General features: G+C 70.4%; 187 protein-coding genes, 4 tRNA genes and 2 pseudogenes (2 of these 193 cut by a window edge). 126 read left to right on the forward strand and 67 right to left on the reverse strand.

Translation table 11 applies throughout. The features are described from left to right. The 3 genes from AC1HFH_RS09400 to AC1HFH_RS09410 form a co-directional block, all read left to right on the forward strand. Positions 1 to 1,023, forward strand: partial view of an amidase gene (locus AC1HFH_RS09400; protein ID WP_480247791.1) — the 3' portion only. 363 nt of this gene lie to the left of the window's left edge; only the last 1,023 of its 1,386 coding nucleotides appear in the window; the start codon falls outside the window, past its left edge; the stop codon is at positions 1,021 to 1,023. A gap of 777 nt (positions 1,024 to 1,800) precedes the next feature. After that, the gene (locus tag AC1HFH_RS09405) at positions 1,801 to 4,401 is read left to right on the forward strand and encodes a hypothetical protein (RefSeq protein WP_480247045.1); all 2,601 of its coding nucleotides are present in this window, start codon (positions 1,801 to 1,803) and stop codon (positions 4,399 to 4,401) included. Positions 4,402 to 4,788: 387 nt separating this feature from the next. Then, positions 4,789 to 5,184 (forward strand): hypothetical protein, encoded by a 396-nt coding sequence (locus tag AC1HFH_RS09410; protein WP_480247046.1) that lies wholly within the window; start codon positions 4,789 to 4,791, stop codon positions 5,182 to 5,184. A 393-nt stretch (positions 5,185 to 5,577) separates the two neighbouring features. Here AC1HFH_RS09410 and AC1HFH_RS09415 read toward each other — a convergent pair whose 3' ends face one another. Together AC1HFH_RS09415 and AC1HFH_RS09420 are read right to left on the reverse strand one after the other, a co-directional pair. Continuing rightward, on the reverse strand, positions 5,578 to 6,636 hold the full coding sequence (locus AC1HFH_RS09415) for a tartrate dehydrogenase (RefSeq protein ID WP_480247047.1): 1,059 nt from the start codon (positions 6,634 to 6,636) through the stop codon (positions 5,578 to 5,580). Beyond that, on the reverse strand, positions 6,633 to 8,120 hold the full coding sequence (locus tag AC1HFH_RS09420) for an NAD-dependent succinate-semialdehyde dehydrogenase (RefSeq protein WP_480247048.1): 1,488 nt from the start codon (positions 8,118 to 8,120) through the stop codon (positions 6,633 to 6,635). Before AC1HFH_RS09420 ends, AC1HFH_RS09415 begins: the two co-directional genes overlap by 4 nt. Positions 8,121 to 8,271: 151 nt before the next feature. Between AC1HFH_RS09420 and AC1HFH_RS09425 the strand changes: the two genes are divergently transcribed. Together AC1HFH_RS09425 and AC1HFH_RS09430 are read left to right on the forward strand one after the other, a co-directional pair. Then, on the forward strand, positions 8,272 to 9,513 hold the full coding sequence (locus AC1HFH_RS09425) for an aspartate aminotransferase family protein (protein WP_480247049.1): 1,242 nt from the start codon (positions 8,272 to 8,274) through the stop codon (positions 9,511 to 9,513). 57 nt (positions 9,514 to 9,570) lie between these two features. Continuing rightward, entirely contained in the window at positions 9,571 to 10,062 is a 492-nt protein-coding gene (locus AC1HFH_RS09430) for a DUF3830 family protein (protein WP_480247050.1), read from the forward strand. 10 nt (positions 10,063 to 10,072) lie between these two features. Here the strand turns inward: AC1HFH_RS09430 and AC1HFH_RS09435 are convergent, their stop codons facing one another. Next, positions 10,073 to 10,699, reverse strand: coding sequence for a hypothetical protein (locus AC1HFH_RS09435; RefSeq protein WP_480247051.1), 627 nt, complete (start codon positions 10,697 to 10,699; stop codon positions 10,073 to 10,075). Between the two features lie 120 nt (positions 10,700 to 10,819). Between AC1HFH_RS09435 and AC1HFH_RS09440 the strand changes: the two genes are divergently transcribed. Further along, positions 10,820 to 11,593: a helix-turn-helix domain-containing protein gene (locus tag AC1HFH_RS09440; protein ID WP_480247052.1), complete on the forward strand. Its 774-nt coding sequence runs from the start codon at positions 10,820 to 10,822 to the stop codon at positions 11,591 to 11,593. Positions 11,594 to 11,633: 40 nt separating this feature from the next. Here AC1HFH_RS09440 and AC1HFH_RS09445 read toward each other — a convergent pair whose 3' ends face one another. Continuing rightward, entirely contained in the window at positions 11,634 to 12,302 is a 669-nt protein-coding gene (locus AC1HFH_RS09445) for a metal-dependent transcriptional regulator (RefSeq protein WP_480247792.1), read from the reverse strand. Between the two features lie 234 nt (positions 12,303 to 12,536). Between AC1HFH_RS09445 and AC1HFH_RS09450 the strand changes: the two genes are divergently transcribed. The 4 genes from AC1HFH_RS09450 to AC1HFH_RS09465 all read left to right on the forward strand — a co-directional run bounded on the left by AC1HFH_RS09450 (position 12,537) and on the right by AC1HFH_RS09465 (position 16,992). After that, positions 12,537 to 13,505, forward strand: a complete 969-nt coding sequence (locus tag AC1HFH_RS09450) for a bifunctional riboflavin kinase/FAD synthetase (RefSeq protein ID WP_480247053.1) — start codon at positions 12,537 to 12,539, stop codon at positions 13,503 to 13,505. 200 nt (positions 13,506 to 13,705) lie between these two features. After that, a complete protein-coding gene (gene rpsO / locus AC1HFH_RS09455; protein WP_480247054.1) occupies positions 13,706 to 13,975 on the forward strand; it encodes a 30S ribosomal protein S15 in 270 nt (89 codons plus the stop codon). A gap of 452 nt (positions 13,976 to 14,427) precedes the next feature. Beyond that, positions 14,428 to 16,698 (forward strand): polyribonucleotide nucleotidyltransferase, encoded by a 2,271-nt coding sequence (locus AC1HFH_RS09460; RefSeq protein ID WP_480247055.1) that lies wholly within the window; start codon positions 14,428 to 14,430, stop codon positions 16,696 to 16,698. A 135-nt stretch (positions 16,699 to 16,833) separates the two neighbouring features. Further along, positions 16,834 to 16,992, forward strand: a complete 159-nt coding sequence (locus AC1HFH_RS09465; RefSeq protein WP_480247056.1) for a hypothetical protein — start codon at positions 16,834 to 16,836, stop codon at positions 16,990 to 16,992. A gap of 332 nt (positions 16,993 to 17,324) precedes the next feature. Here AC1HFH_RS09465 and AC1HFH_RS09470 read toward each other — a convergent pair whose 3' ends face one another. Beyond that, positions 17,325 to 17,804: an SRPBCC family protein gene (locus AC1HFH_RS09470; protein ID WP_480247057.1), complete on the reverse strand. Its 480-nt coding sequence runs from the start codon at positions 17,802 to 17,804 to the stop codon at positions 17,325 to 17,327. Positions 17,805 to 18,367: 563 nt separating this feature from the next. Here AC1HFH_RS09470 and AC1HFH_RS09475 point away from each other — a divergent pair. Both AC1HFH_RS09475 and AC1HFH_RS09480 read left to right on the forward strand, forming a co-directional pair. Next, on the forward strand, positions 18,368 to 41,173 hold the full coding sequence (locus tag AC1HFH_RS09475) for a non-ribosomal peptide synthase/polyketide synthase (protein ID WP_480247058.1): 22,806 nt from the start codon (positions 18,368 to 18,370) through the stop codon (positions 41,171 to 41,173). 214 nt (positions 41,174 to 41,387) lie between these two features. Next, complete coding sequence (locus tag AC1HFH_RS09480; RefSeq protein ID WP_480247793.1) at positions 41,388 to 42,713, forward strand: M16 family metallopeptidase; 1,326 nt, start codon at positions 41,388 to 41,390, stop codon at positions 42,711 to 42,713. Positions 42,714 to 42,769: 56 nt separating this feature from the next. On the opposite strand, the gene AC1HFH_RS09485 is transcribed toward AC1HFH_RS09480, so the two are convergent. Next, positions 42,770 to 44,152, reverse strand: coding sequence for a pentapeptide repeat-containing protein (locus AC1HFH_RS09485; protein WP_480247059.1), 1,383 nt, complete (start codon positions 44,150 to 44,152; stop codon positions 42,770 to 42,772). 109 nt (positions 44,153 to 44,261) lie between these two features. Next, on the reverse strand, positions 44,262 to 45,485 hold the full coding sequence (locus AC1HFH_RS09490) for an MFS transporter (protein WP_480247060.1): 1,224 nt from the start codon (positions 45,483 to 45,485) through the stop codon (positions 44,262 to 44,264). 93 nt (positions 45,486 to 45,578) lie between these two features. Here AC1HFH_RS09490 and AC1HFH_RS09495 point away from each other — a divergent pair, with 93 nt between their 5' ends. The 7 genes from AC1HFH_RS09495 (at position 45,579) to AC1HFH_RS09525 (ending at position 52,136) form a co-directional block, all read left to right on the forward strand. Beyond that, positions 45,579 to 45,914 (forward strand): ArsR/SmtB family transcription factor, encoded by a 336-nt coding sequence (locus AC1HFH_RS09495; protein WP_480247061.1) that lies wholly within the window; start codon positions 45,579 to 45,581, stop codon positions 45,912 to 45,914. Positions 45,915 to 45,964: 50 nt separating this feature from the next. Beyond that, positions 45,965 to 47,071, forward strand: coding sequence for a zinc-binding dehydrogenase (locus AC1HFH_RS09500; RefSeq protein WP_480247062.1), 1,107 nt, complete (start codon positions 45,965 to 45,967; stop codon positions 47,069 to 47,071). Positions 47,072 to 47,155: 84 nt separating this feature from the next. Then, the gene (gene dapB / locus AC1HFH_RS09505) at positions 47,156 to 47,902 is read left to right on the forward strand and encodes a 4-hydroxy-tetrahydrodipicolinate reductase (protein WP_480247063.1); all 747 of its coding nucleotides are present in this window, start codon (positions 47,156 to 47,158) and stop codon (positions 47,900 to 47,902) included. A gap of 47 nt (positions 47,903 to 47,949) precedes the next feature. Beyond that, positions 47,950 to 48,381 (forward strand): tetratricopeptide repeat protein, encoded by a 432-nt coding sequence (locus tag AC1HFH_RS09510; protein WP_480247794.1) that lies wholly within the window; start codon positions 47,950 to 47,952, stop codon positions 48,379 to 48,381. A 17-nt stretch (positions 48,382 to 48,398) separates the two neighbouring features. Continuing rightward, positions 48,399 to 48,851, forward strand: a complete 453-nt coding sequence (locus AC1HFH_RS09515; RefSeq protein WP_480247064.1) for a flavodoxin family protein — start codon at positions 48,399 to 48,401, stop codon at positions 48,849 to 48,851. A gap of 52 nt (positions 48,852 to 48,903) precedes the next feature. Further along, entirely contained in the window at positions 48,904 to 49,569 is a 666-nt protein-coding gene (locus AC1HFH_RS09520; RefSeq protein WP_480247065.1) for a DNA-binding response regulator, read from the forward strand. Further along, complete coding sequence (locus AC1HFH_RS09525; protein ID WP_480247066.1) at positions 49,569 to 52,136, forward strand: ATP-binding protein; 2,568 nt, start codon at positions 49,569 to 49,571, stop codon at positions 52,134 to 52,136. Before AC1HFH_RS09520 ends, AC1HFH_RS09525 begins: the two co-directional genes overlap by 1 nt. Before the next feature lie 22 nt (positions 52,137 to 52,158). Here the strand turns inward: AC1HFH_RS09525 and AC1HFH_RS09530 are convergent, their stop codons facing one another. Continuing rightward, complete coding sequence (locus AC1HFH_RS09530; protein WP_480247067.1) at positions 52,159 to 52,590, reverse strand: hypothetical protein; 432 nt, start codon at positions 52,588 to 52,590, stop codon at positions 52,159 to 52,161. Positions 52,591 to 52,737: 147 nt separating this feature from the next. On the opposite strand from AC1HFH_RS09530, the gene dapA reads away from it, so the two are divergent. Both dapA and AC1HFH_RS09540 read left to right on the forward strand, forming a co-directional pair. After that, on the forward strand, positions 52,738 to 53,646 hold the full coding sequence (gene dapA / locus AC1HFH_RS09535; RefSeq protein ID WP_480247068.1) for a 4-hydroxy-tetrahydrodipicolinate synthase: 909 nt from the start codon (positions 52,738 to 52,740) through the stop codon (positions 53,644 to 53,646). Beyond that, positions 53,643 to 55,634, forward strand: coding sequence for a ribonuclease J (locus AC1HFH_RS09540; RefSeq protein WP_480247069.1), 1,992 nt, complete (start codon positions 53,643 to 53,645; stop codon positions 55,632 to 55,634). Before dapA ends, AC1HFH_RS09540 begins: the two co-directional genes overlap by 4 nt. A 66-nt stretch (positions 55,635 to 55,700) precedes the next feature. Here the strand turns inward: AC1HFH_RS09540 and AC1HFH_RS09545 are convergent, their stop codons facing one another. Then, positions 55,701 to 56,264, reverse strand: a complete 564-nt coding sequence (locus AC1HFH_RS09545; RefSeq protein WP_480247070.1) for a WKL family lipoprotein — start codon at positions 56,262 to 56,264, stop codon at positions 55,701 to 55,703. Between the two features lie 26 nt (positions 56,265 to 56,290). Further along, positions 56,291 to 56,686, reverse strand: coding sequence for a DUF4189 domain-containing protein (locus AC1HFH_RS09550; RefSeq protein WP_480247071.1), 396 nt, complete (start codon positions 56,684 to 56,686; stop codon positions 56,291 to 56,293). A gap of 246 nt (positions 56,687 to 56,932) precedes the next feature. Here AC1HFH_RS09550 and AC1HFH_RS09555 point away from each other — a divergent pair, with 246 nt between their 5' ends. Together AC1HFH_RS09555 and AC1HFH_RS09560 are read left to right on the forward strand one after the other, a co-directional pair. Continuing rightward, positions 56,933 to 59,491 (forward strand): DNA translocase FtsK, encoded by a 2,559-nt coding sequence (locus tag AC1HFH_RS09555; RefSeq protein WP_480247072.1) that lies wholly within the window; start codon positions 56,933 to 56,935, stop codon positions 59,489 to 59,491. 22 nt (positions 59,492 to 59,513) lie between these two features. Further along, entirely contained in the window at positions 59,514 to 60,488 is a 975-nt protein-coding gene (locus AC1HFH_RS09560; RefSeq protein WP_480247073.1) for a TerC family protein, read from the forward strand. On the opposite strand, the gene AC1HFH_RS09565 is transcribed toward AC1HFH_RS09560, so the two are convergent. Together AC1HFH_RS09565 and AC1HFH_RS09570 are read right to left on the reverse strand one after the other, a co-directional pair. Next, the gene (locus tag AC1HFH_RS09565; protein ID WP_480247074.1) at positions 60,478 to 60,762 is read right to left on the reverse strand and encodes a YciI family protein; all 285 of its coding nucleotides are present in this window, start codon (positions 60,760 to 60,762) and stop codon (positions 60,478 to 60,480) included. The two genes, AC1HFH_RS09560 and AC1HFH_RS09565, sit on opposite strands and share 11 nt — an antisense overlap. Continuing rightward, the gene (locus tag AC1HFH_RS09570) at positions 60,759 to 61,325 is read right to left on the reverse strand and encodes an amino-acid N-acetyltransferase (RefSeq protein WP_480247075.1); all 567 of its coding nucleotides are present in this window, start codon (positions 61,323 to 61,325) and stop codon (positions 60,759 to 60,761) included. Before AC1HFH_RS09570 ends, AC1HFH_RS09565 begins: the two co-directional genes overlap by 4 nt. 159 nt (positions 61,326 to 61,484) lie before the next feature. On the opposite strand from AC1HFH_RS09570, the gene pgsA (AC1HFH_RS09575) reads away from it, so the two are divergent. The 10 genes from pgsA (AC1HFH_RS09575) (at position 61,485) to AC1HFH_RS09620 (ending at position 69,594) form a co-directional block, all read left to right on the forward strand. Further along, positions 61,485 to 62,171 (forward strand): CDP-diacylglycerol--glycerol-3-phosphate 3-phosphatidyltransferase, encoded by a 687-nt coding sequence (gene pgsA / locus AC1HFH_RS09575; protein WP_480247076.1) that lies wholly within the window; start codon positions 61,485 to 61,487, stop codon positions 62,169 to 62,171. Then, complete coding sequence (locus AC1HFH_RS09580; RefSeq protein ID WP_480247077.1) at positions 62,168 to 62,674, forward strand: CinA family protein; 507 nt, start codon at positions 62,168 to 62,170, stop codon at positions 62,672 to 62,674. Before pgsA (AC1HFH_RS09575) ends, AC1HFH_RS09580 begins: the two co-directional genes overlap by 4 nt. A 125-nt stretch (positions 62,675 to 62,799) precedes the next feature. After that, positions 62,800 to 63,186, forward strand: coding sequence for a helix-turn-helix domain-containing protein (locus AC1HFH_RS09585; RefSeq protein WP_480247078.1), 387 nt, complete (start codon positions 62,800 to 62,802; stop codon positions 63,184 to 63,186). Between the two features lie 200 nt (positions 63,187 to 63,386). Further along, positions 63,387 to 64,199, forward strand: a complete 813-nt coding sequence (locus AC1HFH_RS09590; protein WP_480247079.1) for a PspA/IM30 family protein — start codon at positions 63,387 to 63,389, stop codon at positions 64,197 to 64,199. 871 nt (positions 64,200 to 65,070) lie between these two features. Then, a complete protein-coding gene (pspM, locus tag AC1HFH_RS09595) occupies positions 65,071 to 65,916 on the forward strand; it encodes a phage shock envelope stress response protein PspM (protein WP_480247080.1) in 846 nt (281 codons plus the stop codon). 110 nt (positions 65,917 to 66,026) lie between these two features. Next, entirely contained in the window at positions 66,027 to 66,203 is a 177-nt protein-coding gene (locus AC1HFH_RS09600) for a hypothetical protein (protein WP_480247081.1), read from the forward strand. A 26-nt stretch (positions 66,204 to 66,229) separates the two neighbouring features. Next, entirely contained in the window at positions 66,230 to 66,943 is a 714-nt protein-coding gene (locus AC1HFH_RS09605; RefSeq protein WP_480247082.1) for a PIG-L deacetylase family protein, read from the forward strand. 51 nt (positions 66,944 to 66,994) lie between these two features. Beyond that, a complete protein-coding gene (locus AC1HFH_RS09610; protein ID WP_480247083.1) occupies positions 66,995 to 68,158 on the forward strand; it encodes a glycosyltransferase in 1,164 nt (387 codons plus the stop codon). 46 nt (positions 68,159 to 68,204) lie between these two features. Next, the gene (locus AC1HFH_RS09615) at positions 68,205 to 68,399 is read left to right on the forward strand and encodes a DUF3046 domain-containing protein (RefSeq protein ID WP_480247084.1); all 195 of its coding nucleotides are present in this window, start codon (positions 68,205 to 68,207) and stop codon (positions 68,397 to 68,399) included. Between the two features lie 7 nt (positions 68,400 to 68,406). Then, positions 68,407 to 69,594, forward strand: coding sequence for a tetratricopeptide repeat protein (locus AC1HFH_RS09620; RefSeq protein WP_480247085.1), 1,188 nt, complete (start codon positions 68,407 to 68,409; stop codon positions 69,592 to 69,594). Here the strand turns inward: AC1HFH_RS09620 and AC1HFH_RS09625 are convergent. Beyond that, a complete protein-coding gene (locus AC1HFH_RS09625) occupies positions 69,567 to 70,130 on the reverse strand; it encodes a CGNR zinc finger domain-containing protein (protein ID WP_480247086.1) in 564 nt (187 codons plus the stop codon). The two genes, AC1HFH_RS09620 and AC1HFH_RS09625, sit on opposite strands and share 28 nt — an antisense overlap. Positions 70,131 to 70,282: 152 nt before the next feature. Between AC1HFH_RS09625 and AC1HFH_RS09630 the strand changes: the two genes are divergently transcribed. The 3 genes from AC1HFH_RS09630 to AC1HFH_RS09640 all read left to right on the forward strand — a co-directional run bounded on the left by AC1HFH_RS09630 (position 70,283) and on the right by AC1HFH_RS09640 (position 72,136). Beyond that, positions 70,283 to 70,735, forward strand: a complete 453-nt coding sequence (locus AC1HFH_RS09630) for a VOC family protein (protein ID WP_480247087.1) — start codon at positions 70,283 to 70,285, stop codon at positions 70,733 to 70,735. Between the two features lie 81 nt (positions 70,736 to 70,816). Then, positions 70,817 to 71,662, forward strand: coding sequence for a pyridoxamine 5'-phosphate oxidase family protein (locus AC1HFH_RS09635; RefSeq protein WP_480247795.1), 846 nt, complete (start codon positions 70,817 to 70,819; stop codon positions 71,660 to 71,662). 24 nt (positions 71,663 to 71,686) lie between these two features. Beyond that, complete coding sequence (locus AC1HFH_RS09640; RefSeq protein WP_480247088.1) at positions 71,687 to 72,136, forward strand: nuclear transport factor 2 family protein; 450 nt, start codon at positions 71,687 to 71,689, stop codon at positions 72,134 to 72,136. 195 nt (positions 72,137 to 72,331) lie between these two features. Here the strand turns inward: AC1HFH_RS09640 and AC1HFH_RS09645 are convergent, their stop codons facing one another. Continuing rightward, positions 72,332 to 73,594: an MFS transporter gene (locus tag AC1HFH_RS09645; RefSeq protein ID WP_480247089.1), complete on the reverse strand. Its 1,263-nt coding sequence runs from the start codon at positions 73,592 to 73,594 to the stop codon at positions 72,332 to 72,334. Then, on the reverse strand, positions 73,591 to 74,868 hold the full coding sequence (locus AC1HFH_RS09650) for an MBL fold metallo-hydrolase (protein WP_480247090.1): 1,278 nt from the start codon (positions 74,866 to 74,868) through the stop codon (positions 73,591 to 73,593). The genes AC1HFH_RS09645 and AC1HFH_RS09650 overlap by 4 nt, the downstream gene beginning before the upstream one ends. Before the next feature lie 207 nt (positions 74,869 to 75,075). On the opposite strand from AC1HFH_RS09650, the gene AC1HFH_RS09655 reads away from it, so the two are divergent. Continuing rightward, positions 75,076 to 75,756 carry an ArsR/SmtB family transcription factor gene (locus tag AC1HFH_RS09655; protein ID WP_480247091.1) on the forward strand — a complete coding sequence of 227 codons (681 nt, stop codon included), beginning with the start codon at positions 75,076 to 75,078 and terminating at the stop codon, positions 75,754 to 75,756. A 73-nt stretch (positions 75,757 to 75,829) separates the two neighbouring features. Continuing rightward, the gene (locus AC1HFH_RS09660; protein WP_480247092.1) at positions 75,830 to 77,086 is read left to right on the forward strand and encodes an MFS transporter; all 1,257 of its coding nucleotides are present in this window, start codon (positions 75,830 to 75,832) and stop codon (positions 77,084 to 77,086) included. Between the two features lie 927 nt (positions 77,087 to 78,013). Here the strand turns inward: AC1HFH_RS09660 and AC1HFH_RS09665 are convergent. Both AC1HFH_RS09665 and recA read right to left on the reverse strand, forming a co-directional pair. Then, positions 78,014 to 78,535: pseudogene (locus AC1HFH_RS09665) on the reverse strand (regulatory protein RecX); the annotation flags it as partial. A gap of 337 nt (positions 78,536 to 78,872) precedes the next feature. Continuing rightward, positions 78,873 to 81,218, reverse strand: a complete 2,346-nt coding sequence (recA, locus tag AC1HFH_RS09670; RefSeq protein WP_480247093.1) for an intein-containing recombinase RecA — start codon at positions 81,216 to 81,218, stop codon at positions 78,873 to 78,875. Between the two features lie 274 nt (positions 81,219 to 81,492). Between recA and AC1HFH_RS09675 the strand changes: the two genes are divergently transcribed. The 5 genes from AC1HFH_RS09675 (at position 81,493) to AC1HFH_RS09695 (ending at position 86,235) form a co-directional block, all read left to right on the forward strand. Then, positions 81,493 to 82,140, forward strand: a complete 648-nt coding sequence (locus tag AC1HFH_RS09675; RefSeq protein ID WP_480247796.1) for an ABC transporter permease — start codon at positions 81,493 to 81,495, stop codon at positions 82,138 to 82,140. Beyond that, positions 82,137 to 83,489, forward strand: coding sequence for an ABC transporter ATP-binding protein (locus tag AC1HFH_RS09680; RefSeq protein ID WP_480247094.1), 1,353 nt, complete (start codon positions 82,137 to 82,139; stop codon positions 83,487 to 83,489). Before AC1HFH_RS09675 ends, AC1HFH_RS09680 begins: the two co-directional genes overlap by 4 nt. Continuing rightward, positions 83,486 to 84,262 (forward strand): ABC transporter permease, encoded by a 777-nt coding sequence (locus AC1HFH_RS09685; protein WP_480247095.1) that lies wholly within the window; start codon positions 83,486 to 83,488, stop codon positions 84,260 to 84,262. Before AC1HFH_RS09680 ends, AC1HFH_RS09685 begins: the two co-directional genes overlap by 4 nt. Continuing rightward, positions 84,259 to 85,248: a glycine betaine ABC transporter substrate-binding protein gene (locus tag AC1HFH_RS09690; RefSeq protein ID WP_480247096.1), complete on the forward strand. Its 990-nt coding sequence runs from the start codon at positions 84,259 to 84,261 to the stop codon at positions 85,246 to 85,248. The genes AC1HFH_RS09685 and AC1HFH_RS09690 overlap by 4 nt, the downstream gene beginning before the upstream one ends. A gap of 126 nt (positions 85,249 to 85,374) precedes the next feature. After that, entirely contained in the window at positions 85,375 to 86,235 is an 861-nt protein-coding gene (locus tag AC1HFH_RS09695; protein ID WP_480247097.1) for a 3-hydroxyacyl-CoA dehydrogenase, read from the forward strand. A gap of 11 nt (positions 86,236 to 86,246) precedes the next feature. Here the strand turns inward: AC1HFH_RS09695 and AC1HFH_RS09700 are convergent, their stop codons facing one another. The 4 genes from AC1HFH_RS09700 to AC1HFH_RS09715 form a co-directional block, all read right to left on the reverse strand. Beyond that, positions 86,247 to 87,140: an amino acid ABC transporter permease gene (locus AC1HFH_RS09700; protein ID WP_480247098.1), complete on the reverse strand. Its 894-nt coding sequence runs from the start codon at positions 87,138 to 87,140 to the stop codon at positions 86,247 to 86,249. Then, positions 87,137 to 87,817: an amino acid ABC transporter permease gene (locus AC1HFH_RS09705; protein ID WP_480247099.1), complete on the reverse strand. Its 681-nt coding sequence runs from the start codon at positions 87,815 to 87,817 to the stop codon at positions 87,137 to 87,139. Before AC1HFH_RS09705 ends, AC1HFH_RS09700 begins: the two co-directional genes overlap by 4 nt. Positions 87,818 to 87,928: 111 nt before the next feature. After that, positions 87,929 to 88,768, reverse strand: coding sequence for a glutamate ABC transporter substrate-binding protein (locus AC1HFH_RS09710; protein WP_480247100.1), 840 nt, complete (start codon positions 88,766 to 88,768; stop codon positions 87,929 to 87,931). Positions 88,769 to 88,804: 36 nt separating this feature from the next. Further along, complete coding sequence (locus AC1HFH_RS09715) at positions 88,805 to 89,533, reverse strand: amino acid ABC transporter ATP-binding protein (RefSeq protein ID WP_480247797.1); 729 nt, start codon at positions 89,531 to 89,533, stop codon at positions 88,805 to 88,807. Between the two features lie 279 nt (positions 89,534 to 89,812). Between AC1HFH_RS09715 and miaB the strand changes: the two genes are divergently transcribed. Together miaB and AC1HFH_RS09725 are read left to right on the forward strand one after the other, a co-directional pair. Then, complete coding sequence (miaB, locus tag AC1HFH_RS09720; protein ID WP_480247798.1) at positions 89,813 to 91,282, forward strand: tRNA (N6-isopentenyl adenosine(37)-C2)-methylthiotransferase MiaB; 1,470 nt, start codon at positions 89,813 to 89,815, stop codon at positions 91,280 to 91,282. After that, the gene (locus tag AC1HFH_RS09725) at positions 91,279 to 92,043 is read left to right on the forward strand and encodes an Rv2732c family membrane protein (RefSeq protein WP_480247101.1); all 765 of its coding nucleotides are present in this window, start codon (positions 91,279 to 91,281) and stop codon (positions 92,041 to 92,043) included. Before miaB ends, AC1HFH_RS09725 begins: the two co-directional genes overlap by 4 nt. 13 nt (positions 92,044 to 92,056) lie before the next feature. Here AC1HFH_RS09725 and AC1HFH_RS09730 read toward each other — a convergent pair whose 3' ends face one another. Continuing rightward, positions 92,057 to 93,445: a DUF349 domain-containing protein gene (locus AC1HFH_RS09730; protein ID WP_480247102.1), complete on the reverse strand. Its 1,389-nt coding sequence runs from the start codon at positions 93,443 to 93,445 to the stop codon at positions 92,057 to 92,059. A 261-nt stretch (positions 93,446 to 93,706) separates the two neighbouring features. Between AC1HFH_RS09730 and AC1HFH_RS09735 the strand changes: the two genes are divergently transcribed. The 7 genes from AC1HFH_RS09735 to AC1HFH_RS09765 all read left to right on the forward strand — a co-directional run bounded on the left by AC1HFH_RS09735 (position 93,707) and on the right by AC1HFH_RS09765 (position 102,421). Continuing rightward, complete coding sequence (locus AC1HFH_RS09735; protein WP_480247103.1) at positions 93,707 to 94,480, forward strand: class III extradiol ring-cleavage dioxygenase family protein; 774 nt, start codon at positions 93,707 to 93,709, stop codon at positions 94,478 to 94,480. After that, on the forward strand, positions 94,477 to 95,400 hold the full coding sequence (gene miaA, locus AC1HFH_RS09740) for a tRNA (adenosine(37)-N6)-dimethylallyltransferase MiaA (protein WP_480247104.1): 924 nt from the start codon (positions 94,477 to 94,479) through the stop codon (positions 95,398 to 95,400). The genes AC1HFH_RS09735 and miaA overlap by 4 nt, the downstream gene beginning before the upstream one ends. A 40-nt stretch (positions 95,401 to 95,440) precedes the next feature. Then, positions 95,441 to 96,283, forward strand: a complete 843-nt coding sequence (locus AC1HFH_RS09745; RefSeq protein ID WP_480247105.1) for a TrmH family RNA methyltransferase — start codon at positions 95,441 to 95,443, stop codon at positions 96,281 to 96,283. Positions 96,284 to 96,341: 58 nt separating this feature from the next. Continuing rightward, positions 96,342 to 97,244, forward strand: coding sequence for a diaminopimelate epimerase (gene dapF, locus AC1HFH_RS09750; protein WP_480247799.1), 903 nt, complete (start codon positions 96,342 to 96,344; stop codon positions 97,242 to 97,244). A gap of 43 nt (positions 97,245 to 97,287) precedes the next feature. Next, the gene (gene hflX / locus AC1HFH_RS09755; RefSeq protein ID WP_480247106.1) at positions 97,288 to 98,850 is read left to right on the forward strand and encodes a GTPase HflX; all 1,563 of its coding nucleotides are present in this window, start codon (positions 97,288 to 97,290) and stop codon (positions 98,848 to 98,850) included. A 452-nt stretch (positions 98,851 to 99,302) separates the two neighbouring features. After that, the gene (locus AC1HFH_RS09760) at positions 99,303 to 100,160 is read left to right on the forward strand and encodes a lysophospholipid acyltransferase family protein (RefSeq protein WP_480247107.1); all 858 of its coding nucleotides are present in this window, start codon (positions 99,303 to 99,305) and stop codon (positions 100,158 to 100,160) included. 209 nt (positions 100,161 to 100,369) lie between these two features. Then, complete coding sequence (locus AC1HFH_RS09765) at positions 100,370 to 102,421, forward strand: acyltransferase family protein (RefSeq protein WP_480247108.1); 2,052 nt, start codon at positions 100,370 to 100,372, stop codon at positions 102,419 to 102,421. An 11-nt stretch (positions 102,422 to 102,432) separates the two neighbouring features. On the opposite strand, the gene lexA is transcribed toward AC1HFH_RS09765, so the two are convergent. Next, positions 102,433 to 103,152 (reverse strand): transcriptional repressor LexA, encoded by a 720-nt coding sequence (lexA, locus tag AC1HFH_RS09770; protein WP_480247109.1) that lies wholly within the window; start codon positions 103,150 to 103,152, stop codon positions 102,433 to 102,435. Positions 103,153 to 103,601: 449 nt separating this feature from the next. On the opposite strand from lexA, the gene AC1HFH_RS09775 reads away from it, so the two are divergent. The 3 genes from AC1HFH_RS09775 (at position 103,602) to nrdR (ending at position 105,866) form a co-directional block, all read left to right on the forward strand. Beyond that, positions 103,602 to 103,871, forward strand: a complete 270-nt coding sequence (locus AC1HFH_RS09775) for a hypothetical protein (protein WP_480247110.1) — start codon at positions 103,602 to 103,604, stop codon at positions 103,869 to 103,871. Positions 103,872 to 104,019: 148 nt separating this feature from the next. Then, on the forward strand, positions 104,020 to 105,261 hold the full coding sequence (locus AC1HFH_RS09780; RefSeq protein WP_480247111.1) for a hypothetical protein: 1,242 nt from the start codon (positions 104,020 to 104,022) through the stop codon (positions 105,259 to 105,261). A 137-nt stretch (positions 105,262 to 105,398) separates the two neighbouring features. Beyond that, the gene (nrdR, locus tag AC1HFH_RS09785; protein WP_480247112.1) at positions 105,399 to 105,866 is read left to right on the forward strand and encodes a transcriptional regulator NrdR; all 468 of its coding nucleotides are present in this window, start codon (positions 105,399 to 105,401) and stop codon (positions 105,864 to 105,866) included. Here the strand turns inward: nrdR and hrpA are convergent, their stop codons facing one another. Continuing rightward, positions 105,867 to 109,850, reverse strand: a complete 3,984-nt coding sequence (gene hrpA, locus AC1HFH_RS09790) for an ATP-dependent RNA helicase HrpA (RefSeq protein ID WP_480247113.1) — start codon at positions 109,848 to 109,850, stop codon at positions 105,867 to 105,869. A 135-nt stretch (positions 109,851 to 109,985) separates the two neighbouring features. Here hrpA and AC1HFH_RS09795 point away from each other — a divergent pair, with 135 nt between their 5' ends. Together AC1HFH_RS09795 and AC1HFH_RS09800 are read left to right on the forward strand one after the other, a co-directional pair. Further along, entirely contained in the window at positions 109,986 to 110,591 is a 606-nt protein-coding gene (locus AC1HFH_RS09795) for a DUF5134 domain-containing protein (protein WP_480247114.1), read from the forward strand. Positions 110,592 to 110,672: 81 nt separating this feature from the next. Beyond that, positions 110,673 to 111,434 (forward strand): RskA family anti-sigma factor, encoded by a 762-nt coding sequence (locus AC1HFH_RS09800; RefSeq protein WP_480247115.1) that lies wholly within the window; start codon positions 110,673 to 110,675, stop codon positions 111,432 to 111,434. A gap of 29 nt (positions 111,435 to 111,463) precedes the next feature. Here the strand turns inward: AC1HFH_RS09800 and AC1HFH_RS09805 are convergent, their stop codons facing one another. The 3 genes from AC1HFH_RS09805 to AC1HFH_RS09815 form a co-directional block, all read right to left on the reverse strand. Next, complete coding sequence (locus tag AC1HFH_RS09805) at positions 111,464 to 112,165, reverse strand: PhzF family phenazine biosynthesis protein (RefSeq protein WP_480247116.1); 702 nt, start codon at positions 112,163 to 112,165, stop codon at positions 111,464 to 111,466. 105 nt (positions 112,166 to 112,270) lie between these two features. Then, the gene (gene ahpD / locus AC1HFH_RS09810; RefSeq protein WP_480247117.1) at positions 112,271 to 112,810 is read right to left on the reverse strand and encodes an alkylhydroperoxidase, AhpD family; all 540 of its coding nucleotides are present in this window, start codon (positions 112,808 to 112,810) and stop codon (positions 112,271 to 112,273) included. Positions 112,811 to 112,882: 72 nt separating this feature from the next. Further along, entirely contained in the window at positions 112,883 to 113,470 is a 588-nt protein-coding gene (locus tag AC1HFH_RS09815) for a peroxiredoxin (RefSeq protein WP_480247118.1), read from the reverse strand. 108 nt (positions 113,471 to 113,578) lie between these two features. Here AC1HFH_RS09815 and AC1HFH_RS09820 point away from each other — a divergent pair, with 108 nt between their 5' ends. Next, complete coding sequence (locus AC1HFH_RS09820; RefSeq protein ID WP_480247119.1) at positions 113,579 to 114,487, forward strand: hydrogen peroxide-inducible genes activator; 909 nt, start codon at positions 113,579 to 113,581, stop codon at positions 114,485 to 114,487. 24 nt (positions 114,488 to 114,511) lie between these two features. Here the strand turns inward: AC1HFH_RS09820 and speD are convergent, their stop codons facing one another. Genes speD through AC1HFH_RS09835 form a run of 3 tightly spaced genes read right to left on the reverse strand, consistent with a single transcriptional unit; the run spans position 114,512 to position 118,353 of the window. Beyond that, on the reverse strand, positions 114,512 to 114,868 hold the full coding sequence (gene speD / locus AC1HFH_RS09825) for an adenosylmethionine decarboxylase (protein ID WP_480247120.1): 357 nt from the start codon (positions 114,866 to 114,868) through the stop codon (positions 114,512 to 114,514). Positions 114,869 to 114,880: 12 nt separating this feature from the next. Next, positions 114,881 to 117,379, reverse strand: coding sequence for a DEAD/DEAH box helicase (locus AC1HFH_RS09830; RefSeq protein WP_480247121.1), 2,499 nt, complete (start codon positions 117,377 to 117,379; stop codon positions 114,881 to 114,883). Between the two features lie 29 nt (positions 117,380 to 117,408). Then, a complete protein-coding gene (locus tag AC1HFH_RS09835) occupies positions 117,409 to 118,353 on the reverse strand; it encodes a proteasome assembly chaperone family protein (protein WP_480247122.1) in 945 nt (314 codons plus the stop codon). A 212-nt stretch (positions 118,354 to 118,565) separates the two neighbouring features. Between AC1HFH_RS09835 and AC1HFH_RS09840 the strand changes: the two genes are divergently transcribed. Beyond that, the gene (locus AC1HFH_RS09840; protein WP_480247123.1) at positions 118,566 to 119,273 is read left to right on the forward strand and encodes a sensor domain-containing protein; all 708 of its coding nucleotides are present in this window, start codon (positions 118,566 to 118,568) and stop codon (positions 119,271 to 119,273) included. A 153-nt stretch (positions 119,274 to 119,426) separates the two neighbouring features. Beyond that, positions 119,427 to 120,668: a DUF4192 domain-containing protein gene (locus AC1HFH_RS09845; RefSeq protein ID WP_480247124.1), complete on the forward strand. Its 1,242-nt coding sequence runs from the start codon at positions 119,427 to 119,429 to the stop codon at positions 120,666 to 120,668. 31 nt (positions 120,669 to 120,699) lie between these two features. On the opposite strand, the gene galE is transcribed toward AC1HFH_RS09845, so the two are convergent. Together galE and AC1HFH_RS09855 are read right to left on the reverse strand one after the other, a co-directional pair. Next, on the reverse strand, positions 120,700 to 121,677 hold the full coding sequence (galE, locus tag AC1HFH_RS09850; protein ID WP_480247125.1) for a UDP-glucose 4-epimerase GalE: 978 nt from the start codon (positions 121,675 to 121,677) through the stop codon (positions 120,700 to 120,702). 3 nt (positions 121,678 to 121,680) lie between these two features. Further along, a complete protein-coding gene (locus AC1HFH_RS09855) occupies positions 121,681 to 122,367 on the reverse strand; it encodes an iron-dependent transcriptional repressor DtxR (RefSeq protein ID WP_480247800.1) in 687 nt (228 codons plus the stop codon). A 201-nt stretch (positions 122,368 to 122,568) separates the two neighbouring features. Between AC1HFH_RS09855 and AC1HFH_RS09860 the strand changes: the two genes are divergently transcribed. Both AC1HFH_RS09860 and AC1HFH_RS09865 read left to right on the forward strand, forming a co-directional pair. Then, positions 122,569 to 123,804 (forward strand): acetoin utilization protein AcuC, encoded by a 1,236-nt coding sequence (locus AC1HFH_RS09860; RefSeq protein WP_480247126.1) that lies wholly within the window; start codon positions 122,569 to 122,571, stop codon positions 123,802 to 123,804. Next, positions 123,797 to 126,592 carry a bifunctional acetate--CoA ligase family protein/GNAT family N-acetyltransferase gene (locus AC1HFH_RS09865; protein WP_480247127.1) on the forward strand — a complete coding sequence of 932 codons (2,796 nt, stop codon included), beginning with the start codon at positions 123,797 to 123,799 and terminating at the stop codon, positions 126,590 to 126,592. Before AC1HFH_RS09860 ends, AC1HFH_RS09865 begins: the two co-directional genes overlap by 8 nt. A gap of 115 nt (positions 126,593 to 126,707) precedes the next feature. Here the strand turns inward: AC1HFH_RS09865 and AC1HFH_RS09870 are convergent, their stop codons facing one another. The 3 genes from AC1HFH_RS09870 to AC1HFH_RS09880 all read right to left on the reverse strand — a co-directional run bounded on the left by AC1HFH_RS09870 (position 126,708) and on the right by AC1HFH_RS09880 (position 129,756). Continuing rightward, positions 126,708 to 127,679, reverse strand: a complete 972-nt coding sequence (locus AC1HFH_RS09870) for a sigma-70 family RNA polymerase sigma factor (protein WP_480247128.1) — start codon at positions 127,677 to 127,679, stop codon at positions 126,708 to 126,710. 145 nt (positions 127,680 to 127,824) lie between these two features. Next, positions 127,825 to 129,351 carry a DUF7782 domain-containing protein gene (locus AC1HFH_RS09875; RefSeq protein ID WP_480247129.1) on the reverse strand — a complete coding sequence of 509 codons (1,527 nt, stop codon included), beginning with the start codon at positions 129,349 to 129,351 and terminating at the stop codon, positions 127,825 to 127,827. 45 nt (positions 129,352 to 129,396) lie between these two features. Next, on the reverse strand, positions 129,397 to 129,756 hold the full coding sequence (locus AC1HFH_RS09880; RefSeq protein WP_480247801.1) for a DUF3099 domain-containing protein: 360 nt from the start codon (positions 129,754 to 129,756) through the stop codon (positions 129,397 to 129,399). Positions 129,757 to 129,933: 177 nt separating this feature from the next. Here AC1HFH_RS09880 and AC1HFH_RS09885 point away from each other — a divergent pair, with 177 nt between their 5' ends. Continuing rightward, positions 129,934 to 130,170 (forward strand): DUF3039 domain-containing protein, encoded by a 237-nt coding sequence (locus AC1HFH_RS09885; RefSeq protein WP_480247130.1) that lies wholly within the window; start codon positions 129,934 to 129,936, stop codon positions 130,168 to 130,170. Here the strand turns inward: AC1HFH_RS09885 and AC1HFH_RS09890 are convergent. Further along, the gene (locus AC1HFH_RS09890) at positions 130,143 to 131,153 is read right to left on the reverse strand and encodes a YihY/virulence factor BrkB family protein (protein ID WP_480247802.1); all 1,011 of its coding nucleotides are present in this window, start codon (positions 131,151 to 131,153) and stop codon (positions 130,143 to 130,145) included. The genes AC1HFH_RS09885 and AC1HFH_RS09890 overlap by 28 nt on opposite strands. A 376-nt stretch (positions 131,154 to 131,529) precedes the next feature. Between AC1HFH_RS09890 and AC1HFH_RS09895 the strand changes: the two genes are divergently transcribed. Beyond that, positions 131,530 to 133,275 carry a DEAD/DEAH box helicase gene (locus AC1HFH_RS09895; protein WP_480247803.1) on the forward strand — a complete coding sequence of 582 codons (1,746 nt, stop codon included), beginning with the start codon at positions 131,530 to 131,532 and terminating at the stop codon, positions 133,273 to 133,275. Between the two features lie 10 nt (positions 133,276 to 133,285). Here AC1HFH_RS09895 and AC1HFH_RS09900 read toward each other — a convergent pair whose 3' ends face one another. Next, positions 133,286 to 133,894 carry a hypothetical protein gene (locus AC1HFH_RS09900; protein WP_480247131.1) on the reverse strand — a complete coding sequence of 203 codons (609 nt, stop codon included), beginning with the start codon at positions 133,892 to 133,894 and terminating at the stop codon, positions 133,286 to 133,288. Further along, on the reverse strand, positions 133,887 to 135,641 hold the full coding sequence (locus AC1HFH_RS09905) for a DEAD/DEAH box helicase (protein WP_480247804.1): 1,755 nt from the start codon (positions 135,639 to 135,641) through the stop codon (positions 133,887 to 133,889). Before AC1HFH_RS09905 ends, AC1HFH_RS09900 begins: the two co-directional genes overlap by 8 nt. Before the next feature lie 120 nt (positions 135,642 to 135,761). Here AC1HFH_RS09905 and AC1HFH_RS09910 point away from each other — a divergent pair, with 120 nt between their 5' ends. After that, positions 135,762 to 136,535: a TetR/AcrR family transcriptional regulator gene (locus tag AC1HFH_RS09910; protein WP_480247132.1), complete on the forward strand. Its 774-nt coding sequence runs from the start codon at positions 135,762 to 135,764 to the stop codon at positions 136,533 to 136,535. A gap of 96 nt (positions 136,536 to 136,631) precedes the next feature. Here AC1HFH_RS09910 and AC1HFH_RS09915 read toward each other — a convergent pair whose 3' ends face one another. Then, on the reverse strand, positions 136,632 to 136,826 hold the full coding sequence (locus AC1HFH_RS09915) for a DUF7455 domain-containing protein (protein ID WP_480247133.1): 195 nt from the start codon (positions 136,824 to 136,826) through the stop codon (positions 136,632 to 136,634). 396 nt (positions 136,827 to 137,222) lie between these two features. On the opposite strand from AC1HFH_RS09915, the gene AC1HFH_RS09920 reads away from it, so the two are divergent. The 3 genes from AC1HFH_RS09920 (at position 137,223) to AC1HFH_RS09930 (ending at position 139,361) form a co-directional block, all read left to right on the forward strand. Next, complete coding sequence (locus tag AC1HFH_RS09920) at positions 137,223 to 137,603, forward strand: DUF952 domain-containing protein (RefSeq protein ID WP_480247134.1); 381 nt, start codon at positions 137,223 to 137,225, stop codon at positions 137,601 to 137,603. 89 nt (positions 137,604 to 137,692) lie between these two features. Beyond that, complete coding sequence (locus tag AC1HFH_RS09925) at positions 137,693 to 138,175, forward strand: cation:proton antiporter regulatory subunit (protein WP_480247135.1); 483 nt, start codon at positions 137,693 to 137,695, stop codon at positions 138,173 to 138,175. Positions 138,176 to 138,182: 7 nt separating this feature from the next. After that, the gene (locus tag AC1HFH_RS09930; protein ID WP_480247136.1) at positions 138,183 to 139,361 is read left to right on the forward strand and encodes a cation:proton antiporter; all 1,179 of its coding nucleotides are present in this window, start codon (positions 138,183 to 138,185) and stop codon (positions 139,359 to 139,361) included. 9 nt (positions 139,362 to 139,370) lie between these two features. Here the strand turns inward: AC1HFH_RS09930 and AC1HFH_RS09935 are convergent, their stop codons facing one another. The 3 genes from AC1HFH_RS09935 to ppgK all read right to left on the reverse strand — a co-directional run bounded on the left by AC1HFH_RS09935 (position 139,371) and on the right by ppgK (position 142,942). Further along, positions 139,371 to 140,330, reverse strand: a complete 960-nt coding sequence (locus tag AC1HFH_RS09935) for an MHYT domain-containing protein (protein ID WP_480247137.1) — start codon at positions 140,328 to 140,330, stop codon at positions 139,371 to 139,373. A 224-nt stretch (positions 140,331 to 140,554) separates the two neighbouring features. Then, positions 140,555 to 141,898: an RNA polymerase sigma factor gene (locus tag AC1HFH_RS09940; RefSeq protein WP_480247138.1), complete on the reverse strand. Its 1,344-nt coding sequence runs from the start codon at positions 141,896 to 141,898 to the stop codon at positions 140,555 to 140,557. Between the two features lie 285 nt (positions 141,899 to 142,183). Beyond that, complete coding sequence (ppgK, locus tag AC1HFH_RS09945) at positions 142,184 to 142,942, reverse strand: polyphosphate--glucose phosphotransferase (protein ID WP_480247139.1); 759 nt, start codon at positions 142,940 to 142,942, stop codon at positions 142,184 to 142,186. A gap of 127 nt (positions 142,943 to 143,069) precedes the next feature. Here ppgK and AC1HFH_RS09950 point away from each other — a divergent pair, with 127 nt between their 5' ends. Continuing rightward, complete coding sequence (locus AC1HFH_RS09950) at positions 143,070 to 143,963, forward strand: inositol monophosphatase family protein (protein ID WP_480247140.1); 894 nt, start codon at positions 143,070 to 143,072, stop codon at positions 143,961 to 143,963. A gap of 3 nt (positions 143,964 to 143,966) precedes the next feature. Here AC1HFH_RS09950 and cei read toward each other — a convergent pair whose 3' ends face one another. Next, the gene (gene cei / locus AC1HFH_RS09955; RefSeq protein WP_480247141.1) at positions 143,967 to 144,653 is read right to left on the reverse strand and encodes an envelope integrity protein Cei; all 687 of its coding nucleotides are present in this window, start codon (positions 144,651 to 144,653) and stop codon (positions 143,967 to 143,969) included. Between the two features lie 371 nt (positions 144,654 to 145,024). Between cei and AC1HFH_RS09960 the strand changes: the two genes are divergently transcribed. Continuing rightward, the gene (locus AC1HFH_RS09960) at positions 145,025 to 145,327 is read left to right on the forward strand and encodes a DUF4193 domain-containing protein (protein ID WP_480247142.1); all 303 of its coding nucleotides are present in this window, start codon (positions 145,025 to 145,027) and stop codon (positions 145,325 to 145,327) included. A gap of 105 nt (positions 145,328 to 145,432) precedes the next feature. On the opposite strand, the gene AC1HFH_RS09965 is transcribed toward AC1HFH_RS09960, so the two are convergent. Then, positions 145,433 to 145,942: a DUF3093 domain-containing protein gene (locus AC1HFH_RS09965; RefSeq protein WP_480247805.1), complete on the reverse strand. Its 510-nt coding sequence runs from the start codon at positions 145,940 to 145,942 to the stop codon at positions 145,433 to 145,435. Between the two features lie 82 nt (positions 145,943 to 146,024). On the opposite strand from AC1HFH_RS09965, the gene dut reads away from it, so the two are divergent. Both dut and AC1HFH_RS09975 read left to right on the forward strand, forming a co-directional pair. Further along, a complete protein-coding gene (dut, locus tag AC1HFH_RS09970) occupies positions 146,025 to 146,507 on the forward strand; it encodes a dUTP diphosphatase (RefSeq protein WP_480247143.1) in 483 nt (160 codons plus the stop codon). Positions 146,508 to 146,512: 5 nt separating this feature from the next. Then, positions 146,513 to 147,418, forward strand: coding sequence for a DUF3710 domain-containing protein (locus AC1HFH_RS09975; protein WP_480247806.1), 906 nt, complete (start codon positions 146,513 to 146,515; stop codon positions 147,416 to 147,418). A 326-nt stretch (positions 147,419 to 147,744) separates the two neighbouring features. Here the strand turns inward: AC1HFH_RS09975 and AC1HFH_RS09980 are convergent, their stop codons facing one another. After that, positions 147,745 to 148,479 (reverse strand): alpha/beta hydrolase, encoded by a 735-nt coding sequence (locus AC1HFH_RS09980; RefSeq protein WP_480247144.1) that lies wholly within the window; start codon positions 148,477 to 148,479, stop codon positions 147,745 to 147,747. Between the two features lie 266 nt (positions 148,480 to 148,745). On the opposite strand from AC1HFH_RS09980, the gene AC1HFH_RS09985 reads away from it, so the two are divergent. From AC1HFH_RS09985 to AC1HFH_RS10010, 6 genes and pseudogenes are all read left to right on the forward strand, one after another. Then, positions 148,746 to 149,375, forward strand: a complete 630-nt coding sequence (locus AC1HFH_RS09985; RefSeq protein WP_480247807.1) for a DUF3159 domain-containing protein — start codon at positions 148,746 to 148,748, stop codon at positions 149,373 to 149,375. Positions 149,376 to 149,465: 90 nt separating this feature from the next. Beyond that, positions 149,466 to 150,107 (forward strand): RNA polymerase sigma factor ShbA, encoded by a 642-nt coding sequence (gene shbA / locus AC1HFH_RS09990; protein WP_480247145.1) that lies wholly within the window; start codon positions 149,466 to 149,468, stop codon positions 150,105 to 150,107. Between the two features lie 88 nt (positions 150,108 to 150,195). After that, positions 150,196 to 151,491: a class I SAM-dependent RNA methyltransferase gene (locus tag AC1HFH_RS09995; RefSeq protein WP_480247146.1), complete on the forward strand. Its 1,296-nt coding sequence runs from the start codon at positions 150,196 to 150,198 to the stop codon at positions 151,489 to 151,491. A gap of 141 nt (positions 151,492 to 151,632) precedes the next feature. Next, complete coding sequence (locus AC1HFH_RS10000) at positions 151,633 to 152,544, forward strand: SDR family NAD(P)-dependent oxidoreductase (protein ID WP_480247147.1); 912 nt, start codon at positions 151,633 to 151,635, stop codon at positions 152,542 to 152,544. A 14-nt stretch (positions 152,545 to 152,558) separates the two neighbouring features. After that, positions 152,559 to 152,909, forward strand: a pseudogene (locus tag AC1HFH_RS10005) (glycerophosphodiester phosphodiesterase); the annotation flags it as partial. A 43-nt stretch (positions 152,910 to 152,952) separates the two neighbouring features. Further along, entirely contained in the window at positions 152,953 to 153,147 is a 195-nt protein-coding gene (locus AC1HFH_RS10010; RefSeq protein ID WP_480247148.1) for a glycerophosphodiester phosphodiesterase family protein, read from the forward strand. A gap of 4 nt (positions 153,148 to 153,151) precedes the next feature. Here AC1HFH_RS10010 and AC1HFH_RS10015 read toward each other — a convergent pair whose 3' ends face one another. Then, complete coding sequence (locus AC1HFH_RS10015; RefSeq protein WP_480247149.1) at positions 153,152 to 154,144, reverse strand: SMP-30/gluconolactonase/LRE family protein; 993 nt, start codon at positions 154,142 to 154,144, stop codon at positions 153,152 to 153,154. Positions 154,145 to 154,276: 132 nt separating this feature from the next. After that, positions 154,277 to 154,936: an SIMPL domain-containing protein gene (locus AC1HFH_RS10020; RefSeq protein WP_480247150.1), complete on the reverse strand. Its 660-nt coding sequence runs from the start codon at positions 154,934 to 154,936 to the stop codon at positions 154,277 to 154,279. 126 nt (positions 154,937 to 155,062) lie between these two features. On the opposite strand from AC1HFH_RS10020, the gene dxs reads away from it, so the two are divergent. The 7 genes from dxs to hemQ all read left to right on the forward strand — a co-directional run bounded on the left by dxs (position 155,063) and on the right by hemQ (position 162,706). Continuing rightward, complete coding sequence (gene dxs / locus AC1HFH_RS10025) at positions 155,063 to 156,958, forward strand: 1-deoxy-D-xylulose-5-phosphate synthase (RefSeq protein ID WP_480247151.1); 1,896 nt, start codon at positions 155,063 to 155,065, stop codon at positions 156,956 to 156,958. 234 nt (positions 156,959 to 157,192) lie between these two features. Further along, a complete protein-coding gene (locus AC1HFH_RS10030) occupies positions 157,193 to 157,744 on the forward strand; it encodes a DUF3000 domain-containing protein (RefSeq protein WP_480247808.1) in 552 nt (183 codons plus the stop codon). A 22-nt stretch (positions 157,745 to 157,766) separates the two neighbouring features. Beyond that, complete coding sequence (locus AC1HFH_RS10035; protein WP_480247152.1) at positions 157,767 to 159,017, forward strand: HRDC domain-containing protein; 1,251 nt, start codon at positions 157,767 to 157,769, stop codon at positions 159,015 to 159,017. Positions 159,018 to 159,038: 21 nt separating this feature from the next. Next, entirely contained in the window at positions 159,039 to 159,395 is a 357-nt protein-coding gene (locus tag AC1HFH_RS10040) for a hypothetical protein (RefSeq protein ID WP_480247153.1), read from the forward strand. 35 nt (positions 159,396 to 159,430) lie between these two features. Continuing rightward, positions 159,431 to 160,486, forward strand: coding sequence for a uroporphyrinogen decarboxylase (gene hemE, locus AC1HFH_RS10045; RefSeq protein WP_480247154.1), 1,056 nt, complete (start codon positions 159,431 to 159,433; stop codon positions 160,484 to 160,486). Positions 160,487 to 160,597: 111 nt separating this feature from the next. Then, positions 160,598 to 161,959: a protoporphyrinogen oxidase gene (locus tag AC1HFH_RS10050; protein ID WP_480247155.1), complete on the forward strand. Its 1,362-nt coding sequence runs from the start codon at positions 160,598 to 160,600 to the stop codon at positions 161,957 to 161,959. A gap of 51 nt (positions 161,960 to 162,010) precedes the next feature. Next, entirely contained in the window at positions 162,011 to 162,706 is a 696-nt protein-coding gene (hemQ, locus tag AC1HFH_RS10055; RefSeq protein ID WP_480247156.1) for a hydrogen peroxide-dependent heme synthase, read from the forward strand. A 93-nt stretch (positions 162,707 to 162,799) separates the two neighbouring features. Here the strand turns inward: hemQ and msrB are convergent, their stop codons facing one another. The 4 genes from msrB to AC1HFH_RS10075 form a co-directional block, all read right to left on the reverse strand. Further along, positions 162,800 to 163,243 carry a peptide-methionine (R)-S-oxide reductase MsrB gene (msrB, locus tag AC1HFH_RS10060; RefSeq protein WP_480247157.1) on the reverse strand — a complete coding sequence of 148 codons (444 nt, stop codon included), beginning with the start codon at positions 163,241 to 163,243 and terminating at the stop codon, positions 162,800 to 162,802. 28 nt (positions 163,244 to 163,271) lie between these two features. Continuing rightward, positions 163,272 to 164,576, reverse strand: coding sequence for a glycosyltransferase family 87 protein (locus AC1HFH_RS10065; protein WP_480247158.1), 1,305 nt, complete (start codon positions 164,574 to 164,576; stop codon positions 163,272 to 163,274). A 103-nt stretch (positions 164,577 to 164,679) separates the two neighbouring features. Then, positions 164,680 to 166,212 carry an alpha/beta hydrolase gene (locus tag AC1HFH_RS10070; RefSeq protein WP_480247159.1) on the reverse strand — a complete coding sequence of 511 codons (1,533 nt, stop codon included), beginning with the start codon at positions 166,210 to 166,212 and terminating at the stop codon, positions 164,680 to 164,682. Between the two features lie 10 nt (positions 166,213 to 166,222). Then, positions 166,223 to 167,014 carry a pyrimidine reductase family protein gene (locus tag AC1HFH_RS10075; RefSeq protein ID WP_480247160.1) on the reverse strand — a complete coding sequence of 264 codons (792 nt, stop codon included), beginning with the start codon at positions 167,012 to 167,014 and terminating at the stop codon, positions 166,223 to 166,225. A gap of 44 nt (positions 167,015 to 167,058) precedes the next feature. On the opposite strand from AC1HFH_RS10075, the gene zapE reads away from it, so the two are divergent. Continuing rightward, a complete protein-coding gene (gene zapE, locus AC1HFH_RS10080) occupies positions 167,059 to 168,078 on the forward strand; it encodes a cell division protein ZapE (RefSeq protein WP_480247161.1) in 1,020 nt (339 codons plus the stop codon). A gap of 26 nt (positions 168,079 to 168,104) precedes the next feature. On the opposite strand, the gene AC1HFH_RS10085 is transcribed toward zapE, so the two are convergent. Beyond that, entirely contained in the window at positions 168,105 to 168,644 is a 540-nt protein-coding gene (locus AC1HFH_RS10085) for a GNAT family N-acetyltransferase (protein ID WP_480247162.1), read from the reverse strand. Positions 168,645 to 168,716: 72 nt separating this feature from the next. Between AC1HFH_RS10085 and AC1HFH_RS10090 the strand changes: the two genes are divergently transcribed. Then, positions 168,717 to 170,207 carry a flavin-containing monooxygenase gene (locus AC1HFH_RS10090; protein WP_480247163.1) on the forward strand — a complete coding sequence of 497 codons (1,491 nt, stop codon included), beginning with the start codon at positions 168,717 to 168,719 and terminating at the stop codon, positions 170,205 to 170,207. A 74-nt stretch (positions 170,208 to 170,281) separates the two neighbouring features. Here AC1HFH_RS10090 and AC1HFH_RS10095 read toward each other — a convergent pair whose 3' ends face one another. Then, positions 170,282 to 171,982, reverse strand: coding sequence for a DNA polymerase III subunit gamma/tau domain-containing protein (locus AC1HFH_RS10095; protein ID WP_480247164.1), 1,701 nt, complete (start codon positions 171,980 to 171,982; stop codon positions 170,282 to 170,284). A 322-nt stretch (positions 171,983 to 172,304) separates the two neighbouring features. Here AC1HFH_RS10095 and AC1HFH_RS10100 point away from each other — a divergent pair, with 322 nt between their 5' ends. Then, positions 172,305 to 173,276: a hypothetical protein gene (locus AC1HFH_RS10100; RefSeq protein WP_480247165.1), complete on the forward strand. Its 972-nt coding sequence runs from the start codon at positions 172,305 to 172,307 to the stop codon at positions 173,274 to 173,276. On the opposite strand, the gene AC1HFH_RS10105 is transcribed toward AC1HFH_RS10100, so the two are convergent. The 5 genes from AC1HFH_RS10105 to AC1HFH_RS10125 form a co-directional block, all read right to left on the reverse strand. Next, positions 173,260 to 174,462 carry a hypothetical protein gene (locus AC1HFH_RS10105; protein ID WP_480247166.1) on the reverse strand — a complete coding sequence of 401 codons (1,203 nt, stop codon included), beginning with the start codon at positions 174,460 to 174,462 and terminating at the stop codon, positions 173,260 to 173,262. The two genes, AC1HFH_RS10100 and AC1HFH_RS10105, sit on opposite strands and share 17 nt — an antisense overlap. 40 nt (positions 174,463 to 174,502) lie before the next feature. After that, positions 174,503 to 175,576 (reverse strand): phospho-N-acetylmuramoyl-pentapeptide-transferase, encoded by a 1,074-nt coding sequence (mraY, locus tag AC1HFH_RS10110; RefSeq protein WP_480247167.1) that lies wholly within the window; start codon positions 175,574 to 175,576, stop codon positions 174,503 to 174,505. A gap of 240 nt (positions 175,577 to 175,816) precedes the next feature. Then, positions 175,817 to 175,891 (reverse strand) — tRNA-Val (locus AC1HFH_RS10115). Between the two features lies 1 nt (position 175,892). Next, positions 175,893 to 175,963: transfer RNA gene (locus AC1HFH_RS10120), tRNA-Cys, on the reverse strand. Between the two features lie 39 nt (positions 175,964 to 176,002). After that, a tRNA-Gly gene (locus tag AC1HFH_RS10125) sits at positions 176,003 to 176,075 on the reverse strand. 433 nt (positions 176,076 to 176,508) lie between these two features. Here AC1HFH_RS10125 and AC1HFH_RS10130 point away from each other — a divergent pair. Beyond that, positions 176,509 to 176,580, forward strand: a tRNA-Val gene (locus AC1HFH_RS10130). Positions 176,581 to 177,283: 703 nt separating this feature from the next. Here the strand turns inward: AC1HFH_RS10130 and AC1HFH_RS10135 are convergent. From AC1HFH_RS10135 to AC1HFH_RS10145, 3 genes are read right to left on the reverse strand one after another with little or no spacing between them, the layout of a single operon-like run. Then, positions 177,284 to 178,072 carry a class I SAM-dependent methyltransferase gene (locus AC1HFH_RS10135; RefSeq protein WP_480247168.1) on the reverse strand — a complete coding sequence of 263 codons (789 nt, stop codon included), beginning with the start codon at positions 178,070 to 178,072 and terminating at the stop codon, positions 177,284 to 177,286. 22 nt (positions 178,073 to 178,094) lie between these two features. Continuing rightward, positions 178,095 to 178,484 (reverse strand): helix-turn-helix domain-containing protein, encoded by a 390-nt coding sequence (locus AC1HFH_RS10140; protein ID WP_480247169.1) that lies wholly within the window; start codon positions 178,482 to 178,484, stop codon positions 178,095 to 178,097. Between the two features lie 58 nt (positions 178,485 to 178,542). Continuing rightward, entirely contained in the window at positions 178,543 to 179,733 is a 1,191-nt protein-coding gene (locus AC1HFH_RS10145; protein WP_480247170.1) for a PucR family transcriptional regulator, read from the reverse strand. Positions 179,734 to 180,020: 287 nt separating this feature from the next. Between AC1HFH_RS10145 and AC1HFH_RS10150 the strand changes: the two genes are divergently transcribed. The 4 genes from AC1HFH_RS10150 to AC1HFH_RS10165 all read left to right on the forward strand — a co-directional run bounded on the left by AC1HFH_RS10150 (position 180,021) and on the right by AC1HFH_RS10165 (position 185,356). Continuing rightward, on the forward strand, positions 180,021 to 181,736 hold the full coding sequence (locus AC1HFH_RS10150; RefSeq protein WP_480247171.1) for an aldehyde dehydrogenase family protein: 1,716 nt from the start codon (positions 180,021 to 180,023) through the stop codon (positions 181,734 to 181,736). Positions 181,737 to 181,759: 23 nt separating this feature from the next. Then, positions 181,760 to 183,382, forward strand: a complete 1,623-nt coding sequence (locus AC1HFH_RS10155) for a GMC family oxidoreductase (RefSeq protein WP_480247172.1) — start codon at positions 181,760 to 181,762, stop codon at positions 183,380 to 183,382. Between the two features lie 468 nt (positions 183,383 to 183,850). Next, positions 183,851 to 184,030: a hypothetical protein gene (locus AC1HFH_RS10160; protein ID WP_480247173.1), complete on the forward strand. Its 180-nt coding sequence runs from the start codon at positions 183,851 to 183,853 to the stop codon at positions 184,028 to 184,030. Between the two features lie 99 nt (positions 184,031 to 184,129). Beyond that, positions 184,130 to 185,356 (forward strand): PucR family transcriptional regulator, encoded by a 1,227-nt coding sequence (locus tag AC1HFH_RS10165; protein WP_480247174.1) that lies wholly within the window; start codon positions 184,130 to 184,132, stop codon positions 185,354 to 185,356. Positions 185,357 to 185,377: 21 nt separating this feature from the next. Here AC1HFH_RS10165 and AC1HFH_RS10170 read toward each other — a convergent pair whose 3' ends face one another. Then, positions 185,378 to 185,881, reverse strand: coding sequence for a pyridoxamine 5'-phosphate oxidase family protein (locus AC1HFH_RS10170; protein ID WP_480247175.1), 504 nt, complete (start codon positions 185,879 to 185,881; stop codon positions 185,378 to 185,380). Between the two features lie 224 nt (positions 185,882 to 186,105). On the opposite strand from AC1HFH_RS10170, the gene AC1HFH_RS10175 reads away from it, so the two are divergent. From AC1HFH_RS10175 to AC1HFH_RS10195, 5 genes are all read left to right on the forward strand, one after another. Then, a complete protein-coding gene (locus AC1HFH_RS10175) occupies positions 186,106 to 186,546 on the forward strand; it encodes a MarR family winged helix-turn-helix transcriptional regulator (RefSeq protein ID WP_480247176.1) in 441 nt (146 codons plus the stop codon). Position 186,547: 1 nt separating this feature from the next. Then, positions 186,548 to 186,970 carry an organic hydroperoxide resistance protein gene (locus AC1HFH_RS10180; RefSeq protein ID WP_480247177.1) on the forward strand — a complete coding sequence of 141 codons (423 nt, stop codon included), beginning with the start codon at positions 186,548 to 186,550 and terminating at the stop codon, positions 186,968 to 186,970. A gap of 105 nt (positions 186,971 to 187,075) precedes the next feature. Then, on the forward strand, positions 187,076 to 187,510 hold the full coding sequence (locus tag AC1HFH_RS10185) for a nuclear transport factor 2 family protein (protein WP_480247178.1): 435 nt from the start codon (positions 187,076 to 187,078) through the stop codon (positions 187,508 to 187,510). Between the two features lie 148 nt (positions 187,511 to 187,658). Next, on the forward strand, positions 187,659 to 189,917 hold the full coding sequence (locus tag AC1HFH_RS10190; RefSeq protein WP_480247179.1) for a heavy metal translocating P-type ATPase: 2,259 nt from the start codon (positions 187,659 to 187,661) through the stop codon (positions 189,915 to 189,917). Continuing rightward, complete coding sequence (locus AC1HFH_RS10195) at positions 189,914 to 190,522, forward strand: CueP family metal-binding protein (protein ID WP_480247180.1); 609 nt, start codon at positions 189,914 to 189,916, stop codon at positions 190,520 to 190,522. Before AC1HFH_RS10190 ends, AC1HFH_RS10195 begins: the two co-directional genes overlap by 4 nt. 7 nt (positions 190,523 to 190,529) lie before the next feature. Here the strand turns inward: AC1HFH_RS10195 and AC1HFH_RS10200 are convergent, their stop codons facing one another. Both AC1HFH_RS10200 and AC1HFH_RS10205 read right to left on the reverse strand, forming a co-directional pair. Then, positions 190,530 to 191,171 (reverse strand): response regulator transcription factor, encoded by a 642-nt coding sequence (locus tag AC1HFH_RS10200; protein ID WP_480247181.1) that lies wholly within the window; start codon positions 191,169 to 191,171, stop codon positions 190,530 to 190,532. After that, positions 191,168 to 192,367 carry a sensor histidine kinase gene (locus AC1HFH_RS10205; protein ID WP_480247182.1) on the reverse strand — a complete coding sequence of 400 codons (1,200 nt, stop codon included), beginning with the start codon at positions 192,365 to 192,367 and terminating at the stop codon, positions 191,168 to 191,170. Before AC1HFH_RS10205 ends, AC1HFH_RS10200 begins: the two co-directional genes overlap by 4 nt. Before the next feature lie 107 nt (positions 192,368 to 192,474). Here AC1HFH_RS10205 and AC1HFH_RS10210 point away from each other — a divergent pair, with 107 nt between their 5' ends. The 3 genes from AC1HFH_RS10210 (at position 192,475) to AC1HFH_RS10220 (ending at position 194,591) form a co-directional block, all read left to right on the forward strand. Beyond that, a complete protein-coding gene (locus tag AC1HFH_RS10210; RefSeq protein WP_480247183.1) occupies positions 192,475 to 193,401 on the forward strand; it encodes an ABC transporter ATP-binding protein in 927 nt (308 codons plus the stop codon). 1 nt (position 193,402) lies between these two features. Beyond that, a complete protein-coding gene (locus AC1HFH_RS10215) occupies positions 193,403 to 194,149 on the forward strand; it encodes a hypothetical protein (protein WP_480247184.1) in 747 nt (248 codons plus the stop codon). 142 nt (positions 194,150 to 194,291) lie between these two features. Further along, on the forward strand, positions 194,292 to 194,591 hold the full coding sequence (locus tag AC1HFH_RS10220) for a DUF1540 domain-containing protein (RefSeq protein WP_480247185.1): 300 nt from the start codon (positions 194,292 to 194,294) through the stop codon (positions 194,589 to 194,591). 148 nt (positions 194,592 to 194,739) lie between these two features. Here the strand turns inward: AC1HFH_RS10220 and AC1HFH_RS10225 are convergent, their stop codons facing one another. Further along, positions 194,740 to 195,456: a dienelactone hydrolase family protein gene (locus AC1HFH_RS10225; protein WP_480247186.1), complete on the reverse strand. Its 717-nt coding sequence runs from the start codon at positions 195,454 to 195,456 to the stop codon at positions 194,740 to 194,742. A 281-nt stretch (positions 195,457 to 195,737) separates the two neighbouring features. Between AC1HFH_RS10225 and AC1HFH_RS10230 the strand changes: the two genes are divergently transcribed. Beyond that, the gene (locus tag AC1HFH_RS10230; RefSeq protein WP_480247187.1) at positions 195,738 to 197,432 is read left to right on the forward strand and encodes a 3-ketosteroid-delta-1-dehydrogenase; all 1,695 of its coding nucleotides are present in this window, start codon (positions 195,738 to 195,740) and stop codon (positions 197,430 to 197,432) included. A 238-nt stretch (positions 197,433 to 197,670) separates the two neighbouring features. Next, the gene (locus AC1HFH_RS10235; protein WP_480247188.1) at positions 197,671 to 198,207 is read left to right on the forward strand and encodes a VOC family protein; all 537 of its coding nucleotides are present in this window, start codon (positions 197,671 to 197,673) and stop codon (positions 198,205 to 198,207) included. A gap of 32 nt (positions 198,208 to 198,239) precedes the next feature. Here AC1HFH_RS10235 and AC1HFH_RS10240 read toward each other — a convergent pair whose 3' ends face one another. Then, positions 198,240 to 199,532 carry an MFS transporter gene (locus AC1HFH_RS10240; RefSeq protein WP_480247189.1) on the reverse strand — a complete coding sequence of 431 codons (1,293 nt, stop codon included), beginning with the start codon at positions 199,530 to 199,532 and terminating at the stop codon, positions 198,240 to 198,242. Between the two features lie 564 nt (positions 199,533 to 200,096). On the opposite strand from AC1HFH_RS10240, the gene AC1HFH_RS10245 reads away from it, so the two are divergent. From AC1HFH_RS10245 to AC1HFH_RS10330, 18 genes are all read left to right on the forward strand, one after another. Next, positions 200,097 to 202,334, forward strand: a complete 2,238-nt coding sequence (locus AC1HFH_RS10245; protein WP_480247190.1) for a SulP family inorganic anion transporter — start codon at positions 200,097 to 200,099, stop codon at positions 202,332 to 202,334. A 103-nt stretch (positions 202,335 to 202,437) separates the two neighbouring features. Next, positions 202,438 to 202,920 (forward strand): TIGR02611 family protein, encoded by a 483-nt coding sequence (locus tag AC1HFH_RS10250; RefSeq protein WP_480247809.1) that lies wholly within the window; start codon positions 202,438 to 202,440, stop codon positions 202,918 to 202,920. Next, entirely contained in the window at positions 202,917 to 203,558 is a 642-nt protein-coding gene (locus tag AC1HFH_RS10255; RefSeq protein ID WP_480247191.1) for a (2Fe-2S)-binding protein, read from the forward strand. Before AC1HFH_RS10250 ends, AC1HFH_RS10255 begins: the two co-directional genes overlap by 4 nt. A 194-nt stretch (positions 203,559 to 203,752) precedes the next feature. Continuing rightward, positions 203,753 to 205,816: a threonine--tRNA ligase gene (thrS, locus tag AC1HFH_RS10260; RefSeq protein WP_480247192.1), complete on the forward strand. Its 2,064-nt coding sequence runs from the start codon at positions 203,753 to 203,755 to the stop codon at positions 205,814 to 205,816. After that, positions 205,813 to 206,376: an ATP adenylyltransferase gene (locus tag AC1HFH_RS10265; protein WP_480247193.1), complete on the forward strand. Its 564-nt coding sequence runs from the start codon at positions 205,813 to 205,815 to the stop codon at positions 206,374 to 206,376. The genes thrS and AC1HFH_RS10265 overlap by 4 nt, the downstream gene beginning before the upstream one ends. Then, on the forward strand, positions 206,377 to 207,048 hold the full coding sequence (gene pgsA, locus AC1HFH_RS10270) for a phosphatidylinositol phosphate synthase (RefSeq protein ID WP_480247194.1): 672 nt from the start codon (positions 206,377 to 206,379) through the stop codon (positions 207,046 to 207,048). Further along, positions 207,045 to 207,971 carry a phosphatidylinositol mannoside acyltransferase gene (locus AC1HFH_RS10275; RefSeq protein WP_480247195.1) on the forward strand — a complete coding sequence of 309 codons (927 nt, stop codon included), beginning with the start codon at positions 207,045 to 207,047 and terminating at the stop codon, positions 207,969 to 207,971. The genes pgsA (AC1HFH_RS10270) and AC1HFH_RS10275 overlap by 4 nt, the downstream gene beginning before the upstream one ends. Before the next feature lie 19 nt (positions 207,972 to 207,990). Next, on the forward strand, positions 207,991 to 209,115 hold the full coding sequence (locus AC1HFH_RS10280) for a glycosyltransferase family 4 protein (protein WP_480247196.1): 1,125 nt from the start codon (positions 207,991 to 207,993) through the stop codon (positions 209,113 to 209,115). After that, on the forward strand, positions 209,115 to 210,158 hold the full coding sequence (locus tag AC1HFH_RS10285; protein WP_480247810.1) for an NUDIX hydrolase: 1,044 nt from the start codon (positions 209,115 to 209,117) through the stop codon (positions 210,156 to 210,158). Before AC1HFH_RS10280 ends, AC1HFH_RS10285 begins: the two co-directional genes overlap by 1 nt. 226 nt (positions 210,159 to 210,384) lie before the next feature. Continuing rightward, positions 210,385 to 211,275, forward strand: a complete 891-nt coding sequence (locus AC1HFH_RS10290) for an ABC transporter substrate-binding protein (RefSeq protein WP_480247197.1) — start codon at positions 210,385 to 210,387, stop codon at positions 211,273 to 211,275. 109 nt (positions 211,276 to 211,384) lie between these two features. Further along, on the forward strand, positions 211,385 to 212,392 hold the full coding sequence (locus tag AC1HFH_RS10295; protein ID WP_480247198.1) for an iron chelate uptake ABC transporter family permease subunit: 1,008 nt from the start codon (positions 211,385 to 211,387) through the stop codon (positions 212,390 to 212,392). Then, positions 212,389 to 213,444 (forward strand): FecCD family ABC transporter permease, encoded by a 1,056-nt coding sequence (locus AC1HFH_RS10300; RefSeq protein WP_480247199.1) that lies wholly within the window; start codon positions 212,389 to 212,391, stop codon positions 213,442 to 213,444. The genes AC1HFH_RS10295 and AC1HFH_RS10300 overlap by 4 nt, the downstream gene beginning before the upstream one ends. 4 nt (positions 213,445 to 213,448) lie before the next feature. After that, positions 213,449 to 214,270, forward strand: a complete 822-nt coding sequence (locus tag AC1HFH_RS10305; RefSeq protein ID WP_480247200.1) for an ABC transporter ATP-binding protein — start codon at positions 213,449 to 213,451, stop codon at positions 214,268 to 214,270. Between the two features lie 93 nt (positions 214,271 to 214,363). Continuing rightward, complete coding sequence (locus tag AC1HFH_RS10310; protein ID WP_480247201.1) at positions 214,364 to 221,728, forward strand: amino acid adenylation domain-containing protein; 7,365 nt, start codon at positions 214,364 to 214,366, stop codon at positions 221,726 to 221,728. A 34-nt stretch (positions 221,729 to 221,762) separates the two neighbouring features. Further along, positions 221,763 to 222,755 carry an ABC transporter substrate-binding protein gene (locus tag AC1HFH_RS10315; RefSeq protein ID WP_480247202.1) on the forward strand — a complete coding sequence of 331 codons (993 nt, stop codon included), beginning with the start codon at positions 221,763 to 221,765 and terminating at the stop codon, positions 222,753 to 222,755. Next, positions 222,752 to 223,981, forward strand: coding sequence for an enterobactin transporter EntS (entS, locus tag AC1HFH_RS10320; protein WP_480247203.1), 1,230 nt, complete (start codon positions 222,752 to 222,754; stop codon positions 223,979 to 223,981). The genes AC1HFH_RS10315 and entS overlap by 4 nt, the downstream gene beginning before the upstream one ends. Then, positions 223,978 to 224,820, forward strand: a complete 843-nt coding sequence (locus AC1HFH_RS10325; protein WP_480247204.1) for a siderophore-interacting protein — start codon at positions 223,978 to 223,980, stop codon at positions 224,818 to 224,820. The genes entS and AC1HFH_RS10325 overlap by 4 nt, the downstream gene beginning before the upstream one ends. A gap of 5 nt (positions 224,821 to 224,825) precedes the next feature. Then, on the forward strand, positions 224,826 to 225,074 hold the full coding sequence (locus AC1HFH_RS10330; protein ID WP_480247205.1) for a phosphopantetheine-binding protein: 249 nt from the start codon (positions 224,826 to 224,828) through the stop codon (positions 225,072 to 225,074). A 63-nt stretch (positions 225,075 to 225,137) separates the two neighbouring features. On the opposite strand, the gene AC1HFH_RS10335 is transcribed toward AC1HFH_RS10330, so the two are convergent. Further along, entirely contained in the window at positions 225,138 to 226,787 is a 1,650-nt protein-coding gene (locus AC1HFH_RS10335; protein ID WP_480247206.1) for a (2,3-dihydroxybenzoyl)adenylate synthase, read from the reverse strand. 106 nt (positions 226,788 to 226,893) lie between these two features. Here AC1HFH_RS10335 and AC1HFH_RS10340 point away from each other — a divergent pair, with 106 nt between their 5' ends. The 5 genes from AC1HFH_RS10340 to AC1HFH_RS10360 form a co-directional block, all read left to right on the forward strand. Continuing rightward, positions 226,894 to 227,697 (forward strand): SDR family oxidoreductase, encoded by an 804-nt coding sequence (locus AC1HFH_RS10340; protein ID WP_480247207.1) that lies wholly within the window; start codon positions 226,894 to 226,896, stop codon positions 227,695 to 227,697. A 9-nt stretch (positions 227,698 to 227,706) separates the two neighbouring features. Further along, positions 227,707 to 228,849, forward strand: a complete 1,143-nt coding sequence (locus AC1HFH_RS10345) for an isochorismate synthase (RefSeq protein WP_480247208.1) — start codon at positions 227,707 to 227,709, stop codon at positions 228,847 to 228,849. A gap of 23 nt (positions 228,850 to 228,872) precedes the next feature. Continuing rightward, positions 228,873 to 229,538, forward strand: coding sequence for an isochorismatase family protein (locus tag AC1HFH_RS10350; RefSeq protein ID WP_480247209.1), 666 nt, complete (start codon positions 228,873 to 228,875; stop codon positions 229,536 to 229,538). Positions 229,539 to 229,672: 134 nt separating this feature from the next. After that, positions 229,673 to 230,347, forward strand: coding sequence for an MspA family porin (locus tag AC1HFH_RS10355; RefSeq protein WP_480247811.1), 675 nt, complete (start codon positions 229,673 to 229,675; stop codon positions 230,345 to 230,347). 56 nt (positions 230,348 to 230,403) lie between these two features. Further along, positions 230,404 to 230,686: the beginning of an MspA family porin gene (locus AC1HFH_RS10360; RefSeq protein ID WP_480247210.1), read on the forward strand. The gene runs 389 nt beyond the window's last position; 283 of the gene's 672 nt are visible here — the first part of the coding sequence; its start codon is at positions 230,404 to 230,406; its stop codon lies off the right edge, out of view.

The raw sequence follows: 230,686 nt of genomic DNA on the forward strand, positions 1-230,686 counted from the left end.
GTGCTGGTCGGTAAGACCACCACTCCCGAGATCGCCTGGAAGGCCACCACCGACAGCCCGCTCACCGGGATCACCCGCAATCCGGTCGACCCGGCGCTGACCGCGGGCGGATCGTCGGGCGGCAGCGCCGCGGCGGTGGCCGCCGGGATGGGCCCGGTATCGGTCGGCACCGACGGCGGCGGAAGCGTCCGGATCCCGGCATCGTTCTGCGGGGTGGTCGGATTCAAACCGACGCACGGCCGCATCCCGCTGTTCCCCGCCAGCCCGTTCGGCCCGCTGGCGCACGCCGGCCCGCTCGCCCGGACGGTGGAGGACGCCGCGCTGCTGATGGACATCCTGTCGCTGCCCGACCACCGGGACCCGAGCGCGCTCGCCCCGCCGATGGCCACCTTCCGCGGCCAGATGCAGCGCGACGTCCGCGGCATCCGGGCGGCCTGGTCACCGAATCTCGGCTATGTGGACGTCGATCCGGAGGTGGCCGCCGTGGTCGCCGCCGCCGTCGACCGGCTCGCCGCCGCCGGGCTCGAGGTCAACCCCGCCGACCCGGGCTTCGAGGACCCCCTGGAACCCTTCGAACTGCTGTGGGCCGCCGGTGCCGCCGCGATGCTGCGGAAGTTCCCGCCCGGCACCCGCGGCCGAGTCGACCCCGGCCTCGGCGAGGTCTGGGACCGCGGCGACACCGTCGGCGCCGTGGACTTCCTCGTCGCCCGCGAAGTCGCCGCCGAACTCGGCATCACCATGGGCGCCTTCCACCGCGCCTACGATGTGCTGATCACCCCCACCATGCCGATCCCCGCCTTCCCCGCCGGCCACGACGTGCCCCCGGACAGCGGACTGACCAGCTGGCCACAGTGGACCCCGTTCACTTATCCGTTCAACCTCACCCAGCAACCCGCGATATCCCTGCCCGCCGGCACCACCTCGGCCGGACTCCCGGTCGGGCTGCAGATCATCGGTCCGCGCCACTCCGACGATCTGGTCTTGGCGGTGGCGCGGTATGCGGAACAGGTGCTGGCCGAGTAGTAGTCGCCTCGGCGCCTGTGGAATGGGACCAGGCCCCTATTGGCCCCAGGGCTGGATGTCACTCGTCGGGTGTCGCCGGCCGGTCCCGTCGTGTTTCGTGGTCGGTGGCTCCGCGCCTGCGATCGAGAAGATCGGTGTGGTCGTCTCGTGATCCCACGAGGTCGTGTGCTCATGTCGTGTGCCGGATAGTTGCTGACTGGCGGAGTGTGGCCGTTCGAGCAGTCGTTCGGTCCTCTCCGGTCTTCTTCCGCCGGCTTACGTGCTACCGGTAGACCCCCGCTGCGACTGTATCGACCCGACGATCGTCAACCCTTCTACCTGCGTTGTCTTTCGATTTCTGCTGCCTCCGTTGACATCTCGCGTGTGGAGTGCGAGTATGACGTCAGCGGGGGAGTTCTCTGCCCGCATCCGGTAGATGTGCCCGGTGGTGGCAGTTTGCCCCGATCCGGACCCCGGCTCCCAGTGGAAACCTGGCCAGGGCCCCTGTTCCGGCATGACATTTGAGGCAGTGAGTTCCACTGTCCGATAACGAATCCCCGAGCCTCGAGGCTCGGGGATTCGTCGTCCCTGCATGCCGACACGGAGGGGGTAGCTGATGCCGGCTCACCGGAAATGACCTCGAGGGCCACTCTGTTCGGCCCTTGTTCGACAGATCGATGCTGCGGTCGCCCGTGTTCGACCGCTGACACAACACCCCGCACGAAACCCGCGAGGTCCCGACTCCCGCAACGGAGTCCGGACGTCGCGGGTTTCGTGCTGTTCAAGGAGTTTCCCGAAATGAACGACGACTTCATGGAGGAAATGCGGAAGGTCTCGGAGTGGACGGCGAACCTGGACTTCAGTCCGCTGCTGTACCGCCCGCGACGGGAATACACGTTCTGGAACCAGACCGGCGAAACCTCTGCGGGGATCCTGGAACGCATCTGGCGGATCCAGGACACCCTGCCGTTCGACCAGCAGGACGCCGCGATCGCGGAAGTCCTGGCACTGGACCCGAACTGGTACGCCACCGTCCGCGACCTCGACGAACCACCCGAAGCCGACCCGATCCACGGCGGCCCCGGCACCTGGCAGCACGACCGCGGCGACGAACCCAACGACGACTCGGTCGCCCCGACCGCACCCGCACCGACCCCACCACCCCTACCGGACACCTCGACACCGGGACGACACCAAGGTCGAGGAACCGACAAACGGGCCGAACGCAACACCGAAACCGATCAACCCGCCCCGCCCGGCACCACCCCCGCCGGACCCGGCGCCACGACCCCCGGCGACCGGACCCCAACCGAGGCCCCCACCCACACACCGGCACCGAACCCGGCACCGGGAACCTCCGGAACAGCCGACATCCCGGACCCCGATACCGAGGAAACCGCCCCACCGGCCACGACGAGCCCGCTACCACAGCTGTTCGACCTCGACCCCGCCGTCTACGACACACTCCCGCAGGCGGTGACTCACTACCCGGCCCAGATCCCGGCACCGATGCACGTACTGCTCACCGACACCGGAACCGGTGGCCCTGCCGACTCGGAGAACCCGGGCAACGGGAACGAGCAACCGGCGGAGAACACGATGACAGCCGAAGCCGAGGTGACGGCAACGCAGTCGTCGGTGCCGGACGTGATCACCGACCCCCAGGACATCTTTCTCACCGACGAGATCTACACGAACCAGCATCTCGAAGCGGACCTCGCCACCATCAACGCCGGGCCGTCCTCGCTGGCACCCGGCCAGTTCGGGCCACCCGACCCACGGCGAGAAGCCGCGCAACAAGCTGCTTACGAGCAGGCACTCGCGCGGCTCGACGCGCACCTGTTCACCGTGGAGGAACAACGCAACGCCCTGACGTACGCGACCGACCTCTACAACGGTGACACCAGGCGCGACGACCTCGAATCGGCCTACGAAGACGAGTTCCGAGCACGGCAGATCAACGCCATCAGACTGCTACGGCAAGCAGGAATCCCTTGGCGCGGTGAAGCAATCGCCGAGTTCGTCCAGTGGCGTGACGAACACGAAACCTACCTCGATTCCCCCGCCGCACCCCCGCCGCGCATCCCGCACCCCGGATCACTGAAATCCGAACTCCGGCTGCGCCATGAGGAGGCCACAGCACAGAACCCCGACAAATACACCTTCAACGACTTCCGCAACGACACCCCCGGCCTGATTCTCGACCTCACTCCGGTCGGGGCAGCCATCACCCTCTGGGAAGCCGCACACGGCGAAGGCGACCACTCGACCGTGGGCATCGCGCTGGCCGCAGCAGACCTCGGACTCACCGCGATACCCGGCGCGACCGCCATCACCAAGTCCGGACTTCTCGACAAGATCGCCAGAACCGCACCCGACCTCTGGAGAAGCCTACGTAACAGCTCCACCGCACAAGAAGCCGTCGACAACACCACCCACTACATCGAGAACAGGATCACCCGCGCCGCCGCCAACCACCCATCGACCACCCCCACCCAGTCCGCCACCCCGAGTCGACCAACCACCGGTGCACGGCCGCCACGACTACCAGGCCCCGACCCTCGCGTCGCACCGAACACGCTACCCGCACCCCACGTCTCCATCCCAGGAGTTTCCCGCCCGGCTACAGGACGCCCCACCGGAAACCAGCTCCCGGCATCCCAGAAAGGAATTCCACAGCAGATCTATCAGCACCCCGGCACCGGGCTGCCCATCAACCACATCCTCACCAACGAAACCGCAATTGGCCACGCCGCCCATGACCTCGTCGCAGAGATCGAACACTTCGTCTTCCTCGAAAGCAGGACAGACGCACTCGTATCAGCCGGGGGGCACAGACCAAATACCCGATCCAGCCTACAGAACAACGCAGGGAGTCCACCCGCACCGGCCAGGCGGCACCCTAGAGACACAATAGCCCCTGGCGGCGGGAGCACAGGTCGAACCTCGAGTGGATCCGATATCGGCCCACCGGGACGTCGTCCCACGGCGCATGCCGGAAATGGCAGGCCGCGCGAGTTCGATCCACACTCCGTGCGCTATAGTCAGAATTCGGTAACCGAGGCAGCCGAGATAATTGACAGCATGAGAGAAAGCGGCTGGATAGGAGATCCTATAGATGTGGTCATAGCGGCTGATGGTGCGCTTACATCGATTGACAACACTAGACTACTGGCGGCAAGGTACACCGACACTCCCATCCTGGCGCGGCTCCACACGTACGACGACCACATACCACCTGCAATCGCAAAGCGGTTCCGATCCAAACGCGGTCCAAACAAGGGGAGATTGCCCAAAACATGGGGAGAAGCACTGGAAAATAGAATTGCTACACAGGGTGGCGCATACAGGAGGCTGCACCCGAACGGTTCTGACATCATTGGATGGAAAGGCGACTAATTGCTTCAGCTGCTAGATAAATCAGTCCTACCGGAAGGCTTCGAGTATCCTCGAGAATTTCTACACACTGTGGAACTTGGTCTAATAGACCTGGAACCATGGGAGATTATCGGCGGAGAATTGTTGGAATTAAACTACGTCGGCATATCTGAGAGGTATCCGGATCGCACACTGGTGCCATTTGCACAGCGTATTGATAATGATGACGTTGCATGCTGGGAACTGGGGAAGCAGGGTGTTGTAGTTATTCACGATTTCGCCAGCCCTGGCTGGGAATCTCGTGAAAGCTATGACAGTTTTTGGAGCTGGTTTCGGCGAGCAATCGAAGATTTAATCGAGTATTCCAGTAGTTAGTTGCGTGCAGGATGAATAGAGAAAGGCGCGGGAATGCAAGCACCCTCTTCTGGCTATGAAAATGCCAGTGAACTCCACTCCATCATCAGGGATATGATTATCCTCGATGATAGCTATAGGGACACCAGTTGGGATTCTCTGACCCTCGTGTGTCGAATCGACATTTCGACATCCGTCTTCGGATACGCCTATCTAGAAGACGGAGGTTGGCGAGCTGAAATACCAGAGAACCCGAAATTGATCGAGGCTATCGCTGCTCTGCAAAGTGTGATGGCGGCCGGTGGCGAGCCCCGGTGGCTGGCATGCAGAATTCAGGTCGAACGAACTTCGATGGCAGTCGAGTTCGACTTCGAGTTCGACGACTCCGATCGGTGGCAGGTTCGGCCCGCTGAATTGGAAAAGTCAATCGAAGAACTTCGCCCAGTCTGACCGAACTGGAATCGGCGACAACTGAAGACAAATCAGAGGCTCGGTCGGCATGCTCCGAACCGGGCTTCCTCGTATAGAATCCGAGAGAACATATGCGCTATTGGAATAGTGAAGTTTCCGGGGAAGCGGCCACGGAGGCTGTCACGCAAGGGTGGCCCGAATGGAGAGAGCAAGGATTCGAGGTGAGGATGGACCTGTCCATTGCAGAGGGTGGCGGCCGACTGCTCAGGACATGGAATCGGCCTGTCACAATCACCACGAGGTCCAGGGTCCTGGATCCCGCAGATAATATCGTGTACAGGGATGTTCGAGTCTGCACCGTAGATTCCGGTCGGTTGCGGAACTGAGAGATGGGGTGGCGTGTTTCGTGGGCCTTGTGTTGATCGGGAACCGTCAGGTGTGACCGGAAACCCGTTCGGCTACGGCGCCGCCCAGGTCCGCCGTCGTCGCGGTGCCGCCGAGATCCGGAGTGCGAACCGCACCTTCGGCGAGCACGGCATCGACCGCCGTCTCGATCCGGCTCGCGGCCTCGGTTTCACCCAGATGGTGCAGCATCATGGCGCCGGCGAGGATTTGGGCGATCGGGTTGGCGATCCCCTGCCCGGCGATGTCGGGGGCGCTGCCGTGGACGGCTTCGAACATCGAGGGGTGGGTTCCGGTGGGGTCGATATTGCCGGAGGGGGCGAGGCCGAGGCCGCCGGTGACGGCGGCGGCCAGGTCGGAGAGGATGTCGCCGAACAGGTTGGAGCCGACGATCACGTCGAGGCGGTCGGGGTGCAGGACGATTTCGGCGGCGAGGGCATCGACATGCATCTGTCGGGTCTGCACATCCGGGTAGTCGGCGGCGACCTCGTCGAACACCTTGTCCCAGTACGGCATCGAATGGATCAGGCCGTTGGATTTGGTGGCCGAGCATACTCGGCCGCGGCGTTCGCGGGCTCGGTCGAAGGCGTAGCGGATGATGCGTTCGCAGCCGAGGCGGGTGAATACCGACTCCTGCAGGACGAATTCGTCCGGGCGGCCCGGATTGTGGATGCCGCCGATCTCGGAGTACTCGCCTTCGGAGTTCTCCCGCACGATCAGGATGTCGAGGTCGGCGGCGGACCGTTCCCGCAGCGGCGAGGTGATCCCGGGCAGCAGTCGGGCGGGCCGCAGGTTCACGTACTGCCCGAAGGCGCGGCGCAGCGGGATCAGCAGGCCCCACAGCGAGATGTGGTCGGCGACGCCGGGGAAGCCGACGGCGCCGAGCAGGATCGCATCGAAACCGGCGAGCCGGTCGGGGCCGTCCGGCGGCATCATGGCACCGGTGCGCAGATAGTTCTCACACGACCAGTCGAACTCGGTCCACGCGACTCCGGGCAGTGCCGCGTCCAGTACGCGGACCGCTTCGGTGGTGACATCGACGCCGATACCGTCACCGGGGATCGTCGCGATCCGGTACCGCTCGTTCACAGGGCCACTCCGATGTACTTGGTCTCCAGGAATTCCTCGATGCCGGTGCGGCCGCCTTCCCGGCCGAGCCCGGATTCCTTCACACCACCGAACGGTGCGGCGGGGTTGGACACCACACCCTGGTTGAGCCCGACCATGCCGGTTTCCAGGGCCTCGCAGACGCGCAGGCCGCGCCGCAGGTTCTCGGTGTAGACGTAGGACACCAGGCCGTAGGGGGTGTCGTCGGCGCGGGCGATCGCTTCCGCCTCGGTGTCGAAGGTGCCGATCGCGGCGACCGGGCCGAAGATCTCGGTGTGGCACATCTCGGCGTCGCCGGGTACGCCGGTCAGCACCGTGGCCGGATAGAAGTGGCCGGTACCGGACACCGGGGAGCCGCCGAGCCGGACTGTCGCGCCGCGCTGCACGGCATCGGTGACCAGGCGGTCCACCTTCGCCACGGCGGCGTCGTCGATCAGCGGGCCGACCACGACATCGGGTTCGGTGCCGGGGCCCATCGGCAGGGCCGCGAGCCGCTCGGTGAGCCGGTCGGCGAATTCGCCGGCGATCTCGCGCTGCACGAGGAAGCGGTTGGCGGCGGTGCAGGCCTGGCCGATATTGCGCATCTTGGCGGCCACCGCGCCGTCGACCGCGGCGTCGAGATCGGCGTCGGCGAACACCAGGAACGGCGCATTGCCGCCGAGTTCCATCGACGTGCGCATGACGGTGCGGGCGCACTGTTCCAGGAGCACCTTGCCGACGGCGGTGGATCCGGTGAACGACAGCTTCCGGGACCGCGGGTCGGCGATCATCGGCGCGGTCACCCCGCCCGGGTCGGTGGTGGTGACGATATTGACCACGCCCGGCGGAACTCCCGCCCGGTCCAGGTGTTCGACCAGCGCCAGCATCGACAGCGGCGTCTGGGCGGCGGGTTTCACCACGCAGGTGCAGCCGGCGGCCAGGGCCGGGCCGATCTTGCGGGTGCCCATCGCCATCGGGAAGTTCCACGGGGTGATCAGCAGGCTCGGGCCGACCGGCTGTTCGGTGACCACGAACCGGGACCCACCGGCGGGCGCCGGGCGATAGTCGCCGCCGATCCGGACGGCTTCCTCGGCGAACCAGCGGAAGAACTCGGCGGCGTAGGCGATCTCGCCGCGCGCCTCGGCCAGCGGTTTCCCCATTTCGGCGGTCATCAGCAGGGCCAGCCGGTCGACGTCTTCGAGGAGGGCCCGGTGCACGCGGGCCAGGATGTCGCTGCGCTGCCGGGCCGGGGTGGCCGCCCAGTCCCGCTGGGCCGCTGCGGCGGCCGCGAGTGCGGCCAGGCCGTCGTCGGCGGTCGCATTCGCCACCTCGCAGAGGGGTAGTTCGGTGGCCGGGTCCTCGACGGCGAAGGTGGCGCCGCCGGCGGCCGATCGCCACTGCCCACCGATGAACAGGCCGGTGGGGACGGTATCGATCACCGCCTGCACGGCGGAGTCGGTGCTGCTGCGCGCTGAATCGGTGAGCATGATGACGAGCCCCTCGTGGTCGCTGCGGGATGCGGCGGCGAAACATTGCCGCGCGCCGCACCGCCATGTTATGCATATTGTCGACAATCCGACAATAGACACTCTCGCCCGCCCGGCACTTTCCGTCCGCCCGTAGAAAGACAGGCGCACCATGACCGAGTTGTCTCCCGTCCTGAAGCAGGCCACCCCCGTCACGGTCGACCACGGCCGCGGGTGCTATCTGTACGGCACCGACGGCCGCCGCTATCTGGACTTCACCGCCGGTATCGGCGTCACCAGCACCGGCCACTGCCATCCGGAGGTGGTCGCGGCAGCGCAGGCACAGGTGGCGAGCCTGATCCACGGCCAGTACACCACCGTCATGCACCGGCCGTTGCTGGAACTGGTGGACCGGCTCGGGACCGTGCTGCCGGCCGGCCTCGATGCGCTGTTCTTCGCCAATTCGGGCAGCGAGGCGGTCGAGGCATCCCTGCGCCTGGCCCGCCAGGCCACCGGTCGGCCGAACATCATCGTCTTCGAAGGCGGCTTCCACGGGCGCACCGTGGCGGCGGCCAGTATGACCACCTCCGGCACCCGGTTCTCCGCCGGATTCAGCCCGCTGATGTCCGGGGTGCACATCGCCCCGTTCCCCACCGCGTACCGGTACGGCTGGACGGAGGCCGAGGCGACCGCATTCGCACTGCGCGAACTGGACTACATCTTCGCCACCCGCACCACACCCGGCGAGACCGCGGCGATGCTGGTGGAACCGGTCCTCGGCGAGGGCGGCTACATCCCGGGCAACACCGAGTTCTTCCAAGGCCTGCGGGAACGAGCCGACCGGCACGGCATCCTGCTGATCTTCGACGAGATCCAGACCGGTTTCGGCCGGACCGGTGAGTTCTTCGGGCATCAGCACTTCGCGGTGCGGCCCGACATCATCACCATCGCCAAGGGCCTGGCCAGCGGATTCCCGCTGTCCGGGATCGCTGCCGGGCACGACCTGATGGCGAAGGCCTGGCCCGGTTCGCAGGGCGGCACCTACGGCGGCAATGCCGTGGCCTGTGCCGCCGCGGTGGCCACCCTGGCGGTGATCGAGAAGGAAGGCCTCGTCGCCAATGCCGCCGCCCGGGGCACGCAGTTGCTGTCCGGAATGCGGGCGAGCGCGACCGCTCCGATCGGCGACGTCCGCGGCCTCGGCCTGCTGGTCGGCGCCGAATTCACCACCGCGGCCGGGGAACCGGACACCGCGACCGCGACCGCTGCGCAGCGGCTCGCGGCGGCGAAGGGGCTGCTGCTGCTGACCTGTGGCGCCCATATGAACGTGGTCCGGATGATCCCGCCGTTGATCGTGACCGCCGAACAGGTCGACGAAGCCCTCGCCATCTGGCGCGAGGTGCTCGCCGAACTCTGACCACCGTGTCCGCCCGGCGCGCCCCGCGCCGGGCGGACCCATTCAGGAGAACACCGTATGGCCCGCTACCTGACGATCACGCTCGACCGCGCCGGGGTGACCGCGCGGGCCCGCCTGCTGGACGACCTCGCACCGGGCACCTGTGCGGCGGTCTGGGACGCGCTGCCGCAGGCCGGGGAGGTGTTCCACGCCAAATACGCCCGCAACGAGATCTACACGCTGGTGCCGCGACTCCCGGCCCCGCACCGGGAGAACCCGACCGTGACCCCGATCCCCGGCGATGTCTGCCTGTTCGACTTCGAGCCGTGGGAGATCGGCAATCCGGCCTACGGCTACGAAACCGGGTCCGCGGCCCACCACGCTCAGGGCGCCACCGATCTGGCCCTGTTCTACGACCGCAACAACCTGCTGATCAACGGCGACCTGGGCTGGGTGCCCGGCAATGTGTTCGCCACGATCACCGACGGCCTGCCCGAACTGGCCGCCGCCTGCAACGACCTGTGGCGCCGGGGCGCCGCCGGGGAGACACTGCGTTTCGCACGCGCCTGACCCTGCCCGATCACCCCGCTACCAGGTTGTGCTCGCGCGCATAGACGTCCCGGCAGCCCTTCGCGCAGAAACCGACGGTCGCGCCGTCGTGCTCCAGCGTGATCGCATGCTCGCCGGGAGTGACCAGCATGCCGCACACCGGGTCGAGGAGCTTGCCCGGCGGTACGGTGCCGGGCACGCCCGCGTCGAGTTGCGCCCGGAACTCCTCGGTCATCCGGGCCACGACGCCGGTGCTGTCGGTCGCCTTGCCGTCCAGCCCGATCCGTCCGTCGGGGACACCGACGACATTCACCCACAGGTCGCCGCAGTCGCGTTCCCACCCGTGGATGCGATCTGTGCGGCGGATGGCGGCGCGCACGACGCCGATCATGTGCTCGGCGGTCTCCGCGGCCCAGTCCTCGGGAATCGTCACCGTCGCGACGATCGGCGGGGCGGTGCCGGCGGCCACCGGGCCGTCCCCGGTATGCCAGCCGGCCAGCTCCCGGAAACCGATGTGGATCATCCGGCGGGCCCGGCGCATCGTCGCCTCGGGTGCGTGACCGCCGGCGGTCAGTCCGCGGGTGACGGCGCCGGCGATCGTCGACCGATCGGCGTCGGTGAGCGCACCCGCCGGATGGGAAATCTCGACCAGGAACATGGGAACCTCTCTTGCCTCGATACCGGGCGGAGCGACACCCGCCCTGCCCTCGATCATGGGGACCGGTTCGCGCGGAGTCGATTACCTCGCAGGTAAGACGGCAGCCGCTAGCGTGGAGCCATGGGCACGGAACAAGCGGTGGGCACCCTGGTGCGGCACTGGCGGGAGCGCCGCCGCCGGACCCAGCTGGATCTGTCTCTGGCCGCCGAGGTCTCGGCCCGGCATCTGAGCTTCATCGAAACCGGCCGGTCCCGGCCGAGCCGGGAGATGCTGGCGCGGCTGTGCGACGAACTGGACGTCCCGCTCCGGGACCGCAACCGGCTCTATCTGGCGGCGGGTTTCGCACCGCCGCACCGGGAGCGGCCGCTCGCCGAACTCGGGGAGGTCCGCACGGCGGTGACGGCGGTGCTGACCGGTCTGGAACCGAATCCGGCGGTGGTGGTCGACGCCCGATGGGACCTGCTCGCCGCCAATGCGGCGATGTCCCGATTCCTGGTCGATCTGCCGGATCGGCTCCGCGAACCGCGGACGAACATGCTGCGCGCCACCCTGCATCCCGACGGCCTGTCCGGCAGCATCCGCAACCACGGGCAGTGGCGCCGGCTCACGCTGCGCCGGGTCCGGCGGCAATTGGCGCGGACGAACGACACCGGGCTGGCCGAACTGCTCGCGGAGCTGGAGAGCTACCCGGCCCCGGCGGGCGGCTACGACGCCGACGGCGCCGGCCTGGTCACCCCGTTCCAGCTGGACACCCCCGTCGGGCCGCTGTCACTGCTGTATTCGGTGACCGTCTTCGGGTCGCCCCGCGATGTGACGCTCGACGAGATCGCCATCGAGACCTTCTTCCCGGCCGATGCGGCGACCCGGGCCGCACTCCTCGCGGCGGCCGGGTGACTCCGCCGCGATCCGGGTGGCCGGTCGGCCGTGCCCAGAGCTACGTGGTGAGCCAGATGGCCTCGGCGGCCGGGTCGCCCAGATCCACCGTGGCCGCGCCGCCACCGATCCGGATCGCGATGGTCCCGGCGAAATCGCGACGCTCTTCGACCGTGATGGGGGTGTCCAGTGCGATGCCCACCTCGTCGAAGTAACGCAACATCGCCGGATCGGAGTCGGAGATCCGGGCCACCCGGCCGGATTCACCGGCCCCGAAATCACTGAGCTGGCGGGCCGGGGGAGTGGGGACCGCGCCGTCGGCCGACGGGATCGGGTCACCGTGCGGGTCCCGGTCCGGGTGGCCGAGCTTGGCGTCGATCCGCGACATCAGCAGATCCGAGACCGCATGTTCGAGGATCTCGGCCTCGTCGTGCACCTCGTCCCAGCCGTAGCCGAGCTCGTTGACCAGGAACGTCTCGATCAGCCGATGCCGGCGCACCATCGCCACCGCAGCGCGGCGGCCGTGCTCGGTCAGCGTGATCGAGCCGTACCGGGCGTGTTCCACCAGGCCCTGATCGGCCAGCTTGCGGACCGCCTCGGACACCGTCGACGCCGATACGCCGATCCGTTCGGCGAGCAACTTCGTCGACACCTTCTCCTGCGACCACTCCTGCGCGGTCCAGATCACCTTGAGGTAGTCCTGTGCCACCGAGGAGAGCTCCGGCGCCATCGTCGCAGTGGCGCCGGGGGAATCCACCGGTCCGCTGGTGGCCGCCAACTCGCGTCGGGTGGCGATGTCTCGTTTACCGGGCACACCCCGAGCTTAGGCAAGCCGGGGCCCGAGCACACATCGCGGTGCCGGGCCTGTCCCCGGATTCACCGAGCGGTTGCCCGATCGCAAGCCGGATGTGACATCGGCCCACCGGAATACTGTTCGCGACCTCACTTGGCTACGCTGCGTGCTGTGCAGAGGTGGCGAAGTCTCGACGAGGTGCCCGCGGACTGGGGGCGCTGCGTCCTCACGATCGGAGTATTCGACGGTGTACATCGCGGTCATGCGCAGCTGATCGGCCGCGCAGTCGACGCGGCGAAACGGCGCGGGATCCCCTCGGTGCTGATGACCTTCGACCCGCACCCGATGGAAGTGGTGCGGCCCGGTTCCCATCCGGCCCAGCTGAGTACCCTCACCCGGCGCGCGGAGCTCGCCGAGGAACTCGGCATCGATGTCTTCTGCGTCATGCCGTTCACCCAGGAATTCATGAAGCTGACCCCGACCGAATACGTGCACGACCTGCTCGTGGACCGGCTGCACGTCGCCGAGGTCGTGGTCGGTGACAACTTCACCTTCGGCAAGAAGGCGGCCGGCACCGTCGACACCATGCGCGAACTCGGCGGCCGGTTCGGGTTCGCCGTCGACGGCGTCACCCTGCTGGGCGAACACGCCGTCACCTTCTCCTCCACCTACATCCGCGCCTGCGTCGACGCCGGGGACATGGCCGCCGCCGCCGAAGCGCTGGGACGCCCGCACCGGGTCGAAGGGGTCGTCGTGCACGGGGACGGCCGCGGCCGCGACCTCGGCTTCCCCACCGCCAACGTGGCGCCGCCGATGCATGCCGCCATCCCGGCCGACGGCGTCTACGCCGGTTGGTTCACCGTGCTCGACCCCGGCCCCACCATCGGCACCGTCACCCCTGGCCAACGCGCCATGGCTGCTATCTCGGTCGGCACCAACCCGACCTTCTCCGGCCGGGCGCGCACCGTGGAGGCCTACGTCATCGACGGCGAGGCCGACCTGTACGGCCGGCACGTGGCCGTGGACTTCGTGGAACACCTGCGCGGCATGCGCCGGTTCGAATCCGTCGACGAGCTGGTCGAAGCGATGGGCCGCGACGTGGAGGCCGCCCGCAAGGTGCTCACCGGTCTCGACGACTGACTCCGGTGGGCCGGAGGCGGGAGCGGAGCGTGGCCACGTAGGCCCTCGGAGGTCGGTCGCATGGACACCGACTGACCCGGCGTTCGCTCGGGGAACCCGACCGGTACAGTGGATCCTCGGGTTTGCTGCGGTCCGCGGCAGCGCCCGCCCCGGGTAACCGGACTTCCGAGCGCGGACTGAGAAACAAGGAGCGATGCCCTGTGGCGCTGACCACCGAGCAGAAGAAGACGATCCTGGCCGAGTACGGCCTGCACGAGACGGACACCGGTTCCCCGGAGGCCCAGATCGCGCTGCTGTCCAAGCGGATCGCCGACATCACCGAGCACCTGAAGCAGCACAAGCACGACCACCACACCCGCCACGGCCTGATGGCGCTGATCGGTCGTCGCAAGCGGCTGTCGAAGTACCTGCAGGACAAGGACATCAACCGCTACCGTTCGCTCATCGAGCGCCTCGGGTTGCGGCGGTAACATCGCTTTTCGTGGGGCGGGCCCGCCGGGCCCGCCCCACGAAGGTATCGGGGGATCCGCTTCGACACGCACTGTGTGGCGGGCGGTCGAAACAGGGGGATGGGGGAGACGTACAATCGCCGATGTTGGCGATTTCCGTATGCGCGCCCAACGGGGTGGCGGTACGTTCCAACGAGTACAGCCGTATGCGCCCGACCGCGTGGCGTCGGTCTTCGGTAGTGGCCTTTCGGCCGGTGCACGGTGCACCGCCGGTGGGCTTCGATCGATGACCGCCTCCGCGTCGCCGCTTCCGACGGGATACGGCCGGGTGTTGCGTGTCGCAGCGGGAGGCTGCCGCGCGTCCGTGCCCGGTACGGCTGACGACGAAAGCCGGTGCGCCCGCGCCTGCCGGTGATGCTGTTGCATCGCCGCGCGACGGCCGGACCGGCGAGACGAGAGGTTGAGAGAAGAAAATGACGCAGGCAACGGAACGCAAGTCCTCGGCCGTGGAGGTCGAGCCCGGTGTGTTCGAGTCGGTCGCGCTGATCGACAACGGTGATTTCGGTACCCGCACCGTCCGCTTCGAGACGGGTCGCCTGGCCAAGCAGGCCGCCGGTGCCGTGGTCGCCTACCTGGACGACGAAACCATGCTGCTGTCGGCGACCACCGCCGGTAAGCACCCGAAGGAGCAGTTCGACTTCTTCCCGCTCACCGTGGACGTCGAGGAGCGGATGTACGCCGCGGGCCGGATCCCCGGCTCGTTCTTCCGCCGCGAGGGCCGTCCCTCCACCGACGCCATCCTGACCTGCCGGCTGATCGACCGCCCGCTGCGCCCGTCCTTCGTCGACGGCCTGCGCAACGAGGTGCAGGTCGTGGTCACCGTGCAGAGCCTGGACCCCAAGGATCTCTATGACGTGGTGGCGATCAACGCCGCCTCCGCCTCCACCCAGATCTCCGGCCTGCCGTTCTCCGGCCCGGTCGGCGGTGTCCGGGTGGCGCTGATCGAGGGGCAGTGGGTCGCCTTCCCGACCGTCGAGCAGCTGGAGAAGGCCGTATTCGACATGGTCGTCGCCGGCCGGGTCGTCGACAGCGGTGACGTCGCGATCATGATGGTCGAGGCCGAGGCCACCGAGAACGTGATCGAACTCGTCGGCGAGGGCGAGCAGGCCCCCACCGAGACCGTCGTCGCGGAGGGCCTGGAGGCCGCCAAGCCGTTCATCGCCCGGCTCTGCCGCGCCCAGGCCGACCTGGCCGAGCTGGCCGCCAAGCCGACCGAGGAGTTCCCGCTCTTCCCGCCCTACGAGGCCGACGTGTACCAGGCCGTCGAGGGCACCGCGAAGCGGGAGCTGAACGAGGCGCTCAGCATCGCCGGCAAGCAGGAGCGCGACGAGAAGATCGACGAGATCAAGGCCGCCGTGCTCACCAGCATCGGCGAGGACTTCGAGGGCCGCGAGAAGGAGATCGGCGCGGCGTTCCGTTCGGTCACCAAGAAGCTGGTCCGGCAGCGCATCCTCACCGACGGCTTCCGCATCGACGGCCGCGGCCTGGCCGATATCCGCGCGCTGTCCGCCGAGGTCGCGGTGATCCCGCGGGCGCACGGTTCGGCCCTGTTCGAGCGCGGCGAGACCCAGATCCTGGGTGTCACCACCCTGGACATGGTGAAGATGGCGCAGCAGGTCGATTCGCTCGGCCCGGAGACCAGCAAGCGCTACATGCACCACTACAACTTCCCGCCGTTCTCCACCGGTGAGACCGGCCGCGTCGGCTCGCCGAAGCGGCGCGAGATCGGCCACGGCGCGCTCGCCGAGCGGGCCCTGGTGCCGGTGCTGCCCAGCCAGGAGGAGTTCCCCTACGCCATCCGCCAGGTCTCCGAGGCGCTGGGCTCCAACGGGTCCACCTCGATGGGCTCGGTGTGTGCCTCCACTCTGTCGCTGCTGAACGCCGGTGTGCCGCTGAAGGCGCCGGTCGCCGGTATCGCCATGGGCCTGGTGTCGGACACCGTCACCGACGACAACGGCAACGAAGAGGTGCGCTACGTCGCGCTCACCGACATCCTCGGTGCCGAGGACGCCTTCGGTGACATGGACTTCAAGGTTGCCGGCACCCGCGAGTTCGTGACCGCGCTGCAGCTGGACACCAAGCTCGACGGCATCCCCTCGAAGGTGCTGGCCGGTGCGCTGAACCAGGCGCACGACGCCCGCACCACCATCCTGGACGTGATGGCCGAGGCCATCGCCACCCCGGACGAGATGAGCCCCTACGCCCCGCGCGTCACCGCGATCAAGATCCCGGTCGACAAGATCGGCGAGGTCATCGGGCCCAAGGGCAAGATGATCAACCAGATCACCGAGGACACCGGCGCCAACATCTCCATCGAGGACGACGGCACCGTGTTCGTCGGCGCCACCGACGGCCCGTCCGCGCAGGCCGCGATCGACGCCATCAACGCGATCGCCAACCCGCAGCTGCCCAAGGTCGGCGAGCGCTTCCTCGGCACGGTCGTCAAGACCACCGCCTTCGGCGCCTTCGTCTCCCTGCTTCCCGGCCGCGACGGCCTGGTGCACATCTCCAAGCTGGGCAACGGCAAGCGCGTCGCCAAGGTCGAGGACGTCGTCAACGTCGGCGACAAGCTGCGCGTAGAGATTGCCGATATCGACAACCGCGGCAAGATCTCGCTGATCCCGGTCGAGGAGGAGAGCGCCGAAGGCGCCGAGGCCCCGGCCGAGGAGACCGCCGCCGAGTAATCGGCCGCAGGCCCCGTTCGACTCGACGAGCCCCGGCTCTCCATTCGGAGGGTCGGGGCTCGTCGTCGCTCGGATGAGTCGACATCTCCGTGCCGATATCCCGTACTATCGAGCAGTCCGGGAGAGGAGCTGCAGATGACCAGCATGTCCGCTGGTGAGGAGCAGGAGACCTTGTACCTGATGCGATCTCCCGCGAATGCGGCACGTCTGGCGCAGGGAATCGCTCAGCTCGAGACCGCTGAGGTGGTCGAGGTGGACATGAGGCGGCTGGCGAAAGACCTCGGATGCCAGTGACTGCGGCGACAGGAGTGGAGCGACCGGCTCGCCTCCTACCGAGCCGGTCTCGGTAGACCGAAACGACCCGAGCCCCGGGGTGACTCCGCCACCGCGCGCATCCTGCACGTCGAAACAGGCATTCGACGAACTCGCTCTCGCCGGCACACGTTTCGACACACGTCTTACTCCGCCGAACCGACCGGACCCGGGGCTGCCGCAGACTGGTAACCGTCGCTGACAATGCCGGGAGCTTTGCCCGGCCCCGGTCGGTATCGCGCGGCAGCCGAGGTCGAATACGCATCCGTCCGGTCGACCGGCTCGAGCTATTCGCCGTGCAGTCGGCCGATTCGTCAGCGGGACTCGACGGCGCCCGTATTCTCCAGCGCGGTGGCCAGGCGTTCCAGGGTGTTGCTGATGGTCGTCTGGTTACGGGCTGCCCGGTCGGCTACGCCGGAGATCTTCTTGCTGAACTCCAATGCGCGGTCGGAGCGCAGGTCCTGGCTCCACTCGGTGACCCGGCAGCCGGTGTCGGTGGGTTCGAACAGGTAGCCCCAGGTGGAGAAGTGGACACCGCGCATCGAGCATTCGAAGGTGAAGGCGCGGCCCGGGTCGGCTTCGGTGATCTTGCCCTGGGTTGTCCATTCGTGCTCGCCGTTGCGGTTGTGGCCGTCGAAGGTGGCGCCGACGGCCGGGCCGTCGAAGCCTTCGTGCCACTCGCAGGCATAGCATTCCTCGGACCATTCACCCATCCGGGTCACGTCCGCGACCGCGGCGTACACCGCTTCGGGCGGGGCGGAGATCTCGCGGGTGACGGTCACGTTCTCGGTCATGGACCGGAGTTCACCACATGTGTCACTGTCGTCACAACCGATTCGCCGGGTTCGAGCGTGGGAGTACCGCGGCGATCGGGGTCGCCGACGTCGAGCCGGACCCCTGTCCGGATCCGCGTTGTGCAGCCTCGTGCCACATGCAACGGTGATGCAACGTTTCGTTCCCTAGTGTCGTCGGCCACAGTGCGAACAGCGGGTGTGGCCGCCGCCGGGTCGGATCGACGGTTGGCGGGTTCGGTGCTGTCCACCGCATGGCAGCGGCGTGGCCGAACTGGACATCGGCCCGACAAAATGCCGAAAATCTCTCCGTTTTATTATCGAAACGCCTACGCTTCGGACGTCTGGCCAGGACGGGTCGTGGGTGCCGGGTAGGCGATGGAGAACGGAGATAGCCGAGAGGTAGCGGGTTTCACTTCGTAAGGCGGGATCGTGCGGGTCGAGTCATAGCCGATCGCACTGAATCCCGAACGGGGGAGTTCAGTTCACGGCCGCATTCGGCCGTTCAGAGGTTCTGCCCGGCGGTGCGGTGGTTCCGCAGCCGGGGCAAGGGAAGGCAGTGAGCGATGACCGACACCAGTCCGGCGTGCGCGGAGATCGAGCAGCTGGCAGGTCTGGTCGCGACAGTCGCGGCCGTCGATCCGGCCCGGATCGCGGTGGACTTCGACGGGGCAGCGGTGTCCTACGCCGAACTCGACGCGAAGCTGACCGAGACCGCGGAACTCACCGGTGGCGCCCTGGACCCGCAGTCGCTGGCCTCGGTGGTGCTGGCCGAGCTGGTCCCGCAGCTGGTCGAGGCCGCCGACGGTGCATTCGGCCGGCTGCTGACCGGACTGCTCGATGACGCCATGTCGGTCCTGGGTATCGCTGCCACGGCGGCAGAACCGACCCTGCCGGAACGCTTCGCCGAACAGCTGGCCCGCACGCCCGACCGGGTCGCCGTCCGGTTCGGCACCGAAACGCTGACCTACGCCGAACTCGACGCCCGGGTCGCCGTACTGGCCACCCGCCTGCGCGAGCTGGGTGTAGGGCCGGAGTCCCTCGTCGGCCTGGCCATGCGCCGCAGCACCGAACTGCTCGTCGCGGTGCACGCCATCGTGCGGGCCGGCGGCGCCTACGTCCCCCTGGACCCGGACCACCCGGTCGAGCGGCTGCGGTACGTCCTCGGCGTCGCCGATCCGGTCGTCGTGGTCACCCGGGCCGCCGACGAACCGGACCTACCTGGCACCCCGGTCCTGCGCACCGACGATATCGACTGGACCGCGGTACCGGCCGCGATCCCGGCGGCGGCGATCACCGCGGACAACACCGCCTACGTCATCTTCACCTCCGGTTCTACGGGCCGGCCCAAGGGCGTGGCGGTCACCCACCGGGCCATCGTCGCGAATCTGGCGTGGCGGCAGCGCCGCTACGGCCTGATCGAGACCGATGTGGTGCTGCAGAAGACGCCGTACACCTTCGACGTGTCGGTATGGGAACTGTTCTGGCCGTTGCAGGCGGGTGCGCAGCTGGTGATCGCCGAGCCCGGGCGGCACGGTGATCCGCGCTACCTCGCCGAACTGATCGCGGCGCAGGGCGTCACCGTCACCCATTTCGTGCCCGCCATGCTGGCCGCGTTCACTGCCGAACTGGCCGAGGCGGCGGAGCCGTTCGACCTGTCGTCGCTGCGCATGGTGTTCGCTTCCGGTGAGGCGCTGCCCGCCGCGACGGCCGCCCGGCTGCGCGCCCTGTCCGGCACCGAGTTGCACAACCTGTACGGTCCCACCGAGGCGGCCGTGGACGTCACCGCGCACCGGGTGACCGCCGCCGACGAGACCTCGGTGCCGATCGGCGGCCCGGCCGACGACACCGGCCTGCTGGTGCTCGACGAATTCCTCGACGAGGTGCCGCGTGGTGTCGTGGGTGAGCTGTATCTGTCGGGGGTACAGCTCGCCCGCGGCTATGTCACCCGGCCGGGGCTCACCGCCGACCGGTTCGTCGCGAATCCGTACGAGGCGCCCGGTGCCCGGATGTACCGGACCGGTGATCTGGTCCGGCAGCTCCCGGACGGGGAACTGGAGTACCTGGGCCGCACCGACTTCCAGGTCAAGCTGCGCGGCCTGCGGATCGAACTCGGCGAGATCGAGGCGGTGCTGGCCGGACATCCGAACGTCGGCAATGCGGCGGTGCTGCTGCACCGGCATACCGCGGGCGAGGCCCTCGTCGGGTATGTGGTCAGCGTCGACGGCGCCGAACTGGATCACGACGAACTCACCGCGCACGCCCGGGCCGCGATGCCCGACTACATGGTGCCGGCGCTGCTGATCCAACTGGACCGGATGCCGGTCAACGCCAGCGGCAAACTCGATCGCAAGGCGCTGCCGGAACCAAATTTCCAGGTGGCTACCGCCGAGTTCCGGGAACCGGTCACCGGTACCGAACGGGCCGTCGCCGGGCTGTTCGCCGAGCTCCTCGGAGTGGACCGGGTCGGGGCGGACGACGACTTCTTCCGGCTCGGTGGCAATTCGCTGATCGCCACCCGGGCCATCGCGCGGCTGCAGAGTTCGTTCGGGGTGCGCATCGATGTCCGGGACTTCTTCGACAACCCGACCGTGGCGGTGCTGGCCCGGCTGATCGACGGTGGTACCCGGGACGAGCGCCCGGCGCTGGTCGCCGGTCCGCGGCCGACCCCGGTGCCGCTTTCGCTCGCCCAGCAGCGGATGTGGTTCCTGAACCGCTTCGACCCGGCCACCGGCGCCTACAACATTCCGATGGCGGTGCGGCTGACCGGCGAGCTGGACCGAACGGCACTGGCGGCCGCAGTGGCCGACCTGCTGCACCGGCACGAGGTGCTGCGCACCCGCTATCCGGAGATCGGCGGCGTCGGCAGCCAGGAGATCCTCGATGTCGGCGCAGCTCTCGAATCGATTCGCCATGCCTCGGCGCCGGGTGATCTCGGCGCCGCCGGGACATCCGTGGAATGGGTGCGGGAGGCGGAACGGCTGCTGCGCCCGGAACCGGTGACAGCTCAGCGGTTGCCGGAGGAGCTGGCCGGGGAGATCCTGCGGGGCTTCGACGTCACCGTCGCGCCACCGCTGCGGATGCGACTCTATGCGGTCGGCGACGACCACATCCTGGTGCTCACGATGCATCACATCGCCGGCGACGGCTGGTCGGCCGGCCCCCTCATGCGCGATGTGATGGCGGCGTACGCCGCTCGCGTCCAGGGGGCTGCTCCCGAATGGGAACCGTTGCCGGTGCAGTATGCCGATTTCGCGATCTGGCAGCGGAACCTGCTCGGCGACGAGGCCGATCCGCAGTCGCGGGCGGCACGCGATATCGACTTCTGGCGCACCACCCTCGCCGGGCTGCCCGAGGAGTCGGCGTTGCCGACCGACCGGCCCCGGCCGGCCGGCGCGAGCCTGCGCGGCCGCACCGAGCCGATCGAACTCCCGGCCCGCGTGGTCGCCGAGCTCGACGCCGTCGCCGCCACCGTGGGGGCGACCAGGTTCATGGTGCTGCACGCCGCCCTGTCGGTGCTGCTGGCGCGGCTGTCCGGCAGCGACGACATCGCGATCGGCAGCCCGGTCGCCGGCCGCGGCGAGGCCGCGCTGGACGATGTGATCGGCATGTTCGTCAACACCGTGGTCCTGCGCACCGCGGTGGGCACCGCCGAACCGTTCACCGACCTGCTGACCCGGGTCCGCGCTGGTGACCTGGCCGCCTTCGACCACACCACATTGCCGTTCGAACGTCTGGTGGAGGTGCTCGCCCCGGCCCGGTCGGCCGCCCGGCATCCGCTGTTCCAGGTGGCGCTGTCACTGCAGAACCTGCCGCACACCGAATTCGAACTACCCGGGCTGCGGGCGGACGCCGTCGAACTACGCTACGACGTCGAGAAGTTCGATCTGTCGATCACCCTGCGCAGCACCGTCGACGGTGGTCTGATCGGCGAATTCTCCTACGCCACCGATCTCTTCGACGCTTCGACGGTCGCGACCCTGGTCCGCCGCTTCAGCACCCTGCTGGCCGGGGTGGCCGCCGCACCGCACACCTGCGTCGGTGATCTGCCGCTGCTGCTGGACGACGAGTTCACTGTGCTGACCGGCCGCACCGGCGGCGAACTCGCCCCCGCGCCGCTACTGCCGCAGGTCCTCGACCGCGCCGCCGCCGTCCCGGATGCGGTGGCGGTACGTGACGGCGACCGCATTCTCACCTATGCCGAACTCGATACCGCCGCACACGAGCTGGCCGCCCGGCTGCGCGGCTACGGCGCCGGGCCGGGCGATCTGGTCGCGGTCGGTATTCCGAGGTCGGCCGAATCCGTGATCGCCGTCTGGGCGGTGCTGCGGAGCGGCGCCGGGTTCCTGCCGGTGGATCCGGCCTATCCGGCCGACCGGATCGCGCATATGCTCGCCGATTCCGGCGCCGTCGCCGGACTCACCACCGCGGCGGTCCGCGCCGGGCTGCCGGACACACTGCCCTGGCTGGTCCTCGACGATCCGGCCGCGCCCGCCCCGCAGCACAGCTCGGTCCGGCCGGTGCCGCATCGGCTCGACCCGGCCTACGCCATCTACACCTCCGGCACCACCGGGCTTCCCAAGGGCGTGGTGGTACCGCATGCCGCGGTCTCGGCGTATCTGCCCGCGCAGGCCGCCTGCTACCTGCCGGCGCCCGATGCCCGCGTCCTGCATGTGGCCTCGCCGTCGTTCGATATCGCGGTGGCCGAACTCCTGCTGGCGGTCACCGCGGGCGCCGGCATGGTGATCGCGCCGCCGGGAGTGTTCGGCGGCGCCGAACTGGCCGAACTGATCCGCGCCGAACGGGTCACCCATGTGATCATCACACCGTCCGCGCTGGCCACCGTCGCGCCGGACGGGTTGGACAGCGTGCGGCTGATCGTCACCGGCGGCGAACCGCTGCCCGGTGAACTGGTGCAGCGCTGGGTGGCCGCGGTGCCCGGGCTGACCTTCCGCAATGCCTACGGTCCCACCGAAACCACCATCGTCACCAGTATCGGAGCGCCGCTGGACGGCCGTGGCCCGATCACCCTGGGCGCGCCGGTCGCCGGGACCACCGAGCTGATCCTGGACGACCGGCTGCAGCCGGTACCGGTGGGTGTGGTCGGCGAGCTCTACATCGCCGGACCGCAGCTCGCGCGCGGCTACCACCGTCGCCCCGGGCTCACCGCGGGCCGATTCGTGGCCGACCCGTTCGCGCCGGGGGAACGGATGTACCGCACCGGCGACACTGTGCGGTGGGTCCGTGGCGCCGGCGGCCGCCTCGAGGTGGAATACCTGGGCCGCAACGATTTCCAGATCAAGATCCGGGGCCTGCGGATCGAACCGGGGGAGGTCGACGCCGTCCTGCTGAACCATCCGGGCGTCGACTACGCCGCGACCGTCGGGCACCGCACCGAATCCGGTGCGACCGTGCTGGTCTCCTATGCGGTGCCGGTCGCGGGTGTCGGCCTCGATTCGGATGAACTCCTCGATCATGCGGCCGAATCGCTGCCGCCGCATATGGTTCCCGCAGCCGTTGTCGTTCTGGACGAGGTGCCACTCACCCCGGTCGGCAAACTGGACCGGGCCGCCCTGCCCGCACCGGTGTTCGCGGGCGCCGCCTACCGGGCACCGCGCACCGTGCCGGAACAGATCGTGGCCGCAGCGTTCGCCGAGGTGCTCGGGGTGCCGCGGGCCGGGCTCGACGACGACTTCTTCGACCTGGGCGGCACCTCGCTGCTGGCCACCCGGGTGACCGCACGGGTCGGCGGCGCCCTGGACACCCGGGTGCCGGTGCGGCAACTGTTCGAAACCGGCACCGTCGCCGGGCTGGCCGCGGCGGCCGACCGGCTGCGCGGTGCCGGCGACCGGATTCCGCTCACCGCCGGTCCCCGGCCGGAGCGGCTACCGCTGTCCCCGGCCCAGCAGCGGATGTGGTTCCTGAACCGTTTCGATCCCGAATCGGCTGCCGACAACATCCCGATCGCCGTGCGCCTCACCGGCGCCCTGGACACCACCGCGCTGCGGCAGGCGATCGCCGACGTACTCGACCGGCACGAGGTACTACGCACCCGGTATCCGGAACAGGACGGCCGTGCCGTCGCCGACATCCGGCCCGCCGGGACCACAGTGGACCTCGTAACCGGCACGACCACTGCGTCGGACTACACCCGCCGTCTCGCCGAGATCGCCGGGACCGGATTCGATCTCACCACCGACCTGCCGGTGCGGGTCGCCCTGCTGCGCATGGGCGACGCCGACCACATCCTGCTGGTCGTGGTGCACCATATCGCCGCCGACGGATTCTCGATGGGGCCGCTGACCCGCGATGTGCTGTCGGCCTATGCGGCACGCACCGAGGGCGGGGAGCCCGCCTGGGCGCCGCTGCCGGTGCAGTATGCCGACTACGCGCTGTGGCAGCACGAACTGCTCGGTGTCGCCGACGATCCCGAAGCCCTCGGGACGCGGCAGCTCGCCTTCTGGCGGCAGACCCTGGCGGGACTGCCCGAACAGCTGGAGTTGCCGGCCGACCGTCCCCGCCCGGCCGTCGCCTCCCGCCGCGGCGCGGCGCATCCCCTCGGGCTGGACGCCGCTACCCATACCGCGCTCGCCGAACTGGCCCGAGCCCACGGTGTCACTGTATTCATGGCCGCGCATGCCGTCTTCGCGGTGCTGCTGGCCCGGCTGTCCGCGACCACCGACATCGCCGTCGGCACTCCGGTCGCCGGCCGGGGCGAGGCCGAGCTGGACGACCTGGTGGGCATGTTCGTGAACACCCTGGTGTTGCGCACCGAGGTCGACCCGGCGCTGTCGTTCACCGACCTGCTGGCCCGGGTCCGCGCTGTCGACCTCGCTGCCTACGGTCACGCCGAAGTGCCGTTCGAACGTCTTGTCGAGGCCCTCGACCCGCTGCGCTCCACCGCTCGGAACCCGCTGTTCCAGGTGATGCTGTCGGTGAACGAGCACACCCCGCGGGCCGGGCAGTTGCCCGGGCTGACGGTCGCTGCCCTGGACCTGCCGACCGGGATCGCCAAGTTCGACCTGGAACTCACCCTCACCGAACATCGGGACGAATCCGGCGCGCCCGCAGGTATGTCCGGCGCTTTCCGCTACGCCACCGACCTGTTCGACCCGGCCACCGTCGCCGGGTTCGCCACCCGCCTGCACCGCCTGCTCGACGGCGTCCTCGCCGACCCGACCCGGCCGGTCGGCGATATCACCCTGCTGGACCGCGACGAGCTCACCGAGCTGCTGGACAACCGAAACAACCGGGCCACAACCGAGGTCGATGCGCTCGGGCAGGTCCGATCAACATCCGAGGAATGCGCGGACGCCGGTGCAGATGCCGCCCGGTCCACCGGTGATCCCATCGCGATGCCGTCGGATCGGCGGGTTCCGGGCGATGTCGCGTTCATCGACGGTGCACCGGTGGTTCCGGCAGCGCTACCGGAACTCGTGCCGGAGAACTCGGCACGATCCGGTGGTGCCGGACAGCCGGACTCGGGAGCTGAGCGTAGGCGGGTCGACGACACCGCCGGCGCGGCCGTGCCACCTGCCTCGGCCGCGGTACATGAGGGTGTGCACGGAGCCGGGGTCGGGGAGACACTCGACATGTTGTTGAACGGGCAGGTGGCGGCCACCCCGGTGGCGGTGGCCGTCGTGGTCGACGGGACCGAAGCGCCCGGTCTCACCTATGCCGAGTTCGGGGCCCGCGTGGTGGCGGTCGCGCGGCAGTTGATCGCGCTCGGCGCCGGGCCCGAGGATTTCGTGGCGGTCGCGATGCCGCGCGGGCTCGAACAGCTCGTCGCCCTCCACGCGGTGCTCGCGGCCGGGGCCGGGTACGTACCGCTGGACCCGGACCACCCGGCCGAGCGCACCCGGTACGTCCTCGACGAGACGGCACCGGTGTGTGTGCTGACGGCGCCGGACGTGGAGTTCGATGCGGGCGCGACGCCCGTGGTGCACCCCCACTGGGGCGATCCGTCGACCGCGGGTGCGACGAGCGAGACGGTCGGGGGTGTCGCTCCGGGGCCTGGGCCGGTGAGCGCCCCCGCGACGGCGGCCGATTCGGCGCCGATCACCGATGCCGACCGGGTGCGGCCGCTGCGGCCGGAACACCCGGCGTATGTGCTGTACACCTCCGGCTCCACCGGCCGCCCGAAGGGCGTGACCGTCTCCCATTCCGCCGTCGCGCACCATCTGCGCCGCCTGCAGCAGCAGTATCCGCTCACCGGATCCGATGTGGTGCTGCAGAAGACGCCGCACACCTTCGATGCGTCGGTGTGGGAACTGTTGTGGCCGTTGCACACCGGCGCCCGGCTGGTGCTCGCCACCGCCGAGGGGCATCGGGATCCCGGCTATCTGGCCGCGGTGATGGCCCGGCACCGGGTGACCGTCGCGCAGTTCGTGCCGTCGGTGCTCGCCGCGGTGGTCGCCGAACCGGCATTCGCGGAGTGCGATTCGCTGCGGCTGCTGTTCGCGGGCGGCGAGGCGCTCAACGGTGCCCTCGCCCGGCAGGCGCACACCCGCACCGGTACCCGGGTGATCAACCTGTACGGCCCGACGGAAACCACGATTCAGGTCACCACCGCCGAGGCCGGTGCCGAGCCGGGTGCCGGTGTACCGATCGGCACCCCGGTCGCCGGGAACCGGGTGTACGTCCTCGATTCCCGCCTGCAGCCGGTCCCGGACGGTGTGCCCGGCGAGCTGTACGTCGCCGGTGCCCAGCTGGCCCGCGGCTATCACGGCCGTCCCGCCGCCACGGCCGAACGGTTCGTGGCGAGCCCCTTTGCTTCCGGCGCGGCCGCAACCGGGGAACGTCTGTATCGGACCGGCGACCTGGTCACCTGGCGGCGCGACCCGGACGGCACCGCCCGGCTGCACTATCTGGGCCGCACCGACTTCCAGGTCAAACTGCGTGGCCTGCGGATCGAGCCCGCCGAGATCGAGGCCGCTCTCACCTCGGTACCCGGGGTGGGCCGCGCCGCCGTTCTGGTGCACCGCGCCGACGGACGCGCCGACCGGCTCGTCGCCTACCTGACCGGTTCCGCGGCACCGGCCGACCTGGATGCCGCCGTGGCCGCCGCGCTGCCGTCCTACATGGTGCCCAGCGCCTATATGTTCCTCGACTATCTCCCGGTGACCGCTGCAGGCAAACTGGACCGCCGCGCGCTGCCCGCACCGGAACTGCCCGAAATCACCTACCGGGCACCGGAGACCGCGGCCGAAGCCCGGGTCGCCCAGGTCTTCGGCGAGGTGCTCGGCATCGACCGGGTCGGCGCCGACGACGACTTCTTCGCCCTCGGCGGCAACTCGCTCACCGCCACCCAGGTGGCCTCCCGGCTCGGTGCCGCCCTGGAGACCCGGGTGCCGGTGCGGCTGCTGTTCGAGGCGGGCAGCGTGACCGGTCTCGCCGCCCGGCTGGACATCGGGTCCGGTGCCGGCGCCCGGCGCGGTCCGGTCGCGGGGCCGCGCCCGGACCGCATCCCGCTCTCCCCGGCGCAGCAGCGAATGTGGTTCCTCAACCGTTTCGAACCGGATTCGGCCGCCTATCACATCCCGGTCGCCCTCCGGCTCACCGGCGAACTCGATATCGATGCCCTCCGGGGCGCCCTCGGCGACCTGATCGCCCGCCACGAGATCCTGCGCACCACCTACCCGGAACACGACGGAATCCCCGAACAGCGAGTCGGTGCCCCGTTCGTTCCCGCCCTCACCCCGGTCCCGGTGGCTCCGGACGCGATCACCGCGACCGTCGCGGAGGCACTCACCGGCGGGTTCGACCTGACCGCCGAGGTTCCCGTCCGCGCCGTCCTGCTACGGGTCGCCGACGGTCCCGGCAGCGGGGGCGTCTCCGCCGAGCACGATCGGGACGGTGCCGAGTCAGGCGCCGCCCACAGCATTGCCGAGGCCGAACACGTGCTGGTGCTGGTCGTGCATCACATCGCCGTCGACGGCTGGTCCATGGCGCCGTTGACCCGCGACCTGGTGACCGCGTACGCCGCCCGGTGCGCGGGACATACCGACACCGCGCCGGCGCCCGCCCTGCAGTACGCCGACTATGCGCTGTGGCAGGTCGACGGGCTGGGCAGCGCCGACGATGCCGACGCTCCGATGGGCCGCCAGCTCGCCTACTGGACCGACCGGCTGGCGGGCGTACCCGATGTGCTCGCCCTGCCGACCGACCGCCGTCGTCCGCAGGTCGCCTCCGGCCGCGGTGCGACGATCCGTGGCGAATGGGATGCCGGCCTGCACCGGGCCGTCGAAACCTTCGCGCGCGAGCATCGCGCGACTCCGTTCATGGTGCTGCATGCGGCGCTGGCGGTGACCCTCGCCCGGGTGTCCGCCGAAACCGATATCGTCGTCGGCAGCCCGGTCGCCGGGCGCGGGTACCGTGAACTCGACGACCTCGTCGGCATGTTCGTCAACACCCTGGTGCTGCGCACCGAGGTCGACCCGGCCGGCTCCTTCACCGACCTGCTCGCCGCGGTGCGCGCCGGCGATCTGGACGCCTTCGAGAACGCCGATGTTCCGTTCGAGAGCCTCGTCGATGCGGTCAACCCGGTCCGTTCCCAGGCCTATGCACCGCTGTATCAGGTGTCGCTGGCGCTGCAGAACCAGCGTGCCGACCGCTTCGAGCTGCCCGGTCTGACGGTGGCGGCTCAGGAACTACCCGAGGCGCCGATCGACGGCGACCTGGACTTCACCTTCGTCGATCGGTTCGACGACGCCGGTGCGCCCGCCGGCCTGCACACCGAACTGCGGTACGCCACCGACCTGTTCGACCCCGGCACGGTCGAGCAGATCTTCGGCACCCTGGAACGGGTCCTGCGTGCCGCACTCGACGCGCCCGACCTGCCGGTCGGCGACCTGCCGCTGCTCGACCCCGCCGACCGGCTGGAGCTGCTGGCGCTGCGGCACGGAACCGACGTCGGTATCGCCGCCGACCTGGCCGAGCTCGGCATCGGCACACCGCATCTGGCGGCGTTCGTCCCCGCCGCGGCGGTGCGGGCGCCCGGGGCGGTGGCGGCGCGTTTCGACGGCGCCGAACTCACCTACGGCGAGCTCGCGGTGCGCGTGAACCGGATGGCGCGGCAGCTGATCGCCTGCGGAGTCGGCCCGGAAACCCCGGTCGCGGTGGCGCTGCCGCGCAGCCTCGACCTGATGGTCGCCGTGCACGCCGTACTGCAGGCCGGTGGGGTCTACCTACCCATCGACCCGGCGCACCCGGTCGAGCGGATCCGGTCGGTCCTGGCGACCGCCGCGCCCCGGCTGATCCTGACCGCGGATCCGGGCGCCCTGGCCGCACTGCCGGAGGTGATCGAATCCGGTACCGCGTCGGTGCACTACGCCGCGGCCTCCCGCAACGGGGTGCCGATGCTGACCCTGGACGAGCTCGAACGCGACGGCACCGCCGTCGCCACGGACCCGCTGACGGACGCCGAGCGCCTCGCCCCGCTGCACCCGGACCAGCCGGCCTACGTGCTGTTCACCTCTGGATCCACCGGCACCCCCAAGGGCGTGGTGGTCACCCACCGGGCCGTGGTCAACGAGTTCTGCTGGTTGCGCGGTGATTTCGGGATCACCGCGGCCGACCGGGTGCTGCAGCGCGCACCACTGACTTTCGATGTGTCGCTGTGGGAATTGCTGCTGCCGTCGCTGGTCGGGGCGACCGTCGTCCTGGCCCGCCCCGACGGCCACCTGGACCTGGCCTATCTGGCGCGGACGTTGCGTGCGGAGCGTATCTCGCTGGCCGAGTTCGTCCCCTCGGTGCTCGCCGCCCTGTTCGCCGAAGGACTGTCCGACAGCCTGACCGGCGTGCGGATGCTGCACATCGGCGGCGAGGAACTGCCGCCCGCGCTGGCCGCGGCGGTGGCGGAGGTGCTGCCGGACGGCCGCGCCTACAACACCTACGGCCCCACCGAGGCCGCGATCTGCACCACCTTCCGGCCGCTGCGGCCGCCGGTGGAAGCGGTGGATGTGCCGATCGGGCGGCCCGGCTGGAACACCCGTGCCTATGTGCTCGACGACCGGCTGCATCCGGTGCCGGTCGGCACGCCCGGCGAGCTGTATCTGGCGGGCGCCCAGCTGGCCCGCGGCTACCTCACCCGGCCGGACCTGACCGCCGAACGGTTCGTCGCCGACCCGTTCGCCCCCGGCCGCGTCGGTGCCCGTATGTACCGCACCGGCGACCGGGTGCGCTGGAACACCGACGGTGAACTGGTGTTCCTCGGCCGCACCGACTTCCAGGTGAAGCTGCGCGGGCTGCGGATCGAACTCGGCGAGATCGAGGCCGCGCTCGGCTCCGCCCCGGGCGTGAGCCACGCCGCCGTGCGGACCGCCACCGACGCCGACGGCCGCGACTGCCTGGTCGGGTACCTGGCCGGTACCGCCGACCCGGAAGCCGTCCGGGCCCACGTCGCCGACCGGGTGCCCGCCTACATGGTGCCGGCGCACCTGGTGGTGCTGGATACGATGCCGCTCAACGCTTCCGGCAAGCTCGATCGCAAGGCGCTGCCGGTGCCGGAACTGTCGGCGGCCCGTACCTACCGGGAACCCTGCCCAGGTGCCGAAGCCGCCCTGGCGGCGGTGTTCGCGGACCTGCTCGGCGTGCACCGGGTCGGTGCGGACGACGACTTCTTCGCCCTCGGCGGGCATTCCCTGCTGGCGATGCGCCTCGTCGCGCGGGCCGCCGGGGTCCTCGGCGCCACCCTCGACGTGCGGGACGTGTTCGAGGCGCCGACCGTCGCCGCGCTGGCGGCCCGAGCCGGCCGCGCCGACTCCACTGCGGTGGAATCCGTGCTGCGTCCGGTGGTTCCGCGGCCTTCCCGGATTCCGCTGTCGCCCGCCCAGACGCGGATGTGGCTGCTCAACCGGCTGGATCCGGACTCGGCCGGTTACCACCTGCCGGTGGCGCTCCGGCTGTCCGGAGATCTGGACCTGCCCGCGATCCGCGGTGCGGTCGCCGATGTGCTGGAACGGCACGAGGCGCTGCGCACCGTGTATCCCGACGACGGCAGCGGTCCCGTCCAGGTCGTCCTGCCGGCCGAGCAGGCACTGCCCGACCTGCAGGTGCACGCCCTCGGTGACCGGACTCCGGACGCAGCGAGCCCGGACCGCAACCAGCGGCCGGGAGCCGACGACGGTTCCACCGCACCGCAAGACGATTCCGTGCCACAGCACGCCATGGAACTGGACGCTGCGGTGCACGCGATCGTGGCGCCCGGATTCGACCTGACCGCCCGGCCGCCGCTGCGTATCGCGCTGATCCGAATCACTCCGCGCGACCATGTACTCGTCCTGACCCTGCACCACATCGCCGCCGACGGCGTCTCCACCGGCCCCCTGGCTCGTGACCTGATCACCGCCTACACCGCCCGCCGGGACGGCCATCGCCCGGCCTGGCAGCCGCTCCCGGTGCAGTATCCCGATTACACCCTGTGGCAGCTCGAGACGCTCGGCGACGTCGCCGATCCGGAATCGCTGCTGTCCCGGCGGCTGGAGCACTGGCGGCGTGAACTCGCGGGGCTCGCTCCGGTGCTGGAACTTCCGGCCGACCGGCCCCGGCCGGTACAGCGCACCGGCGCCGGTGCTGCCACGGGCTTCGAGGTCCCCGCTGCGGTGGTCACCGGTATCGAGGAACTCGCCCGGCGGCACAACACCTCGGTGTTCATGGTCGTGCACGCCGCGTTCGCGGTGCTGCTGGCCCGCAGCGGCGCCGGCTCCGATATCGCCGTCGGCACCCCGGTCGCCGGACGCGCCGACGCCGCTCTCGACGATCTGGTCGGCATGTTCGTCAACACCCTGGTGTTGCGCACCCCGGTCGACCCGGCCGCGAACTTCGCCACCCTGCTCGCCGACGTCCGCGACCGGGACCTGCGTGCCTTCGCGCACGGCGAGCTGCCGTTCGAACGCCTCGTCGAGGCGATCGACCCGGTGCGTTCGACGGCGTACTCGCCACTGGTCCAGGTGATGCTGGCGTTCGAACATCGCGACGGCACCCGCCTCGACCTGCCCGGGCTCACCGTTTCCGAACATCCGCTGCCCGCCACCGCGACCCAATTCGACCTGTCGCTGGCGGTCGGCGAAGCCACCGGGCCCAGTGGGGAACCGGTGCTGCACGGCCGGTTCCGGTATGCCACCGACCTGTTCGACGCCGCCACTGTCACCGCGCTCGGCGACCGGTTCCTGCGGGTGCTGGCCGCCGTGACCGCCGACGACCGTATCGCGGTCGGCGACCTCGACCTGCTCGGTGCCGCCGAACATGCGGCGCTGGACGAGTGGAACGCCACCGCTGCCGACCATGATTCGGCGGCGACGCTGGTCTCGCTGTTCGAGGCACAGGCCGCCCGGACCCCGGATGCCACCGCGCTCGATTTCGAGGGCGAATCGATCGGCTACGAGGAGTTCGCCGGTGATGTGCACCGGCTCGCCCGGTACCTGATCGCTGCCGGGGCCGGTCCGGACACCGTGGTCGGGGTCGGATTGCGGCGCGGGATCGACATGCTCGTCGCCGTCTACGCGGTCCAGGCGGCGGGCGCCGCCTATCTGCCGCTGGACCCGGATCACCCGGCCGAGCGGATCACCCACGTCCTCGACACCGCGCGGCCGGTGTGCGTGCTGGCCCGGCCCGATTTCCCCACCGCCACGGTGCCGGTGGTCGATCCGGCCGCCCTCGATCTGTCCGGTCACTCGGACAGCCCGGTCACCGACGTCGAGCGGCGTCGGCCGCTGCGCTCGGACGACCTCGCCTACGTGCTGTTCACCTCCGGTTCCACCGGCCGCCCCAAGGGGGTGGCGGTCACCCACGGCGCCATCGTGAATCGCCTGGAGTGGATGCAGCGCGAGTACCGGCTCACCCCGGTCGATGTGGTGCTGCAGAAGACGCCGATCACCTTCGACGTCTCCGTCTGGGAACTGTTCTGGCCGTTGCAGGTCGGTGCCACCCTGGCCATCGCCAGGCCCGACGGGCACCGCGACCCGCGGTATCTGGCCGAGGTGTTCGGCTGCTCGCGGGTCACCGTCGCCCATTTCGTCCCGGCCATGCTGGGCGCCTTCCTCGCCGAACCAGCCGCCGCACACTGCACGACCCTGCGCCACGTCTTCGCCTCCGGTGAGGCCTTGCCGGCCGCCGATGCGCAACGGCTGCGGGCCCTGCTGCCCGCGGTTCGAGTGCACAACCTGTACGGCCCCACCGAGGCCGCCGTCGACGTCACCTTCCACGAGGTGACCGACGCCGACACGGTCACCGTGCCGATCGGCCGCCCGGTCGCCAATACCGGGCTGCGGGTGCTCGACGCCCGGCTGCGGCCCGTCCCGGCCGGGGTGCCGGGGGAGTTGTACCTGGCCGGAATCCAGCTGGCCCGCGGCTATCAGGGCCGCGCCGACCTGACCGCAGACCGTTTCGTCGCCGACCCGGCCGGACCGTCCGGCGCCCGCATGTACCGCACCGGGGATCTGGTGCAGTGGACCCGCGCCGGAGAACTGGAGTATCTGGGCCGCACCGACTTCCAGGTGAAACTGCGTGGTCTGCGGATCGAACTCGGCGAGATCGAGACCGTCCTGAGTACCTGCGCCGAGGTGGAGCGGGCCGTGGTCACCGTGCGCGACGACGGCACCGGCGACTACCTGGCGGCCTACCTGGTGCCCGCCGAGTCGGCGGGAGTGAGTGCGAATGCGCTCGACACCGCTGCCGTCGCCGCGGCCGCTTCCCGGTCGCTACCCGGATACATGGTGCCGGCCGTGTACGTGGTGCTGGACGAACTGCCGGTGAACGCGTCCGGGAAGCTGGACCGGCGGGCGCTGCCTGCACCGGACCGCGCCGCCCGGGAGTACCGGGCACCGAGCACCCGCACCGAGCTCCTGGTGGCGGAGGTGATCTCCGATGTGCTCGGGGTGGACCGGGTCGGGCTCGACGACGACTTCTTCGGTCTCGGCGGCAACTCCCTGGTCGCCACCCGGGTGACCGCCCGCCTCGGTGCCGCCCTGGACCGGCAGGTTCGGCTCGCGCAGCTGTTCGACACGCCCGTCGTCGCCGATCTGGCGGCCGCGCTCGACGGCGCGGATTCGGCGTCCCGGCTGCCGTTGGCCGCCGGACCCCGGCCCGACCGGCTACCGCTGTCGCCCGCACAGCAGCGGATGTGGTTCCTGAACCGGTTCGACCCCGAATCCACCGGCTACAACGTGCCCGTCGCGGTCCGGCTGTCCGGGGCGGTGGACGTCGCGGCGCTCAGCGCGGCGGTCGACGATCTGATCGCCCGGCACGAAGTGCTGCGCACCTACTATCCGGAGACCCCCGAGGGGCCGGTACAGGTGGTCCGGCCCGTCGCGGACACCGGTGTGCGCCTGGAGATCCGGGACAGCACCCCCGATGCGGTGCGCGCCGACATCGTCGACCTGACCGCGACCACCTTCGACGTGACCGCGGCGGTCCCGTGGCGGGTGGTGCTGTACCGGATCACCCCGGACGAACAGGTGCTCGCCGCGGTGCTGCACCACATCAGCGGGGACGGGTCCTCGATGCCGCCGCTGGTCCGTGACCTGATGACCGCGTACCTGGCGCGGCAGTCCGGCGGCGCGCCGGACTGGGCACCGCTGCCGGTGCAGTACGCCGACTATGCGCTGTGGCAGCGGGAACTGCTCGGCGACGAAGCCGACCCGGCCTCCCGCGCCGCCCGTCAGATCGGCTTCTGGCGGGCCGAACTGGCCGGCCTGCCCGATCAGCTGGACCTGCCCCTGGACCGGCCTCGTCCGGCCGTGCGCACCCTGGCCGGTGGCACCGTCGAGGTCGAGATCGACGCGGCGACCCACGCCCGGCTCGCCGAGCTGGCCCGCGCGAGCGGAGCCACCCTGTTCATGGTGGTGCACACCGCCTTCGCCGCCCTGCTGGGCCGGCTGTCCGGCAGCGATGACGTCACCGTCGGCACGCCGGTCGCCGGGCGCGGCGCCGCCGAACTCGACGACCTGGTCGGCATGTTCGTCAATACCCTGGTGTTCCGTACCCGGCTGCTGCCGGGCGAGACGTTCCGGCAGCTGCTGGCCCGGCAGCGGGCGAGCGACCTGGCCGCCTTCGCCCACGCCGACGTGCCGTTCGAACGCCTGGTGGAGGTGCTCGACCCGGCCCGCTCCACCGCCCGGCACCCGCTGTTCCAGGTCGGCTTCTCGTTCCAGAACTTCGAACGCGCCGAACTCGAACTGCCCGGTGTCACCGTCACCGGACTCGACACCGGCGAGGAACTGTCGCAGTTCGATCTGCACCTCATCGTGGGCGACCGCTACCGCGACAGCGATGCCGACCGGGCCGTACCCGCGGGTATCAGCGGTGTACTCACCTACGCCCGCGACGTCTTCGACCCCGAAACCGCCGCGGCGGTGGCCGACCGGCTGCAACGGCTGCTCGCCGAGATCGCTGCCGCCCCCGGCACTCCGGTGGACCGGTTCGACATCCTCACCGCGGCCGAACGCAACCGGATCCTGGACAGCTGGAACGACACCACCCGGCCGGCCGGCCGGGAGACGCTGCTGCTGGACCCGTTCCGGGAACAGGTCCGGCAACGCCCTGCTGCGCCCGCCGTGGTCTTCGGCGGCACCACCCTCAGCTACGGCGAACTCGACGCCCGGGTGAACCGCCTCGCCCGGCAGCTGATCGCCGCCGGAGTCGGACCGGATGTTCCGGTCGGCCTGGCCGTCCGGCGTTCGATCGACCTCGTCGTCGGCATGTACGCGATCCTCACCGCCGGTGGCACCTATGTGCCGATCGACCCCGATCACCCGGCCGACCGGATCGTCCAGGTGCTCGAAACAGCCCGGCCGCACTGTGTGCTCACCGCCGTCCGGGACGGGTTCACCCCGCCGACCGACGTCGCGGTGTACGCCGTCGACACCCTGGATCCGAGCGGCTTCTCCGGTGCCCCGGTGACCGACGCGGAACTACGGGCACCGCTGTGCGGGCAACACCTCGCCTACACGCTGTTCACCTCCGGCTCCACCGGCCGGCCCAAAGGTGTGGCCATGAGCCATGCCGCCGTCGCCAATCAGATCGCCTGGCTGACCGACCGATACGCCATCGGTCCGGCGGACGCGTACCTGCAGAAGTCCGCGGCCGGCTTCGACCTGTCGGTCTGGGGATTCTTCGCGCCCCTCGCCGCCGGTGCCACTCTGGTGCTCGCGGACCCGGACGGGCATCGCGATCCGGAGTACCTCGCCACGCTGATCGCCGACACCGGTGTCACCATCGCCGACTTCGTGCCATCCATGCTGGCCGTATTCGCCGCGCACGCCGACCACACCCGGTTGGCGAGCCTGCGCTCGGTGCTGGTCATCGGCGAGGCGCTCACCCCGGACACCGTCGCCGCATTCCGCGCGATCAGCGCTGCCGAGGTACAAAACCTGTACGGGCCCACCGAAGCCGCCGTCTCCGTGACGGCCTGGCCGGTGGACGGAATGGACCCGGCCGACACCATGTCGGCGTCGGCCACGGTCGGCCGGGGTGACCGGCGACCCGGCCCGCAGCGGTCCGGGGTTCCTGCCGGGCGCGGATCGGCTGCAGCGGCCGGAGTCCCAGTCGGTTCGGTGCCGATCGGCCGCCCCGCGTGGAACTGCCGGGTGTACGTCCTCGACGATCGATTGCGGCCGGTTCCGCCGGGGGTCACGGGCGAGCTGTATCTCGCCGGCGACCAGCTGGCCCGCGGCTATCTGGGACGCCCGGATCTGTCCGCCGACCGGTTCGTGGCCGACCCGTTCGCCCGGGTTTCCGAGGGTGCGGGTGCCCGCATGTACCGCACCGGTGATCTGGTGCGATGGCACCGGGACGGTGTGCTCGTCTATGTCGAGCGCCGGGACTTCCAGGTGAAATTCCGGGGCCAGCGCATCGAGCTCGGCGATATCGAGGCCGCGCTGCTGTCCGACCCGGCGGTGGGGCAGGCCGCCGCGGCCGTCGTCGCCACCGCCTCTGGGGACCGGCTGGTCGGGTACGTGGTTCCGGTACCGGACGCGGAACCGGACTCCGCCGATCTGCGGGCAGCCGCCGGTCGGGTGCTGCCGGGCTACATGATTCCGTCCGAGATCATGGTCCTGAATGCGCTGCCGCTCAACGCCTCCGGAAAACTCGACCGGAAGGCGCTGCCGGCACCGGAATTCCGGGCCCGGGCGTTCCGCACTCCGGGCACCCCGGAACAGCGGGCTGTCGCCACGGTGTTCGCCGACGTCCTGGAACAGGAACGCGTCGGTCTGGACGACGACTTCTTCGAGCTCGGCGGCAACTCCCTGATCGCCACCCGGGCCGCCGCCCGGCTGGGTGCCGCCCTGGCCACCCGGATCCCGGTGCGGTTGCTGTTCGAGGCGAGCAACGTCGAGGCGCTCGCCGCCGCGGTCGCACCGCTGGCCGGTGCCGGTACCGGCCGCGCGCTGACCGCCGGGCCACGCCCCGAACGGATTCCGTTGTCGGCCGCCCAGCAGCGGATGTGGCTGCTCAACCGGATCGCACCCGATTCGGCTGCCTACAACATCCCGCTCGTCGTCCGGCTCTCCGGCGCCGTCGACGTGGCCGCCCTGACCGCCGCCGTCACCGACGTCCTGGACCGGCACGAAGTGCTGCGCACCGCCTACCCGGCCGACGACGGCATCGGCTTCCAGCAGATCCGGTCCACCGAACACACGGTGCCGGCCGTCTGGTCCGATGGTGCCGCCTCGACGGTGTCGGCCGCGACGCCGCCGGCACCCGAGCGTGTCGAGCCCGCGGTCCTGGACGAGCGGGTCTCGGCCCTGGTGTCCGCCGGATTCGACCTCACGGCGGCACCGCCGGTCCGGGTCCGGCTGCTGGCCTCCGGCGAGGACCTGGTGCTGGTGGTGGTTGTGCATCACATCGCCGCCGACGGCTTCTCGATGGGCCCGCTGCTGCGCGATGTCGCGGTGGCCTATGCGGCCCGGCACGACGGTGCGGCACCCGGCTGGGCGCCGCTCGAGGTGCAGTACGCCGACTACACCCTGTGGCAGCGGGACACCCTCGGCGCCGCCGACGACCCGCAGTCACCGCTCGCCCGGCAGCTCACCTACTGGCGCGGACAACTCGCGGACCCGGGCGGGCCCCTGGAACTGCCGTTCGACCGGCCCCGGCCGCCGGTTGCCACCCAGCACGGCGCCGCGGTGACCGCCACGGTGCCGCACCGGATCTGGCAGCAGGTCGGCGAGCTGGCCCGGGCCCACCAGGCCACCGAGTTCATGGTGGCGCACGCCGCCCTGGCGGCCCTGCTCGCCCGGCTCTCCGGTGACCGCGACATCGCGATCGGCACCCCGGTCGCCGGCCGCGGTGCCGCCGCCCTCGACGACCTGGTCGGCATGTTCGTCAACACGCTGGTGCTGCGCACCCGGGTCGACCCCGCCACCGGGTTCACCGGTCTGCTGGCCGAGGCCCGCGGCACCGATCTTGCGGCCTTCGACCACGCCGACGTCCCCTTCGAACGTCTCGTCGACGAGCTGGACCCGGCCCGGTCCGGTGCGCACACCCCGCTGTTCCAGGTGCTGCTGGCCTTCCAGAATCTGGGCCGGGCACCGGGCGCGGTCACCGTTCCGGGGCTCACCGTGACCCCGATCGACACCGATGCCGCAGTCGCCCGCTTCGACCTCGACTTCGTCGTCACCGAGACCGGCGACGGCGACCGCACGGTCACCATGACCTATGCCACCGACCTGTTCGATGCGGGTACCGCGAGCTGGATCGCCGACGCGTACGTTCGCCTGCTCACCGAAGTCGCTGCCGACCCGACCCGGCCGCTCGGCGATATCGAACTGCGCACCCGGGCGGATCGGCAGGCCGGTCCGCTCACCGGACCCGATCCGGCCGGCCCGGCCGATGTGCTCCCGGCTGCCTTCGACCGGCAGGCCGCCGCCACCCCGGACGCCGTCGCCCTGGTCGGCGCCGACGGTGCAGAACTCGGCTACGGCGCCTTCGCCGGTCGGGTGCACCGGCTGGCGCGGTTCCTCATCGCCCAGGGTGTCGGCCCGGAGACCCCGGTCGCGGTCGCCGCCGCTCGATCACCGGAGCTGCTCGTGGCAGTACATGCGGTGCTGGCCGCCGGCGGCGTCTACGTTCCCGTCGATCCCGACCATCCGGCCGAGCGGATCGGCCGGATCCTCCGGCAGGCCCGGCCGCTGCGGATCCTCACCACCGCGGCCGATCTGCCGGCGCTGCCCGCGACCGGCACTCCGATCGTCGCGATCGACACCCTCGACCTGTCCGGCTATCCGGACGGTCCGGTGACCGACGCCGACCGTCGGCGCCCGCTGCGCCCCGGCAACACCGCCTACGTGATCTTCACCTCCGGCTCCACCGGCGAACCGAAGGGTGTGGCCGTCGAACACCGTGCCGTCGTCAACCAGCTGGACTGGCTGGCACAGCATTTCGGCTGCGGGCCGGACAGCGTGCTGCTGCACAAGACGCCGGTGACCTTCGATGCCTCGATCTGGGAACTGCTGCTGCCCTCGCGTACCGGTGCCCGGCTGGTGCTGGCCCGGCCCGGCGGGCACGGCGACCCCGGCTACCTGGCGCGGCTGATCGCCGACCACCAGGTCGACACCGTGCAGTTCGCGCCGACCGTGCTGGCCGCCTACGCCAACGCGCTCGAGGCCGGCGCACCGGCCGGGGCACTGCAGCGGATCTGCGCCGGTGGCGAGGTCCTGTCCGCCGCTCTCGCCCAGCGGGTCCGGAAACTGACCGGCGCCGAGGTGGTGAACCTGTACGGACCCACCGAGACGACTGTCCAGGTCAGTACGCACACCGTCGATTTCGACGACACCACTACGGTGCCGCTCGGCGCGCCGGTCGCCGGGACCACGCTGTACGTCCTGGACGCCCGGCTGCGGCCGGTACCGCCCGGCGTGGTCGGCGAACTCTATGTGGGTGGCGTGCAGCCGGCCCGCGGTTACCTCGACCGGGCCGGGCAGACCGCGGAACGGTTCCCGGCCGACCCGTTCACCGGCGGCTCCGGTGCCCGGATGTACCGGACGGGAGATCTGGTGCGCCGGACCAGAGGCGGCTCCCTGGACTACCTGGGCCGGGCCGACCTGCAGGTCAAACTCAACGGCCAGCGGCTCGAACTCGGCGAGGTCGAAGCGGCGCTGGCCGCGGAAGCGGGCGTCGCGCAGGCTGCTGCCGCGGTGATCACCGGACCGGATGCGGACCGGCTGGCCGGCTACGTCGTCCCCGCGGCGGATGTGGTGCTGGACCCCGCGGGGCTGCGGTCCGCGCTGGCCGCAGTGCTACCGGGCCACCTGGTGCCGGCGGTGATCCTGGTCCTGGACGAATTCCCGGTGAACGCCTCCGGCAAGCTCGACCGCACTGCGCTGCCCCGGCCGCAGCTGCGGGCCGCGGCCTATCGGGCGCCGGTCACCGCGGACGAACGCATCGTCACGGCCGAATTCGCCCGCGTCCTGGACCGGGAGCGGGTAGGAGTCGACGACAGCTTCTTCGAACTGGGCGGCAACTCCCTCACGGCGGTACAGCTCGCCGCCAGGCTGGCCGCCGCCACCGGCGTGCCGGTCCCGGTGGCCTGGCTGTTCACCGACCCGACCCCGGCCGCCCTGGCCGCCCGGCTGCGGGGCGCCGCCGATACCGACGACGCCTTCGCGGTCCTGCTGCCGTTGCGCCGCGGTGGCACCGGGGCGCCGCTGTTCTGCATCCACCCGGTCGGCGGCCTGTCCTGGGCGTTCGCCGGGCTCACCCGGCACCTCGACCCGCAGCGCCCCGTCTACGGGCTGCAATCACCGGCACTGACCGCCGACGAGCCGTTGCCGGCCGAGATCGCCGACTGGGCCGAGCGATATGTGGCGGCCATCCGCTCGGTGCAGCCGGACGGTCCGTACCACCTGCTCGGCTGGTCGCTCGGTGGTGTGCTCGCGCACGAGGTAGCCGTCCGTCTACAGGCAGACGGCGCCGAGATCGCGCAGCTGGCCATGCTGGACAGCTGGCTGGGCGACGCTCCGGAAGATGCCGCCGAACCGACGGTCGGGGACCTGCTCGGCGGGTTCGCCGACGACCCCGCCGCCGCTTTCGACCCGGAGCGGCTCGCCGCCGCCGCGGCCGAGCTCGGCGGGCCGCTCGCCGACCTGGACCGCGACCGGATCACCCGGATCGTCGATGCCGCCGACGCCTCCATGCGGATGCTCGACCGGCACCGGCCCGGTGTCTTCCGCGGTGACCTGCTCTATTTCGCTGCCGCGGACGACGACCCCGCCGACGATCGGGGTGCCGGCACCTGGGTCTCGGCCGTCACCGGCACCGTGCACCGCCATCGCATCGCGGCGACGCACTGGACGATGACCGGTGACGCCGCCCTCGCCCAGATCGGTGCAGAACTCGAGCGGAACTCGCGCGTCGACTCCGGCCGGGAGTACTGATCCGAACCGCCCGCCTATGAGCGACAACCGAGCGTGCCGGACTCGAATCCGGTGGTCTGTCGCTCATAGGCGGGCGGTTTCTGTAGTAGTGTCCGGCCCGCCGGAACCGGGTGACCCAGGCGCAGGCCGGTGTGCCGTTGCGGGCACCCCGCCCCCGGCTGCCCGCAACAGGGTCCGTCAGCATAGAATCGCAGCCGACGTGAACGAGCCACAGTTGACCGAGCAGATCACCCAGACCACCACCGTGTCCGCCGACGGCGGGGTCCGCCGCACCGTCCTGCCGGGCGGGTTGCGCGTGGTCACCGAACGCCTGCCCGGCGTGCGCTCCGCGTCCGTCGGCGTCTGGGTGGGCGTCGGCTCACGCGACGAGGGGCCGACCGTCGCCGGTGCCGCACATTTCCTCGAACACCTGCTGTTCAAAGCGACGCCGACGCGTTCGGCGCTGGATATCGCCGAGGCGATGGACGCTGTCGGTGGGGAACTCAACGCATTCACCGCCAAGGAACAGACCTGTTACTACGCCCACGTGATCGACGAGGACCTGCCGCTGGCCGTGGACCTGGTCGCCGACGTGGTGCTGAACGGTCTCTGTCGGGCGGTGGACGTCGACGTCGAACGGCAGGTGGTGCTGGAAGAGATCGCGATGCGCGACGACGACCCCGAGGACCTCGTCGGCGATGCGTTCCTCACCGCCATGTTCGGCGACCACCCGATCGGCCGGCCGGTGATCGGGTCCGTCGAATCCATCGAAGCCATGCAGGCCGCACAGCTGCGCGGTTTCCATCAGCGCCGGTACCGGCCGGACCGGATGGTCCTCGCCGTTGCCGGCAATATCGACCACGACGCCGTCGTCGAGACGGCGCACCGGGCCTTCGGGCACCGGCTCGACCTGTCCGCCGCACCGGCACCGCGCCGGGAAGGCTCCTTCCGGCCGCGTGGCGCCCCGGAACTGGTGCGTATCCACCGGGACAGCGAACAGGCCCATGTGGTGTTCGGCGTGCGCGCCTTCGGCCGGCACGAGGGTGAACGGCGCTGGCCGCTGTCGGTGCTCAACACCGTCATCGGCGGCGGCCTGAGTTCCCGGCTGTTCCAGCGAATCCGGGAGGAGCGCGGCCTGGCGTACTCGGTGTACTCCAGCGTCGACACCTTCGCCGACACCGGTGCCTTCTCGGTGTACCTCGGATGTCATCCGGAGAACCTCGGCCAGGTCACCGATCTGGCCCACGGGGTGCTCGCCGAGATCGCCGCCGACGGCGTCACCGAAGCCGAATGCGCCCGCGCCAAGGGTTCGCTGCGCGGCGGACTCGTCCTCGGCCTGGAGGATTCGGCCTCCCGGATGAACCGCATCGGCCGCAGCGAACTCAGCTACGGCAACCACCGCACCGTCACCGAAACCCTCGACCGCATCGACGCCGTCACCGTCGACGATGTGAACGCCATCGCCCGCACCCTTTTCGCCCGCCCCTACGGCGCCTGCGTCGCCGGCCCCTACCGCCGCACCCGCGACCTCCCCGCCGCCGTCCGCAAACTGGTCGGCTAGCTATCGGTGGCCCTGGCTGCTGCGGGCGGCGATGACCAGGACGGCTGGGATTCGGCTCAACTCACCGGGGCGGGTTCCGGGGTTGCCGGTTCGGGCGGCCAGGTCTGTGGGTGGACCGCTTCGGGTTTGCGGGAAGGGTCGTCCGCCCAGTCGACCGTTACGCCTACCCAGGCGCGGGGCGCGGCGAAATCGATGCGTTCGCCGGGAAACCGGGCCTCGGTGAAGGAGATCTCGCCGAAGAAGTCGGCGTCGGTGAAATCGGTGCTGCGGGCGGCGAAACCGGCGCGGGCGAAATCGGCCTTGGTGTGCAGTTCGACGCCGCTGAAATCGGCTTCGGTGGTGCTGCCACGGAGACGCCGCGTCTCGCCGAATATCGTGTCGGCGAAATCCACCGAGGCCACGTCGAATCCGGCGCCCGCGAAACCGATCCGGCGCCCGGCGAATTTCGCACCGGCGAAATCGACCCGGTCGCCTTCGAATCCGGCTCGATCGAATCCGGTTTCGGTGGCCCGGAACCGGGCGGCCCGGAACGCCGTGCGGGCACCGGCGAACCGGCACCCGACGAAGCTGGCCCGGGCACCGGTGAACCGTGCCTGATCGAATGAGGCCGAACGGTCGAACACAGCGCGGTCGAATTCGACGCCGGCGCCTCGGCCGGTGCCGAACACGGCACCGTCGAAACTGACCGGGCCGTTGCCGAAGACCGCTTCCCGGAAGCTGACCTGCCCGCCGGTGAACCGGGCGCCGTCGAAGGTGGTGCGGCCGGCGAACATGGTGCCGCGGAAGTCGATCCGGCGGCCGGTGAAAACCGCGCCGCGGAAATCGGCCCGTTCCAGCACCGCCCGATGGAAGTCGAAGTCGCGGTCCGACCAGGACACCGGTGCGCCGGGGCGCAGCCGGTCCGCGATCACCGAGACGATCGCGCGCCGCACCTCCCGATCGTCCTGGCGGAACCGGTAGGTGCGAGCCACGGTGCGCCCGTCGGTGCTGCCGGTCTCGGTGCTGGACACCAGGTGATTGCCACCCTCGTCGGGTTCGTACGGCAGGCGCAGATAGCCGCACAGCACGTCGACGCACTGCTGCCGCCGCTGCGGTGCGGTGAACTCGTCGGCGACCCCGGCCATGGCGTACACCCCGGCCATCCGGATCGCGACATCCTCGTCACCGAGCTGCCGGGCCGCTGCACCGAAAACCTCGGTGAATCGCCGTTGTTCGCCGTCGCGTTGCCGGCGCAGCACCAGCAGGGCGAGAGCCGCCCCGGCGACTGCCGCTACGGCCAGCAGCACGACCCGATCGGTCTGCAGCTCGGCGTCGACAACCGGGCTCCCGCGCAGCCCCCACACCGCCGCGGCTGCGACCGCGGCGCCGGCCACCACCCCGGCCAGGGTCCGTATCGGTCGACCGCGCAGCAGGGTCACAGCAGAATCGGCGGCACGCATGCGCTGCATGGTAACCGGGCGGTCGTTGCCCGGGCCACCCGGAAGCCGGTCCGCGATCGCAACTTCGGACGCGATCACGTCGCTACGGCGTGCCGACACTTCGATGAGATCAGTCGGCCGACGCCCGGGCCGCATCGAGTCGGCCGCGGCGGACGCCGAGCCCGGCGGCCACCAGGCAAGCGACCGCGACCGCCGCGACGAACCACGGGAACACGGTGTGCAGTCCCCAGGTGGTGGCGGCCCAGCCCGCCAGCACGGTGGGCACCGCCATCGCCGAGTAGGCGAGCAGGTAGTAGGCGGACATGGTTTCACCCCGCCGGTGCCCGGGCACCACATTCGACAGGTGTCGCAGCGAGCCACCGAAGCCCAGGCCGAAGGTGGTACCCAGCAGCACACCGACGCCGAGCACGACCACCCAGTTGTGCGTTCCCAGTGCGGGCAGGGTGGCCACCAGCGTCGCCGCCATGCCGATATCGCCGATGATCGCGGCGCGCCGTGCCGGAATATCGGTGGCGAACAACTGCGCCAGCGCACCCGACAGCGCGGTGGCGGCCACCACTGCACCGCCGAAAACCAGGTTGTGGATGCCGGTCTGGCGGGCGGCGAGGGAGGGGTACAACGACAGCAGCACGCCGAGCACCGACCAGGCAGCCATCACGCCGATTGCGGAGAACCAGAAATCGCCGCGGATCTCGTGCGGCACCGACGGGCGGGCGATCCGGATCCGGCCGGGTTGCCGGCCCGTATGCGGTTCCCGCAGCGCCAGCACGCCCGCTGCGACGAGCAGGCACACGATGCTGATCACCACATACGGGGTGCGCAGCGGGGCCGGGGCGTACTGCGCCAGCAGTGCCGACCCGAGAATCGCCACCGCCATACCGACATTGAAGGCCACCCCGGTGAGCTGTCCCGAGCGGGCGCCGCGGTGCGGGCGCAGATCCAGCAGTGCGGCCGCGCCGGCCACGACGGTGGCGCCCACGGCGAACCCGTGCAGCGCCCGAGCCAGCAACAGCATCGGTGCCGAGTCGGCCAGTACGAACACCAGCAGTCCCGCGATCATGGTCGCGAACGCGCCGAGTAACACCGGTTTGCGGCCGACGACATCGGAAACCCGCCCGGAGATCAGCACCGCGCCGAGGGCGGTGATCGCGTAGACGGCGAACACCAGCGTCGTGGTGAGCGGCGTGAAATGCCACTCCTGTTCGTAGACGCCGTACAAGGGTGCCGGTACACCCGAGACGCCGAGCGCCACCCCGGTTGCGGCGAGTACCAGGCCATAGGCCCACGACTGTCCGGTTCCGGTATCGGGGGCGGCCGCCACTGTCGCTGTCATGAACACCCCGATCAGGTAAGTTTGATGATGATCGAACCTGGTTCGACGATAACCGCATGGTTCGATGATCATCAAACACGGGTGAGGAAGATCATGACCGAGAACACAGCAGTCGAACCGGCCGCGGCGCCCGTGGCCGCACTGCCGGAGGTGCTCGCCGCGCTGCAGGACCCGGTGCGGCTGGAGATGGTGCGCCGGCTCGGCAATGCGGGCGGACCACTGCGGTGCGCCCGTCTCTACGCGGGCATCAACAAATCGACCGCGGCCCACCACTTCAAGATCCTGCGCGAGGCCGGCGTCATCGAACGTCTGGCCATCGACGGGTTGATCCATCAGCGACTGCGCACCGAGGCACTGGCCGAAGCGCTGCCGGGCCTGCTGGATTCGGTGGTCGCCGCGGCCAACCGGGCCGGACCGGGGACCGGCTGATCGAGCCGACCCGCTACCCCGGGCGGTGCGCGGCGGTAACCTCGGCGGTCATGAGGATTCGTGGAGCCGTGCTGGAACGGATCGCTGCGCCCGCACCCTTCGCCGATTCCCACCCCATCACCGTGTGCGACCTCGAACTCGGCGAGCCCGGGCCCGGTGAGCTGCTGGTGCGGATGGAGGCGGCCGGACTGTGCCATTCCGACCTGTCGGTGGTCGACGGCAACCGGGTACGACCGGTGCCGATGCTGCTCGGGCACGAGGCGGCCGGGCGGGTGACCGCGGTCGGTGCCGGGGTCGACGACATCGCCGTCGGGCAGCGCGTGGTGATGACCTTCCTGCCCCGCTGCGGAGACTGCCCCGGCTGCGCGAGCGAGGGTCGCACGCCGTGCACCCCCGGCAGTGTCGCCAACAATGCCGGTGAGCTGCTCGGCGGCGGGCGTCGACTGCAGCGGGCCGGTGCCGATGTGCACCACCATCTCGGGGTCTCCGGATTCGCCACGCACGCCGTGGTCGACCGCCGCTCGGCGGTGCCGGTCGACGACGACGTCCCGCCGGAGGTGGCTGCGGTCCTCGGCTGCGCGGTCCTGACCGGCGGCGGCGCGCTGCTCAACGCCGCCCGCCCCCGCCCGGGCGACCGGGTGATGGTGGTCGGTCTCGGCGGTGTCGGGATGGCCGCCGTACTGGTCGCCGTCTCGTTGGGGGCCGGCGAGGTGATCGCGGTCGACACCGTCGCCGACAAACTGGACACCGCGAAGGAGCTGGGCGCCGACCGGGTGTACCGGCCGCAGGAGCTCGCCGACCAGGGCGTGGTCGCCGATATCGTGGTGGAGGCGGCCGGCAACGTTCGCGCCTTCGAGACCGCCGTTGCCGCTACGGCGCCCGGCGGCACCACGGTCACCGTCGGATTGCCCGCACCGGATGCCCTCGCCACCATCTCACCGCTCGGCCTGGTCGCCCAGGGCCGCAGCATCGTCGGCAGCTACCTGGGTTCGGCGGTACCCGCCCGGGACATCCCGCAGTACGTGGCCATGTGGCGCGCCGGCCGCCTCCCGGTGGACAAACTGATCTCCGCCCGGATCGGCTTGGACGACGTCAATGCCGCCATGGATCACCTCGCCGCAGGCCGGGCCCTGCGTCAGGTGATCGTGTTCGACTGAGGACGGCCGGAGCCGAGCCGCCCGGCCTCGGGCATTCCGCGGCCGATAGGCTGGCAGGCATTGCAGGACGAACGAGGAGGTGCGGTGACCACACGGGTCGGAGTGCTGGGTGCACGCGGAAAAGTCGGGCAGGCCATCTGCGCTGCGGTGCAGGCCGCACCGGATCTGGACCTGGTCGCCGAGGTCGACAAGGGTGATGCCCTGGAGACCTTCACCGAAACCGGCACCCAGGTGGTGGTCGACTTCACCCACCCCGATGTGGTGATGCCGAACCTGGAGTTCCTGATCGGCAACGGCATCCACGCCGTGGTCGGCACCACCGGGTTCGACCGGGAGCGGCTGGACCGGGTCCGCACCTGGCTGGCCGACCGGCCGGAGACCGGCGTGCTGATCGCGCCCAACTTCGCGATCGGCGCGGTGCTGTCCATGCGCTTCGCCGAGCAGGCCGCCCGGTTCTTCGAATCGGTCGAGGTGGTCGAACTGCATCACCCGAACAAGGCGGACGCGCCGTCGGGCACCGCCTACCGCACCGCGGGCCTGATCGCCGCCGCCCGGGAACAGGCCGGGGTGGACCGCAGTCCCGATGCGACCACCACCGAACTGCCGGGCGCGCGCGGCGCCGATGTGGACGGGGTGCGGGTGCACTCGGTACGCCTCGCCGGCCTGGTCGCCCACCAGGAGGTGCTGTTCGGCACCCAGGGAGAGACCCTGACCATCCGGCACGACTCCATCGACCGGTCGTCGTTCGCCCCCGGCGTGCTGCTGGGGGTGCGGGAGATCGCGAACCGGCCCGGGCTCACCGTCGGGCTCGACCCCTTCCTGGATCTGTGAGCGCCGCCGCCGACGATTCGGGCAACCGGTCGCTGCGGATCGTCGCCATGGTGGCGGCCCTGGTGCTGGCGCTGGGGTTCTACTTCGCCCTGCTCGGCCGGATCGCCTTCGCCCTGATCGGTTCCGGTGACGTCGCCGGGATCGGTATCGGCGTCGGCGTGCTGATCCTGCCGCTGATCGGACTGTGGGTGGTCTGGGCGACACTGCGGGCCGCCTTCGATCACCAGCGGCTGGCCCGCCGGATCGGCGCCGACGGCCGGGAACTGGATGTGTCGCAGCTGCCGCGCCGGCCCTCCGGCCGGATCGAACGGGCCGCCGCCGACGAACTGTTCCTCCAGGTCAAGGCGGAATGCGAGGCGGACCCCGACGACTGGCGGGTCTGGTACCGGCTGGCCCGTGCCTACGACTATGCGGGAGATCGGTCCCGCGCCCGCGAAACGATGCGCCGAGCGGTGGAACTCGAGAAGCAGGACCGCTGACCGGATACCCTCCGGATATGGCTCGGTTGCTGATCGTTCATCACACTCCGTCACCGCATCTGCAGGCCATGTTCGAGGCGGTGCTCGCCGGGGCCACCGATCCGGAGATCGAGGGTGTCGAGGTGGTCCGGCGCGCCGCGCTGGCGGTCACCGCCACAGACGCCCTCGAAGCGGACGGCTACCTGCTCGGCACCCCGGCGAACCTCGGCTACATGTCCGGTGCCCTCAAACACGCCTTCGACCTGCTGTACTACCCGTGCCTGGACAGCACCCGGGGCCGGCCGTACGGCGTCTACATCCACGGAAACGAAGGCACCGAGGGGGCCGAGCGGGCGGTCGGGAGCATCACCACCGGCATGGGCTGGGTGCCGGCGGCGCAGCCGGTGCTCGTCCAGGGGCCGCCGACGAAGGCCGACCTGGAACGGTGCTGGGAGCTCGGCGCGACTGTTGCGGCCGGTCTCATGGGGTAATACTCCCGGTGGCGGGTGCGATAGCCCGGCGGGGAACGGCGCGAAGGGAATCATGGGAGAGCAGCTAGGGCGGGCCCGGCGGATCGGGCTCGTCGAAGATCACGAATCGGTGGCGCTGGGGCTGGCGGCGATGCTGGCGCCCGAACCCGATCTGGAACTGGTGTGCACCGCCGGTACTGTCGCCGAATTGGCCGATCGGGCCGAAGATCTCGACCTGGTGGTGCTGGATCTGCGGCTGGCCGACGGGTCCGCGCCCCAGGACAATGTGCGTGCACTGCGGGAACGCGGGGCCGAGGTGCTGGTGTTCACCGGCGCCGACAATCCGTTCCTGGTGCGCTCGGCCGCCCGGGCCGGTGTGCTCGGCGTGGTCCGCAAATCCGAACCGGTCGCGACGGTGGTGTCCGCGGTCCGCCGGGCCGCCGGTGGTGAACAGGTGGTCACGACCGACTGGGCCGCCGCCATCGACGGCGACCCGCAGTTGTCCGATGTCGGACTCAGCCCGCGGCAGGAAGAGGTACTCACGCTGTACGCATCGGGGGAGAAGGCGTCGCGGGTCGCGCGGTTGACCGGGCTGTCGGAACAGACGGTCAACGACTATCTCAGCCGGATCCGGCAGAAATACGCCGATGCCGGCCGTCCGGCGCCGACCAAGACCGACCTGTACAAACGGGCCGTCGAGGACGGCTGGCTCCCGGTGCCGGAGCGACCGGGCCGCTGATGGCCCCCGGTGACCCGGATCCGGCCCCCGCGCTGTCCACCGCGGCGACCGACCAGATCCGGCGGCGGTTCGGGCTCTCGGTCGGCATCGGCGCCGTGCTGCTGCTGGCGATGCAGTGGCCCGCAGTGTCCCAGCAGGCGATCCGGTCCGATCGGCCGATCCAGGTGGCGCTGGTGGTGCTGGCCTTTACGCCGTTCGTCGCGCTGGCGCTGGTGTCCGCGCTCGCGCGGCCGGGTCGGATTCCGCGGGCGGCGGGCCTGGCCGCGGGCAGCCTGCTGGCGGCGACGGTGCTGTTCGCAGTCACTGCGGACGGTGTCGACCCGGGTGCGGTGTCGTCCTGGCCGTACCGATCGGCGGTTCTCGGCGTGCTCGCGGCCGGAATGGCCTGGCAGGTACGTACCGCGGTCGGCTACCTGGTGGTGATCGCCATCGCCGCGTCCATCGCCGACCGGATGGAGATGCCGAAGGATTCGGTCCTCACCCTGCTCGGGGACATCGCGCGGATGCTCGGGCTCGGCGCACTGTTCCTCTGGAGCGTGGTGTACGCCCGGGCCGTGGCGGGCCGGGCCGATACCGCAGCGGCCCGTGGCCGGGTGCGGGCCGCTGCGACCGCGGCGGCGGCCGCCCGGGACCGGGAAGGGGCTCGTTTCGCGGGGCTGATCCACGACGCCGTGCTGTCGACACTGCTGGATGCGTCCCGCTCGGCGACGGTGTCACCGGTGGTCCGCGATCAGGCGGTACGCACCCTGGAACAACTGGACGAGACCGCGCCGGAGACGGCCGGGGACTCGGGTGCTGCCGCGCCGACTCGGGCGCCGGACGCCGAAACCGTGCTCGACCGACTTCGGACGACCGCCCTGGCCGTGGATCGCGAGGTCGCCGTCACGATACGGCTCGACCCGGCCGGTGCCGGGCTGCGGATTCCCGGCGACGTCGTGACGGCTCTGGCGGCCGCCCTGGCCGAAGCGGTACGCAACAGCGTCCGCCATGCGGGCCGCACCACCCGGCGGACCCTCTGCCTGCAGGCCGGCCCGGCGGCGCTGTCCGTCGTCCTCGCCGACGACGGGGTGGGTTTCGACCCGGAAGCGGTCCCGGCCACCCGGATGGGCATTGCGACCAGCATCCTCGGCCGGACCGCGCGGGTACCCGGCGGGAAGGCCACCGTGGAATCCGCACCCGGTCGCGGCACCCGGGTCACCCTGCACTGGACTGCCGCCGTGCCGAGCTCTGCGTCGTCCGTGATGCCGGTGGCGGCTGGTGCGGTCACCTCGGGGCCTGGCTCGGCTGTGGTGCCGGTGGCGGAGGGTGGGGCCGTGCCGGGATCTGCCGTGTCCGTAGTGCCAGTGGCGGGCGGTGGGGACATGCCGGGTCCTGCGTCGGTTGTGGTGCCGGTGGCAAGTGGTGCGGCCACGCCGGGCTCCGCCGGGAGCGGGCCGCCGGTAGCCGGTCGGGGCGAGACAGGACCGGCCAGGTGGGTGGCGCCGGCATCGTCCGGTCCCGGTGCCGAGCCGGGGTCGACCGGGCAGGCGCACGGCGTGAGCGGAGCCACGGAGCCGGAGGCCGAACTCGGTGTCCGGGATCTGCTGGGGTTGCGGGAGGGGACCGCCTGGTTCTTCGTCCTGGTCTTCGAGACGACCGTCTTGCTGTACATGGTGCGCAACTTCGGCCTGGCGCCCACGCTGCCGACCCTGGCGGCCACCACCCTGATGCTGCTGGCCGGCCTGGTGGTGCTGACCACGAAGACCGAACCGCTGCCTTGGCCTGCCACGTTGTTCGTGGTCGGGGCGGCACCGGCGGCGGCCCTGCTGACGGTGCCGGGTGTGGCGGCCACCGGTACCACCAGCAATCTGTGGACCAGCTACGCCGCGTCCTATCTGCTGGCCGCGTCGACGCTGCGGGGCCGGGTCGGCCCGGCGTGGCTGGGCGTGCTCGGTACCTACGGGGTGGTGCTCGCCGTGGGCACTCGGCACGACTGGCCGACCGGTTCCCTGCTGATGGGCGTGGCGCCGATCGCCACGGTGGCGGCGGTCTCGCTGTTCGTCGCGATCCTGCGGCCCACTCAGCGGTCGCTGCGGATACTGCGGGACGAATCCATCCGGCGGGCCGCCGCGGCGGCGAGCCTGCAGGCCCAACACGCCGAACGCGACCGGCAGCTGGCCCGGCTGGATCGGGCGGCCCGGCCGATGCTGCGCCGCGTCGCGACCGGTGCGCCGCTCACCCCGGTCGAACGCGATCACTGCCGGCTGCTGGAAGCCGAACTCCGCGACGGCCTGCGCGCCCCCGACCTGGCGACCGAAGCGGTCGGCAATGCGGCCCGCCGCGCCCGGTCCCGCGGTGTCGACGTGGTCCTCCTCGACGACGGCGGCTTCGCCGGAGTGCCGGAGCGGGTGCGCCACCGGGTCCTGGCGGTGGCCGCCGGCGAACTGCTCGCCGCAACCGCCGGCACGGTCACCGTCCGGGTGTTGCCGGCCGGGCGCCGGTGGGTGGCCACGGTGCTCGCCGCGGCTCCCGACCGCGACCGGCGCACCGAGATCGATGTGGACGGGACGGTGCGGACCTCGAGCTAGGCGGCGATCCGGAACATCGGGCTCACCGGCCGTGGGTCTGGTCGCGCAGTGCCCCCGACACGGCGCCGGCGAGCCAGGAGTTCAGCGACTGGCCGCTCTGTGCCGCCGCCTCCTCGGCGCGGGATTTGAGCTGTTCGACCAGCCGCAGGGTGACCCGGCTGATGTCCCCGCTCATCTCCTCGAAGGTCGGCTGGTGTGCACCGGGCGGAGGCGTGTTCTCCGACACGTCGGCTACGGCCTCGGTTCCGTCCAGACGGACCCGGATGGTGCGGTCGCCGAGTTCGGCACTGATCTCGGCGGCCAGTTCGGCCAGGGCCGACAGCAGCACCAGGCGGCTGGAGTTCTCGACGGCCGCGGCCAGGGCGGCGGCGGTGGCCTGCGTTTTCTCGTCACCCAGGGCGGCAGCGGCGATCAGATCCTCGCGCAGCCGGGCGGTGTGCGTATTCAAATCCATGACATCAGTGTGACGTCTTATCTGACATCCAACAAGGAGTTTGTGACGTCATTCGGATGTCGGTTACGCCGTCGTAGCCCGGGGGCGTTCGCGGATCGGCTGCTGGGGTGTCGAGACCGCCGGGCCGACCGGGTAGCCTTTCTGACCATGACGAACGGTGAATCGACGCCAACGGTGCTGCGCGCGTCCGGCACGGTAGGTGTCGCGATGGTGACCCCCTTCAGCGCCGAGGGCAAGCTCGATGTCGATACCGGCGTCGCGCTCGCGGCCCATCTGGTCGACCGTGGCGTCGACCTGCTGGCGATCTCCGGTACCACCGGGGAATCGCCCACCACCACCGAGGCCGAGAAGTCCGACCTGCTCCGGGCCGTCGTCGATGCGGTGGGTGACCGCGCCACCGTGATCGCGGGGGCGGGGACCTACGACACCGCCCACTCCATCGAACTGGCCCGCGCCGCCGAGCGCGCCGGTGCGCACGGGCTGCTCGTCGTCACCCCGTACTACTCCCGGCCCACCCAGGACGGGCTGTACGCGCACTTCACCGCGGTGGCCGATGCCACCTGCCTGCCGATCACCCTCTACGACATCCCGCCCCGCTCGGTGGTGCCGATTGCCACCGAGACGCTGCGTCGGCTCGCCGAGCACCCGAACATCGTGGCGGTCAAGGACGCCAAGGGCGATCTCGGCGCCGGCGCGGACCTGATCGCCACCAGCGGCCTGGCCTTCTACTCCGGCGACGACGCGCTGAACCTGCCGTGGCTGTCACTGGGCGCCACCGGCTTCATCAGCGTCATCGGGCACCTCGTACCCGAGCACCTGCGCGCCATGTACGACGCCTACGCCGCCGGTGATGTGCTCACCGCCCGCCGGATCAATGTCAGCCTGATCCCGTTGTACGCCGCCATGGCGCATCTCGGCGGTGTCGCGCTGAGCAAGGCCGGCCTGCGCCTGCTCGGAATCGACGTGGGCGAACCCCGGCTGCCCCAGCTGATGCCCAACCAGGCACAGCTGGATCAGCTGGCCATCGATATGCAAACCGTGGGAGTTCTCTCGTGACCGAACCTGCTCGCCGTCCCCGCCGCCGGGCCGCCTCGCGCCCGGCCGGTGCGCCCGCCCCGGCCCCCGTTCCGGCGTCGGCGCCCGAGCCACCGGCGGAGATCGCCGAGGAAGCGGCGCTGGTCGCCGCGGCCGAAGCCGGGACCGAGGCAGTGCCGCAGGCGAAGTCCGCCGGTGCGCCGGAGCCGGCCGCCGCCACCGGTGGCCGCCGCGCCGGTGCGAAGAAGAGCAAAGGCCGGTCCTCCGGTGGCCGCGGTCGCGGTGGCCGCGGGCGGGATTCCGGGCCTGCCGAACCGCGCGAGCCGGCGCCGCAGGACCGGCTCGGTGCGCCGCCGAAGCTGCCCGCCCAGGGGTTGCGGGTGTTCGCCCTCGGCGGTATCGGCGAAATCGGCCGCAACATGACCGTCTTCGAGTTCGGCGGAAAACTGCTGATCGTCGACTGCGGTGTGCTGTTCCCGGAGGACCAGCAGCCCGGCGTCGATCTGATCCTGCCCGACTTCCGGCCGATCGAGGATCGGATGGCCGATGTGGTCGCCATCGTGCTGACCCACGGCCACGAGGACCATATCGGTGCGCTGCCCTTCCTGCTGCGGATGCGTTCGGACATCCCGGTGATCGGCGCCAAGTTCACCCTCGCCCTGGTCGCGGCGAAATGCCGCGAGCACCGGCTGCAGCCGAAACTACACCAGGTCGCCGAGGGGGACACGGTTGCCCACGGGCCGTTCGAGTGCGAGTTCTTCGCCGTCAACCACTCCATCCCGGATGCGCTCGCAGTCGGCATCCGCACGCCCGCCGGCGTCGTCCTGCACACCGGTGACATCAAGCTGGATCAGCTGCCTCTGGACGGCCGCCTGACCGACCTGGCCGGGTTCTCCCGCCTCGGCGACGAGGGGGTGGACCTGTTCCTGGTGGACTCCACCAACGCCGAAGTGCCTGGTTTCGTCACCCCGGAGCGGGAGATCGGTGGCGTGCTCGACAATGTCATCGGCAAGGCGCGCAACCGGGTGATCGTGGCGTCGTTCGCCAGCCATGTGCACCGCATCCAGCAGGTCGTCGACGTCGCGCAGAAATACAACCGGCGAATCTGCTTCGTCGGCCGGTCCATGGTGCGCAATATGCAGATCGCCCAGGACCTCGGCTATCTGACCGTGCCGGACGGGATGGTCGTCGACCTCGATGCGGCGGCCGGCTTGCCGGGGGACCGGCTGGTGCTGATCTCCACCGGGTCGCAGGGCGAGCCGCTGTCGGCGCTGTCCCGGATGGCGCGGGGCGACCACCGCCAGATCACCATCCGGTCCGATGATCTCGTGGTACTGGCGTCCTCGCTGATCCCGGGCAACGAGACCTCGGTGTTCACCGTGGTCAACGGCCTGGCCCGGCTCGGCGCCACCGTGATCACCCAGCAGAACGCGAAGGTGCACGTCTCCGGGCACGCCTCCGCTGGTGAGCTGCTGTACCTGTACAACGCGGTGCGCCCGACCAACGCCATGCCGGTGCACGGCGAGTGGCGGCATCTGCGTGCCAACGCCGCCCTGGCGGTGGCCACCGGCGTCCCCGAGGACCGGGTGGTGCTGGCCGAGGACGGCGTGGTCGTCGACCTGGTCGACGGTATCGCCTCGATCACCGGCCGGATGCCGGTCGGACACGTCTACGTGGACGGCCTGTCCGTCGGCGATGTCGGCGAATCGACCCTCTCGGACCGCCTCGTACTCGGTGAAGGCGGCTTCATCTCGATCACCGTGGTGGTCGATGCCACCACCGGTAAGGCGGTGAGCACCCCGGAACTGAACGGCCGCGGCTTCTCCGACGACCCGAACGCGCTGGCCGGTGCCTCCGAACTGGTGGAGAGCGAACTGCTGCGGCTCGCCGGTGAAGGAGTCACCGATGCCCACCGGATCGCCCAGGGCGTCCGCCGGGTGGTCGGCCGCTGGGTCGCCGACACCTACCGACGCCGGCCGATGATCGTGCCGACGGTCATGGAGGTCTAGTCACATACGCAGCGACGGCCGCCGGGTGGCACACCCGGCGGCCGCCGTCGTTCTCATGCCTTCGCGTCAGTTCTCCGCGTCGGCCTGGCAGGCCGCGGAATCCAGTTCGGCGGACTCGACGATATTGCAGGCGAACCGGTGCGAGACCTTCCAGTCCGTGCCCTGGGCGACGAACTCCACCGTGGCGTCGTCGACCGGGGTACCGCCGATGGTGACGTCGGCATCGGCGGTCAGGGCGCCGTCCTGCGGTTCGCCGACCGAGACGATGGTGACGGTGACGTCGTTCTCGTTGGCGGCGGCGACGAACTTGTCGACCAGTTCCGGATCGCGGTCGGCGTCCTCGATGTAGGTCAGCTTCTCCTCGTCGCTGAGCTCACCGGCCAGCGCCCGGTTGATGCGCTCGTTGAGCTCCTCGGGGGTCGGCTTGGGCAGGTCCGGTGCCGGAGTTTCGGCCACCGGGACGCCCTCCTCCTTGCCGTCGGTGTCCGTACCCGCCTCGAAGGCGTTCTCGGTGGCCGTGGTGGTCTCCTCGGCGGCCGAGGAGCTCTCCTCGGAGCTGCACGCGGTGATACCCAGCGCGGCCGTCGCCATCACGACGGCGGCGATGGTCTTGAACGAACGGTTCTTCACGAAAGTCCCCTGTTCCGGTGTCGAGATCACAGCGAGTAGCCGCGGGTGCAGTTCCAGTGCTCGATATAGGCCGAGCCCGGGTTCTCGTTGAGGGCCCGCCGCTTGGCCGACGACAGCGTCGGCCCGGTCCCGTAGCTGTACCAGTTGGACGAAACGGCAAGTGCGCCACAGCCGTTACGCCAGGAGACCTTGGCGTCGCAGTCCATCCCCCCGCCGTGTTCGATACAGGTGGACACGGAGGCGGCTTCGGCCTCGGCGTAGCTGTCGTAGTTGTACGAGAACGCGTAGACGCCGGTGCTCACCGACACCGCGATCGCGCCGTAATAGTTGCCGTACTGGGCTTGGGCGGGCGCCATCTGCGCCGATACGAGTGTGCCCACGGCGGCGGTGACGACCGCTGCGCCGGCGAGAATTCGCTTCACGGAAATACTTCCCCTTCATCATTCACAGGTCCACGACCCGATGGACCGGATGACAACCTAACCGCCCCGAGGCTCCGAGGCCAGCCGTTCCGGGCACCGGCCGGGCCGATGACAGGGATTCGCTAAGGATTTCGCAAGTTCCGGCGCCGGACCGGGCCCCGGCCGAGCTGGGCAATTGTCCGGAAATGTGCCGGTGCCAGTGTTGCGGATGGTCCGGATGGGACGGCAGCGGCTAGCCTGAGGGCTATGGCAGGTAAGTCCCGCAGCACAACGACCTCACGTGCGCGCGCGGGATCGACGCGGGGGAGGGCGGCACCGGCACGGTCTCGTTCCGCGGGTTCGCGCGCGTCGGCGGGGCGCAGACCCCGCGCCACGACCACCCGCCGCCGGGCCGGCACCGCCGGTTCCGGCGCTCCCGCACTGGCGGCACTCGGCCGGGGGGTCGGCAACGGATGGACAGTGATGGCCCGGGGTGTCGGCGCCACCACGCGCGCGTTGAGCCGGGCAGGCGAGATCGAGCACGGTCACCGGCGCGACGGCATCGCCCTCGCGTTGATCGGGCTCAGCGCGGTGATTGCCGCCGCGGTCTGGTTGTCGGCCGGCGGGCCGATCGGGAACTGGCTGGAAACAGTGTTCCGGGCCGTCGCGGGTTCGGCCTCGGCAGTGGCGCCGCTGCTGTTCGTGGCGATCGCGGTGGTGCTGATGCGTAGCGAACCGCACCCCGAGATCCGGCCCCGGCTGGTGCTGGGCGGTCTGCTGGTCGGGCTGTCCGCGCTCGGGCTGTGGCATCTGGCCGCCGGTTCGCCGGTCGATGCGCACGGCCGGTCCCGGGCGGCCGGCGCTCTCGGCTACGCGATCGGCGGACCGCTCGGCGAGGGTCTGACGCCGTGGCTGGCGATGCCGATCCTGCTGCTGGCGCTGCTGTTCGGGGTATTGCTGCTGACCGGGACGACCGTCCGGGAGGTACCCGAACGGCTGCGCGACTACTTCGGGCTGGGCGAGGCGGAGCCCGGCGACTACGACCCGGCGAACTACGACGCCGACGGTTTCCCGCTGCACCGGCCCTCGGCGCGCCGGCGCAAGCGGACCCCGGGCGAGAACTACCCGGCCGGCGATTTCGAGGGTTCCGATGCGGTGACCGAATCGCTGGGCGAACCGCCGCTGCGGGAAGCGAAACCGATTGCTGCGGACGCGGCGCCGGAGCCACCGGCACCGAAACCGGCCCGGACCCGCCGGCCCAAGCCGGCGGTGGCCGATCAGACACCGCCCCCGCCGCCGGAACCGGAGTTCGTCACCGATCGGGTGGTGGACGGCGACTACACGCTGCCGCCGTTGAACCTGCTGCTCGACGGAGACCCGCCGAAGAAGCGTTCCGCGGCCAACGAATCGATGATCGAGGCGATCACCGAGGTGCTGGTGCAGTTCAAGATCGATGCCGCGGTCACCGGTTTCGTCCGCGGCCCGACCGTCACCCGCTACGAGGTGGAGCTCGGCCCCGGTGTGAAGGTCGAGAAGATCACCGCCCTGGCCCGCAACATCGCCTATGCGGTGGCGACCGAGAATGTGCGCCTGCTGGCGCCGATTCCGGGCAAGTCCGCGGTCGGGATCGAGGTGCCCAACTCGGACCGGGAGATGGTCCGGCTCGCCGACGTGCTGAAGGCACCCACCACCCGCAACGATCACCACCCGCTGGTCATCGGGCTGGGCAAGAACATCGAAGGCGAGTTCGTCTCGGCCAATCTGGCCAAGATGCCGCACCTGCTGGTCGCCGGTTCGACCGGCTCCGGTAAGTCGAGTTTCGTCAACTCGATGCTGGTCTCGTTGCTGCAGCGGGCCACCCCGGACGAGGTCCGGATGATCCTGATCGACCCGAAGATGGTGGAGTTGACCCCGTACGAGGGCATTCCGCACCTGATCACCCCGATCATCACCCAGCCCAAGAAGGCGGCCGCCGCACTGGCCTGGTTGGTCGAGGAGATGGAGCAGCGGTACCAGGACATGCAGGCCAGCCGGGTCCGGCATATCGACGATTTCAACAAGAAGGTGAAGTCCGGCCAGATCACCGCGCCGCTGGGCAGCGAACGGGTGTACCGGCCGTACCCCTACATCCTGGCCATCGTCGACGAGCTCGCCGATCTGATGATGACCGCACCACGCGACGTCGAGGATGCGATCGTGCGGATCACCCAGAAGGCCCGCGCCGCCGGAATCCATCTGGTGCTGGCCACCCAGCGGCCCTCGGTCGATGTGGTGACCGGTCTGATCAAGACCAACGTGCCGTCCCGGCTGGCCTTCGCCACCTCCTCGCTCACCGATTCCCGGGTCATCCTGGACCAGCCGGGTGCGGAGAAGCTGATCGGCATGGGCGACGGCCTGTTCCTGCCGATGGGCGCCGGCAAACCGATCCGGATGCAGGGCGCGTTCATCAGTGACGAGGAGATCCAGGCGGTCGTCGATTTCACCAAGAACCAGGCCGAGCCCGAGTACACCGAGGGCGTCACCGCGGCGAAGGCGGGCGAGAAGAAGGATGTCGACCCGGATATCGGCGACGACCTGGACGTCTTCCTGCAGGCCGTGGAGCTGGTGGTGAGTTCGCAGTTCGGTTCGACATCGATGTTGCAGCGCAAGCTGCGGGTCGGATTCGCCAAGGCGGGACGGCTGATGGATCTGATGGAGACCCGCGGGGTGGTGGGGCCCAGCGAAGGGTCCAAGGCGCGCGATGTGCTGATCAAGCCGGACGAACTGGACGGCCTGCTGATGTCGATTCGCGGCGGTGGTGACGAGGCGGACACCGAGTCCGGCTGAGCCACCCGGCAGAATGGTCGGCATGGATGTGACTGCCGCCGTCTGGGCGATCACCGTGGTCGTGGTTCTCGGCTTGTTCGTCTTCGACTTCTTCGCTCATGTGCGGACACCGCACGAGCCGACCTTCCGGGAATCGGCGGTGTGGTCGGCGTTCTACATCGGGCTGGCGATCGCCTTCGGCGGCTTCGTTGCCTGGCAGTGGGGCGGCCGGTACGCCGGCGAGTACTACGCCGGGTTCGTCACCGAGAAGGCCCTCTCGGTGGACAACCTGTTCGTCTTCCTGATCATCATGTCCAGTTTCGCGGTGCCGCGGATCTATCAGCAGAAGGTGCTGCTGATCGGCATCGTGCTCGCCCTGGTGATGCGCGGTGCGTTCATCGCCGTCGGTGCCGCCGCGATCGCCGCGTTCAGCTGGGTCTTCTACCTGTTCGGGCTGTTCCTGATCTACACCGCGGTGAAACTGCTGCGCGAGAGCGGCCACGAGGCCGAGCACGAACAGCAACGCGACAGCCGGATCACGGCACTGGCCAAGAAGGTGCTGCCGACCACCGACAGCTACGACGGCGACAAACTGATCACCCGGGTGTCGGGCCGCCGGGTCGTCACCCCGCTGCTGCTCGCCCTGCTGGCCATCGGCTTCGCCGATCTGCTCTTCGCGCTCGACTCGATCCCGGCGATCTACGGTCTCACCGAGGAGCCGTACCTGGTGTTCACCGCCAATGCCTTCGCCCTGATGGGGCTGCGGCAGCTGTACTTCCTGATCGGCGGCCTGCTCGACCGGCTGGTGTACCTGTCCTACGGTCTCGCCGCGATCCTGGCGTTCATCGGCGTCAAGCTGGTGCTGCACGCCCTGCACGAGAACACCCTGCCGTTCGTCAACGGCGGTGAGCATGTGACCGTGCCGGAGATCTCCACGGGGGTGTCGCTCGGGGTGATCTTCGGCGTGCTGGCCGTCGCCACCGTGGCCAGCCTGATGAAGACCAGGGTCAGGAGCTGAACGCGCCGAACACCGGCTGCCATTCGACGAGCCGGACCTCGTCGATCAGGCCGGCGTCGGCGAACGGGTCGGCGCCCAGCAGCTCCCGCAGGGCCGCCGCATCGGCGCAGCGGAACAGCAGCAGGGCGCCCGACCCGTCCGGGTAGGGCCCGCAACTGAGCACCGTGCCGGCCTCGGCGAGCGCGGCGAGCCAGGCACGGTGCCGGGGCCGCAGCTCGTCGCGGGCCGGGACGGTCGCGGCGGAGTAGGTGTAGTGGACTGCGAAGATGCTCACAGCTCGAGAAGCATACGGGTGTTGCCGAGCGTGTTGGGTTTCACATAGCTGAGGTCGAGGAACTCGGCGACGCCGGTGTCGTAGGAACGGCACATCTCGGCGTAGACCTCCGCGGTCACCGGGGTGCCGTCGATCTCGGCGAATCCGTGCCGGGTGAAGAAATCGACCTCGAAGGTCAGCACGAACAACCGCTGCAGCTGCAGCTCGCGCGCCACCTCGATCAGCTTGGTCACCACCAGGCCGCCGACCCCGCGCCCCTTGACGGCCGGATCGACCGCGACCGTGCGTACCTCGCCGAGATCGGCCCACAACACGTGCAGTGCCCCGCAGCCGACCACCCGGCCGTCCAATTCGGCCACCCAGAACTCCTGGATCGCCTCGTACAGGGTGACCAGGTTCTTCTCCAGCAGGATCCGGCCGGCGTAGACGTCGATCAGGCGCTTGATCTCGGGAACATCGGAGGTGCGCGCCCGGCGCACCACGGCCGGCCCGCCGGCCGCCGATTCCGCTGCGCAGGGGTTGGTATCGCTGGTCGAACCACCTAGTGGTCCCCGAGAGGTCATGGGGTGCACAGTAGTCGGCCCGCCACCCGATAGTCTGGACAGCGTGCCCCAGACCAGCCACTCCCGCCCCCGCCGCGCGCCGGCCGTACCGGAATCGGTGCAGCATACCGTCGCGTACGGCTCGAGCTGCGGAGTTGCTCCGACCGGCGGGGTGACGGGATGAGCGTGCAACCGGAGGAGTCGGGCCACGGGTGGGCCGGCCCGCCGGCGCCGCCCTTGCGGGCGGTACCGGCCGGCGCCGGACCGGACCGCGCGGCGCGCGCCGACAAGCCGGTACCGGTGCTGAACATCGCCAATGTGCTCACCGTGCTGCGGATCGTGCTGGTCCCGCTGTTCGTGCTGGCGCTGTTCACCGCGGGCGGGCACGACACCGGGTGGCGGATCGCGGCCGCCGCACTGTTCGGCCTCGCCGCCATCACCGACCGCTTCGACGGGCAACTGGCCCGCAAATACGGGCTGGTCACCGACTTCGGCAAGCTGGCCGACCCGATCGCCGACAAGGCGCTGATCGGTGCGGCGCTGATCGGGCTGTCCGTTCTGGGGGATCTGCCCTGGTGGATCACCCTGGTGATCTGCGGCCGGGAGGCCGGGGTCACCCTGCTGCGGCTGATCGTGGTCCGGCGCGGAGTCATCCCGGCCGGCCGGGGCGGCAAACTCAAGACGCTGGTGCAATCGGTGGCGATCGCGTTGCTGTTGCTGCCGCTGTCCGGCGGTTTCGCGACGGCCGGGATGGTGCTGATGTACGCCGCGGTGGCGCTGACCGTGCTGACCGGCCTGGACTATGTCGGTCAGGCCGCCCGGGTGTGGATCGCGGGTGGCCGGTCCCGAGGCGAGCACCGCACGTGAGGGACCCACTGGTCGCGGCGGCCCCGGCGGGCGAGCTGGTGGCCGCGCTGGACGCCGCGGGTGCCACCGTCGCGACCGCGGAATCGCTGACCGCCGGCCTGCTCGCGGCGACCATCGCGGGTGTTCCCGGGGCGAGCACGGTGCTGCGCGGCGGACTGATCGTCTATGCCACCGACCTCAAGGAGACGCTGGCCGGTGTCGGGCCCGAACTGCTGGCCGAATCCGGGCCGGTCTCGGCCGGCGCCGCACAGCAGCTGGCCGTCGGCGCCCGGGACCGGTGCGGGGCCGACTGGGGCATCGGCCTCACTGGTGTGGCAGGCCCGGACCCGGCCGACGGGCACCCGGTCGGGACCGTATACCTCGGCTTGGCCGGTGCGCAGCACACCGAGGTCCTACGATTGACCTTGTCCGGTGATCGCTGGGCGATCCGGATCGGAGCGGTGCGAGATGCGGTACAGGAGCTGCTCCGCTGTGTAACGTCCCCGGGAGACCGGGTGCGCTGAGTGTCGCGGCGGAACAGTGGAGGTGCGTGGGACCGGCGTCGGGAACCATCCGATAGGGGTCCCGCGTTGTGCCGGACAGAGGTGACCGTCGCATGCGGCGGTGATACGAGCGTGAGGAGAACGCCATGACGCTGCTGCGAGAGGCAATCGGGGACAGTCTGCGGCGCGCGCGCCTCGCTCAGGACCGCACATTGCGTGAGGTGTCGACCGCCGCGCGGGTCAGCCTCGGGTACCTGTCGGAAGTGGAGCGCGGCCGCAAGGAGGCCTCCAGCGAATTGCTGGCCGCGATCTGCACCGCCCTGGACATTCCGCTGTCGCGGGTGCTCTGGGATGTGAGCACGGTCATTGCGGCGGCCGATGCCGGGGCCGTGCCCGAGCCGGTGGGTCCGGCGGTGCCGGCCGGGGCGGAACCGGCGGCCGAGGAGGCCGCGGCAATCGATCTTGCCTCCGGCACGAGGATTGTGATCCCGGCCCCCCGTACCGACACGCTGGTGCTGGTCAAAGGCGGGTGATGCGGTGGGCCCGGAGTGTCGATCCGGTGACGGGCTGCGGATCGGCCGCCGAAACGACTAGATTTCTGTTAGGCGTCGAAGCGGACCCGCAGCCAGCCGGGTCCGGTTGCCGCAGGTGAAGGACAAGCACATATCGGGTACGCGAACGCGTATCACCAGCAGCGCCGAGCCGGCGCATCAGATGGAGGCGGGATCAATCGATGGCTAATCCGTTCGTCAAGGCCTGGAAGTACATGATGGCCCTCTTCGATTCCAAGATCGAGGAGCACGCTGATCCGAAGGTGCAGATCCAGCAGGCCATCGAAGAGGCGCAGCACCAGCATCAGGCGCTGTCGCAGCAGGCGGCGTCGGTGATCGGTAACCAGCGGCAGCTCGAGATGAAGCTGAACCGCCAGCTCGACGAGGTCGAGAAACTCAATGCGAACGCACGGCAGGCGGTCGCCCTGGCCGACCAGGCGAGCGCGGCCGGTGACACCGAGAAGGCGATCCAGTACACCAACGCCGCCGAGGCGTTCGCGGCGCAGCTGGTCACCGCCGAACAGTCGGTGGAGGATCTGAAGGTGCTGCACGACCAGTCGCTGCAGGCCGCCGCGCAGGCCAAGAAGGCGGTCGAGCAGAACGCCATGGTGTTGCAGCAGAAGGTCGCCGAGCGCACCAAGCTGCTCAGCCAGCTGGAGCAGGCCAAGATGCAGGAGCAGGTGTCCGCGTCGCTGCACCAGATGGACTCCACCCTCGCCGCGCCGGGGACCACCCCGAGCCTGGACGCGGTCCGGGACAAGATCGAACGCCGGTACGCCACCGCGCTGGGTTCGGCCGAGCTCGCCCAGAACTCCGTGCAGGGCCGGATGATGGATGTGCAGCAGGCCAGCATCCAGATGGCCGGACACAGCCGGCTCGAGCAGATCCGCGCATCCATGCGTGGCGATGCGCTGCCCACCGGCAATACCGGTGCGCCCCAGGCGAACCCGGCGCAGGCCCCGCAGATCGACAAGGGGCAGGCCGCCCAGCAGTAGGAGAACCGGTCGCGGGTGGCGGCGGGTTCGCGCTGCCCACCCGACCGGCTCGGTCCGGCCGTCACCGGTCGGCCGAGGGAAGGACATGATGAGCGGTAGCCGAATCAGCCGGATCCGGGACGCAGCGCGGCTGCGCCCGGCCACACCGCCGCAGACCGGCGCACCGGCCGGCCCGCCCCCGTCGGAATCGGCGGCCACCGCTCCCTCCGCCACCGGTGGCGGAGCCGATTCGGCAGCACCACCGGATTCCGGCCGGGTCGACGCTGCGGCGCTCGCCGAACCCCGGGCCCGCCAGGCGTCCGCCGCCGGCCCAGCAACCGGTCGAGCGCGGCTTTTCCGACGCCGAAACGACATCCCACCTGCCGATGCCACGGCACCGGCGTCCACAGTGCCGGAGGCCACCGGAACTACCGGACCGACGCCGCCGGCCGCATCCGGCGCCACCGGTCGCGCCGCCGCGCTCGCGACGCCGCCGGACTCCGGCCGAATCGGCCCCGCAGCGCCCTACGAGCCCGGCACCGGCCGGGTGTCCGCCGCCGACGCCGCCGGACGAGCCCCTCGCATCCCTCGCCGAGTCGCCGCCGTACCCGCCGATGCCGACCCTGCGGACACCGCGGCTGCTACCGGCCGAGGACGCCTGCGCAGGCGTCGGGTGCCGACCTCGCCGGACATCGGGTCGGCCCCGGCTCCCGCCGAGCCGATACCGCCGGGTCAGGCCCCACCTGCAGGACGCGCCGTTCCACCGGACGGCCCCGCGCAGGCGCGGCCTGGGCCGCCCGCCCACGAGGAGCCGCCGTCGGTCCACCCGGCGTCGCTGCCGGAGACAGCTGCAGAGCTCCCGAAGTCGACCGTGCCCCAGGAGACACCTCCGGTGGGGGCCGGAATACCCGCACCGGTCCCGGGTGGGCTACCGGTCGCACTACGCGACGCCGGTTTGCACGCGCTGGCCGCGGTGCGGAAATGGTCCGACCCGGCCGAACGGGAGCGGCGCAAACGGCGCCGGGCCCGGCGCCGCAGCATCCGCCTGGGCACCGCGTCCGGGATCACCACGGTCGGCGCGGTCGGTCTGGTGGTGGTGTCGGCACCGGCCTGGGCGGTTGTCGCGGTGGGTGGTGGTGCCGTTGCGCTGGTCTCCGGGGCCGCGATGAGTACCCGCCGCTATCTGCGGCTGCGCAATGCGGCGCAGCAGACGGTGCCGTTGGTGCCCCGGAAGGCGCCCGGCCTGCGGTCAGTGGCGCGTCGGCCGGTTCAGCGGCTCATCCGGGCCGAACGCGCCCTGCGGGAGCTGACCGGCCAGATCACCCGGACCGGGCGCCTGCCCGAGGCCGATCTGACGGATCTGACCGAGACCTCGGCATCCGGTGCGGCGGCGCTGCACGCGCTGGCCGCCGATATCGTGACGATGGAACAGGCGGCGGCGCTCGTCGCCGGCGCCGACGGCGGTGCGGTCGCCGCCATGACCGCGGGTATCGGCCGGTCCCTCGATCGGCTGGAGGCCGGTGTCGCCGAATACGAACAGCTGGTGGCCGCGGCGGCGCGGGTGCTCACGGTGCCCGACGATGCGGTGGTCGCCTTCCGGTTCGAGAGCATCGTCGGTGAGCTGCGCGACGCCGCGGACCGCCTCGACGGGTGGGCGCAGGCGCTGGCCGAGATCGCCGAACGCGTCCCGGCTCCTACCGAACCCGCGGCCGCCCAGCGAGGTGGGGGACAACCCTGATCTTTCCCGGATATCGCTTGTGACCTGGTGATTTCCGGCGACTTGTCCGGCAGTGTGGAGGTTGCGGATCACCGGTCGGTGGTTCGGGACATCGACGAAGGAGTCCGGCAATGGTGTGGAAGATCATCGGCATCGTGGTCGTCGCGTGGATCGCTTTGACGATCCTCAGCGCGATCGTCAAGGGCCTGATGCCGATCCTGGTGGTCGCCGCCATCGGTTTCGGCCTGTACCTGCTGTACAAGGCGGTGACGGGGTCCGGCGACAAATCCGATGTCAGCAAGCTGTAACCGGCTGTGCCGCTTAGGATGAGCCTGTGCAACCACTTCCCGAGGACTGGCAGCGCGGCCTGGTGATCGTCGCGCATCCCGACGACATCGAGTACGGCACCGCGGCGGCCGTGGCCCGCTGGACCGGGCAGGGCAAGGACATCAGGTATGTGCTGGCCACCCGCGGTGAGGCGGGCATCGCCGGGCTGTCGCCGGCCGAATCGGGCCCGCTGCGCGAGGCCGAGCAGATCGCGGCGTCCGAGGCGGTCGGGGTCGGACAGGTGGAGTTCCTCGGGTATCCGGACGGTCGCCTCGAGCCGACACTGGAGTTGCGCCGCGATCTGGCCGCGGCCATCCGGCGGCACCGGCCGGAGATGGTGGTGCTGTTCAACTTCGGGGACACCTGGGCACCCGGGATGGTCAACAGCGCCGATCATCGTGCCGTCGGGCGGGCCGCGCTGGACGCGGTCTCCGATGCGGGCAACGAGTGGATCTTCCCGGAGATCGCCGATCTGTCCCCGTGGAACGCCCGGTGGGCGGCCGTCGCCGGGCCGGTCGCCGACCACGCCGTCGATGTGGGTGACACCCTCGATGCCGCCCGGGCCTCGCTGACCGCACACCGCCGGTACCTGGAGGTGCTGGCCCCGGACGAACCGGTGGAGCGGCAGGTGGCGGCGATCATCGAGATGACCTGTGGCCCCAAGGGGGACTTCCCGGCCGAGCACGCCGTCGGCTTCGAGCTGTTCACCTTCGGCGGCTGAACCCGCGGCGGCACTGCCGCCCGAATCGGCGGATGTGGCACCCTGGGGCGCATGCGAATAGCCGTGGTTGCCGGTCCGGACCCCGGGCATGCCTTCCCCGCGATCGCACTGTGCCTGCGGTTGCGGGATGCGGGTGACGAACCGGTGCTGTTCACCGGGCCGCGCTGGATCGACGCCGCGCGGGACGCCGGAATCGGGGTGCGGCGACTCAAGGGCCTGGCCCCGCGCCCGGTGGACGACGATGCCGACGCCGGGCAGCGTATCCATCAGCGGGCCGCCCACATCGCCACCGAGATCCTGCCGGACCTGGGGGCGATGCTGCCGGAACTGGTCGTCTCCGATGTGCTCACCGCGGGGGGCGGGATGGCCGCCGAAAAACTCGGGGTGCCGTGGGTGGAGCTGTCGCCGCATCCGCTGTACCGGCCGTCCAGGGGGCTGCCGCCGATCGGCAGCGGCCTCGCTCCCGGTCGTGGCTGGCGGGGCCGGTTGCGCGATCACACCCTGCGGGCAATGACCGCACGGGCGGTACGGATCGGGGAGCGGCAACGGTCCGCCGCCCGTTCCGGTATCGGCCTGCCCGCGGCCGATCCGGGGCCCGCCGCGCGCTTGATCGCCACCTTGCCCGCCCTGGAGGTGCCGCGTCCCGACTGGCCGGACAACACCCATGTGGTCGGGCCGCTGCTGTGGGAGCCCACCGATGCCGTGCTCGTCCCGCCACCCGGCGACGATCCGCTCGTCGTCGTGGCTCCGTCGACCGCCCATACCGGGGTGCACGGGATGGTGGACACCGTCCTGAACGCCCTGGACGGGGCGGGCGTGCGGGTGGCGATCTCGATGCTCGACGCCCCGCCCGCCGACCTGCCGCCCTGGGCGGTGGCGGGCCTGGGCCGGCAGGACGAACTGCTCGGACACGCGGACCTGGTGATCGGCGGCGGCGGGCACGGACTGCTGGCGAAGGCCCTGGGCTCCGGAGTTCCGGTGGTGACCGTCCCGGGTGGCGGTGACCAATGGGAACTGGCCAATCGTGCAGTGCGGCAAGGGAGTTCCCTGCTGGTGCGGCCACTGACCGAGGAGGCCGTGCGGACCGCGGTACAGACGGTGCTCGCCGATTCCGGGTACACCGCGGCAGCGCGGCGGGCGGCCGCCGGAGCGCGGGAGGTGGCCGATCCGGTCGCGATCTGCCACGGTGCGGCGACGTCGGTCCCGGTCCGCTGACGCCCGGCCCCTGTGCGGGCCCGCGGGACGCGAGTATTCTGGCGGCGTGCGGTTGACCGAGTTCCGAGAGCTGATGCACACCGAGTTCGGCCCGGCTCGCGCGGATGCGCTGCTGGTCGATCACGTGAGCCGGGCACTGGGCGGACGTACCGGTGCGGCGGCGATCGAAGCGGGGACCGATCCCCGGGAGGTGTGGCGCGCGCTGTGCGCCGAGTTCGACGTCCCCCGAATCCGATGGTGAGCCGGCGATGACCGTCACGGCGGCCGGACCGTTCGCGCAGGCACTCGCCGCGCGGGTCGCCGCCGTGGCACCGCACGGGTTCACCGGGCACCGGCGGCACGGGGTCGAGCTGATGCTGCTCGGCCGCTACGCCGAGGCCCTCGACAGCCTGGATCACGCGCTCGAACTCGTCGACACCGAGCAGCGCCGGATCTCGGTGTGGATCAACCTCGCCGAGGTGTATCACGCCCAGGGCGATTTCGAGGCCGCCGAGACGCTGTACCGGCGGGCGCTGGCCGCCGCCCGGGACACCGATCCCGAACTGGTGTCGTTCGCCGCCCAGCAACTCGGCCGGGCGCTGGCCGAGCAGCACCGCCCCGACGAGGCGCGGCCGCTGCTGATCGAGGCGCTGCGGAACCGGGTCGCCGAAGGCGACGCCGAACTGATCGAATCCTCGTGGACCGCGCTGCGGCAACTGCCCGGCCCGGCGCGGCCGCTGCCCCCCGAGATCGCCGCGTACGTGGACGCCGACGCGGTCTGGTCCACCGCACACGAGGGCCGCAGCGGTGGTGTCGTGCGGATCGGCGACCGGTACTGGTGCAAGACCGGTCCGGTGGCTGCCGCCGAATACCACCGGTCGAGCTGGTTACGGGACCACGGTATCGCGGTTCCCGACATCGTCGCCGCGGTGACCCGGCCGGGCGAGGAGATGCTGCTGCTCGCCGATGCCGGGGTCCCCAGCCTGGCGGCGGCACCCGGTGCTTCGCCGGGCACAGTACTGGGCGGTGTGCTGCGCCGGCTGCATGCGCTGCCGGTCGCGGACTGCCCGTTCGACGCCGGGCCGGAGGTGCTGCTGCGCCGGGCCCGGCGCCGTGTCCTCGAGGGGCTCGTGGATACCGGCGACTTCGATGCCGACCATCGGCACCTGACCCCGGACGAGATCCTGGAACGACTGCTCGAGCACCCGCCGGTGCCGACGGATCCGGTGGTCACCCACGGTGATTTCACCCCGGCGAATGTGCTCGTCGACGGTCGCCTGCTCGACACCGGTGCGCTGGGTGTCGGGGACCGGCATCGTGATCTCGCGCTGGCGGAGCGGGAGCTGCGGGAGGAGTTCGGGGCGGCCGAGGTGGCCGCCTGCTACGCGGCCTACGGGCCGTTCCGGCCCGATCCGGACCGGTTGGCGTACTACCGGCTGCTCGACGAACTGTTCTGATGCAGCGCGTAGTGGCGGGCGGCCTTGGTCCGGTTGCCACAGCTGGCCATCGAATGCCAGCGGCGCGCCCCGTTCTTGGACGTGTCGTAGAAGAACAGCACGCATTCCGGATGTGCGCACTGGCGGATCCGGCCGGGGGAGCGTTCGAGCAGGTCGAGCAGGTCCGCGGCGGCCAGCCAGCCCGGTAGCCGGGTCGGATCGGCTTCGGGGATGTCGACCGGACCGGCGGTGGTGAGCGCGCGGCGGATCCGGCCCTCCGCGAGGACGGCGTCCAGGGCCTGGGCCCGGGCGGGGTCGATGCTGAGGGCATCGCCGTCCAGGTGGGTGACCACGTCGTAGATGGCGTCGCGGGCGGTGCGCAGCGCGGCCAGGGTGGCCGGGCTCACCTCGGCGCGGTCGGTGAGTCCGTTCGTATCCAGCCAGATGCGCAGGCCGGCCACATCACCGAGCAGGTCTCGGATGCCGCCGGAGTTCCATCGCGTGTTGAGCAGGTCCAGGGCGAGGGGTTCGCCGAGGTGGGGACGGGGATCGGCCATAGCTGAGGTTAACCACCTCCGATCAGGTGTTTCCGGGACGGGTCTCCATTCTAACCGGGTAAATTCATTTAGAGGGTTGACGACGGTCGTGCGGGATGGCAATCTACTAACCAGTCAACCGGAATAGCCGGTTGGACGACGAGGAGGACACCATGACCGCACCGCAGCCGGCTCCCGGGCACATCGGGCTCAATGTCACCGATCTCACCCGTTCGGTCGAGTTCTACCGGCGAGCACTGGGTTTCGAGCAGCTCGGCGCCAGTACCGAAGGGGAGCAGCGGTTCGCATTCCTCGGTGCCGACGGTGAGCTCCGGATCACCCTGTGGCAGCAGAGCGACGGCGCATTCTCGCCGAAGACTCCGGGCCTGCATCATCTTTCGTTCCAGGTCGACACCGTGGACGAAGTGCGGGCGGTGGAGTCGGTCCTGAAGGAGCTGCAGGTGGAATTCGCCCACGACGGGGTCGTGGCCCACGGCGAGGGCGCGGCCTCCGGCGGCATCTTCTTCGCCGACCCGGACGGCATCCGGCTCGAGGTGTACGCACCCAGTGGTGCCGAGACCGCACCGGCGCCCAGTGGTTCCGCCCCCACCTGCGGCTTCTTCTGAGCAGGAGACAACGGAAAACGACGAGACGAGGAGGTCGCGGTGGCTGTGTTCCATGCCGGTGAACTCGCAGTGCAGCAACGGATGGGTCAGGCGGAGATTGCCGCGCGGGTCGGGCGGTCCATCCGGGCCGAGATCCCCGCCCCCGCCGCGGCCTTCCTCGCGGCACAGCCGATGCTGGTGCTCGGTGCGGCCGACCGGGCGGGGCAGGTGTGGGCGAGTCAGCTCGTCGGCCTGCCCGGTTTCGCCCGGGTGACCGGCACCCGCACCATCGAGGTGGCGGCCCGGCCCGCGGCCGCCGACCCGCTGGCGGAGGTGCTGGCCGAGGCGGCCCCGGTCGGCATGATCGCCCTGCAACCGCAACGCCGGCGGCGAATGCGGGTCAACGGGCGGTCGACACCGACCGACGACGGCATCCACCTCACCGTCGACCAGGTGTATTCGAACTGCCCGAAGTACATCTCCCGGCGCGAGATCGACGAGTGGGCCGCGGCCCGCACGCCGGCGGTGCGGCACGGCGTCGCACTCGACCCGGCCGAACAGGCGGCCGTGGCCGCGGCCGACACCTTCTTCATCGCAACGATCGCCGAGGCCGGCGCCGACGCATCCCATCGCGGTGGCAATCCGGGCTTCCTGGAAGTGTTGTCGCCGACCCGGTTGCGCTGGCCGGACTATCAGGGAAACTCGATGTTCCAGACCCTCGGCAATATCCACACCGACCCGCGGTGTGGTCTCCTGATCCCGGACTGGCGGACCGGAACCACCCTGCAACTCACCGGCACCGCCCGGCTGGACTGGGACCCGGCACATTTCGGCACCGCCGGCCAGTGCGCCGTCATCTTCGACATCACCGAAGTACGGGCGACCACCGACGCCGCGGTGCTGCGCTGGGGGCCGGCCGAACTCTCCCCGGCCAACCCCGCAATCTGAACCTATTCGAAAGGACCGACCACCATGCGACCACCACTGCCACCCTTCGACGCCGACTCGGCCCGCGCCAAAGTGCGTGCCGCCGAACATGCCTGGAACACCCGCGACCCCGAACGCGTCGCCGCCGCCTACACCGAGGACTCGGTCTGGCGAAACCGCGACGAGTTCTTCACCGGTCGCGCCGCCATCGTCGACTTCCTCACCCGGAAGTGGGCGAAGGAAAACGGTTACGCCCTGCGTAAGGACCTGTGGGCCTTCCACGACAACCGCATCGCCGTCCGGTTCCAATACGAATGGCACGACGACACCGGGCGGTGGTGGCGCAGCTACGGCAACGAACAGTGGGAGTTCGCGCCGGACGGCCGGATGTCCCGCCGGGAGGCCAGCATCAACGACGTCCCGATCGACGAGTCGGAGCGCCGCATCCACGGTCCCCGCCCGGACGGCGACGAAACCCCGCTGCCGCAGCAGTAGCGATCCGCACCGCTGCGTCCCGCGGCATACCCGAGTCGGGCCCGATGCCTGTTGGAGGGGTCGGGCCCGAGCGGGCCGGCGGCCGGTGGTCGACCGATCCGCGGGAAACGGGGGAGGCGGCCCGCCGCCGGGCAGCAACCACCGCGTCCCGGACGCCGCTGCTCTGCTGCCGGTGCTACCGCGGTTGCCCCGGAGTCAGCGCGCTTCCGGTCGGTGTGTCTCGTACATCCGGAATGCGACGGCGGCGGCCGAGATGGCGCTGACCGCCACGGCCGCCCAGACGGCGGCGGTCAGGCCCAGGCTATCCGCGACAAGGCCACCGAGTACCGCGCCGACCGCGTAGCCGAGGTCCCGCCAGACCCGGTAGACGCCGACGGAGCGGCCGCGCCAGGCCGGGTGGGCGACGTCACCGATGACGGCCAGCAGGGTGGGATACACCATCGCGGTGCCGAGTCCGAGCAGGATGGTGCCGGCGGCCCACCCGGGAAAGTCGTGCGATGCAGCGATCACCGCGAGTGCCGCCGCCTGGACCGCCATCCCGCCGACGATCAGCCGTTTGCGTCCGATCCGGTCCGACAGGGCGCCGGTGACCAACTGCCCGATGCCCCAGACACCGGGGTAGAGGGCGAACAGGAAACCGATCCGGCCGACCGACAGATCGGCCGTCGCGAACAGCAACGGGAACAGTCCCCAGGCGAGACCGAAGTTGAGGTTGTTGACCAGCCCGGCCTGGCTGGCCGAGGACAGTGCCGGTTCGGTCAGGCTGGTCCGGATCGCGATCTGCCGGTCGGTGAGGTCGGCGTGCAACCGGGCGGGTCCGGGCGGGTGCTGCCGGGCTTCCAGCAGCGCGTGGTCCCGTGTCTCCCGGACGAATACGCCGGAGATCAGCAGTGCGAGTGCGGCGTAGGCGAGGCCGAGCAGGAACGGCGCCGGTCGCAGTCCGTACTGCTCGGCCAGGTAGCCCGCCACCAGCGAACTGACCGCGACGGCGCCGTACCCGGCCGCTTCGTTCAGACCCATGGCGAGCCCGCGCCGCGCCGGGCCGACGAGATCGATTTTCATGACCACGGTGGTCGACCAGGTCAACCCCTGGTTGGCACCCAGGAGAACATTGGCCGCCACCACCCAGCCCCAGCCGGGCGCCGCGATCAACATCACCGGCACCGGCAGGGCCAGCAGCCAGCCGATCAGCAGCACCGGTTTGCGCCCGTACCGGTCGGCGAAGGTGCCCGCGACGTAGTTGGCGACCGCCTTGGTGATGCCGAAGGCGGCTACGTAGGTGAAGATGTAGGTGTAGCCGGTGAGGCCGAACTCCGCTTCTGCCAGCAGCGGAAGTACCGTCTGCTGCTGGCCGACCATGCCGCCGACCAGTGCATTCACCGCGACCAGCAACGTGAACTGTGCGAGATTCGCCCGCAGCCCGAGAACCGGTGGGCGGGTGGTGGTGCGCAGCGTCATCGCTCGCGCACCAACTGTGTGCCGGTGGCGTGGGCGTAGTCGGCCGGGCCGCCGTCCAGTACGTCGATATCGGTGTGCCCGGCACGGGCCAGGAACCCGGCCGCGCTCATGGCCCGTTCGCCGTGCCCGCACAGCACCAGGACCGGACCGTCCGGCAGCTCGGGCACTTCGACCGGCAGGGCGCCCAATTCGGTATGCCGGGCGCCCGGCACGTGGCCGGTGGCGAACTCGTTGCGTTGCCGGATGTCGAGCACGGTGCGCTGCGGGCGGCCGGTCAGGGCTGCGGCCGGCACCAGGCGAACCGATGCCGCATCGATCCGGCCGGTCCAGCCGGTGATACCGCCGGCCAGTTCCCCGGCGAGCAGGTCCACTCCCACTTTCGCTGCCGCCCAGGCGATATCGTCGGCGCTCTGGGCGGGGTCACGCACGATCACGATCGGTCGGTTCGGATCAGTGAGCCAGCCGAGCCAGGTGGCGAAGACCGGGCGCAAGGTGATCGAGAGCGCGCCGGGGATGTGTCCGGCGGCGAAAGCGGCCGGTTCGCGGACATCCACGATCTGTGCGCCCGCTGCGACGAGGTCCGCCACCCGGGCGCCGGTCAGCTCCGGCAGCTCCGGGGTGCGGACCGACGGTCCCCGGTGGTTGATCTCGGCCAGCCGCAGGAAGTAGTCGGGGAAGGTACCGAGCGAGGCGAGCAGTGCCGTCACGAATGCGTCTTCACCGTCGACCTGCAGTAGCGGATTGGTGGCCCGCTCCCTGCCGATCGTGCTGACCCGCTCACCCTCCGGCGCGGACGAACAGAACGACCCGGCGCCATGGGTGGGCCAGACCGGAGTGTCGTCGGGGAGCTGCATCAAGCGCTGCAGCGAATGATATTGGGCGCATGCCAGCGGCACGGTCTGCTCGGCCGATACGAGATCGGTGCGGCCGGCGGTACCGACCATCAGCGATCCGCCGGTGAACACCCCGAGGAGCCGGGTGTCGTCGTACAGCAGATACGACAGATGCTCCGGGGAATGTCCGGGTGTGAACAGTGCTTCGAGGATGAACGGGCCGAGTTCGATCCGGTCGGTGTCGCGTAGTGCGGTCACCGGGAAGTCTCGCGGGCCGACATCGGGCGCGAGCACGGTGGCTCCCTCGGTCTCGGCGAGATCGCGCACGCCGGAGATGAAATCGGCGTGCAGGTGGGTCTCCACCGCATACGCGATGTGCAGACCCCGCCGCCCCGCTTCGGCGCGGACCTCGCGCAGGTCGCGTTCGGGGTCGAGCACCATGGCGCGGCCGTCGCCGAGGTCCAGCAGATAGGTCGAATTGCCCCAGTCCCTCGTCGACGACGGGGATCAGCGAGAGGTCGGTCGGCATGACGTGCTCCTGCGTAGGTAGATAATCCAATAAACCATGGAATAATGTCTGATAGTATTCCATGGGAAGATGGATTATCAAGAGGGTGGTTACGCCGTCCCGGATGATCGGAGGAGAAGATGGCTGCGGGGAAACGGGTCGCCAAGTCGGCGCTCTACGACAGCTTTGCCGTCAGCGGGAAAGCGCTGAGCAGCGGGAAGCGTCTCGAACTGCTCGACCTCCTGGCCCAGGGGGAGCGAACGGTGGAAGCACTGGCGAAAGCCGCAGGCCTGAACCTCACCACCGCCTCGGCGCATCTGCAGACGCTCAAACAGGCCGGATTCGTCGCGACCCGCCGCGAGGGTGTCCGGATCCATTATCGGCTCGCCGGGGACGACGTCGCCGAGCTGCTGGTCCTGCTGCGCAGGGTTGCCGAGACCCATCAGGCTGCGGTCGGGCCCGCCCGCGAGGCATACCTGGGGCCGGCCGCCGACGCCGAGTTCACCCGCGAGGAGCTGATCGCGCGGAGCAAGGCGGGCGAGATCGTCGTGCTCGATGTGCGCCCCGTCGAGGAGTACCGGGCCGGGCACATCCCCGGTGCCGTGTCTATCCCGGTTGCCGAACTGGCCGACCGAGTCGGCGAGCTGCCCGCCGAGACCGACATCGTGGTCTACTGCCGCGGCGAATACTGCGCGCTCGCCTACGACGCGGTGCGGCTGCTCGACGGCCACGGTCGTCGAGCCGTTCGCCTGCACGACGGCATGCTGGAGTGGCGTCTGGCCGAGCTACCCGTCGAGACCGCCGATCCGAATTTCGCGTGACCGGAACCGCGGCGGCCGCAACGCGCCGTCGGCGATCGATACGCGGCCGGGTCCGCGTACAGAAACGAGCACCATGAGCACCACCGTCGCCCTGTCATCGGACCTGGCCCGCGTACAGCGCCGTACCCTGCGGGTGCTGGTCGCCGCGCAGATCCTGTCCGGCGCCGGGCTGGCCGCCGGAATCACCGTCGGCGCCCTGCTGGCGCAGGACATGCTCGGCTCCACCGGACTGGCCGGATTGCCGAGTGCCCTGTTCACCATCGGATCGGCCGCCGCGGCGGTGACGGTCGGACGGATCTCCAGCAGGGCGGGGCGGCGCACCGGGCTCGCGCTGGGTTATCTGACCGGAGCGTCGGGCAGCTTCGGCGTGGTCGTCGCCGCGGTCGTCGACAATGTCGCCCTGCTGTTCGCCTCGTTCCTGGTCTACGGTGCGGGCACCGCCACCAGTCTGCAGGCCCGCTATGCCGGTGCCGACCTCGCCCGACCCGCCCATCGGGCCCGCGCCATCAGCACCGTCCTGGTCGCGACGACCGTCGGCGCGGTGGCCGGACCGAACCTGGTGACCCCGATGTCGGACCTGGCCCGGTCCTGGGGTATCCCGGAACTATCGGGGCCGTTCGTGCTCTCCGGCCTGGCCTACGGGCTGGCCGGACTGGTGCTGTGGGTGCTGCTGCGACCCGATCCGCTGCAGGTGGCCCAGACCCATCCGGTGGCCCCGGACACCGAACCCACCGGCGACACCTACACACCGTCGGCCACCGGAACCTGGTCGGCGCCGGTTGTGCTCGGCGCCACCGTGATGGTGCTGACGCAGTTGGTGATGGTCGCCGTCATGACGATGACCCCGATCCACATGCAGCAGCACGGCCACACCGTCGGCGCCGCCGGACTCGTGATCGCCGTCCACGTCGCTGGCATGTACCTGCCCTCACTGCTCTCCGGCGCCCTCGTCGACCGTTTCGGCGCGGGCCGCGTCGGCGTCGCCGCGGCCGCCACCCTCGTCGCGGCAGGGGGCGCCGCCGCACTCGCTCCGCCGTCCTCGGTCGCCGCCCTGGCCGTGGCGCTCGGCCTGCTCGGCCTCGGCTGGAACCTCGGCCTGATCTCCGGAACCACCATGCTCACCGAAACGGTGCCACCGGCCACCCGCGCCCGCACCCAGGGCACCGTAGACCTGTGCATCGCGCTCGCCGGCGCGGGCGGCGGCCTGGGCTCCGGCATGGTCGTCGCCGCCACCGATTATCCGGGGCTCGCGCTCCTGGGTGCCGCGATCTCCCTCGCAATCGTTCCTGTGCTGGCCGTCGCCGGTCGGCGGCATGCTGTGCGGCAGTGATGGTGTGGAGTTCTCAGCGAACCGGCTGCCGGCGGTGCTGACTCGCCGCATCGCGGCAGCGCGCCGGGCGCGAAGTGACGGCACACTGAGCTATCTGGAGGCCGGAATCGGTGTGATGGAGTAGCTCTGACCAATTGAGCAGCCCGCGGTGGATGGATTCCGGTTTGCCGCGCGTACTCGCATCCGGTCGTGTCGCGGTCGTCATCTTCGGTCCAGTTCGGTGGTCACGATCGTGAGTGCGTCGCCGGGCGGGCAGCCGCGTCGGGTCAGGAGGCCGGTCAGGCGTCGTAGCGTGGTGATGCGGTCGATGTCGGTGGGTAGCGTCCGGATCTTGCGGCGGATCAGGGCTACGGCAGCGTCGTCGGTGATCGTGGCGGACCGGTCACCAGGGGTGGACGACTCATGCGGTGCCGATGCCGCAGGTTCTTCGGCACCGCGGGCTGCGGCGAGTTCTGTTTCGACGACGGAATACGCGGTGGCCGGATCGTAGCCGCGGCGGGCCAGCATGCCGGTGAGGCGGCGGATGGCTGTGGGGCGGGGTAGGCCCGGCGGCAGGGTGCGGAGTTTGCGGCGGACCAGGTCGGCGGCGACTTCGGGGGAGCGGTCGGGGCGGGCCGGTGCGGGCCGGGTTGCGCTGTCTGCCGGGGTGGTGTCGGAATCCGGTGCCGGATCGGGGAGTTCGGCGGTGACCAGTGCGTGTGCGGCGGCCGGAGGAAAGCCGCGGCGGGTGAGCAGGCCGGTCAGGCGGCGGAGGGTTGCCGTGCGGTCGAGGCCGGTCGGCAAGGTGCGTAGTTTGCGGCGGACGAGGTCGGTGGCCGCATCTTCGGTGAGGCCCGGCCGCCGGGTGGGGTTCGGGGATTCCTGGGCCGTCGATGCGCTGCCGCGGATGGGGCGATCCGGGGCCGGGGGCGGGACCTGGGGTGCGGCGGCGAGTTCGGTGGTTACCGCGGCGAATGCGGTGGACTGGTCGTAGCCGCGGCGGGCCAGCATGGCGACGAGGCGGCGCAGGGCGCGGTCGCGGTCGAGGTCGGCGGGGAGGCCGGCCAGTTTGCGGCGGACCAGGTCGCGGGCGCGGAACTCCTCGTCGGCGTCGGTGATCCGGGAGAGAGCGGTCTCGATCAGGTCGGGGGCGATGCCCTTGTCGCGCAGTTCCCGCTGCAGGGTTTTGCGGCCGCGGCCGGAGTAGGTGTGCCGGGAATGTACCCACTGATCGGCGAAGGCGGCATCGTCGACCAGGCCCACCTCGGTGAGGCGGTCCAGGGCGCGAGTGATGATCGTGGGGTCGAAACCGCGGTCGGTGAGGCGACGGTCCAGTTCGGCGCGGCTTCGGGCGCGGACGGTGAGCAGGCGCAGGCAGACGTCCTTGGCCTGTTCGACCGTTCCGGCCCCGGACGTGCCGCGGCGTTCCCGCCGAGAACTGTCGGACGCAGGGTCGGCGGTACCGGGCACCGATCCGGCTTCCTCCGGTGCCCGGCGGCGTTCTTTCCGGCGCCGGGAGGTCCCGGCCGGGCGGCCGCGCTGCGGATCGCGGGCACCCGGCCGGGGCTCCAGGATGTTCGCGCCGGCCGAACCACCTTCGGTCACGCGAACGGGATCCGGATCCCGCCGGGCAGGCGGGGATCCGGTGGTCGAGAGCTCCCCGGGAACCGTGATGCCGCGTTGCTCCAGTTGCCGGCGCATATCGGCAACCGGGTCGGCCGGCCGGTCCGGGGAGGTACGGCGCGCGCCTCGGGCCGAGGCGCGGCCGCGTGGGAACCCGGAGTGATCCGGTTCCGGGGCTTCCGGCTCAGAAATCGGCCGGCACCTCGTCTTCGGCGGTCACATCCGCGCCGATCCCGAGCTTCTCCTTGATCTTCTTCTCGATCTCGTCGCGGATATCGGTGTTCTCCAGCAGGAACTTCCGGGCGTTCTCCTTGCCCTGCCCCAGCTGATCGCCCTCGTAGGTGTACCAGGAGCCGGACTTGCGGACGAAGCCGTGCTCGACACCCATATCGATGAGCGAGCCCTCCTTGGAAATGCCGTGACCATAGAGAATGTCGAACTCGGCCTGCTTGAACGGCGGGGCGCAGTTGTGCACGACAACGTCTTCGGCGACGAGGTTGTGCAGCTCTTCGACTTCGACATCGAAGGTACGAACATGCTTGGCCGGGAGGATCTCGCGAATCGGGCTGTAGCGCACCTCTTCCGCCAAGACGCCGTGCAGGAACTCGTCGTCGAGCGCATCGGCGAGTTTTTGCACTCGGTCACGACGAAGCCGGCTCGCGCCGAGTACCTGCTTCATGCCGCCTCGTGGGTTCCCGGCCCCGGCTCCGATTATCGCCGCCGCCTCATGCGGGGTGACGCCTCGCTCTTCGAGGTAGTTGAGCACTGCGCCGAAAACGTCCGCCGAGAGGTATACCGCCTGCGAGCCGCGGCGTCGTCCCTGCATCTCCTCGATGGCCTTGACGAGCACCTGACCACGCGGACCCCACATGGGAACTGCGTTAGCGTAGGCGACCACATTGTCCATACCGGAAATGCGGACCTCGAACACCTGACGCTTGGACTGGACTCGCCGTCCATTGACCAAGCTCGGCCGCTTCCCTGTCGGATCGTAGTTGCGCACCGTGCTGACGATTCCGAACCGCAGCAGCAGCCAGTGAATCTGGTGCGCGAGCTGTTCCGAGGTCGTGGTGTGGCCCACGCGCAGGGCGCCGGTCTGCTCCCGGCTTACCCAGCCATCGGACTCGAGGAGGCCGAACAGGAGGTTACCGATGACCTCAGCGGAGGTCTCCTCGTCGAAGAATGCCTCCGGAATGGTCTTCTCCCAGGCGAGCTTGCCATGAATTCCCATTCGGCGGCACAATTCGAGTACGCCGTTCTTCTCACCGGGCCGGTGAGAGAGGGCGAGGGAAAGCCGGCCTTGTGGATGGGCTGCACAGCCGAGGGTTCCCGAAATCTGTGCAACATCCTCCAGCAGATCCGGTTCCACATTTATGAAGTTGATCGGGGTCTTGCCGCCGACGTAGCCGTCGCCGATCAGGTAGCCGAGGAGGCGGGCGTGATCTGCGGGCACCGGTTGGGCATCACCGAAACCACCGAAGCGGCGCGGCTGCGCGACGCGGTCACCGGCGCGGAGGGTTCCGGCCTGCTGCCAGCCGTGTTCGGTCAGGATCTTGTGGTCCGGCGTGGCCCACAGTGTGGTGTCACCGGCGATGCGCAGGCCGATCACTTCTTGTTCGCCCTGGTCGAACCAGGAGACCACTCGGCGAGAGTGGAGGATTCCGTTCTTGTCGGCGGCGGCTACGTGGATCGGGAGGCGATTGTCGACTACGTCCTCGATCCGATGTGTGATTCCGGTGACTGGATCGGTGATTCTCGACCCTTCGGCGAGGCACTTGTTTTTAACGATCTTTACGCGGGTTCGGTTTCCTACGGCGTCGCTTCCGTCTTTGAGGGTTTCAATTCTCCGCACATCCAAACGGACGGAAGCATAGAACTTGAGCGCTTTACCACCCGTCGTCGTTTCAGGACTTCCGAACATGACCCCGATTTTTTCCCGGAGCTGATTGATAAAAATTGCGGTGGTGCCGGAATTGCTCAGCGCACTCGTCATCTTGCGCAATGCCTGGCTCATCAGGCGGGCCTGCAGGCCGACGTGGCTGTCGCCCATTTCGCCCTCGATCTCGGCGCGGGGGACCAGGGCGGCGACGGAGTCGACGACGATGATGTCGATGGCGCCGGAGCGCACCAGCATATCGGCGATCTCCAGGGCCTGTTCACCGGTATCGGGCTGGGAGACCAGCAGGGCATCGGTGTCGACGCCGAGTTTGCGGGCGTACTCGGGGTCGAGGGCGTGCTCGGCGTCGATGAACGCCGCGACACCGCCGGCGGCCTGCGCATTGGCGACGGCGTGCAGGGCGACGGTGGTCTTACCCGACGATTCCGGGCCGTAGATTTCGACGATGCGGCCGCGCGGCAGCCCGCCGATGCCGAGGGCGACATCCAGCGCGACGGACCCGGTCGGAATGGCCGACACGGGCTGGCGGGACTCCTCGCCGAGGCGCATGACCGCGCCCTTGCCGAAGCTCTTCTCCACCTGCGCGAGGGCCAGCTCGAGGGCCTTGTCGCGGTCGTGGACCTGTGGTGCCATGTCCGGTTCCCCTTTTCGACGGGTCTGGTTGTTCCTTGGTTGGCGCCCACATTAGAGCCCGGCACCGACAACTTCCGCGGCCCACATTAGCCGAACAGGTGTTCGAGTCAAACACCTGTGCCGGGACACGCCGGGCGGCGGCGGGACGGCCGAATGTCCCGGTCGGCGCGGCGGGACCGGCGGCCGGGTGCTCAGCGCGCCGGACGAATCCCTGTGCCGCAGGCGGATTCGTGCGACACTGGCCCGCGACGACACCGGTCGGGGAGGTGTGGCACTGGACGCCCTGTGGAACTACCTGGTGACCCGCCGCGAGCAGCTCGCGGTGGATTCGTATCTGCATGTCTCCGCCGTGGTGCAATCGCTGGTCATCGCCACCCTGATCGCGGTGCTGATCGGCGTGCTGGTCTACCGCAGTCCCTTCGGTTCGGCGGCGGCCACCGCGGCAGCGAGCGCCGTGCTCACGGTGCCGTCGTTCGCGCTGCTGGGCTTGCTGATCCCGGTGCTGGGCCTGGGGGTGGGGCCCACGGTGACCGCGCTGGTGATCTACGCGCTGCTGCCCATCCTGCGGAACACCATCGTCGGGCTGGGCGCAGTCGACCCGGCCGTGGTCGACGCGGCCCGGGGCGTGGGCATGAACCGTCTCCGGGTGCTCGCCGCGGTGGAACTGCCGCTGGCTTGGCCAGCGATTCTGGCCGGGGTGCGGATCAGCGCCCAGATGATCATGGGCATCCTGGCGCTGGCCGCCTACGCCAAGGGGCCCGGCCTGGGCAATGTCATCCTGTCCGGCCTGGCCCGGGTGGGCAGCCCGAATGCGCTACCGCAGGCGCTGACCGGCACGGTGCTGGTGATCATCCTGGCGCTGCTGCTGGATGCCGCGCTGGCCCTCCTCGGACGATTCACGACCTCGAAGGGGATCCGTTGAGCGACATCGCGACCAGTTCATCGTCGGCCGCCGTCTCCGGGGCGGAGATCGTGCTCGACGGGGTGACCAAATGGTATCCGGGGCAGGCGCAGCCGGCCGTGGACAACGTATCGATGACGATCCCGGCCGGGGAGATCGTGGTGCTCGTCGGGCCCTCGGGCTGCGGCAAGACCACCACGATGCGGATGATCAACCGGCTGATCGAGCCGACCTCGGGGACCATCACCATCGGCGGCCGCGATGTCACGGCCGTGGACCCGGACGAGCTGCGCCGCGGCATCGGATATTCGATCCAGCAGGCCGGGCTGTTCCCGCATCTCACCGTCGCGAAGAATGTGGCGACCGTGCCGGGGTTGCTCGGCTGGGACCGTGCCCGGATCGCGGCCCGCACCGACGAGATGCTCGCCCTGGTCGGGCTGGAACCGGACATCTACCGGCACCGGTTCCCGCGCCAGCTGTCCGGTGGCCAGCAGCAGCGGGTCGGCGTCGCCCGGGCCCTGGCGGCCGATCCGCCGGTGCTGCTGATGGACGAACCGTTCGGCGCCGTCGACCCGATCACCCGGGCCGCACTGCAGGACGAGCTGCTCCGGCTGCAGGCCGATCTCGGCAAGACCATCGTGTTCGTCACACACGACTTCGCGGAGGCGGTGAAGCTGGGTGACCGGATCGCCGTGCTCGGTGACCGATCGGCGATTCTGCAGTACGACACCCCGGCAGCGATCCTGGCGAATCCGGCCGACAGCACCGTCGCCGGTTTCACCGGCCGCAATGCCGCCCTCCAGCAGCTCACGCTCACCGGAATCGGCGATGTGGTACTCGGAGAGGTACCGGTGGCGACGGCGTCGGCGCCCGCGGCGGAACTGGCGGCAGCATTGCGGGAACGCCGGGCGCCCTGGGGGCTGATCGTGGACGAGCAGCGCCGTCCACTGCGCCGGGTCGGCCTCGACGATTTCTCCGGAGCCAAGACACTGCGCACCGTCGGCAGTCCGGTCGGCGCCGCGGTCTCCCGGGACGCCAGCCTGCAGGACGCCCTGGCCACCCTGCTCACCGATCCGTCCGGGACGGCCGTGGTCACCGATGCGCACGGCGCCTACGCCGGTGTGGTCACCGTGGACACGCTGATCGGTCATCTGGCCGCCGAACGTGATCTGCACACCAGCCCGCCCGAACCGCCCGGCCCGAGCTCCGGCACGTCGGCCACACCGCCGGACGTCGCTTCGCCCGATGCCCCACCGCCTGCCGACACCGCACCACCGGCCACGCAGCAGCCGAAGCGGACGCCGGATCCGGCAACCACCGGGGAATCGGACACCGCACCCGGTGGTGACCGCCCGGGGGCCGAGTCGTGACCGCCCCGGCGACCGCGGGCCGCACCACCGGAACGACCCTGTGGCGGGCCGAACATCTACGCCTGCTGATCCAGCCGGCCGTGGTACTGGTGCTCACCGCCGGAGTGCTGATCTGGGCATTGAGCCGGGAGCTGACCGCAACCCAGGAGGCCAGCCTCAGCCCGTCCGCCATCGCCGAGGCCACCTGGCAGCACATCCGGATCACCGCGGCCGTGGTGCTGATCGTGGTGGCCGTGGCGGTGCCGCTGGGCACCCTGCTCAGCCGGCCGCGGTATCGGCGGCTGGCGCCGGTATTCCTGGGCATCGCCAATGTCGGAGCGGCGGCACCGGCGATCGGCCTGATCATCCTGTTCTTTCTGATCACCCACCGCACCGGTTTCTGGATCGGCGTGCTGCCCATCGCGTTCTATTCGCTGCTGCCGGTGCTGCGCAACACCATCCTCGGATACCAGCAGGTGGATCCGGCGGTGATCGATGCCGGGCGCGGCCAGGGCATGCCGGCGGCGACGGTGCTGCGTCGCATCGAGTTTCCGCTCGCCGTGCCCTACATCCTGGCCGGGCTGCGGACGGCGCTGGTGCTGGCCGTCGGCACCGCGACCCTGGCGTTCCTGGTCAGTGCGGGTGGGCTGGGCATCCTGATCGACACCGGATACAAGCTGCGCGACAACGTCACCCTGGTGGTGGGTGCGGTCCTCGCGGTGGCGCTGGCGCTGCTGGTGGACTGGCTGGGCGCGCTGGCGGAACGCTACCTCGGGCCGAGGGGGCTGCGATGACCCACGTCGCTGCGATACGAAAGGCCGGCGCACCGCTGCTGATCGTGCTGGCACTGCTGCTCGCCGGCTGCGGTCTGCACTCCGGCTCGGCGGTGCCGCTGCGGGTCGGCCCCGGCAGCATCCGCCCGCTGCCGGAACTCGACGGCGTCACGGTCACGGTCGGTTCCAAGGACTTCACCGAACAGAACATCCTCGGCTACCTGATCGAGTTCGCGCTGACGGCGGCCGGCGCCGAGGTCCGCGATCTCACCAACATCCAGGGCTCCAACAGCCTGCGGGACGCGCAGCTGCACGGCCAGGTCGATATCGCCTACGACTACACCGGCACCGGCTGGGTGAACTATCTCGGCAACGAAACTCCGATTCCGGACGAACTCGAGCAGTTCGAGGCGGTGCGCGCCGCCGACCGGGCCGAACACGGCATGCTGTGGACGGCCCTGGCACCGATGAACAACACCTATGCGATCGCGACGAGCCGCCGGACCGCCGAACAGACCGGGGTGCGCACCATCTCCGACTACGCCGCCCTCCTCGCCGAGGACCCGGCGGCTGCCGCCACCTGTATGGGCACCGAGTTCAGCGTGCGCCGGGACGGCTTTCCGGGCCTGGCCGAGGCCTACGGCTTCGACGCCGGTGCCGTCACCACCCGGATCGTCCAGGATGCACTCGTCTATCAGGCGGTCGCCGATGCGACCGAATGCCGCTTCGGTTCGGTGGCCGCCACCGACGGCCGGATCCCGGCGCTGGACCTGCTGCTGCTGGCCGACGACCGGTCGTTCTTCCCGAAATACAACGCCGCCGTGGTGATGCGGGCCGATTTCGCCGAGGCGCATCCGCAGATCGCCGAGGTGCTCGCCCCGATCTCGGAGCTGCTCACCAACGAGACCATCACGGCGATGAACCGGCAGGTCGATGTGGAAGGTGGTGAACCGGCCGAGGTCGCCCGTGACTGGCTGGTCGAGGAGGGGTTCGTCACCGCCCGCTGAGCCCGACGCGCAGTCGATCCGCAGATTCGGCCGGTCCCCGGGGCTCGGGAGGATGATGGTGCGGCGGCGCGCCGACGGTGGGCATCCGGCACCACGGGTGGCCGCGGGAGACGACCGAGGAGCGCCATGACCATGCAGTTCCGGAACGTCACGGTCCTGGGAGCCGGTGTACTCGGCTCGCAGATCACCTATCAGAGCGCCTACAGCGGATTCGCGGTGACCTCCTACGACATCGACGAGGCGGCCGTCGCGGCGGGCCGGGAGCGGTTCGCCGACCTCGAACGCACCTATCGGAAGGAAGTGCCCGGCGCCGACGGTGCGAAGGTGGCCGCCGCGACCGCGTCGATCACCTCGACCAGTGATCTGGCGGCCGCGGTCGCCGATGCCGATCTGGTGATCGAGGCAGTGCCCGAGGTGCTCGAGCTGAAACGGGACGTGTATCGCCGCCTCGGCGAGCTGGCGCCCGAGCGCACGGTGTTCGCGACGAACTCGTCGACGCTGCTGCCCAGCGATATCGCCGACGCCACCGGACGCCCGGACCGGTTCCTGGCCCTGCATTTCGCCAACAAGATCTGGCAGTTCAACATCGCCGAGGTGATGGGCACCGACCGGACCGACCCGGCCGTGTTCGCCGCCGTGGTGGCGTTCGCGAAGCAGATCGGCATGGTGCCGATCGAACTGCACAAGGAGAAGGCCGGGTACGTGTTGAACTCGCTGCTGGTGCCGTTCCTCAACGCGGCCATGGGCCTGGCGGCCGGCGGTTATGCCGAGCCGCCGGCCGTCGACGAGACCTGGCGGATCTCCACCGGCGCGCCGATGGGTCCGTTCCAGTTGCTCGACATCATCGGCCTGACCACCCCGTACAACATCCTCGTGCACGGCGGGCCCGACGAACAGCATCTCGCGGAGTGGCTGAAGACGAACTACATCGACCAGGGCAAGCTGGGTGTGGCCACCGGCGCCGGGTTCTACACCTATTCGGCATAGCGGCCGGGCGATCAGGGTGACTTGGTGATATCCACCCCGGGTGCTGCGTCGATGTCCACCGATTCGGCCGGTACCGGGGCACCACCCTTGCGCCGGGTCCGGATCCGGCGTTCGACCCGGGTGGCGAGTTCCGACAGGGCCATATTGAGCGCGATCACGATGACGGCGACCACCAGCAGCGCCGGAATCGTGTTCCGCTCGGCCGCGCCCAGTTGCATACCGTTGCGGACGATCTCCTCATAAGTGATGACATAGCCGAGCGCGGAGTCCTTCAGTGCCACGACCATCTGTGAGATCAGCGCCGGCAGCATCAGGGTGATCGACTGCGGCAGCAGGATCAGGCGCATCAGCTGGCCCTTGCGCAGGCCGAGCGCGTAGGCAGCCTCGGTCTGGCCCTGCGGCAGCGACCGGATCCCGGCCCGGACGATCTCGGCGATCACCGAACCGTTGTAGATGGTCAGCGCGGTCACCACTGCGGCCAGCGACAGGTATTCCGGCTGCACGACCTGATAGGTGGAGAACACCGCGAACAGGAAGATCATCAGGATCAGCACGGGCACTGCGCGGGCGAACTCCACCACCGCGCCCGCCACCCATCGCACCCAGCGGTGCTCGGAGAGCCGGGCGATGCCGAAGATCGTGCCGAGCACCAGGGCGAATACGATCGACAGCGCCGCCGCCAGGAGAGTGCCCTGCAGGCCCGGCAGCAGGTAGGTGGTCCAGATGTCCGGGTCCAGGAACGGTGTCCACTTGTCCGCCTCGAACTGGCCCTTGTCGGCGAATCCGCGGTAGACGAACCAGACGGCGGCCGCCACCGCGGCCACCACGATCACGGAATAGACGGCGTTGCGTACCCGGGCGCGGGGGCCGGGCGCGTCGAAGAGAACCGATGCCGAGCTTTTCAACGGGCCACCTCGAATCGACGGGCAAGGTATCCGAACAGGAATCCGGTCGGCAGGGTCAGCACCACGAAGCCGAGCGCGAACACCGCACCGATCGGGATCAGCGCCGCCTCGACCTCCAGCATGTCCTTCATCAGCAGCGAGGCCTCCGCCACCCCGATGGCGGAAGCGACCGTGGAATTCTTCGTCAACGCGATCAGGACACTGCCCAGCGGTGCGATCACGGCCCGGAAGGCCTGCGGCAGCACGATGTAGCGCAGGTTCTGGGTGAATCCGAAACCGAGCGAGCGGCCGGCTTCGGACTGTCCGAGCGGGACGGTGTTGATGCCGGCGCGCAGCGATTCGCACACGAATGCGCCGGTGTAGACGCTCAGGCCGATCACGGCCCAGCGGAAGTTGTTCTGCGCCAGCGAGTCCGGCCCCTCGGCCGCCAGTACCAGGCCGAGCTGGGTGGAGACGCCGAGTGAACAGAACAGCAGGATCAGGGTCAGCGGGGTGTTGCGGAAGATGTTGACGTACGCCGCGCCGACCCAGCGGGCCACCGGGACCGGGGACACCCGCATCGCCGCGGTGACGGTGCCCAGGATCAGGGCCCCGATCGCCGACAGGACGGTGAGCTGGATGGTCACCCAGAACGCGTCGACGAGCTCGGTGTCGTACCGAGAGAGCAGATCGAACACGCCAGGCCTTTCGAGGAGAAGTAACGGAGCGGACGGATCACCGGGCCACCCCGCCGCCGGGCCGTGGCCATCGTGCGGCGGGGTGGTGCGGTATCGGAATGCGGAGTTGCGTCAGTACCGGTCGACGGAGGGGCCTTCCGGCGTCTCGTAGCTGGCGGCCTCACCGACGGTCTCCTGGAACGCCCGGTCCCAGCTGCCGTCGGCGATCATCTCCTCGATGGCGTCGTTGACCCGGCCGCGCAGTTCGTCGTCGCCCTTCTTCAGGCCGATGCCGTAGTTCTCCTCGGTGAACGGCTCACCGACCACCTTGTAGGCGCCCGGCGACTGCGAGGCGTAGCCGGCGAGGATGATGTCGTCGGTGGTCACCGCATCGATCGCGCCGCTGTCCAGGCCCTCGAGACACAGCGAGTAGGTGTCGTAGGTCTGCAGTTGGGTGTCCGGGAAGTTCTCCTCGATGTTCTTCGCCGGGGTGGAACCCGACACCGAGCACACCTTCTTTCCGGCGATATCGTCCGGTCCGGTGATGTCGTTGTTGTCGGACCGCACCAGCAGCGACTGCCCGGCCACGTAGTACGGCCCGGCGAAGTCGACCCGCTCCTTGCGCTGATCGGTGATCGAATAGGTGGCGACGACGAAATCGACCTGCCCGTTCTCGATCAGCGTCTCGCGCTGGGCCGACGGCGCCTCCCGGAAGGTGATGCCGTCCGGTGCCACCCCGAGCTTGTCCGCCACGTACTCGGCCACCTCGACGTCGAAGCCGGTGTAGGCGCCGTCCTTGGTGCGCAGGCCCAGACCCGGCTGATCGTATTTGATGCCGATGGTGAGCGTGCCCTCCTCGGCGTGCTCCAGGGCCGTCTTGTCGTCCCCGCCGCCGCAGGCGGCGACGGTGGCGACGGTCAGTGCCGCAGCGGCCGCCCCGACGCCGAGGCGGATCGCATGGTTGATCCTCATCGAGTTTCCTTCTCCCTCTCGTGGTGACCGGTTCACTCAGTGGCTCAGAATCTTGCTCAGGAAATCCTTGGCCCGGTCGGACTTCGGTGCCGTGAAGAATTCGTCCGGGGTGGCGTCCTCGACGATGCCGCCGTCGGCCATGAACAGCACCCGGTCCGCGGCCCGGCGGGCGAAACCCATCTCGTGGGTGACGACCATCATGGTCATGCCCTCCTTGGCCAGCGACACCATCACTTCCAGCACCTCGTTGACCATCTCCGGGTCGAGCGCCGAGGTCGGCTCGTCGAAGAGCATCACCTTCGGATCCATGGCGAGCGCCCGGGCGATCGCGACGCGCTGCTGCTGGCCGCCGGACAGTTGCGCCGGGTACTTGCCGGCCTGATCGGAGATGCCGACCCGATCCAGCAGGGCGAGTGCCTTCTCCCGGGCCTGCGGTTTGGCCAGTTTGCGGACCTTGACCGGTGCCAGCATCACGTTGTCCAGGATGGTCATATGGGCGAACAGGTTGAACGACTGGAACACCATGCCCACATCGGCCCGGAGTTCGGCCAGTGCCCGGCCCTCCGCGGGCAGCAGGACCCCGTCGACCGCGATCGATCCGGAATCGATCGTCTCCAAGCGGTTGATCGTGCGGCACAGCGTGGATTTCCCGGAGCCGGAGGGGCCGAGCACGATCGCCACCTGCCCGGCCGGGATCTCCAGGTCGATATCGCGCAGCACGTGCAACGGGCCGAAGTGCTTGTCCACGTGCTGTATCGAGATCATCGGTGGTACGGCGGCGGCCGCAGCGGCGGCGCCGGCATCCGCGGGCTCGGTCATGGTTGAAGACTCTAAGGGGAAGAGCCGGGATCGCGCTTCCTTCCCGGCACCCCGGCAGGCATGATCGGCGATCCGTCACACGCCTGTAACCTCTCGCTATCTCGTCGCGGCACCCCGGGCGGCTGCGGCCGGCGCCGGCCCGAGCCGTACCCTGGACGGGTGGATTCGAACGGTCAGCGCGGTGAGCACACCCGCAGCTACGAAGTCCGCACCTTCGGTTGCCAGATGAACGTGCACGATTCCGAACGTTTGTCCGGCCTGCTCGAGGACGCGGGCTATGTGAAGGCAGCGTCCGGCACACCCGCCGACCTGGTGGTGTTCAACACCTGCGCGGTGCGGGAGAACGCCGACAACAAGCTCTACGGCACCCTCGGGCATCTGGCGCCGATCAAGGCGGACCGGCCGGGCATGCAGATCGCCGTCGGCGGCTGCCTGGCACAGAAGGACCGGGACACGGTGGTCCGCAAGGCGCCGTGGGTGGACGTGGTGTTCGGTACGCACAACATCGGCTCGCTGCCGGTGCTGCTGGAGCGGGCCCGGCACAACGAGGAGGCCCAGGTCGAGATCCTCGACTCGCTGGAAGCCTTCCCGTCGACGCTGCCGGCCAAGCGCGAGTCCGCCTATGCCGGCTGGGTGTCGATCTCGGTGGGCTGCAACAACACCTGCACGTTCTGCATCGTGCCGTCGCTGCGCGGCAAGGAGGTGGACCGGCGGCCCGGTGATGTCCTCGCCGAGGTTCAGGCCCTGGTCGACCAGGGCGTCGTGGAGGTGACCCTGCTCGGCCAGAACGTCAACTCCTACGGGGTGAACTTCGCCGATCCGGACGAGGATCGGGACCGCGGCGCCTTCGCGAAGCTGCTGCGCGCCTGTGGCGGGATCGAGGGTTTGGAGCGGGTGCGGTTCACCTCGCCGCATCCCGCCGAGTTCACCGATGACGTGATCGAGGCGATGGCGCAGACGCCGAACGTCTGCCCGCAGCTGCACATGCCGCTGCAGTCCGGTTCGGACCGGGTGCTCAAGGCGATGCGGCGCTCCTACCGCAAATCCCGCTATCTGGGCATCATCGACAAGGTGCGGGCCGCGATGCCGCATGCCGCGATCACCACCGACATCATCGTCGGGTTCCCGGGCGAAACGGAGGAGGACTTCCAGGAAACCCTGGACGTCGTCCGGCAGGCGCGCTTCACCAGCGCGTTCACCTTCCAGTACTCGAAGCGTCCCGGAACTCCGGCGGCCGTGCTGCCCGACCAGCTGCCCAAAGCGGTGGTGCAGGAGCGCTACGACCGGCTGATCGCGTTGCAGGAGGAGGTGTCGCTGCAGGCGAATCGCGATCTCGTCGGCACCGAGGTGGAGCTCCTGGTCGCCGACGGTGCGGGCAAGAAGAACGCCGCAACCGCCCGGATGAGTGGCCGGGCGCGGGACGGCCGCCTCGTGCACTTCCGCCCCGAGGGGACCGCCGAACCGGTGCGCCCCGGCGACCTGGTCACCGTCGACATCACGGCGGCGGCGCCGCACCATCTGATCGCCGACGGTGCGGTCAAGACGCACCGGCGCACCCGGGCCGGTGATGCGCACGAGCGCGGCATCACCCCGAAGACCGCGCCGATCGGTGTCGGACTCGGGTTGCCGCGGATCGGCGCACCCGAACCGGCTCCGGCGGCCGACGCGGGCTGCGCGACCGGCTGCGGGCAATGAACACCCCCGAACCCGACGAGCCCGAGCCCGCCGACGAGTCTCCTACTACGCGTGGTAGTGGGTCGACTGCGGGCGCCGCGGGCGACGATGGCACAGTAGATGCCGGACAGGATGTGACCGCCGACGGGAGCGAGGACTCGGTGAACCCGGTGCAGCAGGGCAAGGGTGAGGCAGGGCGCGGCGGCACCGCGCCCGAAGACGTGGAATTCGAGCAGTTCCGCGACGACCTCGATGCGGTGGAACGGCGGATCGCGGGAGAGATCGATCCCGGTATGCGTGCCATGGTGGTCGCCGGGGCCGTTTTCGCCCTGCTGGTCTCGTTGATCCTGCCGCATGCCGGCACCGCCCGTGGCTTCGATGTCCTGTTGAACACCGAGGCAGCCGGCCTCGAACACATCGGCCTGCCCTCGCGGATCTTCGTCTGGTTCGTCGCGGTCTTCGGGATCGGGTTCTCGCTGCTGGCCCTGATGACGCGACGCTGGTTCCTGGCCTGGACCGCGGTGGCCGGAACCGCGGTGGCCGCCGTCTTCGGGGTGCTGTCCATCTGGCACCGGCAGACCCCGGGGCTGGACAACTATGTCGGCGCCGGCCCCGGCATCGGGCTGATCTTCGGCACCCTCGCGGTGATGGTGCTGACCTTCCACTGGGTGCGGGTGGTGTGGAGCCGCACCGCACTGCAGCTGGCCGCCGAGGAACAGCGGCGCAATGCCGCGGCGGCCGCGGAGCAACGCGACCGCCGGCGGCTCACCGGCGACGAATGAGCGAACGGCGCGCTCAGCGGTTGCTGACCGCGCCTTCGGCCGCCTCGGCCCATTCCCGCCACTGCCGGGCCTGCTCCAGGGCCTTCTCGGCATCCCGGGTCTTACCGGCCGCGGTGGCCTTCTCGGCCTGTTCCTCGAACTGGGCGACCCGTTCGCGGAACTGGGCAGCCCGGGCGATCGCCTCCGGATCGGTACGGCGCCACTTGTCGTCGGCGGCCTCCCGGACCCGCTTCTCGATCGCCCGCAGCCGGCCTTCGAGGTCCTGCATCCGTGACCGCGGTACCTTGCCGATGGCATCCCACTTGTCCTGCAGTTCCCGCAGCGCACTGCGGGCGGCGTCCAGGTCTTTCGCGGGATCGATATGGGTGTAGCGCGCGAGCAGCTCCTCCTTGGCCGCGGCGTTCTCCTCGAACTCCGCATCCCGCTCGGACGCCGCGGCATTGCGTGCCCCGAAGAACACGTCCTGGGCGCTCTTGAAGCGGCGCCACAGTGCTTCGTCGGCCTCGCGGGGTGCGCGCCCGGCCGCCTTCCATTCGGCGAGCATCTCGCGGAACAGGGCGGCGGTCGGGCCCCAGTCGGTGGAATCCGACATCTCCTCGGCCCGCACGCAGAGCTCTTCCTTGCGGGCCTTCGCGGCGGCGCGCTCCCGGTCGAGCTCGGCGAAGTGGGCACCGCGCCGCCGGTTGAACGATTCGCGGGCCTTGGAGTAGCGGCGCCACAGCGCGTCGTCGACCTTGCGGTCCACACCGCGGATCGTCTTCCACTCGTCGAGGATCTCGCGCAGCCGATCGCCGGCCGCCTTCCACTGGGTGGACTCGGCGGCGATCTGTTCGGCCTCGGCGCACAGCGCTTCCTTGCGCTCGGTGTGCTCGTGCCGGGTGCGTTCCTTCTCCTCCTTGGCGTGCGCCGCGGCTTCCTCGGAATGCTCGGTGATCGCCTGCAGGCGGCGCGCCAGGCCGTCGATGTCGCCGATCACCGCCGCCGTCGGCAGCGATTCGGCCAGCGCCAGCGCTGCGGCCTTGGTCTTGCGGGCATCGGTGCCGGCGGCGAGCCGGGCCTCCAGCAACGCCACCTCGGTGGCCAGGTCGTCGAAGCGGCGGCCGAAATGCGCCAGTCCCTCGGCGGCGTCACCGGCCTGCCAGGAACCGACGATGCGTTCCCCCTCGGCGGTTTTCACCCAGGCGGTGCCGTCGGCATCGACGCGGCCCCATTTGCTCGGATCCGTGACGGTGGGCACCACCACCGGGTGCGGATGATCCTCACCGGGGGCCTGCTTGATCGCGTGCGGTTTCGGTTTGCCGGAGCCCTGCGGGGCGGGTTTCGGCCGACCCGGTTTCGGGGCGGCGGACGGTCGTGGGGAGGTGCCGGGAGTGTCCTTTGCGGATCCGTTGCTGTCGGTCATTGCTCTCCGTCCCTGCCGCGCGTCACGGCTGCCTGGTTACGCCCTGGCACCACCCATTGAACCCGGTTCCGGCGTCCGCGGCCATCGTTGCTGCCGATCGGATCGCGGCGGTGCCGGATCGGTACGCCTCGTCCGACCTGGGGTGTCACTGGTGCAAACACTACCAATCGCGGGCCGGAACGAGGCGCCGGACACACGCGCCGGTGCGGTGGCCGGGCGTCGCTGCGGAGGGCGGCGCCGCGCGTCGCTACGGTTGACGATGTGTTCTCGCTAGCGGCCCTGGTGCCATCGCCGCCCGTCCTGGTGCCCGAACTGTGCGGTCGTGTCGAGGCGGAACCGGTGGCGCAGCTGCGGGCCGCCGTGCTGGCGGCCGTCGCCGAACTCGGGGCGGAGGCCGCGCAGTGGACGGTCGTCGGCGTCGCGGACCGGGCCGCTCGTTTCGGGCCCGGCACGGTAGGCACCTTCCGCGGTTTCGGAGCCGATGTCGCGGTGCGCCTGGCCCCCGAGCCAGCGCAGCGGTCCGCTGTGCCGTCCGCACCGCCCAGAGCGGACGTGCCGCTGCCGGTACTGGTCGCAGGCTGGTTGCGCGGCCGGGCCGCGCCCGCGGCCACCGCCGAGGCCAGATTGCTGGCCCCGGATACCCCGGTGGCGGATTGCCTGGCGTTCGGGGCCGACCTGCGCACCGAATCGGACCGCGACGCCGTCCCGCGGGGGGTGCTGGTGGTGGCAGACGGGGCCGCGACCTTGTCGTCCGCCGCACCCGGGTATCTCGACGACGCCGCCGCCCCGGTCCAGCAGGAGCTGGACCGGGCACTGCAGACCGGTTCCCGGACCGCGACGGCCGCGCTGGACCCCGGGCTGTGCGCCCGGATCCGGCTCGACGGCCGGGCGGCCTATCAGGCGCTCGCCGGACTGTTCGCCGTCGACGACGCCGACCCGGAGGTACGGACCGGATACCTGGATGCCCCGTACGGGGTCGGCTACTACGTCGGGCTGTGGCGCCCCGCCGCCCGTACCTCGGCGGAGCGGACGTGACGGGCCCGGCCCCACGACCGGTGGCCGTGCTCGGGCCCACCGCGACCGGCAAATCGGACCTCGCCCTGGAGCTGGCGCAGCGGCTCGACGGCGAGATCGTCAACATCGACGCCATGCAGCTGTACCGGGGAATGGACATCGGTACCGCGAAACTGGCCCCGTCGCAGCGGCGCGGCATCCCGCACCACCTCCTCGACGTCCTCGAGGTCACCGAGACCGCGACGGTGGCGGCCTACCAGCAATCCGCCGTCGCGGTGGTCGATGCGATCCGCGCCCGCGGCCGGACACCGGTGATCGTCGGGGGCTCGATGATGTACGTGCAGTCGCTGCTGGACGACTGGTCGTTCCCGGCCACCGATCCGGCGGTGCGGGCGAAATGGGAGACGGTGCTGGCCGAACAGGGAGTGGCGGCGGTGCATGCTGCCCTCACCGCAGCCGATCCCGCGGCGGCGGCGACGATCCTGCCCACCGATGGCCGGCGGCTGGTCCGCGCGCTGGAGGTCGTCGAACTCACCGGCCGGCCGTTCGCGGCGTCCGCGCCGGTCATCGGCACCCCCCGGTGGGACACGGTGATCCTGGGTGTCGACCGGGACACGGCCGACCTGGACGCACGCATCGCCCGGCGCACCGAGGCGATGTTCGACACCGGTCTGGTGGACGAGGTCCACGGACTGGTCGAGCGGGGCCTGCGGGCGGGGCAGACGGCCCGGCGGGCCATCGGCTACGCACAGGTGCTGGCCTACCTGGACGGCGAGTACGGTCTCGACCACGCGCGCGAGCGCACGTTCATCGGCACCCGCCGGTACGTGCGGCGGCAGCGGTCCTGGTTCCGCCGCGACACCCGGGTGACCTGGTTCGACGGTGCCGATCCGGACCTGGTGCAGACCGCCCTGGACCGGCTCCGGGTGGCACCGCGATAGCGAATCCTCGATCCCACGACGAACAGGACGGAATCACCGAGTGACCCGACGCGTGAGCACCCGCAATGCCGATGTGCAGGTGTGGCAGGCCTATCTGAACAACCGGACGAAACGGAATCGGGACGGCCGGTTCCTGGTGCAGGGGGTGCGCCCGATCGATCAGGCCCTCGCCTGCGAGTGGCCGCTGGACACCCTGCTCTACCGGCTCGGTGAACTCTCCGACTGGGCCCGGGAGATCCTCGATCGCGCACAGGTACCGCAGGTCGGCCTGGTGCCTGAGCTCATGGCCGAACTGGGCGAGAAGTCCGGTGGCGCCCCGGAACTGATCGCCGTCGCGAAAGCACAGCAACCCGAGCTCGGCGAGTTCGCGCCGGGTGAGCCCGGTGAGCACCCGCCCGTGGTCGTGGTGTTCGACCGGCCGAACTCGCCGGGCAACCTGGGCACCCTGATCCGCTCGGCCGATGCGTTCGGCGCCGCGGCAGTGGTGGTGACCGGCCACGGGGCCGATCAGTTCGATCCGCAGGCGGTGCGCGCCTCCACCGGATCGCTGTTCGCGGTGCCGGTGCTGCGGGCCGCCGGGCCCGCTCAGGTCGCCGAGTTCCGGGATCGGCAATGTGCCCGCGGTATCCCGACCCGGATCGTCGGAACCGATGAGAACGGCACCGGCGCGATCTTCGACAACGATCTCACCGAGGCGACCGTCCTGGTGATCGGGAACGAGACCAGCGGCCTCAGCGCGGCCTGGCTGGCGGCCTGCGACGACCTGGTGTCGATTCCGATGGGCGGCAGCGCGAGTTCGCTCGGTGCCCCGTCGGCGGCCGCAGTGGCGCTCTACGAGATCTCGCGCCAGCGCCGCACCTTCACCGGCGGCGGCCGGTGGTGAGGCCGGGTGGTGTCCCGGCGGTTCCTCCGGTGGCGGCACAATGAACGGCGTGTCCGATATCGACTACGCCGAAGGCGTCGACTACACGAAGGGTCACGGCACCCAGAACGATTTCGTGGTGCTTCCGGACCCGGACGTCCGCCTGGAGCTCACCGAAGCCCGGGTGGCGGCGCTGTGCGACCGCCGCCGCGGACTCGGCGCCGACGGGGTGCTCCGGGTGGCCCGGGCCGGTGCACTGCAGGCGGCCGGGGTCCTCGAGGCCCTGCCCGCGGGGGTGACCGCCGACGACTGGTTCATGGACTACCGCAATGCGGACGGTTCGATCGCCGAAATGTGTGGCAACGGGGTCCGGGTGTTCGCCCACTACCTGGTCGCCTCCGGCGCGGCTGCCGACCCCGAGTTCGTGGTCGGCAGCCGCGCCGGTGCCCGCCCGGTGACCGTGCACACCGCCGGACCGGTGGCCGGTGAGGTGACGGTGGACATGGGTATGGTCCGGGAGCTGGGCCCGTCCACCGCCACCGTGGCGGGCCGTCCGCTGCCCGGGATCGGGATCGATGTCGGCAATCCCCATCTGGCCTGCGCCGATCCTGCTCTCACGCCGGCCGCCCTGGCCGCCCTGGACCTGGGCGCCGCGCCGGGCTACGACCCGGACCTGTTCCCGCACGGGGTGAACGTGGAGATCCTGACCGCGCTCGGCCCGGACCACAGCGTGGACATGCGGGTCTACGAGCGGGGCGTCGGCGAGACCCGGTCGTGCGGCACCGGCACCGTAGCGGCCGCGGCGGCGGCCCTGGCCGGGGCCGGAATGTCGATCGGCCGCGATACCGGCGAAGTGACCGTGCGGGTACCCGGCGGTGCGGTCACGGTCCGGCTGGATGCCGGCCGGGCCCGGCTGCGCGGCCCTTCGATTCTGGTCGCCACCGGTCGGATCGCGGGCTCGTGGTGGGCGGCTCCGGAATAATCGGATGCCGTCCGGGCCGGCGACGTGGCAGCATGGATGGTGTATGAGCACTTCAGAGACCTTCGAGTTCACCCCGTCGGACCCCGAACAGCCGGCCGGCGATGCCGGATCGGGCGACGGCGGTGACAACACCGGGGACGTGGCCGCGGCCCTGTCCCGATATTCCGCGCGCGCGGAACGCCCCGGCTGGTCCCAGCCCGAACCGACCGACCCGACAGTCGGTGAACTACAGCTCGCCGAGCGCAGTTCACTGCGCCGGGTGGCGGGGCTGTCCACCGAGCTCACCGACATCACCGAGGTCGAATACCGGCAGCTACGCCTCGAGCGGGTGGTCCTGGTCGGTGTCTGGACCAGCGGAACCGTCGCGCAGGCCGAGGCCAGCATGAGCGAACTGGCCGCCCTCGCCGAGACCGCCGGTTCGGAGGTCCTGGAAGGCCTGATCCAGCGGCGGGACCGGCCCGATCCGGCCACCTACATCGGCTCCGGCAAGGCCGACGAACTGCGTGATGTGGTGCATGCGACCGGTGCCGACACCGTGATCTGCGACGGTGAACTCACGCCCGCGCAGCTGACCGCCCTGGAGAAGGTGGTCAAGGTCAAGGTGATCGACCGTACGGCGTTGATCCTGGACATCTTCGCCCAGCATGCCACCTCCCGGGAAGGCAAGGCCCAGGTGGCGCTGGCCCAGATGGAGTACATGCTGCCGCGGTTGCGTGGCTGGGGTGAATCGATGTCCCGGCAGGCCGGTGGCCGGGCCGGTAGCAACGGCGGCGTGGGCCTGCGTGGTCCCGGTGAGACCAAGATCGAAACCGACCGCCGGCGGATCCGGGAACGGATGGCGAAATTGCGGCGCGAGATCCGGGAGATGAAGACTGCCCGGGACACCATGCGCGCGCGGCGCAGCGGCTCGGGTATTCCGTCGGTGGCCATCGTCGGTTACACCAACGCCGGCAAGTCCAGCCTGATGAACGCGCTCACCGGCTCCGGGGTGCTGGTCCAGGACGCCCTGTTCGCCACTCTGGATCCGACCACCCGCCGGGCCACCCTGGACGACGGCCGCGAGGTCGTGTTCACCGATACCGTCGGTTTCGTGCGGCATCTGCCGACGCAGCTGGTCGAGGCATTCCGGTCGACCCTCGAAGAGGTCACCGGTGCTGACCTGTTGCTGCATGTCGTGGACGGTTCGGATCCACTGCCGGTGGAACAGATCACCGCGGTGCGGGAAGTGATCACCGATGTGGTCAAGGAGCAGGACGTGGTCGCACCGCCGGAACTGCTCGTGGTCAACAAGGTCGATGCGGTGCCGCCGGTGGAACTGACCCGGTTGCGCGGTCTGCTGCCGGACGCCTCGTTCGTCTCCGCGCACACCGGTACCGGTATCGAGGATCTGCAGCTGCGCCTGGCGGAGTTGCTCGGCGACCTCGACGTCGACATCTCGGTGCTGCTGCCCTATACCCGCGGCGATCTGCTGTCCCGGATCCATGCCGACGGCCGGATCCTGGCCACGGAGCACACCGAGGGCGGCACCCGGGTGCACGCCCGCGTCCCGCATGCCCTGGCCGCGGCACTGGCCGACTATGCGCATGCCGGTGCCGTCGCCGGTTAGCGGCGGCTGCTGGTTTGTTGCTGCGGGCCGGATCCGAACGTGAATGCGGCTCAGATGATTTCGCTGCGCTATGGTCGTTCGGAGACAGCAGGGAGGGTGACTTGTCCGACGACAACCGGAGTCGTGGCCCGAGCGATGCGGCCGCCCCGTCCACCATGGAGCGGCCCCGCCTCGATTTTGGACTGACGGAGCGAGGGAGCGAAGCGACTGAGCGGAGGAAGGAAAAATCGAGGCACCCCAGGGGTCGCGACTCGAGCAGCGGAGCTGCTCCATCCAACACCGAGCGGCCCCGCCTCGATTTTGGACTGACGGAGCGAGGGAGCGAAGCGACTGAGCGCAGGAAGGAAAACTCGAGGCCCCCTAGGGGCCGCGACTCGAGCGACGGAGTCGCTCGATCCCACACAGCGCTCAGCGATGGGGCGCCGCTGACCGCTCGGCCGAACGAACTGGAATTGCGCGCGCTCGATGCGCTGCTGGCGCCGATCCGGGCGTGGGCGAGCCCACGCTTCTTCGGCATGGACAACATTCCCGAGCATGGGCCGGTGCTCCTGGTCGCGAACCACAATCTGATGGGTGGCATCGACGCACCGTTGCTGCTGCCGGAGGTGCTGCGGGCCCGGGGCCGGCTGGTCCGGGGACTGGCCGAACACGTGCTGATGGTGCCCGGGGTACGCGACATCCTGCACCGGTACGGCGTGGTCCGGGGGACCCGCTCGAACTGTCTGGCCTTGCTGCGCCGCGGCGAGGCGGTGGCGGTGTTCCCGGGCGGCGGCCGGGAGGCGATCCGCCGCAAGGGCGAGAAGTACGTTCTCAAATGGGACGGCCGCACCGGGTTCGCGCAGATGGCGATCGAGGCCGGCGCGCCGATCGTGCCGGTCGCGATGATCGGCATCGACGACGCCTACGACATCGTCTTCGACGGTCAGCACCCGGTGATGAGCCCGCTGCGCTGGCTGGTGCGGACCTGCGGGATCAATACCGAACTCACCCCGCCGTTGCTGCGCGGTGTCGGCCCGACCCCGCTGCCGCGACCGGAGCGGTTCTACTTCTCCTTCGGTGCCCCGATCGATCCGGCGCCGTGGCGCGATGCCACCGACCGTGCCGCCGCGGCCGGGGAGCTGCAGGACGTGGTGCGCAAGCAGTTGGAGGAGGAACTGCGGTTCCTGTTCGCCGAACGGGACCGCGATTCCGGTCGCACGCTCACCGGTCGCCTGGGGTCGGCCGCCGCGGCGGCGGTTGCCGAGGTGCGTAATCCCGCCCGGCTGGGTGCCTCACTGCTGCGCCGGGCGGCGCGGTTCACCGGTCGATGAGCGCAGCCGTCCGGTGCGTCGGCGCCGGGCGGCCGGACCGGTGCCACCGGCGCCGAGCGGGGTGCTGCTTGCGTCGCGAATGACCCTCGTGGTCGCGGCGGGTTTGCTTCGCGGTGTGCTCGTCGGGCATCGTATCGGCAGATGTACCGGGAGGTCGGGGCGACATCGCGCCGGCAGGAGGCAGGTGCCGGTTCGGCTGTGGGAGATCGATGGTGCACGATGAGGGACGCGTCGGTGTTCGACCGGCGGCGGTGAAGACGGCCTATCGCGAGGATCTCGACGGGGTCCGCGGTCTGGCCTTGGCCCTGGTCGTCGTTTTCCACATCTGGATGGGCCGGGTCTCCGGCGGTGTCGACATCTTCCTGGTGCTGTCCGGCTTCTTCTTCACCGGCATGGTGCTGCGCCGGGATGTCACCTCGGCACGCGGACTGTTCGACATCGGCAAGCGGACGGCCCGGCGGTTGCTGCCGGCGATGGTGACCGTGCTGGCCGCGGTCGCGGTGGCCACCGTGCTGCTGCGGCCGTACACCCAGTGGGGCGACCTCTCCGGCCAGCTGACGGCCTCGCTGCTGTACGGGCAGAACTGGTATCTCGCCGAGGCGGCGCTGGATTACAACGCGCCGAATCCGGCGGTCAGTCCGCTGCAGCACCTGTGGTCGATGTCGGTGCAGGGGCAGTTCTATCTGGCCGTGTTGCTCGTGATCGCGCTGCTGGTCCGGTGGGGGCGCAGCCGCACGGTGATCTTCGCGGTGATCGCGGCGGCGGCGCTCGCCTCCTTCTGGTATGCGGCGATCGGGACGTCGGAACACCAGTCGTGGAACTACTACGACACCGGTGCGCGGATGTGGGAGTTGCTGGCGGGCGCCCTGCTGGCGGTGGCTGCGCCGTGGATCCGGGTACCGGCCGTCCTGCGTCCGATCCTGGCGGTCGCCGGGTTGGCGATGCTGCTGACCTGCGGTCTGCTCATCGATGGGGTGCGTAGCTTCCCCGGCCCCGCGGCACTGTATCCGGTCGGTGCGGCGGTGGCGCTGATACTTGCCGGGCTGAATGTCGCGTCCGGGGAGCGTCCGCGGGTGAGCCGGATGCTGGCGGGCCGGCTGCCGACCCGGATCGGGGCGATGGGGTATTCGCTCTACCTGTGGCATTGGCCGGTGCTCATCTTCTTTCTGGCCGAGACCGGGCGCCGGGACGCCGGGGTGACCGGCGGGCTGGCGGTGCTGGCGATCTCGGTGGCGGCGGCGCTGCTCACCGAGCGGTATGTCGAACTGCCGCTGCGGACCGGTGGCAGGGCGACCGGTGTGGTCGCTTCGCCCGGATACCGGCGGGGCGCCGGCATCGTGGCGGTGACCACGGGTGTGGCCGTGCTGGCCGCAGGTATCGGCTGGCAGCTGGTGGTGCGGGCGAACCCGGCCCGCCCGCCGGAGATCCTGGCTGCCGATCGGTATCCGGGTGCCGCGGCCCTGTTCGCCGGTGCTTCCGGGCCGGATGAGCCGATGCGGCCGACGGTGTTCGAAGGTGCCATGGATGCACCGGCGCCGACCTTCGACGGGTGCATCACGGCCGACCGGACGGTGCGGGTGTGTACCTACGGCGATGTCGTCGCCGAGCGGTCGATCGCGCTGGTGGGCGGGTCGCACTCCGAACACTGGCTGCCCGCCCTGCGCGTGCTGGGCGAGCAGCACGGCTTCCGGGTGGTGACCTTCCTGAAGGAGGGCTGCCCGTTGGTGCTGGTGGACGAACCGTCCTATGCGGAGTTCCCGTTTCCGGGCTGCCGGGCCTGGACCGAGGACGTCCTGGACCGGATGGCGGTGGATCGGCCGGACTGGGTGTTCACCACCGCCACCCGGCCGACGCTGGACAGCGTCGGCGACCATCTGCCCCCGGAGTACCCGGAGGTCTGGGCGGTCCTCGCCGAGCAGGGACAGCACGTACTGGCGGTGCGGGACACGCCCTGGCCGCGCCGCAACGGTGTGCTCTATCGAGCCACCGACTGTCTCGCCTACCGGGGGACCTCCTACAGTTGCGGACTCGACCGGGACGAGGCGCTGGATCCGGTGAATCCGGCGCTCGACGCCATTGCCCAGTTCCCGAACATGGTGGCGCTGGACCTGTCCGATGCCGTGTGCCGTCCGGAGCGGTGCATGGTCGTGGAGGGCAATATCCTCATCTACCGCGATCACCACCATCTGTCGGCGAGCTACTCGCGGTCGCTGGCGCCGGCGCTGGGCCGGCAGATCGGCGCCGCCACCGGCTGGTGGTGACGCCTCCGGTGTCACACCTTGCGGATGACCGTGACGACCTTGCCGAGGATTTGCGCGTCGTTACCGGGGATGGGGTCGAAATGCGGGTTGTGCGGTAGCAGCCAGACATCGCGGCCGACGCGCTTGAACGTCTTCACCGTAGCCTCGCCGTCCAGCATGGCCGCCACGATGTCACCGTTCTCGGCGACGTTCTGCTGCCGGACGACCACCCAGTCCCCATCGCAGATCGCGGCGTCCACCATGGACTGGCCGACCACCTTGAGCAGGAACAGCGAACCGTCGCCGACCAGCTCCCGGGGTAGCGGGAAGACCTCTTCGACGGCCTGTTCGGCCAGGATCGGCCCACCGGCCGCGATCCGGCCCAGGACCGGCACGAAGGTCGGGGTGGGGCGTTCGCCGTCGATCGCCTCCGCCGGGGCAACCGCCCGGAGCCCGGTGACCGACTGCACCGCTTCGTCCAGTCCCCGGACGTTCACCGCGCGTGGCCGGTTCGGGTCGCGGCGCAGGTAGCCCTTGCGTTCCAGCGTGCGCAGCTGGTGCGCCACCGACGAGGTGGACGTGAGCCCGACGGCATCGCCGATCTCCCGGATGCTCGGCGGGTAGCCGCGCTCGGTCACCGAATGCCGGATGACCTCCAGCACTTTGCGCTGCCGTGCCGTGAGATCTGCGCCGGTTCCCGATGCGGCGCCGCCGACCTCGCGCGTGTCGGCCGTGTCGTCCGTCTGGGTCACCGTATCCGCCTTTCCACTGGTCGATTTCGCAGCGTCCGTCGCGTGGCACGCCGGTCCCGCTGATTCGAATCTAGTCCGACCCGGGCCCAGTATCAAACACGTGTTCGAGGTATGTCGGGCGTTTCGCGCTGACAGCGGCGCGCAGCCGTGGTAGAAATCGAACGTCAGTTCGTCGCACAGATGTTCGAATCCGCACCGGAGGTTGTTCGATGAGTGTCGCGACCAGGCCCACCCGATTCCCTGCGCCCCGTCCTCGGCTCGCTGTCGGCATCGAGGGAGATGAACTCGACCGCGCGTTCGCCACGGTCCCCAGGCCGGCGCCCGCACCGCCCGTCCAGCGGCCCGAGCCGGGGCGGCATCCGGCTGGCCGCGGGCCCGGTCGGCGGCCCGGTGGCGAGCTCGCCCGGCGTCGCGGGCCAGTCTCCGGGGCCGGTCTCTATCAGGGCCGGATGTACACCCCGGCCCTGCGAACCACCCACGGGCGGCATCCACTGAACCGGGCCGAGCGAGCCCAGGTCGGGTTGGCGGCGGTGGCCGTCACCGCGGTGGTGACGGCGCTGATCGTGGTGTTGTTGTTCGGCCTCGCCCAGCTGCGCGCCGGTCGGCCCGCCGAAACCTACGGCACCGGTCCGGCGGCAGTATCCGAACGCGCCGCGGTGCCGATGGTGCCGCTGCGGCCGGAACTGCTGTCCGGCGACGCCGCGCACGCCCGTCGCTGACGTCCGCGAAACGCCACCGAGAAGTGAAACGTGTTGCTAGCGTGAGGCGTCCGGATCGCATCGGCGCGGCCGCCGGGGCGTTCCGATGCCGGCGGCTTCGGCCGATTCCCGGCACACGCGCGACAACTCGGCAGGACGGAGACCTGTGGTGCGGCGATATGCGGTGGCAGTACTGGCGATCCTGATGATCTTGCTGCCCGGCGGGCCTCGTGCGCTGGCGGCGCCGGGCCCGGAGACCGGACGCGCAGAACCGGCCTATCTCGATCTTCCTGCGCCCAATGCCGACGGGGAGCACGGCGGTGGCCTGCACCCCGACCTGCCGCTCACGGAACCGGAACTGCGCGCCGCGCTGGAACGGGCCCGGGCCGCCGGGATCGCGCCGCAGCGGTACGCGACGCTGCTGCACCAGTACTGGCTGGTGGTGGCGACCGACCGGGCCGGTATCGACCTCACCGGCTGGGACCCGCAGCGGGGTGCGGCGGCCAATGCCGACACCTTCACCCAGGTCTATGTCAACTACTTCCGGCTCGCCCGCACCCACCCCGGGTTCTACTGGGCCGGTCTGGCCGGAATCGCCGGCGGTTCCTTCGCCTCCGGCTTCTTCGATCTCGACGACGTCGCCGCGGTGATCGCGCTACCGGGCATCCACGGCCTCGGTACAGCGGTGGCCGACCTGATCGGTGCCGTGCCACCGGACCTCACCGACGCCCTGCCCTCGGACCCGGCCCGGCTCGCCGCGCTGGGGCCACGGCTGACCCCGGCCGATGTGGCCTGGTACCAGGTGCGGCTGATGATCATGCAGCGGCACATCTTCACCGACCTGGTACCGACCCACGAGGCCTATCTGGACCGCGGTATGGCAGGGATCGACGAACTGCACGCCGCCGGGGTCATCGACGACAACCTGCGGGCCGCCTGGGCCGGGATCGACAGCGGAACCGCCGCCGGCCGCGCCGACGCCCTGTTCCGGATGACCGATCGGGAACAGAACCGGATCGTCGCCGACCAATGGGACGCCACCGCGGCGGCGCGGAACGGCCGGGGGCGGGTGCTGGCCTATGTCACCACGGTCGGCGGTAAACCGGATGTGCCCGGGACCCGGGCGCCGGGCGTGTTCGCGCCCCTGGAGATCGAAACCCGGGCCGGTGCCCAGCGGTGGTCGCTGCGGGCGCCGCTGCCGGACTTCAACTGGGCGGACCGGGACAGCCGCTGGCGCTACATCACCGGCGATCTGCTGCCCCGGCACCTCGACCTCGTCACCGACGAGGCCCGGGCCGCCGCACTGTACGCCGAACCGTTCCCGGCCAAGCTGGCCCGCGGCCGGCTGCTGGCCCGCTGGCCGGTCCTGGTCGCCGATCTGACCACCCAGTGGCGGGTGGCACCGGCCTGACCGGAAGCCGACCACCCGGTGTCCCCGGCCCGCCGGGTATCCTGTCAGCTACCCAAGGACCCGTGCTCGCCGGATCGGTGTGGACAACCGGCTGCCGAGGCGGACCCGAGTGCTCGCATCGACGAAGGAACCCCTGGATGCACTGCCCGTACTGCCGACACCCCGACTCGCGAGTGGTCGATTCGCGCGAGGTCGAGGAAGGCACGGCCATCCGCCGCCGGCGCTCCTGCCCCAGCTGTGCGCGCCGGTTCACCACCGTCGAAACAGCGGTGCTGTCGGTGGTGAAACGCAGTGGAGTCACCGAGCCGTTCAGCCGGGAGAAGGTGATTCGCGGTGTCCGGCGGGCCTGCCAGGGGCGGGAGGTCGACGACGATGCGCTGAACATGCTCGCGCAGCAGGTGGAGGATGCGGTGCGGGCCAAAGGATCTCCCGAGGTACCCAGTCACGAGGTGGGCTTGGCGATCCTCGGGCCACTGCGCGATCTGGATGAAGTCGCCTATCTCCGGTTCGCCTCGGTGTACCGGTCGTTCACCAGCGCCGACGATTTCGAGCGGGAGATCCAGCAGATGCGGCGGGCCCGGGCGGCAGCGGCTACGGCCGAGTGATCACCGCCGGATCGAGGCGATCGCCTTCTCGATCCGCTTGGCCGAGACCGGATACGGGGTGCCGACCTGCTGGGCGAACAGGCTGACCCGGAACTCCTCGATCATCCACCAGACGGCCGTGATATCCGGGGCACTGCGCCGGTTCTCCGGTAGCCGGTCCAGGAGCCGGGCGTAGCCGGACAACACGGTATCCAGCTGTGCCATGCCCTGCCGGTCCCGGGCCGCCGAGCCGGGTAGCGCCTGCAGCCGGAGCGTCGCGGCCCGCAGATACCGCGGCAGCTCGCGCAGACGCGCCCCGCCGGTCTCCGCGACGAAACCGGGGAAGAGCAGGTCGTCGAGTTGTTCGGCGACATCGTCGGCGATATCGCGTTCCCGGGTGTCGGCCAGGGCACTGCGTACCTCCTGGGCGGCGCGCAGCACCGGAACCGTGGTGCGCAGCAGCTGCGCCACCGCATCGGTCAGCTCCGGGCGGATCCGGGCGACCAGCTCGTCGAACGCCTCCGGGGTGCGGACCGGGCCGCCGTGTTTCGCCAGCAGCACATCGACGGCGGCGACCCGGCAGTCCTCGATCAACGCCTCCAGGGAACCGTCCGGATTCGTGCTGAGCATCAGCCGGTCGCCGGGGGCCAGGCCCGCGGTGACGCTGCGTTGTGCCGTGGGAATCGCACCCAGTAGCAGCGTACGGACACCGGTGCGCATCGCGGCCGCCTGTTCGGCCGCGGAACTGAGCACCCGGACGGCCACGCCCGTGGCCTCGGGCACCAGCGCGGGGTATCCGGTCACCGTCTGACCGGCGACGGTGCGGCGCACCCGGTCCGGCACGGTGCCGAGCGATTCGCTGGTCCACACCGTCGCCGGGGCCCGCTCGGCGCCGCGCGCAACTCGGGCGACGGATGCCGAAACCTCTTCGGAGAGCCGCTTCTTCAACTCCGACAAGTTCTTGCTGCGGTCCAGGACCCGGCCGTCCCGGTCGACGGCGGCGAAGGTCATCCGCAGATGTTCGGGCAGCGATTCCGGCGACAGATCGGCGGGCCGCACCGTCACCGAACCCAGCCTGGACAGTTCGCGCGCCAGCCCGGTCCGTAACGGTTCGGCGCGCGGGGTGAGCGCGCCCAGCGCGGCGGCCGCGAAATCGGGTGCCGGAACCACCGTGCGCCGCAGCGCTTTCGGCAGGGTCTTGATGTAGGCGGCAGCCAGCTCGGCCCGCATACCGGGGACCAGCCAGTCGAAGCCGATCGGGCGGACATGGGCCAGCTGCTCGACGGGGATGCGCACCGTCACGCCGTCGTCGTCGTGGCCCGGCTCGAACTGGTAGGTCAACGGCAGACTCAGCTCACCCTGCCGCCACGCATCCGGGAAATCGGTCGGATCCAGTGCGGCCGCATCGGCATTGACGACCGTGTCCGGGGTGAAGTCCAGCAGTTCGGGGTCGGTCCGCCGGGCCCGGCGCCACCAGCCGTCGAAATGCCGGGCGGAGACCACCTCGGCCGGGATGCGCCGATCGTAGAAATCGAACAGCACGTCGTCGTCGACGAGGATGTCGCGCCGGCGGGCCCGATGCTCCAGGTCGCCGACATCGTCGAGCAGCGCCCGGTTCCGGGCGAAGAATTCGTGCCGGGTCTGCCACTCGCCCTGGACGAGCGCATGCCGGATGAACAGCTCCCGGGACACCTCGGGATCGATCCGGCCGTAGTCCACCGGCCGGCCGGTGACCAACGGTACGCCGTACAGCGTGACCCGTTCGTAGGCACGGGCACAGCCGCGCTTGGTCGACCAGTGCGGTTCGGAATAGGTGCGTTTCACCAGGTCGCCGGCGAGCCGCTCGGCCCATTCGGGCTCGATCCGCGCGGTGATCCGGCCCCACAGCCGCGAGGTCTCGACCAGCTCGGCGGCCATCACCCACCGAGGTGGCTTCTTCGCCAGCGCGGAACCCGGGAACACCATGAACTTGGCATTACGCGCACCGAGGAATTCACGGGAATCGCCCTCGCGCACGCCGATATGCGAGAGCATCCCGGACAGCAGCGCCTGGTGGATGGCGGTGACCGGCCAGGGAGCCGGATCGGCGCCGTCGGTGTCCGGGGCCGGCGCAGCGCTGCGTGACCCGGTGGACCAGCCCATTCCGCGGGCGATCGTGCGCAGCTGGCCGTGCAGGTCCTGCCATTCCCGGATCCGCAGATAGTGCAGGAACTCGTCGCGGCACATCCGCCGGAACCGGTTGGCCGACAGCGACCGGCGCTGCTCGGTCAGGTAGTTCCAGAGTTTCAGATAGGACAGAAAGTCCGAGCCGGCCACGGTGAACCGGGTGTGCTGCTCGTCGGCGGCCTGCTGATGGTCGGCGGGACGTTCGCGGACATCCTGGATGGACAGCGCGGCGACGATGATCAGCACTTCGGCCAGGCAGCCGTCCTGATGTGCCTGCACCAGCATCCGGGCCATCCGCGGGTCGACCGGCAGTTGCGCCATATCCCGGCCGACCCGGGTCAGCGTGAGCTTCGCGGCCGGACGCCCGGAGGCGGCCCCTGCGGCCAGTGCGCCGAGTTCGGTGAGCAGCGCGATCCCGTCCCGGACCGCCCGGGCATCCGGCGCCTCGACGAACGGGAACCCCTCGATATCGCCCAGCCCGAGCGCGGTCATCTGCAGGATGACCGCGGCGAGATTGGTGCGCAGAATCTCCGGATCGGTGAAGGCGGGCCGGGCCTCGAAATCGTCCTCGGAGTACAGCCGAATGCAGATGCCGTCGGCGACCCGGCCGCAGCGGCCGGCCCGCTGCCGCGCCGAGGCCTGCGACACCGGTTCGATCGGCAGCCGCTGCACCTTGGTGCGCATCGAATAGCGGGAGATCCGTGCGGTCCCCGGATCGATCACATACCGGATTCCGGGCACCGTCAGCGAGGTCTCCGCGACATTGGTGGCCAGCACCACCCGGCGCCCGGTGTGCGGTGCGAACACTCGGTGCTGTTCGGCGGTGGACAACCGGGCGTACAGCGGCAGGATCTCGGTGCGCGGCAGCTTCAGATCGCGCAGGGCGTCGGCGGTGTCGCGGATCTCGCGTTCACCGGACAGGAACACCAGGACGTCGCCGTCGCCTTCGGCGAACAGTTCGGTGACCGCATCGCCGATGGCATCCACCGGGTCCCGGTCGACGACCACGGTGTCCTCGCCGTCGTCGGAGTCCTCTGCGGACAGTTCGAGGGCCAGCGGCCGGTACCGGATCTCCACCGGATACGACCGGCCGGACACCTCGACGATCGGTGCCGGGGTACCGGCGGCGTCGGCGAAATGCCGGGCGAACAGTTCCGGGTCGATGGTCGCCGAGGTGATGATCACCTTGAGGTCCGGCCGCCGGGGCAGCAACTGCTTCAGATACCCGAGCAGGAAGTCGATATTGAGGCTGCGCTCGTGTGCCTCGTCGATGATGATCGTGTCGTAGCGCCGCAGCATCCGGTCGCGCTGGATCTCGGCCAGCAGGATCCCGTCGGTCATCAGTTTGACCAGGGTGTGCTCCGCGGCCCGGTCGGTGAACCGGACCGTGTAGCCGACGACATCACCCAGTTCGGTGCCGAGTTCTTCGGCGATGCGTTCGGCGACGGTCCGGGCCGCCAGCCGGCGCGGCTGGGTGTGTCCGATCGTGCCGCGCACGCCGCGCCCCAGCTCCAGGCAGATCTTGGGGATCTGGGTAGTCTTCCCCGACCCGGTCTCGCCGGCGACGATGACCACCTGGTTGTCCCGGATGGCCGCGGCGATATCGGCACGCCGTGCGGTGACCGGAAGTTGTTCCGGATAGCGGATGGTGGCCGGTGCGGCGGCACGGCGGGTTCGGATGCGGGTTTCCGCGGCGGCGATCTCGGCGTCCAGCGCGGCCAGATCGTCGTCGCTGCGGGCGCGATCGAGTGTGCGGCGTAGCCGCTGCTCGTCCCGCAGAGACAGGTCCGCCAGACGCCGGCGCAGCTCGCGGGTCGCGGGGCGGGCTGTGCTCGTCATTGCGTATACCAGGGTAGCCGTGCCTGCCCGACGGGCCGGAGGCGGTGGCGGGGCAGCGGTGGTGCAGCGGAAGTCGTCCCGGCGCCCGGGGCCGATTGCGACGATGGAAGCCGGTGCGGCACGCGGAGGTGGGGTGTGGCCGGAAACTACGACGGTGCGCTGCGGGGTGCGGCGCTGGCGGCTTTCGTCGTGGCGGCGGTGCTGGTCGCCGCCCGGCTGCGCCGCCCGGCCTCGGGTGGGCACGAATCCGATGCGGCGCACCTGCTGATGTGCTTGGTGATGATTGCGATGCTGGTGCCGGTCCTGCATCCACACGCGATGCGGGGGGTGCTGACCGCTATGACGGTGGTCTTCGCCGGACTGCTGGCGGGCCGGGTGGTGCAGTGGCTGCAGACGGCGCGGGCGCCGGGTCCGGCGGCCGACCAGTCCGCGGCACTGGGCTATCACCTGTCGGCCGCCGCGGTGATGCTGTTCGCGATGTCCGGGCACGGCGCGCACACCGGCGCCGGGGCGGGTCCGCCGGCGCCGGTGCTCGCCGGGCTGGCCGCATTGTTCCTGCTGGATGCGATCGCGCTGCTGTCCGCCGCGGGGCGTGGTCTGTGGTGGCATCGGATCGGTCATCCGGTCGGCCACCCCGGTGCGCGGCGGTCGTGGCCGTACGACATTCCGGTCGCGGTGGTACCGCATCTGGTGATGGATCTCGGGATGGCCGCGATGCTGGCGGCCGCGGTCTTGCGCTGACAACCGATCCGCCGGGTGTAGCGGCAGCGAATTGCCCTTATGCGCCAGAGGAATTCGTCGGCGGCCCGAGGTGGTGTCGCTGTGCCGCGCAGCGGGGATGCGGAATCGCTGCGGCGCTTCTACCGGGCGACGGGCTCGGCGGCCTTCGGGGTGGCGGTACGGGTGCTGCGCCGCCGAGGACCGGCGGAAGAGGCGGTTCGGGAGGGCTACGGGTGTCTGCTGCGCACCTGTGGGCAGGCGCCGGTCACGTCGTCGGGCGCTGCGGCCCGGCTACTGGCGCAGGTGCACCGATGTGCGGTGCAACGGGTGCATCGGGGCGATGTCACCCCGATGAGGGGTGCCTCCTGGGCGATCGAATCGGCCCGGCTGGGGTTCGCCGAGCCGCTCGGTGCGCATGGCGAGGCCTTCGTGTTGGCGTACTACGGCGGATACACCTATCGCAGTCTGGCTCGGACGCTGCAGGCCCGGGTCCCGGTGGTGACCCGGCTGCTGCACGAGGCCGTCGATCAGCTCGCGCCGGCGCCGCCCGGGCTTGCGGCGCCGCTACCGGACGGGCAGCTGGTGGCACTGGCGGCACCCTATGCCCTCGACGCCGTGGCGGAACTGGAGCGGCACCATATCGACGGCAAAGTGGCCCGTGCCGCACCGCAGGCCCGCGCGGCCTTCGCGGGTCGGGTCGAGTGGGCTCGGGAGACCCTGGCCGCTGCGGCATTCCGGGACCGCCGTACCCCACCGCGGCATCTCGAGGCCCGGATCCTCGCAGATCTCACGGCGCCACCGGCCGGACGCGCCGGGCGGTGGCAGGCCACACCGCCCTGGCTGCGGCGGTTCGGGGTGAGCTGACCGTTCCGGTACGTCCACGCCCCGGCGAATCAGAGGTCGACGACGTGGTCCTCGGCGACCCGGCCGCCGAGGCGGACCCAGCCGTCGGAATCCCATTCCGTGAAGATCTGGGCACCGCTGCCCTGGGTGACCACCAGGCTGCGCCGCAGTTTGGCGGTGAGCGCGACCGCCGCGGCTCCGGTGGCTTCGTCCTCGGCGATGCCGAATTCGGGTGCGAACATCCGGGTGCGCACCGCACCCCGGGATTCGTCGGACCAGGTCCAGAAATAGTGCCGGCCGGCGGTGAAATCGTCGGCGCGCAGCGCCTGCAGCGCGTCGAGGTCGGCGAGCTGATGGAATTCGAAGTCGGGTGCCCATTCGGCCCGGGCCTGGATCCAGGTCAGGCCGCCGTTCTGCTCGACCGCGACCGGACCGGCCGGGACATCCAGCACATCGACGGCGAGTCCCTGGGTCCGTAGCCACCAGGCGGTGCCGACGGTGGGGTGGCCGGCGAACGGCAGCTCGACGGTCGGGGTGAAGATCCGCAGCCGGGCGGTGCCCTGCCGGGGACCGTCGACGACCGCGGTCTCGCTGTAGCCGAGCCGGGCGGCCAGTTCCTGTTTGTCGAGGGCGGCGACGTCGGCGGCCCGGGCGATTCCGAGCTGGTTACCGCCCCGGCCCGCCGCATCGGTGAATACGCGCACGACCTCGACCTGCGTCGCATCGGATTCGGGAACCTCGTGTGCGTCCATATCGACGAGCGTACCGGCGGTCGGGAGCCGAGCCGCGGAGGTCGGGCCCGGCGACGACGACGGCCCCGTCCGAAGCGGACGGGGCCGTCGAGTGCGCCTCCGGTGTCACACGCCGGCCGGGGCGAGTGCCTCGGTGGACTGGACGGCCTGGCCGACGCCCGCGACGATGGCGGCCACGCGCAGCGATTCGAAGATCACCTCGCGCGACACACCGGCCTCGCGGAGGGTGTGCTCGTGGGCCTCCAGGCAGTGCTGGCACCCGTTGATCGAGGACACCGCGAACGACCACAGTTCGAAATCTGCCTTGTCCACTCCCGGGTTGCCGATGATCTGCATGCGCAGGCCGGCCCGCAGATCGTCGTAGCGGCCACCGAGGAAGGCCTTCCCGCGGTAGAACACGTTGTTCATACCCATGATCGAGGCGGCGCCGAGCGCGGCGTTGTAGGCCTCGGCCGAGAGGGTGTCCGCGGCCTCGTCGGCGATCTCCCGCAGGGTGATCGCCGAACGGGTCGCGGCCGCGGCGGCCAGCAGGGTGCCCCACAGCTGCTGCTCGTTGAGCACGGTGCTGCGGCTGATCGATGACAGATTGAGCTTGAGGTCCTTGGCGTACTCGGGCAGGGAGTTCTTCAGGGTCTCGACGCTCATGATGGGGTTACCTCGTGGTGAATCGGCCGCTGTGGCGGTGGGGGAGTGGGGCTTTCGGGGGTTTCGCGGGAATCAGACGCTGGCGGAGAGCAGTTCGCCTGCGTCGATGGTCGGGTCGCCCTTCTTCCAGTTGCAGGCGCACAGTTCGTCGGACTGCAGCGCGTCCAGCACGCGCAGCACCTCGTCGACATTGCGGCCCACGGAACCGGCGGTCACCGAGACGAACTGGATCTCGTTGTTCGGGTCGACGATGAAGGTGGCCCGATCCGCGACACCGTCGGCGTTGAGCACACCGGTCGCGGTGGCCAGTTCCCGCTTGATGTCGGAGAGCATCGGGAACGGCAGGGTCTTCAGGTCCTCGTGCTGGGCCCGCCACTGGAAGTGCACGAACTCGTTGTCGACGGAGGCGCCGAGCACCTGGGCGTCCCGATCGGCGAACTCCTCGTTCAGCTTGCCGAATGCGGCGATCTCGGTCGGGCAGACGAAGGTGAAGTCCTTGGGCCAGAAGAAGACGATGCGCCACTTGCCGGCGTGGTCGTCGCTGGTGATCTGGGTGAAGTAATCGTCGGGCTGCTGAGCGTCGACCTTCGACAGGTCACCTCCGATGACCGCCTTGAGGTTGTATGCCGGGAACTGGTCGCCGATGGTCAGCAGGGCCATGCTCATCTCCTCATCCGTGGTGGGTCGCGCTCGTCGCGGAGCTCGACACTGATCTTGCCGACAGCGTACTTAAAGGTAAAGGTGATTGCACGCACTACACTGATAGGCGTGACTGATCAGACTTATCAGCCGACCCTGTCGCAGCTGCGTGCCTTCGTGGCGATCGCGGAGTACCGGCATTTCGGCACCGCGGCCGCCCGGCTCAATGTGAGCCAGCCCACGTTATCGCAGGCCCTGGCAGCCCTCGAAAACGGTCTGGGGCTACAGCTGATCGAACGCAGCACCCGCCGGGTGCTGGTGACCGCCGCGGGGATGCGGCTGCTGCCGCAGGCGAAGGCCACCCTGGAGGCCGCTGATCGGTTCGTCGCCTCGGCCACCGGTGACGGGCTCGGTGGTGCCCTGCGCCTGGGCATCATCCCGACCGTCGCCCCGTACGTACTACCACAGCTGTTGCCGGAGTTACGCCGCAAGCTGCCCGCCCTGCTGCCCCAGGTGGTGGAGGACCAGACCGCCCGGCTGCTGGAGGGGCTGCGCACCGGCATCCTCGACGCCGCCCTGATGGCCTTACCCAGTGAAACGCCCGGGATGACCGAGATTCCGGTCTATACAGAGGAATTCGTGCTGGTGACACCGCGCGGACACGAATCGGCCGGGCGCACCGATCTCGGGCCGGGGGTGCTGGCGGAACTGCCGCTGCTGCTACTGGACGAAGGTCACTGCCTCCGGGACCAGACCCTGGAACTGTGCCGCACCGCCGAGGTGCATCCGGGTACGGTCGGCGACACCCGCGCCGCCTCGCTGGCCACCGTGGTGCAGTGCGTGGCCGGTGGTCTCGGGGTCACGCTCATCCCGGAGATGGCGGTGGCCGCCGAAACCGCCCGCGGCACCCTGGACACCGCCCGGTTCACCGCACCGGCGCCCGGCCGGACCATCGGCCTGGTGTTCCGCTCCTCCTCGGCCCGGGCCGAGGACTACGAATACCTGGCCGCGATCATCCGGTCGAAGCGTCCGTTCTGAACCGGGCGATATCGCCGTTGCGAGTCAGGCGCCGTGTCCGCGCCGGATGACGCGGGTCGAGACGCTGGCCGGAGCGAGCCGGTCGCGCAGTAGTCCCACCGCCCGTTCGGCACCCGGACCGATGGCGCCGCAGGTGAACACGTCGATGAACAGTTCCCCGGACTCCGGATAGGTGTGGATCGAGGCATGCGATTCGGCGAGCAGGGCCAGGACCGTCACCCCCTGCGGAGCGAACTTCTTGTGCACGATCTCGCAGACCGTGGCACCCGCGGCGGTCAACGACTCCCGCAACGCCGCTTCCAGCCGGGCCGCATCGTCGCACAGTTGTGCATCGACACCACCGAACTCGGCCAGCACATGCCAGCCGGTGAACTCCGCCATACCGCGCCCGCCCTAGCCGGCTGCCACGGTGAACTCGTCGAACACCACGTCGCCGGCCGCATCGGATTCGGCAAGATCCACGACCGCCTCGAAGGCCCAGCCGTGATCGCCGGCCGGATCGTCGAGTACCTGGCGGATCTCCCAGGCTCCGGGGCGTTGCCGGATCCGGAACAGCTGCGGACCGCGGGCATCGGGACCGGTGCCGATTTCGTCGTACTCGGCGAAATAACCGGCGAGTTCGTTCTCCCATTCCGGACCGGGGCTCAGCTCCGCCAGTTCGGCGAACCGGCGCCGCGAGGCGAGCTCCACCCGCCGGAACATCGCATTGCGGACCATCACCCGGAATGCGCGTTCGTTCGCCGAGATCGGCCGGACCGCCTCGGCGCCGAAGGCCACCTGTTCGGCATCGGCAGCAGCACCGGGCGAGGTGAGCTGCTCCCACTCGTCGAGCAGGCTCGAATCCACCTGACGCACCAGTTCACCCAGCCATTCGGTGAGATCGTCGAGCTCCTCGGTACGGGCGGCGTCCGGGACGGTGCGCCGCAGTGCCCGGTAGGCGTCGGCGAGGTAGCGCAGTACCACCCCCTCGGACCGGGCCAGCTCGTAGTACGAGATCAGTTCGGCGAACGTCATCGCCCGCTCGACCAGATCCCGCACCACCGACTTCGGTGACGGTGCGAACTCCGAGACCCACGGATGCCCGCTCCGGTAGGTCTCGAAGGCCGGTTCGATCAGCTCGGCAAGCGGTTTCGGCCAGGTGACCTCCTCCAGGAGCTCCATTCGCTCCTCGTAGTCGATTCCGTCCGCCTTCATCTCCGCGACCGCCTCGCCGCGGGCGCGATGCTGCTGAGCCATCAGCAGCTGCCGCGGATCCTCCAGGGTCGCCTCGATCAGGGACACGACATCGAGGGTGTAGGTCGGACTGTCCCGGTCCAGCAGTTCGAATGCGGCGAGCGCGAACGGCGACAGCGGCTGGTCGAGCGCGAAATCACGCTGCAGATCGACCGTGAGCCTGGCATAGCGGCCCTGTTCGTCCGGCTCCGGCAGCTGCTGCACCACCCCGGCATCGCGCAGCGCGCGGTAGAGGCGGACGGCGCGTAGGATATGTCGGCGCTGCGCCGGCCGCGGTTCGTGATTGTTCTCCAACAGGTTGCGCATCGCGTCGAAACAGTTGCCGGGCCGGGCGATCACGTTCAGCAACATGGCATTGGTGACGGCGAACCGGGACACCATCGGCTCCGGTGCGGCCGTCACCAGCCGGTCGAAGGTGTCCTCACTCCAGGACACGAAGCCCTCGGGAGGTTTGCGGCGCTGCACCTTCCGCAGCTTCTTGGGGTCGTCGCCGGCCTTCGCCAGCAGCCGGGCGTTCTCGACCTCGTGTTCGGGCGCCTGGACCACCACGGTGCCCATGGTGTCGAACCCGGCCCGGCCGGCCCGGCCGGCGATCTGATGGAACTCGCGGGCCTTGAGCCGCCGGGTCCGTACCCCGTCGAACTTGGTCAGGCCGGTCAGCAGCACGGTCCGGATCGGCACGTTGATCCCGACACCGAGCGTGTCGGTACCGCAGACCACCTTGAGCAGTCCGTCCTGCGCCAGCTTCTCCACCAGGCGGCGGTATTTCGGCAGCATTCCGGCATGGTGGACGCCGATCCCGTGCCGCAGCAGCCGCGACAGCGTCTTGCCGAAGCCGGCCGCGAACCGGAAATTGCCGATCGCCGCGGCAATGGCATCCTTCTCGGCGCGGGTGGCGAAGTTGACGCTGGTCAGCGCCTGCGCGCGTTCCAGCGCCGCGGCCTGGGTGAAGTGCACGACATAGACCGGTGCCTGATGCGTGGTCACCAGTTCGGTCAGCGTTTCGGTGATCGGGGTACGTACATAGGAGAAGTGCAACGGGACCGGGCGTTCGGTACCCGATACCACCGCGGTCTCCCGGCCGGTGCGCCGGCGCAGGTCCGCGGCGAAGAAGTCGACCTCACCGAGCGTGGCCGACATGAGCAGGAACTGTGCTTTCGGCAGCTCCAGCAGGGGCACCTGCCAGGCCCAGCCCCGGTCCGGATCGGCGTAGAAGTGGAACTCGTCCATCACCACCTGCCCGACCTCGGCGTCGGCGCCCTGCCGCAGCGCCAGATTCGCCAGGATTTCCGCGGTGGCGCAGATGATGGGGGCCTCGGGGTTCACCGCCGCGTCGCCGGTCACCATCCCGACGTTGTCGGCGCCGAAGACCTCGCACAGGGCGAAGAACTTCTCGCTGACCAGTGCCTTGATCGGGGCGGTGTAGTAACTGCGCTGCCCCTGTGTCATCGCGAACAGGTGCGCGCCGACCGCCACCAGGGACTTCCCGGACCCGGTCGGGGTGGACAGGATGACGTTCGCGCCGCCGGCCAGCTCCATCAGGGCCTCGTCCTGCGCCGGGTACAGCGGCGTCCCCTGGCTCTCCGCCCACCTGCCGAAGGAGTCGTACAGTGCGTCGGCGTCGGTGCCGGGGATGTCCAGCAGGTCGGTCAGATCCACTCCGACCACCCTAGTGCGACGCCGGCGGCCTAGACCGGCGGGTTACCGGGGTCGTCGTCGTAGCCGCCCTGTTCGGCCAGGAACCGCTCGAACTCCGCGCCGAGCTCGTCACCACTGGGGAGTTCGGTCTCGCCGGCGAGCAGGCCCGACTGCCGCTCCTGGGCGGTCACGAAGCTGTCGTACTGCCGTTCCAGCGCCTGCACGACCGATTCGACCTCGCTGTTCCCGGCGATGTGCTCGTTGACCTGCTCGCGGACCCGGGCCGCCGCGGACCCGAGCGCGGCCAGCGGGATCTCCAGACCGGCATTGTCGGCCACGTTCTCCAGCAAGGTCTGGGCCGCCTCGGGATAGTCGGTCTGGGCGAGGTAGTGCGGTACGTGCACCGAGAATCCGAGGGATTCGTGCCCGTGCTGGGCCAGCCGGAACTCCAGCAGCGACGAGGCGCTGCCCGGTACCTGCAGTTCACCGGGCCAGCGCTGATGGTCGCCGATGAGTTCCCGGTCCGAGGCGTGCGCGGTCACTCCGAGCGGCCGGGTGTGCGGGATCGCCATCGGGATGGCGGACAGTCCGATGCTGCGCCGCACCCCGAGCTGTTCGGCCAGCAGCCGCATGGCAGTGGTGAACTTCTCCCAGCGCAGATCCGGTTCCAGCCCGGCCAGCAGCAGGAACGGGGTACCGGCGGTATCGCGCAGCGCCCACAGATTCAACTCGGGCTCGGTGTAGGCGGCGAAACGGTCGGTGTCGAAGGTCATCATCGGCCGCCGCGAGCGGTAGTCCAGCAGCTCGTCGACATCGAACGAGGCGACCAGTTCCGATTCCAGGCTCTCCCGCAGGTGCGTGGTCGCCAGCCGCACGGCATGGCCGGCATCGGTGAACCCCTCCAGGCCGTGCACCAGCACGGGGCCCGCGCCGTCGGTGCCCGACAGCTGCGGAGCGGGGAACTCCAGTTCGTACATGCGCGACTCGCGCTCCATCGCGTACTCCTTCCTGCGCCGTCCGCCGGCTGTCGCGGCGAGCGGACCCGGCCACCTCCCATTGTCTCCCATGGCCGCCGGTGACTCGCACACGCCTGCCGGCCATCGGCCGTCCGCAGGAGCAACAGCGGCTCCGGCGCCGGCATTCCCGCCGGGTCGTCTGCGGCGTGGCGGCGCCGAGAAGGCCGCAGTGAGTTTGGCACAGTAGGGGAGTGAGCAGCTACCGCCTGCGGGCGCGGATCGGCCGCCTGGGCGTTTCGGTGCTGGTGTGCGGCGCCGTCGGCGTGTCCGCGTGCACGAACACCGTGGCCGGCACTCCGGTCGCCGAGAATCGCGGCACGGTGTCGCACATCCCGGGAGCGCTGGCCGACCTGCTGCCGGCTGCGTCGGCGTTCCCCTCGCGGTACCCGCCCGTGGTGCTGCCGCCACCCGCAGCGCGGGCGGCGGTGACCGATCTCGCGGGCGCCGGTGCCGGCGACGAGGTCGTGCCGGCCGGCTGCCGCCCATCCGATCCGGACCCGTCGGTTCCGGCCGTCATGGTCGGTACCGACGACGCCGACCGGACGACCCTCACGGTCGCGTTGGTGCGCACCCGCGAACCCCTGGCCGAGCTGCGGGCACACCTGCGACAGTGTGCCCGGCTGCAGGTACGCGGCCCGGGCGCGGCGGTTACGGTCGGTACGCGAGAGGTGGCCGCACCGCGAGTGGCCGGGGCCGACGCGGTGATCGCGACCGTCCGGACGGTCGAACCGGAGGGTGCCGCCGTGCCGGGCACGAACCGGACGATGCGGTCGGCTACGGGGCAGGTCGGGGATGTCCGGATCACCGTCACCGCGATGACCTTCGGGGCCACGGAACCGGACGCCGGGGCGGTCGCGGCACTGTTCGCCGACGCCGTGGCGGCCGTTCGCGCCGGGTGAGCGCGGCACTCTAGCAGCCGGTGGTGACACCGTGCCGCGCCGCCGGACCGATCCGGGGCCGGCCGTCCACAGCCCGGCCGTTCGTCCACAGGTTTCCGGAATCCGCAGGTCGCGCAGGATCCTCCGGGTGGCGCCCGGCGGCACGCTGGAGCCATGACGCCATCTCCCGATCCGACCACCGCCACGTCCGCAGCCCGGCACCGTCCGCCCGACGGTGCCACCCTCGGCCGGTACTGCTCCGGGCCGGTGTCCCGACGGCCGGCTCCGGCGGCCGCGGATGCCGGGCCGCCGTCGTGTGCCGAACGCGGCCCCGGCTACCCCGCCCGGCTCCGGGAGGCACCACCGGTGCAGATCGGCGACCCGGGCGCACTGATCGTCGCGCTCCCGGCGATGCTGGGCTTCGTTCCGGAACGCTCCGTGGTGGTGGCGCTGCTCGGACCGGCCCGCGGGCCCGGCTCGACCGACACCGCCCTGATCGACGCCGTCGTCCGATTCGACCTCGACGGTGCGGCGGCCCCGGCCGGCCGGCAGCGGCTGGCGGAGTGTGTCGGCTCGATCTGCGCCCGGGAACGGACTGCCGAGGTGCTGCTGGTCGTGGTCGGCGGCCGGCCCGTCGACGCGGCCGGATCGGTCGGTGCGCTTGCGGACGGGCTGGCGGAGTACGGAATCGGAGTTGGCGGTGCCTGGGCGGTCCCCGCCATCGCCGCCGGAGCGCACTATCACAGCGTGCTCGGATCGGGCGCCGGGACACTGCCCGATCCGGCGGGTTCCCCGGTGGCGTTGTCGCATGTCCTGGAGGGTCGGCCGATCCGTGGCAGCCGCACCGAACTGACCGATCTGGTGGCTCCCGATCCGGGACTGTGCGCCGAGGTGGCTCGGGCCGCGGGAGCGGCCCGGGAGCGGTACCGCAGCGAACGGGCTGCGGCCGCTCGTAGGGGCGCGGCGGCGGATTTCCACCGGCGCAGCCTGGAATGGGTGGCGACGCAGGTGGCGGATACCGAATCCGGGGTACCCGGGCAGGCGCGGGAGCTGGCCCGGCTGGCCGCGATGCTGCGGGATCGGGTACTGCGGGACGCTTTGTTCGGGCTGGCGGCGAGTGACCATGCGGCGCCCGCTGAACAGCTCTGGGTGCAGCTGGTCCGGGCAACGGCCGGTGCGGACCGGGCGGAGGCGGCGGCGTTGCTGGCGTTCAGTGCCTATTTGCGCGGCGACGGCCCGTTCGCCGGGATCGCGATCGAGATTGCGGTCGATTCCGAGCCCGGGCACCCGATGTCGCGACTATTGGAAACCGCCCTGCAGACCGGGATGCGCCCTGAACAGCTGCGGCGGATCGCCGAGGTCGGCCACATGCTGGCGGCCGACCTCGGTGTCGACTTCGGCCCGATGACGCCGTGACCGGCCGGGTACTCCGGCGGTCCGGCAGCGTTCAGGCACTGTGTGCGCGATCGCCGAGCGAACCGATGAACTTCCAGGCATCGGAAACGATGCCGTCGAGATCGGTGTGCTCGGGCCGCCAGCCGAGCTCATCGATCGCACGTTCGCTGGATGCGATGAGGACGGCGGGATCGCCGGCCCGCCGGGGCGCGTCCTGTGCTGCGATCGGTGCGCCGGTGACCCGCTCACAGGCCGAGATGACTTCACGCACCGAGAACCCGGTTCCGCTACCGAGATTGAAGATCCGATGGGTGCCGGGCGCGGCCGAGGACAGGGCGAGCAGATGGGCCTGAGCGAGGTCGCGGATATGGATGTAGTCACGTACCGCGGTGCCGTCGGGGGTCGGCCAATCGGTGCCGAACACCGAGATGGACTCCCGGTGGCCCAGTGCCACCTGCAGGACCAGGGGGATGAGATGCGTTTCCACCACCCGGTTCTCCCCGAGACCGGCATAGGCGCCGGCGACATTGAAATACCGCAGGCTGGTGGCGGCCAGGCCGTAGGCATCCGCGTACGCCGTGATCGCGTGGTCGATCGCCAGCTTGCTCGAGCCGTACGGATTGGTCGGCCGGGTCGGCGCATCCTCGGTGATCGGCACCTGTTCGGGTTCGCCGTAGACCGCAGCCGTGGAGGAGAACACCAGGCGCGTGGTTCCGGTGGCCCGCATCGCATCCAGCAGGGCCAGGGTCTTGACCACATTGCCGTGCCAGTACTTGTCCGGCTGCTGCACCGACTCGCCCACCAGCGACTGGGCCGCGAAATGCAGGACGCCGTCGAACGATTCGGCGTGCAGCAGTTCCGGCGCCGCGGTTGCGACATCGCCGCGCACGAAGCGCGCACCGTCGGGCACCCCGTCCGCGTTGCCGGTGGACAGATCATCGACGACGACGACCTCGTGCCCCTGTTCGAGCAGGACGGCGGCACAAACACCGCCCACGTAGCCGGCTCCTCCGGTCACCATGAGTTTCATCGATCAGACCGGCTTCACCTGGACGGCATGCGCCATCTCGTCGGACAATTCGAACCCCGAATGCCCGGGCACCGTGATGACCACCGCGCCCGGCCGGGTCTCCACGGTCACGCGGGCATCGGGGACCACACCGGCCTCCCGGAGCCGGCCGATCACCTCGGGGTCGGTCTGGATGTGCTCGGCCAGCCGCCGCACCACCACGGCATGCGCGCCGCCGGGCGGCAACTCGGACAGCCGCACCAGCGGTTCGTCGGCATCACTGGTATCGGTGACTCCGAGCTCGTCCAGGCCCGGAATCGGGTTGCCGTACGGCGACGTGGTGGGCCGGTTGAGCACCTCGACCAGGCGGCGCTCCACCTCCTCGCTCATCACATGCTCCCAGCGGCAGGCCTCGGCGTGCACGTTCTGCCAGTCGAGGCCGATGACATCGACGAGCAGCCGTTCGGCCAGGCGGTGTTTGCGCATCACCGCGACGGCCATCGCACGGCCCTTGTCGGTCAGCTCCAGGTGCCGGTCGCCCGCGACCCGAAGCAGTCCGTCGCGCTCCATCCGGGCCACCGTCTGACTGACCGTCGGGCCGCTCTGCTCCAGGCGCTCGGCGATCCGCGCGCGCAGGGGCACCACGCCCTCTTCCTCGAGGTCGTAGATGGTACGGAGGTACATCTCCGTGGTATCGACCAGATCCTTCACGTGTTCATACCCCTTCGTCGGCATGATTCTACCCGGGCGCAGCGGGTCGTCCGGGTGCCGCACCTGCCACCACCGAGGGCGTGTCGGCGCGCGCGGCGTGTGGATACGGCGCCCGGCGACGTACGGTGGACGTCACCGGAGATATTTCTAGTGCATGTCAACGCCGACCGGGTGGTGCAGCTTCCCAGTAGCGTGGCGTTCATGAGCATCCCGTCGCGCAGCCCGGTGCCGGGCACCGTGGTGTGGTCCGATCGGTTTCTCGACTATGCGTGGACGCCCGAGCATCCGATGAAACCGGCGCGACTGCAGTACACCATGGCGCTGGCGCGCAGCCTGGGCGTGCTCGACGGGATCGAGGTACTGGCGCCCGCCGCGGCCGAACGGGCGGACCTGCTCCGGGTGCATACGCCCGGTTATGTATCGGCCGTCGAGCGGGCGAGCCCCGGGGCGCCGGTCGATCCGGCATCCGGCCTGGGTACGGCGGACAACCCGGTGTTCCCGCAGATGCACGAGGCGGCCTCGACCGTGGTCGGCGGCACGCTGGCCGCCGCCCGGGAGATCGCGGCGGGCCGGACCCGGCGCGCGGTGAGCATCGGTGGCGGGATGCATCATGCGATGGCCGGCGCGGCATCCGGATTCTGCATCTACAACGACGCTGCCATCGCGATCTCCTGGTTGCTCGACCACGGCTTCGACCGGATCGCCTACCTGGATATCGATGTGCACCACGGCGACGGTGTGCAGGCCGCTTTCTACGCCGATCCCCGGGTGCTGACCGTGTCGATCCATCAGCATCCGGCGACCCTGTGGCCCGGCACCGGGTGGCCGGCCGAGACCGGCGTCGGGGCCGCCGAGGGGACCGCGGTGAACCTGCCGGTTCTGCCGGGCACCCGGGATGCCCAGTGGCTGCGCGGATTCCACGCCGTCGTCCCGGGTGCGGTCGCCGCCTTCCGGCCGCAGATCGTGGTCGGTCAATGTGGTGTCGACACCCACCGGGAGGATCCGCTCGCCGACCTGGAACTGACCGTCGATGGACAGCGGGCGGCCTTCCTCGCGATGCGCGAGCTCGCCGACCGGTATGCCGAGGGACGCTGGCTGGCCGTCGGCGGCGGCGGATACGGCGTGGTCCGAGTCGTCCCGCGGGCCTGGACGCATCTGCTGGCCGTGGCCCTGGACCGGCCGCTGCCGCCGGACACCGCGATCCCGGCGGACTGGGCCGCGCAGGTACGGCGGGCGGCACCCCGGGTCCGGATGCCGGAGACGATGGGGGACGGTGGCGAGGTCGGCTACCGGGCATGGGACGGGCCGGGCGGGACGCCGGACATCGGGGATCCGGCCGAGGTGGCGGCCGAACGCGCCATCGACACTGCGGTGCTGGCCACCCGCCGGGCGAGCTTCGGCCTGCTCGGCCTGGACCCGGAGGATCCCCGTGACTGAACCCGGACTCCCCGACACCCCGGACTGCCCGGCGGATCCACCCGAACCGCCGCAGCACTGGTTCGCCGATGTCCTGGCCTCGGACGGGCGGGTGGTGCGGTTGCGGCCGATCACCCCGGCGGATGCGGATGCGCTGCAGCAGTTCCACGCCGGGCTGTCCGAACGCACTCGTTACCTGCGGTATTTCGGTCCGTATCCACGGATCACCCCGAAGGACCTCTACCGCACCACCCATGTCGACCATCGGGACCGGGTCGGCCTGGTCGCGTTGCTGGGTGGCGACATCATCGGTGTCGGCCGATACGAACTGCTGGACCGGCCCGGACCGCGTTCGGCCGAGGTCGCGTTCGTCGTGGCCGACGAGCACCAGGGGCGGGGCCTGGGCTCGGTGCTGCTCGAACATCTGGCGGGTGCGGCGGCCGAGAACGATATCGCCACTTTCGTGGCCGAGGTGTTGGCCGAGAACACCACCATGGTGATGGTGTTCCGGGAGGCCGGCTATCAGGTGCAGCGCAGCCGGGACGGTGCCGAACTGCATCTGGAATTCGCCATCGACCCGAGCGAGGCGTTGCTCTCGGTGCGGCAGGCCCGGGAGGCGGCCTCGGAGGCCCGCAGCGTCGGCAATCTGCTGGCCCCGGACTCGGTGGCGGTGATCGGCGCGACCCCGGACACCGGCCGGGTCGGCGGGGCGGTGCTGGCGAATCTGCTGGCCGGTGGCTTCACCGGGCCGGTCTTCCCGGTCAACCCGGGCCATCGGTCGATGCGTGGCGTTCGCGCCTATCCGACGGTCCGGGATATTCCGGACCCGGTGGACCTGGCGGTGGTTGCCGTGCCGCCGCCGGCGATCGGTTCGGTGATGGACGACTGCCTCGCCAAAGGGGTACGCGGGCTGGTCGTCCTCACCGCAGGATTCGGCGAGACCGGACCGGCCGGGCTCGCCGCCGAACAGGAACTGATTGCGATGGCTCGCGGCCACGGCATGCGGGTGGTCGGGCCGAATGCGCTGGGAATTGCGAACACCGACCCGGCCGTCGGACTGAACGCCACGCTGGCGCCGGTGCTGCCGGGGCGCGGCCGGATCGGGTTCTTCTGCCAGTCCGGGCCGCTCGGGGTGGCGATCCTGGGAGAAGCCGCGGCCCGCAACCTCGGTCTGTCCGCCTTCGTCTCGGCCGGGAACCGGGCCGATGTATCCGGCAACGACCTCCTGCAGTATTGGGATGCGGCCGCCGATACCGAGGTGATCCTGCTCTATCTGGAGAGTTTCGGGAATCCGCGCAAATTCTCGCGACTGGCCCGGCGGGTGGCCCGGCGCACGCCGATCGTCGCGGTGAGCAGCGGCCGGGCCGCGGCCGGTGACCGGCCTGCCGGCGACCTCGACCGCAGCATCGTGCGTGATCTGTTCGCCCAGTCCGGAATCGTGCAGGTCGACTCGATCTCCGAGTTGTTCGACTGTGCGGCGTTACTGGCCCATCAGCCACTGCCGGCCGGCCCTCGGGTGGCGGTGATCGGGGACAGCGCGGCCCTCAACTGGCTGGCTGTGGATGCCGCGCGGGCCGAAGGGCTGGTGGTCCGCCGGCCCGGCGCCGTCGGACGCGGCCCCGGGGCTCGGCCCACCGAACACGCCGGTCCGGGGGAGCTCGCGCCCGTGCCGGCGGCACCGGTGGATCTCGGGCCGCAGGCGACTCCGGCCGACTACCGCGAGGCGGTCGCGGCAGCACTGCACGACGACGCAATCGACGCGCTGCTGGTGGTCGTCGCCCCGCCGGTACCGCAGCCGATGAGCGGATTCGCCGCGGCACTTCGGGCGGCGGCGAGTGCGGCGCGTGCCGGGAAACCGATCGTGACGACCTTCGTCGCCGAGGCCGGCATACCCGGCGACCTCGCGGTGCCCGGGGCCGGGTCGCCGGCGCGTGGCTCCGTCCCGTCCTACCCGGACCCCGAGCGGGCCGCCCGAGCTCTGGGCCGGGTGCATCGGTACGCGCGCTGGCGGGAACGGCCGGTCTCACCAATCGTCCGGCCGCCCGGAATCGACGCCGCGCGGGCAGGGCGGCTGGTGCACGAATGGCTTGCCGAGTCCGGGCCGCGCTGGCTGACCGACCTGGAGACCGTACGCCTTCTGGGGTGCTACGGCATCGATGTCGTCGAGTTCCGGGAGGTCGGTGACGTCGAGGCCGCCGTCGTCGCCGCCGCCGAGCTCGGGTATCCGGTCGCGGCGAAGGCCACCGGCGAGCTGTGGCGACGGCGTCCCGATCTGGTCGGGGTGCGGCTGGACCTGTGGCATCCCGAAGCCGTCCGGCAGGCGTATTCGGATCTGGTCCGGGTCTGCGGTGATCCGGTGCTGCACATTCAGCGAATGGCACCGAAAGGCGTCGGATGTGTGCTGCGGGTCACCGACGACCCGGCATTCGGGTCGGTGATCGGCTTCGGTCTGTCCGGAACCATCATCGAGCTGCTCGGTGATCGGGCCTACCGGGCGCTGCCGCTGACCGCGGACGAAGCCGCCGAGCTGATCGGTGCGCCACGGGCAGCGCCACTGCTGCCCGGCGCACCGGAATCCGGCGGGCAGCCCTCGTCGCGGGCGGCCCTGATCGAGCTGGCCGAGCGGATCTCGGCGCTGTTCGACGATCTGCCGCTGATCCGGGAACTGTCCTGTGACCCGGTTCTGGCGGCAGCCGATTCGGCATCGATTCTGTATGCCCGGGCGCGGATCGGGCCCGAACCGACCCGCTTCGACACCGGGCCGCGCCGGCTGGGTGTCACTGTCGGAGGGTCGCCGTCTACCGGTTGACGGTCCGCAAATACCGAACGCCGACCGGTTCGCGCGACTCGGGAGGGGGCCGGTCGCGCGGACACCGGTCGGCGTCGGAGGTGACCGCCGCTGGCGATCACCGGGTCGGATGCGCTCAGGCGCCGGCGTAGGCCCGCAGCCGGTCCGCTCGCTCGCCCTTGCGCAGCTTGGACATCACTTCACGCTCGATCTGCCGGACCCGCTCGCGGGACAGGCCGAACAGCTTGCCGATCTGGTCCAGGGTGCGCGGCTGCCCGTCGTCCAGGCCGAAACGCAACCGGATGACCTGCTGTTCCCGCTCGTCGAGGGTTGCCAGCACGCTACGCACATCGTGGTGCAGCAGTCCGGCGATGACGGCGGTCTCGGCCGAGGTGGCCTCGGAGTCCTCGATGAAATCGCCCAGCGGGGCTTCCTCGTCGTTGCCGACCGGCATGTCCAGGCTCACCGGGTCCCGGCTGTGGTCGAGCAGATCGGCGATCTTCTCGACCGGGATACCGGACTCGGCGGCCAGTTCGGCATCGGTCGCTTCCCGGCCGAGCTGCTGGTGCAGTTCCCGCTTGATCCGGGCCAGCTTGTTGACCTGCTCGACGAGGTGCACCGGGAGCCGGATGGTGCGGCTCTGATCGGCCATACCGCGGGTGATGGCCTGTCGGATCCACCAGGTGGCATAGGTGGAGAACTTGAAGCCCTTGGCGTAGTCGAACTTCTCCATGGCGCGGATCAGGCCCAGGTTGCCCTCCTGGATCAGGTCCAGCAGCGGCATACCGCGACCGGTGTAGCGCTTGGCGAGGGAGACGACCAGGCGCAGGTTGGCCTCGAGCAGATGTGACCGCGCGGAGCGGCCCTCCCGGACGATGACCGCCAGATCGCGCTTGCGAGCCGCGGAGAGCCGCTTACCGGTCTCCAGCAGATGCTGCGCATACAGGCCCGCCTCGATGCGCTTCGCCAGTTCCACCTCGTCGGCGGCCGTGAGCAGCGCGGTACGGCCGATCCCGTTGAGGTACACACGTACCAGGTCGGCGGCGGGGCTCTGGGCGTCGAGATCGGAATCGGTGGCGCGCACACGAGTTGTGGCGGGGCTTGTCATGACTTGCCTCCTGTCGGTGGTGTCTCACTCCGATCAACGGGCCCGACAGTAGGAAAGTTCCCGTTCCGCGATCCGGTAAACCGCTCTGAGCTGCGGTTTTTGTGCGGTGCTTCTGAGAAGTTCCTGAGAAGGCGACGCCGGATCGCTACTGCGGAACCGGCTCGACCAGTCCGTGCCGGACCAGTGCGCTCACCACCGACAGGGCATCCGCGGCGAACTCCGGACCGGCCTCGGGTGCGCCGTCGGCGAGGGCGAGCAACTCGATCAGTTCGTACAACGTCAGACCGTCCGGTCTCATTCCGGCGACCAGGGCCGCAGTCGATTCGTCCACTTCGTGCTGCCACCGGGGGCCGTCACCGCGGTGCATCCGGGTGACCTGCCGATCCCAGCCGTCCGCACTCGGCAGATACACCCGTTCCAGTGCGGTGGTCGCCCGCGGCCGGAACCGCGAGTTCCATGCCAGGCCGGGGTCGGCGGCGGCCGCCCGCAGCCAGCGCGAGCGACGGAAGTATTCGATCGCCTCGTCGCCGAGCGGATCCGTGAACTCGTGCGTGAGATCCTCCGCCAGCAGTTCGGTCGGGCCGTCGATCGCCTGCAGATAGACGAAGCCGAAGCCGATCCCCTCGACCTCTGCGTCGGCGAAGGCATCGAGCCACCGTTCGGCCCGGTCCTGTGCGGCCGGGTCGCGCGGATCCAGTCCGGCGTCGCGGAGCCAGGTGCCGACGTAGAGGGCGGGGTCGGCGATATCGCGCTGCACCACCCATGCGTCGATACCGTGCGCGGGCAGCCAGGACGCCACCCGGGCCCGCCAGTCCCGGTCGGCCGCATGCACCCAGGCGGCCAGCATCGCGGCGGTGCCGCCGGGCGCGAGGAACTCCGGCGCCCGGGACACGACGAGCTCGCTGGCGCCGTCGAGCGCCAGCCCGGAGTCCCGATAGATGTGCTCGACCCGGGCCGGTCCGACCACGAACGGCGGGTTGGCCACCACCCGGTCGAACCGGCGCCCGGCGACCGGCTCGAACCACGAGCCCTCGAGCAGTTCGATATCGAGCTCGTTGAGTGCCGCGTTGGCCTCGGCCAGCCATAGCGCCCGCCGGTTCACATCGGTGCCGGTCACCCGCTGTCCGTACTCGGCCGCGTGGATCGCCTGGACCCCGCATCCGGTACCCAGGTCCAGGACGGTGCCGGCCGGGGTGGCCGGGGTGGCGCGCAGCAGCGACAGGGAGGCATGGCCGACGCCGAGCACATGGTCGGCGCCGATGGTGCGCCGGCGCATCGATTCGTCCGGATCGGACAGGATCCAGCGGGTACCCGCCCCGGCGTCCAGTGGTCGCAGGTCCAGTGCTGCCCGGACCCGGTCACCGGATCGTTCCAGCAGGCCCGCCGCGACGGCGTCGTCGGTCCGGACGGGCGCCAGGGCTGTGCCCACCTCGGTCTCGGGCAGTGCGTCGCCCAGCAGGAACAGCCGCACCAGGGTGCCCAGCGGCCCGGCGGTCCGGGCCGCGCGCCGCACCGGAACCGGTTCGGACCGGGCCAGGGCGCCGTGGGCTTCGGGGCCCAGCGCCGCCGGGAGGGTATCGGCGTCGTAGCCGGCCCGGATCAGGGCGCTTCGCAGGTCCGGGCACAGCGCGGCCAGCGGTGAACCGGTGGATGTCGCAGCGTTCGTAGGCACCCGATCACTCTGCCACCCGCGCCTGCCCGGCGGGCCGGAGGCGGGTCAGCCCTCGACGGCGCGGTGGTTTCCGGACTCCAGGGCGACCTGGTTGCGCCGGCCGTCCCATCGGGAGGGTTCGTCCTTGCTGCGGGGTGGCCGGTCGTTGGCGATGAGCACCGCGATCCAGGGCAACGGCACCGAGGCGGCGATGATCAGGATCGCGATCAGGGGGTTGCCCAGGGCCGCGTAGGCGATCGCGGCCAAGACCAGGCAGGGGATCCGGAAGCCCATGATGATCATGTACCGCCGGACCCGGGCACGGTGCTGATCGTCGAGGGACGGGGCCGCCTCGGTGATCAGGGCGGGGTGTCGGTGGTCACTACCCGGGAAGTAGCCTTGCGAACGCGTTGCGGAGACGGGCATGACCACTTCGGATTCTGGACCGGTGGGCTCGTCGGCGCCGGGGATGTCGCCGTACTGCTGCATACTTCGAGTCTCCCACTCGGGGCGGGCGAGCGCACACCCCGGACCCCGGCGCGGCCGGTCCGTCCCCGGGACATGCCGTGCGCGTCCGTGCGCCGATGGGGCATCATGGAGGGCGTGAGTACAGACACTCTGGTCCGCCCGGACACCGACACCGACGAGACGACCGGCGACGACGTCCCCAAGTTCTTCCACTACGTGAAGAAGGACCGGATCGCCGAGAGCGCCGTGATGGGCACCGTGGTGGTCGCCCTGTGTGGCGAGGTGTTCCCGGTGACCCGTTCCCCGAAGCCCGGTTCTCCGGTGTGCCCGGAGTGCAAGAAGGTCTACGAGGGTTTGCGCAAGGGCGACTGAGCCGGTTCGGCGACGGCGTCCGCGGTCTCGGTGGCGAGCGCCGTGCGGTCGTCGTACGGCGGCATGCCGCGGACCTGACTGCTCAGCCAGTGCTTGACCTGGTCGATGCGGGTGCTGCGGGCCGGCCAGAATTCCTGGACGGCTGCGTTGAACTCGGCGCCCAGGATCACCGCGAAGCCGAGGAAATAGGTGAAGAGCAGGAACGCGATCGGCGTGGCCAGTGCGCCGTAGCTCACCCCGGTGGCGGTGATCGTGGCCAGATAGCGGCGCAGCAGCACACTGGCCGCCATGAAGAACGCCCCGGCCACCAGTGCGCCGAGGAACAGCCGATGCCAGGGCAGCCAGCGGTGCAGTGCCACCTTGTACAGCGTGGTCAGGGCGCCGATCAGCAGCAGCCCGGTGATCGGGTAGTAGAAGCCGTCGATCAACCGGAGTCCGGGTTCTCGCCATTCGTCGGGCAGCACCCGGCCGATCAGGTCCGGGCCGAGCGCCACGACCGGCAGGATGAACACGGCCGCCACCAGGAACTGCACGTACAGCAGCAGGGCGAAGATTCGCTGCCACACCGGATGCCGGGCGTCCTGCTGATCGTGGGCGTCGACGATGGCGTCGACGAAGGTCGACATGGCCGACGAGCCGGCCCACAGGGTGAGCACGAATCCGAACGAGACCACCGCACCGCGGCCCCGGCCCAGGACGTCGTCGACGGTCGGCTCGATCAGATCGCTGACCACCTGGGGGCTGAACAGTTCCCGGCTGAACGTGATGATCTTCGATTCCACGATCGCGACGGTGTCCGGGCCGAACCAGCCGCCCACATAGCCGAGGCTGCCGAGCAGGGCGAGCAGGAGCGGCGGCAGCGACAGGGTCTGCCAGAAGGCCGCCGATGCGGATTTCGAGAAGATCGAGTCGTCCCAGCTCTTCACGGCGACTCGCCAGAGCAGCCGGCGAGCCGTGCTCACGGTGTGGCGGGCGCGGCGCATCGGCCCGCCCTCGGCCGCGGCCGAACGGGCCGGGGCGTCGTCGACCGCCGGGCCGGTGCGTTCGGTACCGGCCCGGGGTGGTTGCCCGGCGTCCGCTGGGCTGTTCGGTTTCTCACACATGCTGCCTTTCAGCATCCCGCAGCAGGATAGCCGGTCCGTCGCCGGCCGGTCGGTGTGTCCGGCTGCCGCCGGGGGTGGCAGCGAGCGGAAACGGCCGGTCCGGCCGGTTCGCCCGCCGCCGGTGGCCCGGCCCGCGGCGGCGTTGCCGGTCGGGGACCGCGGTCCGGACACGGCGACGCGACACATCGGGGACAGTGGCGGCGGGCGGGGCCGGGCCGCTACTGTCTTCTGCGTGAGTGGGTCGGGAGGCGCCGCGGTGGCGGGAGATGCGGGCACGCCGGGCGGAACGGCGAAGCAGGCAGCAGGCGGAGCCCTCCGGACATGGCAGCGCCGGGCGCTGACCAAGTACCTGGCCACCAAGCCCCGCGACTTCCTCGCGGTGGCCACGCCGGGTGCCGGTAAGACCACCTTCGCCCTGCGGATTGCCGCAGAGTTGCTGGCCGACCGCACCGTCGATCAGGTGACGGTGGTCGCGCCGACCGAACACCTCAAACACCAGTGGGCCGAATCCGCCGCGCGGACGGGGATCGCTCTGGACTCCCGGTTCTCCAACAGCACCGGTGGCACCTCGGGCGACTACCACGGCGTGGTCGTGACTTACGCGCAGGTCGCCGCACATCCGACCCGGCACCGGGTGCGCACGGAGAACCGCCGCACCTTGGTGATCCTCGACGAGATCCATCACGCGGGTGACGCCAAGAGCTGGGGTGAGGCCACCGAGGAGGCCTTCGGTGACGCCACCCGCCGGCTCGCGCTGACCGGCACCCCGTTCCGCAGCGACGACTCGAAGATCCCGTTCGTCACCTACGAACCCGACGAGGCCGGGCTGCCCCGGTCCCGGGCCGACCACAGTTACGGCTACGCCGAGGCACTGGCCGACGGGGTCGTCCGGCCGGTGGTGTTCCTGGCCTATTCCGGGGACGCGCACTGGCGGGATTCGGCGGGCGAGGAGCACACCGCCCGGCTGGGGGAGCCGCTGAACGCCGAACAGACCGCCCGGGCCTGGCGCACGGCGCTGGATCCGGCCGGCGACTGGATCTCGAAGGTGCTGTATGCCGCGGACACCCGCCTCCGGCAGCTGCGCTCGTCCGGTATGCCGGACGCGGGCGGCCTGGTGATCGCGACCGATCAGGAACGGGCCCGCGACTATGCCGAGCTGCTGACCCATATCAGCGGCGAACGTCCGGCCCTGGTGCTCTCCGACGATCCCACCTCCTCGCAGCGGATTGCCGAGTTCAGCCGCAGCACCCAGCCGTGGATGGTGGCGGTGCGCATGGTGTCCGAGGGGGTGGACGTGCCCCGGCTGGCGGTCGGCGTGTACGCGACCAGCGCCTCGACGCCGCTGTATTTCGCTCAGGCCATCGGCCGGTTCGTCCGTGCGCGCCGCCCGGGGGAGTCGGCGAGCGTGTTCCTGCCGTCGGTGCCGGTGCTGCTGGACTTGGCGGCGCAACTGGAACTGCAGCGCGATCACGTCATCGGCAAACCGCACCGGGAGAAGAACGGCCTCGACGACGAGCTGCTCACCGAGGCGAACAAGCAGCAGGACGAGCCCGGTGAGGAGGAGAAGAAGTTCGTCGCGCTCGCCGCGGACGCCGAACTCGATCAGGTGATCTACGACGGTGACACCTTCGGCACCGCCACCGTGGCCGGCAGTGCCGAGGAAGCCGACTATCTGGGCATCCCGGGCCTGCTCGATGCCGAGCAGATGCGCACCCTGCTCCGCGAACGGCAGACCAAGCAGGTCACCGAGCGCAGCGCCGCGGCGGCGGCCGCGGTACCGGCCCCGCAGGTGGCCGCCGCGGCCGAGCGGGTGGCGACCGCCGACCGGCTGGCCGAGCTGCGCCGGGAACTGAACAGCCTGGTCGCCATGCACCACCACCGCACCGGCAAACCGCACGGGGTGATCCACGGTGAGCTGCGCCGGGAATGCGGCGGCCCGCCGACCGCACTCGCCTCCGCCGATCAGCTCAGCGAGCGGATCGCCACCCTGCGCCGCCGGTGACCCGCCCCGGCTACCGTGGGCCGGTCCCGGTGGCTCGGGCCACGGGCGTGACTCGCCCGGCAGGGTCGGCACCGAAGTAGTCCGCCGGGTCGAGCGCGCTGATCGGCACCCAGCGTGGTGGTTCGGCGGAATCCGCCGCATCGGACGGTGCGGCCTGGAAGTAGCCCTGTAGTTCGAGTGCGAGGCGGGGGCGTTCGTCCACCATCCGGGCCACGGTGTAGTAGGTCGCCAGCACGTGCAGACATCGCGTTCTTCGTGCCGGACAGGAACAGTCGGTGCCCGCGAGCACCGGCGCGATGTCGATACCGGCCGCGCGCAGCGCTGCGCGGTCGTCGTCGGTGTAGGCCACCGGATCGCCGATGACCTCCCGCACGGCCGCGATCCGGGTGCGGGTGAGCGGCGCGAGTTCGAGGTGGGTCACCGAGGCCTGACCACCCCGATGGAGGTGCGCGCGGACGATCCGGTCCTCGACGGCTGCCTGGACTCCGTCGTTGCGGGCGATGCTGCGAGCGCGTGGCAGCAGCGGTTCCGGCCGGGTCTGCCGGAGTGGTTCGGCCAGCCGCACCCAGTCCATCCCCCATGCGGTGTAGCCGAATTCGCGGTCCGGTGAATCAGGCACGTTCCTCCTCCCGTTTGCGGCGCAGGATCTCGATCAGCTGGTCGTCGTCGAGCCGGGCCAGCGCCTCGATACCGGCACTGTCGCCGAGATCGGTGAGGGCCGACTTCCGGTCGTGCATACCGGCGATGTGCTCCTCGACGGTGCCGGCCGAGGTCAATGTGGTGACGGTGACGGTGCGGGTCTGCCCGATCCGATGCACCCGATCCGATGCCTGCGCCTCCACCGCCGGGTTCCACCAGCGGTCGAAGTGGATCACATCGGCCGCTCGGGTCAGCGTGAGTCCGGTCCCGGCTGCCCGCAGGCTGAGCACCAACAGCGGTGGCGTATCGCCGGATTGGAACCCGGTGACGATGGCGGCGCGTTCGGCCTGGGACAGGCCGCCGTGGAAGAACGGCGCCCGGATCCCGAACTGTTCGGCCAGCTGGCGGACCAGCAGGTCACCCGTCTCCCGGTACTGCGTGAAGATCAGCGTCGGCGCGTCGGCCGCCAGGTTCGATGCGACGATATCGGTGCACAGGTCGAGTTTGCCGGAACGGCCGGAGAGTTCGGTGAGGTCACCGGTGACCAGTCCCGGATGGTTACAGGCCTTCTTCAACGCGGTGAGTGCGGCCAGGACCCGGCCGTGCCGCTGGACGCCGCTGCCGAACCCGTCCGCCACGGCTCGGTCGAGCAGCCGGTCGTAGAGCTGCTGCTGTTCCTCGGTCGGGTCGCACAGCAGGTCGGTTCGGATCTTGGCCGGTAGTGTCGCGGCGACCTGGGCCTTCTTCCGGGCCAGGAGCACCGGTTCGACGGCGTCGCGCAGACGGGTGGCCGCAGCCGTCGATCCCTCGTGGATCGGCCGGGCGAACCGGCGCCGGAACTGGGTGCGGTGTCCGAAGAGTCGCGGTGCGGTCAGATTCAGCAACGCCCACAGCTCCTCCAGGTGATTCTCCACCGGGGTCCCGGTCAACGCCACGGTCGCCCGAGCAGGGAGCGCCCGGGCCGCCTTCGCCACCTGTGTCCGTGGGTTCTTCAACGCCTGCGCCTCGTCGAAGACGGCGGTCTGCCATCCGATCTCGGCCAGCGCCGCGCCGTGCAGCCGCAACATCGGGTACCCGGTGACGACAACGGTGCCCGGCTCGGCCGATTCGGACGCACCGCGCGGTCCCCGCCAGACGATGGGCCGCAGTTCCGGGGCGAATCGGTGGATCTCGTGTACCCAGTTGCCGACCAGTGAGGTCGGGCAGATCACGAGCTGGGCGCCGTCGGTCCGGCCGGCCATGAATCCGATGGCCTGCAATGTCTTGCCGAGCCCCATCTCGTCGGCCAGCACCGCCCCGCCGTGGGCGGCGACCGTTTCGTGTAGCCAGCCGACCCCGCGGGCCTGATAGGGCCGCAGCTCGGCGGTCAGCTTCGTCGCGAGTTCGGTGGCGACCGCGCGGGTGTCGCGCAGCGTTCGCAGGGCCCGGTCCGCCGAGACGATCGATGTCCCGGCGGCGTCGGGTACGGCGTGCGCGGCGGCCGGGAGCACCTGGTCGATGTCGGAGCCGGACAGGGCGGATCGCCATGCCTCGAGTGAGCCACCCGGTGTCGCTCCGGCCGGTGCAGTGGCGAGTTCATCGGGGGAGACGACCAGGCAGTCGACCTCTGTGACGGCGATCTCCCCGGTGGTGGCGGTCGGTACGGCCAGGGGCAGGGTAGCGTATCGGCCCGGCCCGGTGGGTGGTGTGCCGACGGCGTGTCCGGTCCAGGTCCAGAGTGCGAACATGTGCCGGTCGGGCAGGTAGGTGGCCTGTGTGCTGGGCAGCGTGGACTCCCGGTTTCCTCGTATGCTGTACGTGGTATCGAAAACAACGTACAACGTACCGCGTTTCTTCCGAGGAGGCATGTGAGCACGAACACCGACGCCGGCCGGGCGCGGCGCCTGCTGGAGCTGCTGTGGCGGCACGAACGGCCGCTCCCGTCCGGCAGCCGGGGGCCGAAGCCGGCGCTCAGTGTCGACGAGGTGGTCGCGGCTGCCGTGGGCCTGGCCGACCGCGAGGGGATCGATCGGGTGTCGATCCGGACGGTGGCCGGCGAGCTGGGCCTGCGGCCGATGAGCCTGTACACGTATGTCCCGAGCAAGGACATCCTGCTCGCCCTGATGGTCGATGCGGTGGCTGCCGCCGATGCGCCGATCCCGGCGGATGCGCCGGTACGGGAGCGGATGGCCGCCATCGCGGTCGGGGTGCGGACCGAGCTGATCGCCCATCCGTGGCTGCTGGAGGTGTCGTCGTGGCGGCAGGTGCTGGGCCCGGGCCGGATGCGCCGCTACGAACGGCAGTTGGCCGCCCTGGCGGGTACCGGACTACCGGACGTCCTGATGGATCGGGTGGTCACGGTGCTGACGGAATTCGCCACCGGTAACGCCCGCACCGTGGTGGCGGCCACGCGCGCCACGGCCGAGACGACCGATGCCGACTGGTGGGCCGTGTACGGTCCGCAGCTCACCGACCTCATGCCCGCCGCGGAGTTTCCCCTGGCGAGCCGGGTGGGTGCCCGGGTGGGGGAGCGGTATCAGGCGCCCGGTGACCCGGAGGGTGCATTCGACTACGGCCTGGCCCGGCTGCTGGACGGCATCCTGGAGAACAGGCCGGATGCGGCGGGCCGGGCGACGGACTGATTCCGTCCGGCGGGACGCCGACGGCGGACGACCTGTGGGTCGCCCGCCGTCGGGGATTCGGTTATCGGATGCTGTTGTGTCGGACGCGAGGAGTGGTCAGAGCGCGGGCGCCGATTCCGTGTCGATCTCGGCTTCGAGTTCGCGCAGGCGATCCATGTGTTCGTTCGCGTGATGCTGGCAGAAGAGCAACTCGCCACCGGCGGGAAGTACGGCACGCACTCGGGCAGCCGCCCCGCACCGGTCGCAACGATCGACCGCGGTCAGTGGGGTGCTGGTCAGGGTTCCTGGCATGACTCCTCCGTCCTGGCTCACCGGCCGCTGTGGCCGTTCACCTGGTGTGGGGCCCCGTGGTTACTCCGCGGGACTCGCTCCGCTACTTCCCAGCAGTGGTACGACTACTCTGTCAGACGTTCGGCGTTCAGGCTTTGTTCCCGGATCCGAATCTTTGTGTTCTCGCTAACACGACCTGCGGTTTCGCTGTGGGCGAACGTCGTAGGACGATCTGCGGTCATCGGCCGGTCACCTCCGTTCCGCCTGCACTCTCACCTCCTGAGGAGCCGTCACTCACTATCGTGTCGCTCGCTGGGGGGTTGCTCGTTACGGTGGGACCGAAACGAGGCCCGTCCGGCGCAGCGATGCCGAGGGAGCCGCACGATACCGGTGCCGGATCCGCCGCCCGTCCGAACAATGTTGTCCACTGGGAGATTACCCGTGTCACACCCCGCTCACACCCTTGTTCACCTGTGTTCTGCCGAGCAGTGGCGAACGGCGCAGGTCGCCGGCTCGCTGCGGCCCGAATCGTTGCCGGAACACGGTTTCGTGCACCTGTCCGAGCCGGGCCAGGTGCACATCCCGGCGAATCTGCTCTTCGCCGGGCGCTGCGATCTGGTACTCCTGCACGTCGACCCGGGTCGGCTGACCGCACCGCTGCGCTGGGAACCGGGGGTGCCGCCCGCGCCGGGACAGCTGTTCCCGCATCTGTACGGGCCACTGCCGGTGGCGGCGGTGGTGGCCGTACAGGACTACCGGCCGGGGACCGACGGCACCTTCGCACCATTGTCCGCGTGATCAGGGGTTTCGGTGGCCGACAGGCCTCGTTGGACGTGCGGAAGTGGCGCGGCGCACATCGCCGGTGGACCGGCGGTTAGGCTGGAAGTGTGAACGTCGATGTCACCGCACTACCGGGGATCGGGGTGCGTAAAGATTTCGAGGTCCGATCGGGACGCCGGATCGGGGTGGTCGCCCACCGCGACGGCGATATCGACCTGATCGTGTCGAAGCTCGAAGACCCCGATGCCTGTGCGGCTCAGATCCCCCTGTCCACCGATGAAGCCGCGGTCCTGGCGAATCTGCTGGGCGCACCGCAGCTGGTCGCCAGACTCAACGACGACCACCGTGATCTACCCGGTATCACCACGCGACAGCTGGCGATCGGCGAGGATTCGCCGTACGCGAGCCGAACCCTCGGCGAGACCGCGATGCGTACGCGCACCAAGGCCTCGATCGTCGCCGTGATGCGTGCCGGCCAGCTGAATCCGTCACCGGGCCCGGATTTCACCTTCACCGTGGGTGATCTGCTCGTGGTGGTCGGCACGCCGGAAGGATTGGACGCCGCCGCGAAGCTCCTCGTCAACGGCTGAGATCCCGGTGACCGCCACCGCGCTCGCACTGCTCGAGCTCGGCGCGCTCCTTTTCGCGCTGGGGCTGTGCGGGCGGGTGGCGGGCCGGATGGGGATGTCGCCGATCCCGCTGTACCTGCTGGGCGGTCTGGCGCTCGGCGAAGGCGGTCTGGTCGAACTCGAGGCCTCCGAGGAGTTCGGGCACCTCGCCGGTGAGATCGGTGTGGTGCTGCTGCTGTTGCTGCTGGGGCTGGAGTACACCGCTCCCGAACTGATGACGGGGATGCGCCGGTCCTGGCCGGCCGGACTGCTGGACATCGTGGCCAATGCGGCGCCCGGGGTGCTGGTGGCGCTGTTGCTCGGCTGGGGGCCGATGGGAGCGGTGGTACTGGGCGGGGTGACCTATATCTCGTCCTCGGGGATCGTGGCGAAAGTACTCGACGATCTGGGCCGGCTGGGTAACCGGGAAACCCCGGTCGTGTTGTCGATCCTGGTGTTCGAGGATCTGGCGATGGCGGGATATCTGCCGATTCTGGTGATGCTGCTGGCCGGCCTGAGTCTGCTGCAGGGACTGGTGTCGCTGGCGGTGGCGCTGCTGGCGATCTCGGTGGTGCTGGTGGCCGCCCTCCGGTACGGACGGGCGATCTCGGCGATCCTGGACAGTTCGGACCGTGAGGTGTTCCTGCTGCAGTTGCTGGGTGCGGCACTCCTGGTCGCCGGGCTGGCCTCGATGCTCAACATCTCCGCCGCCGTCGGGGCTTTCCTACTGGGGATCGCGATCTCCGGATCCACGGCGAGCGAGGCGGTGAAGGTGCTGGAACCGCTGCGGGATCTGTTCGCCGCCCTGTTCTTCGTCGCCTTCGGAATCACCACCGACCCCACCGCCATTCCGCCGGTGCTGGGGTGGGCGATCGTGCTCGCGGTGGTCACCACGGTCACCAAGGTGGCCGTCGGCTGGTGGGCCGCCGGGCGGCAGGGGATCCGCCGCGGCGGCCGGGCCCGGGCCGGGGCCGCGCTGGTGGCCCGTGGCGAATTCTCCATCGTCATCGCGGGTTTGGCGGTAGGTTACGGCCGGGTGGACGGGGAACTGGCCGCGCTGGCGTCGGCGTATGTGCTGTTGATGGCGATCATCGGCCCGATTGCCGCCCGCGTCGTCGAGCCGGTTCTCGTCCGGTTCCCGGAGCGCGGCCGTGCCGCGACCGGGTGACCGGATCCGCTACGTGATGGGCAGTCTGGGCCAGGATCCGGTGGTGGTGGTATCCAGCGGTGGCTGGGGGGATACCCGGGTCGGTACGGCCGCCGGTACGGGTGGCCGGCCGGGCTCCGGATCGGCTGCCGTGCTCGGCGTGCCGGTAGCGGGCACGGTAGCGACGTGCCCGGGTGCCGCCGGGGCCGCATCCGTGGCGCGGCCGGCCCGATGCCGGGCGTGCAGCAGCATCCGGGGCCGGGTGGCGGGGCCCTCGACCTCGGTCAGGCTGACGCTGATCAGCACGAGCATCGTCACCACACTGCAGCCGCCGATGAGTGGCGCCAGCAGTTGCATGGCGTCCGCGCCACCCGGCGCCTGCGCTGCGTGTCCGGAGTGGGCTCGCATCGCGGCCATCCCGGTGTAGTGCATACCGCAGACGGCCACACCCATGGTCAGCGCGGCACCCGCGATGGTGAGCAGCCGATCGGTGCGCAGTGAGAACCACAGCGCCACAACGGAGGCCACGACCGCGATAACCAGCGACAGCAGCACCAGACCCGGGTCGTAGTCGATCCGCGCCGAGGTCCGCATCGCGTACATGCCCAGGTAGTGCATGGTGCCCACGCCGAGTCCGGTGATCGCTCCGGCCGAGACCAGCGAGGCCAGCGTCGGTTGCGGACGATCGACGAGATACAGGCCGATGCCGACGACCACCATCGCGGTGATCGCGCTGAGCAGCGTGAGCGGAATGTTGTACCGGATCTCGGCGCCACGGATGGAGAAGCCGAGCATCGCGATGAAGTGCATGACCCAGATTCCGGTGCCGCCGATGGCGACGGCGGCACCGATCAGCCAGCCGATCCGGCCCTGGGTACCGGCCCGGGCGCGGGCCGCACATTGCAGGCCGAGCAGGCAGCCGGTGACGGACATGAAGTAGGCGAGGACAGGTGTGAGCCACCCGTAACTGAAGTGATGGATTTCGAGCACGCCGAGCAAGACTTTCGATGCGGTACCGCGGCCGGCGACGGTAGAACCTGTTGAGCACCGGTGACCTTACGCGGCCGGAGCAAATCTGAAGCACACTTCTCCGCATCGTGTCCTGTGTATTCGATCACTGTGCAGTTGCTGTTCGATTGCTGTTCGCCGGAGCGGCAACGAAAACGGCCCGGCCCCGCGCATGGCGGGACCGGGCCGGTACCTGGGCGTGCAGGTCAGTCCAGGTAGTCGCGCAGTACCTGCGAGCGGCTCGGATGCCGCAGCTTGCTCATGGTCTTGGACTCGATCTGGCGGATACGTTCCCGCGTGACGCCGTAGACCTGGCCGATCTCGTCGAGGGTGCGCGGCTGGCCGTCGGTGAGGCCGAAGCGCAGCCGGACCACGCCCGCCTCTCGCTCGGACAGCGTTTCCAGCACCGACTGCAGCTGGTCCTGCAGCAGCGTGAAACTGACCGCGTCCACCGCGACGACGGCCTCGGAGTCCTCGATGAAATCGCCGAGCTGGCTGTCGCCCTCGTCGCCGATGGTCTGGTCCAGCGAGATCGGCTCGCGAGCGTACTGCTGGATCTCGAGCACCTTCTCCGGCGTGATGTCCATTTCCTTGGCGAGCTCCTCCGGGGTGGGCTCGCGGCCCAGGTCCTGGAGCAGCTCACGCTGGATGCGGCCGAGCTTGTTGATCACCTCGACCATGTGCACCGGGATGCGGATGGTGCGGGCCTGGTCGGCCATCGCGCGGGTGATCGCCTGCCGGATCCACCAGGTGGCGTAGGTGGAGAACTTGTAGCCCTTGGTGTAGTCGAACTTCTCCACCGCGCGGATCAGGCCCAGGTTGCCTTCCTGGATCAGATCGAGGAAGGCCATACCGCGGCCGGTGTAGCGCTTGGCGAGGGAGACCACCAGACGCAGGTTCGCTTCGAGCAGGTGGTTCTTCGCGCGATTGCCGTCGCGGATGATCCAGTTGAAATCGCGCCGGGTGGTGACCGGCAGTTTCTCGCCCTGCTCGGCGAACTCGCGCATTTTCTCCACCGCGTACAGGCCGGCCTCGATCCGCTTGGCGAGTTCGACCTCCTCCTCGGCGTTGAGCAGCGCCACCTTGCCGATCTGCTTGAGATAGGCGCGCACCGAGTCGGCGGAGGCGGTGAGTTCGGCGTCCTTGCGGGCCTGCCGCAGGGCCTCGGATTCCTCCTCGTCCCAGACGAAGTCGCCGGAGGCCTTGTCGGCCGCCGACGGCTCCTCGGTGGCCGCCTCGTCGGTCTCGGCGAGGTCGGCTTCGGACACCTCCAGGTCGCCGAGGTCGGCGACCTCCATCGATTCTTCGTCGAGCTTGTCCGCACCACCACCCGCGGCGGCCGTGGCCTTCTTGGCCGCCGCCTTCTTGGCAGTGGTCTTCTTGGCCGCCTTCTTTGCCGGAGCCTTCTTGGCAGCAGTCTTCTTCGCCGCAGTCTTCTTCGCGGCCGCCTTCTTGGCAGGGGCCTTACGAGCCACCTTCTTTGCCGGTGTGGCTGCTGCGGAGTCGGCGTCGGCCGAGTCGGCGGTCTGACGGGTATTCGTGGCTACCACGTACGCCCTTTCGTGACTGTCTCGTGCGGCGTCACGCCAGAGTGGTCTTCCGGCGGAGCGGTCTGTCGGGGTGTCGCCGGCGAACTGCCGACGGGGTCGACCGGCCGGTTCCGGTGGTCGGGGTGCCCGGCCGGACGCGAATCGCGTGCCCGGCCGGAGGCGGGTGTCGGTTCACCGGCTCGCCGCCGGACGTGTTCCATTGTAACGATCCCACCAGGGTACCCACGCAGTGTCCGATCACCTCGGCTTCGGTACCGCGTGTTCGGGCCGGTCGCCGTGCCGGGATCAGGGCGCGATGCCCGCATCGACGGCCATCGCGGCGCCGACGATCCCGGCGGTGTTCCGCAACTCCGCCGGTACCACCGGGGTGCGGTTGGTGAGCAGCGGAATCCATTGGGCCGCATCACGGCTGATGCCGCCACCGGCGACCACCACGGTCGGCCAGAACAGGTTCTCCAGGACCGTAAGTACGGTGCTCACCTCGGCCGCCCACTCCTGGTAACTCATGGCGCGGCGATCCTTCACCGAGGCCGCCGCCCGGTGCTCGGCCTCGATCCCGTCGATCGTCAGATGGCCGAGTTCCGAATTCGGGACCAGGGTGCCGTGCATCAGCAGCGCCGAGCCGATCCCGGTGCCGAAGGTGAGCATCAGCACCAGGCCGCGCAGGTCCCGGGCGGCGCCGTACCGATCCTCGGCCAGGCCTGCGGCGTCCGCATCGTTGAGGACGGTGACGGCCCGGCCGTCCAATGCGTCGGAGAACAGCCCGCGGGTGTCGGTCCCGATCCAGCCCTTGTCGATGTTGGCGGCGGTGCGGGCGTAGCCGTCCAGGACCACACACGGCATGGTGAGGCCGACCGGGCCGGTCCAGCCCGCCGTAGCGACGAGTTCGGCCACTGCATCGGCGACGGCCTTCGGGGTGGCCGGCCGCGGCGTGGGGATCTTGATCCGCTCGTGCAGCAGTTCCCCGGTGGCCAGGTCCACGGCGGCGCCTTTCACGCCGCTGCCCCCGATATCGATTCCGAATGCGTGCCCCCGAGCGGACATGGTCAACCCCTCGTTCTGCGTACCGGCCGTTGTGATCGACAAGACTAAACCGGTGCCGGTGTCGCCGCGGCACCGGCGGCCCGGTGGCGGCGGTGCGCAGCGGCACGATCTGTGGTGCGATGGGCGGGTGCCAGAATCCACGGTTTCCGCCTCCGCCGTCACCGTGCACGGTGACGAAGACGACCTCCGTTCGATCGCCGTCGAGCTGGCCGAAGTCGCGGCCGAGCTGGTCCGGACCCGGCGGCGCGAGGTCTTCGACACCGCCGGCCCGGCCGCCGGCGAGGTCCGCACGAAGGGGCATCCGACCGATCCGGTGACCGTCGTCGACACCGAGTCCGAGCAGTTGATCCGGGAGTTGCTCGCGCGCCGCCGCCCCGGTGACGCCGTTCTCGGCGAGGAGGGCGGCGGCGACGCCGCCGGTGCGACAGCGGACACCGTCACCTGGGTCGTCGATCCGATCGACGGCACCGTGAATTTCCTGTACGGCCTGCCCGGCTACGCGGTCTCGGTGGCCGCGGTGCGCTCCGGCCATCCGGTGGCCGGCGCCGTAGTCGATGTGGCCGCGGAGGTCACCTACAGCGCTGCCCGCGGCGGCGGGGCGCGGATGCAGGCCCACGGCGGGACCCGCGAGCTGGCCTGCAGCCGGGCCGAATCGGTGGAGCTGGCGCTGGTGGGCACCGGGTTCGCCTACGGGCGGGAGCGCCGCGCCCGGCAGGCCGAGCTGGTCGGGCGGATTCTGCCGGAGGTCCGCGACATCCGCCGGCTGGGCGCGGCCGCCGCCGACCTGTGCCTGGTGGCCGCCGGTCGGCTGGACGCCTTCTACGAGCACGGGCTCAACGCCTGGGACTGGGCGGCCGGTGCGTTGATCGCCGCCGAGGCGGGCGCGGTCGTCCGGGTGCCCTCGATCACCACCACCGGGGCAGCCGGCTGCCTGACCGTGGCCGCCGCGCCCGGGGTGGCCGGGGAATTCGAACGGCTGCTCGACCGGACCGGAGCCGCCGCCGCGCTCCCCGAGGCGTGATCCTCAGCACCGGGCCTGCCGGGCGGCAGCCAGCAGGTCCGGGTCGATAGCGGAGGTGGCGCCGGTTCCGGGGGCCGGGTTGCGCAGCGAATCCAGCACGGCTTCGGCATCGGGGCTGGGCCGGATCGACTCGCCGAACACCGTACCGAGGACCAGGTCCACCGAATCGTCGGTGCGGTCGTCCTCGATCAGCTCAGCGCAGGGGGCGACCAGCTGCACCGAGGCCGCGGCCGAGCGGCCTTCGTCGCCGAACCGGATCTGGCCGGTGCAATCGAGATCACCCTCGACGTAGACCGGATCGTTACCCACCTGGACATCCGGTGCGCTCGCGAAACCCAGGTCACCGAGTTCGGAGGCGATATGCCCGGCCTGTCCGCTCTTGCCGTTCGCGTTGAGCACCCGGACCCGCGCCTCGGCCAGCGGAGCGGGGCTCACATCGCGCAGCCGCGCATGGCTCACCCGGTCACCGAGCGGAGCCGGCTCCGGCGCGCCGGCTTCGGTAGGAGCAGTGGGCGCGTTGCACGCCATGGGCTCGTTGTTCTCCTCGTGGGTCCGGAATGCGGAGACCCAGACGAACACGGTGATCAGCGACAGCGCCACGATCAGGCTCAGCCACAGTTCGGGACGTCGCCGCTGGAACGGCCTTCCGGAGCGATCGGTCGCCCTGCCTTCGGTGATCAGTGAAACCACCTGGCTACTCTACGAAAGTCCGCGGCTGCGCGGGTGCGCGAGGTCTCGGCGCGTCCGCAGCAGGTGTCGATTCACCGTCGGTTTCGACTCGGATGTGTTTTGATTGCGACTTTTGCCGGATCGTCCGCTATTGTCTGCCCGCCCAGATCGAAAATTCACCGGTGATCCGGTGCCCGGTCGCGGGAACAACAAGGGCATGTCCTGCGTTTACCGAACGCTGTCGATGGTGATCGGACCCGATCGCTGCCGATAGGTGAACGGTGTACGCGTGACGTGCACCACCGGCGGGGCGGTACCGGCCGCGCGGCTCTTCGGGCGCGGGGCAGGCACCGATCCGGGATATACGGAGTAAGGACTGAGGGGAAGACGACATGGCAACCGACTATGACGCACCGCGGCGGACCGAATCCGACGACGTGTCGGAGGACTCGCTGGAGGAGCTGAAGGCCCGTCGCAACGAGGCGCAGTCCGCCGTGGTTGATGTCGACGAATCCGACACCGCGGAGTCGTTCGAGCTTCCCGGCGCGGATCTGTCCGAGGAAGTGCTGACCGTGAAGGTCGTACCGAAGCAGGCGGACGAGTTCACCTGCTCGAGCTGTTTCCTCGTGCACCACCGCAGTCGACTGGCCAGCGAGAAGGGCGGCCAGATGATCTGCATGGACTGTGCCGCATAACCGATCATGACACCGGCCCACCGGGATCAGTCGGTACTCGATGCGACTGACCCCCGAGGGCCTGCGTTGGCCTGCCGGCGTTTCGCCGCCTCCGGCCCACCGGGATCAGTCGGTGGACAGACCGAGTGCTGCCAGGACCCGGTCGGGTCGCCGGGTGCTCACCAGCCAGTACGGGGTGGGATCGTCCGGATCGTCCAGTACGAGCAGCACCATCGTGCCGACCCAGGCGCGGTGCTGGACGTAGGCGGCCGGATCGAGCTGGCGGCCCAGTGCCGCGCTCTTCGCGGTCGACGGCACGGCGGCGGCCCGGGCGACGAAGTTCACCGGTAGATGAGCGCGGTCCACCCGCAGTTCCGGTGTGCCGTCGGCGTCGACGGCGACCTCCAGCCGGTGCCGGCTCAGCCACAGCAGGACCCACACCGGGATCGGTGCCAGCAGCACGTAGGGCAGCCAGGCGCGCAGCCCGGGCGCGCCCATATGGATCTCGGCGGCCAGCAGCCCGGCGATGGCGAATCCGACCGGCCACCACCACAGCGGCACCCATAGGCGTTCGCGGTAGGCGTGCGGCCGGTGCAGGGGACGCTCCGGCGCCTCGGGTGCGGGGGGATGGGGCAGGTCGGGCACGACTCAACCCTAAGTCATGCCCGCAGGCCGGGTGACGAGAAGGGGTGGCGGCGACCGCGTAGGCTCGAGCACTGTGAACGCACTTTCACCGATACCGTTGCTGCGGCTGGATCCCGGCATCCCCGTTCCCGCGCGCGCCCATCGAGGCGATGCGGGTGTCGATCTGTGCACGACCTCCGATGTCGTGCTCGAGCCCGGGGAGCGGGCGCTGGTGGGGACCGGGATCGCGGTGGCGCTGCCGATCGGCACGGTCGGCCTGATCCACCCGCGGTCCGGGCTGGCGGCCAAGGCCGGTCTGTCGGTGGTGAACGCGCCGGGCACGGTCGACGCCGGGTACCGCGGTGAGATCAAGGTCTGCCTGATCAACCACGATCCGCGCACCGGTATCGAACTGCGTCGCGGCGACCGGATCGCCCAGCTGCTGGTGCAGCGGGTGGAGCTGGTGGAATTCACCGAGGTCGACGACCTCGACGAGACCTCCCGGGGTGCCGGTGGTCACGGGTCCAGTGGCGGGCACGCGATGCTGACCGGTGCGCTGGTGGACGAGGAGGCGTGATGGCTCTGTTCGGGAAGAAGAAGCGGTCCAGGAGCGAGGACGACTACCGGACCGACGAGTTCGCGGTCGGCGAGTACGGCGGCGCCGAATACGATGCCGCGGAATACGACGGCTACGACGAGTTCGACCACTACGACGACGGGGCGTACGACGAGACCGGCGGCCGTGCCGCCGAACCGGCGCCCGGCGCGCACCCGGCCGATGCCGCAGGGCTGCCCCGCTCCGGTCCTTACGACTACGACGACGTATCCGAGCGGCTGGCGCAGATCGCCGAACAGCGCCTCGACCTCGGTTCGGTCATCATCCCGGTGCCGCAGGGCGGACAGCTGCAGGTCGAACTCGCCCAGGACGGCACACCGCAGGCGGTGCACCTCGCCACCGAGCACGGCCGGCTGACAGTGGCGGCCTACGCCGCGCCCCGATCGGGCGGGCAGTGGCGCACCGTGGCCGCTGACCTGGCGGAATCGCTGCGGGGTGACGGCGCCACCGTATCGGTGGAGAACGGCCCGTGGGGCCGGGAACTGCTGGCCGTCACCCCCGGCGCGGACCTGCGTTTCATCGGTGTCGACGGGCCACGGTGGATGGTCCGGCTGGTCGCGGCCGGGCCGTCCGGCGCCGCCGCGGACGGCACTCCGCTGGTGACCGCGGCCCGCGCGGTCCTGGGCGACACCGTGGTGCGCCGTGGTACCGATCCGCTGCCGGTACGCGATCCGCTGCCGGTGGTGCTGCCGGGACAGCTCGCCGAACAGCTCGCCGCCGCCCATCAGCAGCAGGCGCAGGCACAGCAGGCGCAGGCACAGGCGGCGGCTGCGCAGCAGGCCGCCCCGCCGCCCCCCACTCCGCAGCCGATGCCCGAACAGCCGCGTCGCAGCGCAGGCGGTTCGGCCATGCAGCAGCTCGGCCGCAACTGATCGGCCGCCACGGCGCCGGGGCACCACGGCCGGCGCCGGCGCCGGGGCGACGATGGTGAGGTCGATCCGGTCGGCCATGGCATCCCGCTACCGGTCGGTTCGGCCATGCTCGCGCTGCGCTGGTGGGCCGATGCGCTCTTCGGGTCGGGCGTAACCGGCACGGGACAAGGTCCGGGAGCCGGCCGCAGTGACCGATCACCCGGAGCCGCGCATCACCCGGTCGGTGCACGTCGGGTGCGGCCGTGGCCCGGCGGCCCGCCCGGTCGACGGGTGTCGACCGAGCCGGCCGGCCGGTCAGCCGGCCGGCCGGTCAGCCGGCCGGCCGGTCAGCCGGCCGGCAGAACCAGTGCAGGGGGAGGATCACCGGCACCCAGGGCGGCGGATCCCGCGCGCCCCAGCACCGCCGGGTCGGCGCCCAGTTCGGCCAGCGTCAGGGTGTGTAGCCGGCCGTCGGGGAGCGCCGCGGTCCACTGCCGGGCGACGGTGATCGGATGTACCGGATCGTCGACGGCACCCACGACTGCCACCGGGGTGTCGACCGCGGCGAGTAGCTCCGGGGTGGGCCAGTCGTAGCCGGCGGCTTCGTCGAGGGCTGCCGGCAGGTCCGGCCATTGTCCCTGCCAGGACCGGGTCAGGGCGGCGGCCAGCCAGGCCGGGCTGTCGGCCTGCATCCGGGCCACCACCGGCGCCAGCCCGTCGGCTCGAAGCTGGGTGGCGGTGACCGACGCACTCAGGGCGGCCGGACATCCGTCCCGGCCGGGGCCGGTCCACGCCGGAAGCGCGGCGATCACCCCGGCCGCCGCCCCCGGGTTCGCTGCCGCCCATTCGACGGCGACGGCCGCGCCGAGCGAGATTCCGGCGGCGAGAACCGGACCGCGCCGGGCGGCCGCATCGAGCGCGGCGGTGTAGCTCGCGATCACGGCCCGCGGATTCGGCGGGACCGCGATCAGGTCCGCCCGGTACGCGGCGGCCGCGGATCCGAACGCCTGGGCGGCGAACTCGGCATCGGAACCGGTGCCGGGCAGGGCCACCACCGTGGTCGGTGTGACTGAATCGAACATCGCATGCGAGCCTAGCGATCCACCCGTGCCGCTGTGCGCGCACCGGTTGTTCCCCTCTACAGTGGCGGGGTAACCACCACCTCGACGAACTGCGCGGAAACTGCTGACGGATGCCCTCGAGCCATGACGATCACCCCGGCCCCGACTCCTCCTCCCGGCCGGTCCCGGTCGATCCCGATCCCACCGAGCGGCTGACGGTGCCGGAACCCGAGGCCGCCGCCGAGTCGCCCGCGGCCGCCCGCACCCAGCAGACACTGCTGGAGCAGATGGGCGGTATCAGCGGCCTGATCTACTCCACCGTGCCGGTCGTGGTCTTCGTCCCGGTGAACGCCCTGGCCGGCCTGACGGCGGCGATCTGGGCGGCGCTGGCCGTCGCGGCCGGAGTCCTCGTGCTGCGGCTGGTGCGCCGCGATCCGATCCAGCCCGCCATCTCCGGGTTCATCGGTGTGGGCATCTGCGCGTTCATCGCCTACCGGGTGGGTGAGGCCAAGGGATATTTCCTGTTCGGTATCTACACCAGCCTCGTCTATGCGGGGGCCTTCCTGCTGTCGATGCTGCTGCGGTGGCCGCTGGTCGGGGTGATCTGGGGCGCGTTGAACGGGCACGGCACCGGGTGGCGGTCGGACCGGCGAGCCGTCCGGCTCTACGATGCCGCCACCGCCGCCTGGGCGCTGGTGTTCGGGGCCCGTTACCTGGTGCAGTCGGAGCTCTACGACACCGACCACACGGGCTGGCTGGCCGTCGCCCGGATCGCGATGGGCTGGCCGCTCACCGCCGTCGCTTTGGCGGTCACGGTGTGGGCAGTCCGCCGGGCAGGCCATCTGCCGGGTTCGGCCGCCGCGAAACCCGCTGCGGCGGGCGATGCCCCCGGTACCGGGGGCGCAGGGGTGGGGTAGTACTCACCCTGGGGTGTCTGGTTCGGCCCGCCGGACCGGCGCACGATCAGTGCATACCGGAAATGCACTGCTCGTGAAAGGACTCGGACCTTGGCTACCGAGCATCGCCCCCACCGCACCACCAGTACGAATTCGTCCGGCCGTGCGGTCGAGGCGCAGCAGTCCGAGAGCCGTCGGCTCGCCGAGCAGCTGGACGCCCTGATCGCCCCGGCCGCTGCCGGTGATCGGGAGGCCGTCGCCGAGATCGTGCGTCTGGTGCACCCGCTGGTCCGCAGGTACTGCCTGGCCCGGCTCGGCAACACCGCGCACCTGACCGTCACTGCCGACGACGTGGTGCAGGAGGTGCTGCTGGCGACCGTCAACGCCGTCGGTCGTTACCGCGATCAGGGCAAGTCATTCCTCGCCTTCGTCTACGGCATCGCGGCGAACAAGGTATCGGATGCCTTCCGGCGTGGCCGCCACTCCGCCTACCCGATGGCGGACCTGCCCGATGCCGTCAGCCCGGTTGCCGGCCCGGAGGAATGGGCACTCGCCGACGAGAGCCGCCGCGCCACCCACGAGCTGATGTCCGTGCTGGCCCCCACCCATCGCGAGGTCCTGGTCATGCGGATCGTGCTCGGCTGGAGCGCGGCACAGACCGCCGAGGCGATCGGCACCAGCCCGGGCGTGGTGCGGGTGATGCAGCACCGGGCGCTGAACAAGCTGCGGGCCCAGCTGCAGGCCGCCGCCTGATCGGACACCGCCTGATCCCGGTGGGCCGGAGGCGGCAACCTATGCTGGCACCGGTGTCGATATCGATGACGGCCGCCGGGGTCCGGCGATGACCGAGTGGGTGGGGCAGGAATTCACGGTCCGGCTGGGGGCACCGGGCCACGGCGGGTTCTGTGTGGCCCGGCACGAGGGCCGGGTGCTGTTCGTCCGGCACGGTCTGCCGGGTGAACTGGTCCGCGCCCGGGTGACCGAGGACCACGGGGGCTCGTTCTGCCGGGCCGAGGCGGTCGAGATCTTGACCGCCGCCGCCGATCGGGTGCCTGCGACGTGCCCGGTGTCCGGTCCCGGTGGTGCGGGTTGCTGCGATTTCTCCTTCGCCACGGCGCCCGCCCAGCGCGAGCTGAAGGCGAGCGTGGTGGCCGAACAGTTGCGCCGCATCGCCCGGCTGGAGGTGCCGGTCACGGTCGAACCGCTGCCCGGGTCGTCGGGCACCGTCGGCTGGCGGACTCGGTTGCGACTGCCGGTGGGGGCCGATGGCCGGGCGGGTGTGCACCGGTATCGCAGCACGGAGGTGCTCGCCGACCTGCGTTGTCCGCAGCCGGTGGCCGGAGCCGTGGCCGGGATCGCCGACCGGCAGTGGACCCCGGGGGCCGACCTGGTGGTCGCCGTGGACGGCGTCGGTATCCGGCATCTCGTGGAACTCGCGCCCCCGGCCGCCGTCTCGGTACGGGGCCGGGGGCCCGGCCGGGGTCGCGGCGCGAATCGCCGGGCCGCCGCCGCGTCCCGCAAGGCGGCCGCACATGCTGCCCGCGCCGAACGTGTCGTCGACGGCACCGGCCGGGCGGTGGAATACGTTTCCGGGCGGCGCTGGGAGCTGCCGGCGACCGGGTTCTGGCAGGCCCATCGGTGTGCCGCGGAATGTTATTCGCAGGTGGTCGCCGATTGGTCCGGGACCGCACCCGGCGACCTCGGCTGGGATCTCTACAGCGGTGCGGGGGTCTTCGCGGCGCGGCTGGCCGAGAGCGTCGGGCCTGCGGGCCGGGTCGAGGCCGTCGAATCGGACCGCGCCGCGGTGACGGCGGGGTCGGCCGCCCTGGCCGATCTGTCCGCGGTGCAGCTGCATCGCGACCGGGTGGACCGCTGGGTGCGATCCCACTCCGGGGCGGCCCCGGCGGTGGTGGTGCTCGATCCACCGCGCGCGGGCGTCGGCAAAGCGGTTGCCGGGGCCGTCACCGCCACCCGGCCGCGCCGGATCGTGCACATCGGCTGCGACCCCGCATCCTTCGCCCGCGATCTCGCGCTGTATCAGGAGGGTGGCTACCGGCTCACCGAGTTGCGCGCTTTCGACGCCTTCCCTGGCACCCACCATGTGGAGTGCCTGGCACTGCTGGAACCGAGTTCCTGATTCCGGCTGCGTGGGTGGTGGTGCCGGACCCGGGCTCGGCCGTCCCCGCGCGCGCTCGCCCTCCCGCCGGCCGCCCCGGCGCCGCCACGATGGGGTCACCACCGCCGCTCCGGGCGGGGTGAGATCCAACGGGAGGTTGATGTGACCGACGACGGAACCGGCGAACGGGTGGTGCTGAGCCGCCGGGCAATGCTCTACGGCGCCGCGGCGGCGGGTACCGGTCTGGCGGGCGCCGCCGGTGGCTGGGCGGTGGCAGATGCGAACATCGACCGCCCCGGGCGTTTCGCCGACAAGGTGGTCATCATCACGGGTGCGACTTCGGGCATCGGCCGGGCCGCGGCGATCGCGTTCGCACGCGAGGGTGCGCAGGTCGGGTTCTGCGGCCGGCGCGCCGAGCAGGGTGCCCGGGTCGAGGAGGAGATCCGCGCGGCCGGCGGGGAGGCGACCTATGTGCAGGCCGATGTCCGGTCCGCCGAACAGGTCGCTGCGTTCACCGACGAGATCGCCGGGCGGTACGGGGGCCTCGATGTGGCGTTCGACAACGCCGGGATCAACTGGTTCCGGCCGTTGCACGAGACCGAGCCGCAGGACTGGGACGATATGCAGAACACCAATATTCGCGGTGTGTATCTCGCGATGAAGTATCAGATTCCGTACCTGCTGGAACGTGGTGGGGGAGTCGTCATCATCACCGGATCGCTGCACCAGACTTCGACCCGGCCCGGTGGCGCAGCCTATGCCAGCACCAAACGGGCCGTGCTGGCGCTGGCGGAAGCGGCGAGCCTGGACTACGCCGAGCAGGGGATCCGGGTGAACGTGCTGGCGCCGGGCGCGGTGGACACCCGGCTGTGGCGGGCGGTGCAGCCGGCGGATCCGGGCCGCGACTGGGCGGCGTACAAGCGGCAGTGGGGCCGGGACAATCTGCCGGCGATCCGCCGGGTCGGCGAACCGGAGGACATGGCCGCGGCGGCGCTGGCGATGGCGTCCGACGACTTCGCCTATATGACCGGTACGTCGATCCTCGTCGACGGCGGCCTCACCACCTCGCTGTGAGGCGCACGGTGACGATGCCGGGCCCGCGCCGCAGCGCCGCCGTGGTGGCCGCGTTTCTCGCGGTGGCCGGGGCGTCCGGCGCTCCGGTGGCGGCGGAACCACTCGATACGGTGGCCGTCGTGGCGCACCGCGGCGGCGCGGCACAGGCCCCCGAGAACACCCTGGCCGCCGTCGAACTCGCGGTTGCCCAGGGGGCGAGCATGGTGGAGCTGGACGTGCGGCGCACCGCCGACGACGAACTGGTCCTGGTCCGCGACGAGACACTGACCCGGACCACCGATGCCGAGCAACGTTTCCCCGATCGGGCGCCCTGGCAGGTGGCCGACTTCACCCTCGCCGAGATCCGGGAACTGGATGCCGGCTCCTGGTTCGGCCCCCGGTTCCGGGACGAGCCTGTTCCCACCCTCGGTGACGCTCTGCGCGCGCTGTCGGGGCCAGGAAGACATCGACGCCGACTTCCTCGCGGCGGCTCGGTCCCGTGGGCTCGAGGTCTACGGCTACGTGGTCGACGAACCGGCCGCCATGCGCCGGCTGATCGCGCTCGGGGTGGCCGGCCTGATGACCGATGTTCCCGATGTCCTGCGGTGTGTCGTAGCGGAGTGACCGGCTACCGTCCGGATGCTCGATCGGAGCCGGGCAGGTCCACACTGGAGACGGTGAACGGCAGGTCCGGGGCCTGCCCCGACACCAGCCGGTTGTACTGGCTGTTCACCACCAGCAGCCGGCCGTCGCCGGTGCGTGCCGCCTGGCTGGGGTGCCGGAATCCGCCGGGCGCGATGATGCTGTCCACGATCCGGCCGTGGGTGAGCTCCGCGTTCAGATCCAGTACCGCGACGCGGGGTTCGGTGTCCGCCGTGTCGAACAGGTTGCCCTGGGTGACGTAGATCCGATGTCCGGCGCCGGACACCAGCGCATCGGCGCTCGGCAGCGTGTCGCCGCCGAGATCGACCTCGACGACGTCGCCGCTGTGCCGATCGATGCGCCACAGCCGGCCCGTGTTGCTCTGCACCGCGAGCAGGTGCGGCCCGACCGCCAGAATGCCGTTGAGGTTGTGTTCCCCGGCCACCCAGTCGACGGCGGTACCGGCGACATCGAGCCACGGCACCATCTCCCAGGAGCCGGCCCGTTCGGTGATCCGGTAGACGACCGGACGGAACGAGTCCGTGGCGTAGGCGGTGCCGTCCTCGGCGATGGTGACCTCGTTCACGAAACCGTCGGGCACCCCGCGCAGTTCGGCCAGCAGGGTGGCGGTGTCCGGCTCGTAGATGCGGACGGTGCCGGAACTGCCACCGTTCACGAACAGCCGACCGGCGGCATCCATGGTCATCCCGGACGTGGCGGTGCGGCCGTCGGTCCGATCGGGGGACCACAGCTCGATCTCCCGCCGGTCCAGATGCCCACGGTAGAGCGCACCGTCGGCGGCGCTGCCGACGAAGAAGGTGCCGGTCTCGGTGTCCAGCGCCAGACCGCTGGGGAAGGCGCGGTCACCGGGGAGGACGTAGTGATCGATCGGTTCGGCGCGGGCCGCGGCCGGTGCGAGCGCGATGAGTACGACGGCGGTGGCGGTGATGCCGGCGAACCGGCGGGTACGGATCCACATGGCTGGTCCTTTCGGAGGGGACCGGTCCATCGTCGTGCCGGATCGGGCATTGCCACCTGGCCCTGTTCGGGCGGTGACCGGCCGTCCTGGGTGTGGCACACCCAGGTCCGCGCGGGACCCTGCGCGGTTCGATCAGGTGAGTTCCCAGGTCACCCGGAGATCGGCGGCGAGTTCGCCGAGGCCGAGTTCCATCGGTACCGGCGGCGCGCCGAAGCTTTCGGCCGCGGCGGCGACCGTGCGGGCCATCGGCACCGGTGGCGGAGGCGTCGCCTCGGTGATCTCCACGACCCGGCCGACGGTGGCGCCGGCCCGGCCGGCGTACTGCCGGGCCCGGGCGAGAGCATCGTCCCAGGCGTGGTCCCGGGCCCGGGTGAGCAGGGCACCGGGGTCGGCGAAGGTCCGGGTCAGACCGTCCAGGCGGACATCGTCGCCACCCGCGTCCACGGCTGCCGCGATGACGGCCGCCGGGTCGTTGTCGGTGGGTTCGCCCGGTCCGGCGGGCAGCGTCACCGTCAGCGACGAGGCGGCGACATAGGCGACGATCTCGGGTCCGCGGTGTTCCCGATAGCTGGTCTCGGCCCGTACCGACAGCCCGGCGGTTGTGATGCCGTGTTCGGCGACGCCACGCCCGCGCAGTGCGGCGATCACCGCGCCGACCCGCGTGCCGGCCCGCCGGTACGCCTGGATCACCGAGGCGGCCCGGCACTCCACCGAGAGCGTCAGGACCAGCAGGTCGGGGACGGCACGGGCCACGCCGTGCCCCAGGACGGTGACGGTGGTGGCCGAGGTCATGGGGGCGACACTACTCACATGAACCGTCCCTGGTGCGCAGGTCGGGGTCGCGGGGGTCGCAGAGCGCTCGGAACGGCTCCGTAGACTGGTCGGATCAGCGTCGAATCCCGGAGGGAGCGAGTTCAGGTGGGAGTGCTGTCGCGGGTGGATTCCCCCGAAGATCTGCGCCGGCTGAGCGTGCCGCAACTGCAGGAACTGGCGACCGAGATCCGGGATTTCCTGGTGTCGAAGGTGGCGGCGACCGGCGGGCACCTCGGGCCGAACCTGGGTGTGGTGGAACTGACCATCGCACTGCATCGCATCTTCGACTCGCCGGCCGATCCGTTGATCTTCGACACCGGCCACCAGGCCTATGTGCACAAGATCCTGACCGGACGCAAGGACCGCTTCGACACACTGCGGCGACGCGACGGCCTGTCCGGGTATCCGAGCCGGGCCGAGAGCGAGCACGACTGGGTGGAGTCCTCGCACGCCTCGGCCTCGCTGTCCTATGCCGACGGTCTGGCCAAGGCGTTCGCGCTGACCGGCCGGGATCGGCACGTGGTCGCGGTGGTCGGCGACGGCGCGCTCACCGGGGGCATGTGCTGGGAGGCGCTCAACAACATCGCGGCGGCACCGGATCGGCCGGTGGTGATCGTGGTCAACGACAACGGCCGCTCCTACGCACCGACCATCGGCGGGCTGGCCGACCGGCTGACGGCGCTGCGCACCCAGCCGGTGTACGAACACGCCCTGGACGCCGGCAAACGGATCCTGAAGAGTATTCCCGCCGTGGGGGATTCGGCCTATTCGATGGTCCATGCGGTGAAGGCCGGGATCAAGGACGCGGTCAGTCCGCAGGAGTTGTTCGGCGATCTGGGCCTGAAGTACGTCGGCCCGGTCGACGGTCACGACATCGTCGCCCTGGAGGCGGCGCTGCGCCGGGCCAAGGACTTCGGCGGCCCGGTGGTGGTGCATGCGGTGACGCAGAAGGGGCGCGGCTACGAGCACGCGGAGAACCACGTCGCCGATCAGATGCACGCCTGCGATCCGATCGACCCGCTGACCGGCAAGCCGCTCGCCGGTAAGAAGGCGCGTGGCTGGACGGCCGTGTTCTCCGAGCAGTTGATCGAACAGGCGAGCGCTCGCGAGGACATCGTCGCGATCACTGCGGCCATGCCCGGCCCGACCGGGCTGTCCGCGTTCGGGGAGCGGTTCCCGGACCGGATGTTCGATGTGGGCATCGCCGAACAGCATGCGATGACCTCTGCGGCCGGTCTGGCCCTGGGCGGCTTGCATCCGGTGGTGGCGATCTACTCGACCTTCTTGAACCGGGCCTTCGATCAGCTGTTGATGGATGTCGCCCTGCTGAAGCTGCCGGTCACCGTGGTGCTGGACCGCGCCGGAGTCACCGGGCCGGACGGGGCCAGCCACAACGGCATGTGGGACATGTCGCTGCTCGGGATCGTGCCCGGCATCCGGGTGGCGGCACCCCGGGACGGCAGCACGCTCGCCGCGGAATTGGACGAGGCGCTGTCGGTGACCGACGGCCCGACCGTGCTGCGGTTCCCCAAGGGGGCGGTCGGCAGCGATATCGCCGCCGTGACGCGGGTCGGCGATGTGGACGTGCTGCATCCGGCGGAGGCCGACGGTCCGGTCGAGCACCGGCACGGCGATGTCCTGCTGGTCGCGGTCGGCCCGTTTGCGCAGACCGCGCTCGACGCGGCCGGTTTGCTGGCCGCGGCCGGGATCACCGCCACCGTGGTGGACCCGCGCTGGGTGCTGCCGGTCTCCGACACCCTCGTCAAACTGGCCGAGAACTACCGCCTCGTGGTCACCGTCGAGGACGGCGGCCTGCACGGTGGGATCGGATCCTGTGTATCGGCTCGGCTGCGGGATGCCGGGGTGGATGTGCCGGCCCGTGATCTGGGGATCCCGCAGCAGTTCCTGGACCATGCTGCGCGCGGCGAGGTACTCGACGAACTCGGACTCACTCCGGAGGCGATCGCCCAGCGCATCACCGGTTGGCTGGCCGCGCGCTGACGTTCCGGTAGCGGACCGGACGTCGATCTCGTTAGGGCACAGTCGAAAACGACAATCGCCGCCGAATTCGACCGGCCGGTGACCCGGCCCGGATCCGGGCGGCGCGCCTCCGCCCGCGGTGCGCGCCGACGGGCTACCGTCGATGATGTGACACCGCTCGATTTCCGTGACGGCGCCGCAGCGACCGGGGGAACGGACCCGGAGCCCGCAGACTTTCGCGCGGCGGTCGCTGCGATGGGCACCGCATCCGTGCACCCCCGGATCGAGCTCGCACCGATCCGGCCCCCGCAACGGCTGGCGCCGTACTCGTACGCGCTCGGTGCGGAGGTCACCCACACCGACACCGCGGTGGTCCCGATCGACTCCGAGGGCGACGCCTTCGGGCGGCTGATCCTGCTGCACGATCCGGACGGTGACGATGCCTGGCACGGTGTGTTCCGCTTGGTGGCCTACATCCAGGCCGATATCGACGGCGCCCTGGCCGCGGATCCGCTGCTCCCCGAGGTGGCCTGGAGTTGGTTGGTCGATGCGCTGGAGGCCCGCCGCGAACCGTTCACCGCGCTGGGTGGCACCGTGACCGCGACGAGTTCGGTGCGCTACGGCGATATCGCCGGGCCGCCGCGTGCCCATCAGTTGGAGCTGCGGGCCTCCTGGACGGCGATGAACCTGGAGATGTCCGGGCATGTGGAGGCCTTTTGCGAAGTGCTGGCCTATGCGGCGGGGTTGCCGCCGGCCGGTGTGACACATTTGCGGCCGGAGTCCTATACCGGCGACGAACACATGTGACCGCCACGTAGAGTTCAGGGCTATGTCGGTCGCCGAGGAACCCACCGCAGCGGAGCCGCTGCTCGTCCCTGCCGAGGGAGTTCCCCCGGTGCTGGCCACGGCCGGGGAGGTAGCCGATGCGGCTGCCCGGATCGCCGCCGGGACCGGCCCGCTGGCCGTGGACGCCGAACGGGCCTCCGGTTTCCGGTACTCGGCGCGGGCCTATCTGATCCAGCTGCGTCGTGCCGAGGCGGGGACCTTCCTGGTCGACCCGGTGCCGATCACCGAAGAACTCGCCCCGCTGGCCGAAGCGATCAACGGTCTGGAATGGGTGTTGCACTCGGCTGATCAGGATCTGCCCGGCCTGGCCGAGCTCGGCCTCGCTCCCGCGCGGTTGTTCGATACCGAGCTCGGCGGCCGGCTGGCCGGGTACGAGCGGGTCGGGCTGGCCGCGATGGTGGAGAACCTGCTGGGCCGTTCCCTCAAGAAGGGCCACGGCGCCGCCGACTGGTCCACCCGGCCGCTGCCGGACGACTGGCTCAATTACGCCGCCCTGGACGTGGAACTGCTGCTGGAACTGCGTGACCGGGTCGCCGCCGATCTCACCGCGCAGGGCAAGATGGAGTGGGCCGTCGAGGAATTCGAGCACGTCCGGACGATGCCGCCGCCCGAGCCGAAACCGGATCGGTGGCGGCGCACCTCCGGGATCCACACCCTGCGCCGGCCTCGTCAGCTGGCGATCGTGCGGGAACTGTGGCAGACCCGGGATGCGCTGGCCCGGGCCCGCGATGTCGCTCCGGCCCGGATCCTGCCGGACTCTGCGATCGTCGCCGCCGCGGGTGCGGTGCCCCGGTCCATCGCCGCGCTGCGCAACCTGCCCGTCTTCGGTGGCCCGCGGCAACGCCGTTATTCCCGGGAGTGGCTCGGCGCGGTGGAACGTGGCCGCACGCTGCCCGACGCCGATCTGCCGCCGCTGACCCTGCCCTATCACGGCCCCCCGCCGGTGAACCGGTGGGAACGCCGCGACCCGGAGGCCGCTGCGCGCCTGTCCCGGGCCCGCGGTGCGATGGGAGAGTTGTCGCAGGCCCACTCGGTCCCGGTGGAGAACCTGCTGACCCCCGAACTGGTTCGGCGGTTGTGCTGGGACGGGCTGCCCGACTATCGCGACGTCGGCACCCCGGACGAACTGTCCGCCCGGATCCGGGCGGTCCTCACCGCCGGGGGTGCCCGGCCCTGGCAGCGCGAACTCGCGGTGCCGGTCCTCACCGAGGCACTGGTCCCCGAGCCGAGCTGACCGGCGCACCACATCCGCAGCATGTTCGGACTGCGGCAGTCCCGGTTCACCGATGCCGCCGTCCGGACGGCGAGCCGGATCCTGCTGCGCATCGTGGCCGGCAGCACCTGGCTCACGGTGCGCAGCGCCGAATTCCTGGCGCCGTCCACCACCGAGGTCGTCGGGCCGGTGTTCCTGGGGATACCGGCCCGGTCCGACACCATCATGACGCCGCGGGAAGCGCAGCGGGCCCACGGATACGACGTGCCCGCGGCAGTCCACCGGGATCTGCGGCGGCGACAGGCACAACGGGTCTTCGGAGCCGGTGCCGCGCCCGACGACGAGGGTCTCGTCGAATCGGAGGTACTGATCGGCACCAGGTCGGCCGAGGCGGGGTGACGGGCGGCCGGCGTCATCCGCATACGATAGGGCCGATGAGCACACATACCCGCCGCCGGTTGACCGATGCCCCCTTCCTCGCTGCCGCCACCGGTGCGACGCCCAGCCGGCGGCCGGTGTGGTTCATGCGTCAGGCCGGACGGTCACTCCCCGAATATCGCCGGGTGCGGGCCGGTATCGGCATGCTCGAGTCGTGTTTCGATCCGGAGCTGGTGTGCGAGATCACCATGCAACCGGTCCGGCGGCACGGCGTGGATGCGGCCATCCTGTTCTCCGACATCGTGGTCCCGCTCAAGGCCGCCGGTATCGACCTCGACATCGTGCCCGGCACCGGTCCGGTGGTGGCGAATCCGGTACGGACACCGGCCGATGTGCGGGCGCTGCCGCGGCTGCGGCCCGAGGAGGTCGGCGCGGTCGCGGAGGCCGTCGGCCTGCTCACCGACGAGCTGGGGGATACACCGCTGATCGGTTTCGGCGGTGCGCCGTTCACCCTGGCGTCCTACCTGGTCGAAGGCGGGCCGAGCCGGAATCACGAACGGACCAAGGCGATGATGCACGCCGATCCGGCGACCTGGCACGAGCTGATGGGTGTGCTGAGCGATATCACCGTGGCCTTCCTGCAGACGCAGCTCGCGGCGGGCGTCGACGCGGTGCAACTGTTCGACTCCTGGGCCGGTGCCCTGTCGCTGGCCGACTACCGCCGCTATGTGCTGCCGCATTCGGAGCGGGTGTTCGCCGAGATCGCGGCGGCGGGCGTGCCGCGCATCCACTTCGGGGTCGGGACCGGGGAGCTGCTCGGCGCCATGGGGGAGGCCGGGGCCGATGTGGTGGGCGTCGACTGGCGGGTGCCGTTGACCGAGGCGGTCCGCCGCGTCGGTGCCGGAAAGGCGCTGCAGGGCAATCTGGATCCGGCGATTCTGTTCGCCGGGGCGGACGCGATCGAAACCGAGGCCGGGCGGATCGTGCGGGAAGCCGACGAGGCGATCACCATGGGGGCCGCCGGGCACATCTTCAACCTGGGGCACGGCGTCCTGCCCGATACCGATCCGGGCGCGCTCACCGCCCTGGTCGAGCTGGTGCATTCGCTGTAATTGCCCGGCCACCGGGCGGCCGGGACCTGCGCCTGCTGTCGGCGGCACCGCGGGGCGTGAGCTGCGCCGCAGGTGGCCGGGAGGTGGTCCGCGTACCGGTACCGTCGAGGCATGCGAATCGCGGTGGTCGGGGGCGGAATCAGCGGGCTGATGGCGGCCTATCGGTTGCGGCAACGGCTGGGCGCGGGTGCCGATCTGGTGATCCTGGAGCGGACCGGCCGCTCCGGCGGGGTGCTCCACACCGGGGAACTCGCCGGTGGCCCGCTGGATCTCGGCGCGGAGGCCTTCGTCGGCCGCCGCCCCGAAGTACCCGCGCTGCTGGACGAACTGGGGCTCGCCGGGCAACTGGTGCGCCCGGCGGGCCGGCGGCCGCTGATCTGGTCGCAGGCGGCGGCGCACCCGCTCCCGGACCGGACATTGATGGGGATTCCGTCGGCGGCGGAATCGCTGCGCGGTCTGGTCGACGAGGCCACCGTCGCGCAGGTCGCCGCCGAACCGCAGCGGCCGTGGCAGTGGCGGCCGGGCACGGATATCGACGTGTACACGCTGGTGGCCGACCGGTTCGGCCCGCAGGTCGCCGAACGCAGTGTGGATCCACTGCTGGGCGGCGTCTATGCGGGCAGCTCCCGCACGATCGGGGTGCGCGCGGCACTGCCCGGGCTGGCCGCCGCCCTGGACGCCGGTGCCACCGGCCTGACCGATGCGGTCGCCCGCGCGCTGCCGCCACCGAGCACCGCACCCGTCTTCGGCGGCCTCCGCGACGGCTACGGCGTGCTGCTGCGCGCCCTGCGCGAGCAGTCCCGGGCGCGGATCGTTCCCGACACCCCGGTGACCCGGCTGGCCCGGTCCGGCCGCGGCTGGGTGGTGGATCCGCTCGGCGCCGTCGACGCGGTGGTGCTGGCCGCGCCGGCCCCGGTGACGGCCCGGCTGCTGCGGCCGGTCACCGCCCCGGCCGCCGACCTCGCGGCCGGGATCGAGGTGTCGTCCTCGGCACTGGTCGCCCTCGAACTGCCCCGGGACACGGACCTTCCGGACAACTCGGGAATTCTGGTGGCCACCGGGGAACCGTTGCGCGCCAAGGCATTCACGCTGTCCAGCCGCAAATGGCCGCATCTGGCCGAGCGGCCGTCGGCGGTGGTGCGGGCCTCCTTCGGCCGGTTCGCCGACCCCGCGCCGCTGTCCTGGCCCGATGCGGAACTGATCGACGCCGCGGTCACCGATCTGGCCACCGTCACCGGCGTCGATATCGTGCCGTCCGCCGCGATCGTCCAGCGCTGGCCGGGCGGGCTGCCGCAGTACGCGCCGGGCCACCTGGACCGGATCGCCGAACTGGAACGCACCGTCGCCGAACTCGGCACTGTCGCCCTGGCCGGTTCCTATCTGCACGGCGTCGGCGTCCCGGCCTGCCTGGCCGCGGCCACCGCGGCGGCCGACCGGATCGCGGCGGCGCTCGAGGTGCCGGCCGGACGGTGACCCACCGTCTCGGCGGCGGTGCCGCCCGGCCGCCGTGGCACGATGGTGGCCATGGCGCGACTCGATTACGAAGCACTCAACTCCACCATCCGCTACCTGATGTTCTCGGTGTTCCAGGTACAGCCGGGCGCGCTGGGGGAGGATCGGACTGCGGCGATCGAGGAGGCGCAGGCCTTCTTCGACGGTCTCGAAGATCGCGGTGTGGTGGTGCGCGGGCTCTACGATGTCGCCGGCCTGCGGGCCGACGCCGACTTCATGATCTGGACGCATGCCGAGCGAGTGGAGGATCTGCAGGCGGTGTACTCGGACTTCCGGCGCACCACCGCGCTCGGCCGGGCGAGCGCGCCGGTCTGGAGCAATGTCGCCCTGCACCGGCCGGCGGAGTTCAACAAGAGCCACATCCCGGCCTTCCTGGCCGGGGAGGCCCCGGGGAACTACATCTGCGTCTACCCGTTCGTGCGGTCCTACGAGTGGTATCTGCTGCCCGACGACGAGCGGCGCAAGATGCTCGCCGACCACGGCAAGGCGGCCCGCACCTACCCGGATGTCCGCGCCAACACGGTGTCGTCGTTCGCCCTGGGTGACTACGAGTGGATCCTCGCCTTCGAGGCCCCCGAACTGCACCGCATCGTCGACCTCATGCGCGACCTGCGGGCCACCGAGGCACGGCTGCACGTGCGCGAGGAGGTGCCGTTCTTCACCGGGCCCCGGGTGGAGGTTGCGGCGCTGATCGAGGCCCTGCCCTGATCGAATACCGCCCGATGGGCCCACCGGCTGCGGATGCCCCAGGAATCGGGGGCATGCGCAGCCGGCGTACCGGGGGTTATGGTGACGGCGGCTTCACGCGTCGTCCCGTGCCGCGCTGTCCGAGGGGTGCAGCTGCAGCGCGATCGAATTGATGCAGTACCGCTGATCGGTCGGCGTGGGATAGCCCTCACCTTCGAAGACGTGGCCGAGGTGGCTGTGGCACTGCGCGCACAGCACCTCGACCCGGCGCATGCCCAGCGAATCGTCCGGGCGCAGCAGCACGGCGCCGGACTCGGCCGGGTCGAAGAACGACGGCCACCCGCAGTGCGAGGCGAACTTCTCGGTGCTGCGGAACAGCTCGGCGCCGCATCCGCGGCAGGTGTAGACGCCTTCGGTCTCGGTATCGGTGTATTCCCCGGTGAACGGGGGTTCGGTGGCGGCCTCGCGCAGCACCGCATACTCCTGCGGGCTCAACTTCGCCCGCCACTGCTGCGGCGTGAGCGTGATGCGGGGGGTGTCCTCGGCGTCGGAACTCATGCCTCCACGCTAATACCTGCGCGGCCGATCACCGGGCTGCCGCGGGCTCCCCGAGGTCGTCGGCCCGGTCCGGTTTCGGCTCGGCGGGAGATTCGAGCTCGGCCGGGCCGCGCGGATCCGGTGCCGTGGCCATCCAGTCCGGGTCGAGTCGTGGCAGCCGGCCTGTCCGGCGCGCCGCCAGGTACCGGTCGCCGAGCACACAGAACACGACCACCAGCAGCAGTCCCCAGCCGAAGGTGACCCGCAGATACTCCAGGGCCCGCCCCTCCTCGACCCAGCGGTAGGACAGCCACTTGTCGTAGGACATGAAACCGAACACCGCCAGCCACGCCGGCCAGTTGCGCAGCACCGAATTGCGCAGCACCACCGACATCAGGAACGGGATCAGCAGCATCGAGTAGTACATCTGGCCCAGCGAGGACAGCAGCCAGGACCCGGTCAGCAGTACCCCGGAGGCGGTGGTCACGAAGAACAGCTCGTCGTGGCGGTAGTACCGGTACAGCAGCCACAGCGAGATCGCGACGACTGCCGCCATGGCGAACTGGATCACCCAGGTCAGCCAGTCGGGCAGACCGTAGTAGGCGGCGTTGCCGCCGATCGAACTGTTGAAGTAGTCCCGGGTCTCGGAGATGTAGGGCAGGGTGCGGCGGAAATAGTCCATCGGGTCCACGACCAGCGGCCAGGCGATGGCGTTGAGCACCACGGGTACGCCCAGCGCGGTGACGAACACCTTCCACTGCCGCCGGGCCGCGGCCACCAGCAACAGCGGTGCCAGGGTCGGTTTCACCGTGATGCTCAGCCCCAGCGCAACGCCCGCCCACAGATCGCGCCGGGCCAGCAGCAGATGCAGGAAGACCAGTTCGGCCAGCAGGATGCAGCCGTTCACATTGGTGAAGATCAGCGTGTTGGTGACCGATTCGGAGACGAACATCGCCAGCAGCAGTGCCGGTGCGGCCACCGAGTCCACCGTGTAGTTGAACAGGCGCAACAGCAGGTACCAGGCGAGCAGGATCGCCGCCGCGTTGAGCAGGATGAAGCACCACCGGGACTTCTCCGGGTCGATCAACGCCAGGGGAGCATTGAGCAGGGTGCCGCCCGGGGAGTACAGGTAGTGCGGGTCGACGTGGTCGAAGTTCGCCGTGTACACGGGCAGTCCGTTCAGGAATGCCAGCGAGGCCTCGTAGACCGGTTTGAAGTCGTCGGTGATGAACCCGTTGACAGCCTTGATGACGACCCGGTTCAGCACAGTCATGATCGCGAGCGGCCACAATGCGAACTTGATCACCTGGGCGGTGGTGCGAGCGGTACGGGGCTCGAGCTGTCGGAACAACACTGGGGCACGGTACACCGGAAAGGTGCCCGGTGGTGCGGCCGGTCCGCCTCAGCGTGCCGCACCGGTCCACCGGGACGGTGCTGATCAGGTGGTGCCGATCGGGCTAGGCGGGGCAGGCGCCACCGTCGGCGGGCAGGGCCGCATCGGCGAGGTAGTCCACTGCCACCTGCTGGGCGCAGCCGGAGTGGGTCAGGCTCGGATGCCCCCAGCCCTGCCAGGTCATGGTGGCATGGGTGGCACCGGCGACCCCCAGGGCGCCGGTGATCGACGCCACATTTTCGCCGGCCACCGGGTCGGCGGCGCCGGTCAGTACCAGTACCGGCAGCTCCAGATCCTCCGGCGCGGGCGGTTCTGGCGTGACCGGCCAGGCGGCGCAGGTCATCATCACCGTCACGTTCGCGGCGCCGAAGATCGGGTACTTCTGCGACCATTCGTCGGTCAGTTCCCGGGCACGGGCGGCGCTGGGGGCCTGGCGATGGTCGGTGCAACGGTTGACGAACTGACCGTCGGTGGCGATCCGGCCGGCTTCCCGGTCGGCCAGTGCCCGCAGGGCGGTGGGCCGGCCCTGCCCCGCGGCGGCGAGGGTGTCGGCCAGTTCGGTGATCTGCTCCGGCCGGACCTGCCGCGGGTCACCGAGGAAGCCGGTCAGCGCCGTGTGCAGCTCGAGTGCGGTGATCCCGGACAACTCGCCCCGCTCTGCCCGTCGCACCAGGTCGATGATCGCTGCCCGTGGATCGTCGCCGAGCGCGCAGCCCAGGGCCCGGCACCGTTGCGCGAATGCGGTGGCCGCGGCTTCGGCGCCGCGGACCCGGTCCTCGATCCGGGTGGCAGCGTCCGGGGCGATCGGCTCCGGGGAATCCAGGACCAGCCGGGCGAGGTGATCGCCGTAGCGGCGGGCATAGCCGAGCGCGACCTGGGCACCGTTGCCGGTGCCGAGCAGATTGATCCGCTCCACCTGCCACTGTTTACGCAGCTGCTCGATGTCGTCCGCGGCATGCCCGGCGTCGAAGGTGTTGTCGTAGGGCTGCAGGAAGTCGCGGCAGGCGATCGTCGCTTCCTTGCTGAATTCGGCGGCCGCGGCGAGCGGGTCGCTGCCGAACTCCAGATCGCTGCGCAGCTCCGGCGGGATGCAGTCGACCGGTTGTGAGCTGCCGATCCCACGCCGGTCGACGGCCACCACCGGCTGCGCGGCGAGCAGGGTCGAGTTGCCGCCGGCCGCCAGCGCCGCCAGCGTCTCGGTGGAGGATCGGTCCGAGCCCGAGGTCAGGACCAGCGGCGCGGCCTCGTCCGGCGTCTGCGGCAGCCGGGCCCGCAGCGCACCGGTGCGGAAGGTGCCGATGATGGCGCCCGCTGCGTCGATCGGGGTCCGGAAGTCGGCGCACTCCAGCACCAGGCCGTCGGGGCCCGGTCCGAGGCCGGCGGCGGCCAGGGTGTCGGCCGTGCAGTCCTGCCAGGCCAGGTCGGCCTCCGGTGTCTCGGCGGCCGGGGGCTCGCGGTCGGTGACCGCGGTGGTGCCCGGTGCGTCGTCGTGTGGCTGTTCGACGGCCACCCCGGGGCGATCCGACGGGCCCGCCCCGCAACCGGCGAGCAAAATCGACAGTGTCGCGGCAGCTGCCGCACCCCGAGTCCACCGCATGCGCACCACTCTAGGCCCGGCCCGATCCGTCCGGTCCGGTTGCCGGGTCCGGGGCGGCCCGCCACAGGGCCAGCAGGGTGCCGTCCGGGTCGCCGAACAGCTGCGCAGGGCGCATCCGGGCCCGGAACTCGGTCGCCGACAGCGCGATCCGGCCACCGGTGCCGCCGGTCAGTACCGGTGCCGTCGTATGGCAGAGCTCGTCGACCAGCCCCGCCTCGGCCAGCTGGCCGAACAGATGCGGCCCGCCTTCGCACAGCACCCGGTACAGCCCCTGGTCGGCCAGGGCGCCGCGCAACGCCGCCGGGGTGACCGCGGCCGTGCCCACTTCGACCACCCGGGCACCTGCGTCGGTCAGGGCGGCCACCCGGTCCCGGGGGGCGCTCTCCGTGGTGAGGATCAGTGGCGGTGTCTCGGATTCGGTGCACAACCGGGAATCGGGTGCGATCGACGCCGAGGCGGTCACCACCGCGATCGGGGGTGGTGTGCCGTCTGCCGAACCACCGACACCGTGCCGGAAATGCGCACGCCGCCGGTCCGGATCGGTTCCGGCGCCGCCGTAGTTCTCCGCCCGGACCGTGCCGGCGCCCACCAGGATCACATCGGCCAGTTCCCGCAGCAGCGTGAACACCCGGCGGTCCGCCGGGGTGCCCAGGCCGCCGGAGGTGCCGCCGCTGGTGGCGGCACCGTCGACGCTGGTGACGAAATTGGCCCGGATCCACGGACTGTCCAGGTGGCGCGGGTAGCCGTAGGCCCGGGCCAGGGCGTCGTCGTCCAGGGCTGCGAGCTGGGTCACATTCTGCATACTCTGCACGGAAGACCATTCCAACACGTCCGTACGCTTTGTTCATGCAAGAACGCCTCGTCGATCGTCGGCCGGAGGTCCCGGCGGACCAGCTCGTCGCGCAGATGGTGCCTCCGCCGATGTTCGACGAGGTGAGTTTCGCCTCCTACATCCCGGATCCGAACGAACCCAGCCAGGCCGCGGCGGTCCGCGCTGCCGAGGACTTCGCCGGCCGGGTGGCGAAGATCCACAAGGCCGCGAACAAGAAGAGCCTGTTCGGCAAGAAGAAGCCGGTCTCCGGCGCCGGGCTCTACCTCGACGGCGGATTCGGTGTCGGCAAGACCCACCTGCTGGCCTCGATCTTCCACAGTGCGCCGGGCAGCAGATCGTTCGGTACCTTCGGCGAGCTGACCAACCTGGTCGGTGCGCTGGGCTTCAACAATGCCCTGGACCGGCTGTCGGACAACAGCGTGCTCTGCATCGACGAGTTCGAGCTGGACGACCCGGGCGACACCATGCTGGTCTCGCGGTTGCTCACCGAGCTGGCCGGTGCCGGTGTCTCGATCGCGGCCACCTCGAACACGCTGCCCGGACAGCTCGGTGAGGGCCGGTTCGCTGCGCAGGACTTCCTGCGGGAGATCAAGAAGCTGGGCTCGATCTTCGAGCCGGTGCGGGTCGACGGGCCCGACTACCGGCACCGGGACCTGCCGCCGGCGCCCGAACCGGCCGCACCGGAGGAACTCGCCGCCCGCGCTGCCGAGACCCCGGGTTCCACCCTGGACGACTACGACGAGCTGCTGGCCCACCTGAGCACGCTGCACCCGTCCAAATACGGCGCCCTGATCGACGGCGTATCCGCCGTCTACATCGGCGGGGTGCATCCGGCGACCGATCAGGCCGTGGCGCTGCGGATCGTGGTGCTCGCCGACCGGCTCTACGACGCGGGGATCCCGGTGACCGTATCGGGCGCGAAGCTCGACGAGATCTTCTCCGAGGAGATGCTGGCCGGCGGGTACCGCAAGAAGTATCTGCGGGCGATCTCGCGGCTGCTCGCGCTGTCGCGATTCCAGGCCGCCACCGCCTGATTCCGGTGGGCCGGAGGCGGCCCTGTTCAGCAGCGGTGCAGGAGCACGTAATCGTCGTGCAGTTCGCTGCCCACGGTGAACTTCCGGGTGCCCACCACGACGAATCCGTGCTTGGCGTAGAACCGCTGCGCCCGCACGTTGTGCTGGTTCACCCCCAGCCAGACACCTGCGGCGCCGCCGGCGCGGGCCAGCTCCAGGGCGGTGGTCATCAGCGCGGTGGCCGCCCCCGTGCCGTGCTGCCCGGGTAGTACGTAGAGCTTGCTGAGTTCGACCACCGGGCGCTCGGCGATCATCGCGGCGACATCGGGTTCGGCGGGTTCGGCGGCGACCAGCATCGCGAAGCCGACGATGTCGTCACCCGCGACCGCCTTCAGCACGGTGCGGTCGGGATCGCTGAGGTATTCGCCGAATCGGGCGCTCGACAGGGCGTCCTCGATGAACACCGCGATGTCGTCGGGCCCGGACCCCGGGGGACAGGCCAGCGGGAAAGTGGCCGCCGCGACATCGCTGAGTTCCTCGGCGTCCCAGAGCCCCGCACGGTCGACGACCACCGGTGGTGTTGTCATGACTCCAGTACAGCATGCAGCGGCGGCGGCGCGGTGGCATCGGGTGGGCCTCCTCGAGTACCCTCCATGGCCATGACGAGCGGAAGCCGCATCGGAATCGTCGGTGCGGGTATCGCGGGCTTGGCCTGCGCGAAGGTGTTGAGCAGTGCCGGTTTTCCGGTCGAGGTGTTCGATCGGGCCACCGAGGTGGGCGGAATGTGGGCTGCCGATCGCCGGATCCCCGGCCTGCGGCCCCGCGCGGGCCGGAACAGTTACCGCTTCACCGACCGTCCGATGCCGGGCGATCGGAAGGCGGTGCCGGACGGTCAGCAGGTCCAGGAATACCTGGCCGGATACGCCCGGGAAATGGGACTGGAACCGAACCTGCGCCTCGGCACCGAGGTGCTGGCCGCCGATCCGGTGGACAGCGGCTGGCTGCTGGAAGTGCGGGACGGCGCGGGCGTGCACCGCACCTCCTGCGACCACCTGATCGTCGCCGGCGGGGTCTGCGCCGAACCGGTGCTGCCGGAGTTCGCCGGTACGGCCGCGTTCCGGGCGGCGGGCGGGCAGCTGTGCCACGTCTCGGAGTTCCGCGATCCGGCCGATGCGCAGGAGAAGTCGGTGGTCGTGGTCGGCTACGGGCAGTCCGCGGGTGCGGTGGCCACGGCCGTCGCGCCACTCGCCGACGAGACGGCGGTCGTCGCGCGCCGGCTGCACTGGCAGCTGCCACGCCGGTTGAGCCGGGGTCCCGGCTACGAACGGGTCGCGCTCAGCCGGTTCGGGGCGGCCCATCTCGGACCCGAACAATCCGGCCGGGTGCACCGCTGGCTGCGCAGCTCGGCGATGCAGCGGGCGAACCTGGACCTGCTGGAGGAACGGGTGCTGCGGACGCTGCGGTTGCGTGAACTCGATCTGGTCCCGGCGGGGCGGCTCGAGGACCAGGTGGCCGATGCGCTGGTTCCGGCGCCGGACGGGTTCACCGAGGAGATCGAGGCGGGGCGGATCGTCGTCCATCGGGACACCGAGATCGCCGAACTGATCGGAGGCCGACAGGGACCTGCAGTCCGGCTCACCGACGGCACCCTGCTGCTGGCCGATATCGTCGTCTGCGCTACCGGATACGAGCGGCGGGTGCCTTATCTGACCCCCTACGTGCAACGGCGGCTCGCCGACGACCAGGGCGCCGTCCGGCTGTATCGCGACATTCTGCCGATCGATGTGCCGAACCTGACCTTCGCCGGCACCGGCCCCTCCGGTGTCGGACCCCTGTTCGCCGAACTGGCCGCGCACTGGACGGCGGCCCTGCTCACCGGACAGTTGGTGGTGCCACCGGCCGCCCGGATGAACGAGGAGATCGACCGCCACGGTTGCGCCGCCGCACCGTTCCCGCCGGCGGCGGCCGACGAACTGCTCGCCGATCTCGGCACCGCCCTGCCGTGGCGGACCCGCACCGCACAGTGGTTCCGGCCGATCCGTCCGGACGACTACCGCCCCGTTCTCGACGCCCTGTCGGCTGTACGTGGTCCGGCCGCCCCGGCTGCCGCGGTGCCGCAGGCTCCGGCCGCGCCCGGCGTGGATCGGTAGCGCCGGACCCGGGCGGACCGCCGAGGCCCGACCGGCGTCACCACGGCCACCACCGGTGCGCAGTGCATTTCCGGCTAGTCGCCGGTGCCGGGCTTGCGGCGGGGCGGCGGGGTTCCGCCGGCCGTGCGCTTGAGTTCGTCGAGCATGGCCTGGAGCTTGTCGACATGGGCGCGTTCGATATCGAAGGCACGGTAGGTGCCGGTCACGGTGATGCCCGCCGCATCCGTGGCCGTGGGTACCTCCGGGGTGGCGGGATCGACGATCCGATGCTCGTCGGTGTCCGGGTCCGTCCCGTCCGCCGGGCCGGTGCCCGCGGCATCCTCGGTGCTCTTCGGGGATGCGTCGGGGTGGGTGTTGGGGACCGGCGGCCCGAAGGCCGCGAGGAACTGCTCGTCCCGGTGCGCGGGGCGGGACGGGGCTGTGTGGCCGGACAGTGGGCGCGTCCGCGACGATTCCCTGCCGTTGCGTTCCGGCTGGGATCCGGCGGCACTGTCGACGGTGCCGATCCCGCCGGTGCTCTCGTGGCCGTCGATCCCACGGCCGCTGCCGGTGTCCGCTGCCGGGGATTCGTGGCCGGTACGGGGCGGAGTGGCGTGCGCACGGTCGTCATGGGATGCCGGGGTGGCGTCCGACTGCCCGTTGTGCAATGGCGTAGCAGGGTTCGCGTGGTTGTCGCGCGAGTCGGCGGGGTTCGGGCGGTCGGTGTGCGCGGAGTCGGCGGGAGCTGCGTGGTGGTTGCGTGACGAGGTGGCGGCGTGGTTGTCGTGCGAAGGTGCCGCAGGGTCCGTATCGGCGTTGCCGGATGACGTGACGGCGTCGGCACCGGTGTTGCGCGCCGATGGTGTGCCGGCGGACTCGCGGTCGTGGCGCGACGGTGCGGCCGAGGCGGCGCCCTCGGTCAGTCCGGCCGTGGTTGCCGAGGAGCCGCTGGCCGACCGTGATTCGTCGCCGATGCGGCGCTGCGGTGCGCCCGGCACCGACTTCCCGTTGCGATGCGGGCGCAGTACCGGAGTGGCGGCGTCATCCGGCACGGTGTGCCCGTTGCGGGTGCCGGATGTCGAATTCTTCGCAGAATCGGCTGCTCCGGCAGCAGCCCTGCTCGGTGATTCGCTCGTGCGGTCCGCTGCCGGCCCGGTGCCGGCCGGACGGCCGGTGGCGCCTCGGTCGGTGGCCGGCGGGGTACCTGTCCCTCGATCACCGTCGGCGGCCGGGCCATCGGCCGGCCGACCGGCAGCAGCGGCCTCGGCGGCAGCGTCGGCGGCCCGGCGGCGGGCCGCCCGGGAACCCGGGCGGCCGGCGGCATCACGGAGTCGCTCGGGTACCGACCGGATGCCGGGCGGCCGGGTGCGGGCCGCAGCCGAATCGTCGCTGTGCCCGCCGGTCGCTACGGGCTCCTCCGCGGAGCCGGCGGTGCCGCCGGGCGGTCCGGCGGCGTCCGGGACCGGAGGGAAGTGCGCAGCGGCCGATTCACGAGCCGCGCGGCGCGATCGCGGCGCCGCGACCTCGGCCGGGGGCGGTGTCGAGTCCACCGCGGCCTCGACGCGCTCCAGCCGGGTGCCGAACCGGGAGATGTCCTGCGTGGCACGGAAAGCCCACGCCTCCAGTTCGGCGATGCGGTCCGCACCGGTGGGCTCGGTCCGGTGCCGGACCGGTTCGGCACCGGCGGACACTCGCTGCGCGACGACATCGAGCTTGTCACCGACCTCGCGTAGCGATGCCGCGATCGTCGACAACATCGCGGCGATCGACTGGTCGGCGTGCTCGGTGTGGTCCATCCGATATTCCTCTTCCCGTCGTGCCGTGGCGCATCCGCATGTGACCGCAGCGATCATATCCACCCTGCCGCGTACGGCAATCCGTCTCGCTCCGGCCCGGACTCGCACCCCGGCGTCTGTATCGAAATGATCAAGGTCGGCCGAGTCCCGCATACCGACCTCGCCGCGAAATCCCCTGCTATGACGGCAAAGTCGAGAGTGTGGCGACGATCACGGGTCGGTGACGCTCTGGATGAGGGCTGGCGGGCCGGGTCCGGCTAGGACACCCTGGAAACCAGGTGCGGGTGCAAGTGGCCGCAGCGGACCCGGTGGGAGTGGTGGCGTGAGAACGACGACGAGGCAACGAGGGACCGTTCAGCGCGGGCAGGCCGTGGTGTGTGGGCGTCGTGCGCTGCTCGATGAACTGGGCATTTCCGATGGGCCCCGCCGGTCGGCGCCGGCCCCGGCGGGGTACGGGTGCCGATGCCCCGAATGCGTCGCGCGACAGTGGCACGTCCAGCGCTTCGAACAGTGGGTGTGCGGGCGACTGCGGGCCGCCGGTGCCGAGGACGCCCAGGTGGACACCCGGATCGCCGGAATTCCGGTGGACATCGCCTGGGAGCGGAAGGGGCGGCGCTACGCGGTCGAGGTGCGCAGCGGTGCCCTGGACATCACCTCCGCGCGCGAACATCGCAATCGGTTGCTGGCAGCGGGGGTCGACGATGTGCTCTGGCTGTGCCCGCCCGGATTCTGGGTGCCGCATGTCCCGGCACTCGGGGTCGCCGACTTCGCGGTGGAGGGCGGGGACTACCGGATCGGCCAGGGCATGCTGACCGCCGGTGCCTCCGGATTCGCGGCCACCGCGCCCGCCGGGATGCCACTGAGTGAGTTCCTGGCGGGCTGGGTTTCCGAGGACATCGCCTGGGGACATCGCGATACACGGACAGGAGGGTGGGCCGAGGTGAGTGTCTGGGAACAGCACACCAGGACGCAGGCGGCGCTGATCGAGAACCAGCGCCGGGAGCTGCGGGATCAGCGGGTCGAGCTGGCGGTGTCGCGGCAGCAGGTCCGCGAGCGGCAGCGCCGGATCATGAAGATGCATCACCGCCTCGATCGGGCCGGGGATGCCGCCGATGCGCAGGACATCGCCCTCGCCGGGGCGCGTAACGAGCTGGCCGAGCAGCAGCGGCTCGAGGCCGGGCTGCGGGCGACGATCACCCGGATGGACAAGGTGATCAATCAGTGGCAGTGGCTCACCTGCTTCGCCATGCTGCTGGTCGTCACGTTCCTGCTCGGGGCTATGGTGCTGCGCTGATCCGCATCGGCGCGGTGTCCCAGCGCCAGCCGTGCCGGATCACCAGCGCGGCCAGTTCGGGCAGGCTCAGGCCGGTGTCGATGCGCAGGTGTGCCACGGTGTTCCGGTCGGCGCCACCGTCGGCGACGGCGGCGGTCAGCCGTTCGACGACGGCCGGATCCACCTGCCCGGCGGGTGGTAGCCCGGGTCCGCCGGGTAGCTGGAGCCAGCCCCATCCCGCCGCCTCGGCGCGTTGCCGGCCGAGCGCGGCGATGCGGCGGGTTCGGTGCAGGGCCAGCCGTCCCGGCGGGACGACGTCGATCAGGACAGTGCGCCCGTCGTGCAGGCGGGCGGCCGCAGCCGGATAGTGGACACAATCCTCGCCGCTGTCCGCGGCGGCGGTCCCCGGCGCCGCCGTCGGATCGTGGAACCAGTAGGTGAGCGCCACCGGTTCCGGCTGATAGGCCGCTACGGTGGGATCGGCATCCAGCAGCGCCAGCAGCCGGGCCTGCATCGCCGAATCGACCCGCACCTCACGCCCGGCCTTGGCCAGATAGAAGCGGGGCCGCGCGGCATCGTCGGCATCGAGCACCCGGGCCGAGACGGTGGGCAGCGCGTCCGGCGTCGCGCCCGCCGGTGGGCCGGTGGTGGCCTCCCAGGCGATCGGCGTGTCCGGCTGTACTGGGTCGCCGGCGGGCGGTGCGCCGGGATCCAGCTTCGCCAGGCGGCTGCCGGTCTTCTTCTGCCAGCCCAGGATCGACTGCATCACGTAGCCCGCGACCCGCTTCGCGTTGGTCGGGTCGTGGCCGGCCAGCCGCAGTTTGAGATACGACCATTCGGTGGCGACCAGATCGGTGTCGGTGGCATACGTTTCGGCCAGCAGGGTCCGCAGCAACCGGCGGTCGCCCGCGTCGGCGGGGTAGCGTCCGGCGCATATCGCGGCGGCCGGGGCTCCGCTGCGGTGGGCGGCACGGATGATCTGCCCGGCGGCCCGGGTGTACAGCTGGCGCACCCGGTCGCGGGCCAGGTCGTAGCGGGCCCCGATGCGGGTGAGGGTTTCCGGCCGGTCACCGCCGAGCCCGAGGCGTAACGTGACGATCCGGGCGTCCCGCGCGCTGCGCTCGGCGTGCGCGATGGCCAGCTCGGCGACCAGGTCGTCGAGTTCCAGCAGATCGAAGGACATCTCGGCGTCGATGTCGGTGTTCACCGGCCCAGGGTAGCCCGGCCCGCCGACATCGCCGGCCCGCTCAGGTCCAGGTCAGATACTCGCTGTAGAACAGGGCGAGCCCGGCCGCCGCCGCGATACCGGCGAGCAGCCAGAACCGGACGACCACCGTGGATTCCGGCCAGTCGCCGAGTTCGAAATGGTGATGGAACGGGGCCATCCGGAACAACCGGCTGTGCGTCGTGCGGAACACCACGATCTGCAGCAGCACCGAGGCGAGTTCGGCGACGAACAGGGCCCCGACCACCAGCGCCAGCAGTTCGGTGCGGCTGGTGATCGAGAGCCCGGCCAGCAGCCCGCCCAGGCCGAGGGCGCCGGTGTCGCCGAGCGAGATCCGGGCCGGAGCCGCGTTCCACCACAGGAATCCGATGCAGGCACCGGCGGCGGCCGCACTGATCATCGCCAGATCCAGCGGATCGCGGACGGCATAGCAGCCGCGGCTGGGTTCGAGTTCGCACGAGTTCTCGTACTGCCAGAGCGTGATCACCACATAGGCGCCCAGCACCAGGCCCATCGCGCCGGTGGCCAGGCCGTCCAGCCCGTCGGCCAGGTGGACCGCACTCGACCAGCCCACCACCAGCACGCACACGAAAGCGACGAAGAACAGGGCACCGAAGGTGATGACCGGGTTGTCCCGGACATAGGACAGGTTCGGCCCCGCCGGAGTGAGGCCGGTCGCGCCGGGGAACCGGAGCGCGAGGACAGCGAACACCGCTGCCGCACCGATCTGGCCGAGGTACTTGGCGGTGGCGCTGAGCCCGAGAATGCGATGGTGCCGGATCTTGATCGAATCGTCCAGGAACCCGACCAGCCCGAGCGCGGTCGCCAGCGCGAGGACCAGGATGCCGGAGGCGCTCGGTCCGGGCACATCCCAGCGCAGGCCGATCAGGTGGGCACCCAGATAGCCGCCCCAGACCCCGGCCCCGATGGCCAGGCCACCCAGCGTCGGTTTGGCGTGCGGTGCCGTCGGCCCGGCCTGTCCGTCGATCCGGATCTCGCGGGCGAATTCCGCCCGGGCGAGGGAGCGGATCAGGGCCGGGGTCACCGCGACCGAAACGAGCATCGCAATTCCTGCCGACAGCAGGATCTGTTTCATCACGCCCCCTGGTGGTGCCGGTGCGCCGCGGGCCGATGCGGTGTCTTTCGCTGCGGCAACACACACCCCTCGATCGGTCGGTCCAGATCAAACTAGTCAATGAGGCCGACCGATCGGAACACCGATCCCCGAGCGAAAACCGCGCTCGCGTTCCGGAGCAGGGGCCGGCGCCTGCCGGATCGCACCGTGCAGCGCATACGACGAACCCCGGTTCAGATCAGGATCTGAACCGGGGTTTGGTGGTGCGCGATACTGGGATTGAACCAGTGACCTCTTCCGTGTCAGGGAAGCGCTCTCCCGCTGAGCTAATCGCGCGAGGTGGAGACGGGAATCGAACCCGTGTGCACGGCTTTGCAGGCCGTTGCCTCACCACTCGGCCACTCCACCGCGCAAAGGAGGATGGCATAGTGCCTAACCTACCTCTCGAGCGGATGACGGGATTCGAACCCGCGACCCTCACCTTGGCAAGGTGATGCGCTACCAGCTGCGCTACATCCGCATTCGCCCTCGTAGTCCCGCTCCGCCTTGGCGGCTTCGCTGTCCTCCGTGGTGCGAGACAAAACATTAGCCGACGGGTGGCAGAACCTACAAATCGCCTGGTAGATGGGGGTCAATACGGACTACAGCAATGTAATTCGAGCAGGTGTGCTGTCGACGGGCGGGGTGCGTCGTCGCCCCTGCGGTGGCTCGTTCGGCTCCGTGCGCAGGTTCGGTGCCCGATCGGCAGGATGTCCGCTCGGGTGAACGGGCGCGGCCACGCCGTAGCGGGTGCGTGTCCCGGGTGCCTCAGCGGCCGAACGAGTCTGTCGAAGCTCGTCCGACCAAGATCGTCGATCACCTTGTTGACATGCGGATTTGGCATCCTCCCGGCCCTTCGTGCTAATGTTCCATCTCGTTCGAGCGGCACCCGAATCGCCCGGACGAGTGACTCCGGTCTCATAGCTCAGCGGGAGAGCGTCCGCCTCACACGCGGAAGGTCGCTGGTTCGATCCCAGCTGGGACCACTGGAATGCCCCCTGACCTTTCAGGTCAGGGGGTATTTGTATGTTCCTGCTATAGCTGGACGTGTGTCCGGGTTGGAGTCGATCCCGACCCTGTCGGCCTCTGCGTGCCGGTGTCAGGGGCACGCAGAGGGTACGAAGCCAGCCGTGGGTTCGATGGGGCGGAATGGGTTGGGACGCAAGCCGTGCCGGGCGATGGCGGCCTACGGGCAGTCCACACTCGCCAACCGTTTGTTCACTGCGAACTCGCCCGTGAAAGCCGTCGCGGCCCAACCAGGATGGCGGCAACGAACCTGCTGCGGTTCGAGGGCCGGTCACGACTGCGGGATCGGATCCAGCGGACGCTGGTGGATCTGCTCGCGCAGAGCGACGAGGCGGTGGCCGTGTTCGTCGTAGTGGCCGATGTACCGCCGGACGCGTACGTCGGTCCGGGCGGGCTTCTGAAGGGGAGGCGCCCTCGGCTCGTCGGCCGATCCGCGACAGCGCGCGACGTCGAGGCGGCCCGTCGGCTGTGGAAGGTGTCGGAGGAACTGGCCACCGTCGACTTTCCTCACCGCAGGATGCCGTTCGGCCGGGCTCGGAGCCTGTTCGGGGAAGATCTGGCGCGAGCACTCCGGATTCATGCACCGAAACCGACGGGCATCCGGCCTGATCCCCACGGCGCGACCGCCCGCAGACGGTGGCCGACCGACGTCGATAGCGAGCTTCACTGTGCATCGCAGCCGGCCAGGGGCCGTTGGATGCGCAGCGAGAGCTGTTCGTGGGGGATGGTGAAATGTTCTGCGGTATCGGCGAAATGGTGGTGGACGTAGGTGGTGACCATTTCGCGTGACGGGAGATCGGTTGAGGGCAACATGAGGTGAAACATCGCGGCATCGACGGCTTCGTCGAGATCGGCGCTGCGGTAGGTCGCCGCGATGGTGTCGAGGGTCGGTGTGGCGTCGTAGGGCAGGGGCGTGGTGGTGAGTTCGTCGGCGAGTTCCCGGAGGTCGAAGCGGGCGCCGGTGAAGTGGTGGACCATTCGCATGCACGCGTTGTCGGGGTCTTGGAGGAGGATGAGGGCGGTGCCGCCTGGTGTGACCCAGTTCATGGTGCGTTCCACGGTGGCGACCCATTCCGTCCGCGGAATGTAGTACAGGATGTGCGACAGCAGTACCAGGTCGGCGGGCGTTCCCGGATTCGCCTCCAGTACCGGTTCGGCCACGATGTGGGCGGCGGGGCAGGTGCGCTGTAGCTGTCGGCGCATCGGTGCGCTGGGTTCGATGCAGACGGTGCGTTCGAAGAACGGGCTGAGGTGGCGCGGTGTCGTGCCTTCTGCTGGGCCGATGTCGAGCAGAACGCGCCGTGTCGGCAGCTCATGCACCACCGAGTCGAGGTAGGTATGGGTTCGGGCCTTCTCGTCGCTACCTGCGAGGAACCTTCTCAAGCCGTTCCGGTAGGACTCGCTGTCCGCCGTGGGCTGCTGGGTCCGTGCGCCGGCATCGCGTGCTGTCATGCTCGGTTCCAGGAAGGCCATATCAGATGCCGAGATCCTGGCCGAGTGCGGCGAGGTCGTCCGCGGCGGCGCGGCCTGACTCCTCGAGGCGGCGTTGGTACTCGCGGAGGTCGTCGAAACGGACCCGCCGGTGGGTTCCGACGAACCGGAAGGGGATCTCGCCGGCTTCCAGGAGGCTTACGAGGTGTGGGCGGGAGACATTGAGGAGGTCGGCTGCCTGCTGGGTAGTGAGCTCTGCGTCGGAGGGCACGATGGTGACCCCGCGTCCGCCGGCGGCCTCGGCCAGGATGAAGGCGAGCAGGTCGACTACGTTCCGGGGCACGATCAGGGCGTTCTCGCTGCCGGTCTCCCGGCCGACGGTGATCGTCTCCTCGTCGGGGTGGCGTACCAGGTAGTCCCGGATTCGACGCATGGCCCGGGCCGCGACCTCGGCGTCAGCAGGACTCCACCGGGAGCCTCGTGGTCGGGCGTCAGGGGTTGAGTAGGGTGACGGCTTGCAGCGCCAGGTGTAGTTCTGCGGACTGGGCCGGGTCGGCCGTGTCGCGGCCGGTGAGGTCGCGGATCTTGCGCAGGCGGTAGCGCACGGTGTTGCGGTGGCAGTGCAGCTCCTCGGCGGCCGTGGCGGTGGACCCGTGGCAGCGGTACCAGGCGTCGAGTGCCGCGATCAGGTCCGCGCGTTCGGCTGCGGGCAGCCGGAGGACGGGGCCGAGGATCTGGTGGGCGGCGCGGCGGGCGGCTTCGGGAACCGTGACGAGCAGGTGTGCGAGGGGTTCGCTTCCGAATCGGACGACGGTGCGCGCGCTCGGTCGCGCGCTGCGGGCGGCGAGGCGGGCCTCGGTCAGTGCGCCGGGGATGGCGGCCGGACCGGTGAAGGTGGCGCTCAGGCCGATCCGTCCGTCGATGAGCGTGCCGAGCTCGGTGCCGGCGCGTTCGATCGCCGTCGGTGCGGCCGCGGACAGCAGCCCGGTGTGGGAGTCGATCTGCGAATCCCACACCGATCGGACGCCGAGGTCGACGAGGGCGCCGGTCAAGATGCTGGGCAGTGTGGTGCCCGGTTCGGTGGGCTCGATCGACACGACGGTGAACGTGCCGGACTCGGGGAGCCCGAGCATTCGCAATGCGGTCAGCGTGCGGACAGGGTTATCGGTGTGATCATCGAAAAGCGTACGGATCAGCCGGTTCTGGGCCTGCGCATCGATCTGCGCGAGCAGGATCTCGGTCTCGCGATAGGACTCGACGGCCGTATCGGAGAAGGTGTCGATCAGTTCCCACAGCTCGGTGGCGAGCGCATGCAGCCGCGGATCGCCCGGCCCGTTCGACCGGGCGGTGAGTTCTTCCCAGATCAACCGGCCCCCGAGTCGGAAGGCGTGGAGCAGGGCGGCGATCGGGACTCCGCGCTCGGCCTTGAGCCGCCCGACCGCGTATGCGGGCTGCAGTCGGGCCGGCTCGGTGCCGGCGAGTGCGCTGATGATCGCGGTGAGGTTGGACAGGCACGCCTGCCGGAGCTCCTCGGCGGTGAGCAGGTTCGGATCGGCGTAGGAGCGGTCCGCGTCGGCGATGCGGGCGGCCAATTCGGTGGCCATCGCCTCGACCGTGTCGAGCAGACCCGAGGCGGGTCCGGTGGGTGGGTCCGAGGTGGTCGTCGTCGACAAGGCGGTCACCACCACAGCGTAGGCCACGGACGTGAGTCATGCCACCTATGCTTTGTGCGCGGGCACACCAGTGAATCTGTGATGGCTTTCGAGGATCCACCAGGTCTGGGAGATTGCTCAGTGGACCCCTTCTCCGATGTAACCAAGGGTCGCTCCGCTTTGTGCTTGAGCACAATTTGGTGCGGGGGCAATCCGCAACTTGGGCACATGGTGTCCGGTGTGATCTACGCGACAGAATCGATCCAAGCGTCCGCGATACGGACGCGGACCGTTCCGGCAGTTGTGGAGGATCGAACGTGGTGACCAAGAAGGCCCCGCCCGCGCATACCGCGGTCGATGATGCGTTGGCCGAGCTCGCCGAGGGTGAGCGCAGGTGGGCGGCCATCCCGCTGTCCGGCAGGCGGGCACTGCTGGACCGGGTTCGCGAGCTCACCGGGCAGCACGCTCAGGAGTGGGTGGACGCCGCCATCGGGATCAAGGGGCTCGCGCCGTCGTCGCCGCTGGTGGGGGAGGAGTGGATCTCCGGCCCCTATGTGCTGGCGGCCGGACTCGGTGCGCTTTCCGCGACGCTCGAGGTGTTGGAGCGAGGCGAGAGTCCGCTCGGCAAGGCCGGATTCGGCACCGCGGGCGACCGGGTGACCGTCGATGTGCTGCCGGCGAACCCGTTCGACATGCTGCTGCTCAACGGGTTCAGTGCCGAGGTGTGGCTGCAGCGCGGCGTGAGCAGTGCCGCGGCCAAAGCGAATGCCGGTCTGGCGCAACGGGAACCGAGCCGGACCTACGGCATCAGCGCGGTGCTGGGCGCGGGCAACATCACCTCGATCGCGCCCCTCGATGTGCTCTACGAGCTGATCGCCCACAACCGGGTCGTCGCGCTCAAACTCAATCCGATCACCGATCCGCTGCTGCCGGTGCTGACCGAGATTCTGGCCCCGCTGGTGGAGGTCGGTGCGGTGCGGCTGCTCACCGGCGGCGCCGAGGTGGGTGGCTACCTGGTCGGGCACGACCTGGTCGACCACGTGCACATGACCGGCAGTGCCCGCACCCACGACGCGATCGTCTGGGGTACCGGGGACGAGGCGGCCGAGCGGAAAATGGCGGGCACACCGAAGCTGACCAAGCCGGTCACCAGCGAACTCGGCGGTGTGTCACCGACGATCGTGCTGCCCGGCGAGTGGAGCCCCGCCGACATCGCCTTCCAGGCCGAGCATGTCGCGACCCAGCGGCTGCACAACGGGGGCTACAACTGCGTCGCCGCCCAAGCCCTGATCATCTCCGCCGACTGGCCGCAGAAGCAGGAGTTCCTCGCCGCTCTGCGCACCGCATTCGCGCAGGCGCCCGCCCGCCGCGCCTACTATCCCGGCAGCGACGATCGGGTGGCGCGGGCCGGTGATGCCTATCCGCAGGCCGAGCGCCTCGGACCGGGCGGTGAGCGGCTGCTGGTCACCGGCATCGCACCGTCCCCGGCCGAACCGCTGCTGGCCGAGGAGTACTTCGCGCCGGTGCTCGGCGTGGTGGAACTGCCCGGAACCGGCGCGGACTTCGCCGGCGCGGCGGCCACCACCGCCAACGAGGCGTTCGCCGGGACCCTCGGTGTCAACATCATCGCCGCGCCGAGCACGATCGCCGAGCTCGGCCCGGCGTTCGACGACCTGATCGAGAACCTGCGCTACGGCACGGTGGCGATCAACGCCTGGACCGGTGTCGGCTACCTGACCCCGACCGCGTCGTGGGGCGCCTATCCCGGGCACACCCCAGCGGATGTCGAGAGCGGCATCGGCGTCGTGCACAACGCCTGGCTGATCGACCGAGTGGAGCGCACCGTGGTGCGCGGCCCGTTCCGTCCCGCACCGCGGTCGCTGCTGCACGGCGAGTTCGCGATTTCACCGAAACCACCGTGGTTCGTCGGCAACAAGACCGCCGCGAGCACCGGCAGGCTGCTCGCCGGCTTCGGCGCCGACCCCGGTTGGCTGCGCCTGCCCGCGATCTTCGCTTCGGCCCTGCGCGGCTGAGCCCGAACCCCTGGGAGATACAGATGAACGACAGCATCGCCGACTACGTCGTCGTCGGCACCGGCTCCGCTGGCGCAGTGCTGGCCGCGCGGCTCAGTGAGCGTTCCGGCACCAGCGTCATCGCGCTGGAAGCCGGGCCCGAGGACAAGAACCGGGCCGTCCACATTCCGGCGGCGTTTTCCAAGCTGTTCCAGACCGAGCTCGACTGGAACTATCTCACCACCCCGCAGCCCGAACTCGGCGACCGCGAGATCTTCTGGCCGCGCGGCAAAATGCTCGGTGGTTCCTCGTCGATGAACGCCATGATGTGGGTCCGCGGTTTCGCCGCCGACTACGACGCCTGGGCCCGCGCCGCCGGGGACGGCTGGTCGTTCGCAAACGTCGTCGAGTACTTCCGGCGCATCGAGTCGGTCGAGGACGCCGCCGAGCCCGACGAAGGCCGTTCCGGTCCGCTGCGGATCTCGCATCAGCGCAGCGCCCGCCGCTGGACCGACGACTTCCTCGCCGCGGCCGAACACGCGGGCTTCCACCGGGAACGTGCCAATCTGTCGGAGCCGGAGGGCTTCTCGCAGACCATGGTGTGCCAGAAGCGTGGTGCCCGCTGGAGTACCGCCGACGCGTACCTGAAACCCGCGCGCAAGCGTGCGAACCTCACGGTGCTCACCGGTGCCCAGGCGACGCGGGTACTGTTCGAGGGCAGTCGAGCCGTCGGCGTCGAATACCGCAAGGGTGGCACCACACACACCGTGCGTGCCCGCAACGAGGTCGTGCTGTGCGGCGGGGCGATCAACAGTCCCCAGCTGCTGCAACTGTCCGGCATCGGTGATCAGGAAGAACTTCGCCGCCACGGCATTCCGGTCGTGCATCACCTCCCCGAGGTCGGCCGCAATCTCACCGACCACCTGATCTCGTTGCTCGGCTTCGCCGTCGACACCGACACGCTGTTCGCCGCAGAGAAGCCGGTGCAGCTGCTCAACTATCTCCTCCGGCGCCAGGGCATGCTCACGTCGAATGTCGGCGAGGCGTACGGCTTCGTGCGGAGCACGCCCGAACTCGAATTGCCGGATCTCGAGATCATCTTCGGTCCTGCGCCGTTCTACGACGAGGGAATCGGCGTAGCACCCGGCCACGGCATCGCGCTGGGTCCGATCCTGCTCCAGCCGCGCAGCCGCGGCACCGTCACCCTGGCCTCCGCCGACCCCACCGCCAAGGTACTCATCGACCCCCGGTACCTGTCCGATCCCGACGGCGCCGACCGCGCCGCAATGCTGGCCGGCCTGCGCATCGCTCACCGCATCGTGACCGCGGAGCCGCTCGGCTCCCGGATCGGCCGGTTCCTGCAGCCGAAACGCGAACAGCCGACGGTCGAGGAAACCCTCGCCGACGCCCTCACCTGGCACTCACACACCCTCTACCACCCGACCACCACCTGCCGGATGGGCACCGACCCCGCCAGCGTCGTCACCCCCGAACTGAAGGTCCGCGGTGTCGAAGGCCTGCGTGTGGCCGATGCCTCGGTGATGCCGACCATCATCCGCGGCCACACCCACGCCCCGGCGGTGGTCATCGGCGAGAAGGCGGCCGATCTCCTGCGTGTCCGGCGTGGAGAACCTACGGCCGTCGGGCACAGCCGATCAGCGGAGTAGCTGCGAGCCGCATCACAGCAGCCGACCGCTACGGTCTCGCCGGTATCCCACCGGCTACTGCCCGTACCGGCCTCCACGAGGTTGCGCATACCTGAGTTTCCGATTCCTCGAATTATCCGAAGACATTTCCCGTGACCTTAATTCGTCGTAATTGCCGCCGACGATATTCTGTGATGGAATTGTCAGCCGTATAACAAATGGCTCGAACGTGGCATGTACATGTTCACAACCGTCGGGATCATGGATCGGATCGGCGATGTGTGAACCGTAATTCGAAAGGTGGCCATCGTGGCGTAGTTATCGGATCGTAATACCTTGAGCAGGGCGAACTCTCGACCGGAATACCTCCCGATTCCATCTGGCCCGGTTGGAATTTTTCCATTGGTGTTGATTCATTGTTCGACGCGTGTTCTGATGTGATCCGTCCCGATCCTGGGACCGATCACATTTCACTTCGAGGATGACTGTATGAACTCCAGGTATTTCCGTCCGTTCGCCGTGACCGCGGTGGCGCTGTCGTTCACCGCCCTCGGCGCCGGTGCCGCATCGGCCGCCCCGGCTGCCCCGGAAGCCTCGCCGATCGCTGGTTCGGTGGAGGTGTGCCTGCCGATTCCGGTGGGTCCGGTCGAGCTCAGCTTCTGTCTCTGACCGTTGGTTGTGTGCCCGGAGCCGGCCCGGTCGGCTCCGGGCATTCCGTGTCGACGGGCCGGCCCCGTAGGCATGCCCAGTCGTCGGGAAGGAAGAATGATGCCGGACAGCGCCACCGAACTCCGCCCGGAATTCACCGTGTCCGGGCAGCGGGCCGCGGCTGCCCTGGCGGATGTACGCAAGCTGGCTCGCCGGATGGTGGGGCACTTCGCCGAGAACGTCGCTGCCTGCGGCACATTGCCCGGCGACGCTCTTCGTGGTGATATCACCCGGGTTACGCGGCTGTGCCTCGAGTTGGCGGTCGACATGCTCGACGGCGAGGAGGTGCCGGCCCGGATCGGCCCGCTCGAGCGGGCCGCAGCAGGGTGGGCGCGCGAGGGCATTCCGATCGACTCCATCCAGCGAGCGATCCACGAGGGCTTCAAGATCGGCTTCGACCTGGTGCTCGATCGTGCCACGGCCTCGGACTTCGATGTCTTGCGGTCGCTGTCCCGTCGGTTGCTGGACACCCTGGACCTCATCGATGTGACGGTGTCGCGTGCCTATGTCAAGGAGCTGTACGGTGTCGCCGACGAACACCACACCGCGGTGCACACCCTGACATCCGCATTGCTGGCCGGTCATCCCACGTCGGCGATGGCCCGGGAGGTGGGGATCGAGGTCGCCGACGCATACGACGTCCTGGCTATCGTCCTGCCGGAGCATCCCGATGAATCGCATCCCCTGCTGGACGGGCAGGTCGTGGCACGCCGCAAGCTGCGGCGACTCCAGGCGGCGCTCGCCGACCGGTGCGCCGGCCGGGCTCTCGCCTTGCTGAGCGTTGCCGGAGGCACCCTCCTGATCCCGGCGGGTGCCCTCGACGGGCAGCCGGAGAAACTGATCGAATCCCTGTCCGAACATGCCGGTGTTCCGGTGACGGCGACCGTGGCGCATGCCCCGACCGCCGAAGTCGGCGCCGCCGCGAAACGGGTGCACGAGCTCCTCGACATCGTCGCCCGGCTACGGTTCGGTCCCGGTCTGTATCATTTCGACAATCTCGCACTCGAATATCAATTGACCCGCCCCGGGCCCGGCCGGGAGTTTCTCGGCAGGTTGCTGAATCCGTTGGATGGTCATCCGGAATTCATGGAGACGCTGCTCGAGCACATCGGAACGAATTTGAACCGGCGTCGCACGGCCGAAAAACTGAACGTCCACACCAATACGGTCGACTATCGAATCAAACGCGTCGCCCAGCTCACCGGATTCGATCCCGCAGATACCTCCGGACTGTGGTATCTGCGCTCTGCGATCGTTGCTCGCTCGTACCGTAGAACTCCCGGGTGATGTTGAATACCGTGCCGTCGGCTAGGCCGGCGGGCCGTCTGCGGTGGTGCCGCCGAGTGGTATGGCGGGCAGGCCCAATTTGCGGTGGTCCCAGCTGCGTACCCGTTCGGGAACCACCCGCACGGCGACGCGTTTGTGCAGCATCTGTTCCACAGCGGGGCGCATCTCGGTGGTGTAGGGGCCGGTGTAGCGTTCCCAGACGTTCACGCCGACGGCGAACAGGGCGTCGGCGTCGTCGATCACTTCGGCCCGGCCCTCGATGGATACGCCGCGCAGCTGGTCGTAGGTGTCGCCCGCCTCCACCAGGACCGTCACCCGCGGATCGCGGCGCAGGTTGACGGCTTTCTGGGATTTCGCCTTGGTCTCGAACCAGATCTCGCCGTCCAGAATCGCGAACCACATCGCGGTCAGATGTGGCATGCCGGTGCGGCCGAGGGTGGCGAGGGTGGCGATCCGGCTGGTCGCCAGGAATCGGGTGATCTCCTCGTCGGACATCACGATCTGCGCGCGTTGATTGCTTCCCATTGCGACACTGTAGAACGTGTTGTTGTGCCGGGTGTGACGCGTGCGCGGGTCGGTCGATCTCGATACCGGCGCGCAGCATGGCACAGGCGTCGCTCACCGGCGACGAACTGCCACCGGCGTACCGAGTACTCCTCGAAACCGCCTGATCTCCCGAGTCGGGCCTCCGTGGTGTGGTGTGCCACGTTTGGTTGTGCACAACTTGATTGAGGGCTACGTTTATCGATATGACCGACCCGATGGCGCTCGAACGGCAGGTCTGCTTCCCGCTCTACGCGGCGACGCGGGCGATGACGGCGACCTACCGGCCGAAGCTTGCGGCCATGGGTCTGACCTATCCGCAGTATCTGGTGATGCTGGTGCTGTGGGAGCGGGACGGCCGGACCGTCGGAGACCTGTGTGCGGAACTGGCGCTCGACTCCGGCACGCTGTCGCCGCTGCTGAAGCGACTTGCGGCGGCGGGTCTGGTGGAGCGGCGCCGGTCGGTCACCGATGAGCGGCGGGTCGAGATCCGGCTGACCGAGAACGGCCACCGGCTGTACGACCGGGCCTGCGAGATTCCGGCGCAGATCGCCGAGGCCACCGGCCTGTCGGCGGACGACCTCGCCGCATTGCGCACCACGCTGCGGCGGATCACCCGGGCGTTGAACACCGAGAAGGAGAACTGAGATGAGCGTGCTGTACACCGCCGAGGCCCTGGCGACCGGCGACGGGCGCAACGGACGGACCCGGACCGCCGACGGCAAGGTGGATGCCCACCTGTCCGTCCCGAAGGAGATGGGTGGCTCCGGCGAGGGCACCAACCCCGAGCAGCTCTTCGCCGCCGGGTACGCGGCCTGCTTCCATTCGGCGTTGCGGCTGGTCGGCGGCCGGGAGAAGGCCGATATCGCCGACTCGGCCGTCGGTGCGAAGGTGGGGATCGGGCCCGACGCCGCGGGTGGTTTCGCGCTCACCGTCACTCTCGAGGTCTCGCTGCCGCACCTGGCTCCGGAGCGGGCGCGGGAGCTGGCCGATGCCGCGCACCGGGTGTGCCCCTACTCGAATGCGGTCCGCGGGAATATCGACGTCCGGGTGCTGCTCGCCGAAGACTGAGATCCGGCCTCCGAATGCTGCTATAACAGGTTCTCGTCCACCGGCCGGAGTCGGGTTCGCAACGTCGGCGCGGCCCGGTCCCGGTCGCCCGAGCGAGGAGGCGCAATGCTGTCCCTGCAGCAGATTTCGGACCGGCTCGAGATCGAGGACCTGATGGTGCGGTATTCGCACGCGATCGATACCGGGCAATGGGACCTCCTCGACGAGATCTTCACCGAGGACGCCGAAATCGACTACTCCGCCATGGGCGGGCCGAGTGGCGGACCGGCCGAGATCAAGGATTTCCTCGCTGCGACCATGCCGAACTTCACCGCATTCCAGCACCTGATCAGCAATTCCTCGATCGTCGTGGACGGGGAGGAGGCGACCGGTCGCACCATGTGTCACAACCCGATGGTGGTCGCCGATGCGGACGGTACGCAGCGGATGATGCTGGCCGGGCTGTGGTACCTCGACACCTTCACCCGGGTGTCCGGCAGCTGGCGGATCCGCCGGCGGGTCGAGGAGAAGAGCTACCTCTTCGTGGCACCGTCGGTCTGATCCGGTCCGGCGCGCCGGGCTACGGACCCGCCTGGACGCCCATACCCGCCAGGGGTATAGTTCGGGCAGTCCGATAGTCGGTGGCATCCGGCGGTGGGAGCCCGAGCGGTGTTCGCGCCGGATGTCCAGGCGGGAGTGAGGTGCAGGTATGGGCGACAGTCATGCGCGGCGCAATCCCGATTCCGAAGCCGGGCACCCGGTTCATCGCGGACACGGCGAACCGGCCACGCCCGCGGCCGGGGCGCCCGCCGGTCCTCGCGCGGAGCCCGGCCACGATGCGCACGCCGGTGGTCACGGGGTGGCCGCACCCGAGCAGCACCACGGCAGTCGGGGTGGCCACGACGGGCACGCCGCCCACGGCGGTCACGGTGGACACGGCGACCACGTCGCCAGGTTCCGGCGCCTGTTCTGGATCATGCTCGTCGTTGCGATTCCGGTGGTGGCCTTCTCGCCGATGTTCGGCACCCTCATCGGCTACACCGTCCCCGACGGGATGCACTGGATCTCGCCGGTGCTCGGCACCGTGATGTACTTCTGGGGCGGCGCCCCGTTCCTGACCGGTGCGATCGACGAGATCAAGGCCCGCACTCCCGGGATGATGCTGTTGATCGGTCTCGCGATCACGGTCGCCTTCCTCGCCTCGCTGGGCGCGAGTGTCGGCCTGCTCGACAGCGAGCTGGACTTCTGGTGGGAACTGGCGCTGCTGATCGTCATCATGCTGCTCGGGCACTGGGTGGAGATGCGGTCGCTGGCACAGACGACCTCCGCCCTGGACTCCCTGGCCGCCCTGATGCCCGACGAAGCCGAACGCGTGGACGGCGACACCACCGTCACCGTGGCCCCGGCCGAACTGAGGGTCGGCGACGTCGTGATCGTCCGGCCCGGCGGCCGGGTGCCCGCCGACGGCAAGGTGCTGCAGGGTTCGGCCAGTGTCGACGAATCGATGATCACCGGCGAATCCCGGCCGGTACAGCGCAGCGTGGGCGACCGGGTGGTCGCCGGCACCGTGGTCACCGACTCCGGCCTGCGCACCGAGGTCACGGCGGTCGGTGCGGATACGGCACTGGCCGGGATCCAGCAGCTGGTCGAGCAGGCGCAGTCCTCGTCGTCGCGGGCGCAACGGATCGCCGATCGGGCGGCGGGCTGGCTGTTCTGGTTCGCGCTCGGTGCCGCCGTCGTCACGGCGGTGGTGTGGTCGCTGGTCGGCAATCCCGACGAGGCCGTGGTCCGCACGATCACAGTGCTGGTCATCGCCTGCCCGCACGCACTGGGCCTGGCCATCCCGCTCGTGGTGTCGATCGCGACCGAACGCGCCGCCCGCGCCGGGGTGCTGGTGAAGGACCGGCTCGCCCTGGAAACCATGCGGACCGTCGACAGCGTGCTGTTCGACAAGACCGGCACCCTGACCAAGGGCACCCCGGCCGTCACCGCCGTCGAACCCGCCGCCGACACCGACGTCGACACGGTGCTGGCGGCCGCGGCGGCCGCGGAGACCGATTCGGAACATCCCCTCGCCCGGGCCATCGTGCACGCCGCCGAGCAGCGAGATCTCCGGATCCCGGCGGCCGCCGACTTCTCCTCGTCCCCGGCCGTGGGCGTCCGGGCCACGGTCGACGGCCGCACCGTCCAGGTCGGCGGGCCCCGGCTGCTGGACCAGGAGAGCGTCACGGAGCTGCCGATCGCCGCCGACTGGCGGGCGGAGGGGGCGATCATCCTGCATGTGCTGGTCGACGGACGGGTGGCGGGTGCACTGCGGCTGGCCGACGAGGTGCGGCCCGAATCCCACGATGCCGTGCGCGCACTGCACGCCCAGGGCATCGAGGTCGTGATGATCACCGGTGACGCCGAGGCCGTCGCCGCCTCGGTCGCGGCCGAACTCGGCATCGCCCGGTTCTTCGCCGGGGTCCGGCCCGAGGACAAGGCGTCGAAGGTGCAGCAGCTGCAGTCCGAGGGACGCAGGGTTGCCATGGTCGGCGACGGTGTGAACGATGCGCCCGCACTCGCCCAGGCCGACGTCGGCATCGCGATCGGTGCGGGCACCGACGTGGCCATCGCCTCAGCGGGAGTCATCCTCGCCAGTGACGATCCGCGCTCGGTGCTGTCGGTGATCGAACTGTCCCGGGCCACCTATCGCAAGATGAAGCAGAACCTGTGGTGGGCGGCCGGATACAACCTGATCTCGGTGCCGCTCGCCGCGGGTGTGCTCGCCCCGATCGGCTTCGTGCTGCCGATGTCGGTCGGCGCGATCCTGATGTCCTTGTCGACCGTGGTGGTGGCGTTGAACGCACAGCTGCTGCGGCGGCTCGACCTGCGGCCCGACGTCGTCGTCCGACACCTGAGCCGGGGCGCCGCCGAGGCGTCCGGCACCACCGTCTCGCCCCCGACTCCACGAAAGGTCAGTACATGACATCGCCTTCCCGTTCCGGAACCCGTGGCCGGCTGACGGCCGCTCTCGCGGGCGCCGTGGTCGCCGGCGCCGTCCTCGTCGGCTGCTCCTCGGCGGCACCGGAACCCCGCCCCGTGGTGCCGGAGGAGACGATCCTCGCCGAACGCGATCTGGACGGTCTCGGCGCGCGGGAACTCATCGAGCGGCTCGACACCATGCCGGTCGCGGACCGCCCGGCCGACCTGATCGCCTCGGTGCGTCCGGACGAGGTGGTCGTCACCGACGACCGCGACCGCGAAGCGGTACTGCCGATGCCGGCGGACGAGTTCTACGTCTCGGTGGCGCCGTACGTGAACCGCACCCACGACTGCTTCTTCCACAGCCTCACCACCTGCCGCGGCGAACTCGCCGACGCCGACGTCCGGGTCGTCGTCACCGATACCGCCACCGGCGCAACGGTGCTCGACGAAATGCGGCAGACCTACGACAACGGGTTCGTCGGCCTCTGGCTGCCGCGCGGTATCGACGCGGAGCTCACCGTCGAATCCGGTGGCCGGACGGGCACCGTTCCGCTGTCGACGTCGGCGGACGACCCGACCTGCATGACCACCTTGCAGCTCGCCTGAGCCACGGTCACACGAATCCGGATTCGTAGGCGACGATCACCGCCTGGGTGCGGTCCCGGGCGCCGAGCTTCCCCAGAATCGAACTGACGTGGGTCTTCACGGTCTCCGGACCCACATACAGTTCTGCGGCGATCTCGGCGTTGGACAGGCCGCGGGTCATCAGCCGGAGCACCGACGACTCCCGACGGGTGAGTGCGGCTCGGGCCAGAATTCCGCGGGCCCGGTCGTTGTCCCGGCCGGCGGCCAGCGCGCGCACCGCCGCCGGGTACAACAGGGAGTCGCCTTCGGCGACCGTACGGACCGCATTCGCGATCTCGCCGGGCCGGGCCCGCTTGAGCAGGAATCCGTCGGCACCCGCCCGCAGCGCTTCGTAGACGTAGTCGTCGTTCTCGAATGTGGTGACGATCAGGATCTTCGGCGGGGCCGGCACGGCCCGCAGCACGGCGCGGGTCGCCTCGATACCGTCCAGCAGCGGCATCCGGACGTCCATCGCGACCACATCGGGGCGCAGCCGTTTCACCTCCGGCACCACCGCGACCCCGTCGGCGGCCTCGCCGACGACGGTGATCCCGTCCTGGGCGTCGAGGATGGCGCGCAGACCCGCCCGCGCCAGCGGTTCGTCGTCGACCAACAGCACCGTGACGGTCACCGCGGGACCCCGTCGACGGGCAGATCGACCCGGACCTGCCATTCGTCACCCACCGCGCCCGCCCGGGCCCGGCCGCCGAGCAATGCGGCCCGTTCCCGCATCCCCCGCAGCCCACTGCCGTCCCCGCTGCGTGCGTGATCACGGCCGTCCCGGTGACCGGCGGGCGGCAGCGGATTCGACACCTCGAGCTCCAGCCGGTCCGGATGAGCCGCCATCCGGACCCGCACCGGCACCGCGCCGGCATGCCGCAGCACGTTGGTCAACGCCTCCTGCAGGATCCGGTAGCCCTCACGGGAGACCGGACCCGGGAACCGGTCGACGGAACCGGACAGTGTCACATCGACCGCCGCGCCCGCCGACCGCGCCGAGGCGAACAGGTCCGCGGCATCCGCCAGTGTCGGCCGCTGGTCTACCGGCGTCGCCGGGTCCCGCAGTACCCGCAGTACCCGCTCCAGATCCGCCAGCGCCGCCCGGCCGGTCTCCTCGACGGCCGCCAGCGCTGCACCGGTGAACTCCTGGTCACCGGTGGTGCGGGCGGCGCCGGCCTGCAGCACCATCGTGGTCAGGGAATGTCCGATGGAATCGTGCAGTTCGCGGGCGATGCGGTTGTTCTCCACCAGCCGTTCGGTGCGTTCTTCCAGTGCCTGCAGCCGGGCCGCCGCCGAGGGGCCGAGCAGCCATCGTGCGCAGGCGGTGACCAGTTCGCCCAGCCAGACCACGGTGTACAGCAACACAAGTATCGGCAGCAGCGCCGCAAAGATATACCACCAGTGTGGATTCGCCGCCTGCAGGAGTGCCTCGGGCCGCTGTGGCATACCCGTTGCCATCCGGACGAGATCGGCGCACAGCGTGATCGCCGGTACGGCGACCGCCAGCAGCACCCCGCACAGCACCAGCCGGATCTCCAGCCACAGCACGGTCCGCCACCGGTCCGTCCAGCCGGCCGATGGGGCCACGGCAATCGAGGCATCCGCAGCGCCCCGCTCTCGGGGCGTGAGGAAAAGCTGAGCCTGTACCGCCTCGGCCAGCCGCATCCCCGGGATCGAGCCGATCGGCACGGCGAGCAGGCAGGTCACCCACGGCCGGTCCATATCGATGAACAACCACACCGCGACGGGAGCCAGCGGCAGACTCAGATGCAGACCGCGCGTATACGTCACCGGGCGGATCAACGGCCGGAGCAGGGAACGGGTCACGCACTCATGGTGCCAGGACGCGCACCGGACCCGGGTCCCCCGCACGGGGGAGCAGCTGCCCACTCGCCGGGGAGGATTTCCGGCCCGCCTCGGGCGACAGTCGGGTCATGACGACTATCGAAGTGCGCGATCTCGGCAAGGTCTACGGCAGGACCAGGGCGGTGGACGGGCTCACCTTCTCCGTACGTCCCGGGCGGGTCACAGGTTTTCTCGGCCCCAACGGTGCGGGCAAATCGACGACGATGCGATTGATCCTCGGCCTGGACCGGCCGACCTGCGGTGTCGCGACCGTCGGTGGGCGGCCGTTCACCGAGTGCGCACGCCCACTGCACACCGTCGGCTCGCTGCTGGACGCCGCGGCAGCGCACCCGGGCCGGACCGCGCGTAACCATCTGCTGGCGCTCGCCGCCGGCAACGGCATCCCGGCCCGCCGGGTGGCGGAGGTACTCGACGAGGTGGGGCTCGGCGGGGTGGCCGGGCGGCGGGCCCGGACCTTCTCCCTCGGTATGCGTCAGCGGCTCGGCATCGCGGCGGCGCTGCTCGGTGATCCGCCGGTCGTCATGTTCGACGAGCCGTCGAACGGGCTCGATCCCGAGGGGATCATCTGGCTCCGGGGGACTCTGCGGCGGCTGGCCGCCGAGGGGCGGACCGTCCTGGTCTCCAGCCACCTGATGGCCGAAACGGCCACCTTCGCCGACCACCTGCTGGTTCTCGCCCGGGGGCGGGTGCTCGCCGATACCGATCTGGCGAGCTTCCTCGCCGAGTACGGCCGCGGGCGGGTGCGGATCCGCACCACGGACGGCGCGCGGCTGCACACGGTCCTGACCGCCGCCGGTTTCGAGCCGGTCGAGGAAGGTGACCGATGGTTCGTGCCCGGGCAACCCGTCGAACGGATCGGTCCGCTGCTCGCCAGGGAAGGTGTTCCGATTCTGGAACTGACCGAGGACCATCCATCGCTCGAACAGGCCTATCTCGCCTCCACCGCGGGCCGAAGCGAGTACGTGACCGCAAACCCCACGACCGAGGGAGCCTGACATGACATTCGCGCCCGTTCTGGCTTCGGAATGGATCAAAGCCCGTTCCCTGCCCTCCCTGAACGCGATCCTGGTGCTGATGTTCGCGGTGACGGTGGCGTTCTCCCTGGTCGGCAGTGGAGCGCTCGCGGCGGAGCGGCGGGGCACGCCGGAATTCGATCCGCTGCTGTTGTCGTTCTACGGCATCAACTTCGGGCAGGTCGTCGCCCTCGCCTTCGGTGCCGCCTGCGCCGCCGGTCCCTACCGGGACAACGGCATGCGGGTGTGGCTGGCTGCCGTCCCGCGGCGTGGCCTGCTCTACACCGCGAACCTGACGGTGATCGCCGCATGGACGTTCGCGGTGGGCCTGGTCATCGGAGCGATCTGCGTGTTCGCCGGACAGCCGATCATCGGTGCCGGTGCGCTCGATCTCGACGATCCGGCCGTCTGGAGCGCAATGATCGGCTGTGCGATCTATCTGATGCTGATGGCGCTGCTCGCCGCCGGGATCGCCACCCTGCTGCGCAGCGCGGCGATCACCATCGGCGTCCTGGTCCCGGCGGTGCTGTTGCTGTCGTTCGTCCTCGGTGATGTCTCCGGTGACAACGGGAGCTTCGCCGAATTCCTGCCGGACCGGGCGGGCCGTCAGATCCTGGTATCCGCACCCGCCGGCACCCTCGGGGCCTGGACCGGCCTGACCGTCACCGCGGCCTGGGCGGCAGCGGCCGTCGCCGTGGGATGGCTCGCGTTCCGTCGGCGCGACGAGTGACCGCCCCGCACCCGCCCGACCGGTGATTCCGTGATGCGAGATCGGCCGGTTAGGGCAGGCTGACCTGGCTGTTCACCGCGATCTTGCGGTTCTACAGTTGACCCCGCACGACATCACCTTTCGAACTGTTCGGAGGTTCGGTATGACGACTGTGGAAATGCCGCATGTCACCGAGTGTGCGGTCGACAACTGTTCCTACAACCACGACGGCTGCCATGCCTACGCGATCAATGTCGCCGGCAGCAACGGCAGCGCCGATTGCGCGACATTCGTCCCGCTGTCGGTGAAGGGCGGACTGGACACGGTCACCAGCATGGTGGGTGCCTGCCAGCGCGCCGACTGCGTGCACAACCGGGATCTGGAGTGCACTGCCAGCGAGATCCGGGTCGGTCCGGGCACCGGCGAACATGCGGCCCGCTGCCTGACCTACGACCCGCGCTGACAGCGCCGGTCGGCGCTCGGGCGCCACGAGTCTCGCGCCCCTCGGCGTGACCCGAGCCCGCCACTGGACTGTCCGACACCGGATCCGCACCGGCCTGACTACACCTGCAGGGCCGGTGTCCGGTGTCGGGCATAGCTGTTTTCTCTCCTTATCGGGCCGCGGTGGGCAGATGCCGGGTGTGCCGGTGCCTGGGCGCCGGCGCCGCGCTCAGGAACTCGGTGAACCACATCGCCGCCAGGTACGCGGTCCAGCGGGCCACCCGGGCCGCATCGAGGCGGTGCCCCGGGGGCTGCAGTTCGGTGAGCCGGGAACGGCAGGTCAGCTGCTGGGCAGCCATCCGGTTGTGTCGGCGCACCCGGGAATCACCGCCGCCGATCAGGAACAGGGCCGGGGTCGACAGCTGGTGCAGCCGCTCACCCGCCAGATCCGGCCGGGCGCCGCGCACCACCACCGTGCGCACCGGTGCGGCCGGTGCGGCCGCCGCCCACAGTGCCACCGGTGCGTCGGAACCGATGCCGAAGTAGCCGACCGGCTGGTCCCGGCAGGCCGACGCCGCCAGCCAGGCCCGGACCTCGCCGAGCCGCTTGCCGAGCAGTTCGACGTCGAACACCGTGTTCAGGTCCTCGCTCTCGGCCGGAGTCAGGAGATCCACGGTCAGCGTTGCCAGGCCGTGCGCAGCCAGCGCGGTGGTCAGGATCCGGTTGCGCGCGGTTCTGCGCGTGCTGCCGCTGCCGTGGGCCACCACGACCATTCCGTGCGGCTCCGGTGGTTGATGGAGGCGCCCGGCCAGGTCGTTGCTGCCCGCGGGGATGGTGACATCGCCGCCGCTGCGTGCTGCCGCCGGGATGTGGTCGATGAGCGTCACGCCGGTCTCCTTGTCCTCGCCCTGCTCGCCGGACCCAGTGTTCGCCGGTCCCCGACTGTCCGGAAGTGCCACAGGTCCGCAGATCACCGGGCCGGAAGTGAGCTGCTGCGGTGACCGGCGACGCGGCAGGCCCGAAGAGCGGGCGGGGTGCCGGGACTCGGCGTACGGGTGCCGGGCCCGGTTCGGGGACTCCCGCTCAGCGGACAACGAGGGCGGCCGGCCGAGCGGGCGGACGTAGGTTACGTCGACACCCGTCCCGCACGAAAGTGGAAGCCCGAACCATGGTGAACAAGCCGATGCCGCCCACTGCGACCGCCTACGACATCACTGTCGACCTGCTCGTTGTCGGAGCGGGCACGGGGATGGCCGCGGCGCTCGCGGCCCACGAACAGGGGCTGTCGAGCCTGGTGGTCGAGAAGACCCGCTATGTCGGCGGCTCGACCGCCCGGTCCGGCGGCGCCTTCTGGATCCCCGGCAGCTCGATTCTGCCGGAGACCGATACCACGGCCCGCGACGATGCGGCCCGCTACGTCCGAGCGGTGGTGGGGGAGTCGGCGCCCCCCGAACGCGGTGCCGCCTTCCTCGGCAACGGCCCGGCCGCGGTGGCGATGCTGCAGCGGACCACCCCGATGAAGTTCTTCTGGGCGCAGGGGTATTCGGACTACCACCCGGAGGAACCGGGCGGTAGTGCCGAAGGGCGCACCTGTGAATGCCGCCCGTTCGACGCCTCCGTTCTGGGCGAGGAGCGCCCGCGGCTGCGGCCGGGCGTCATGGCGGCCCCGGTACCGATGCCGGTCACCGGCGCCGACTACAAGTGGATGAACCTGCTCGCCCGGAAACCGCTGAAGGCGATGTCGCGCATCGTGCGCCGCGCCGCCCTGGGCATCGGCGGCATGCTGATCGGCCGCGAATACATGGCCGGTGGCCAGGCCCTCGCCGCGGGCCTGTTCGCCGGGATCCTGCAGGCCGGTATCCCGGTGTGGACCGAGACGAGTCTGGTGCGGCTGCGCACCGACGGGGACCGGGTCACCGGAGCGGTGCTGCGGCAGGACGGCCGCGAGGTGACCGTCACCGCGCGGCGCGGTGTGGTGCTGGCCGCCGGCGGCTTCGACCACGATCTGGCGGCCCGGCACAAGTTCCAGTCGGCGCGGCTGACCGCGGGCACCAGCCTGGGTGCGGAAGGCAACACCGGCGACGCCATCACCGCCGCACAGGAACTCGGCGCCGGCACCGCATCGATGGATCAGGCCTGGTGGTTCCCCGCCTTCGCCGCACTGCCGGACGGTGCGCCCATGGTGATGCTCGCGGAACGGTCGCTGCCGGGGTCGTTCGTGGTCGACCACACGGGCCGGCGCTTCATCAACGAATCGGTGGACTACATGTCCTTCGGGCAGGCCCTGCTGGCCCGCGAACGGCAGGGCGACGCCGTGGAGAAGATGTGGCTGGTGTTCGACCAGCGCTACCGCAACAGCTACACCATGGCGGGCCAGGTCTATCCGCGCCAGCCGTTGCCCGAGGCATGGTACGAGGCCGGAATCGCGCACCGGGCCGATGATCCCGCCGCGCTGGCCCGGTCCATGGGCGTCCCGGAGGAGGCCCTCGCCGACACCTTCCGCACCTTCGACGGATACGCCGAAACCGGGGTGGACCAGGAATTCGGCCGGGGTGAGAGTGCCTACGACCGGTACTACGGTGACCCGACCGTCACGCCGAACCCGAATCTGGCACCGCTGCAGAAGGGCCCCTTCTATGCGGTCGAGATGGTGCTGAGCGATCTCGGCACCTGCGGCGGTGTCGTCGCCGACGAGCACGCTCGGGTTCTGCGCGAGGACGGCAGCGCCGTCGCCGGTCTGTACGCCATCGGCAACACCGCGGCCAACGCGTTCGGCGCCACCTATCCCGGTGCCGGCGCCACGATCGGCCAGGGACTGGTCTACGGCTATATCGCGGCCCGGCATGCGGCCGCACCCGCGTAGTCGTGCGGCACCGGGTGGCCGACGGGGGAGATCCGGATCCCCTCCGGGCTGACCGCCCCGGCTCGGTGTCGTCGCCGCGGCGGTCGGAACGCCTTCCGGGTGCCCGAGACAGCCGGGGTCCGGTCTCCGGGACAGGCCGGAACTCCGGGGCGCTGTAGCGGTCAGGATGGACGGGTAGCGGTGATACCGCTACCCGTCTTCGTCGTCACGGGGCCGGAGAGATGATCGAGGAGGCCGAATGGGTATGCGGGGGATCAACCACATCGTCCTGTACGTCGCCGATCTGCACCGCAGTCTTGCGTTCTACGAGGATGTGCTCGACTTCCGGCGGCTTCCGGAGAGCTTCCCCGGGGCGGCGTTCCTGCGGCATGCCGGATCGGCCAACGATCACGACCTCGGGTTGTTCGAAACCCGCGGCCGCACCTCCGGACGCGGGTCGGTCGGGCTGTACCACGTCGCCTGGGAGGTCGACACATTGTCCGATCTCGCGTCGCTGCAGGAACGCCTGCACCGGGCGGGCGCGCTGACCGGTGCCGCCGACCATGCCGCCACCAAGGCCCTGTACGGCCGCGACCCCGACGGTATCGAATTCGAGATCACCTGGCTGGTACCCGACGAACGGGTCGAAGAGGCGCTGCATCCCGGTGCCGCTTTCACCGCGCCCCTCGACCTCGATGCCGAGATCGCTCGGTACGGTGCCGCGACACCCGGCGGTCCCCGTACCGATCCGGAGATCTGGGCGCGGGTGGCAGCCCGGCGCGCCACCCGGCACTGACACCCCGCCCACCGGTCTCGCCGGATGTGCCGCTAACCTGCCACGCGCAGGTCGGAGCCCCGGGTCTCCCGGACCCGGGAGACGCACAGGACGGTCACCAGACCACAGCACACCGCCAGCACGACCAACGGGGTGCTGGACGGTCCGGCCACCTGCAGGGTGCTGGCCAGCAGCGGAGTGAAGCCCGCCCCGGTCAGGGCAGCCAGCTGATATCCCATCGAGGCGCCGGTGTAGCGGACCGAGGTGCCGAACATCTCCGACAGCAGCGCCCCCAGCGGGGCGAACATCGCCGACTGCACCACCTGGCCGGCCATCATGGCCAGATACAGCAGCGGCACCGACCCCGAATCCACCAGCGCGTAGATCGGCCAGGCCAGCAGCACGATCCCCACGGCCCCGGCCAGGACGACCGGCCGGCGGCCGGTCCGGTCGGACAATGCCGAGAACAGCGGGATGCACACCAGTGCAGTGCCCGAGGTGAACAGCAGTCCGGTCACCGCCGCGGAACGGTCGTAGCCGATCGATGTGGCGTAGCTGATCATGAAGGTACTGATCAGCGCGGTGAGCGCGAACGGGCCGATGCCGATACCGCAGGCCAGCAGCAGGGTGGCGGGCCGGCGCAGGATGGCCAGGAACGGGATACGCGGTGCCGGGTGGTCGTCGGCGGCCTCCCGGAAGACCGGGCTCTCGGTGACTCCGAGCCGCAGGTACAGGCCGGCGGCCAGCAGCAGCACACTGGCCAGGAACGGGATCCGCCAGCCCCACGCCATCAGCTCCGCCTCCGGCAGGGTGGCCACGACGGCCACCACCGCGGTGGACAGCAGGGAGCCGATCGGCGAGCCCATCTGCATGATGCCGTTCCAGAAACCGCGCCGCCCCGGCTCCGCGTGTTCGGTCACCATCAGGGTGGCACCGCCCCATTCGCCGCCGAGCGCCACGCCCTGCACCACTCGCAGGATCACCAGCAGGATCGGCGCGAGGATCCCGACCGCCGGATAGGTCGGCAGGAAGCCGATGAGCAGGCTGGACACCCCCATCAGCGCCATGGTGAGGATGAGCATCGACTTGCGCCCGATCCGGTCGCCGAAGTGGCCGAACACCACCCCGCCGATCGGCCGGGCCACGTATCCGGCGGCCAGCGTGCCGAACGCGGCGACCGTTGCCAGGGCCGGATCGGAGTCCGGGAAGAACACCTTGTCGAACACCAAGGCGGTCATCGTGCTGTAGAGCAGGAAATCGTAGTACTCGATCGCGGTGCCGAGCAGGCTCGAGATCGCCACGCGGCGTCGCAGTGCCGAATCCGAGTGCGTGGTGACAGCAGTCATCCGGGAGCGTCCGTTCCGTCGGCGGTGGTCGGGCGCTCATCGTGACGGCTGCCCGAGCCGTCGGGAACTCCGAATTCTGCTGAGTGGAACCCCGGGCCACAACACATCCATGCCGAGTGACGAATGTCACGGTTTGGTTCCAGGATGTCCGGGGTCGCCGCAGATCCTTTTCGCGCGCTTGGGGAAGTCTTTACCATTGGGGGGACCTTCACGTCACCGGGGTCGCCGCTCCATGAGGTGGTGCCGAACGCCGCGCCACCCGTGCTCGATGCCTGTACATGTTCGCCCGATGAACCGGGACGCCACGCGCGCCCGGCGAAGGAGAAATATGTTCACCGACACCGATTTTGCCGCCCGGTCCCCGCGTCACCCTCGTCGTACCCCGTCCGTCGTGCCGTCGCCGGTTCCGCCGCGGGGCGTCGTCCGCTGTTCTCGTGCCCGCTCGGGCCCTCGCGCCGTGCACTGACCACCGCGCTGTCGTTCGGATCTCAGCTGTCCGGCCGTGTTCCGGCCTTCCCGCAGATCGCGCCGAGGGTTCCGCCCATTCGGCGGCGAAGGAGAATCATGAATACCGAAACTGTCCCCGACCCCGCCGTGGGCCGGTGGAAATCTGTGCTGCGCCATGATCTTCCGGCCTCGATCGTGGTGTTCCTGGTAGCGCTGCCGCTGTCCATCGGGATCGCCGTGGCCTCCGGTGCGCCGGTGGCCGCCGGCTTGATCGCCGCGGTGATCGGCGGAATCGTGGCCGGCCTGCTCGGCGGTTCGGTGCTGCAGGTGAGTGGTCCGGCCGCCGGTCTCACCGTGGTGGTCGCCGAAACGATTCACCAGTTCGGCTGGCGTGGAACCTGTTTCGTGGTGGCTGCGGCGGGTGTGCTGCAGGTGGTGTTCGGGCTCAGCCGGATCGCCCGGGCGGCGCTGGCCGTCGCGCCGGTCGTCGTGCACGCCATGCTGGCCGGGATCGGCATCACCATCGCGCTGCAGCAACTGCTGGTGTTGCTCGGCGGCACCGCCTACAGCTCGGCGCTGCGCAATGTCACGGAGTTGCCGGAGGCGATCCGCGCACCGCACGGCGGCGGACTGGTGGTGGGTGTCCTGGTGATCGCGATCCTGCTGGGCTGGCGGTATATGCCGGCCCGGATCCGGGTGGTGCCGGCCCCGCTGGTCGCCGTTCTGTTCGGCACCGTCGTCGCGATCGTCTTCGGAACCGATGCCGAGCGAATCGTTCTGCACGGATCGCTGTTCGACGCGGTGCAGCTACCGGAGTTCCCGGCGGCGAGCTGGACGACGGTGGCGCTGGCGGTGTTGACGATCGCGCTGATCGCCAGCGTCGAGAGCCTGCTGTCGGCGGTCGCGGTGGACAAGATGAGCGGTGGCCGCCGAACGGATCTGGATCGCGAACTGATCGGTCAGGGCAGTGCCAACATCCTGTCCGGTCTGGCGGGCGGGATGCCGGTCACCGGTGTGATCGTGCGCAGCGCCACCAACGTCCGGGCCGGTGCCCGCAGCCGGGCGTCGGGGGTACTGCACGGTGTCTGGATCCTGTTGTTCTCGGTGGCTCTCGTCGGGCTGGTGCAGCAGATTCCGAAGGCCGCCCTGGCCGGCCTGCTCATCGTGATCGGGATCCAGCTGGTGAAGCTGGCGCACATCAAACGGGCCAAGCGGACCGGCGATCTGCTGGTGTACCTGGTGACGGTGCTGGGCGTGGTGCTGGCCAACCTGCTGGAGGGAGTGCTGCTGGGCCTGGTCACGGCATTCGCCGTACTGCTCTGGCGGTTGGTGCGGGTATCGGTCCAGTCGATGGCGGCCGACGGGCACTGGCGGGTGCACATCGATGGCTGCTGTACCTTCCTGGCGCTGCCGAAACTGTCCGCGGAGCTGGCGAAGGTGCCGGCCGGGGTCGATGTCACGGTCGAGATGACGGTGGATTTCCTCGACCACGCCGCCTGTGAACTGATCGGCGACTGGGCGGCGCACCGCCGGGCCCAGGGCACCGAGGTGGATTTCGTGGAGATGGGTGCGGCGCGGATGGCGCATGCGGCGGCGGGACCGCCGAAACGCGGCCACGCCCGCGCTGTCCTCGACGAGGTGATCGGCCCCTGGCGGCGCAGCGCCCGGCCGGTGGACCCGATCGTGGCCGGCATCTCGGCCTATCACCGCGGGCCCGCGCATCTGATGCGCCCGCATCTCGACGGTCTCCGCGACCGGCCGGATGCCGACACCTTCTTCCTCACCTGTGCCGATGCCCGGATCGTGCCGAACGTCATCACGCACAGCGGGCCGGGCGACCTGTTCACGGTCCGCAACGTCGGCAATCTGGCCCCGGTCGGCGGCCAGGACGTCTCGGTCGAGGCCGCGCTGGTCTACGCCCTGGAGACCCTGGACGTGCGCACGGTGGCGGTGTGCGGGCATTCCGGCTGCGGGGCGATGGAGGCGCTGTACGGGCAGCGGACGGCCGGGCCGGGGCTGGACGACTGGCTCGCCCACGCCCGGCCCGCACTGGCCGCCTTCCGGGCCGGGCATCCGGTCGCCGACGCCGCCGCCCGGGCCGGCTTCGGGCCGGTGGACCAGCTGGGGATGGTCAACGTCGCGCTGCAGTTGCAGGAACTGGGTGACTACCCGGCGGTACGCCGGGGCGTCGCGGAGCGTGGTGTCGCGGTCCGCGGCCTGTTCTTCGATCTGGCCACCGCGCGGTTGATCGAGGTGCGCACCGACGGCATCGCCGAACTCGACGACACCGGTTCCGCCGGGGCCCGCACCGGTGTGCCGGCCCCGACGGCCCGGCCCACCCCGGAACCGGTGTGACCGGAGGGTAACCGTGCCGCGGCCCGCCGCCGCCGGAGGTCCGTAGGATGGATGCCGAAGGACACCGGGCACCGGACGGTGCCGGAGGGTAGGGAGTGCAGCGCTGAGTGCAGGAGTCGATCCCGGCGCGGCGGGCGGGTCCCGCGCCGGGTATTCGGTCGAGACCACCGACCCGTCGCCGGAACCGGCGCCGTCGCGCTGGCGCGCCTTCCGGGCCGGCGTATCCCGACGCCCTACGCTCGAGCTCGCCTACCGGATCGGCGTGGCGCTGGTCGGGGGCGTGGTGCTCGTGGTCGGTATCGTCACCATCCCGTATCCGGGACCCGGCTGGGCGCTGGTGTTCGCCGGATTCGGCATCCTGGCCACCGAATTCGTCTGGGCGCACCGGACCCTGCATTGGGTACGCGGCCGATACGACGTGGTGATGGGCTGGTATCGGCGGCAGGGGCTGCTGGTCAAGGCCGCCGGCGCGCTGGGCACCGCGGCCCTGGTCGTCGTCACACTGTGGCTGCTGGGCACGTACGGAATGGTCGCCGGGTGGATCGGAGTCGATTGGCCGTGGTTACACAGTCCCCTGATGTCGTGAACACCCCCGCCGGGCCGGAAACGGTGCCGGGCACGATGCTGGCGGATCCGCAGTGGGTTTCGGCCCGGATCGCCGAGATGAGCCGCGCATGGGGGACCGACTCCCGCCGGGTCGGCGGCACCCTGTGGTGGTGCATGGTCGCCTCGGCGCTGGTGCAGCCCGTGGTGACGGCACACGCCGCCGGACGCCCCGTCCCGGTGCCGGAGCCGCCCGACATCACCTGCGCGGTGCGCCCCGACGGCGGGGTGGAACGGATCGACTGCGCCGAGGCCCCCGTGGCCGCCGGGCCGGCGGCTGCGGCGGCCGCGCTGCGCACCGGTCTGGCCGCGGCGATAGCCCAGGTCGCGACCGTGTCCGGGGCCGGAATCCCGGCGCTGTGGGCGATCGTCGCCGACGCGATCGGCAACCGTGCTCTGGACGCCGGTGTCCCCGAGGCCGGGCCCCGGCTGGCCGGCCTGATCGGGGACCGCCTTCCGGCACCCCGATACGTCGAGGCCGGTGGCCGTACCTTCGTCAAACGGATCTCCTGCTGCCTGGTGTTCGAGGTACCCGGTTGCCGGATGTGCACCAGCTGCCCGAAGCGGCCCGCCGCCGAACGGGCGGCCCTGCTGGCGGCGACCGCGCGGGGCGAGCTCTAGCCGGGCGGCGGGACGTGCCGCGGGCCCGGGCGGCGGGCCCGCGGGACGAGCGCGCCGAGGTCGTCTCGGCGTCCGGGCGGCGCGCCCGATAGCATGGTCGCGGCCGGGACAGTTCCCGGCCCGTACCGGCAGGGATACCCGCCCTGCAGGGCGCGGGAACCCGCCCGCAAGAAGTCGCTAAGGAGAGCGCCGCTGTGACCACCTCAGCACCCCCACGTCCTGTCGCCCTCGTCCGAGTGCCGGCCGGGACCACTGCGGGCGCCGCGGTGCGCGAAGCGGGGCTGCCGGTCAAGGGGCCGGAGACGATCGTGGTCGTGCGTGATGCGCAGGGCGACCTCAAGGATCTGTCCTGGATCCCGGAGACCGATGCCGAGGTCGAGCCGGTCGCCGCCGATACCGAGGCCGGGCGCAGTGTGATCCGGCATTCCGCGGCGCATGTCCTGGCCCAGGCGGTGCAGCAGGAGTTCCCCGAAGCGAAACTGGGCATCGGCCCACCGATCAAGGACGGCTTCTACTACGACTTCCGGGTGGACCGGCCGTTCACCCCCGAGGACCTGGCCAAGCTGGAGTCCCGGATGAAGAAGATCGTCAAGGGCGCGCAGCGGTTCGACCGCCGGGTGGTGGAGATCGAGGACGCCCGCGCGGAACTGGCCGGTGAGCCGTTCAAACTGGAACTGATCTCCGACAAGTCGGGTATCGACGACCCGGAGATCATGGAGGTCGGCGGTAACGAGCTCACCATCTACGACAACCTCGACCCGCGCACCGGGGAACGCGTCTGGGGCGATCTGTGCCGCGGCCCGCACATCCCGACCACCAAATTCATCCCGGCCTTCAAGCTCACCCGCAGCTCGGCCGCGTACTGGCGCGGTGACCAGGATCGCGAGGACCTGCAGCGGATCTACGGCACCGCCTGGGAGTCCAAGGAAGCGCTGGACGAATACCTGCACCTGCTGGCCGAAGCGGAGAAACGCGACCACCGCAAGCTCGGCCTGGAACTGGACCTGTTCAGTTTCCCGGAGGAGCTGGGCTCCGGGCTGCCGGTGTTCCATCCCAAGGGCGGCATCATCCGCAAGGAACTGGAGGAGTACTCGCGGCGGCGGCACATCGCCGCCGGGTACGAGTTCGTCAACACCCCGCACATCACCAAGGGGCACCTGTTCGAGGTCTCCGGCCATCTGGACTGGTACCGCGACGGCATGTTCCCGGCCATGCACCTGGATGCCGAGTACAACGACGACGGCACCGTGCGCAAGCCCGGTCAGGACTATTACGTCAAGCCGATGAACTGCCCGATGCACAACCTGATCTTCCGCTCCCGCGGCCGGTCCTACCGGGAACTGCCGCTGCGGCTGTTCGAGTTCGGATCGGTGTACCGGTACGAGAAGTCCGGCGTGGTGCACGGTCTCACCCGGGTGCGGGGGATGACCCAGGATGATGCGCACATCTACTGCACCAAGGAGCAGATGCATGCGGAGCTCACCGACACGCTGAACTTCGTGCTCTCGCTGCTGAAGGACTACGGCCTCGACGACTTCTACCTGGAGCTGTCCACCAAGGACCCGAAGAAGTACGTCGGCTCCGACGAGATCTGGGAGGAAGCCACCGAGACCCTCTCGAAGGTGGCCGGCGCCTCCGGCCTGGAGCTGGTGCCCGACCCCGGCGGCGCCGCGTTCTACGGCCCGAAGATCTCGGTGCAGGCCAAGGACGCGCTGGGCCGCACCTGGCAGATGTCGACCATCCAGCTCGACTTCAACCTGCCCGAACGGTTCGATCTGGAATACACCGGCCCCGACGGCACCAAGCAGCGGCCGGTGATGATCCACCGCGCGCTGTTCGGCTCCATCGAACGGTTCTTCGGCGTGCTCACCGAACACTATGCCGGCGCCTTCCCGGCCTGGCTGGCGCCGGTACAGGTGGTGGGCATCCCGGTCGCGGACACCTTCGCCGAGCACCTGGACAAGGTGGTCGAGCGGTTGCAGGATCTCGGCATCCGCGCCGAGGTGGACCGCAGTGACGACCGGATGCAGAAGAAGATCCGTAACCAGACCATGCAGAAGGTGCCGTTCATGCTGCTGGCCGGTGAGCGCGACGTCGAGGCCGGTGCGGTGAGCTTCCGGTTCCGGGACGGCACCCAGGTCAACGGGGTACCGGTCGACGATGCCGTCGCCACCGTCGAGCACTGGATCCGGCACCGGAACAACGCCTCCCCGACCGCGGACGGGTTCGAGGTGGTCACCGCGGAGGCGCGGGGATGAGCGAGGGCGCAGTTCCGGAGACGAACGACGGCACCATCACCGACGCCGGGGCCGGTGATCCGGACCGGCTGCAGCGGATCTGGACGCCGTACCGGATGTCGTACATCACCGGGGCGGTGAAGCCGAAGGACGCCACCGGGCACCCGTTCACCGACATCCCGAAGATGTCGGACGAGGACGGCCTGATCATCGCCCGGGGTGAACATGTGTACGCGGTGCTCAACCTGTACCCGTACAACCCGGGGCACATGATGGTGGTGCCGTATCGGCGCGTCGCCGATCTGGAGGACCTCACCCCGGAGGAGAGCGCCGAACTGATGGCGTTCACCCAGCGTGCGATCACGGTGATGAAGCGGGTGTCCCAGCCGCACGGGTTCAATGTCGGGCTGAATCTCGGCGGCGTGGCCGGTGGTTCGCTGGCCGACCACCTGCACCAGCACATCGTGCCGCGTTGGGGCGGCGACGCGAACTTCATCACCGTGGTCGGCGGCGTGAAGGTGATGCCGCAGCTGCTGCGCGAGACCCGGGCGCTACTGGCGGAAGCCTGGAAGGACGAGTAAGTGCTCAGCATCTTCGGCCGGGCCACGTTCGCGAAAGCGACCGCACCGCTGGGCCGGGCCCTGGTCGGCACCGGCCTCACCCCGGACGCCATGACTCTGATCGGCACCGCCGCGACCATCGCCGCCGCGGTGACGCTGTTCCCGTCGGGGCACCTGTTCTGGGGCACGATGGTGATCTGGCTGTTCGTGATGTTCGACATGCTCGACGGCGCGATGGCCCGGGCGCGCGGGGGCGGCACCAAATACGGTGCGGTGCTCGATGCCACCTGCGACCGGGTGGCCGACGGCGCCATCTTCGCGGGCCTGGCCTGGTGGGCCGTGTACCACGAGAACAGCAAATCGCTGCTGCTGGCAACCTTGATCGTGCTGGTCACCTCGCAGGTGATCTCGTATGCCAAGGCGCGTGCCGAGGCCAGCGGCCTCACCGCCGACGGCGGCCTGATCGAACGGCCGGACCGACTGGTGATCGTGCTGGTCGGGGCCGGACTCACCGGCATCGGTGGCTACTGGGGCCTGGACTGGCTCACCTGGTCGGTCTACGTGGCCATGTGGCTGCTGGCCGCACTGAGCATCGTCACCGTGTTCCAGCGGGTACTGGCGGTGCGCAACTCGCCGGGGGCGCGCGAGGTGATCCCACCGGTGCGGCCGCAGCCGCCGGAGCCGGCGTCGTGACGGTCGGCGAACGGCTCACCGACTGGGGCTACGCGGCCGGGTGGCGGGTGGTGCGGGCCCTGCCGGACCGGACCGCGCGCCGGCTGTTCGAACTCGGCGCCGACCGCGGTGCCCGCAACGGCGGCCCCGAGCAGCTGCGCCGCAATCTGGCCCGGGTACTCGGTGTCGCGCCCGCCGAGGTGCCCGACGACCTGATCCGCGCGAGCCTGCGTTCCTACGCCCGCTACTGGCGGGAGGCCTTCCGGCTCCCCGGAATGGACCATGCCGCCGTCGACTATCCGGTGCAAGGGCTCGAACACCTCGATGCCGCCCTCGACCGGGGCCGGGGGGTGGTGTTCGTGCTGCCGCATTCGGGAAACTGGGATATGGCCGGTGTCTGGCTGGTACAGCACTACGGCTCGTTCGCGACCGTGGCGGAACGGCTGCGCCCGGAATCGCTGTTCGAACGGTTCGTCGCCTACCGGGAGAGCCTCGGCTTCGAGGTGTTCCCGCTCACCGGCGGAGAACAGCCGCCCTTCGGGCAGCTCGCGGACCGGCTGCGGCAGAACAAGATCGTCTGCCTGATGGGGGAACGCGATCTGACCGGCAAGGGCGTACCGGTGACCTTCTTCGGGGAACAGACCTGGATGCCGGCGGGTGCCGCGAAACTGGCCGTCGAGACCGGGGCGGCGCTGATGCCGGTGCACGCCTGGTTCACCACCGAGGCCGACGGCACCGAAGGCTGGGGTCTGCAGACCGATGCACCCCTGGATGTCTCCGGCGGCGTCGCGGCGGCCACCCAGGCCCTCGCCGACCGGTTCGCCGAGAACATCGCCGCGCATCCCGCCGACTGGCACATGCTGCAACCGCTGTGGGCCGGCGATCTGTCGCCGCAACGTCTGGCCCGGATCGCTGCGACACAGGCAGGAGGCGGTTCTCGATGACGCCCGGAGGCGGGATCCGATGAAGATCGGCATGGTGTGCCCGTACTCGTTCGACGTGCCCGGCGGGGTGCAGGCGCATGTGGTCGAGCTGGCCCGGGTGTTTCTGGAACGCGGGCACAAGGTGAGCGTGCTCGCCCCGGCGGGTGACGACACCCCGCTGCCGGACTTCGTGGTCTCCGCGGGCCGGGCCGTCGCGATCCCCTACAACGGCTCGGTGGCTCGGCTGTCGTTCGGTCCCACCGCCTACACCCGGATCCGGCGCTGGATCGAGGCGGGCGATTTCGATGTGCTGCACATCCACGAACCGAATGCGCCGAGCCTGTCCATGCTGGCGCTCAAGATCGCCGACGGCCCGATCGTCGCGACGTTCCACACCTCCACCACCCGATCGCTGGTGCTGAGCACCTTCCAGGGGGTGCTGCGGCCCTACCACGAGAAGATCGCCGGCCGGATCGCCGTGTCCGAGCTGGCGCGGCGCTGGCAGGTCGAGGCGCTGGGTTCGGATGCCGTGGAGATCCCGAACGGCGTGGATGTGCCCGCGTTCGCACGCGCGCCGATGCTGTCCGGATATCCGCGGCCGGGTCGCACCGTCCTGTTCCTGGGCCGGTACGACGAACCTCGCAAGGGGATGGCCGTGTTGCTGGGCGCCCTACCGGAGCTCGCCGCGCGGCATCCGGATCTGGAGGTGCTGATCGTCGGCCGCGGTGACGAGGAGCGGCTTCGCCGGGAGGCCGGGCCGCTGGCCGGGCATCTGCGGTTCCTGGGCCAGGTCACCGACGCCGAGAAGGCCTCCGCGATGCGCAGCGCCGACGTGTACGTCGCGCCCAACCTGGGGGGCGAGAGTTTCGGCATCATCCTGCTCGAGGCGATGGCCGCCGGAACCCCGGTGGTGGCCAGTGAACTCGACGCGTTCCGCCGGGTGCTGCGTGACGGCACCGCCGGGGTGCTGGTGCCGATCGAGGATTCGGCGGCCCTGGCCGCCGCAGTCGACCGGCTGTTGACCGACGACGACCACCGGCGGACCCTGGTGCACACCGGTGCCCGAGTGGTCGCCGAATACGACTGGCCGGTGGTGGCCGAGCAGATCCTGCGGGTGTACGAAACGGTCACCGTCGGCGACAGCAGAGTGCGGGCCGCCGGATGATCACCTTCTCCGCCACCACCGTTCTCGTCCTCACCCTGATCGCGGCGGTCGTCCTGGCGCTGGGTGTGTGGGCCTATTCGACGGCGAACCGCCTCGACCGGCTGCATGTGCGCTCCGACCAGTCCTGGCAGGCCCTGGATGCCGCACTGGCCCGGCGGGCCGTGGTGGCCCGGGCGGTGGCGATCGCGATCGCCGGGCCGGTATCGGACAGTGCCCGCGCCGAACAGGCGCAACGGCTGTCGAGCCTGGCCGACCACGCCGAACGCGCCGACCGCGGTGGGCGGGAGACCGCCGAGAACCAGCTGTCGGCGGCGCTGTCCACGATCGATATCGAGCAGCTGCGCCCGCAGCTGGTGGCCGAGCTGGCCGATGCCGAGGCGCGGGTGCTCATCGCGCGCCGGTTCCACAACGATGCCGTCCGCGACACTTTGGCGTTGCGGACCCGGCGGCCGGTGCGCTGGCTGCATCTGGGTGGTACCGCACCGCTGCCGACATACTTCGAGATCACCGAGCGGACCACTCCGTCGGCGACTACGGGCCTGCCGGTCGACAGCACCCGCACCAGCGCCCGGGTGGTCCTGCTCGACGCGCAGGACCGGGTGCTACTGCTGCGTGGCAGCGATCCGCAGCATCCGGACGTGCCGTTCTGGTTCACCGTCGGCGGCGGTGTGGAACCGGGGGAGGGCCTGCGGGCCGCCGCGGTGCGCGAACTGTGGGAGGAGACCGGCCTGCGAGCCGAACCGGACGCGCTGCACGGCCCGATCTGGCGGCGGGTGGCCGTCTTCCCGTACAACGGCGAGCTGATCCGCGCCGAGGAGTTGTTCTTCGCCCTGCGGGTGCCGGGCTTCGATCCGAATCCGGCGGCCCCGAATGCGCTGGAACGCCGCACCGTCACCGAGTGCCGCTGGTGTACTCCCGCCGATGTCGCCGAGCTGGAATCCGCCGGTGCAGCCGTATATCCGTATCACCTCGACCAGTTGCTGCCGGAGGCTGCCGCGGCGGCCTCCGGCGCCGGTGAACCGGAGGTCCGCTCCATCCGCTGATGCCGCGAGCCGCGGCGGAACCGGCGACGTAGCGAACACTTCCCGCTGGAAATTAGGTTAGGGTCATCTAACCTGATGGAAGGGAAGTGTTGTGTTGTCGAGTAGGGGCCGAGGTGGAGTGCGTGCCGTACCGCGGCGCCGGATCGGGCGGCTGGGTGCTGTTCTCGCGGCGTCGATCCTGGTGCCGGCCGGGCTCGTGGGTTGCGGTGACTCGTCGGAGCGTGACGTGGCAGCGCAGACTCGCGAGGTACAGGTGCGTGGCGCCTCGGTGACGGTCCCGGCGGACCCGGAGCGGATCGTCGTGCTCAACGGTTCGCTCGCCGGGTATCTGTACGACCTGGATGCGCCGGTGGCGGCGGTCGATCCGCGGCTGATGGGGGTCAACGATGTGACCGGTGGCTTCCCGCCGGTGTGGGCCGCCGACGCGCAGGAGCAGGGCACCGTGACGCTGCCGCTCGGTGATGCGCTCAACCTGGAGTTCGTGGCCGCGCAGCAGCCGGACCTGATCATCGGTGGCGGCCAGGGCTATCCCGGGAAGCTGTCGGTCGACAACTACGACCAGCTCGCCGCGATCGCCCCGACCGTGCTGGTGCCGGCCGAGATGACCGAATGGCAGGATCAGTTGCGGCTCATCGCCGACGTGGTCGGCGAGTCGGGTCAGGTGCAGCCGATGCTCGACGCCTATCGGGACCGGCTGGCCGAGGTCCGCGCGGCGATCGAACCCCCGGTCGGTGCGGTCACCTATTTCCAGTCCCGCGAGGACGATGTGACGACGATCCTGGCGCCGGATGCGGTATTGCCCCGGCTGCTCGCCGAACTCGGTTTCGAGGCCGATCCCGATGTCCTGGCCAAGGCGGGCAATCCGGAGCGGCCGCAGTCGGCGGACTGGGCGACCTTCAGTCCGGAGCTGCTGTCGACCGTCGTCGACGCGCCCAATGTCGTGGTGATTCCGCTCAACGACGCCCCCTCGGTCGAGGAGCTCGCCGAAGATCCGATGTACCAGCAGCTTCCGGCCTTCCGCTCGGGTAACGCCTATCAGCTCCCGGCAACCAGCTACCGGCCGGACTACCGCGGCGTCATGAACACCCTGGATCTGGTCGAGGAGCAGTTCGGGTAGCCCGGCTGTCCAGATGTGATAAGGTAAGCCTAGGCTTAGTTGATCTAGGTAGTGAATTCGGTCGGCGCCGATCCCTGAGCGCCGGTTCGGGGTGTGGAGGCGGAATCCGATGGACGAGGCGCAGGCGTGGCGGCGCTGGGCCGGATGGTTGCTGACGGCCGCCCTGCTCGCGGGCGTGATCGCGCTGAGTGTGCTGGTGGGTGCGAAAGCATTGCCGGTCGGCGAGGTCTGGGCGGCGCTGCGCGGCGCCGGCCGGCCCACGGTCGAGGTGATCGTGACCGAGTATCGGGTTCCACGCACGCTGCTGGGCCTGCTCGCCGGGATGGCCCTCGGGGTCGCGGGATGCCTGATGCAGGGCCTGACTCGCAACCCTCTCGCGGACCCGGGGCTACTCGGCGTCAATGCCGGGGCGGCCTTCGCCATCGCACTGGCGGTGGCCTTCCTCGGGGTCACCGCGGTCACCTCCTACGTGTGGTTCGGTTTCGCCGGTGCGGCCGTGGTGTCGCTGGTGGTCTACCGGCTGGGCACCGCCGGCCGCGGTGGTACGGATCCGATCCGGCTCACCCTGGCCGGGGTGGCGGTCACCGCGGTGCTGTCCGGGCTCACCAAGGGACTGATCCTGCTGAACCCGAACGCCTTCGACGAGATGCGGAATTGGGATGCCGGATCGCTGACCGACCGCGGCTACGACGTCATCGCCGGGATCGCGCCGTTCGTCGTGGCGGGGGTGATCGCCGCGGTGATCGCCTCGCGGTCCTTGAATGCGGTCGCACTGGGCGACGACCTCGCCCGTGCGCTCGGGGTGTCGGTGGGCCGCACCCGGCTGCTCACTGTCGGCGCACTGACCCTGCTGTGCGGCAGTGCCACCGCCGCCGTCGGGCCGATCACCTTCGTCGGGCTGGCGGTGCCGCATATCGCGCGCTGGATCGTCGGACCCGATCAGCGCTGGATCGTCGGATATTCGTTGTTGCTGGCACCGAGCCTGGTGCTGGCAGCGGACGTGCTGGGCCGGTTGATCCTGTGGCCCGACGAGGTGGCCGCCGGGCTGGTGGCCGCCTTCCTCGGTGCGCCGGCGCTGATCTGGCTGGCCCAGCGCTCCCGGGCGGTGGCCGCATGACCCCGGATATCGACTTCGGTCGCCGGACCCTGGTGCTGCGGTCCCGGACCGGGACCGTCACCGCGCGGGCCGGGATGCGGACGGTTGTCGTCTGCGCGGTGCTGCTCGGGCTGACCGCCGTGCTGGCGGTGCTGGCGCTCGGCTCCGGCGACTACCCGGTGGCCGCCGACCGGGTGGTGCGCGCGCTGTTCGTGGCCGACGATTCCTTCGAACGGGTCGTCGTGTGGGAGTGGCGCTTCCCCCGGGTGGTGCTGGCTGCCGCGCTGGGCGCGGCGCTCGGTGTCAGCGGGGCGATTCTGCAGTCGGTGACCCGTAATCCGCTGGGCAGCCCCGACATCATCGGGTTCAACACCGGCGCCTACACCGGCGCCCTGGTGGTCATGCTGATCACCGGCGGCAGCCCCACCGCGATCGCCGCGGGCGCGCTGATCGGCGGGCTCGGTGCGGCCCTCGCGATCCAGCTGCTGGCGTTTCGCCGCGGTGTCACCGGATTCCGGCTGATCATCGTGGGAATCGGGGTCAGCGCCATGCTCGCCTCGGTCAACACCTGGCTGATCCTGCGCGCCGAACTGAATGCCGCGATGTCGGCCGCGGCCTGGGGGATGGGTTCGCTCAGCGGCGTGACCTGGGCGCAGGTGCTGCCGACGGTACTGATCCTCGCGGTGCTGGCCGGCTGCTGCCTGCCCGCGGCGCCGCGGCTGCAGATGATGGAACTCGGCGACGACGCGGCGCGGGCGGCCGGGCTGTCCGTCGGCCGGGCCCGGCCGGTGCTGATCGTGCTGAGCGTGGCCCTCACCGCGGTCGCGACCGCGGTCGCCGGACCGATCGCCTTCGTCGCCCTCGCCGCACCGCAGCTGGCGAAGCGCCTGGCCCGGACACCGTCGATCGCGCTCGCGCCGGCCGCCGCGATGGGCGCCGTGCTGTTGCTGCTCTGCGATTGGCTCGCCCAGCGGCTGTTCGCGCCGACCGCGCTGCCGGTCGGGGTCGTCACCGTCTCGATCGGCGGTATCTACCTGGCGTACCTGCTGGTCGCCGAAGCTCGAAGGGGATGACACGATGAGTGACGAAGCGGCACAGCCGACCCGGCTGCGGGCGGACCGGGTGCGCCTGGGTTACCGGGGACGCACCATCAGCGACCAGCTCTCGGTGGACATTCCGGACGGTGCGTTCACCGTGATCATCGGCCCGAACGCCTGCGGCAAGTCCACCCTGCTGCGCGCGCTGGCGCGGCTGCTGGCCCCGGAATCGGGTTCGGTGCTGCTGGACGGGAAGCCGATCACCGCCTACCCGGCCAAAGAAGTGGCCCGGCAGGTGGGGTTGCTCCCGCAGTCCTCCCTCGCCCCGGACGGTATCCGGGTCGCGGATCTCGTGGCTCGCGGACGGTATCCGCATCAATCGCTGTTGCGGCAGTGGTCGCAGGCCGATGCGGAGGCGGTGGCCGCGGCCATGGCCGCCACCGGGGTGGCCGAACTGTCGGCCCGCCCGGTCACCGAACTGTCCGGCGGTCAGCGGCAACGGGTCTGGGTGGCCATGGTGCTCGCGCAGGATACGCCCGTGGTGCTGCTGGACGAACCGACCACCTACCTCGATATCGCCCATCAGATCCAGTTGCTGGATCTGTGCCGATCGCTGAACCGGGACTCCGGCCGCACCGTCGTCGCGGTCCTGCACGACCTGAATCATGCCTTCCGGTACGCCGATCACCTGATCGCGATGCGGGACGGGCGGGTGGTGGCCGCCGGTGCGCCGGGTCGGATCGTCACCGCCGACCTGGTGCGCGAGGTGTTCGAACTGGACTGCCGGATCGTCGACGACCCGGAAACCGGTACGCCGCTGGTGGTTCCGTCGGCACAGCAGGGTGTGCGCCAGTCATTGTGACGGCCGACACGTTCCCGGACGGAGCTGTTTCCCGATAAGTAAAGATAGGCTAACCTTCCTTCTTGGAAGTTGTTGTGAGGGAAGGGAGCTGCAGTGTTGCCAGGGGAGCCGGCGAATTCGGCAGGCGGCGACCGGTTGCTTCCGCTGACGGGACCGCAGCTCGGCATCTGGAACGCCCAGCGTTTCGATCCGGAATCCGGCCGCTACCTGGTCGGTGAGGTGCTCGAGATCACCGGCGACCGGCCGATCGACGTCGAACTGCTGGCCGAGGCGATCCGGCGCACGGTGGCCGAGGCGGAGAACATGCGCCTACGGTTCCGCGACACCGCCGACGGCCCCAGGCAATTCGTGGTCGCCGAACCGGCGCGGCTGCGGCCGGAGGTGGATCTGCGGGCCGCCGCCGACCCACGGGCGCTGGCCCACGAGGCGGTCGCGGCCGAGCGGCATCGCGCGGCCGAATACTGCCGGACGATGACCGATCGGCAGCTGTACAACTACACCCTGGTCCGGCTGACCGACTGCGAGATCTGGTGTGTGCAGCTCTACCACCACCTCATCGTCGACGGATACAGTGCGGCACTGCTGTCACGGCGCGTCGCCGCGCACTACACGGCCCTGCGCCGCGGGACCGCGGCGCCGAAGGCCCGCTTCGGCCCGATCGCCGCGCTGATCGACGAGGAGCGGGACTACCGGGCGAGCGCAGCGTTCGAGCAGGACCGGGAATTCTGGCGGGCCCAACTCACCCCGTGGCCGACCCTGGACGGGCGGGGTACCCACGTCGGTGGCGCGGTGGAACGCACGATCCGGGCCGAGGCGGTGGTATCCGGTGAAGCCCTCGCCGCGCTGCGGGAATCCGCGCAGCAGTGCGGTATCACCTGGGCCGATGCCCTGGTCGCCGGGTTCGCCGCCTTCCTGAGCCGCTGCCTCGGCACCGGCGATGTGGTGCTGTCCATGCTGCTGATGGGCCGGGTCGGCCGGGCCGCCCTGCGTACCCCGGCGATGGCGGTGAACGTGCTGCCGCTGCGGGTCCGGGTACACGCCGACGACCGGCTCGACACCCTGGGCCCCCGGGTGGCCGCCACCCTCGCGGAGATCCGGGCACACCAGCGCTACAGCGGTGACGATCTGGCCAAGGACTGCCGGGGCAACGATGCCGGTGCCTTGCTGCACGGCGTCGGCGTGAATCTGAAGGTGTTCGATTTCGCCCTCGATTTCGACGGTGCCCGCGGTGTGCTGCGCAATGTGGCCGGCGGGCCACCGGAGGATCTCGGGCTCACCGTCACGCCGCAACCCGACGGGACCGTCCTGCTCGGCTTCGAAGCCGATGCCCGCACCAACGCCGCCGCAACGGTATACCGGCGGATCGACGGCCTGGTTCGGGCCCTCGAGGCCTTCACCGGTGCGACGCGGCCACCGGTCGGGGCGCTCGAACTGCTCGACGCCGGAACCCGGCGCGGCCTGCTCGAGCAACGGGCCGGGCAGTCGCGCACCGCCGTCCCGGAACTCGTGCCGCAGGCACTGGACCGGTTGGTCGCCGACCGCCCGGATGCGATCGTCCTCGACACCGGGAACGGGCCGATCACGGCCGGCGATTTCGGCCGGCAGGTGGACCGGCTGGCCGACCGGCTGCGCGCGCACGGTGTCGGCCCCGAGGTGGTGGTCGGTCTTGCCTTACCCCGCTGCGCGGAGCTCGTTGTCGCGCTGTTCGCGGTATGGCGAGCCGGTGGGGTGGTACTGCCACTGGACCCGGAACATCCGGTCACCCGGCTGCGGGGCATGATCGACGATGCCGCACCGGGCCTGGTGCTCGGCGACCCGGAGTCGGGTGCGGCTCTCGGTGTGCCGGTGCTGGATCCGGCGACCGCGGCACCGGACGAACCCGCCGACGGTCCGGCGGTCGGGCCCGCCCAGATAGGCGCCGACCACGGCGCCTATCTGATCTACACATCGGGTTCGACAGGCCGGCCCAAGGGCGTCCTGGTGGCGCACGGTGCCCTGGCCGGGCTGCGGGCCGCACACCGGGACGGCATGTATGCCACGGCGCGGGAGCGCGCCGGCAGCCGGGCGGTGCGGGTCGCCCACACCACGTCGTTCGCCTTCGACGCCGCCCTGGACCCGGTGCTGTGGCTGCTGGACGGGCACCGCGTGCACTTGTACGACAGCACGATCCGCCGTGATCCGGCCGCCCTGGTGGCCGCGTTCGCCCGGGACCGCATCGATATCGTCGACGGCACACCCGGCTTCGTCGCGGGGCTGCTCGATCACGGTCTGGCCGGGGTCGCACCGCAGCTGCTGGCACTGGGTGGCGAGGCCTGCCCACCGGATCTGTGGGATCGCATACGCGACACCGGCATAGCTGCGATGAACCTGTACGGTCCGACCGAGGCCTGTGTCGATGCCGTCGCCGCACCGGTGGCGGGGGCCGAGCCCGGGATCGGGCATCCGCTGCCGGGGACCCGGGTCTACCTGCTCGACAACGGGCTGCAGCCGGTGGCCGACGGTGAGATCGGTGAACTCCATCTGGCCGGCCCGCAGCTGGCGCGCGGCTATCGGGACCGCCCGGCCGGCACCGCGGACCGATTCGTCGCCGACCCCTACGGCCCGCCCGGAGCCCGGATGTATCGGACCGGCGATCGGGCACGCTGGATCCCCGGCCTCGGCTACCGATACGAGGGCCGGGTCGACAACCAGGTCAAGATCCGCGGACACCGGGTCGAACTCGGCGAGGTGTCCGCGGCGCTCACCGCCCTGCCGCAGGTACAGGCCGCGGCAGCGGATATCCGGGAGATCGCCGGGCGCGCCGTGCTCATCGGCTATGTGGTGCCCGCGGCCGGTGATTCGACCGGTTTCGCGGAGCTCCGGACGCGGCTGGCCGATCGGGTGCCCGACCATATGGTGCCCGCGCGGCTGGTCTCGATCCCGGAACTGCCCTACACCGTCAACGGCAAGCTCGACCGTGTCGCACTGCCGGACCCGGAATCGGCGGCCGCGGGCCGGCCGCCGGAGACTCCGGCCGAGCGGGCGGTGTGCGCGGCGGTGGCGGCGGCGCTGGGACACGATGCGATGAGCGTCGACGAGGACTTCTTCGGGGCCGGCGGGGACAGCATCACGGCCATCGCTGTCAGCAGCACGCTGCGCGAGCAGGGGCTGATCCTCACCCCGCAGGACCTGCTGACCCGGCGCCCGTTCGCCGAGCTCGCCGCGGCGGCCTCGGCTGCCGCCGGTACACCCGCTGCCGCGGGTGGCGCCGCTGCCGGCACTGCGATCTCGGTTCCCCCGGAACTGCTCGACCGGCTGAGCGCACGGTACGGGCCGATCGCCGACATCCTGCCGCTGTCCCCGTTGCAGGAGGGGTTGCTGTTCCATGCATTGCGCGACGGTGCCGCCGACGTGTACACCATGACCGCACGGTTCGTCCTGCACGGCCCGGTCGACCCCGACCGGCTCCGGGCGGCCTTCGACCACATGCTGGCGCGGCACCCGAACCTGGGTGCGGCCTTCCGCTACGAGGACCTGGACCGGCCGGTGCAGATCGTTCCGCGCACGCCGGCCGCCGCCTGGGACGTCGTCGACCTGCGTGCCACCCGGCCCGGCGCCGCCGAAACGGCGGCCGCGGAACGAGAGGCCGCGCTGCGGGCCGAGCCGTTCGACATCGCCGAACCGCCGCTGCTGCGGGTGCTGCTGCTGCGCATCACCGACACCGTGCACTGGCTGGTGCTGGCCGCTCACCATCTGCTCGCCGACGGCTGGTCGGTGCCGATCATGCTGCGCGAGACCCTCGCCCGGTACGCCGGGGCCGACGCCGAACTGCCCGAGCCCGGTCGATACGCCGACTACCTCGGCTGGCTGGCCGCCCGGAACGCCGCGGCCGACGCCGACCGGTGGCGGCGCTATCTGCACGGTCTGGCGGCGCCGTCGCTGCTCGGCCTGGCCGGTCGTCGCGCGCCGGTGACCGAGCTGGCCGTACCGCTGCCGGCGGACGCGGCCACCGCGGTCGCGGCCGTCGGCCGCCGGTACGGAGTCACGGTCAGCACGCTGGTCCAGGGTGCCTGGGCGGCGGTGCTGGCGGGCGAACTGGGCCGCACCGATGTGGTTTTCGGGACCGTGATCTCCGGCCGCCCGGCCGAGCTGCCCGGTGCCGTCCGCACCGTGGGGCTGTTCAGCAATACGGTGCCGGTCCGGATGCAGCTGGATCCGCAGCGGCCGCTGCCCGACCAGCTCCCCGAATTCCAGCAGCAGTGCTTCGAGTTGCAGGCACACGGGTATCTGGATCTGGCGACCGTCGAACGGGCCGCCGGTCTCGGCAGGTTGTCCGATTCGCTGGTCGTGGTCGAAAACTTTCCGAAACCACCTGCCGCCGAGGAGGATTCCCCCGCTCCCCGAGTCGCTGACGTGGTGGTGCACAGCCGCACCCACTATCCGGTCACGGTGACCGCCTGGCCGGGGGAGCAGCTGCACGTGCTGCTGCACCACGATCCGGCCGCCGTCCCGGCATCCGCCGCCGGGCGGATGGCGACCCGGCTGGCCGAGGTGCTCACCGCGCTCACCCGGGACGGCGACTCGCCGATCGAGGTGCCCGGCCGCCCGGGCACCTGCGGTGACACCCTGGCGACGTGGCGGACGGCGGATCCGGTCGATCCGGCGGCCCCGGCGGTCACCGCGGGCGAACGAACCCTCACCCACGGCGATTTCGACGCCCGCGTCCACCGGCTCGCCCGCCGGTTGATCGGGCAGGGGATCGGCCCCGAAACCGTGGTGGCCGTTGCCATGGACCGCAGTATCGAACTGCTGGTCGCTGCACATGCGGTGGTCCGGTCCGGCGGCGTCTACCTGCCGATCGACCCCGGCCAGCCCCGGCAGCGGATCGAGCAGATCCTGGACACCGCCGCACCGGCACTCGTGCTCACCACCGAGGCGGACGGGTTCCGCACCGATCGGGCGGCCGTCCTGGTCGTCGGACCGGAGCCGGACCGTTTCTCGGCGGCGCCGGTCACCGACGCCGACCGGACGGCGCCGTTGCGGCCCGAACACGCCGCCTATCTGCTGTTCACCTCCGGCTCCACCGGGACACCCAAGGGCGTGGCGGTCACCCACGCGGCGATCGTGAACACCTTCGAATGGCTGCAGCGCCGGCACCGGTTCGGCCCCGGGGACAGCATGCTGTACCGGACACCCGCGACCTTCGATGCCGCACTGCTGGAACAGTTCCTGCCGGTGCAGGCCGGTGCCCGCATCGTTGTCGCGCGCCGCAACGGGCATCGCGACCCGTACTACCAGGCGGAGCTGATGCGGGCCGAGCGGGTGACCGCCGCCCAGATGACCTCGTCGATGCTCACCGTGCTCGTCGAGGAGGGCGATCTCGACGGATACCACGACCTGCGCTGTGTGTTCACCGGCGGGGAACCCCTGCCGCCGGACACCGCGCGGCAGCTGCGCGAGCGCACCGGCGCCCAGGTGAACAACCTCTACGGGCCGACCGAAGCCGCGGTCTGCATCACCTGGCACGAGACCACCGCCGCCGACACCGTTTCGGTGCCGATCGGGCGGGCCGCCACCGGTGCCGGGGTCCGGGTACTCGACGAGCGGCTGCGCCCGGTGACCTCCGGGGAGATCGGTGAGCTGTACCTGACCGGAACCCAGCTGGCGCGTGGCTATCTGGCCCGGCCCGAGCTGACCGCTGCGGCTTTCGTCGCCGACCCGGCCGGCGGCGGTGCACGCATGTACCGCACCGGTGATCTGGTGAAGTGGGGTGCACAGGGCGAACTGGAGTACCTCGGGCGCACCGACAGCCAGGTGAAACTGCGGGGCCAGCGGATCGAACTGGGCGATATCGAATCCGCCGTACTGGGCTGCGCCGGCATCGCCGCCGCGGTGGTGCTGCTGCGCGAGGACACCCCGGGTGACCAGCGCCTGGTCGCCTACCTGGTTCCCGGTGCGGACGCCCACATCGACATCGCGGCGGTGCGCGCCCGGCTCCGGGACATCCTGCCCGCCTACATGGTCCCGGCCGCGTTCGTCGTGCTCGACGAGGTCCCGCGCACCGCCAGCGACAAGATCGACCGCGCCGCCCTCCCCGCACCGGCACCCGGCCACGACGAAATCGTCGCGGAACCGGTTGCCGTGCAGCCGGTTGCGCCTGCCCGCAGCGGGATCGCGGGGCCGACGTGCGGTCGAACGGATTCCGGTACCCGTCCGGCGGCACCGGGGGGAACAGCCGCGGGGCACGGTGGTGATCCGGCGGAATCGGCGGGTGCGACGCCGGCGGCCGTCGGGGTGTCTCCGGGTACCGGCATCGTGGGCACTGCTCCCGATGGCCGATCGGGCACGCTCGTCGATGCCGTCCCCGCAGACACGCCGGAATCGGCTCGGATGACCGGTCGGCCGGGGCCGGGGCCGGGTACGGGTTCCGTGCCGGGCGGTGACCGTGCCGGGGCGGTGACTTCGGGTGGCTCCGTGCCGGGCTCCGTGCCGACCGCCCCGGTCGATCCGGACCCGGTGTCGGTGACCGCGATCCGCACCGCCATGTGCGAGGTGCTCTCGATCGATGCCATCGGTGTCGATGACGACTTCTTCGCCGCCGGTGGGCATTCGCTCAGTGCGGTGCGGCTGACCGGCCGGTTGCGCCGGTCCGGTCACAACACCGTGCTCGACGACGTGTTCGAGGCACCCACCCCGCGCGCCCTGGCCGGCCGGATCGCCGGCCGGACAGCGGCGCCGGCCGCCGACGACACGATGCTGGGGCGGCGGCTCGACCACGTTCTCGAACTGCGATCCGCCGGTGCGGGACTGCCGCTGTTCTGTGTCCACCCGGTCGGCGGCACAGCCTGGCAGTTCGCCCCGCTGGCCCGGATACTGCGCGCGGACCGGCCGATCGTGGGCCTGCAGCAACCGGCCCTGACCGGGACAGCCGTCGGCGCGGCCACCCTGGACGACCTCGCCCGGCACTATCTGGCCACCATCCGGCGGATCCAGCCGCACGGCCCCTACCATCTGCTCGGCTATTCGCTCGGCGGGAACATCGTGCACGCAGTGGCGGCCGCACTGGCCGCGGCCGGGGAACCGATCGCCTATCTCGGACTGATCGACTCGCATCCGCTGCCGAACCTCACCGAACAGGCGGCCCGCGCCCTCGACGACCCGGCCGAACTCGACCGGATGCTGCCCGAACTCCCCGAGGACGCACCGGATCTGGCCGCGGCCATGCGGGCCGCCGCCACCGATTCGCTGGGACTGGTTCCGGCCTCGGCCGTCCCGGAGCACGCCGGTCCGATGGCGCTGTACGTGGCCGATCCGGGCACCGCGCCCGACCGGGTCGAGGCGCAGCTGTCCGGCTGGCGCAGCGCCGGGGTCGATCTCGTGGTCCGGCGCCTGCCGTATTCACACTTCGAGATCGTCTCCCCGGCCGGCTGGGCCGAGGTCGCGGCGTTGCTCGACGCCGATCCGGCGCTGCAGTCCTGACTTTTCCCCGAAGAGAAAGAGAAGAAACACCCCCATGCCCCTGTATCGAACCGCGGGACGCCTGCGCACCACCGCCGCCCTGCTGACCTTGCTGCCCGCCGCCCTGGTCGGCTGCAGTTCCGATTCCGATGCCGACACCACCGACCGGACCCGGCAGGTGACGGCCGGCGACGCCACCGTCACCGTGCCCGCCGAGCCGGAACGGGTGGTGGTTCTCAACGGTGCGCTGGCCGGCTACCTCTACGACCTGGATGTGCCGGTGGCCGCTGTCGATCCGCGCGTGCTCGGGGTCAGCAACCGCACGGGGGACTTCCCACCGGCCTGGTCCGCCGACGCCGAGGAACAGGGCACCGAGGCGCTGCCCACCGGCGAGAGCGTGAACCTCGAGTTCGTCGCCGCCCAGCAGCCGGACCTGATCATCGGCGGCGGCCAGGGCTTCACCGCCCAGCAGTCCATCGACGCCTACGACCAGCTCGCCGCGATCGCCCCGACCGTGCTGGTCCCGGCCGAGATGACCGACTGGCAGGACCAGCTGCGCCTGGTCGCCGACATCGTCGGCGAATCCGACCGGGTGCAGCCGATGCTCGATGCCTACGAGACCCGGATCGACGAGGTCGCGGCCGCGATCGATGCTCCGGACGGGCCGGTGACCTATCTGCAGTCGCGTAAGGACAACAAGCCCACGGTGATCATGCCGGACGCGGTGCTGCCGGAACTGCTGGCGGAGGTGGGCTTCGAAGCCGACCGCGATGTGCTGGCCAAGGCCGGCAATCCGGAGCGGCCCGAGGCCGCCGACTGGGCCCGGTTCAGCCCGGAACTGCTGCCGACCGTCGTGGACGCCCCGGTGGTCGTGGTGATCCCGCTCAACGACGGCCGCTCGGTCGCCGAACTCGCCGAGGACCCGATGTACCGGCAGCTGCCGGCGTTCGAATCGGGTGACGCCTACGAATTCCCGGCCACCAGCTACCGTCCGGACTACCGCGGCGTGATGGACACCCTCGACCTGGTCGAAGAGCAGTTCCGGTGACCGCTGCCGCCGGCGTGCTGGTCGACGTCTCGCCGTTGCGGGAGAGCCGGGGCTTCCGGTGCCTCTTCGCGGCCCGGCTGATCTCCGTACTGGGCATCGGCCTGCTGATGGTGGCGCTTCCGGTCCAGGTCTATCAGCTGACCGGATCGTCGCTGCACGTTGCGGGGGTCACCACGACGACGGCGATCGCCCTGTTCGCGGGAAGCCTCGGCGGCGGGGTGATCGCCGATCGGTACGACCGGCGGACGGTCATCCAGTGGTCCCGGTCGGCGGCGGGCGCGGGCTTCCTGGTCCTGGGTGTGAACGCGCTGGCCGCCGAGCCGGTGATCACGGTGATCTACCTGGCCGCCGCGGTGGACGGCCTGGCCGGTGGGGTCAGCGGCTCGGCGTTGATGGCGCTGGTGCCGAAGCTGGTCGGCCGGGAGAAGCTGGCCGCGGCCGGCGCCCTGGTCACGCTGACCTCCGATCTGGGCACCATGATCACCCCGGCCCTGGCCGGGCTGCTGATCGCCGAAACCGGGGTCGGGGCCGCCTACTTCGTCGCCGCGGGCGCGACCGCCGCCACGGTGACGCTCATCCGGGCGGTCGGGCCACAGCCACCCCCGGAACGGGTGGTGGGCCACCCGCTGCGCGAGCTCGGCGCCGGCATCGGATTCGCGGTGCGGCATCGGGCCATTCGCTCGGTGCTGCTCGTCGGACTGGTGGCGATGCTGGTCAGCGGCCCGTTGGTGCTGTTGCCCGCTTTCGCCGAGACCGAACTCGGCGCCGGACCGACCACCCTGGGGCTGCTGTACGCCGCGCCGGGTGCCGGGGCGGTGCTCGGCTCGCTCACCAGCGGATGGATCGGCCGCACCCGCCGGCCGGGCCGGGCGCTGCTGGGTTCGCTGGTGGTCATGCCGGTGGGTGTGGTGGTGGCCGGGCTGGCGCCCTATACCGCGGTGGTCTTCCTCGGCCTCGCCGGATTCGGCCTCGGCCGGGCGGTGAACACGGTGCTGCGGTACACGGTCCTGCAACAGCAGGCGCCGGAGCAGATGCGCGGCCGGATGTCGGGCCTGCTGATGGTGCAGGCGGTGACCGGCACCGCGATCGGCTCGATGGTGGCCGGGCTCGCCGGTCACCTGTTCACGCCCGCGACCGCCTTGGTCGGGTACGGGCTCACGGTGCTGGTCGTCGGCGGCATCACCGTCGCGGTGGCCGGTGTCCCGCACGGAAAGGAGGAAATGTGACCGATCGAGCTGCCTACGCCGAGAACATCGCCGAGGTGCTGGCCGGTTCCCACGGTGCCAAGGTCGGCTATCCGATCGGCCTGCGCGAGGTGACGGTGCTGCGCAGTGTGCCGGTCGGCGCCGGACTGCTGCGAATCACCTTCGGCGGCCCGGAACTGGCCGGGTTCCACAGCTATGTGCCGGACGAACATGTACGGCTGATCTTCCCGGACGGCGACGGGATACTCCGGTTGCCGCGCCCGGACGGGCTGTCCCTGGAGTGGGGCAACCCCCGGCCGGTGTCGCGGGAGTACACCGTGCGCCGCTATGTCGCCGAGCCCGAGCCGGAGCTGGATATCGACTTCGCGATCCACCCCGGTGGACTCGCCTCCGACTGGGCGCGCGAGGCGGTGCCCGGCACCCGGATCCACATCGCCGGCCCGCCCGGCGGGATCGTCGTGCCGGACGGGTACGACGACTATCTGTTCGCCGGCGACATCACGGCCCTGCCCGCGATCGCCCGGTGGCTGGAGCGGCTGCCCCGCAATGCCTCCGGCTGGGCCTTCGTCGAGGTGACCGATGCCGGACAGCAGATCGACATCGACGCCCCGCCCGGTATGGCCGTGCGATGGGTGCATCGGGGTGACGCCGCCCCCGGAACCGGTGACGCACTGGAGAAGGCGGTCCGCAGCGTATCGGTGTCCGAAGGGCGCCGCGTCTACGTCTGGATGGCGGCGGAGGCCGGGGTGCTGCGGCCGCTGCGCCGTTGGGTCCGTACCGAGCTCGGGGTCGGGCGCGAGGACAGCACGATCGCCGGGTACTGGAAGCGCGGCATCGCCGATTTCGATCGTGAGGAGTGAGAACCATGGAAACGAACGGTGATCGGCCGGCCGAGACGCTGCGGGAACAGATCGTCGCCGATATCGCGGCCACCCTGGGGGTGCGTCCGGACGAACTGACCGTCGACACCGACCTGCTCGATGCCGGGCTGGATTCGGTCCGCATCATGACGCTGGTGGAGAAGTGGCGCAGTGCGGGCCACGAACAGATCGACTTCCCCACGCTCGCCGCGGATCCGGTGCTCGGGTCCTGGCTCGATGTGCTGGCGGCGTGACTCGCCGTGGCGGGCCGCAACAGCCGGCCGGGCGGCGCGGCCACGACCGCGCCGCCCGGCCGGTCAGCTGACCGGCGCGCGGTCGGCGAGTTGCCGGCGCAACTCCCGGCGGCTGGTCTTGCCGACCCCCGTCGCCGGGAACTCCTCGACCACGACCACCGCATCCGGCATCTTCCAGGCCGCCAGGCCGCCGGCCCGCACGAACGACCGGACGGTGCCCAGCGTGGGCGGTTCGGCCGGGTCCATCGGTTGCACGATGGCGCAGATCCGCTGTCCCAGCACCGGATCCGGCGTCCCGATGATCACCACGTCCCGGATGCCCGGATGGTCGAGCAACTGGGCTTCGAGCTCCTCGGCGGAGACCTTCTCGCCGCCCCGGTTCACCCAGTCCCCGGCCCGGCCGCGGACCGACAGATTGCCGTCCGGCCGGATGCGCACCACATCGCCGGTGCGGTACCACCCGTCGGTGGTGAAACTGCGCTCATCGGCGCCGGGGTTGTCGTAGTAGCCCCGAATCGTGTACGGGCCCTGTGTGATCAGGTTCCCATCCGTTCCGGCGGGCACCGCGTTTCCGGCGTCGTCGACCACCGCGATCCGGTCGTGTTCGGACATCGGCCGTCCTTGGGAGGCCACCACGACATCGATCGGATCGTCGAGCCGCGTGTAGCAGACGAGGCCCTCGGCCATGCCGAACACCTGCTGCAGCGTGACGCCGAGCGCGGGGCCGACCCGGTGGGCCAGTTCCTCCGGGCAGCGGGCGCCGCCCACCTGCACCACCTGCAGGCTGGACAGGTCCGGTGTACCACCGGCTTCGGCGCGTTCGACCCACAGCCGGGCCAGCGGCGGCACCAGCCCGGTGATGGTCACGCCGAAACGTTCGATCGCCCGGAATGCGGACGCCGGGGTGGGATCGCCGATCAGGGCCACCGTGCCGCCGGCCCACAGGACGCCGAGGATGCCGGGCGAGCTCATCGGGAAGTTGTGCGCCACCGGCAGGGCGGCGAGATAGACGGATTCGGGACCGAGTGCACAGATCTCCGCACTGCGCCGCACGCTGTACAGGTAGTCGTCGTGCGTCCGGGCGATCAGCTTGGGGATGCCCGTGCTCCCGCCGGACAGCTGCAGGAACGCCACCGCACCGGCATCGACGACGGGGAGTTCGCCGGGCGGGTCGCGGAATTCGCCGAGGTTCCGCGCACCGGCGGGCAGGTCCGCCGCATCGGCGTCGGTGACCAGCAGGACATGCTGCAGCGAATTCGTCTGCTGCCGGATCGAATCCGCGAGGGCGGCATAGTCGAACCGCTGATGCCGGCCCACGGTGATCATGGCGGTGGCCGCCGCGGCCCGCGCGATCGGCAGCAGTTCTGCCTGCCGGTGGGCCGGCAGGCAGAACACCGGGAGGGCGCCGATCCGGAACAGCGCGAAGATCACCTCGACGAATTCGGCACGGTTCGGCAGTTGTACGAGAACCCGGTCGTGCCGGCCGATTCCGAGCCGGCGCAGACCGGCCGCCAGGGACCGGGAGCGCGTGTCGAGTTCGGCGTAGGTCCAGCGGTGCGTGTCGTCGACCACGGCGATCCGGTCGGCGCCGGTGCGGACCCGTTCGTCGAGCAGCTCGCCGAAGGTCTGTCCGGTCCAGCACTGCCGGTCCCGGTAGTACCGGGCGGCTGTCTCGGGCCAGGGTACGAAGCCGGGGAGTGTGTTCGATGACATTGTCGGCCACCTCATTTCGGGAAATCGGCGCGGTCGCGGGGGACCGGCGGGGGCATCGGGCCGGATGGCCCACCCGTTTCTATCAGGTTAGGCTAACCTCATGTTCATGACCGATTCAGTGCCGCGGACAATCGTCGTCACCGGAGCCGCCGGTGGGATCGGCGCAGCCGTCGCCGCGGCGCTGTCCGCCGACGCCGGCGCGGTGGCGTTGTGGGACCTGGACCCGCAGGTTCATCGGGTTGCGCACGATATCGCTACCGGGACAACCGGATCGGTGCGCTCCGAGGTGGTCGATGTGGCCGATCGGGAGGCCGTCGGCGCCGCCTTCGACCGGTTCACCGCCGAGTTCGGCGCACCCGATGTACTGGTGCACACCGCCGGTGTCGTGCACGCCGCCACCGCGTTGGCCACCACCGCACCCGACTGGGAGCGGTGCCTGGCGGTGAATGCGACCGGCACCGTGCACGTCACCCAGCGCGCCGCCGCGGACATGGTGACGGCCGGTCGAGGCGCGATCGTCGTCGTCTCGTCCAATGCCGCTGCCACCCCGCGACTCGGCATGGCCGCCTACGGTGCCGCGAAAGCCGCCGCGGCCGCGTTCACCCGGTCGCTGGCCCTGGAGGTCGCGCCGCACGGGGTGCGGGTGAATCTGGTCTCGCCCGGATCGACGGACACCGCGATGCTGCGCGGCATGTACGCCACCGCGGGAGCCGGCACCGATCTCGATCCGGCCGCCCGGGCCGCGCTGATCGCGGGCGATCCCGCCGCGTATCGGCTCGGGATCCCCCTGCAGCGCATTGCCACCCCCGCCGAGATCGCCGCGGCGGTCCGGTTTCTGGTATCCGACGACGCCCGCCACATCACCATGCACGACCTGCGGGTGGACGGCGGCGCCACGCTCGACATGTGACCCGGGAGGATGATCACCATTTCCGAAGCAGCTGCAGACCTCGCGGAGGCCGCCTTTGTGCTGGCCCGTCCGCACGGCACCGTCTCCGCAACCGGCGGTGGCCCGGTATTCCGTTCCGCCGCAGCGGCAGTGGCCGCACTGCGCAGCGGCCGGGTCCGGCATATCGTCGGCGCCCTGCCGTTCGCGGCGGGTGCGCCGGCGGCCCTGTGGGCGCCGGACTCGTTGGCACTATCGGACCGGCGGTGGCGCCCGGCGCAACCGGCACTGCCGCCGGTCGAGATCGACGCCGCCGTCCCGGCACCCGATGAGCACGCCCGCCGGGTCGCCGCAGCGGTGGAACTGCTGGGCGATCCGGCCCACCCGATCCGGAAAGTGGTGCTGGCCCGGGCGATCCGGGCCCGGGCCGGGCGGCCCGTCCGGCCCGCCGACCTGCTGAACCTGCTGGTGTCGACCGATCCGGTCGGCAACGGATTCCTGGTCGACCTGTCGGCCGCCGGAGGCGAACGGCAGGGGCGGCACCTGGTGGGGGCCAGCCCGGAGGTTCTGGTCCGGCGCCACGGCACCGCCGTATCGAGCCATCCGCTGGCCGGGTCGGCCCGGCGCGGTGCCGACGAGGAATCCGACCGGCAGGCCGCACAACGGTTGCTGGCCTCGGTGAAGGACCTGACCGAGCACCACTACGTGGTCGATCAGGTCGGCGGCGTGCTCCGGGACCGGTGCGCCGATGTCGTCACGCCGGCCGGCCCCGAGCTGACCGGCACACCGCAGATGTGGCACCTCGGCACGCCGATCACCGCCCGGGTGTCCGGGCACGGGCCGTCGGCGCTGGAGCTGGCTGCCGCCCTGCATCCGACCCCGGCCGTCTGCGGTACCCCCACCCCGGCGGCCGCCCGGCTGATCGCCGAACTCGAGGGCGAACGGGGTTTCTATGCCGGTGCGGTCGGCTGGTGTGACGCCGACGGCAACGGCGAATGGATGGTGAGTATCCGATGCGGCGAACTCGCCGCCGACGGTACGACGCTGGTGGCACATGCCGGCGGCGGCATCGTCGCCGCCTCCGATCCGGCCGCGGAACTGGCCGAGACCACCGCGAAGCTGCAGCGCATCCTGCGGCCGCTCGGTATCGCCGAGCTGCCCGTGGCGACCGTATGACTCGACCCGATTCGGAGAACTGAATGGCTATTCCGCCGATCGCACCGTACTCGATGCCCATCGCGGACGAAGTGACCGCCGAGCAGGTGTCCTGGACCCTGGAATCCGGGCGCGCGGCGCTGCTGATCCACGATATGCAGCGCTATTTCCTGTCGGCCTACGATACCGGCCGTGACCCGGCCCGGTCCGCGATCGCGAATACGATCCGGCTCCGGAATCGCTGCCGGGAACTGGGGATCCCGGTGATCTACACTGCCCAGCCCGGCAATCAGCACCCCTCCCGGCGCGGCATTCTGGCTGACTTCTGGGGTAGCGGGATGGCGCAGGGCCCGGACACCGAGATCATCGCCGAACTGGCTCCGGAGCCCGAGGACATCCAGGTCACCAAATGGCGGTACTCCGCCTTCCAGCGCACCGATCTGCGCGAACTGCTCGGTTATCACGGCCGCGATCAGCTGGTGGTGACCGGCGTCTACACCCATATGGGCTGCATGCTCAGTGCGGCCGAGGCATTCATGAGCGACGTCCGGCCCTTTCTGGCGCTCGATGCCACCGCCGATTTCAGCCGTGACGAGCATGTGATGGCCCTGAACTACACCGCCCGGCGCTGCGGTGCGGTCGCAACGACCGATGACCTGCTCGATCAACTGGCGGCAGTGACCTACCCCACATCGATGACACCTGAGTAACACCTGAGCAACTACTTAGGTTAGGCTACCCTTTGGATATGGGTTGGCCTGTGCGGCAACAGCATTCGGCTATCACCATGTCTTCGCGTGCCTTGTACCGGGTGCGCGCGACCGCAGAGCAAGTGAGGACACAGATGAGGGATCACCGCAGTGCCGGCACGAGCTACGGCATCCGGGCCGCCGCCGTGACCGCCGCCGCCGTGGCAGCGGCCGGTTTCTTCGCCCCTGGCGCGGCCAATGCCGATACGTTCGTGCCGTTGCCGGACGGACACAAGGAGGCGCCGGGCGCCGCCATTTCCCGTACCGGGGAGAGCGCGCTGATCTCGCCGTCGCTGGCGGCGAACGGAGCCGGCCGGGTCGTGTGGGTGTCGGGCACGGTGGTTGCCGACGTGACCGCGACTCCGGAAGGCGATGCGGCCGAGCATGTCGGCCCGAGCGGGCGTCCGGGGAGCAACAACTCCTCCACCCACGGCGCCTCCCAGCTCAACCACGGTTACATCGTCGGCTGCCAGGTCAGCATCGCCGACAATGCGATCTCTGCCGGCGCCTCGGCCGGGGTGAGCACCACCGGGGTGAATGCCGGTGGTTCGATCGGCCTGAAACTGGGCCCGGGCGAGGTGAAGTGGGTCGGCGTCGAGCGGGTCGACATCGAGAAGCCCGGCACCTACACGATCGACTACCAGGACCTCGAGATCGCCATCCAAGGCTGCGGCGGCTACGCCCAGGCGCGGGCCTACACCAACCTCGAGATCATCGGCGATCACTACACCAAGACGACCCTCTACGGGCAGCCGTTCAGCATCGGCTGACGCGCGATCTCGCCATATCTCCACTCGCTGAAGCGAATCGACTACGAGGGAACAACATGATCAATCGCAAGAACCTGTCGCGCCTGGCCGGGCTCGGCGCCGCTGCCGCGGCGGCCGTCGGCCTGCTGTCCACCGGTGCCGCGCATGCGGACACCTTTGTGCCGCTGCCCGGCGGTGAGATGAACCGCACCCTGCCCAACGGTGCTCAGCTGACCGTGCGGATCGTCGGCGAATCGGCCACGATCAGCCCGTCGATGGGTGCGACCCCGGTGCACCGCAACGCCTGGGTCTCCGGTAGCGCGCAGGCCGATATCACCGGCCCCGGCTCCGAGAACGTGC

Source organism: Nocardia sp. KT25-26 (assembly GCF_056627695.1).

Coding starts and splice junctions, on each gene's coding strand:
- AC1HFH_RS09405 (WP_480247045.1), top strand. CDS start 1,801: ATGAACGACGACTTCATGGAGGAAATGCGGAAGGTCTCGGAGTGGACG.
- AC1HFH_RS09410 (WP_480247046.1), top strand. CDS start 4,789: ATGCAAGCACCCTCTTCTGGCTATGAAAATGCCAGTGAACTCCACTCC.
- AC1HFH_RS09420 (WP_480247048.1), bottom strand. CDS start 8,120: ATGCTCACCGATTCAGCGCGCAGCAGCACCGACTCCGCCGTGCAGGCG.
- AC1HFH_RS09425 (WP_480247049.1), top strand. CDS start 8,272: ATGACCGAGTTGTCTCCCGTCCTGAAGCAGGCCACCCCCGTCACGGTC.
- AC1HFH_RS09430 (WP_480247050.1), top strand. CDS start 9,571: ATGGCCCGCTACCTGACGATCACGCTCGACCGCGCCGGGGTGACCGCG.
- AC1HFH_RS09435 (WP_480247051.1), bottom strand. CDS start 10,699: ATGTTCCTGGTCGAGATTTCCCATCCGGCGGGTGCGCTCACCGACGCC.
- AC1HFH_RS09440 (WP_480247052.1), top strand. CDS start 10,820: ATGGGCACGGAACAAGCGGTGGGCACCCTGGTGCGGCACTGGCGGGAG.
- AC1HFH_RS09445 (WP_480247792.1), bottom strand. CDS start 12,302: ATGGCGCCGGAGCTCTCCTCGGTGGCACAGGACTACCTCAAGGTGATC.
- AC1HFH_RS09460 (WP_480247055.1), top strand. CDS start 14,428: ATGACGCAGGCAACGGAACGCAAGTCCTCGGCCGTGGAGGTCGAGCCC.
- AC1HFH_RS09465 (WP_480247056.1), top strand. CDS start 16,834: ATGACCAGCATGTCCGCTGGTGAGGAGCAGGAGACCTTGTACCTGATG.
- AC1HFH_RS09470 (WP_480247057.1), bottom strand. CDS start 17,804: ATGACCGAGAACGTGACCGTCACCCGCGAGATCTCCGCCCCGCCCGAA.
- AC1HFH_RS09475 (WP_480247058.1), top strand. CDS start 18,368: ATGACCGACACCAGTCCGGCGTGCGCGGAGATCGAGCAGCTGGCAGGT.
- AC1HFH_RS09485 (WP_480247059.1), bottom strand. CDS start 44,152: ATGCGTGCCGCCGATTCTGCTGTGACCCTGCTGCGCGGTCGACCGATA.
- AC1HFH_RS09490 (WP_480247060.1), bottom strand. CDS start 45,485: ATGACAGCGACAGTGGCGGCCGCCCCCGATACCGGAACCGGACAGTCG.
- AC1HFH_RS09495 (WP_480247061.1), top strand. CDS start 45,579: ATGACCGAGAACACAGCAGTCGAACCGGCCGCGGCGCCCGTGGCCGCA.
- AC1HFH_RS09500 (WP_480247062.1), top strand. CDS start 45,965: ATGAGGATTCGTGGAGCCGTGCTGGAACGGATCGCTGCGCCCGCACCC.
- AC1HFH_RS09510 (WP_480247794.1), top strand. CDS start 47,950: ATGGTGGCGGCCCTGGTGCTGGCGCTGGGGTTCTACTTCGCCCTGCTC.
- AC1HFH_RS09515 (WP_480247064.1), top strand. CDS start 48,399: ATGGCTCGGTTGCTGATCGTTCATCACACTCCGTCACCGCATCTGCAG.
- AC1HFH_RS09520 (WP_480247065.1), top strand. CDS start 48,904: ATGGGAGAGCAGCTAGGGCGGGCCCGGCGGATCGGGCTCGTCGAAGAT.
- AC1HFH_RS09525 (WP_480247066.1), top strand. CDS start 49,569: ATGGCCCCCGGTGACCCGGATCCGGCCCCCGCGCTGTCCACCGCGGCG.
- AC1HFH_RS09530 (WP_480247067.1), bottom strand. CDS start 52,590: ATGGATTTGAATACGCACACCGCCCGGCTGCGCGAGGATCTGATCGCC.
- dapA (WP_480247068.1), top strand. CDS start 52,738: ATGACGAACGGTGAATCGACGCCAACGGTGCTGCGCGCGTCCGGCACG.
- AC1HFH_RS09555 (WP_480247072.1), top strand. CDS start 56,933: ATGGCAGGTAAGTCCCGCAGCACAACGACCTCACGTGCGCGCGCGGGA.
- AC1HFH_RS09560 (WP_480247073.1), top strand. CDS start 59,514: ATGGATGTGACTGCCGCCGTCTGGGCGATCACCGTGGTCGTGGTTCTC.
- AC1HFH_RS09570 (WP_480247075.1), bottom strand. CDS start 61,325: ATGACCTCTCGGGGACCACTAGGTGGTTCGACCAGCGATACCAACCCC.
- pgsA (WP_480247076.1), top strand. CDS start 61,485: ATGAGCGTGCAACCGGAGGAGTCGGGCCACGGGTGGGCCGGCCCGCCG.
- AC1HFH_RS09585 (WP_480247078.1), top strand. CDS start 62,800: ATGACGCTGCTGCGAGAGGCAATCGGGGACAGTCTGCGGCGCGCGCGC.
- AC1HFH_RS09590 (WP_480247079.1), top strand. CDS start 63,387: ATGGCTAATCCGTTCGTCAAGGCCTGGAAGTACATGATGGCCCTCTTC.
- AC1HFH_RS09600 (WP_480247081.1), top strand. CDS start 66,027: ATGGTGTGGAAGATCATCGGCATCGTGGTCGTCGCGTGGATCGCTTTG.
- AC1HFH_RS09610 (WP_480247083.1), top strand. CDS start 66,995: ATGCGAATAGCCGTGGTTGCCGGTCCGGACCCCGGGCATGCCTTCCCC.
- AC1HFH_RS09620 (WP_480247085.1), top strand. CDS start 68,407: ATGACCGTCACGGCGGCCGGACCGTTCGCGCAGGCACTCGCCGCGCGG.
- AC1HFH_RS09625 (WP_480247086.1), bottom strand. CDS start 70,130: ATGGCCGATCCCCGTCCCCACCTCGGCGAACCCCTCGCCCTGGACCTG.
- AC1HFH_RS09630 (WP_480247087.1), top strand. CDS start 70,283: ATGACCGCACCGCAGCCGGCTCCCGGGCACATCGGGCTCAATGTCACC.
- AC1HFH_RS09635 (WP_480247795.1), top strand. CDS start 70,817: ATGGGTCAGGCGGAGATTGCCGCGCGGGTCGGGCGGTCCATCCGGGCC.
- AC1HFH_RS09640 (WP_480247088.1), top strand. CDS start 71,687: ATGCGACCACCACTGCCACCCTTCGACGCCGACTCGGCCCGCGCCAAA.
- AC1HFH_RS09645 (WP_480247089.1), bottom strand. CDS start 73,594: ATGACGCTGCGCACCACCACCCGCCCACCGGTTCTCGGGCTGCGGGCG.
- AC1HFH_RS09650 (WP_480247090.1), bottom strand. CDS start 74,868: ATGGTGCTCGACCCCGAACGCGACCTGCGCGAGGTCCGCGCCGAAGCG.
- AC1HFH_RS09655 (WP_480247091.1), top strand. CDS start 75,076: ATGGCTGCGGGGAAACGGGTCGCCAAGTCGGCGCTCTACGACAGCTTT.
- AC1HFH_RS09660 (WP_480247092.1), top strand. CDS start 75,830: ATGAGCACCACCGTCGCCCTGTCATCGGACCTGGCCCGCGTACAGCGC.
- recA (WP_480247093.1), bottom strand. CDS start 81,218: ATGGCACCACAGGTCCACGACCGCGACAAGGCCCTCGAGCTGGCCCTC.
- AC1HFH_RS09690 (WP_480247096.1), top strand. CDS start 84,259: ATGACCCACGTCGCTGCGATACGAAAGGCCGGCGCACCGCTGCTGATC.
- AC1HFH_RS09695 (WP_480247097.1), top strand. CDS start 85,375: ATGACCATGCAGTTCCGGAACGTCACGGTCCTGGGAGCCGGTGTACTC.
- AC1HFH_RS09710 (WP_480247100.1), bottom strand. CDS start 88,768: ATGAGGATCAACCATGCGATCCGCCTCGGCGTCGGGGCGGCCGCTGCG.
- AC1HFH_RS09715 (WP_480247797.1), bottom strand. CDS start 89,533: ATGATCTCGATACAGCACGTGGACAAGCACTTCGGCCCGTTGCACGTG.
- miaB (WP_480247798.1), top strand. CDS start 89,813: ATGAACGTGCACGATTCCGAACGTTTGTCCGGCCTGCTCGAGGACGCG.
- AC1HFH_RS09725 (WP_480247101.1), top strand. CDS start 91,279: ATGAACACCCCCGAACCCGACGAGCCCGAGCCCGCCGACGAGTCTCCT.
- AC1HFH_RS09730 (WP_480247102.1), bottom strand. CDS start 93,445: ATGACCGACAGCAACGGATCCGCAAAGGACACTCCCGGCACCTCCCCA.
- hflX (WP_480247106.1), top strand. CDS start 97,288: ATGAGCACTTCAGAGACCTTCGAGTTCACCCCGTCGGACCCCGAACAG.
- AC1HFH_RS09765 (WP_480247108.1), top strand. CDS start 100,370: ATGGTGCACGATGAGGGACGCGTCGGTGTTCGACCGGCGGCGGTGAAG.
- AC1HFH_RS09775 (WP_480247110.1), top strand. CDS start 103,602: ATGTACACCCCGGCCCTGCGAACCACCCACGGGCGGCATCCACTGAAC.
- nrdR (WP_480247112.1), top strand. CDS start 105,399: ATGCACTGCCCGTACTGCCGACACCCCGACTCGCGAGTGGTCGATTCG.
- hrpA (WP_480247113.1), bottom strand. CDS start 109,850: ATGACGAGCACAGCCCGCCCCGCGACCCGCGAGCTGCGCCGGCGTCTG.
- AC1HFH_RS09805 (WP_480247116.1), bottom strand. CDS start 112,165: ATGGACGCACACGAGGTTCCCGAATCCGATGCGACGCAGGTCGAGGTC.
- ahpD (WP_480247117.1), bottom strand. CDS start 112,810: ATGAGCGTCGAGACCCTGAAGAACTCCCTGCCCGAGTACGCCAAGGAC.
- AC1HFH_RS09815 (WP_480247118.1), bottom strand. CDS start 113,470: ATGGCCCTGCTGACCATCGGCGACCAGTTCCCGGCATACAACCTCAAG.
- speD (WP_480247120.1), bottom strand. CDS start 114,868: ATGGCGGAGTTCACCGGCTGGCATGTGCTGGCCGAGTTCGGTGGTGTC.
- AC1HFH_RS09835 (WP_480247122.1), bottom strand. CDS start 118,353: ATGGAGCGCGAGTCGCGCATGTACGAACTGGAGTTCCCCGCTCCGCAG.
- AC1HFH_RS09845 (WP_480247124.1), top strand. CDS start 119,427: ATGACGCCATCTCCCGATCCGACCACCGCCACGTCCGCAGCCCGGCAC.
- galE (WP_480247125.1), bottom strand. CDS start 121,677: ATGAAACTCATGGTGACCGGAGGAGCCGGCTACGTGGGCGGTGTTTGT.
- AC1HFH_RS09860 (WP_480247126.1), top strand. CDS start 122,569: ATGAGCATCCCGTCGCGCAGCCCGGTGCCGGGCACCGTGGTGTGGTCC.
- AC1HFH_RS09870 (WP_480247128.1), bottom strand. CDS start 127,679: ATGACAAGCCCCGCCACAACTCGTGTGCGCGCCACCGATTCCGATCTC.
- AC1HFH_RS09880 (WP_480247801.1), bottom strand. CDS start 129,756: ATGCCCGTCTCCGCAACGCGTTCGCAAGGCTACTTCCCGGGTAGTGAC.
- AC1HFH_RS09890 (WP_480247802.1), bottom strand. CDS start 131,153: ATGCGCCGCGCCCGCCACACCGTGAGCACGGCTCGCCGGCTGCTCTGG.
- AC1HFH_RS09905 (WP_480247804.1), bottom strand. CDS start 135,641: ATGTTCGCACTCTGGACCTGGACCGGACACGCCGTCGGCACACCACCC.
- AC1HFH_RS09915 (WP_480247133.1), bottom strand. CDS start 136,826: ATGCCAGGAACCCTGACCAGCACCCCACTGACCGCGGTCGATCGTTGC.
- AC1HFH_RS09920 (WP_480247134.1), top strand. CDS start 137,223: ATGTTGTCCACTGGGAGATTACCCGTGTCACACCCCGCTCACACCCTT.
- ppgK (WP_480247139.1), bottom strand. CDS start 142,942: ATGTCCGCTCGGGGGCACGCATTCGGAATCGATATCGGGGGCAGCGGC.
- AC1HFH_RS09960 (WP_480247142.1), top strand. CDS start 145,025: ATGGCAACCGACTATGACGCACCGCGGCGGACCGAATCCGACGACGTG.
- AC1HFH_RS09980 (WP_480247144.1), bottom strand. CDS start 148,479: ATGTTCGATTCAGTCACACCGACCACGGTGGTGGCCCTGCCCGGCACC.
- AC1HFH_RS09985 (WP_480247807.1), top strand. CDS start 148,746: ATGGGCGGTATCAGCGGCCTGATCTACTCCACCGTGCCGGTCGTGGTC.
- AC1HFH_RS09995 (WP_480247146.1), top strand. CDS start 150,196: ATGACCGAGTGGGTGGGGCAGGAATTCACGGTCCGGCTGGGGGCACCG.
- AC1HFH_RS10015 (WP_480247149.1), bottom strand. CDS start 154,144: ATGTGGATCCGTACCCGCCGGTTCGCCGGCATCACCGCCACCGCCGTC.
- AC1HFH_RS10020 (WP_480247150.1), bottom strand. CDS start 154,936: ATGACCTCGGCCACCACCGTCACCGTCCTGGGGCACGGCGTGGCCCGT.
- AC1HFH_RS10030 (WP_480247808.1), top strand. CDS start 157,193: ATGGGCACCGCATCCGTGCACCCCCGGATCGAGCTCGCACCGATCCGG.
- AC1HFH_RS10035 (WP_480247152.1), top strand. CDS start 157,767: ATGTCGGTCGCCGAGGAACCCACCGCAGCGGAGCCGCTGCTCGTCCCT.
- AC1HFH_RS10040 (WP_480247153.1), top strand. CDS start 159,039: ATGTTCGGACTGCGGCAGTCCCGGTTCACCGATGCCGCCGTCCGGACG.
- hemE (WP_480247154.1), top strand. CDS start 159,431: ATGAGCACACATACCCGCCGCCGGTTGACCGATGCCCCCTTCCTCGCT.
- AC1HFH_RS10050 (WP_480247155.1), top strand. CDS start 160,598: ATGCGAATCGCGGTGGTCGGGGGCGGAATCAGCGGGCTGATGGCGGCC.
- hemQ (WP_480247156.1), top strand. CDS start 162,011: ATGGCGCGACTCGATTACGAAGCACTCAACTCCACCATCCGCTACCTG.
- msrB (WP_480247157.1), bottom strand. CDS start 163,243: ATGAGTTCCGACGCCGAGGACACCCCCCGCATCACGCTCACGCCGCAG.
- AC1HFH_RS10070 (WP_480247159.1), bottom strand. CDS start 166,212: ATGCGGTGGACTCGGGGTGCGGCAGCTGCCGCGACACTGTCGATTTTG.
- AC1HFH_RS10075 (WP_480247160.1), bottom strand. CDS start 167,014: ATGCAGAATGTGACCCAGCTCGCAGCCCTGGACGACGACGCCCTGGCC.
- zapE (WP_480247161.1), top strand. CDS start 167,059: ATGCAAGAACGCCTCGTCGATCGTCGGCCGGAGGTCCCGGCGGACCAG.
- AC1HFH_RS10085 (WP_480247162.1), bottom strand. CDS start 168,644: ATGACAACACCACCGGTGGTCGTCGACCGTGCGGGGCTCTGGGACGCC.
- AC1HFH_RS10090 (WP_480247163.1), top strand. CDS start 168,717: ATGACGAGCGGAAGCCGCATCGGAATCGTCGGTGCGGGTATCGCGGGC.
- AC1HFH_RS10095 (WP_480247164.1), bottom strand. CDS start 171,982: ATGGACCACACCGAGCACGCCGACCAGTCGATCGCCGCGATGTTGTCG.
- mraY (WP_480247167.1), bottom strand. CDS start 175,576: ATGAAACAGATCCTGCTGTCGGCAGGAATTGCGATGCTCGTTTCGGTC.
- AC1HFH_RS10135 (WP_480247168.1), bottom strand. CDS start 178,072: ATGACAGCACGCGATGCCGGCGCACGGACCCAGCAGCCCACGGCGGAC.
- AC1HFH_RS10140 (WP_480247169.1), bottom strand. CDS start 178,484: ATGCGTCGAATCCGGGACTACCTGGTACGCCACCCCGACGAGGAGACG.
- AC1HFH_RS10155 (WP_480247172.1), top strand. CDS start 181,760: ATGAACGACAGCATCGCCGACTACGTCGTCGTCGGCACCGGCTCCGCT.
- AC1HFH_RS10160 (WP_480247173.1), top strand. CDS start 183,851: ATGAACTCCAGGTATTTCCGTCCGTTCGCCGTGACCGCGGTGGCGCTG.
- AC1HFH_RS10165 (WP_480247174.1), top strand. CDS start 184,130: ATGCCGGACAGCGCCACCGAACTCCGCCCGGAATTCACCGTGTCCGGG.
- AC1HFH_RS10170 (WP_480247175.1), bottom strand. CDS start 185,881: ATGGGAAGCAATCAACGCGCGCAGATCGTGATGTCCGACGAGGAGATC.
- AC1HFH_RS10175 (WP_480247176.1), top strand. CDS start 186,106: ATGACCGACCCGATGGCGCTCGAACGGCAGGTCTGCTTCCCGCTCTAC.
- AC1HFH_RS10180 (WP_480247177.1), top strand. CDS start 186,548: ATGAGCGTGCTGTACACCGCCGAGGCCCTGGCGACCGGCGACGGGCGC.
- AC1HFH_RS10185 (WP_480247178.1), top strand. CDS start 187,076: ATGCTGTCCCTGCAGCAGATTTCGGACCGGCTCGAGATCGAGGACCTG.
- AC1HFH_RS10190 (WP_480247179.1), top strand. CDS start 187,659: ATGGGCGACAGTCATGCGCGGCGCAATCCCGATTCCGAAGCCGGGCAC.
- AC1HFH_RS10195 (WP_480247180.1), top strand. CDS start 189,914: ATGACATCGCCTTCCCGTTCCGGAACCCGTGGCCGGCTGACGGCCGCT.
- AC1HFH_RS10210 (WP_480247183.1), top strand. CDS start 192,475: ATGACGACTATCGAAGTGCGCGATCTCGGCAAGGTCTACGGCAGGACC.
- AC1HFH_RS10215 (WP_480247184.1), top strand. CDS start 193,403: ATGACATTCGCGCCCGTTCTGGCTTCGGAATGGATCAAAGCCCGTTCC.
- AC1HFH_RS10220 (WP_480247185.1), top strand. CDS start 194,292: ATGACGACTGTGGAAATGCCGCATGTCACCGAGTGTGCGGTCGACAAC.
- AC1HFH_RS10230 (WP_480247187.1), top strand. CDS start 195,738: ATGGTGAACAAGCCGATGCCGCCCACTGCGACCGCCTACGACATCACT.
- AC1HFH_RS10235 (WP_480247188.1), top strand. CDS start 197,671: ATGGGTATGCGGGGGATCAACCACATCGTCCTGTACGTCGCCGATCTG.
- AC1HFH_RS10240 (WP_480247189.1), bottom strand. CDS start 199,532: ATGACTGCTGTCACCACGCACTCGGATTCGGCACTGCGACGCCGCGTG.
- AC1HFH_RS10245 (WP_480247190.1), top strand. CDS start 200,097: ATGAATACCGAAACTGTCCCCGACCCCGCCGTGGGCCGGTGGAAATCT.
- AC1HFH_RS10265 (WP_480247193.1), top strand. CDS start 205,813: ATGAGCGAGGGCGCAGTTCCGGAGACGAACGACGGCACCATCACCGAC.
- AC1HFH_RS10280 (WP_480247196.1), top strand. CDS start 207,991: ATGAAGATCGGCATGGTGTGCCCGTACTCGTTCGACGTGCCCGGCGGG.
- AC1HFH_RS10295 (WP_480247198.1), top strand. CDS start 211,385: ATGGACGAGGCGCAGGCGTGGCGGCGCTGGGCCGGATGGTTGCTGACG.
- AC1HFH_RS10300 (WP_480247199.1), top strand. CDS start 212,389: ATGACCCCGGATATCGACTTCGGTCGCCGGACCCTGGTGCTGCGGTCC.
- AC1HFH_RS10305 (WP_480247200.1), top strand. CDS start 213,449: ATGAGTGACGAAGCGGCACAGCCGACCCGGCTGCGGGCGGACCGGGTG.
- AC1HFH_RS10315 (WP_480247202.1), top strand. CDS start 221,763: ATGCCCCTGTATCGAACCGCGGGACGCCTGCGCACCACCGCCGCCCTG.
- AC1HFH_RS10330 (WP_480247205.1), top strand. CDS start 224,826: ATGGAAACGAACGGTGATCGGCCGGCCGAGACGCTGCGGGAACAGATC.
- AC1HFH_RS10335 (WP_480247206.1), bottom strand. CDS start 226,787: ATGTCATCGAACACACTCCCCGGCTTCGTACCCTGGCCCGAGACAGCC.
- AC1HFH_RS10340 (WP_480247207.1), top strand. CDS start 226,894: ATGACCGATTCAGTGCCGCGGACAATCGTCGTCACCGGAGCCGCCGGT.
- AC1HFH_RS10345 (WP_480247208.1), top strand. CDS start 227,707: ATGATCACCATTTCCGAAGCAGCTGCAGACCTCGCGGAGGCCGCCTTT.
- AC1HFH_RS10350 (WP_480247209.1), top strand. CDS start 228,873: ATGGCTATTCCGCCGATCGCACCGTACTCGATGCCCATCGCGGACGAA.
- AC1HFH_RS10355 (WP_480247811.1), top strand. CDS start 229,673: ATGAGGGATCACCGCAGTGCCGGCACGAGCTACGGCATCCGGGCCGCC.